General features: G+C 70.7%; 221 protein-coding genes, 8 pseudogenes and 5 riboswitches (2 of these 234 cut by a window edge). Of the genes and pseudogenes, 104 read left to right on the forward strand and 125 right to left on the reverse strand.

The features are described 5' to 3' along the window. From M1L60_RS00770 to M1L60_RS47525, 3 genes and pseudogenes are all read right to left on the reverse strand, one after another. On the reverse strand, window positions 1-255 hold the 5' portion of the coding sequence (locus M1L60_RS00770; protein ID WP_253235258.1) for a hypothetical protein. It extends 243 nt beyond the left edge of the window; 255 of the gene's 498 nt are visible here — the first part of the coding sequence; it begins with the start codon at window positions 253-255; its stop codon lies beyond the left edge, outside the window. After that, window positions 242-568 carry a response regulator transcription factor gene (locus M1L60_RS47520; RefSeq protein ID WP_308208410.1) on the reverse strand — a complete coding sequence of 109 codons (327 nt, stop codon included), beginning with the start codon at window positions 566-568 and terminating at the stop codon, window positions 242-244. The genes M1L60_RS00770 and M1L60_RS47520 overlap by 14 nt, the downstream gene beginning before the upstream one ends. Before the next feature lie 9 nt (window positions 569-577). Beyond that, a pseudogene (locus M1L60_RS47525) lies at window positions 578-727 on the reverse strand (response regulator); the annotation flags it as partial. On the opposite strand from M1L60_RS47525, the pseudogene M1L60_RS00780 reads away from it, so the two are divergent. The 3 genes and pseudogenes from M1L60_RS00780 to M1L60_RS00790 form a co-directional block, all read left to right on the forward strand. Continuing rightward, a pseudogene (locus M1L60_RS00780) lies at window positions 721-981 on the forward strand (DUF418 domain-containing protein); the annotation flags it as partial. The pseudogenes M1L60_RS47525 and M1L60_RS00780 sit on opposite strands and share 7 nt — an antisense overlap. Window positions 982-1,013: 32 nt before the next feature. Next, window positions 1,014-2,600: a diguanylate cyclase domain-containing protein gene (locus tag M1L60_RS00785; protein ID WP_253235260.1), complete on the forward strand. Its 1,587-nt coding sequence runs from the start codon at window positions 1,014-1,016 to the stop codon at window positions 2,598-2,600. Between the two features lie 34 nt (window positions 2,601-2,634). Then, window positions 2,635-2,805 carry a hypothetical protein gene (locus tag M1L60_RS00790; RefSeq protein ID WP_253235261.1) on the forward strand — a complete coding sequence of 57 codons (171 nt, stop codon included), beginning with the start codon at window positions 2,635-2,637 and terminating at the stop codon, window positions 2,803-2,805. Between the two features lie 296 nt (window positions 2,806-3,101). Here the strand turns inward: M1L60_RS00790 and M1L60_RS00795 are convergent, their stop codons facing one another. Beyond that, window positions 3,102-3,392, reverse strand: a complete 291-nt coding sequence (locus M1L60_RS00795; protein ID WP_253235262.1) for a hypothetical protein — start codon at window positions 3,390-3,392, stop codon at window positions 3,102-3,104. Window positions 3,393-3,698: 306 nt separating this feature from the next. Here M1L60_RS00795 and M1L60_RS00800 point away from each other — a divergent pair, with 306 nt between their 5' ends. Both M1L60_RS00800 and M1L60_RS00805 read left to right on the forward strand, forming a co-directional pair. After that, a complete protein-coding gene (locus M1L60_RS00800) occupies window positions 3,699-3,881 on the forward strand; it encodes a hypothetical protein (protein WP_253235263.1) in 183 nt (60 codons plus the stop codon). A 97-nt stretch (window positions 3,882-3,978) separates the two neighbouring features. Further along, window positions 3,979-4,476: an NUDIX domain-containing protein gene (locus M1L60_RS00805; RefSeq protein WP_253235264.1), complete on the forward strand. Its 498-nt coding sequence runs from the start codon at window positions 3,979-3,981 to the stop codon at window positions 4,474-4,476. Window positions 4,477-4,784: 308 nt separating this feature from the next. Here M1L60_RS00805 and M1L60_RS00810 read toward each other — a convergent pair whose 3' ends face one another. The 6 genes from M1L60_RS00810 to M1L60_RS00835 all read right to left on the reverse strand — a co-directional run bounded on the left by M1L60_RS00810 (window position 4,785) and on the right by M1L60_RS00835 (window position 11,171). Continuing rightward, complete coding sequence (locus tag M1L60_RS00810; protein ID WP_253235265.1) at window positions 4,785-6,164, reverse strand: hypothetical protein; 1,380 nt, start codon at window positions 6,162-6,164, stop codon at window positions 4,785-4,787. 205 nt (window positions 6,165-6,369) lie between these two features. Continuing rightward, on the reverse strand, window positions 6,370-6,759 hold the full coding sequence (locus M1L60_RS00815) for a hypothetical protein (protein ID WP_253235266.1): 390 nt from the start codon (window positions 6,757-6,759) through the stop codon (window positions 6,370-6,372). Window positions 6,760-6,780: 21 nt separating this feature from the next. Next, the gene (locus tag M1L60_RS00820; RefSeq protein ID WP_253235267.1) at window positions 6,781-8,283 is read right to left on the reverse strand and encodes a ricin-type beta-trefoil lectin domain protein; all 1,503 of its coding nucleotides are present in this window, start codon (window positions 8,281-8,283) and stop codon (window positions 6,781-6,783) included. Next, the gene (locus M1L60_RS00825) at window positions 8,280-8,903 is read right to left on the reverse strand and encodes a PulJ/GspJ family protein (protein WP_253235268.1); all 624 of its coding nucleotides are present in this window, start codon (window positions 8,901-8,903) and stop codon (window positions 8,280-8,282) included. The genes M1L60_RS00820 and M1L60_RS00825 overlap by 4 nt, the downstream gene beginning before the upstream one ends. Further along, complete coding sequence (locus M1L60_RS00830; RefSeq protein WP_253235269.1) at window positions 8,900-10,591, reverse strand: putative Ig domain-containing protein; 1,692 nt, start codon at window positions 10,589-10,591, stop codon at window positions 8,900-8,902. Before M1L60_RS00830 ends, M1L60_RS00825 begins: the two co-directional genes overlap by 4 nt. An 88-nt stretch (window positions 10,592-10,679) precedes the next feature. Next, complete coding sequence (locus tag M1L60_RS00835; protein ID WP_253235270.1) at window positions 10,680-11,171, reverse strand: cupin domain-containing protein; 492 nt, start codon at window positions 11,169-11,171, stop codon at window positions 10,680-10,682. Window positions 11,172-11,250: 79 nt separating this feature from the next. Here M1L60_RS00835 and M1L60_RS00840 point away from each other — a divergent pair, with 79 nt between their 5' ends. From M1L60_RS00840 to M1L60_RS00865, 6 genes are read left to right on the forward strand one after another with little or no spacing between them, the layout of a single operon-like run. Continuing rightward, the gene (locus M1L60_RS00840; protein WP_253235271.1) at window positions 11,251-12,267 is read left to right on the forward strand and encodes an AAA family ATPase; all 1,017 of its coding nucleotides are present in this window, start codon (window positions 11,251-11,253) and stop codon (window positions 12,265-12,267) included. After that, complete coding sequence (locus tag M1L60_RS00845) at window positions 12,264-13,226, forward strand: DUF58 domain-containing protein (RefSeq protein WP_253235272.1); 963 nt, start codon at window positions 12,264-12,266, stop codon at window positions 13,224-13,226. Before M1L60_RS00840 ends, M1L60_RS00845 begins: the two co-directional genes overlap by 4 nt. After that, window positions 13,223-14,173, forward strand: a complete 951-nt coding sequence (locus M1L60_RS00850) for a VWA domain-containing protein (protein WP_253235273.1) — start codon at window positions 13,223-13,225, stop codon at window positions 14,171-14,173. Before M1L60_RS00845 ends, M1L60_RS00850 begins: the two co-directional genes overlap by 4 nt. Window positions 14,174-14,192: 19 nt before the next feature. Next, the gene (locus M1L60_RS00855) at window positions 14,193-15,050 is read left to right on the forward strand and encodes a S1C family serine protease (protein ID WP_253235274.1); all 858 of its coding nucleotides are present in this window, start codon (window positions 14,193-14,195) and stop codon (window positions 15,048-15,050) included. A gap of 7 nt (window positions 15,051-15,057) precedes the next feature. Next, window positions 15,058-15,741, forward strand: coding sequence for a response regulator transcription factor (locus tag M1L60_RS00860; protein WP_253235275.1), 684 nt, complete (start codon window positions 15,058-15,060; stop codon window positions 15,739-15,741). Further along, a complete protein-coding gene (locus M1L60_RS00865; RefSeq protein WP_253235276.1) occupies window positions 15,738-16,940 on the forward strand; it encodes a HAMP domain-containing sensor histidine kinase in 1,203 nt (400 codons plus the stop codon). Before M1L60_RS00860 ends, M1L60_RS00865 begins: the two co-directional genes overlap by 4 nt. Here the strand turns inward: M1L60_RS00865 and M1L60_RS00870 are convergent. After that, window positions 16,937-17,719, reverse strand: coding sequence for a PaaX family transcriptional regulator (locus M1L60_RS00870; protein WP_253235277.1), 783 nt, complete (start codon window positions 17,717-17,719; stop codon window positions 16,937-16,939). The two genes, M1L60_RS00865 and M1L60_RS00870, sit on opposite strands and share 4 nt — an antisense overlap. 88 nt (window positions 17,720-17,807) lie before the next feature. Here M1L60_RS00870 and M1L60_RS00875 point away from each other — a divergent pair, with 88 nt between their 5' ends. The 9 genes from M1L60_RS00875 to M1L60_RS00915 are packed head-to-tail and all read left to right on the forward strand — an operon-like array spanning window position 17,808 to window position 26,434. Beyond that, a complete protein-coding gene (locus M1L60_RS00875) occupies window positions 17,808-18,980 on the forward strand; it encodes an ABC transporter substrate-binding protein (protein ID WP_253235278.1) in 1,173 nt (390 codons plus the stop codon). After that, complete coding sequence (locus tag M1L60_RS00880) at window positions 18,980-19,747, forward strand: ABC transporter ATP-binding protein (protein ID WP_253235279.1); 768 nt, start codon at window positions 18,980-18,982, stop codon at window positions 19,745-19,747. The genes M1L60_RS00875 and M1L60_RS00880 overlap by 1 nt, the downstream gene beginning before the upstream one ends. Beyond that, window positions 19,744-20,424, forward strand: coding sequence for an ABC transporter ATP-binding protein (locus M1L60_RS00885; protein WP_253235280.1), 681 nt, complete (start codon window positions 19,744-19,746; stop codon window positions 20,422-20,424). The genes M1L60_RS00880 and M1L60_RS00885 overlap by 4 nt, the downstream gene beginning before the upstream one ends. Continuing rightward, window positions 20,421-21,269, forward strand: coding sequence for a branched-chain amino acid ABC transporter permease (locus tag M1L60_RS00890; RefSeq protein ID WP_253235281.1), 849 nt, complete (start codon window positions 20,421-20,423; stop codon window positions 21,267-21,269). The genes M1L60_RS00885 and M1L60_RS00890 overlap by 4 nt, the downstream gene beginning before the upstream one ends. 55 nt (window positions 21,270-21,324) lie before the next feature. Next, window positions 21,325-22,626, forward strand: a complete 1,302-nt coding sequence (locus M1L60_RS00895) for a branched-chain amino acid ABC transporter permease (RefSeq protein WP_253235282.1) — start codon at window positions 21,325-21,327, stop codon at window positions 22,624-22,626. Further along, window positions 22,623-23,537 carry an SDR family oxidoreductase gene (locus tag M1L60_RS00900; protein WP_253235283.1) on the forward strand — a complete coding sequence of 305 codons (915 nt, stop codon included), beginning with the start codon at window positions 22,623-22,625 and terminating at the stop codon, window positions 23,535-23,537. Before M1L60_RS00895 ends, M1L60_RS00900 begins: the two co-directional genes overlap by 4 nt. Beyond that, on the forward strand, window positions 23,538-24,416 hold the full coding sequence (locus M1L60_RS00905) for an amidohydrolase family protein (RefSeq protein WP_253235284.1): 879 nt from the start codon (window positions 23,538-23,540) through the stop codon (window positions 24,414-24,416). After that, entirely contained in the window at window positions 24,413-24,868 is a 456-nt protein-coding gene (locus M1L60_RS00910) for a MaoC family dehydratase (protein ID WP_253235285.1), read from the forward strand. The genes M1L60_RS00905 and M1L60_RS00910 overlap by 4 nt, the downstream gene beginning before the upstream one ends. Before the next feature lie 42 nt (window positions 24,869-24,910). Continuing rightward, window positions 24,911-26,434, forward strand: a complete 1,524-nt coding sequence (locus tag M1L60_RS00915; RefSeq protein ID WP_253235286.1) for an acyl-CoA synthetase — start codon at window positions 24,911-24,913, stop codon at window positions 26,432-26,434. A 143-nt stretch (window positions 26,435-26,577) separates the two neighbouring features. Here M1L60_RS00915 and M1L60_RS00920 read toward each other — a convergent pair whose 3' ends face one another. From M1L60_RS00920 to M1L60_RS00950, 7 genes are all read right to left on the reverse strand, one after another. After that, on the reverse strand, window positions 26,578-27,255 hold the full coding sequence (locus M1L60_RS00920) for an SCO2207 family protein (protein WP_253235287.1): 678 nt from the start codon (window positions 27,253-27,255) through the stop codon (window positions 26,578-26,580). Window positions 27,256-27,340: 85 nt separating this feature from the next. Next, window positions 27,341-28,207 (reverse strand): ion transporter, encoded by an 867-nt coding sequence (locus M1L60_RS00925; protein WP_253235288.1) that lies wholly within the window; start codon window positions 28,205-28,207, stop codon window positions 27,341-27,343. Window positions 28,208-28,233: 26 nt separating this feature from the next. Further along, window positions 28,234-29,085 (reverse strand): DedA family protein, encoded by an 852-nt coding sequence (locus M1L60_RS00930; RefSeq protein WP_253235289.1) that lies wholly within the window; start codon window positions 29,083-29,085, stop codon window positions 28,234-28,236. Window positions 29,086-29,326: 241 nt separating this feature from the next. Next, on the reverse strand, window positions 29,327-29,788 hold the full coding sequence (locus tag M1L60_RS00935) for a 2'-5' RNA ligase family protein (protein WP_253235290.1): 462 nt from the start codon (window positions 29,786-29,788) through the stop codon (window positions 29,327-29,329). 2 nt (window positions 29,789-29,790) lie between these two features. Continuing rightward, window positions 29,791-30,852, reverse strand: a complete 1,062-nt coding sequence (locus tag M1L60_RS00940; RefSeq protein WP_253235291.1) for a spore photoproduct lyase family protein — start codon at window positions 30,850-30,852, stop codon at window positions 29,791-29,793. Between the two features lie 17 nt (window positions 30,853-30,869). Then, window positions 30,870-31,577: a hypothetical protein gene (locus M1L60_RS00945; protein ID WP_253235292.1), complete on the reverse strand. Its 708-nt coding sequence runs from the start codon at window positions 31,575-31,577 to the stop codon at window positions 30,870-30,872. A gap of 9 nt (window positions 31,578-31,586) precedes the next feature. Continuing rightward, window positions 31,587-32,459, reverse strand: a complete 873-nt coding sequence (locus M1L60_RS00950) for an ABC transporter ATP-binding protein (RefSeq protein ID WP_253235293.1) — start codon at window positions 32,457-32,459, stop codon at window positions 31,587-31,589. Window positions 32,460-32,566: 107 nt separating this feature from the next. On the opposite strand from M1L60_RS00950, the gene M1L60_RS47640 reads away from it, so the two are divergent. The 3 genes from M1L60_RS47640 to M1L60_RS00965 are packed head-to-tail and all read left to right on the forward strand — an operon-like array spanning window position 32,567 to window position 34,928. Then, entirely contained in the window at window positions 32,567-33,667 is a 1,101-nt protein-coding gene (locus M1L60_RS47640; protein ID WP_253235294.1) for a sensor histidine kinase, read from the forward strand. Then, window positions 33,664-34,266, forward strand: coding sequence for a response regulator transcription factor (locus tag M1L60_RS00960; protein WP_253235295.1), 603 nt, complete (start codon window positions 33,664-33,666; stop codon window positions 34,264-34,266). The genes M1L60_RS47640 and M1L60_RS00960 overlap by 4 nt, the downstream gene beginning before the upstream one ends. An 8-nt stretch (window positions 34,267-34,274) precedes the next feature. Then, window positions 34,275-34,928, forward strand: a complete 654-nt coding sequence (locus tag M1L60_RS00965; RefSeq protein WP_253235296.1) for a GOLPH3/VPS74 family protein — start codon at window positions 34,275-34,277, stop codon at window positions 34,926-34,928. On the opposite strand, the gene M1L60_RS00970 is transcribed toward M1L60_RS00965, so the two are convergent. Next, complete coding sequence (locus M1L60_RS00970; RefSeq protein WP_253235297.1) at window positions 34,836-35,267, reverse strand: hypothetical protein; 432 nt, start codon at window positions 35,265-35,267, stop codon at window positions 34,836-34,838. The genes M1L60_RS00965 and M1L60_RS00970 overlap by 93 nt on opposite strands. A gap of 105 nt (window positions 35,268-35,372) precedes the next feature. On the opposite strand from M1L60_RS00970, the gene M1L60_RS00975 reads away from it, so the two are divergent. Further along, window positions 35,373-35,984, forward strand: coding sequence for a hypothetical protein (locus tag M1L60_RS00975; RefSeq protein ID WP_253235298.1), 612 nt, complete (start codon window positions 35,373-35,375; stop codon window positions 35,982-35,984). On the opposite strand, the gene M1L60_RS00980 is transcribed toward M1L60_RS00975, so the two are convergent. Beyond that, window positions 35,967-36,869, reverse strand: a complete 903-nt coding sequence (locus M1L60_RS00980; RefSeq protein ID WP_253235299.1) for a DUF4231 domain-containing protein — start codon at window positions 36,867-36,869, stop codon at window positions 35,967-35,969. The genes M1L60_RS00975 and M1L60_RS00980 overlap by 18 nt on opposite strands. A 294-nt stretch (window positions 36,870-37,163) precedes the next feature. On the opposite strand from M1L60_RS00980, the gene M1L60_RS00985 reads away from it, so the two are divergent. Beyond that, window positions 37,164-38,576 carry an amino acid permease gene (locus M1L60_RS00985; protein ID WP_253235300.1) on the forward strand — a complete coding sequence of 471 codons (1,413 nt, stop codon included), beginning with the start codon at window positions 37,164-37,166 and terminating at the stop codon, window positions 38,574-38,576. Here M1L60_RS00985 and M1L60_RS00990 read toward each other — a convergent pair. After that, window positions 38,573-39,397: an aminoglycoside phosphotransferase family protein gene (locus tag M1L60_RS00990; RefSeq protein ID WP_253235301.1), complete on the reverse strand. Its 825-nt coding sequence runs from the start codon at window positions 39,395-39,397 to the stop codon at window positions 38,573-38,575. The two genes, M1L60_RS00985 and M1L60_RS00990, sit on opposite strands and share 4 nt — an antisense overlap. 17 nt (window positions 39,398-39,414) lie before the next feature. Here M1L60_RS00990 and M1L60_RS00995 point away from each other — a divergent pair, with 17 nt between their 5' ends. Together M1L60_RS00995 and M1L60_RS01000 are read left to right on the forward strand one after the other, a co-directional pair. After that, window positions 39,415-39,855, forward strand: a complete 441-nt coding sequence (locus M1L60_RS00995; protein ID WP_253235302.1) for a histidine kinase dimerization/phospho-acceptor domain-containing protein — start codon at window positions 39,415-39,417, stop codon at window positions 39,853-39,855. 91 nt (window positions 39,856-39,946) lie between these two features. Further along, complete coding sequence (locus tag M1L60_RS01000) at window positions 39,947-41,464, forward strand: GGDEF domain-containing protein (RefSeq protein WP_253235303.1); 1,518 nt, start codon at window positions 39,947-39,949, stop codon at window positions 41,462-41,464. A gap of 9 nt (window positions 41,465-41,473) precedes the next feature. Here the strand turns inward: M1L60_RS01000 and M1L60_RS48210 are convergent. After that, window positions 41,474-41,617, reverse strand: a pseudogene (locus tag M1L60_RS48210) (DUF1932 domain-containing protein); the annotation flags it as partial. Window positions 41,618-41,644: 27 nt separating this feature from the next. Between M1L60_RS48210 and M1L60_RS01005 the strand changes: the two are divergent. After that, window positions 41,645-42,565: a S66 peptidase family protein gene (locus tag M1L60_RS01005; RefSeq protein WP_253235304.1), complete on the forward strand. Its 921-nt coding sequence runs from the start codon at window positions 41,645-41,647 to the stop codon at window positions 42,563-42,565. A 54-nt stretch (window positions 42,566-42,619) separates the two neighbouring features. Here M1L60_RS01005 and M1L60_RS01010 read toward each other — a convergent pair whose 3' ends face one another. After that, window positions 42,620-42,988, reverse strand: a complete 369-nt coding sequence (locus M1L60_RS01010) for a VOC family protein (RefSeq protein ID WP_253235305.1) — start codon at window positions 42,986-42,988, stop codon at window positions 42,620-42,622. A 167-nt stretch (window positions 42,989-43,155) separates the two neighbouring features. On the opposite strand from M1L60_RS01010, the gene M1L60_RS01015 reads away from it, so the two are divergent. From M1L60_RS01015 to lhgD, 4 genes are read left to right on the forward strand one after another with little or no spacing between them, the layout of a single operon-like run. Beyond that, window positions 43,156-43,752 (forward strand): GNAT family N-acetyltransferase, encoded by a 597-nt coding sequence (locus M1L60_RS01015; protein ID WP_253235306.1) that lies wholly within the window; start codon window positions 43,156-43,158, stop codon window positions 43,750-43,752. Continuing rightward, window positions 43,742-44,395, forward strand: a complete 654-nt coding sequence (locus M1L60_RS01020; RefSeq protein WP_253235307.1) for a 4'-phosphopantetheinyl transferase family protein — start codon at window positions 43,742-43,744, stop codon at window positions 44,393-44,395. The genes M1L60_RS01015 and M1L60_RS01020 overlap by 11 nt, the downstream gene beginning before the upstream one ends. Continuing rightward, window positions 44,373-46,331 (forward strand): ATP-binding protein, encoded by a 1,959-nt coding sequence (locus M1L60_RS01025; protein WP_253235308.1) that lies wholly within the window; start codon window positions 44,373-44,375, stop codon window positions 46,329-46,331. Before M1L60_RS01020 ends, M1L60_RS01025 begins: the two co-directional genes overlap by 23 nt. A 26-nt stretch (window positions 46,332-46,357) precedes the next feature. Then, window positions 46,358-47,554 (forward strand): L-2-hydroxyglutarate dehydrogenase, encoded by a 1,197-nt coding sequence (gene lhgD, locus M1L60_RS01030; protein WP_253235309.1) that lies wholly within the window; start codon window positions 46,358-46,360, stop codon window positions 47,552-47,554. Here the strand turns inward: lhgD and M1L60_RS01035 are convergent. Beyond that, window positions 47,537-48,193: a hypothetical protein gene (locus M1L60_RS01035; protein ID WP_253235310.1), complete on the reverse strand. Its 657-nt coding sequence runs from the start codon at window positions 48,191-48,193 to the stop codon at window positions 47,537-47,539. The genes lhgD and M1L60_RS01035 overlap by 18 nt on opposite strands. 87 nt (window positions 48,194-48,280) lie before the next feature. On the opposite strand from M1L60_RS01035, the gene M1L60_RS01040 reads away from it, so the two are divergent. From M1L60_RS01040 to M1L60_RS01050, 3 genes are all read left to right on the forward strand, one after another. Beyond that, complete coding sequence (locus M1L60_RS01040; protein ID WP_253235311.1) at window positions 48,281-49,099, forward strand: SAM-dependent methyltransferase; 819 nt, start codon at window positions 48,281-48,283, stop codon at window positions 49,097-49,099. Then, on the forward strand, window positions 49,096-50,712 hold the full coding sequence (locus M1L60_RS01045) for a putative bifunctional diguanylate cyclase/phosphodiesterase (protein WP_253235312.1): 1,617 nt from the start codon (window positions 49,096-49,098) through the stop codon (window positions 50,710-50,712). Before M1L60_RS01040 ends, M1L60_RS01045 begins: the two co-directional genes overlap by 4 nt. Before the next feature lie 238 nt (window positions 50,713-50,950). Continuing rightward, window positions 50,951-51,334, forward strand: a complete 384-nt coding sequence (locus tag M1L60_RS01050) for a CU044_2847 family protein (protein ID WP_253235313.1) — start codon at window positions 50,951-50,953, stop codon at window positions 51,332-51,334. Between the two features lies 1 nt (window position 51,335). Here M1L60_RS01050 and M1L60_RS01055 read toward each other — a convergent pair whose 3' ends face one another. The 7 genes from M1L60_RS01055 to M1L60_RS01085 form a co-directional block, all read right to left on the reverse strand. After that, complete coding sequence (locus M1L60_RS01055) at window positions 51,336-52,460, reverse strand: alanine racemase (protein WP_253235314.1); 1,125 nt, start codon at window positions 52,458-52,460, stop codon at window positions 51,336-51,338. Next, window positions 52,457-53,113, reverse strand: a complete 657-nt coding sequence (locus M1L60_RS01060) for a helix-turn-helix transcriptional regulator (protein ID WP_253235315.1) — start codon at window positions 53,111-53,113, stop codon at window positions 52,457-52,459. The genes M1L60_RS01055 and M1L60_RS01060 overlap by 4 nt, the downstream gene beginning before the upstream one ends. Before the next feature lie 38 nt (window positions 53,114-53,151). After that, the gene (locus M1L60_RS01065; protein WP_253235316.1) at window positions 53,152-53,973 is read right to left on the reverse strand and encodes a carbohydrate ABC transporter permease; all 822 of its coding nucleotides are present in this window, start codon (window positions 53,971-53,973) and stop codon (window positions 53,152-53,154) included. Next, entirely contained in the window at window positions 53,973-54,905 is a 933-nt protein-coding gene (locus tag M1L60_RS01070; protein WP_253235317.1) for a carbohydrate ABC transporter permease, read from the reverse strand. Before M1L60_RS01070 ends, M1L60_RS01065 begins: the two co-directional genes overlap by 1 nt. After that, entirely contained in the window at window positions 54,905-56,209 is a 1,305-nt protein-coding gene (locus tag M1L60_RS01075) for an ABC transporter substrate-binding protein (RefSeq protein ID WP_253235318.1), read from the reverse strand. The genes M1L60_RS01070 and M1L60_RS01075 overlap by 1 nt, the downstream gene beginning before the upstream one ends. Before the next feature lie 32 nt (window positions 56,210-56,241). Next, window positions 56,242-57,120: an SIS domain-containing protein gene (locus M1L60_RS01080; protein WP_253235319.1), complete on the reverse strand. Its 879-nt coding sequence runs from the start codon at window positions 57,118-57,120 to the stop codon at window positions 56,242-56,244. Window positions 57,121-57,196: 76 nt separating this feature from the next. Continuing rightward, entirely contained in the window at window positions 57,197-58,489 is a 1,293-nt protein-coding gene (locus M1L60_RS01085) for an alpha-glucosidase/alpha-galactosidase (protein WP_253235320.1), read from the reverse strand. A 102-nt stretch (window positions 58,490-58,591) separates the two neighbouring features. On the opposite strand from M1L60_RS01085, the gene M1L60_RS01090 reads away from it, so the two are divergent. Both M1L60_RS01090 and M1L60_RS01095 read left to right on the forward strand, forming a co-directional pair. After that, window positions 58,592-59,413 carry a DeoR/GlpR family DNA-binding transcription regulator gene (locus M1L60_RS01090; RefSeq protein ID WP_253235321.1) on the forward strand — a complete coding sequence of 274 codons (822 nt, stop codon included), beginning with the start codon at window positions 58,592-58,594 and terminating at the stop codon, window positions 59,411-59,413. Between the two features lie 9 nt (window positions 59,414-59,422). Continuing rightward, window positions 59,423-60,844, forward strand: coding sequence for a GAF domain-containing sensor histidine kinase (locus M1L60_RS01095; protein ID WP_253235322.1), 1,422 nt, complete (start codon window positions 59,423-59,425; stop codon window positions 60,842-60,844). On the opposite strand, the gene M1L60_RS01100 is transcribed toward M1L60_RS01095, so the two are convergent. Continuing rightward, window positions 60,794-61,159 (reverse strand): DoxX family protein, encoded by a 366-nt coding sequence (locus M1L60_RS01100; RefSeq protein ID WP_253235323.1) that lies wholly within the window; start codon window positions 61,157-61,159, stop codon window positions 60,794-60,796. The genes M1L60_RS01095 and M1L60_RS01100 overlap by 51 nt on opposite strands. A gap of 102 nt (window positions 61,160-61,261) precedes the next feature. Here M1L60_RS01100 and M1L60_RS01105 point away from each other — a divergent pair, with 102 nt between their 5' ends. Beyond that, window positions 61,262-61,651 (forward strand): winged helix-turn-helix transcriptional regulator, encoded by a 390-nt coding sequence (locus M1L60_RS01105; RefSeq protein ID WP_253235324.1) that lies wholly within the window; start codon window positions 61,262-61,264, stop codon window positions 61,649-61,651. Here M1L60_RS01105 and M1L60_RS01110 read toward each other — a convergent pair. Then, complete coding sequence (locus M1L60_RS01110; protein ID WP_253235325.1) at window positions 61,633-61,869, reverse strand: DUF5999 family protein; 237 nt, start codon at window positions 61,867-61,869, stop codon at window positions 61,633-61,635. The genes M1L60_RS01105 and M1L60_RS01110 overlap by 19 nt on opposite strands. Before the next feature lie 99 nt (window positions 61,870-61,968). On the opposite strand from M1L60_RS01110, the gene M1L60_RS01115 reads away from it, so the two are divergent. Continuing rightward, the gene (locus tag M1L60_RS01115) at window positions 61,969-62,613 is read left to right on the forward strand and encodes a response regulator transcription factor (RefSeq protein WP_253235487.1); all 645 of its coding nucleotides are present in this window, start codon (window positions 61,969-61,971) and stop codon (window positions 62,611-62,613) included. Here the strand turns inward: M1L60_RS01115 and M1L60_RS01120 are convergent. Continuing rightward, on the reverse strand, window positions 62,591-62,947 hold the full coding sequence (locus M1L60_RS01120) for a response regulator (RefSeq protein ID WP_253235326.1): 357 nt from the start codon (window positions 62,945-62,947) through the stop codon (window positions 62,591-62,593). The genes M1L60_RS01115 and M1L60_RS01120 overlap by 23 nt on opposite strands. Before the next feature lie 138 nt (window positions 62,948-63,085). Between M1L60_RS01120 and M1L60_RS01125 the strand changes: the two genes are divergently transcribed. Further along, window positions 63,086-68,524, forward strand: a complete 5,439-nt coding sequence (locus M1L60_RS01125) for an ATP-binding protein (protein ID WP_308208404.1) — start codon at window positions 63,086-63,088, stop codon at window positions 68,522-68,524. Window positions 68,525-68,790: 266 nt separating this feature from the next. Further along, entirely contained in the window at window positions 68,791-69,270 is a 480-nt protein-coding gene (locus tag M1L60_RS01130; RefSeq protein ID WP_253235328.1) for a hypothetical protein, read from the forward strand. Window positions 69,271-69,482: 212 nt separating this feature from the next. Here the strand turns inward: M1L60_RS01130 and M1L60_RS01135 are convergent, their stop codons facing one another. The 5 genes and pseudogenes from M1L60_RS01135 to M1L60_RS47645 form a co-directional block, all read right to left on the reverse strand. Beyond that, window positions 69,483-70,907, reverse strand: a complete 1,425-nt coding sequence (locus M1L60_RS01135) for a serine hydrolase domain-containing protein (RefSeq protein ID WP_253235329.1) — start codon at window positions 70,905-70,907, stop codon at window positions 69,483-69,485. A 9-nt stretch (window positions 70,908-70,916) separates the two neighbouring features. Then, window positions 70,917-72,434 (reverse strand): D-alanyl-D-alanine carboxypeptidase/D-alanyl-D-alanine endopeptidase, encoded by a 1,518-nt coding sequence (gene dacB, locus M1L60_RS01140; RefSeq protein ID WP_253235330.1) that lies wholly within the window; start codon window positions 72,432-72,434, stop codon window positions 70,917-70,919. A gap of 259 nt (window positions 72,435-72,693) precedes the next feature. Continuing rightward, window positions 72,694-73,134, reverse strand: coding sequence for a PH domain-containing protein (locus M1L60_RS01145; RefSeq protein WP_253235331.1), 441 nt, complete (start codon window positions 73,132-73,134; stop codon window positions 72,694-72,696). A gap of 23 nt (window positions 73,135-73,157) precedes the next feature. Further along, the gene (locus M1L60_RS01150; protein WP_253235332.1) at window positions 73,158-73,301 is read right to left on the reverse strand and encodes a hypothetical protein; all 144 of its coding nucleotides are present in this window, start codon (window positions 73,299-73,301) and stop codon (window positions 73,158-73,160) included. Window positions 73,302-73,313: 12 nt separating this feature from the next. Then, window positions 73,314-73,421 (reverse strand): annotated as a pseudogene (locus M1L60_RS47645) (hypothetical protein); the annotation flags it as partial. A gap of 305 nt (window positions 73,422-73,726) precedes the next feature. Between M1L60_RS47645 and M1L60_RS01155 the strand changes: the two are divergent. After that, window positions 73,727-74,893 (forward strand): RtcB family protein, encoded by a 1,167-nt coding sequence (locus M1L60_RS01155; RefSeq protein ID WP_253235333.1) that lies wholly within the window; start codon window positions 73,727-73,729, stop codon window positions 74,891-74,893. 53 nt (window positions 74,894-74,946) lie between these two features. Here the strand turns inward: M1L60_RS01155 and M1L60_RS01160 are convergent, their stop codons facing one another. Beyond that, a complete protein-coding gene (locus M1L60_RS01160) occupies window positions 74,947-75,507 on the reverse strand; it encodes a phosphatase PAP2 family protein (protein WP_253235334.1) in 561 nt (186 codons plus the stop codon). Then, window positions 75,504-76,280, reverse strand: coding sequence for an AraC family transcriptional regulator (locus M1L60_RS47650; RefSeq protein WP_253235335.1), 777 nt, complete (start codon window positions 76,278-76,280; stop codon window positions 75,504-75,506). The genes M1L60_RS01160 and M1L60_RS47650 overlap by 4 nt, the downstream gene beginning before the upstream one ends. Window positions 76,281-76,345: 65 nt before the next feature. Between M1L60_RS47650 and M1L60_RS01170 the strand changes: the two genes are divergently transcribed. Continuing rightward, a complete protein-coding gene (locus M1L60_RS01170) occupies window positions 76,346-76,897 on the forward strand; it encodes a TIGR03086 family metal-binding protein (protein ID WP_253235336.1) in 552 nt (183 codons plus the stop codon). A 102-nt stretch (window positions 76,898-76,999) separates the two neighbouring features. Continuing rightward, entirely contained in the window at window positions 77,000-77,593 is a 594-nt protein-coding gene (locus M1L60_RS01175) for a phospholipase D-like domain-containing protein (RefSeq protein WP_253235337.1), read from the forward strand. Here M1L60_RS01175 and M1L60_RS01180 read toward each other — a convergent pair. Continuing rightward, on the reverse strand, window positions 77,586-79,601 hold the full coding sequence (locus M1L60_RS01180) for a serine/threonine-protein kinase (protein ID WP_253235338.1): 2,016 nt from the start codon (window positions 79,599-79,601) through the stop codon (window positions 77,586-77,588). The genes M1L60_RS01175 and M1L60_RS01180 overlap by 8 nt on opposite strands. A gap of 74 nt (window positions 79,602-79,675) precedes the next feature. Between M1L60_RS01180 and M1L60_RS01185 the strand changes: the two genes are divergently transcribed. Further along, the gene (locus tag M1L60_RS01185; protein WP_253235339.1) at window positions 79,676-80,215 is read left to right on the forward strand and encodes a GNAT family N-acetyltransferase; all 540 of its coding nucleotides are present in this window, start codon (window positions 79,676-79,678) and stop codon (window positions 80,213-80,215) included. 97 nt (window positions 80,216-80,312) lie between these two features. Further along, window positions 80,313-81,407: an endo-1,4-beta-xylanase gene (locus M1L60_RS01190; protein WP_253235340.1), complete on the forward strand. Its 1,095-nt coding sequence runs from the start codon at window positions 80,313-80,315 to the stop codon at window positions 81,405-81,407. Between the two features lie 172 nt (window positions 81,408-81,579). Here the strand turns inward: M1L60_RS01190 and M1L60_RS01195 are convergent, their stop codons facing one another. Then, the gene (locus M1L60_RS01195) at window positions 81,580-82,437 is read right to left on the reverse strand and encodes an alpha/beta fold hydrolase (RefSeq protein WP_253235341.1); all 858 of its coding nucleotides are present in this window, start codon (window positions 82,435-82,437) and stop codon (window positions 81,580-81,582) included. A gap of 222 nt (window positions 82,438-82,659) precedes the next feature. Between M1L60_RS01195 and M1L60_RS01200 the strand changes: the two genes are divergently transcribed. Further along, complete coding sequence (locus M1L60_RS01200) at window positions 82,660-83,712, forward strand: M48 family metallopeptidase (RefSeq protein ID WP_253235342.1); 1,053 nt, start codon at window positions 82,660-82,662, stop codon at window positions 83,710-83,712. 45 nt (window positions 83,713-83,757) lie between these two features. Here M1L60_RS01200 and M1L60_RS01205 read toward each other — a convergent pair whose 3' ends face one another. From M1L60_RS01205 to M1L60_RS01225, 5 genes are all read right to left on the reverse strand, one after another. Next, a complete protein-coding gene (locus tag M1L60_RS01205; RefSeq protein ID WP_253235343.1) occupies window positions 83,758-85,701 on the reverse strand; it encodes an acyl-CoA dehydrogenase family protein in 1,944 nt (647 codons plus the stop codon). Between the two features lie 344 nt (window positions 85,702-86,045). Continuing rightward, complete coding sequence (locus M1L60_RS01210) at window positions 86,046-87,899, reverse strand: multicopper oxidase family protein (RefSeq protein ID WP_253235344.1); 1,854 nt, start codon at window positions 87,897-87,899, stop codon at window positions 86,046-86,048. Beyond that, window positions 87,896-88,324, reverse strand: a complete 429-nt coding sequence (locus tag M1L60_RS01215; RefSeq protein ID WP_253235345.1) for a hypothetical protein — start codon at window positions 88,322-88,324, stop codon at window positions 87,896-87,898. The genes M1L60_RS01210 and M1L60_RS01215 overlap by 4 nt, the downstream gene beginning before the upstream one ends. Continuing rightward, window positions 88,321-88,776, reverse strand: coding sequence for a DUF6220 domain-containing protein (locus M1L60_RS01220; RefSeq protein ID WP_253235346.1), 456 nt, complete (start codon window positions 88,774-88,776; stop codon window positions 88,321-88,323). Before M1L60_RS01220 ends, M1L60_RS01215 begins: the two co-directional genes overlap by 4 nt. Then, on the reverse strand, window positions 88,776-89,768 hold the full coding sequence (locus M1L60_RS01225; RefSeq protein ID WP_253235347.1) for a carboxymuconolactone decarboxylase family protein: 993 nt from the start codon (window positions 89,766-89,768) through the stop codon (window positions 88,776-88,778). The genes M1L60_RS01220 and M1L60_RS01225 overlap by 1 nt, the downstream gene beginning before the upstream one ends. Window positions 89,769-89,912: 144 nt before the next feature. On the opposite strand from M1L60_RS01225, the gene M1L60_RS01230 reads away from it, so the two are divergent. Beyond that, complete coding sequence (locus tag M1L60_RS01230) at window positions 89,913-91,043, forward strand: sensor histidine kinase (RefSeq protein ID WP_253235348.1); 1,131 nt, start codon at window positions 89,913-89,915, stop codon at window positions 91,041-91,043. Next, window positions 91,040-91,702 (forward strand): response regulator, encoded by a 663-nt coding sequence (locus tag M1L60_RS01235; RefSeq protein ID WP_253235349.1) that lies wholly within the window; start codon window positions 91,040-91,042, stop codon window positions 91,700-91,702. The genes M1L60_RS01230 and M1L60_RS01235 overlap by 4 nt, the downstream gene beginning before the upstream one ends. On the opposite strand, the gene M1L60_RS01240 is transcribed toward M1L60_RS01235, so the two are convergent. Further along, window positions 91,683-91,940, reverse strand: coding sequence for a hypothetical protein (locus tag M1L60_RS01240; RefSeq protein WP_253235350.1), 258 nt, complete (start codon window positions 91,938-91,940; stop codon window positions 91,683-91,685). The two genes, M1L60_RS01235 and M1L60_RS01240, sit on opposite strands and share 20 nt — an antisense overlap. A gap of 288 nt (window positions 91,941-92,228) precedes the next feature. On the opposite strand from M1L60_RS01240, the gene M1L60_RS01245 reads away from it, so the two are divergent. Then, complete coding sequence (locus M1L60_RS01245) at window positions 92,229-93,551, forward strand: acyltransferase family protein (RefSeq protein WP_253235351.1); 1,323 nt, start codon at window positions 92,229-92,231, stop codon at window positions 93,549-93,551. 53 nt (window positions 93,552-93,604) lie between these two features. On the opposite strand, the gene M1L60_RS01250 is transcribed toward M1L60_RS01245, so the two are convergent. From M1L60_RS01250 to M1L60_RS01260, 3 genes are all read right to left on the reverse strand, one after another. Beyond that, the gene (locus tag M1L60_RS01250) at window positions 93,605-95,029 is read right to left on the reverse strand and encodes a lysyl oxidase family protein (RefSeq protein WP_253235352.1); all 1,425 of its coding nucleotides are present in this window, start codon (window positions 95,027-95,029) and stop codon (window positions 93,605-93,607) included. Window positions 95,030-95,190: 161 nt separating this feature from the next. Further along, window positions 95,191-95,646, reverse strand: a complete 456-nt coding sequence (locus M1L60_RS01255; RefSeq protein WP_253235353.1) for a hypothetical protein — start codon at window positions 95,644-95,646, stop codon at window positions 95,191-95,193. Between the two features lie 10 nt (window positions 95,647-95,656). Beyond that, a complete protein-coding gene (locus tag M1L60_RS01260) occupies window positions 95,657-96,688 on the reverse strand; it encodes a hypothetical protein (protein ID WP_253235354.1) in 1,032 nt (343 codons plus the stop codon). Window positions 96,689-96,712: 24 nt separating this feature from the next. Between M1L60_RS01260 and M1L60_RS01265 the strand changes: the two genes are divergently transcribed. Then, window positions 96,713-97,708, forward strand: a complete 996-nt coding sequence (locus M1L60_RS01265; RefSeq protein WP_253235355.1) for a LacI family DNA-binding transcriptional regulator — start codon at window positions 96,713-96,715, stop codon at window positions 97,706-97,708. Here the strand turns inward: M1L60_RS01265 and M1L60_RS01270 are convergent. Genes M1L60_RS01270 through M1L60_RS01305 form a run of 8 tightly spaced genes read right to left on the reverse strand, consistent with a single transcriptional unit; the run spans window position 97,695 to window position 105,812 of the window. Continuing rightward, complete coding sequence (locus tag M1L60_RS01270) at window positions 97,695-98,975, reverse strand: lactate racemase domain-containing protein (protein WP_253235356.1); 1,281 nt, start codon at window positions 98,973-98,975, stop codon at window positions 97,695-97,697. The genes M1L60_RS01265 and M1L60_RS01270 overlap by 14 nt on opposite strands. Then, complete coding sequence (locus tag M1L60_RS01275; protein WP_253235357.1) at window positions 98,972-99,865, reverse strand: sugar phosphate isomerase/epimerase family protein; 894 nt, start codon at window positions 99,863-99,865, stop codon at window positions 98,972-98,974. The genes M1L60_RS01270 and M1L60_RS01275 overlap by 4 nt, the downstream gene beginning before the upstream one ends. Continuing rightward, complete coding sequence (locus M1L60_RS01280; protein ID WP_253235358.1) at window positions 99,862-100,920, reverse strand: Gfo/Idh/MocA family protein; 1,059 nt, start codon at window positions 100,918-100,920, stop codon at window positions 99,862-99,864. Before M1L60_RS01280 ends, M1L60_RS01275 begins: the two co-directional genes overlap by 4 nt. Further along, on the reverse strand, window positions 100,917-101,735 hold the full coding sequence (locus tag M1L60_RS01285; protein ID WP_253235359.1) for a sugar phosphate isomerase/epimerase family protein: 819 nt from the start codon (window positions 101,733-101,735) through the stop codon (window positions 100,917-100,919). Before M1L60_RS01285 ends, M1L60_RS01280 begins: the two co-directional genes overlap by 4 nt. A gap of 12 nt (window positions 101,736-101,747) precedes the next feature. Then, complete coding sequence (locus tag M1L60_RS01290) at window positions 101,748-102,677, reverse strand: Gfo/Idh/MocA family protein (protein ID WP_253235360.1); 930 nt, start codon at window positions 102,675-102,677, stop codon at window positions 101,748-101,750. Continuing rightward, complete coding sequence (locus M1L60_RS01295; protein ID WP_253235361.1) at window positions 102,674-103,543, reverse strand: carbohydrate ABC transporter permease; 870 nt, start codon at window positions 103,541-103,543, stop codon at window positions 102,674-102,676. The genes M1L60_RS01290 and M1L60_RS01295 overlap by 4 nt, the downstream gene beginning before the upstream one ends. Next, window positions 103,540-104,484 (reverse strand): carbohydrate ABC transporter permease, encoded by a 945-nt coding sequence (locus M1L60_RS01300; RefSeq protein WP_253235362.1) that lies wholly within the window; start codon window positions 104,482-104,484, stop codon window positions 103,540-103,542. The genes M1L60_RS01295 and M1L60_RS01300 overlap by 4 nt, the downstream gene beginning before the upstream one ends. Continuing rightward, window positions 104,484-105,812: an extracellular solute-binding protein gene (locus M1L60_RS01305; RefSeq protein WP_253235363.1), complete on the reverse strand. Its 1,329-nt coding sequence runs from the start codon at window positions 105,810-105,812 to the stop codon at window positions 104,484-104,486. Before M1L60_RS01305 ends, M1L60_RS01300 begins: the two co-directional genes overlap by 1 nt. Window positions 105,813-105,971: 159 nt before the next feature. Between M1L60_RS01305 and uxaC the strand changes: the two genes are divergently transcribed. Both uxaC and M1L60_RS01315 read left to right on the forward strand, forming a co-directional pair. After that, window positions 105,972-107,369, forward strand: coding sequence for a glucuronate isomerase (gene uxaC, locus M1L60_RS01310; protein ID WP_253235364.1), 1,398 nt, complete (start codon window positions 105,972-105,974; stop codon window positions 107,367-107,369). Further along, on the forward strand, window positions 107,366-108,580 hold the full coding sequence (locus M1L60_RS01315) for a mannitol dehydrogenase family protein (RefSeq protein ID WP_253235365.1): 1,215 nt from the start codon (window positions 107,366-107,368) through the stop codon (window positions 108,578-108,580). The genes uxaC and M1L60_RS01315 overlap by 4 nt, the downstream gene beginning before the upstream one ends. Before the next feature lie 6 nt (window positions 108,581-108,586). Here the strand turns inward: M1L60_RS01315 and larC are convergent, their stop codons facing one another. The 5 genes from larC to M1L60_RS01340 all read right to left on the reverse strand — a co-directional run bounded on the left by larC (window position 108,587) and on the right by M1L60_RS01340 (window position 114,114). Further along, on the reverse strand, window positions 108,587-109,801 hold the full coding sequence (gene larC, locus M1L60_RS01320; RefSeq protein WP_253235366.1) for a nickel pincer cofactor biosynthesis protein LarC: 1,215 nt from the start codon (window positions 109,799-109,801) through the stop codon (window positions 108,587-108,589). Then, window positions 109,798-110,478 (reverse strand): nickel pincer cofactor biosynthesis protein LarB, encoded by a 681-nt coding sequence (gene larB, locus M1L60_RS01325; protein ID WP_253235367.1) that lies wholly within the window; start codon window positions 110,476-110,478, stop codon window positions 109,798-109,800. The genes larC and larB overlap by 4 nt, the downstream gene beginning before the upstream one ends. 9 nt (window positions 110,479-110,487) lie before the next feature. Beyond that, a complete protein-coding gene (gene larE / locus M1L60_RS01330) occupies window positions 110,488-111,432 on the reverse strand; it encodes an ATP-dependent sacrificial sulfur transferase LarE (RefSeq protein WP_308208406.1) in 945 nt (314 codons plus the stop codon). A 131-nt stretch (window positions 111,433-111,563) separates the two neighbouring features. Further along, window positions 111,564-113,204: a fatty acyl-AMP ligase gene (locus tag M1L60_RS01335; RefSeq protein WP_253235368.1), complete on the reverse strand. Its 1,641-nt coding sequence runs from the start codon at window positions 113,202-113,204 to the stop codon at window positions 111,564-111,566. Between the two features lie 46 nt (window positions 113,205-113,250). Then, the gene (locus M1L60_RS01340) at window positions 113,251-114,114 is read right to left on the reverse strand and encodes an SDR family NAD(P)-dependent oxidoreductase (RefSeq protein WP_253235369.1); all 864 of its coding nucleotides are present in this window, start codon (window positions 114,112-114,114) and stop codon (window positions 113,251-113,253) included. A 57-nt stretch (window positions 114,115-114,171) separates the two neighbouring features. On the opposite strand from M1L60_RS01340, the gene M1L60_RS47655 reads away from it, so the two are divergent. Further along, window positions 114,172-114,813: a TetR/AcrR family transcriptional regulator gene (locus M1L60_RS47655; RefSeq protein WP_253235370.1), complete on the forward strand. Its 642-nt coding sequence runs from the start codon at window positions 114,172-114,174 to the stop codon at window positions 114,811-114,813. Here the strand turns inward: M1L60_RS47655 and M1L60_RS01350 are convergent. Then, window positions 114,788-115,159, reverse strand: a complete 372-nt coding sequence (locus M1L60_RS01350; RefSeq protein ID WP_253235371.1) for a hypothetical protein — start codon at window positions 115,157-115,159, stop codon at window positions 114,788-114,790. The two genes, M1L60_RS47655 and M1L60_RS01350, sit on opposite strands and share 26 nt — an antisense overlap. 190 nt (window positions 115,160-115,349) lie before the next feature. Here M1L60_RS01350 and M1L60_RS01355 point away from each other — a divergent pair, with 190 nt between their 5' ends. Next, window positions 115,350-115,688 (forward strand): ArsR/SmtB family transcription factor, encoded by a 339-nt coding sequence (locus M1L60_RS01355; protein ID WP_253235372.1) that lies wholly within the window; start codon window positions 115,350-115,352, stop codon window positions 115,686-115,688. A gap of 262 nt (window positions 115,689-115,950) precedes the next feature. On the opposite strand, the gene M1L60_RS01360 is transcribed toward M1L60_RS01355, so the two are convergent. Beyond that, a complete protein-coding gene (locus tag M1L60_RS01360; RefSeq protein WP_253235373.1) occupies window positions 115,951-116,499 on the reverse strand; it encodes a TetR/AcrR family transcriptional regulator in 549 nt (182 codons plus the stop codon). A gap of 107 nt (window positions 116,500-116,606) precedes the next feature. Between M1L60_RS01360 and M1L60_RS01365 the strand changes: the two genes are divergently transcribed. The 3 genes from M1L60_RS01365 (at window position 116,607) to M1L60_RS01375 (ending at window position 119,661) form a co-directional block, all read left to right on the forward strand. Continuing rightward, on the forward strand, window positions 116,607-117,437 hold the full coding sequence (locus M1L60_RS01365; protein ID WP_253235374.1) for an SDR family oxidoreductase: 831 nt from the start codon (window positions 116,607-116,609) through the stop codon (window positions 117,435-117,437). A gap of 376 nt (window positions 117,438-117,813) precedes the next feature. Next, entirely contained in the window at window positions 117,814-118,860 is a 1,047-nt protein-coding gene (locus M1L60_RS01370) for an aldo/keto reductase (protein WP_256515816.1), read from the forward strand. A 9-nt stretch (window positions 118,861-118,869) separates the two neighbouring features. Continuing rightward, a complete protein-coding gene (locus M1L60_RS01375) occupies window positions 118,870-119,661 on the forward strand; it encodes an SDR family oxidoreductase (protein WP_253235376.1) in 792 nt (263 codons plus the stop codon). A gap of 283 nt (window positions 119,662-119,944) precedes the next feature. On the opposite strand, the gene M1L60_RS01380 is transcribed toward M1L60_RS01375, so the two are convergent. Both M1L60_RS01380 and M1L60_RS01385 read right to left on the reverse strand, forming a co-directional pair. Continuing rightward, entirely contained in the window at window positions 119,945-121,759 is a 1,815-nt protein-coding gene (locus M1L60_RS01380) for a putative bifunctional diguanylate cyclase/phosphodiesterase (protein WP_253235377.1), read from the reverse strand. A 100-nt stretch (window positions 121,760-121,859) separates the two neighbouring features. Then, on the reverse strand, window positions 121,860-122,582 hold the full coding sequence (locus M1L60_RS01385; protein WP_253235378.1) for a copper homeostasis protein CutC: 723 nt from the start codon (window positions 122,580-122,582) through the stop codon (window positions 121,860-121,862). 363 nt (window positions 122,583-122,945) lie between these two features. Between M1L60_RS01385 and M1L60_RS01390 the strand changes: the two genes are divergently transcribed. Then, window positions 122,946-123,473: an AAA family ATPase gene (locus M1L60_RS01390; protein ID WP_253235379.1), complete on the forward strand. Its 528-nt coding sequence runs from the start codon at window positions 122,946-122,948 to the stop codon at window positions 123,471-123,473. Then, the gene (locus tag M1L60_RS01395) at window positions 123,474-124,211 is read left to right on the forward strand and encodes an Mrp/NBP35 family ATP-binding protein (RefSeq protein WP_253235380.1); all 738 of its coding nucleotides are present in this window, start codon (window positions 123,474-123,476) and stop codon (window positions 124,209-124,211) included. Here M1L60_RS01395 and M1L60_RS01400 read toward each other — a convergent pair. Genes M1L60_RS01400 through M1L60_RS01415 form a run of 4 tightly spaced genes read right to left on the reverse strand, consistent with a single transcriptional unit; the run spans window position 124,208 to window position 129,662 of the window. Continuing rightward, entirely contained in the window at window positions 124,208-126,406 is a 2,199-nt protein-coding gene (locus M1L60_RS01400) for an FtsX-like permease family protein (RefSeq protein WP_253235381.1), read from the reverse strand. The genes M1L60_RS01395 and M1L60_RS01400 overlap by 4 nt on opposite strands. Further along, window positions 126,403-127,086: an ABC transporter ATP-binding protein gene (locus tag M1L60_RS01405; RefSeq protein WP_253235382.1), complete on the reverse strand. Its 684-nt coding sequence runs from the start codon at window positions 127,084-127,086 to the stop codon at window positions 126,403-126,405. Before M1L60_RS01405 ends, M1L60_RS01400 begins: the two co-directional genes overlap by 4 nt. After that, a complete protein-coding gene (locus M1L60_RS01410; protein ID WP_253235383.1) occupies window positions 127,083-127,607 on the reverse strand; it encodes a PadR family transcriptional regulator in 525 nt (174 codons plus the stop codon). The genes M1L60_RS01405 and M1L60_RS01410 overlap by 4 nt, the downstream gene beginning before the upstream one ends. Before the next feature lie 45 nt (window positions 127,608-127,652). After that, window positions 127,653-129,662 carry an MMPL family transporter gene (locus tag M1L60_RS01415; protein ID WP_253235384.1) on the reverse strand — a complete coding sequence of 670 codons (2,010 nt, stop codon included), beginning with the start codon at window positions 129,660-129,662 and terminating at the stop codon, window positions 127,653-127,655. 134 nt (window positions 129,663-129,796) lie between these two features. On the opposite strand from M1L60_RS01415, the gene M1L60_RS47660 reads away from it, so the two are divergent. Beyond that, a complete protein-coding gene (locus tag M1L60_RS47660; protein ID WP_253235385.1) occupies window positions 129,797-130,972 on the forward strand; it encodes a sensor histidine kinase in 1,176 nt (391 codons plus the stop codon). After that, a complete protein-coding gene (locus M1L60_RS01425) occupies window positions 130,969-131,682 on the forward strand; it encodes a response regulator (protein ID WP_308208407.1) in 714 nt (237 codons plus the stop codon). The genes M1L60_RS47660 and M1L60_RS01425 overlap by 4 nt, the downstream gene beginning before the upstream one ends. On the opposite strand, the gene M1L60_RS01430 is transcribed toward M1L60_RS01425, so the two are convergent. The 4 genes from M1L60_RS01430 to M1L60_RS01445 are packed head-to-tail and all read right to left on the reverse strand — an operon-like array spanning window position 131,609 to window position 136,400. Further along, window positions 131,609-133,441, reverse strand: a complete 1,833-nt coding sequence (locus tag M1L60_RS01430) for a glycoside hydrolase family 127 protein (protein WP_253235386.1) — start codon at window positions 133,439-133,441, stop codon at window positions 131,609-131,611. The two genes, M1L60_RS01425 and M1L60_RS01430, sit on opposite strands and share 74 nt — an antisense overlap. Window positions 133,442-133,446: 5 nt before the next feature. Next, window positions 133,447-134,262, reverse strand: coding sequence for a carbohydrate ABC transporter permease (locus M1L60_RS01435; protein WP_253235387.1), 816 nt, complete (start codon window positions 134,260-134,262; stop codon window positions 133,447-133,449). Window positions 134,263-134,265: 3 nt separating this feature from the next. Continuing rightward, on the reverse strand, window positions 134,266-135,111 hold the full coding sequence (locus tag M1L60_RS01440) for a carbohydrate ABC transporter permease (protein WP_253235388.1): 846 nt from the start codon (window positions 135,109-135,111) through the stop codon (window positions 134,266-134,268). After that, a complete protein-coding gene (locus M1L60_RS01445) occupies window positions 135,111-136,400 on the reverse strand; it encodes an ABC transporter substrate-binding protein (protein ID WP_253235389.1) in 1,290 nt (429 codons plus the stop codon). The genes M1L60_RS01440 and M1L60_RS01445 overlap by 1 nt, the downstream gene beginning before the upstream one ends. Before the next feature lie 170 nt (window positions 136,401-136,570). Here M1L60_RS01445 and M1L60_RS01450 point away from each other — a divergent pair, with 170 nt between their 5' ends. After that, window positions 136,571-137,575: a LacI family DNA-binding transcriptional regulator gene (locus tag M1L60_RS01450; protein ID WP_253235390.1), complete on the forward strand. Its 1,005-nt coding sequence runs from the start codon at window positions 136,571-136,573 to the stop codon at window positions 137,573-137,575. Between the two features lie 370 nt (window positions 137,576-137,945). On the opposite strand, the gene M1L60_RS01455 is transcribed toward M1L60_RS01450, so the two are convergent. Further along, window positions 137,946-138,389: a MarR family winged helix-turn-helix transcriptional regulator gene (locus M1L60_RS01455; RefSeq protein ID WP_253235391.1), complete on the reverse strand. Its 444-nt coding sequence runs from the start codon at window positions 138,387-138,389 to the stop codon at window positions 137,946-137,948. A 113-nt stretch (window positions 138,390-138,502) separates the two neighbouring features. Between M1L60_RS01455 and M1L60_RS01460 the strand changes: the two genes are divergently transcribed. Then, window positions 138,503-139,297 (forward strand): SDR family NAD(P)-dependent oxidoreductase, encoded by a 795-nt coding sequence (locus M1L60_RS01460; protein ID WP_253235392.1) that lies wholly within the window; start codon window positions 138,503-138,505, stop codon window positions 139,295-139,297. A gap of 227 nt (window positions 139,298-139,524) precedes the next feature. Here M1L60_RS01460 and M1L60_RS01465 read toward each other — a convergent pair whose 3' ends face one another. From M1L60_RS01465 to M1L60_RS01505, 9 genes and pseudogenes are all read right to left on the reverse strand, one after another. Beyond that, window positions 139,525-140,658, reverse strand: coding sequence for an FG-GAP repeat domain-containing protein (locus M1L60_RS01465; RefSeq protein ID WP_253235393.1), 1,134 nt, complete (start codon window positions 140,656-140,658; stop codon window positions 139,525-139,527). A gap of 487 nt (window positions 140,659-141,145) precedes the next feature. Next, on the reverse strand, window positions 141,146-141,760 hold the full coding sequence (locus tag M1L60_RS01470; RefSeq protein WP_253235489.1) for an ATP-binding cassette domain-containing protein: 615 nt from the start codon (window positions 141,758-141,760) through the stop codon (window positions 141,146-141,148). Between the two features lie 151 nt (window positions 141,761-141,911). Beyond that, a complete protein-coding gene (locus M1L60_RS01475; protein WP_253235394.1) occupies window positions 141,912-142,550 on the reverse strand; it encodes an ATP-binding cassette domain-containing protein in 639 nt (212 codons plus the stop codon). Window positions 142,551-142,756: 206 nt separating this feature from the next. Further along, window positions 142,757-144,949, reverse strand: a complete 2,193-nt coding sequence (locus tag M1L60_RS01480; RefSeq protein ID WP_253235395.1) for a rhamnogalacturonan lyase — start codon at window positions 144,947-144,949, stop codon at window positions 142,757-142,759. A gap of 90 nt (window positions 144,950-145,039) precedes the next feature. Beyond that, complete coding sequence (locus M1L60_RS01485) at window positions 145,040-146,476, reverse strand: PepSY-associated TM helix domain-containing protein (protein ID WP_253235396.1); 1,437 nt, start codon at window positions 146,474-146,476, stop codon at window positions 145,040-145,042. Between the two features lie 90 nt (window positions 146,477-146,566). Beyond that, on the reverse strand, window positions 146,567-147,235 hold the full coding sequence (locus M1L60_RS01490) for a (2Fe-2S) ferredoxin domain-containing protein (RefSeq protein WP_253235397.1): 669 nt from the start codon (window positions 147,233-147,235) through the stop codon (window positions 146,567-146,569). Between the two features lie 304 nt (window positions 147,236-147,539). Next, window positions 147,540-148,035: pseudogene (locus tag M1L60_RS01495) on the reverse strand (ABC transporter ATP-binding protein); the annotation flags it as partial. A gap of 61 nt (window positions 148,036-148,096) precedes the next feature. Beyond that, window positions 148,097-149,080: a FecCD family ABC transporter permease gene (locus tag M1L60_RS01500; protein WP_308208411.1), complete on the reverse strand. Its 984-nt coding sequence runs from the start codon at window positions 149,078-149,080 to the stop codon at window positions 148,097-148,099. Beyond that, window positions 149,077-150,000, reverse strand: a complete 924-nt coding sequence (locus tag M1L60_RS01505) for an ABC transporter substrate-binding protein (protein ID WP_253235400.1) — start codon at window positions 149,998-150,000, stop codon at window positions 149,077-149,079. The genes M1L60_RS01500 and M1L60_RS01505 overlap by 4 nt, the downstream gene beginning before the upstream one ends. A gap of 41 nt (window positions 150,001-150,041) precedes the next feature. Beyond that, window positions 150,042-150,220, reverse strand: a riboswitch (cobalamin riboswitch). A 106-nt stretch (window positions 150,221-150,326) separates the two neighbouring features. Between M1L60_RS01505 and M1L60_RS01510 the strand changes: the two genes are divergently transcribed. Beyond that, on the forward strand, window positions 150,327-150,983 hold the full coding sequence (locus M1L60_RS01510; protein WP_253235401.1) for a DNA-3-methyladenine glycosylase family protein: 657 nt from the start codon (window positions 150,327-150,329) through the stop codon (window positions 150,981-150,983). A gap of 99 nt (window positions 150,984-151,082) precedes the next feature. Here M1L60_RS01510 and M1L60_RS01515 read toward each other — a convergent pair whose 3' ends face one another. Further along, a complete protein-coding gene (locus tag M1L60_RS01515) occupies window positions 151,083-151,916 on the reverse strand; it encodes a sulfite exporter TauE/SafE family protein (protein WP_253235402.1) in 834 nt (277 codons plus the stop codon). 6 nt (window positions 151,917-151,922) lie between these two features. Continuing rightward, a riboswitch (cobalamin riboswitch) is annotated at window positions 151,923-152,134 on the forward strand. Between the two features lie 111 nt (window positions 152,135-152,245). On the opposite strand from M1L60_RS01515, the gene M1L60_RS01520 reads away from it, so the two are divergent. The 3 genes from M1L60_RS01520 to metE all read left to right on the forward strand — a co-directional run bounded on the left by M1L60_RS01520 (window position 152,246) and on the right by metE (window position 158,190). Beyond that, the gene (locus tag M1L60_RS01520; protein ID WP_253235403.1) at window positions 152,246-154,633 is read left to right on the forward strand and encodes a ribonucleoside-diphosphate reductase subunit alpha; all 2,388 of its coding nucleotides are present in this window, start codon (window positions 152,246-152,248) and stop codon (window positions 154,631-154,633) included. Window positions 154,634-154,653: 20 nt separating this feature from the next. Continuing rightward, window positions 154,654-155,649, forward strand: coding sequence for a ribonucleotide-diphosphate reductase subunit beta (locus tag M1L60_RS01525; RefSeq protein WP_253235490.1), 996 nt, complete (start codon window positions 154,654-154,656; stop codon window positions 155,647-155,649). Window positions 155,650-155,657: 8 nt separating this feature from the next. Then, a riboswitch (cobalamin riboswitch) is annotated at window positions 155,658-155,865 on the forward strand. 93 nt (window positions 155,866-155,958) lie between these two features. Continuing rightward, a complete protein-coding gene (gene metE, locus M1L60_RS01530; RefSeq protein ID WP_253235404.1) occupies window positions 155,959-158,190 on the forward strand; it encodes a 5-methyltetrahydropteroyltriglutamate--homocysteine S-methyltransferase in 2,232 nt (743 codons plus the stop codon). A gap of 52 nt (window positions 158,191-158,242) precedes the next feature. On the opposite strand, the gene M1L60_RS01535 is transcribed toward metE, so the two are convergent. The 3 genes from M1L60_RS01535 to M1L60_RS01545 all read right to left on the reverse strand — a co-directional run bounded on the left by M1L60_RS01535 (window position 158,243) and on the right by M1L60_RS01545 (window position 160,444). Continuing rightward, entirely contained in the window at window positions 158,243-158,995 is a 753-nt protein-coding gene (locus M1L60_RS01535) for a (2Fe-2S)-binding protein (RefSeq protein WP_253235405.1), read from the reverse strand. Between the two features lie 5 nt (window positions 158,996-159,000). Next, window positions 159,001-159,846: a MerR family transcriptional regulator gene (locus tag M1L60_RS01540; RefSeq protein ID WP_253235406.1), complete on the reverse strand. Its 846-nt coding sequence runs from the start codon at window positions 159,844-159,846 to the stop codon at window positions 159,001-159,003. A gap of 55 nt (window positions 159,847-159,901) precedes the next feature. After that, window positions 159,902-159,997: riboswitch (cobalamin riboswitch) on the reverse strand. A gap of 114 nt (window positions 159,998-160,111) precedes the next feature. Further along, complete coding sequence (locus M1L60_RS01545; RefSeq protein WP_253235491.1) at window positions 160,112-160,444, reverse strand: hypothetical protein; 333 nt, start codon at window positions 160,442-160,444, stop codon at window positions 160,112-160,114. Window positions 160,445-160,501: 57 nt separating this feature from the next. Then, window positions 160,502-160,637, forward strand: a riboswitch (cobalamin riboswitch). Window positions 160,638-160,739: 102 nt separating this feature from the next. Here M1L60_RS01545 and M1L60_RS01550 point away from each other — a divergent pair. Further along, window positions 160,740-161,228, forward strand: coding sequence for an acyl-CoA thioesterase (locus M1L60_RS01550; protein WP_253235407.1), 489 nt, complete (start codon window positions 160,740-160,742; stop codon window positions 161,226-161,228). Between the two features lie 17 nt (window positions 161,229-161,245). Continuing rightward, window positions 161,246-161,575, forward strand: a complete 330-nt coding sequence (locus tag M1L60_RS01555; protein WP_438862061.1) for a hypothetical protein — start codon at window positions 161,246-161,248, stop codon at window positions 161,573-161,575. Window positions 161,576-161,606: 31 nt separating this feature from the next. Here the strand turns inward: M1L60_RS01555 and M1L60_RS01560 are convergent, their stop codons facing one another. From M1L60_RS01560 to M1L60_RS01570, 3 genes are read right to left on the reverse strand one after another with little or no spacing between them, the layout of a single operon-like run. After that, window positions 161,607-162,194: a copper resistance CopC family protein gene (locus tag M1L60_RS01560; protein ID WP_253235408.1), complete on the reverse strand. Its 588-nt coding sequence runs from the start codon at window positions 162,192-162,194 to the stop codon at window positions 161,607-161,609. Further along, window positions 162,191-163,360 (reverse strand): Dyp-type peroxidase, encoded by a 1,170-nt coding sequence (locus M1L60_RS01565; protein ID WP_253235409.1) that lies wholly within the window; start codon window positions 163,358-163,360, stop codon window positions 162,191-162,193. Before M1L60_RS01565 ends, M1L60_RS01560 begins: the two co-directional genes overlap by 4 nt. After that, window positions 163,357-163,917, reverse strand: a complete 561-nt coding sequence (locus M1L60_RS01570; protein WP_253235410.1) for a copper chaperone PCu(A)C — start codon at window positions 163,915-163,917, stop codon at window positions 163,357-163,359. The genes M1L60_RS01565 and M1L60_RS01570 overlap by 4 nt, the downstream gene beginning before the upstream one ends. A 138-nt stretch (window positions 163,918-164,055) precedes the next feature. Between M1L60_RS01570 and M1L60_RS01575 the strand changes: the two genes are divergently transcribed. After that, window positions 164,056-164,652, forward strand: coding sequence for a hypothetical protein (locus tag M1L60_RS01575; RefSeq protein WP_253235411.1), 597 nt, complete (start codon window positions 164,056-164,058; stop codon window positions 164,650-164,652). A 161-nt stretch (window positions 164,653-164,813) separates the two neighbouring features. Here the strand turns inward: M1L60_RS01575 and M1L60_RS01580 are convergent, their stop codons facing one another. Both M1L60_RS01580 and M1L60_RS01585 read right to left on the reverse strand, forming a co-directional pair. Then, on the reverse strand, window positions 164,814-165,548 hold the full coding sequence (locus tag M1L60_RS01580; protein WP_253235412.1) for a YcnI family copper-binding membrane protein: 735 nt from the start codon (window positions 165,546-165,548) through the stop codon (window positions 164,814-164,816). Further along, entirely contained in the window at window positions 165,545-165,691 is a 147-nt protein-coding gene (locus tag M1L60_RS01585; RefSeq protein WP_253235413.1) for a cation transporter, read from the reverse strand. Before M1L60_RS01585 ends, M1L60_RS01580 begins: the two co-directional genes overlap by 4 nt. Window positions 165,692-166,069: 378 nt before the next feature. Between M1L60_RS01585 and M1L60_RS01590 the strand changes: the two genes are divergently transcribed. From M1L60_RS01590 to M1L60_RS01600, 4 genes and pseudogenes are all read left to right on the forward strand, one after another. Beyond that, window positions 166,070-167,740, forward strand: a complete 1,671-nt coding sequence (locus tag M1L60_RS01590; protein ID WP_253235414.1) for an ABC transporter ATP-binding protein/permease — start codon at window positions 166,070-166,072, stop codon at window positions 167,738-167,740. A 43-nt stretch (window positions 167,741-167,783) separates the two neighbouring features. Next, window positions 167,784-168,440: pseudogene (locus M1L60_RS48215) on the forward strand (ABC transporter transmembrane domain-containing protein); the annotation flags it as partial. Window positions 168,441-168,577: 137 nt separating this feature from the next. Next, a pseudogene (locus M1L60_RS48220) lies at window positions 168,578-168,742 on the forward strand (hypothetical protein); the annotation flags it as partial. Window positions 168,743-168,778: 36 nt separating this feature from the next. After that, window positions 168,779-169,033, forward strand: a complete 255-nt coding sequence (locus tag M1L60_RS01600) for a hypothetical protein (protein ID WP_253235416.1) — start codon at window positions 168,779-168,781, stop codon at window positions 169,031-169,033. On the opposite strand, the gene M1L60_RS01605 is transcribed toward M1L60_RS01600, so the two are convergent. The 9 genes from M1L60_RS01605 to M1L60_RS01645 form a co-directional block, all read right to left on the reverse strand. Beyond that, entirely contained in the window at window positions 169,017-169,616 is a 600-nt protein-coding gene (locus M1L60_RS01605; RefSeq protein WP_253235417.1) for a nitroreductase family protein, read from the reverse strand. The genes M1L60_RS01600 and M1L60_RS01605 overlap by 17 nt on opposite strands. Beyond that, complete coding sequence (locus tag M1L60_RS01610) at window positions 169,616-170,272, reverse strand: class I SAM-dependent methyltransferase (RefSeq protein WP_253235418.1); 657 nt, start codon at window positions 170,270-170,272, stop codon at window positions 169,616-169,618. Before M1L60_RS01610 ends, M1L60_RS01605 begins: the two co-directional genes overlap by 1 nt. Then, window positions 170,269-171,039, reverse strand: a complete 771-nt coding sequence (locus M1L60_RS01615; RefSeq protein ID WP_253235419.1) for an ABC transporter ATP-binding protein — start codon at window positions 171,037-171,039, stop codon at window positions 170,269-170,271. Before M1L60_RS01615 ends, M1L60_RS01610 begins: the two co-directional genes overlap by 4 nt. Next, entirely contained in the window at window positions 171,036-171,995 is a 960-nt protein-coding gene (locus tag M1L60_RS01620) for an ABC transporter substrate-binding protein (protein WP_253235420.1), read from the reverse strand. Before M1L60_RS01620 ends, M1L60_RS01615 begins: the two co-directional genes overlap by 4 nt. After that, window positions 171,992-173,065 carry a FecCD family ABC transporter permease gene (locus tag M1L60_RS01625; RefSeq protein WP_253235421.1) on the reverse strand — a complete coding sequence of 358 codons (1,074 nt, stop codon included), beginning with the start codon at window positions 173,063-173,065 and terminating at the stop codon, window positions 171,992-171,994. The genes M1L60_RS01620 and M1L60_RS01625 overlap by 4 nt, the downstream gene beginning before the upstream one ends. Before the next feature lie 82 nt (window positions 173,066-173,147). Continuing rightward, window positions 173,148-173,393 carry a superoxide dismutase gene (locus M1L60_RS01630; protein WP_253235422.1) on the reverse strand — a complete coding sequence of 82 codons (246 nt, stop codon included), beginning with the start codon at window positions 173,391-173,393 and terminating at the stop codon, window positions 173,148-173,150. A gap of 3 nt (window positions 173,394-173,396) precedes the next feature. Next, window positions 173,397-174,026 carry a superoxide dismutase gene (locus tag M1L60_RS01635; protein ID WP_253235423.1) on the reverse strand — a complete coding sequence of 210 codons (630 nt, stop codon included), beginning with the start codon at window positions 174,024-174,026 and terminating at the stop codon, window positions 173,397-173,399. Window positions 174,027-174,105: 79 nt separating this feature from the next. Next, window positions 174,106-174,753 (reverse strand): response regulator, encoded by a 648-nt coding sequence (locus M1L60_RS01640; RefSeq protein WP_253235424.1) that lies wholly within the window; start codon window positions 174,751-174,753, stop codon window positions 174,106-174,108. Next, complete coding sequence (locus M1L60_RS01645; protein WP_253235425.1) at window positions 174,750-175,847, reverse strand: sensor histidine kinase; 1,098 nt, start codon at window positions 175,845-175,847, stop codon at window positions 174,750-174,752. The genes M1L60_RS01640 and M1L60_RS01645 overlap by 4 nt, the downstream gene beginning before the upstream one ends. A gap of 148 nt (window positions 175,848-175,995) precedes the next feature. On the opposite strand from M1L60_RS01645, the gene M1L60_RS01650 reads away from it, so the two are divergent. The 5 genes from M1L60_RS01650 (at window position 175,996) to M1L60_RS01670 (ending at window position 180,740) form a co-directional block, all read left to right on the forward strand. Then, entirely contained in the window at window positions 175,996-178,191 is a 2,196-nt protein-coding gene (locus M1L60_RS01650; protein ID WP_253235426.1) for an MMPL family transporter, read from the forward strand. Window positions 178,192-178,362: 171 nt separating this feature from the next. Further along, window positions 178,363-178,983 carry an MBL fold metallo-hydrolase gene (locus M1L60_RS01655; RefSeq protein WP_253235427.1) on the forward strand — a complete coding sequence of 207 codons (621 nt, stop codon included), beginning with the start codon at window positions 178,363-178,365 and terminating at the stop codon, window positions 178,981-178,983. A gap of 84 nt (window positions 178,984-179,067) precedes the next feature. Further along, window positions 179,068-179,364 carry an immunity protein CdiI family protein gene (locus tag M1L60_RS01660; RefSeq protein WP_253235428.1) on the forward strand — a complete coding sequence of 99 codons (297 nt, stop codon included), beginning with the start codon at window positions 179,068-179,070 and terminating at the stop codon, window positions 179,362-179,364. 577 nt (window positions 179,365-179,941) lie between these two features. Further along, entirely contained in the window at window positions 179,942-180,376 is a 435-nt protein-coding gene (locus M1L60_RS01665; protein WP_253235429.1) for a hypothetical protein, read from the forward strand. Between the two features lie 226 nt (window positions 180,377-180,602). Then, the gene (locus tag M1L60_RS01670) at window positions 180,603-180,740 is read left to right on the forward strand and encodes a hypothetical protein (RefSeq protein WP_253235430.1); all 138 of its coding nucleotides are present in this window, start codon (window positions 180,603-180,605) and stop codon (window positions 180,738-180,740) included. 61 nt (window positions 180,741-180,801) lie between these two features. Here the strand turns inward: M1L60_RS01670 and M1L60_RS01675 are convergent, their stop codons facing one another. Next, window positions 180,802-181,239: a DUF7674 family protein gene (locus M1L60_RS01675; RefSeq protein WP_253235431.1), complete on the reverse strand. Its 438-nt coding sequence runs from the start codon at window positions 181,237-181,239 to the stop codon at window positions 180,802-180,804. 198 nt (window positions 181,240-181,437) lie between these two features. On the opposite strand from M1L60_RS01675, the gene M1L60_RS01680 reads away from it, so the two are divergent. Continuing rightward, entirely contained in the window at window positions 181,438-182,178 is a 741-nt protein-coding gene (locus tag M1L60_RS01680) for an SDR family oxidoreductase (RefSeq protein ID WP_253235432.1), read from the forward strand. 17 nt (window positions 182,179-182,195) lie between these two features. On the opposite strand, the gene M1L60_RS01685 is transcribed toward M1L60_RS01680, so the two are convergent. From M1L60_RS01685 to M1L60_RS01705, 5 genes are all read right to left on the reverse strand, one after another. Further along, a complete protein-coding gene (locus M1L60_RS01685) occupies window positions 182,196-183,032 on the reverse strand; it encodes a helix-turn-helix transcriptional regulator (protein ID WP_253235433.1) in 837 nt (278 codons plus the stop codon). A 2-nt stretch (window positions 183,033-183,034) separates the two neighbouring features. Next, complete coding sequence (locus tag M1L60_RS01690; protein WP_253235434.1) at window positions 183,035-183,934, reverse strand: SDR family oxidoreductase; 900 nt, start codon at window positions 183,932-183,934, stop codon at window positions 183,035-183,037. Between the two features lie 67 nt (window positions 183,935-184,001). Continuing rightward, on the reverse strand, window positions 184,002-184,349 hold the full coding sequence (locus M1L60_RS01695) for a sigma-70 family RNA polymerase sigma factor family protein (protein ID WP_253235435.1): 348 nt from the start codon (window positions 184,347-184,349) through the stop codon (window positions 184,002-184,004). Window positions 184,350-184,366: 17 nt separating this feature from the next. Continuing rightward, the gene (locus M1L60_RS01700) at window positions 184,367-185,779 is read right to left on the reverse strand and encodes an NAD(P)/FAD-dependent oxidoreductase (protein ID WP_253235436.1); all 1,413 of its coding nucleotides are present in this window, start codon (window positions 185,777-185,779) and stop codon (window positions 184,367-184,369) included. Window positions 185,780-185,858: 79 nt separating this feature from the next. Next, window positions 185,859-186,695 (reverse strand): RNA polymerase sigma-70 factor, encoded by an 837-nt coding sequence (locus M1L60_RS01705; RefSeq protein WP_253235437.1) that lies wholly within the window; start codon window positions 186,693-186,695, stop codon window positions 185,859-185,861. Between the two features lie 179 nt (window positions 186,696-186,874). Between M1L60_RS01705 and M1L60_RS01710 the strand changes: the two genes are divergently transcribed. After that, window positions 186,875-187,594, forward strand: coding sequence for an alpha/beta fold hydrolase (locus M1L60_RS01710; protein WP_253235438.1), 720 nt, complete (start codon window positions 186,875-186,877; stop codon window positions 187,592-187,594). A 165-nt stretch (window positions 187,595-187,759) separates the two neighbouring features. Here M1L60_RS01710 and M1L60_RS01715 read toward each other — a convergent pair whose 3' ends face one another. Together M1L60_RS01715 and M1L60_RS01720 are read right to left on the reverse strand one after the other, a co-directional pair. After that, window positions 187,760-190,282 carry a hypothetical protein gene (locus tag M1L60_RS01715; protein ID WP_253235439.1) on the reverse strand — a complete coding sequence of 841 codons (2,523 nt, stop codon included), beginning with the start codon at window positions 190,280-190,282 and terminating at the stop codon, window positions 187,760-187,762. 85 nt (window positions 190,283-190,367) lie between these two features. After that, complete coding sequence (locus tag M1L60_RS01720; RefSeq protein WP_253235440.1) at window positions 190,368-190,718, reverse strand: DUF1304 domain-containing protein; 351 nt, start codon at window positions 190,716-190,718, stop codon at window positions 190,368-190,370. 83 nt (window positions 190,719-190,801) lie between these two features. Here M1L60_RS01720 and M1L60_RS01725 point away from each other — a divergent pair, with 83 nt between their 5' ends. Both M1L60_RS01725 and M1L60_RS01730 read left to right on the forward strand, forming a co-directional pair. Beyond that, window positions 190,802-191,662 carry a shikimate dehydrogenase gene (locus tag M1L60_RS01725; protein WP_253235441.1) on the forward strand — a complete coding sequence of 287 codons (861 nt, stop codon included), beginning with the start codon at window positions 190,802-190,804 and terminating at the stop codon, window positions 191,660-191,662. Further along, complete coding sequence (locus M1L60_RS01730) at window positions 191,622-193,022, forward strand: Nramp family divalent metal transporter (protein WP_253235442.1); 1,401 nt, start codon at window positions 191,622-191,624, stop codon at window positions 193,020-193,022. Before M1L60_RS01725 ends, M1L60_RS01730 begins: the two co-directional genes overlap by 41 nt. Here M1L60_RS01730 and M1L60_RS01735 read toward each other — a convergent pair. Further along, window positions 193,019-193,678, reverse strand: a complete 660-nt coding sequence (locus M1L60_RS01735) for a response regulator transcription factor (RefSeq protein ID WP_253235443.1) — start codon at window positions 193,676-193,678, stop codon at window positions 193,019-193,021. The two genes, M1L60_RS01730 and M1L60_RS01735, sit on opposite strands and share 4 nt — an antisense overlap. Before the next feature lie 19 nt (window positions 193,679-193,697). On the opposite strand from M1L60_RS01735, the gene M1L60_RS01740 reads away from it, so the two are divergent. Further along, window positions 193,698-194,396, forward strand: a complete 699-nt coding sequence (locus M1L60_RS01740; protein WP_253235444.1) for a TetR/AcrR family transcriptional regulator — start codon at window positions 193,698-193,700, stop codon at window positions 194,394-194,396. A gap of 96 nt (window positions 194,397-194,492) precedes the next feature. After that, window positions 194,493-195,032: a snapalysin family zinc-dependent metalloprotease gene (locus tag M1L60_RS01745; protein WP_253235445.1), complete on the forward strand. Its 540-nt coding sequence runs from the start codon at window positions 194,493-194,495 to the stop codon at window positions 195,030-195,032. Window positions 195,033-195,050: 18 nt separating this feature from the next. Here the strand turns inward: M1L60_RS01745 and M1L60_RS46770 are convergent, their stop codons facing one another. Further along, window positions 195,051-195,182: a hypothetical protein gene (locus tag M1L60_RS46770; RefSeq protein WP_256515819.1), complete on the reverse strand. Its 132-nt coding sequence runs from the start codon at window positions 195,180-195,182 to the stop codon at window positions 195,051-195,053. Window positions 195,183-195,253: 71 nt separating this feature from the next. Between M1L60_RS46770 and M1L60_RS01750 the strand changes: the two genes are divergently transcribed. Then, a complete protein-coding gene (locus tag M1L60_RS01750) occupies window positions 195,254-197,320 on the forward strand; it encodes an ATP-binding protein (RefSeq protein WP_253235446.1) in 2,067 nt (688 codons plus the stop codon). Between the two features lies 1 nt (window position 197,321). On the opposite strand, the gene M1L60_RS01755 is transcribed toward M1L60_RS01750, so the two are convergent. Beyond that, a complete protein-coding gene (locus M1L60_RS01755; protein ID WP_253235447.1) occupies window positions 197,322-198,296 on the reverse strand; it encodes an aldo/keto reductase in 975 nt (324 codons plus the stop codon). A 30-nt stretch (window positions 198,297-198,326) separates the two neighbouring features. Between M1L60_RS01755 and M1L60_RS01760 the strand changes: the two genes are divergently transcribed. Further along, entirely contained in the window at window positions 198,327-198,533 is a 207-nt protein-coding gene (locus tag M1L60_RS01760) for a hypothetical protein (RefSeq protein WP_253235448.1), read from the forward strand. Here the strand turns inward: M1L60_RS01760 and M1L60_RS01765 are convergent. Together M1L60_RS01765 and pdxR are read right to left on the reverse strand one after the other, a co-directional pair. Then, window positions 198,508-198,918 (reverse strand): GNAT family N-acetyltransferase, encoded by a 411-nt coding sequence (locus M1L60_RS01765; RefSeq protein WP_253235449.1) that lies wholly within the window; start codon window positions 198,916-198,918, stop codon window positions 198,508-198,510. The genes M1L60_RS01760 and M1L60_RS01765 overlap by 26 nt on opposite strands. 14 nt (window positions 198,919-198,932) lie before the next feature. Beyond that, the gene (gene pdxR, locus M1L60_RS01770; protein ID WP_253235450.1) at window positions 198,933-200,291 is read right to left on the reverse strand and encodes a MocR-like pyridoxine biosynthesis transcription factor PdxR; all 1,359 of its coding nucleotides are present in this window, start codon (window positions 200,289-200,291) and stop codon (window positions 198,933-198,935) included. 47 nt (window positions 200,292-200,338) lie between these two features. Here pdxR and M1L60_RS01775 point away from each other — a divergent pair, with 47 nt between their 5' ends. Further along, window positions 200,339-201,430, forward strand: coding sequence for an MFS transporter (locus M1L60_RS01775; protein ID WP_253235451.1), 1,092 nt, complete (start codon window positions 200,339-200,341; stop codon window positions 201,428-201,430). Next, window positions 201,430-202,482, forward strand: coding sequence for an alpha/beta hydrolase (locus M1L60_RS01780; RefSeq protein WP_253235452.1), 1,053 nt, complete (start codon window positions 201,430-201,432; stop codon window positions 202,480-202,482). Before M1L60_RS01775 ends, M1L60_RS01780 begins: the two co-directional genes overlap by 1 nt. Here the strand turns inward: M1L60_RS01780 and M1L60_RS01785 are convergent. Next, window positions 202,457-203,389: a helix-turn-helix transcriptional regulator gene (locus M1L60_RS01785; protein WP_253235453.1), complete on the reverse strand. Its 933-nt coding sequence runs from the start codon at window positions 203,387-203,389 to the stop codon at window positions 202,457-202,459. The two genes, M1L60_RS01780 and M1L60_RS01785, sit on opposite strands and share 26 nt — an antisense overlap. A 62-nt stretch (window positions 203,390-203,451) precedes the next feature. Here M1L60_RS01785 and M1L60_RS01790 point away from each other — a divergent pair, with 62 nt between their 5' ends. Continuing rightward, window positions 203,452-203,862 carry a VOC family protein gene (locus M1L60_RS01790; protein WP_253235454.1) on the forward strand — a complete coding sequence of 137 codons (411 nt, stop codon included), beginning with the start codon at window positions 203,452-203,454 and terminating at the stop codon, window positions 203,860-203,862. A 103-nt stretch (window positions 203,863-203,965) separates the two neighbouring features. Here the strand turns inward: M1L60_RS01790 and fxsT are convergent, their stop codons facing one another. Together fxsT and M1L60_RS01800 are read right to left on the reverse strand one after the other, a co-directional pair. Continuing rightward, the gene (gene fxsT / locus M1L60_RS01795; RefSeq protein ID WP_253235455.1) at window positions 203,966-206,551 is read right to left on the reverse strand and encodes an FxSxx-COOH system tetratricopeptide repeat protein; all 2,586 of its coding nucleotides are present in this window, start codon (window positions 206,549-206,551) and stop codon (window positions 203,966-203,968) included. A 129-nt stretch (window positions 206,552-206,680) separates the two neighbouring features. Then, a complete protein-coding gene (locus M1L60_RS01800; protein ID WP_253235456.1) occupies window positions 206,681-207,376 on the reverse strand; it encodes a GntR family transcriptional regulator in 696 nt (231 codons plus the stop codon). A 126-nt stretch (window positions 207,377-207,502) separates the two neighbouring features. Here M1L60_RS01800 and M1L60_RS01805 point away from each other — a divergent pair, with 126 nt between their 5' ends. The 5 genes and pseudogenes from M1L60_RS01805 to M1L60_RS01825 form a co-directional block, all read left to right on the forward strand. Next, the gene (locus M1L60_RS01805) at window positions 207,503-208,987 is read left to right on the forward strand and encodes an amino acid permease (protein WP_253235457.1); all 1,485 of its coding nucleotides are present in this window, start codon (window positions 207,503-207,505) and stop codon (window positions 208,985-208,987) included. Window positions 208,988-208,989: 2 nt separating this feature from the next. Next, window positions 208,990-210,411 (forward strand): FGGY family carbohydrate kinase, encoded by a 1,422-nt coding sequence (locus tag M1L60_RS01810; protein ID WP_253235458.1) that lies wholly within the window; start codon window positions 208,990-208,992, stop codon window positions 210,409-210,411. Continuing rightward, window positions 210,408-211,778, forward strand: coding sequence for an NAD(P)/FAD-dependent oxidoreductase (locus tag M1L60_RS01815; RefSeq protein ID WP_253235459.1), 1,371 nt, complete (start codon window positions 210,408-210,410; stop codon window positions 211,776-211,778). The genes M1L60_RS01810 and M1L60_RS01815 overlap by 4 nt, the downstream gene beginning before the upstream one ends. Further along, window positions 211,775-213,013 (forward strand): NAD(P)/FAD-dependent oxidoreductase, encoded by a 1,239-nt coding sequence (locus tag M1L60_RS01820; protein ID WP_253235460.1) that lies wholly within the window; start codon window positions 211,775-211,777, stop codon window positions 213,011-213,013. Before M1L60_RS01815 ends, M1L60_RS01820 begins: the two co-directional genes overlap by 4 nt. Before the next feature lie 13 nt (window positions 213,014-213,026). Beyond that, window positions 213,027-213,368, forward strand: a pseudogene (locus M1L60_RS01825) (toll/interleukin-1 receptor domain-containing protein); the annotation flags it as partial. A 221-nt stretch (window positions 213,369-213,589) separates the two neighbouring features. Here the strand turns inward: M1L60_RS01825 and M1L60_RS01830 are convergent. Genes M1L60_RS01830 through M1L60_RS01840 form a run of 3 tightly spaced genes read right to left on the reverse strand, consistent with a single transcriptional unit; the run spans window position 213,590 to window position 216,405 of the window. Then, window positions 213,590-214,732, reverse strand: coding sequence for a M20 metallopeptidase family protein (locus M1L60_RS01830; protein WP_253235461.1), 1,143 nt, complete (start codon window positions 214,730-214,732; stop codon window positions 213,590-213,592). Continuing rightward, entirely contained in the window at window positions 214,729-215,805 is a 1,077-nt protein-coding gene (locus M1L60_RS01835) for a hypothetical protein (RefSeq protein ID WP_253235462.1), read from the reverse strand. Before M1L60_RS01835 ends, M1L60_RS01830 begins: the two co-directional genes overlap by 4 nt. Before the next feature lie 21 nt (window positions 215,806-215,826). Beyond that, a complete protein-coding gene (locus tag M1L60_RS01840) occupies window positions 215,827-216,405 on the reverse strand; it encodes a TetR/AcrR family transcriptional regulator (protein ID WP_253235463.1) in 579 nt (192 codons plus the stop codon). A gap of 87 nt (window positions 216,406-216,492) precedes the next feature. Here M1L60_RS01840 and M1L60_RS01845 point away from each other — a divergent pair, with 87 nt between their 5' ends. Next, complete coding sequence (locus tag M1L60_RS01845; protein ID WP_253235464.1) at window positions 216,493-217,035, forward strand: cysteine hydrolase family protein; 543 nt, start codon at window positions 216,493-216,495, stop codon at window positions 217,033-217,035. On the opposite strand, the gene M1L60_RS01850 is transcribed toward M1L60_RS01845, so the two are convergent. Further along, window positions 216,998-217,342 carry a hypothetical protein gene (locus tag M1L60_RS01850; protein ID WP_253235465.1) on the reverse strand — a complete coding sequence of 115 codons (345 nt, stop codon included), beginning with the start codon at window positions 217,340-217,342 and terminating at the stop codon, window positions 216,998-217,000. The two genes, M1L60_RS01845 and M1L60_RS01850, sit on opposite strands and share 38 nt — an antisense overlap. A gap of 354 nt (window positions 217,343-217,696) precedes the next feature. Here M1L60_RS01850 and M1L60_RS01855 point away from each other — a divergent pair, with 354 nt between their 5' ends. The 7 genes from M1L60_RS01855 to M1L60_RS01885 all read left to right on the forward strand — a co-directional run. Next, the gene (locus tag M1L60_RS01855) at window positions 217,697-218,791 is read left to right on the forward strand and encodes a methyl-accepting chemotaxis protein (protein WP_253235492.1); all 1,095 of its coding nucleotides are present in this window, start codon (window positions 217,697-217,699) and stop codon (window positions 218,789-218,791) included. Window positions 218,792-218,850: 59 nt separating this feature from the next. Continuing rightward, on the forward strand, window positions 218,851-219,591 hold the full coding sequence (locus tag M1L60_RS01860; RefSeq protein WP_253235466.1) for a mechanosensitive ion channel family protein: 741 nt from the start codon (window positions 218,851-218,853) through the stop codon (window positions 219,589-219,591). A gap of 30 nt (window positions 219,592-219,621) precedes the next feature. Continuing rightward, entirely contained in the window at window positions 219,622-220,002 is a 381-nt protein-coding gene (locus M1L60_RS01865) for a YccF domain-containing protein (RefSeq protein WP_253235467.1), read from the forward strand. Window positions 220,003-220,030: 28 nt separating this feature from the next. Continuing rightward, complete coding sequence (locus M1L60_RS01870; RefSeq protein ID WP_253235468.1) at window positions 220,031-220,573, forward strand: dihydrofolate reductase family protein; 543 nt, start codon at window positions 220,031-220,033, stop codon at window positions 220,571-220,573. A 128-nt stretch (window positions 220,574-220,701) separates the two neighbouring features. Then, complete coding sequence (locus M1L60_RS01875) at window positions 220,702-221,367, forward strand: Bax inhibitor-1/YccA family protein (protein WP_253235469.1); 666 nt, start codon at window positions 220,702-220,704, stop codon at window positions 221,365-221,367. A gap of 9 nt (window positions 221,368-221,376) precedes the next feature. Beyond that, the gene (locus M1L60_RS01880; protein ID WP_253235470.1) at window positions 221,377-221,841 is read left to right on the forward strand and encodes a protein kinase family protein; all 465 of its coding nucleotides are present in this window, start codon (window positions 221,377-221,379) and stop codon (window positions 221,839-221,841) included. Between the two features lie 46 nt (window positions 221,842-221,887). Next, window positions 221,888-222,288 carry the 5' portion of a Fur family transcriptional regulator gene (locus tag M1L60_RS01885; protein ID WP_253235471.1) on the forward strand. 13 nt of this gene lie beyond the right edge of the window, so 401 of the gene's 414 nt are visible here — the first part of the coding sequence; its start codon is at window positions 221,888-221,890; the stop codon falls past the right edge of the window.

Consider the following 222,288-nt stretch of genomic DNA (forward strand, 5'->3'; position numbering starts at 1 on the left):
GACGAGGACCGCGGTGGTGGCGAACAGCGCCAGCAGCAGCAGGTCGAAGCCGAGCCAGGCCGGCCGCCAGTGGTGCACGGTGTGCGAGTCGGGCAGGGTCGCGGCCAGGTAGCCGATCCACGGCACGAGCAGCACCGCGCAGGCCAGCAGCAAGGCCACGAACCACCGGCGGCGGCGCGGCGCGACCGACAGCCGGCGGATCAGATCCCGGCGCTGGTCCTCGGACATCGCGGCGATGTCGTCATCGCTGATCACCCCCCGATCCTGACACCGACTCCGGCCCGAGTCCGCCCTGCTGGGCCAGCAGCCCGGCCTGGGTACGGTTGTCGCAGTCGAGCTTGACCAGCAACCGCGACACGTACCCCTTGACCGTGGCCTCGCTCAGCCGCAGCCGCCGGGCGATGCGCAGGTTGGAGTCGCCCGCGCCCAGCCCGGCCAGCACCTCGGTCTCGCGCTCGCTGAGCCGGCTCAGCCGCTCGCGCACCCGGCGGCGGTCACCGGCCGCGCCCAGCAGGCGCTGCGCGGCCACCGGGGACAGCACCGTGCCGCCGCCGGCCGCGGCCCGCACCAGCGTGACCAGGTCGTCCGGGTCGGTCGACTTGACCAGGAAGCCGGCCGCCCCGGCCTCCAGCGCCCGCAGCACGTACTCGTCGTGGTCGAACGTGGTCAGCACGACCAGCCGGGGCGGGTCGGGGAAGCGGGCGATGCGTTCGATCGCGGTCAGGCCGTCGACCCCGGGCCGTGCTCGGCCCGATGGGGCGCATGGCGCTCACCGACTACGTACTGGCCTCGGTCCTGATCCTGGTGGCCGACCGCGTGCTCGACCTGGACGGGTATACCGAGATCGTCTGGACCGGCCTGGTCATCGGCGTCGTGCAGGCCGCCCTCAGCATTGTGTGGCTGCGGCACTTCCGCTACGGGCCGCTCGAATGGGTGTGGCGCTGCCTGAGCTGGTGGCGGCTCATGCCGATCCGGTCTTAAGCACCGCCCGGGGTCGTGCCGATGGGCCTTGTGTGCGCAGGGGACGCGGCTGGACCGGTCTGCTGCTGGTGGCCACGGTCCTGGCCACCGGCGGCGCGGTGACGATCGCCGCGTACGACATCGTCGACAGCGGCGAGGAGCGCTACGCGGCCCAGGTCATGGACCGCTACGCCGACGACCTGTCGGCGGCCGTCAGCGACCGGGCCGGGCGCTACTCCGAAACCGTGAGCGACCTCGCGGCCGCCGTGGGCGCCCAGACCGACCTGCGGAAGGACGACTTCGTCCGGATCACCGCCACGCTCGACGGGGCCCGGCTGCCCGGCGCGGCCGGCATCACCTTCGTGGTGCCCGCCGCCACCCCCGAGGTGCCCGCGGTCCAGCGCTACTGGCGCGAACGCGGCGCCGAGAAGCTGCGGCTGCTGCCCGCGCGGGGCGTCCCGACCCACGACTTCGTGGTCTTCGAGCGGACGTTCGACAGCGTCACCGACACTGCCGGCATCGACCTGGCCCAGCGACCGCAGGCGGGCGAGGTGCTACGGACCGCGCAGGCCAGCGGCCGGCCCGCGATCAGCCCGGCCTACCGGCTGATCCGGGACGACAGACTCGCGGCGACCGCCCGCCAGACGTCCGTCTCGTTCGCCGCGCCGGTCTACTCCGGGCTCGGCTCGTCGGCGCCGGACGTGTTCAAGGGATGGATCGTCATGCCGGTCCGGGGGCAGGACTTCATGGCCCACACCCTGCTCGACCGCGGCCAGGGCGCGGTGCAAGCCGAACTGACGGAGTCCGGCGGCAGCCACGCTGTGCTCGCGTCGGCGCTGCCGGGTCGGCGGGTGAGCGACGAGACACTGGTCCGGCAGCGGGCGCTCACCGTGGGGCAGAGGCATTGGGAGGTCACGCTGTGGCCCACTACGCGGCTTCTCAGCGCGACCAATCGGGGGATGAGCCGGTTCACGTTGGCGGCGGGGGCGGCGCTGACGCTGCTGTTGTGTTTGATGACTGCCGTGTTGACGGGGAGCCGTAACCGCGCGTTGCAGCAAGTCGACGAGGCCACGGCGGAGCTGCGGCACGACATCGCACGGCGGGAGAGCGTCGAGGCTCAGCTGCGGGAACGTGAGCAGGAGCTGCACCACCTGGCGTTCCACGATCCGTTGACGGGGCTGGCCAACCGCATGTTGTTCTATGACCGGTTGACTCACGCTGTGGCTACACACAGCCGGATCGGTGGGCAACTGGCGGTGTTGTTCATCGATCTGGACGGATTCAAACGGGTCAACGACGAACACGGCCATCATGCGGGTGACCTGGTCTTGCGTACGGTGGCGGAACGCCTGCGGGCGTCGCTGCGCGCCTCGGACACGGTGGCCCGGTTCGGTGGGGACGAGTTCGCCATCATCCTGCAGGACATCGCGTCGGATGGTGATGCCCGGGCGGTGGCTGAGCGGATCATCGCCGATGTGCGTAAGGACATCGATGTGCACGGGGAGGTGGCGCAGGTGTCGACCAGTATCGGGATCGCGGTGGGGCACAGCGGGCGTACGGCTGAGGACTTGATCCGGGAGGCTGATGTGGCGATGTATGCGGCTAAGAGTGGTGGCAAGGACCAGTACGTCACGGCGTGATTGTCAGTGTTGGGGCTGGGTAAAACTGATGTGCATGAAGCTGTGGAACATACCGGCCTGGGCCTGGATCACGGGGATCGTGATCGGGACGACGATCAGCCTGATGATGTTCGATGACCTCATTATTGCGGCGATGTTCGGAGTGTCTATCGGCACTGCCTTTGCGATCGCCTTTGGGGCTACTAGCTCTGCTCGTAGGGAATAGGCGGCCTTCTTACGGTGGACGGGTGGGGCCGAGGGTGGCCATGCTGGGCTGTGGAGCAGTTATGCCCTGCATGGCCACCCTCGGCCCCACCCTTGCGGGGTTTCAGCTCGCTCTTGCGTTGGGGGCGGCGCTTCTCTGAGTGCTGGGGTTCGCTGGGGGAACCCGTGCGGGTTGGGGGTCCGGCTGCCGCGTTTGGGGGGAGCCAGGACTTCGGCTTACTCAGGCCGGCCTTTGTGGTGGGGCGCGCGTTCGTACCGTGCCGGTTGCGCTGGTGTTTCTCGGGCCGGTCGGCCTGCTCAGGCTGCGAGGGCTATCAGGGCGGAGAGGGCTAAGCCGACTGCTGAGCCGGAGGCCAGGGGAGCGGCCAGGGGTCTTGTTCGTGTTGCCAGGGCTACGGCTGCGCAGGCGATCAAGGACCAGAACAGGAGGGCTGCTGAGGCGAACAGGCCCAGTTGGGTCTGGATGGCGGCGTCGCTGTCTTGCAGGTTGCGGCCTTGGACCAGCAGCAGCGCGGTCAGGAAAAGTTGGGGTAGTGATCCCAGCAGGGCGAGGGTCCAGCTCCGGCGGCGGGAGCGTGCCGAGGGCATGGCGTCTCCCTCGTTGGGCGTGGGTGTTCCCGATGAATTATGTCGAGGTTCGGCGTACGTCGTGGTCACGTCGGGCGTGATGACGGTGGTCCGCTGTGCTGACGGCGGCTCAGGTCGGGCCGGCTGCTGCCGATCAGATGCGGTCGTGAAACCACCTTCTCGCGCATCGCGGACAGTGCTGCGAGCGATGCTGGTGTCGTGGGCGTGGTGGCTCGCTGCTTGGCTGGGCGCCCTGGTCTACGCCGCTGTTCGTGCTGATCCGGAGCCGGGTTGCGGGGGTCCGGGTGTGCCAGTGACCGCGACTGGATGGTGGCGGAACTGGTGCTGCTCGGCATTCCGGCGGTCGTCAGCGGAGCGGTGGTGAGCGCGGTTCTGGTCGGGCTCCTGGCGCGGCGCGGCCGGCGTTCGGCAGTGGCTCTCGGAACCGCTGCGACGTGGCTTTGCTGGCTTGCCGTCGCCGCGTTCGCCGTGATCCGCGCGGCGACGTGACTCGACATGCCAACCGCCGACGACTGCTCGACTTCTGGGCTGATGCTCGATCGCGAACGGATGGCTGATCCCTCGCGCCGGATCTAGCATGCTCTTCATGAGCGACGTCGACGCCGGTGAGTTGCCCGAGCTGACGTACGTACTGCCGACCATCCCGGCCTCGGCCGGCGCTCTGATCCGTGCCCGCAAGGGCCGGTTGCTCATCCTGAAGCCGACGTACAAGGGCGGCTGGACGATCCCCGGCGGGGTGGTGGAGGTCGGCGAGTCACCCTGGGAAGCATGTCGCCGAGAAACCAGGGAGGAGGCCGGCCTCGACGTCACCACGGGCCGGCTCAAGTGCGTCGACTTCCTCCGACCACGACCTGACCGTCCGGGCGGCATGCGCTTCCTCTTCGACTGCGGCGTCTTCGACGACGACGTCCTGGCCACGGTGGTCCTCCAGCCGCTCGAAATCTCCGAAAGCCAAATCCTGCCGATCGACGAGGCGCTGCCTTTGCTCAGCGGGCCCGTCCGTCGTCGGGTACGCGCCGCCTGGAAAACAAAGCACGTCCGCTACCTGGAAGACGGCCGCCCGGCACAAGGCGTCACTCCTTAGCGGCCCGCAACCACCGACCGCACATCGACAACCCCATGCAACACCGCGGCAACGAACCCCCGGCCGCCACATACAGCGAGCCCACTCGACGCTGCAACCTGGTCGCCCGCGTCTCGCGGCAAAAGACGCCTTCCGGCTATAACCGGAGACTGCAGTGATCATATGGCGCCTTCAACCGCGATGTTCGCATTCAGCAGGCCAGAACACCGGGCCCCAACCCGCCGCCACAGGAACCGGCAAGCGCGCATCGCGGCATGAGAGTGCACCCGGCTCCGGACACAGCCACGAATTTTCCGGGAGGACCGGCCTCACCACGGTGCGCGACGCGCTCCAGCAATAATTGCTTTTTGCGCCAAGAATTGGACCAGATCGATATCGTGCTGCAGCAGCTTAGATTCCCGACTGCCAGGCACAATCATCTTTACGCCGGTTTTACCTCCATCCTCTTTTGTGTGTACGATTCTGCATCGAATATCATAAACGCGGTCCGCAGCCTGGCGAGTTAGCTTGTTACCCGCATCCACCGGGTTTATTACAGCGACGTCTTTGATCTTTTTGCCTTCGGTAAGAAACTTCTTCCTCTCGTCGTCGGCGTCAATAAAGGCGCGAAGCTCTGAATCTTCAACAATCGCGTCTAGGGTGTCCTTCAGCTGATCTCTTTCACCCCCGAATCCACGCGGCGATTGAGATGCGATGGCCAAAATTCCATTGAGTTGAGAGTCGTCATGCAAGTCAAAGCGAGGATCGAGCAATTGGCGACGCAGTCGCTTCAAGGTTTCAGCGCGAGAGAACAGTGGATAGAAATACTCGATTACCTGATAGAAGGCTTGAAACTCGAGAAGTGGGGTACCCACGGCGGTGCGCCCATATTCATAGAGCGCAGTAGCCTCTTGCGCATACTGCACTTTAGGGAGACGCAGCTTGGTGGCAGCATCTTTAGGTCGCCTTGCTCGAATTAGCGAATCGCGGTTGAACCGAACAAGCTGAAGTAACCCTCCATAGAGCAGGTCAATCTCAAAAAATAGAGCTCCTGAAAGACCCTCAAGCAGGGCAACTGCATCATCATGACGTCCTGTTGCGACGTTCCTGATCTTCAGAGTAAAGGAGCGATTAGAGGTCATATTCCTTCGATAGTGCAGGTGCTCCAGCGTCTGCATCCCCGGCGATGGAGGAGAAAATTCCACTTCATGAACCGAAGATCCCTCAATTGGCAAAACCCATGGTCGATCAGGATTGATGTGCGTAGTCGACCTGCTTGCTATATCAATTACTTCTTCATCGGTTGAATCCGGCTCTTCAGCCGGAGAATCGACGGAGGCCTGTATTGCTCCGGGGAGCTGTTGAGGAAGCCAGCCCATCCCGAAGGCAGGGCGCACATAAGCCTCAATTGTGCGGTCTTTGCGATCCAAGAAAGCCAGATAGTCGGAGAGCATGGTCCAGTATTCAAAGTTGCTCTGGAGGAATCCTGGTGCGCGCCGAGCGCCGAGCGGAAACGACGTCTTCTCTCTCCCATTGGGAAGAGAGATGGTCAAATACTTCAGGACGGTATCGTCTTCCCTGACCCGTTCAAGCCATCTAGCCTCGATTCCTGCCGCCTGGGCTCTAGACCAAACAAGATCACGATCGTCGCCAAAATTTGGTTCTTTGACGGGTTCAAGATCTGTTTCGAGGTATCCTTGCTCTTCCACGGAGGCATTCTATCGTTTCCCAGCCGTTGTCAGCGAAAATCTTTTCCGGAAGAACCTGCAACCAGCTGGAGTCACACTCACATCGGCATGACAGTGCGTCTTCATGGCTAGCCCGCTTGCGGGATCCTGGCGTAGGCGCTCATGAATTCCTCTGCCGGCCACTCGCCGCCTCCGTGCACAGGTGACCAGGTGAGCCAGGCGGGGTTCAGAAGTCGCGCCACTGGTCGGTCAGTTCGGTGGGGTCCAGGTGGCGGCGGGCGGTCAGCTGTTGCACGTCGATGCCGGCGGTGGTTAGGACGTTGTCGATGTACTCGCACAGTTCTTCGCGGGTCAAGGTGTCGATCTGGGTCTGGACGTCGTTCAGGGCGCGGACGACGCGCTCGACCGCGGCCCACACCGCCTGGTCCGGGACGTCGGGGGCCAGGGCGGCCACGTCGCGCTCGAAGGTGGACAGGCGGGTGTCGACGGCGGCGAGGAAGTCCGGTGGCCAGGCGCGGGCGGCGTAGGCCTCGTCGGGGGCCAGCGTTCCGGCGGCGACGGCCCTTTCCTGTTCTGTGACCTCGTTCTGCCAGCGTTCGGTCAACCGCTCGATCATGGCGGCAGCGTAGAGCAGCGGTTACTTCTCCACCAGATCGGTCAGGGGGGTGGGCTGGCTGATGTTGGCGGGGGCATTCCACTTCTGCAGTTCTGAGGTGTTGCAGACGGAGACCTTGACCTTGCTGGTGCCGTCGGAGTGGAAGTCGTTCGCGACGCCGCTGGACTGGTCGGTGGGTTGCAGGCAGTAGCCCTTGTAGTCCTTGATGCGGTAGCTCGTGCCGTAGTCGCCGGTGTCGTGGTACACGGTCCAGGTCAGGTTCTGCTGGGCCTGGACGGCGGCCGTTGCGCACTGCACGACCGTCACCCACGAGGTGGCCGTCACGATGCCGGGGGAGCGCAGGCAGTAGTTGTTGGTGGCGTTGCCGTTCTTGCTGTTGCTGGTGGCGTTCGTGTTGTTGACGATGATCGGGCCGGTGGCGGTGATGTTCGGGATGACCGGGGTGGGGTGGACCCACTGCTGGTTGAAGTCGACCACGCCGCCGGGGTCCTGCTTGCAGAACCAGGCGATCATGTACGTCGCGCTCATCGACTTGCTCGTGACGTCGAGGCAGCGGCTGAACTGGGCGTAGTTGACCAGCTGGTTGGTGTTGTCGCCGGCCATGCCCGCGCCCACGCCGGTGGCCGAGCGCCAGATCACCGTGCTGCTGTTGCCGGAGCACGAGCCCAGCACCACGGCGCGGTCGGTCGTCGAGCCGGGGGCCTTGACGTTCACGCAGGACGCGCCGTCGGATTTGCTGGCGGGCGTCGTGCTGTGGAACTGCGAGCTGCCGTCGAGCGCCCACTGGAAGGTGGTCGTGCGGACCGTGGGGCAGGCCTGGAAGACCAGCGCGGTGCCGGCCTTGCGGTCGCCCGAGAACAGGCACATGCCGCTCTGCGCGTCCGAGGACTCGGAGTTGATCATCTTGAGGTAGAGGTCGGCCGTGTAGCCGAACTGCTGGCGGCTGCTGCCGTCGCACGGGGCCATGAGGACCGGGTTGCCGGCCTTGGGGGCCTTGCTCGAGCCGGAGTCCATGCACTGCTGACCGAGGGTGGAGCTGTTGATCCGGATCTGGCCGCCGGGGATGTTCGTGTTGCTGGTCGAGAACACGTAGGTGGCGACCAGGGTCCGCTTGATCTGGCCGCTCGTCCCGACCGAGGTGACGATCGCCGTGGTCGGGACGTCGGTGGCGGGGCACGGGATGTTGAGGGCGTCCTGGTCGCGGTACTGCAGGGTCACGGCGTACGCCAGTTTCTCGCCGTTCGATTTGAGGCCGGCGTCCCCGGTGAGCGTGCACGGGGGCAGGTTCTCCAGGTATCCGCTCTGGGTGTCCTGGTCGGCCGCGGCGCGTACGCGGGCCATCATCACGTCCATGCCGGCCTGGGCGGCGTTGACGGCCGAGTTGCGTTCGGCCAGGTTCTGGGTGGACCGGATCTGGCGCAGGACCATCGGGACCAGCAGGGCCGACAGTGACAGCACGACGGTGACGACGAGCATCGCCATCGGCATCGAGCCGCGGTCCTCGCGGAGCCAGGAGTGCCTCATACCGTGGGCCTCGCCTTGCCGCAGTCGTTGGCCGTCAGTTTGCCGTTGTCCGAGAAGACGTTGCTGGCGCTGGTGTTCAGGGCCGTGAACAGCACGTCGAAGGGCAGGCTGGTCACGCCGATCTGGCCGGTGAACCGCAGCCGGACCTGGGTGTGGGCGAGCTGGTAGTCGTTGCCCACGCCCGTGGTGCCGGGGCTGGCCGTGGCGAACGGCTGCGAGTTGGGCAGGTAGACCGTGAACGGCGCGATGCCGCTGGTCTGGACCAGGTCGGTGCCGATCGTGGCCGGTGCGCCCGGCGTCGTCGACGGCAGGTTCCAGGTCGCCATGGTCAGCACCCCGTTCCTGAGGACGAGTTGCCGGCAGCCGAGCGGGGTGGCGTACTCGAGGTACCAGGTGCCGTTGACCTGTCCCGGTGTCGAGACCCAGCTGGCGTAGCGCAGCTCCTTGTCGAGCCGGCGGAAGCTGCTGGTGAGCTGGTCGCGGGCGGCGCCCGTGGTGTCGGCCCGGTTCAGGTTCGAGTAGACCCCGCTCAGGCCGGTGGTCACGATGATCATCACGACCGACATGAGGCCCATGGCGACCAGCAGCTCGACCAGGGAGAACCCGTCGTCGTCGTTCATGTGACCGTCCAGACGAGGGTGAGGACGCTGGTGGCGGTGACCGCCGTCGCCGTCGCCGTGACCGTGTACGCGCCCGCGGTGGTCGGCGTGCCCGTGATGGTGCCCGAGAGCGCGTTGTAGGTGAGCCCCGGCGGCAGACCGGTGACCGTCACGACGGGGCTCAGGCCCAGCAGCGCTCCGTTGGTCTTCAAGGGCAGGGATACCGCTGTTCCCCGGACGGTTGTCTGGTCGGCCGCGGTGAGCGGGGGCGCGTTGAAGATCAGCGAGGTGGTGCTGTTGATGATGAGGACGATCCGCTGGCTCGCGCTGCCACCCGTGCCGCCGAGGCTGTCGGTGACCGTGATCGTGGGCAGGAAGCGGCCGGTGACGTTCGCCTTGTCGTTGATCATGCCGTTCTTGCTGTTGATGGTCACGCCGACGGGCAGGCCGGTCGCGCTGTACGTGAAGTTGCCGTTGCCGCCGGCGCCGACCGCGGTCAGACTGACCTTGTCCTTGAGGTCGATCGTCTGGTCGGTCAGCGGGTTCAGGGTGACGATCGGGAACACCGTATGGGTGTAGGTGTTCGAGCCGGCGATGCCGTTCTGGTCGGTGGCGGTGATCGTCGAGGTATACGTGCCGGGGGTGGTGACCGTGCCGGTGATCGCGCCCGTGCCGGCGTCGATGGTGAGCCCGGGCGCGAGCGTGGTCGACGTGTAGACGTACGGGCCGACGCCGTTGGCCGCGGTGGCCTGCAGGCTGACCGCTTCCGAGATGTGGTTCGAGGCGTTGGCCGGTGGCACGACCGTGGTCGGCAGCACGACGGTGAAGGTGATGGGCTCGGTGTCGGTCCGGTTCAGCTTGTCGGTGACCGTGGTCGAGGTCGGGGTGATGCCGGCCGTGGTCGGGGTGCCGTTGATCAGCCCGCCCGGGGTCATCGACAGGCCGGCCGGCAGCTTGGCCACGGTCCAGGTGTTGGGGAGCTGACCGCCGCGCGCCTCGAGCTGGGCGGCCGCCGGGACCCCGCGATAGAACGTGACCGACTGGGTGAGCACGACCGGCGACGGCCGGTGCAGGTCGAAGTTGGGCTCCGGCGCCCGGCTGACCAGCGTCGAGGTGACGTACAGACAGGTGTTCGGGGGGTTTCCCGGCGCCACGTCGCACGAGTTGTCGGGCCAGGTGATCAGCACGACGGCCCGGAAGAACTTGAGGATCTTGGTCTTGTCGGCCGGGGCCGCACTGCCCAGCGGATAGACGCACTCGCCGGTGCCGGTCAGGTAGACCTCGCACATCCCGACGTAGACCATGCGGGTGTACTGGGTGCCCTCGACGGTCGTGACCTGGGCCGCGGTCGAGATCGGGGCGTCGGCGCCGTCGGTCGTCAGAACGGCGCTGTCCTCGTCCCGCCCGACCTGCATCGTGGCCAGGTAGGGCTTGACCGCGGCGGGCGCGGCCGCGAACTGGTTCTCACCGGCCTGCTGGCCGTGCCCGCTCAGCAGTGAACTGCCCTTGAGCCCGCGCACCTGCTCCATCGCGGTGTCGGCGAGCTGGATGGCCACCTGCTGGGTGCGCTGCTTGTTGACGTTGCGCACGCTGCCGATGAAGAACGGCGTGCTGGCCAGCAACGTGATGGAGAGGATGGCCAGCGCGACGAGGACCTCGACGAGGCTGAAGCCCTCGTCGCCGGCGCCGCCGGGGGCCCTGTCGCGCATGCTTTCCTCCCGGCACGGTGGTCCGCATCTCCCTCATCTGCATGATCGGCATCATGCGGGAGGGCCTTAGCGGAACGTCGCCGGAAGGTCAGTGCTTGTCGTCGAGCCAGATGTTGTCGTGCTTGGCGTAGAACTCGGCCCGCTCCTCGTCCTCCATCTGCGCGATCCCGACCAGCCCCTCGAAGTAGGCCTCACGCGGCGCCCCGGGCGAGAAGTGCAGCAGCATCGAGGCCGGCTCGCCCGACACGTTCTTGAACCCGTGCAGGCCGCCGATCGGCACGTGCACGTAGTCGCCGGGCTCGGTGGTGACCCACTCCCGGCCGTTGTAGATGCTCATGCTGCCGGTGAGGATGTAGAACGACTCGGCGATCGAGCGGTGGAAGTGGGGATCGGGCCCGGTCACACCCGGCCCGCATTCCCAGCGGTAGAGCCCGAACAGCCCGCCGGTCGAGTCCCCGGAGGAGAGATAGGACACCCGGGTCCCGTTCGGATACTCGAACTCGGGTGGTGTGTCCCGGGGCCGGTAGGTGGCGCTGACTTCACCGGTGATGCCGTGGTATCGCGACGGTGGATAGGTCATACCGATCATCTTGCCCTCAGGCCGCTGTCAGCTACCACCCAGCCAACGCTTCGGCTGGTTTTCGGTCCCGCTTGCTGTCATGAGTCCCATGACAGAAGACTCGACCGACCGCCTGGAACGAACCCTCTTCGAGGTCAAGAAGGTCATCGTCGGCCAGGACCGTTTGATCGAACGCCTCATGACATCCCTGCTCGCCGGCGGCCACTGCCTGCTGGAGGGCGTCCCCGGCGTCGCCAAGACGCTGGCCGCCGAGACCCTGGCCACCGCCGTCGGCGGTTCGTTCCACCGGATCCAGTTCACCCCCGACCTGGTCCCGTCCGACATCCTCGGCACGCGCATCTACCGCGCCGGCAAGGAGTCGTTCGACGTCGAGCTGGGCCCGATCATGGCCAACATCGTGCTGGCCGACGAGATCAACCGCGCCCCGGCCAAGGTGCAGTCGGCGCTGCTCGAGGTCATGGCCGAGGGGCACGTCTCGCTCGGCGGCCGCACCTACCCCGTGCCGCGTCCGTTCCTGGTGCTGGCCACCCAGAACCCGATCGAGAGCGAGGGCGTCTACCAGCTGCCCGAGGCGCAGCGCGACCGCTTCCTCATGCGCGTGGTCGTCGGCTATCCCACCGAGCAGGAGGAGCTGGGCATCCTCTACCGCATGGGGGGCGCCCGCCCGGCCGCCCAGCGCGTGCTCGACCCGATGATCCTGCACGGGCTGCAGAACCGGGCCCGCGAGGTGTTCGTCCACCACGCCCTGGCCGAATACGTCGTCCGCCTGGTCCTGGCCACCCGCGAACCCGAGCGGTTCGGCCTGCCCGAGGTGGCTTCGCAATTGGCGTACGGGGCGAGCCCGCGGGCCACGCTGGGCCTCGTGGCCGCCGGCCGGGCCCTCGCCCTGCTGCGCGGCCGTGACTACGTGCTGCCGGCCGACCTGCTCGAGATCGCCCCCGACGTGCTCGCGCACCGCCTGGTGCTCTCGTTCGACGCGGTCGCCGACGGTGTGCAGGCCGAGGACGTCGTCCGCCGCATCCTCGAGGCCGTGCCGCTGCCGCTGATCGCCCCGGCCCAGGAGCACGCGGGGCCGGGCCTGGGGATGGCCGCATGAACGAGGGCGGCTTCCGGGCCGAGCTGGTGCCGGAACGGCGGTTGCGCCGGCTCGAACTGATGATCACGCGGCGTCTCGACGGGCTCCTGCATGGTACGTACCTGGGCCTGCTGCCCGGTATCGGCAGTGAACCCGCCGGCAGCCGTGAGTACCGGCCCGGCGAGGACGAGGTGCGCCGGATGGACTGGTCGGTGACGGCCCGCACCACCGTGCCCCACGTGCGCACCGTGGACGCCGACCGCGAGCTCGGCACCCACGTCCTGGTCGACGCCAGCGCCAGCATGGACTTCGGCACCGCCGACCTGGAGAAGCGGGAGCTGGCCATCGCCGCGGTGGCGGCCGTCGGCTTCCTCACGCTCGGCAACGGCAACCGGCTCGGCGCCCACCTGCTCGCGGGCGAGGGCGTACGGCGTTTCCCCGCTCGCGGCGGCCGCCAGGCGCTGCTCTCGTTGCTGCGGGCCATGATGCTCACGCCCCGCAACCAGCAGGCGGTCGGCCTGGCCGCCGGCATACAGACGCTGCACCGCCAGACACCCCGCTCCGGGCTGGTCGTGGTGGTCTCCGACTTCCTCGACGGGCTCGACGAGGACGGCCTGGGCCCGGCCGCGCCCGCCTGGGAGGAGCCGATGCGCCGGCTCGCCTCCCGCCATCAGGTGCTGGCCGTGCAGGTCGGTGACCCGCGCGAGCAGGAACTGCCCGACGTCGGCCTGCTGACGCTGGTCGACCCCGAGACCGGCCGCCGCCGCGAGGTGCCCACGGCCAGCCGCAAACTGCGCGAGCGGTACGCCGCGGCCGCGGCCCAGCAGCAGGCCACGATCGCGCAGGCGGTCAAGCGGGCCGGCGCCGCCCACCTTCCCCTTCGGACCGACCGCGACTGGGTCGCCGACATCGTGCGTCATGTGCATGCCCGGCGGCGGCTGAGCCGGGGTGCCACGAAACCCCAGAGGAATTCGAGATGACCTGGCTTTCCCCCGAACGGTTGTGGCTGCTGCTCGGCGTGGCCGCGCTGGCCGTGGCCTACGTGCTGACCCAGCGCCGCCGCAGCAAGTACGCCGTCCGTTTCACCAACCTGAAGCTGCTCGACCGGGTGGCCCCGCGCCGCCCGGGCTGGCGGCGGCACCTGCCCGCCTCGCTGTTCCTGGCCATGCTGGGCCTGCTCGTGGTGGGCTTCGCCCAGCCCCAGGACCAGGTGCGGGTGCCCCGCGAGCGGGCGACGGTGCTGGTCGCGGTGGACGTCTCGCGGTCGATGCTGGCCGACGACGTCGCCCCGGACCGGCTCAGCGCGGCCAAGGACGCGGCCCGCATCTTCATCGAGGACCTGCCTGAGCAGTTCAACGTGGGGCTGGTCGGGTTCGCCGGTCAGGCCTCGGTGTTCGTGCCCCCGGGCACCGACCGGGCCCAGCTCGGCGCCGGCATCGACCGGCTGGCCGACGGTTCGGCCGGGCAGGCCGGCACGGCGATCGGCGACGCCATCGCGTCGGCGCTCGAGCAGATCCGCTCGGTCGACGCGGCCGCCGACGAGGACGTGCCGCCGGCCCGTGTGATCGTCCTGTCGGACGGCGCCAACACCTCGGGGCAGGACCCGGCCGAGGCGGCCCGCATGGCGACCGAGCTCGGCGTTCCGGTCGACACCATTTCCTTCGGTACGGCCGCCGGCACCATCGGCGACGGCCAGGCCGTGCCGGTCGACGGCGAGACGTTGCAGTCGGTCGCCGAGGCCACCGGCGGCCGCTACTTCGAGGCGGCCAACACCGAGGAGCTCCAGAACGCGTACGCGGACATCGGCTCTTCCGTGGGTTATCAGACCGAGGTGCGGGACGTGTCCGCGCGCTTCATCGGCATCGGGCTCGGCCTGGCCGTGCTCGCGGCGCTGGCCTCGATGTTCTGGTTCGCCCGCCTCCCCTGACCTCTGGAAAGGAACGCTCATGTCTGGACTCGGCTCACCTCGCGGCCCGGAATTCCACTCGCCCGACTGGGCCACGGCACCCTCACCCGGCTCTTCTACCGAGCCCGCGCACAGAGCGCCGCGCCGCCTGCCGGCCGCTGCCCTGGCCGCACTGGCCGTCATCGGGCTGTCGGCCGGGGCCGGGGGAGTCGCCGGTTACGCCGCGGGCCGCGACGACGACGGTGCCGAACCGGCCACGGCCGCCCCGCCGCCGGTCGGCGGGGTGCCCTCGGACCTGGTCGGGGCGGCGGCCCGGGTGCTCCCGGGCGTCGTGTCGGTGCAGGTGCGCACCGCCTCGGGCGGCGGCTCCGGCTCCGGGTTCGTGTTCGACGACCGCGGCCACATCGTCACCAACAACCACGTCGTCGCGGCCGGCGGGCGCGGCGGGAACATCACCGTCGTCGGCTCCGACGGCAAGCGCCTCAACGCCGAGGTGGTCGGCACCGACCCGAGCAACGACATCGCCGTGCTGCGGGTCGACGACGCGGGCGCGCTCGACCGGCTCGACCTGGCCGACCCGCGCGCGACCCGGGTCGGCGAGCCGGTGCTGGCGGTGGGCTCCCCGCTGGGACTGAGCGGTACCGTGACGGCCGGCATCGTCAGTGCGCTGGACCGGCCCGTACGCCTGGGGGGAACTTCACGCCAGACGGCGGTGCAGACCGACGCCTCCATCAACCCCGGCAATTCCGGCGGACCCCTCGTGAACGCCCGCGGCGAGGTAATCGGGGTGAATACGGCCATCGCCACCCTGGAGGGCGGTGGTTCGATCGGGATCGGGTTCGCGGTTCCCATCGAACGGGCCCGTCAGGTCGCCGATTCCCTCATCTCCCGTGGATAGTCGAAGCATGCGGTTGCTGGTGGTTGAGGACGAGGAAGATCTGGCGGAGGGCCTCCGGGTGGGGCTCGCCCGCACCGGTTACGCGGTGGACGTCGCGCTCGACGCCGCCCAGGCCTATGACCGGCTGACCGTCAACGAGTACGACCTGATGCTGCTCGACGTGAACCTGCCCGACGGCAGCGGGTTCGACCTGTGTCGTTCGCTGCGCACCGGCGAACTGCCGACTCCCGGCGACACCGATCCGCGGGTGCTGATGCTGACCGCCCGCGGCGGGCTGGACGACCGGGTGCGCGGACTCGACGACGGGGCCGACGACTACCTGGTCAAGCCGTTCCACCTGGCCGAGCTGCTGGCCCGCGTGCGGGCCCTGCTTCGGCGTGACGGCGGCGGGGGTTCGGCCCAGCTCACCGTGGGCGACATCGTGCTCGACGCGGCCCGCCACACGGTGACCGTGGCCGAGCGCCCGTTGTCGCTGACGCCCAAGGAGTTCGGCGTACTGGAATATCTGATGACCCGGCCCGGGCACGTGGTCTCGAGCGAGGAACTGCTCGAGCATGTCTGGGACGCCAACGCCGACCCGTTCACCCAGACCGTGCGGGTCACCGTGGGCACGCTGCGGCGCAAGCTGGGCGAGGGCTCGATCGAGACGGTGGTCGGGCGCGGCTACCGGCTGCGGGAGGCGGCGGCGTGAATCTCCCCGAGGTGTTCCGGTCGATCCGGTTCCGGCTCACCGCCGTTTATTCGATGGTGCTGTTCGCCGTGGCCGCCGTGACCCTCGGGGGGATCTACCTGGCCGTCCGCGAGACGACCGAACCGCAGCCGGTGACGGCCCAGCTGGGCAAGGTCTACAACCAGAACCGGGAGTTCCAGGGGACGACCAGCGTGGCCGAGATCGGTCAGATCGAGGCAGCGGTCAACTACAACACGCTCACGACGCTGCGGTCGTACACGTTGATCGCTTTGGCCGTGCTGTTCGTGGCCAGCCTGGCCATCGGCTGGGTGCTCTCGGGGCGGGCGCTGCGGCCGGTCGGCGCGATCACCCGGACCACCCGCGAGATCCAGGCCACCGACCTGTCCCGGCGGATCCGGCTCGGCGGGCCCCGCGACGAGCTGCGCGACCTGGCCGACACCATCGACTCGATGCTCGACCGGCTCGACCACGCGTTCCAGGCGCAGCGGCAGCTCATCGACGACGCCTCGCACGAGCTGCGCAGTCCGCTGGCCATCATCCGGACCAACCTCGACGCGTCGCTCACCGTGGACGAGGCGACGCCCGAGGAGAAGCAACGCGCCGTGGTGGTGGTCGACCGGGCCACCACGCGCATGTCCCGGCTGGTCGAGGACCTGCTGGCCACGGCCCGCCGCGACGCCGAGGCGACCCCCGACGCCGACGTCGACCTGTCGGTGGTGGCCCGCGAGGCGGGCGAGGAGTCGTTCGTGACCGACCGGCCGCTGCGGCTGCGCGTCGCGACGGCGCCCGAGCTGCACCTGATCGGCGACGCCGACGCTCTGCGCCGGGCCGCGGGCAACCTGCTGTCCAATGCGGTGCGGCTGGCCCCGGCCCCGTCGACCATCACCGTGGCCACCGGCCGCACGGGCTCGTGGCTGTGGCTGGCCGTGGCCGACGAGGGCCCCGGCATCGCCCCGGCCGACCTGCCCCGCGTCTTCGACCGCTTCTGGCGCGGCGCCGACGCCCCGCCCACCGACGGCGTCCGCCGGGAACGCCGCACCGGCCTCGGCCTGGCCATCGTCCGCCAGATCGTCGAGTCGCACGGCGGCCGGGTCGCGGCCTACTCCACCCCGGGCAACGGCAGCACGTTCGTCCTGTGGCTACCCGCCGCCGACCGCACCGACGAGGACCCACCCCCGCACGGCAGCCCCTGGCCTTAGATCACGTCGAGCAGGCCGGCGGCGATGGCGCGGGCCGGCGCCAAGGAGGCGGTCTCGAGTTCGCGGAAGACCTTCTGGGCGCGGACGGCGGGCCATTCCGCGGGCAGGTGCTCGACCGGCAGGCGGGGGTCGCGGCGGATGGCGTGCAGCCACTCGGCGATCAGGCTGAGCCGGGCCGCGAGGGGGTCGGTCAGTGGTGGCGGGCCGTCCCAGCGGGCCAGGAACTCGGCGTAGTTGCGGGCCAGGCCGTCCAGGTCGTACGCGTCGCGCACCAGGGCCCCGATGTCGGTGAGCGCGCCGGCCCGGGCGTGGAAGACGCGGGCGTGCGCCTCGAGGCCGAGCTCGCCCACGATCTGCTGGGCGTCGACCTCGCCCGGCGCTATCCACAGGCCGCCCTGGATCGGCCCGAACCCGGCCCAGGCCAGCTGGGAGCGCAGGTCGTGCCGCTGGCGCTGCCACGACTCGGGCAGCGAGAAGCTGAGCAGCGTCCACGTGCCGTCACAGCGGTCGTTGACGGCGCCGGTCTCCCAGATGCGGGTGCGGCCGTCGCGCAGGATCGCGGTCGAGCGTTCGGTGAGCCCGAAGTACATGCGGCGACCGGCCCGGCGGCGCTGCAGCAGGTCGCGGTTGACCATGCGGGTCAGCGTGGAGCGGGCGGCGTGCTCCGAGACGCCGAGCCGGGCGCACACGTCGATCACGCTGCCCGAGAAGACGCTGACCCCGCGGTCGAGCACGAAGTCGCCGAACAACATCAGCAGCAGGGTCTGCGGTTGCGCCATACGGAAGATGTTAGGCAGATTCTTGACGGCAGTTCCAGACGCGCCTAACTTCGGCATTCACGCTCCCACATGTTCAGGGAGGTACACCGTGCGCCTCGTCCTCGTCTGTCTCCTCGTGCTGGTGACCGCCGGCTGCGCTTCCGATTCCTCCGGCGGCTCCTCCGCGGACGTCATCAAGGTCGGCCAGATCGTGTCGCTGACCGGCAACTACTCGCCGCTGGGCACCGAGAACCAGAAGTCGGTGGCGCTGGCCGTCGACCAGATCAACACGGCCGGGGGCCTCGGCGGCCGCAAGATCGAGCTTTCCGTACGGGACGACAAGAGCCTGCCCGATCAGGCCGTGCTCGCGTTCAACGAGCTCAAGGACGACTCCGACGCCGTCATCGGCTCGCCCTTCTCGAACTCGGCGCTGGCCACGATCCCGCTGGTCGACCGCGAGGAGATCCCGTACCTGTCGCTGACCCCGGCCGACGAGCAGGTCACGCCGATCCACCCGTACGTCTTCGTCGTGCCCGCGCTCGCCGGCACCTACGCCGAAGCCGCGCTCCAATACTTCCAGGACCAGAAACTGGCCCGCGTCGCCGTCGCCTACGACACCAAGAGCAGTTACGCCTCGGCCGGTTTCAAGGGCCTGCAGGCCAAGGCTTCCCAGTACGGGGTGACGCTGAACCCGGTCGAGCCGTTCCAGACGACGGCCACCGAGTTCAGCGCGGTGTTCACGCACGTACGGGCGTCGGACGCGCAGGCCCTGATGGTGTGGGGCACGGGCGCGCCCGCGGTCGCGCTGACCAAGCAGTACGCGGCCAGCGGCCTGAAGATTCCGCTGGTGCTGACCGGTTCGCAGGCCAGCAAGCTGTTCCTCGACCCGGCCGGGCCGGCCGCCGAGGGCGTGACGATCGCCAGCTCGATCGGCGTCGTCGGCCACGCGCTGCCCGCCGGTCCACAGAAGACGGCGATCGAGGAACTGTCGAAGGCCTTCGAGGCCAAGCACGGTTATCCGCCGCCGCAGTTCGCGCAGGACGGCTACAGCGGGGTGAAGCTGCTGGCCGCGGCCATCGAGAAGGCGGGCGGGGCCGACCGCAAGAAGGTGCGGGACGCGTTGGAGGGCCTCACGCTGACCACGCCCAACGGCACCTACAAGTACACGGCTGACAACCACAGTGGACTGACGACCGACTTCATCGCCATCACCAGCGTGCGCGGCGGCCAGTTCGAGCCCACCGACTACTCGAAGGCCGAGCTGGCCACGGTCGGCGGCTGATGGGCGCCGCGCTCAGGGTGACCGGGGCGTCGCGGTCATTCGGTGGGGTCTACGCCGTACGGGAGGTGGATCTGACGGTCGAGCCGGGTGAGCTGCGAGCCGTCATCGGGCCCAACGGCGCGGGCAAGTCGACGCTGTTCGCCCTGATCGGCGGGCAACTCGCGGTCGACAGCGGGACTGTCGTTCTCGACGGCCGGCGCATCGACAGGCTGGCTGTCCATCGGCGCGGAAAGCTGGGTATCGGGGTGGTGTTCCAGGCGGCTCGCATCTTCCCCGGCATGACGGCGCTCGAGAACGTGATGGTGGGCGCGCACGGCACGACGCGGGCCGGGTTCGTGACCGCGGCCCTGCGGCTGCCGCGGTTCCGGGCCGAGGAACGGGCGATCGAGGCGCGGGCGTGGGAATGCCTGGCCCGTACGGGGATCGAGGAGTGGGCGGACCGGCCGGCCGAGACGTTGCCGTTGGGGCAGCAACGGGCCCTGCAGTTGGCGCGTGCGCTGTGCGGACGGCCGCGGTTGTTGCTGCTCGACGAGCCCGCGTCCGGGCTGCGATCGGGGGAGCGGAAACGACTGGCTGCGCTGCTGGGTGAATTGCGGCGCGAAGGGCTGACCATGCTGTTGATCGAGCACGACGTCGGCTTCGTCATGCGGCTGGCCGACCGGGTCACCGTGCTCGACCTGGGCCGGGTCATCGCCGACGGGACGCCGGAGCAGGTGCGCGCGGATTCCACGGTGATCGACGCGTACCTCGGCGAGGCGGTGACATGACCGCGGTCGTACGGGTGGAGGGGCTGGTGGTCCGGTACGGCGGGGCGACCGCGCTGGACGGGGTCGACCTCACCGTCGAGGCGGGCGAGATGGTCGCGCTGATCGGAGCCAACGGGGCCGGTAAGTCCACATTGGTGAAAGCGCTGTCCGGCCTCGTGGGGGCGGAGGCCGGGCAGGTCGACGTGCGGGGGCGGCTGGCGCAGGTGCCCGAGGGGCGCGAGGTGTTCGCCGACCTGAGCGTCGACGACAACCTGCGGCTGGGCGGTTGGCGGAACGGGCGGCGGGGCCGGGACACGGCGGGCATCTACGAGCTGATGCCCGAGCTGACCCCGCTGCGGCGGCGGCCGGCGGGCACCTTGTCGGGCGGGCAGCAGCAGATGGTCGCGATCGGGCGGGCGTTGATGGCCCGGCCCGACGTCCTCGTCGTGGATGAGCTCAGCCTGGGCTTGGCCCCGTTGGTCGTACGCACGCTGGTCGGTCATTTGACGGCGCTGCACCGCGAGCGGGGGCTGGCCGTGCTGCTGATCGAACAGAACGCCCGGCTGGCGTTGTCGTTGTGCGAGCGGGCGTACGTGCTGGAGACCGGGCGGATCGTGCTGAGCGGCGACGCGGCCGCACTCGCGCGCGACCCCAGGGTGGCGGCGGCCTATCTCGGCGGACACGTGGCGGCGGGATGAGCGACCTCATCGCGTACGTGGTGACGGGTCTCGGCCTCGGGGCCGGGTACGCGCTGGTGGGCAGCGGGCTGGTCGCCATCTACCGGGTGACCGGCGTGGTGAACTTCGCCCAGGGCGCGTTCGCGGTGGTGGCCGCGATGCTCACATCGACCCTGCTGGCGGCCGGCCTGCCCCACGTGCTGTCAGAAACGCTGGCGGTCGTGGTGGCGGCCGGCGCCGGGGTGCTGGTCGGCCTGATCGCCACGGGCGAGCCGGGCGCCGCGCTGATCGTGACGCTCGGGGTGGGAGTGTTCGCGTACGCGGTCGAGATCGTGCTGTGGGGCGACCAGCCGCGGTCCTTCGGAGGACTGCCCGGGGTGCTGACCGTGGGCGACGCCCGGATCCAGGCCCACTACCTGCTGATCCTGGCCGTGACGGTGCCGGTGTTCGCGGGCTTGGCGCTGTTCTTCGGCCGCACCGACCTCGGCAAGGCCCTGACTGCCTGCGCCAGCAACCGCTACGCGGCCCGGGTGGTGGGAATCAACGTCCGCCGGATGGGGTTGCTGGCGTTCGCGCTCGGGGGCGCCCTGGGCGGTCTGGCCGGGGTGCTCACCACCCCGGTCCAGCAGGTCACCTTCGACAGCGACGTGACCCTGATCGTGAACGGCTTCGCCGCCGCCGTCCTGGGCGGCCTGACCCGGCCCGGGGTGGCGCTGGCCGGCGGCCTGCTGCTGGGCGTGGCCCAGACCCTGATCGCCGGTTTCGGCGGCGGCGCCTACCAACTGGAGGTAGCCCTGCTCCTGATGCTCACGGTGATGGTCATCCAGGCCACACGCGCCGGCTCGCTGGTCGGAGCGACACGATGAGCCCGAACACCTCAGATGCTCACGGTGACCGTCGTCCCGGCAAGGAGGCGACACCATGAGCCGTCGGTCGGTGTTGATAGCCGCCGGGGTCGTGACGTTGGCGATTCCGCCGCTGCTGCCGGAGCGGCACCTCGCAACGTACGTGCTGCTGGGTTTGACGGCGGCCGTCACCGCCGGAGTTTCCCTGCTGATGGGTTACGCGGGGCAGGTGTCACTGGGGCAGGCGGCGTTCTACGCGATCGGCGCTTACGGCGCGGGACTGCTGACGGTCCACGGCCTGCCCCCGGTGATCGGCCTGGTGGCCGCACCGGTCATCGCGGCGGTGGCGGCGGTTGTGATCGGCGCACCCCTGCTGCGTCTGCGCGGTCACCACTTGGCGTTCGCCACGCTGGCCGTGCAGCTGATCCTGCTCTCGTTGCTGAGCCAGGGAACGTGGGCCGGCGGCGCGATCGGCTTGCAGGGCATCCCACGGCTGTCGGTGGGCGGCTTCGAACTACGCGACGACCTCGCCTACGCCTACCTGTCCTGGCTGGTCCTGGCGACAGTGCTGCTGATCTCGCGCAATGTGGTGAAGTCTCGCCCCGGCCGCGCCTTGCGGGCCGCCGCCACCAGCGAGATCGCCGCCGCCTCGGCCGGCGTCCCGGTAGGCGCTTACCGCCTGGCAGTGTTCGCCCTGTCAGCCGCGTTCGCAGGCCTAGCCGGCGGCGTATACGCGTTCTACCTCGGCTACTTGTCGCCCGGCTCATTCCCGGTGCTGCTCTCCATCGAGTTCGTGGTGATGGCCGTAGTGGGCGGCCTGGGCACCCTGACCGGCCCAGTGGTCGGCGCCGTAGTGATCGTCCTACTGGTCCAACTGCTGAACACCGTAGGCACCCAGCCCGGCATGCCCAGCTACGCCCCCACAGTGTTCTCGTACGCCGTCTACGCCCTGGTCCTGATCGCCGTAGTCCGCTACCTACCCCGAGGCATAGTCCCCGCCACAACCCGCCTGCTCGCCAAGCTCGACAGCGCGGGCCCCAGCAGCGCCGATGCTGTCGGTTTGGCCTCTGGTGGTTCGGGGCCCGCTACAGCCGACAGTGATGCTGTCGAATCGGCGCCTGGCGATGGGGACGGCGGGACGGCCTCCGAGCAGGTGACGGTCGGTGAGTCTGAACCAAGTGGCGCAGCATGCGGTGGCGCAGCGTCTGGTGGCGTCGCGGCTGATGGTTCTGCCGCCGGGGAGTCCGCTCCTGGCCGTCGGGGTTCCGGCGGCTGTGGTGGTGGCTCTGCGGATAGTGGATCCGCTTCTGATGGTGATAGTGCGGGGGCTGGGTCTTTGTCTTCGGGGCGATCGGATGTGGGACGGGAGGAACGGTGAGACTTTCCGGGAAGGTTGCTGTTGTTACGGGGAGTGGGCGGGGGTTGGGGCTGGGGTATGCGCGGGCGCTGGCCGGTGCGGGGGCGGCGGTGGTGGTCAACGATGTTGACTCGGGGGCTGTGGATGAAGCGGTTGCGGGGATCCGGGCGGGTGGGGGACGGGCGACGGGGGTCGCCGCTGCTGTGGGGGAGACGGCTACTGCCGAACTGCTTGTGGATACCGCGGTGCGGGAGTTCGGGCGGCTCGATGTGATGGTGACCAACGCCGGGATTCTGCGGGACCGGGTCCTGTGGAAGATGAGCGATGACGACTTCGATGCTGTCGTCAATGTGCATTTGCGTGGCACGTTCACCTGTGGACGGGCGGCGGCTGTCCACATGCGGGAGCGCGGGGAAGGTGGGCGGTTGATCCTTGTGTCTTCGCCGGCGGGGCAGCGGGGGAACTTCGGGCAGACGAACTACGCGGCGGCCAAGGCCGGGATCGCGGCGATGGCCCGCACCTGGGCGCTCGAGCTGGCGCGGGCCGGGATCACCGCCAATGCGATCGTTCCGGTTGCCGTCACCGAGATGACGAAGACGATCCCGGCCTTCGCTCCGGTGATCGAGGAGGCCGAACGGACCGGCGCGCCGCTGCCCACCTGGCTGCGGCGGGATGAGGGCATGGGCACTGTTGACGACGTCTCGGGCCTGGTGGTGTTTCTGGCCTCGGACGCGGCCAAGGATGTCACGGGCCAGGCGATCGGCGTTGGGGGCGACCGCCTGGCCCTGTGGGCACATCCGCACGAGAAGACGGTCGCGTTCGCCGAGGGCGGGTGGACCACCGAGGCGATCGCGGAGGCGTGGGCCGCAAGCGTCGGTGCGGAGCCGGAGACGTACGGGATTCCGGCTCCGACGCTGCCTCCGGTGACCTGAGTGGACGTCGACGCGCTGGTCGCCATCGATGTGCACACCCACTGCGAGGTGGGGCCGGACGGGCACGGGTCGCTGAGCCCGGAGCTGCTGGGGGCCTCCGCCGCGTACTTCAAATCGGGTGGTCCTCGGCAGCCGACGGTGGACGAGACCGCGGCGTATTACCGGGAGCGCCGGATGGCGGCGGTCGTGTTCACGGTTGATGCCGAGCACGCCACGGGGCACCCGCGCATCCGTAACGAGGACGTGGCCGAGTCGTGCGCGGCGCACGGCGATGTGTTGATTCCGTTCGCCTCGATCGACCCGCACCGCGGCCGGGCCGGTGTGCGCGAGGCCCGCCGTCTCGTTCAAGACCACGGCGTACGGGGATTCAAGTTTCACCCGAGCCTGCAGGGGTTCGCGCCGGACGATCGGATAGCGTATCCGCTTTACGAGGCGATCGAGGAACTCGGCGTGCCGGCGCTGTTCCACACGGGGCAGACGGGGATCGGCGCGGGCGTGCCCGGCGGTGGTGGGGTGCGGCTGCGCTACTCGAACCCGATGCTGGTCGACGACGTGGCGGTCGACTTCCCGGGGTTGACGATCGTGCTGGCCCATCCGTCGTTCCCGTGGCAGGACGAGGCGCTCGCGGTCGCCACGCACAAGCCGCTTGTGCATATCGACCTGTCGGGGTGGTCGCCGAAGTACTTTCCGCCGCAGCTGGTGCGCTATGCCAACACGCTGTTGAAGGACAAGGTGCTGTTCGGTTCGGACTATCCGGTTCTGACCCCGGACCGATGGCTGGCTGACTTCGCCGCTCTGGACATCAAGCCCGACGTGCGGCCCAGAATCTTGAAGGACAACGCAGTGCGGCTCCTAGGACTGAGGGAGAACACCACATGATCACTGTCAACGGACTGGACGAGCTCAAGGCGCTGGTCGGGCGGGAACTCGGGCCCAGCTCGTGGCTGGAGGTCACGCAGGACCGGGTGAACGCGTTCGCCGAGGCCACGAACGACCACCAGTGGATCCACGTCGACGTCGACCGGGCCGCCCAGGGTCCCTTCGGCGGGACGATCGCCCACGGCTATCTGACGTTGTCGCTGGTCATCCCGTTCTTCTCGGAGATCCTGCGGGTCGAGGGCATCAAGATGGGCGTCAACTACGGCCTCGACAAGGTGCGGTTCCCGAGTCCGGTCCGGGTCGGCTCGAAGATCCGCCTGACGGCCACCGTCGATGCGGTCGAAGAAGTGGCCCGGCGCTGCGTGCAGATGTCGCTCACGTTCACCGTCCACATCGACGGCATCGACAAGCCGGCCTGCGTGGCCTACCCGATCTACCGCTATTACGCCTGATCACGGATGCCCATCAGGCGCCGGGGCGGTCGGAGGAATCTCATGACGGTGAGCAATGGGGCGCTGGGGGGATGGCCTGCGCGGCGGGCGGCTATCTCGCCGGGGCGGACTGCGTTGGTCTGGCAAGGGGAGCGGGTCACGTATGGGGAGTTGCATGCGCGGGTGGGGAGGGTGGCGGGGCGGCTCCGGGAAGCGGGGGTCGGGGTGGGGGATCGGGTTGCCTACCTCGGGGGTAACCATCCGGCGTTCGTGGAGACGATGTTCGCCGCGCATCGGCTGGGGGCCGTCTTTGTGCCGCTCAACTTCAGGCTCACGGCGCCCGAGATTGATTACATGCTTGGGCACAGCGGTGCTTCTGTGCTGGTTTTCGGGCCGTCTTGCGCGGGGGTTGTCCGGGAGTTGTCCACAGCTGTTGCTTTGTTTGAATTGAGCGACCTGGCTGTGGATAACGGGCCGCCTGTGGATGAGTGTGTGGCAGTAGCGCTCGATGATGCGGCGTTCATCCTCTACACGTCGGGGACCACCGGGCGGCCCAAGGGAGCGGTGCTGACGCACGGGAACGTTGTCTGGAACTGCTTCAACCTGCTGGTGGGAGTGGACGTCGGCTCGGACGAGGTGGGCCTGATCGGGGCGCCGTTGTTCCACGTGGCGGCGCTCAATCAGTGTCTGCTGCCGACGTTTCTCAAGGGTGGGGCCAGCGTCATCATGCCGCGCTGGGATGTGGAGGAAGCGCTCGAGCTGATCGCGTCGCAGCGGGTCACCTGGATGTTCGGAGTATCCGCGATGTTCGCGGCTCTGGCTCGGTCACCGCGGTGGGCGTCGACGGATCTGTCGTCCGTGCGGAGCGTGATGAGCGGGGGTGCGGCTGTTCCGCCGGCGCTCATCACGGCGTACCAGGGAAGGGGGTTGACCTTCTGTCAGGGGTACGGGTTGACCGAGACGGCGCCGGGGGCGACGTTTCTCGAGGCTCGGGAGAGTCCGGCTCACGTCGGTTCGGCGGGGGTTCCGGTGTTCTTTGCCGACGTTCGGTGTGTACGGGCGGAGCTGAGCGACACGGAGGCCGGCGAACCGGGAGAAGTGTTGGTGCGGGGAGCCAACGTGACGCCGGGTTACTGGAACGATCCCGAGGCCACGGCGGCGGCATTCACCGATGACGGCTGGTTCCGGTCGGGAGATGTCGCGGTGGTGGACGACGGCGGGCATTTCCACATCGTCGACCGGCTCAAGGACATGTACGTCTCGGGTGGCGAGAACGTGTACCCGGCCGAGGTCGAGGCGGCGCTGTTCGAGCATCCGGCGGTGGCCGAGGCGGCGGTGGTCGGCGTGCCGGATGAGAAGTGGGGTGAGGTCGGGCGGGCCTTCCTCGTCGCCGCTTCCGGCCATGAGGTCGATCCGGTTGAGCTGCGCGAGTTTCTGGGCGAGCGGCTCGCCCGCTACAAACTGCCGGTCTACTTCGACGTGGTCGACGACCTGCCGCGAACCGGCTCGAACAAAGTGCGCAAGGCGCCCCTGCGATCCCGCCCCCTGAACCCGGAAACGCGCAATGAAACCCCAGCCGGCCCCTGACACGGGCGCGCCCGGCGAACGATGATCGTTCGCCGGGCGCCCCGGCCGACGCCTTGCCGAGCGGCGGCGCGTCTCGGGACCCTCGCCGGGCGGCGGCGTGGCTCAGAACCGCCGGCCCGAACCGGCAGGTGAACAGCGGTGGGTCAGCCGACGCGCTCGATGACGGCGCGGCGGATGAGGAACTTGCCGGGCTCGCGGACCTGCTCGAACGCGGCGTTGTTGAGCAGGACGCAGCTGCCCGAGGTCGTCTCCACCTTGACCGTCGTGCTCTTGTTGTTGTCGAGGTTGGTGACCTTCAGGGTGGTGCCGATCGGGAACGTGCCGCTGGACGCGAACGGCGCGCCCGCCTCACCCGACAGCGTCACCGTGGACCCCTTGCACACGACCTCGCCCGCACCCGTCCCGGCGTTGCCCGCGGGCGGGTTGGCGGCCGGCGGGTTGGCCGCGGGCGGGTTGGCCGCCGGGGGCTTCGCGACCGGCGGCTTGGTCGCCTGACCGCCACCGACCGGAGCCGCGGCCCCGGGCACCTCACCGGCCACGTCGGCGTTGCACCCCGCCACCACGCGGCGCTGGTTGATCAGGTCCACCACGGCCTGGCGGTTGGCGATCCGCGCCTCGGACTGGGCGTCGGGGGCCGACCGCTGACCGGCGATGAACTGCAGGTTCTGGCGCAGGGCCTGGTCGAGGCCGGCGCAGTTCTCGCCCGCGCTGCTCATGCCGGTGCTGACGGCGAACGCGCCACCCGCCAGCGCCAGCGCGGAAGCTCCCAGGACGACCTTGCGCGTCGTCGAGGACATCTTGCGCTGCCGGGTCCGATACATCGTGTGGCTCCTTCGCCGTCGGGTGCTGCTCGCTGCAGCCACCGACAACTACGACCCGGTCGTCCCGGCAGATGAGGGGTCAACCTTAAAGATCCTTAAATCGGGAACGGCGGTCGATCCGCAGGTCCCGTTCGAGCTCGCCGATCATCGTGCGCAGGTCGTCCAGGCGCTGGCTGATCAGGATGCGGTCGATGTCGTCGGGGACGCCGTCGTTGTCGTCGTCGGTGCCGAGGCTCTCGGTCATCTCGAGACGGCGGGCCTCCTCCATCGAGTTGACGATGACCGCGATGAGGATGTTGAGCAGCAGATTCACGGTGATCAGCACGTAGCTGACGTAGAAGAGCAGCGTCCACGGCGACACTGCCAAGCCCTGCTGGATCAGGTCGGGCAACGTCTCGAGCGACAACAGCACGAACAGGGTCAGTACGGCGCGGCCGATCGTGCCGTACTCCTCGGGGTAGGTGTCGGCGAACAGCAGCCAGCCCGCCATTCCGTACACATAGAACGTGACCAGGGCCAAGGCCAGGAACCCGCCGACGCCGGGCAAGCTGCGCAGCAGCGCGGTGACGATCGTCCGCAGGCCGGGGGAGAAGCGGACGAGCCGCACCACCCGGGCCATCCGGATGACCCGCAGCGCGGCCGAGTCGCCGTGCAGACCGGGGATGAACACGGCCGCGATGACGACGAAGTCGAAGACGTTCCAGCCGTGCTTGAAGAAGTCCTGCGGGCGGCGTCCGTAGGCCAGGATCCGGATGCCGATCTCGGTCACGAAGACGACGCGGAAGAACCATTCGAGCAGGTGCAGGTAGGGCGCCGACTCGACCAGGTGCGGATACGTCTCGATGCAGAGCAGGACCGCATTGGCCCCGATCATGACGACGATGGTCACCTCGAACGCTCGCGAGTCGACGATCCGGGAACAACGACGGGCCACACGCGAGAGGTCGAACATCAAGACAGCCTACGAAAAACGGCCTCTCATCGAAGATGGTGGTTCGGTCGGTCGTCGCGCACCGGGCGCAGGATCTGGGTGGCGTCGTTCTCGGGGCCGCGGACGGGGCGCATGATCTGGGTCGCGTCGTTGTCGCGGTGGCCGAGCAGCCCGTTGAGGCCGACGTCGGACGCGTCGTTGCGCTTGTCGCGGACCACCGGGAGCACGACGGTGGAGTCGAGGTCGCCGCCGCCCGGGGTGCCGAGGCGGTTGGACCGCAGGCGCTGCCAGACGAAGTAGCCGATGCCGATCACCACGCCGGCGATGACGATCTTCTGGAAGACGCCGGCGTAGCCCTCGACCCGGTGCCAGTTCTCACCCAGGACGAAGCCCGCCGTCACGAACAGCGTGTTCCAGATGAGGCTGCCGATCGTGGTCAGCACGGTGAACTTCCAGAAGCTCATCCGCTCGACGCCGGCCGGGAGCGAGATGAAGCTGCGGAACAGGGGCACCATGCGCCCGAAGAAGACGGCCTTGGTGCCGTGCTTGGCGAACCATTCCTCGCAGCGGTCGAAGTCTTGCACCTTGACCAGCGGGATGAGGGCGACCAGGTTGCGGGTGCGCTCACGGCCGAGCAGGGCGCCGGCCCAGTAGACGATGATCGCGCCCAGCACCGAGCCCAGCGTGGTCCAGAACAGGGCCTCGGGCAGGCTGAACACCCCCCGGCTGGCCGAGAAGCCGGCCAGCGGCAGCACCAGCTCGCTCGGGATCGGCGGGAACAGGTTGTCGAGCCCGACGATCAGCGCCGCGCCCGGACCCCCCAGCGATTCCATGAGGCCGACGGCCCACCCGGTCAGCCCGCCGGACGTCTCAGGGGCGGCTTCGGCGAGCACGGACACAAAGAACTCCTATAGCTGGTTCGACGGCAGGCCCCAGTATCGACGGCCTCCCTGTGAATTCCCTGCACGCCCCCACCAGCCCAAAGCCAAATCTCGATCTTGCCGAGCAGCCATCCCCAGCCCCCACCCGCCTCGGGGCACGGGTTTGGATCTTATGGCTTGTCAAGGGCGGCGGGCTTGTTCTCCACAGGGTGGGCGAGGGGCGCTCGACGCAGTGGGGGGCTGTCCACAGGGTTTGCGGCTAGAGGTTGCGCGTGGTGCGGGTTTCGGTGTCATAGGTGCGGGCGGCGTCGAAGGAACCGGACATCGGGGGCGTCGCGGACAGCAGGTCGAGGGCGGCCGGCTGGTCCGCGAGCGGCACGCGCAGGGCAAGGCTGATGTGGGGGACGAACTCGTCGGGTGGGGGCCAGCCGCCCACCGATGACCAGGCCGTTTCGTGCAGTGCGCTCAATGAGGGTGAAGGGTCGACGGCCCACACCAGGGCGCGGCCGAGCATGCGTACAGAAGTGAGCGACGCCACGATCGGTAGCGGCAAGTGAGGCAGGTCGGCCAGGGACGCAGCGGTCACCAGTGTCAGATGCGGGCGATTGGTCGCGTGGGCGTGGGTGGCCAGGCTCGGGAGGCCGGCCTGCAAGAGCAGGGCCCAGAGTTCCCGTACGCGGGAATCCAGCGCAGCCGAGGGCAGCAATTCGACGGTGTGCACGGTCAGAACGCGTAGCGGACGCGGCAGTAGGGGGTCCGCTCGCCGATCAGGTCGACCAGGGCGCGCACGTATTCACCCTTGGCCCCGGTGCGGTAGCGGACGTTCAGGGAGCCGTTCTGTGAGCGCTTCACCTGTTGCATCGACGGGCGCCACAGCAGTTCTTCCGCCTTGGGGTGCCAGCCCAGGTTGACCTGGTGCAGTTCGCGGTTGTGGGTCAGGAAGATGACCTCGGCCGCCAGCTGGGCCCGCGCCTGCGCACTCAAGGCGGCGTCGAGGGAATCCAGCAGGTCGGCCCAGTCGGCGAGCCAGCCGTCGCGGACCACCACGGGGCTGAAGTTGACGTGGACCTCGTAGCCGGCCTCGACGAAGTCGTTGATCGCGGCGATGCGGTCGGCGATCGATGACGTACGGATGTCGAGCAGTTTCGCGTCGGCCGTGGGCATCAGCGAGAAGCGGATCCGGGTGCGGCCCTGCGGGTCCCAAGTGAGCAGGTCGCGGTTGACGTACTTGGTGGCGAACGAGGCCTTCGCGTTCGGCATCCAGCGGAACTGTTCGACCAGGTCGCGCACGTTGTCGCTGATCAGGGCGTCGGCGCTGCAGTCGGAGTTCTCGCCGATGTCGTACACCCAGGCCCGGGGGTCGCACTCGTTGGGCTCGGGCTTGGTGCCCTGGCGGGCGGCGTGCCGGCCCACGTAGCCGAGGATCTTGTCGATGTTGGCGAAGACGGTGATCGGGTTGCTGTAGCCCTTGTGCCGCGGCACGTAGCAGTACGCGCAGGCCATGGCGCAGCCGTTGGCCGTGGACGGGGCGATGAAGTCGGCCGACCGCCCGTTGGGGCGGGCGGTCAGCGTCTTCTTCACCCCGAGCACCAGCGCCTCGCGCTTGATCCGGACCCACCGGTTGACGTTGGTCTCGTCGCCGTAGAGCTCGTCGATGCGGTTGTGGCTCTCGACCTCGACCACCTGGGCGTCGGGGAAGCGGGCCAGCACCTCCTTACCGCGGGGGAGCGCGGCGGCCGCGGGCTCGGCGTAGATGCGGCGGATTTCCAGCAGGTCAGCAGTCATGTCCGGTCCAGGTTAGGTCAGCGGCGGGGCTCCCACCGGAACAGACGCGCGGCCAGGGCCACGGCGACCACGACCCAGGCCAGGGTGGGGGCGAGCAGGATCACCGACGCGCTGCCGTTCCAGGCGTCGACCACCATCTCGGTGGCCGCGCCGCCCGGCAGCAGCCGCTTGACCAGGGTGAGCTCCTCGGTGCCGCTGATGCCGACCCAGCTCGCCACGGCGATCACGCCGATGCTGACCGGCAGCGTCGTGACCTGGGCGTGTTCGGGCGAGTTGGTCAGTCCGGCCGTGGCCAGGGCCAGCCCGACCATCATGGCCACGGTGGCCAGGGCGGCCACGGCCAGCAGGGCGACGTTGCCGGGCTCGCCGGTGACCACGGCGAACACGGTCAGGATGGCGGCGATCTGGAGGAGCGAGAGCACGACGACCGGCAGCAGGAGGCCGGCCAGGATGCCCTTGTCGCCGGCCGCGGTGGAGCGCAGCCGCTTGAGGAACAGGTTCTGCCGGCGCGAGGCCAGCGTGGTCACGGCGGTCGTGTAGAGGCCGAACGCCCCGACGGTGAACATCACGATGGCCGCGATGTAGCCGAGGCTGCCGATACTGGCGAACGCCTCGTGGCGGTAGATGAAGAACGCGCTGACCGCCACCGGCATGACGAGGCTGGTGACCAGCACGAGACGGTTGCGGAAGATCTGGATGAGCTCACTACGAGCGATGGCGAACACAACTACCCCTCAGGCTTCGATGGCGCGGAAGACGTCGTCCAGCCGGGTCGGTCCGGCCGACAGGTCGCTGAGCTCGACCCCCTGGTCCTGGGCCCAACCGAGCAGCACGTACAGGTCCTTCTGCAGGTTGAAGGTCTCGATCCGGACGATCCCGTCGTGGATCGAGGCCGGCAGGGGCAGCGAGGCCCCGGTGGACGCCGAGAAGTTGATCACCGACGGCAAGGCGCTCAGCAACGACGAGACCGAGCCCTCGCGGCGCAGGACGCCCTGGTGCATGAGGCCGATCCGGTCGGCCCGCTGCTGCGCCTCCTCCAGGTAGTGCGTGGTCAGCACGATGGTCGAGCCGTTCTCGCGGAGCCGGTCGACCGACTCCCACAGGGCGTCGCGCGACTGGATGTCGAGGCCGGTGGTCGGCTCGTCCAGGAAGATCAGCTCGGGCGTGCCGTAGACGGCGGTGGCGAAGTCCAGGCGGCGCTTCTCGCCGCCCGAGAGCTGCGAGACCAGCGTGCCGGCCTTGCCGGTGAGGCGGACGACGTCGAGCACCCGGCCGACGTCGTCGGTGCGGCCGGACAGCTGGCCGATGAGGCGCACCGACTCCCGTACGGAAAGGTCGGGGGAGAAGCCGCTCTCCTGCAGCATGATGCCCATGCGGGGGCGGACGGCCGCGCGGTCGCGCGGGCTGCGGCCGAATACCCGGACGGCGCCCGACGTCGGCTCGCGGTGGCCCTCGACCGTTTCCAGGGCCGAGGTCTTGCCGGCGCCGTTCGTGCCGAGCAGCGCGTACAGCTCGCCCGGGCGCACCTCGAACGACAGATCCTTCACGGCGTGGAAATCGCCGTACTTGAGGTTCAGGTTCTCGACTTCGATCACTGGCGTGGACATGACTCGATGACACCAGTTTCCGCCGCGATCGATCAGTGTCGCCGTGTCATGACCTCATATGACGTGGTGTCACTGTCCGATCGGGCGATCTCCCGAATACTGGAAGAGTGAACGGTCATGCGCTCCAGCTCACCGAGGCCACCCAGGGCCGGCTGCGGCGGCTGAACCTGGCCACCGCGCTACCGCCCATCATCCTGGCCGCGGTGGTCGTGGTGGCGGTCGACCTGGACGTCTGGTGGCACGCGTTCGTCCTGGTGCCCGGGGCGGTGGCGGCGGTCGTGGCGTTCGAGCGGTGGACGGCCAACGACGTCGGCCGGGTCGCGCTGCCGTGCTTCCTGGTCGGGGCCGTGGTGTGGCCGCTCGGGGTGCTCGTGGTCGGCAGCCCGAACGCGTGGTGGGGCGTGGCCAGCGTGGGCTCGCTGGCCATCCCGCGGCTGTCCCGCTACCGGTACGCGGCCGGTGTGGCGCTGGTCGGCTATGTCGGCGCCGTCGGGGCGCTGCGGCTGCTGGTCGACCCGGACGACGTCGTGCAGCGGTTCGTCCTGATCCCGGTCGGCGTGACCGCGCTGATCATGGTGCTGTCGTACGTCGGTGAGCGCTTCTACGACATCGTGCAGGAGCTCGAGCAGTCCAAGCAGCGTGAGGCCGAGGTGGCCGTCATCCGCGAGCGGGTCCGGTTCGCCGGCGACCTGCACGACATCCAGGGTCACACGTTGCACGTGGTCAAGCTGAAGGCCGCGCTCGCGCAGAAGCTCGTGCGGGCCGACCCGGAGCGGGCCGAGGAGGAGCTGCGCGAGATCACCGTCCTGGTCGGCGACACGATCAAACAGACCAAGGAATTGGCGTACGGCCAACGGCGGCTGAACCTCACGGCCGAGCTCGAGAACGCGAAGAACCTGTTCGAAGCGGCCGGGATCGCGGTCCGGATCACGCGTGAGGCCGACCCTGACGCCCGCACCAGCGAGCTGCTGGGGCAGGTGTTGCGCGAGACGACGACCAACATCCTGCGTCACGCCCAGGCCGGTCAGGTGCGTATCACGTTGTCCGGCACGGGTATCACGATCGCCAACGACGGGGCCCGGGGCGAGACGGTGCCCGAACTGCGGGGGCTGTCCACGCTGCGGCGCCGGGTGGTCGAGGACGGTGGCGAGCTGACTGTCTCGCTGCGGGAAGGAGAGTTCGTGACGGCGGCGGTGTTCGCCCGATGACGACCGTGGTGCTGGCCGACGACGAGGCTCTGCTGCGCAAGGCGCTGGCCGCCCTGCTGCCGCTGGAGGGCGACATCACCGTGCTCGCGGAGGCCGACGACGGCGCGAGTGCCGTACGGGAAACGCTTTTGCACCGACCGGATGTGCTGGTCATCGACCTCGAGATGCCCGGGGTGGACGGGCTGGGCGCAGTGGCCGAGATCCGTCGCAGCCGCCCCGAGCAGGTGATCCTCATGCTGACCCGGCACGCGCGCCCCGGCGTGCTGCGGAAGGCCTTGAAGCTGGGGGTGCAGGGTTTCGTCAGCAAGTCGGCCGAGCCCGCCCACATCACGTCGGTGATCGCCACTTTGCGGGAGGGCCGGCGCTGGATCGACCCTGACGTGTCCGCGCTGGCCGTCATCGACGACTCCCCGCTGACCGAGCGCGAGGTCGACGTGCTGCGGGTGACCAGCGAGGGCTACTCGGTGGCCGACATCGCGACCCGGCTGCATCTGGCCCCCGGCACCGTACGCAACTACCTGTCCAACGCCATGCGCAAGACCCAGACGCAGACCCGCCACGACGCCGCTCGCTATGCCCGCGAGCACGACTGGCTGTAGGAGACTCGATGCTGATCGTTGAAGACCTGACGTTGCTGCTGCTCGATGACGAGACCGGGACGCCGGCCGCCGCGGGCACGCTGTATTACACGCTCGGCGGCGCTGTGCTCGTCGAGCTGGCCCTGCTGGGGCGCGTCGAGACCGACGGCAAGAAGGTCTTCGCCGTGGGCGACGGGCCGCTGCCCGACCCGATCCTGCAGGACGCGTACGACAAGGTGGCCGAGAAGCCGCGGGGCGCCCAGACGCTGCTGATCACCATCGGCACCAAGCTGTGGGACCCGGTGATCGAGCGGCTGCTCGAACGGGGCCTGATCCGCCGCGAGAAGAAGAAGGTGTTCGGGCTGTTCCCGATGACCCAGCTGCCCGCGGCCGAGCACGAGCACGAGGCCGCCGTCCGGGCGAACATCCGCGCCGTCCTGGTCGACGGCGCGGAACCCGACCCGCGGACCGCGGCGCTGATCGCCCTGCTGTCGGCGAGCGACGCCCTGCCCCTGCTGCGACCCCAGCTGGCCTGGTCGAGCCCCGTCATCAAGCGCGCCAAGGCGCTCGAACAGGGCAACTGGGGTGCCTCAGCGGTGAACATGGCCGTGGTCGCCACCGCGGCGGCGATCGCGGCCTCGACCGCCGCCGTCGTCGTCACGGTCGTGACCGCGAACCCGTGACGGCCGACCGCCGTCGGCGATCATGACGTGGTGAGGCGGAGCAGGACGGCGCTGCCGCCCGGGCCGCCAGATGTCGACCTGGTCGTGGGCCCGGTCGATGAGCCGGATCACCTCGCGGTAGTCGAGCCGGTTGCGCCACTTCACCGCGTTGCGATTGAGCGACAAGACCAGCGGCTGCAGCACGAGCACGGCCAGCACGAGGTCGAACAGGTTGGCGCCGATGTTGATCCGCAGCTCGTCGCCGAAGCCCTCGTTGTGCCTCAGTGGATAGAGCAGCGCGAAGCTCCCGAGCAGCAGCAGGATCCCGATCCCGGCGTACATGTACGAGAGCCGACGCACGACCCCATCGTGGCAGCCAGCCACAACCGTCGATCTCCGTGTTTCCGAGCACTATCGGGTGTTCGAGTGAGTACTCTCAGCGAAGCATGGTAATAATGTCCGTCGATGGACGGGGATGTGCAGTACGAGCGATGGCGGCGCGAGATCTTCGGTGATCCCTACGTGGTGTGGCACGAGGGTCCCGGGTTCGAGGCACTGGTCGAGGCCGCGCGGCGGGAGCCCAGGGTGGTCGAGCAGATGCTGCGGGCCGGCCTGGCCGAGGGTGACACGGTGGCCGCGCAGTCGTTCCGCGCGCTGGCCGAGGCCGGGCTGGCGCCGGCCGACGCGGTCAGCATCCTGCGGACGGCGCTGATCCGGGCCCGCGACCAGTTCCGCATCCGGGTGGCCGAGGGCCTGTACGCGCTGACGCGCGATCCCGGCTGGGCCACGCCGGTGGCCGGGGTGCTGGCCGAGGCCGGGTCCGAGTTCGTACGCCTGGACGCGGCGATCGCCCTGGCCGGCTTCCCACCGACGACGGCCCTGGTGCGGGCCATGGCCGCCGCCGTCCAGGATCCGGAGTACCTGGTCCGCTACCACGCCGCCAACGCCCTGCTGCGCTGGTCGGGAGACCGCCGCCTGGTCGACAGCGTCCCCGCCGTCCTCGAGAAGATCACCGCCCCCGCCGAGTCCTCCTGGCGGGCCGCCGCCGACGAGCTGACCTCACGGCTCCGAGGGTGACGTGGTTCCGCGCTGGCGGGGCGCGCCGAGGCCCCGGGTGGCCCGCCACTGGGTGTGCTCGGTCGAGATGGCGTTCTCGGTCTCGTCGACGAACCGGGGCCAGTCGTCCTCGGTGACGCTGTCCAACTCGTCGACCTTGAGCCCCAGCTGATGGGCCGTCCGCGCATAGGCGCGCTGGTTGTCGGCGTAGCTGCGCGCCTGCATCCACGCCGCGAGGCCGGCGGCGGCCGCGCTGAAGACGCCCAGCAGGTCGATGTCGAGCACGCCGAACGCCTTGACCGCGGCCCCCACCACGCCGGCGAACTCGAGCGCGATGGCCACCGCCGTGAAGGTGTTCTTCAAGCGCTCGTTGGCCTCGGCCTTGCGGGCGTGCCAGCCTCGCTGGTCCTCGATCCGGCCGTCCCGGTAGGCCTGCCGCCGCTCGGCGAACGACCCGTCCCTGATCTCCCGCATCCGGTCGGTGATCTGCCTGGTCGGTGCGTCCTCGCGCGGGGCCGGCAGCTTCTCGAGATCGACCCCGTCGGTCAGCTGGGTGCGGAAGCTGCGGTCGGCCGCCGTGCCGGGCGGGAAAGGTTCCCCGCCCGCGACGTACCGCCAGGTCAAGGTCTTGACGAACTCGGTTGCGGTGCGGCCGTCGTACCAGCGGCGCTCGGGGTCGGTCGTCTGCAGGTAGGTGCTGGTGCCCAGCGCGACCACGAACGACACGAGGCCGAGCAGCCCGAACAGGTCGAGTGACCCGGCCGAGAGCGACCCCGCGCCGCCGACCGCGGCCGCGAAGAGGGCGAACAGCCGGAGCCGGGTGGCCCGAACGAACCGTTGCTGACCGGCCAGGCTGTCGGCGTCGGCGGTGTAGTACAGGGCGGGATAGTCGATCTTGAAGCTCAACGGGCGGCCCTCCTGATCTGCATCGTGTCGGCACTGTCCACAACGGGCAAGCCCCGATCGGGGGAACGGGCGTCGATCCCGCGGGCCGTCATCGTTGACTGCTTTGTGGATGACGAGGAGTACGAGCACAGTGTCGGGCCGGGCACGACCATCGCGCTGATCGGCGGGCTGATCGTGTTCTACGGGCTGTTCATCGCGGTGGCGCTCGCCCGAGGGTAGCCGCATCCAAGTTTGTAGATGCGAAATACGGCTCCACGTGGTACTCCGAGAGGAGCGATCAGCGAGGAGGCGGCCATGTCGGTGTCACCGCAGAGGTTCGGCCGGGGCTCGGGGGTCTTCCGGCGCAAGCCCGTCGACGACGTCACCGACGAGCAGGGCACCGATCTGCAGCGGTCGCTGGGGCTCTGGCAGCTGACCGCGATCGGCGTCGGCGGCATCATCGGTGCCGGCATCTTCGCGCTGGCCGGGGCGGTGGCCAACGAGACGGCGGGGCCCGCCGTGCTGTTCTCGTTCCTGATCGCCGGCATCGCCAGTGCCGCGGCCGCCCTGTCGTACGCCGAATTCGCCGGCATGATCCCTCGGGCCGGATCGGCGTACACCTACGGGTATGTCGTGCTGGGTGAGGTGGTGGCCTGGTTCATCGGCTGGGACCTGCTGCTCGAATACACGGCGATCGTGTCGGTGGTGGCGATCGGCATCAGCGGCTACTTCTCGTTCCTGATGGCCGACCTCGGTGTCGACCTGCCGGCCTGGATGCTCGGGGCGCCCGGCACCGGCGACGGCCACGTGGTCGACCTCTTCGCCGTGATCCTCTGCCTGCTCATCGCGTACCTGCTGAACCGGGGCATCCGGGCCGCGGCCCGGGCCGAGACGGCAGTGGTGATCCTCAAGGTGGCCATCGTGCTGCTGGTCGTGGTGGTCGGCGCGTTCCACATCACCCGGTCCAACTACGACCCGTTCTTCCCGTTCGGCTGGAGCGGCGCGATCACCGGCGCGGCCACGGTCTTCTTCGCCGTGTTCGGCTACGACGCGATGAGCACGGCGGCCGAGGAGTCCAAGGACGCGCGGCGCCACCTGCCCAAGGCCATCATCTATTCGCTGGTCATCTCGATGGTGCTGTACGTGCTGGCCACGCTGGTGCTGACCGGCATGCAGAACTACCGCGACATCGACCCCGAGAGCGGCTTCTCGACCGCGTTCGCCTCGGTCGGGCTGTCCGGGCTGGCCGACGTCATCGCGGTCGGCGCGATCGTCGGCATCCTGACCGTGATGTTCACCTTCATGCTGGGCGTGACCCGGGTCTGGTACTCGATGAGCCGCGACGGGCTGCTGCCGGCCTGGTTCGGAAAACTGCACCCGGAGCGGAAGGTGCCGACCCGGGTGACCTGGATCGCGGGCATCGCGTCGGCGGTCATCGCGGGCTTCCTGCCGATCCGCGAGGCGGCCGAGCTGACCAACATCGGCATCCTGCTGGCTTTCGTGGTCGTCTGCATCGCGATCATCGTGCTGCGTTACCGCCGCCCCGACATCCCGCGCACGTTCCGGCTGCCGCTGATGCCGGTCATCCCGATCGTCGGTGTCGTCTTCTCGATCTGGCTGATCACGTTCCTCGACCCGGTGACCTGGCTGCGCTTCGCGGTCTGGTTCCTGCTCGGCCTGGCCCTGTACTGGTTCTACGGCCGCAAGCACTCCAAACTCAACAACTAAGGCGCCAGGCGGGTGGCGACGTCCCACATGCCGGGCTCCATCACGCAGCGGGCGAAGAGCCACTGCCGCACCCGTACGGCGTCCAGGCCGAGCAGTCCGGCCATGCGATCGGCGAACGCGCCCGGGTCGGCCGCGAGGCGGTCCGGGAAGTTGAGCATGTGCTGGATCGGGTCGTAGGCCGGGTCACCCACGTACGGCTTGGGATCGACGATCAGCCACGGCTCGCGCTCGGCCCGCAGCACGTTGCCGGGGTGCAGGTCGGTGCAGAGCAGCACCTCGCGATCGGCGGTGGCGGCGAGTCCCCACCACAGTTCGAGGCCGGCCCGGGCCAGGCCGGGGTCGGGGTCGGGCAGTTGATCGGGGTCGACACTTCGGCCCCAAGCGTCGGTCATCGACTGCAGGGGCCGGAAGTCGCTGCCCGGCGGTGGGGTGATCCACAGACGGGGCAGCAGCTGGGCGATCACCTCGTCGCGCTCGGCCGGCGGCGCCGACTCGGTCAGCGTCGTACCCGGGCGGCACGCCTCGAGCAGCAGGGCGTCGGTGCGGCCGAAGCGTTCCGCGCGATACACCCGTACGGTGCCCTGCCCGTCCCAGGCCAGCAGCCCGGCCGCCTCGTCCCGCGCCTCGTAGTGCTGCCACCCGACCTTGAGCACCCGCCCGTCGGTGGTCGGCGCCACCCACGACGCCGACCCGCCCGGCTGATAGGGGCGGCCGGCCTCGACCTCCCACCGCTCACAGAGCCCGGCCACCAGTTCGGGCAGCTCGTGGAGCCAGTCAGCGGGTGGGCCGGTCAGATTGGCCGGCATCTCAAGATCGGTCATGCCGAGCATGATGCTCGATGCTCGATTTCTCAGCGAGCTCTTGGACTGGTGTACTTGAGCGGGCCCAGCGGACCCTGGTCGAGGACGCCGGGCACGAGCTGCGGACCCCGTTGACCAGCACCCGGACCAACGTCGAGCTGCTGCTGGAGGTCGAGCGGCGCCCGGCCGAGGCGCACCGGCTGCCACCGGTGGAGCGGGCCGCCCTGCTGGCCGAGGTGGTGACGGCCGCGGTGTCCCGCGTGCGCACCCGCGCCCCGGCCGTCACGTTCGTCACGGAGCTGACGCCGGCCGTGGTCACCGGACGGCCCGGCGAGCTCGAACGCATGGTGGTCAACGTGCTCGACAACGCGGCCAAGTGGAGCCCGCCGGGCGGCACTGTGCAAGCCCGGCTGACCGGTGACCGCGACCGGTGGACGCTGCGCATCACCGACGACGGGAGCCGCACGGGACCGAAGTGACCATTACCCTCAGGGCCGCCGCCACCGCGCCGATAGCCTCGAAGTGAGCCAGCACAGTTCGGTCCTGCGAACGGCGCGGCGCGATCCCCTCATGATCGCGGCCGTGCTGTGGACGCTGGCCGGGTGCGTCGCGCTGTTCGCGCTCTCCGGACGGGCCAACGAGCAGGTGCAGATCTTCTGGTTCTTCCAGCCGCCGCTCGACGCCTTGCTGGCCTGGTCGTCGTGGCAGGTCGCGCGGCGCGCGACCGGCGCTCTGCGGCGGTTCTGGCTGGTGATGGCCTTCGTCGGCGCGCTGGTCACGATCGGCGACACGGTGCAGACCGGCCTGGCCCTGGCCGGGCGGGAGCAGTGGTCGACCTCGGGCGGCACCGTGCAGGCGGTCTGCTTCACGATCGGCCTGGCCGCCCTCATCCTCGCCATGCTGGCCCACCCGATGCCCGGGCGCACCCGCCGGGAGCAGGTCGCCTTCTGGCTCGACGCGGCCACGGTGCTGGTCGCCGGGGCGGTCGTGGCCTGGTGCTACCTGGTCGGGCCGGACGACGTGCTCAACACGATGATCACCGGCGCGGCCATCCTCACCTCGGGTTTCGCGGCGGTCAAGCTCGTGCTCAGCGGGAACGCGCCCATGCACAAGGCCGTGGCCTGGACGCTGCTCGTCTCGGCCGTGGTGAACGCGACCGGTGTCTTCATGGCGCCGGGGGCCGACGGCCCGATGCCCGCCTACGTCTACGCCGTCCGGCTGCTGCCGTCGCTGCTCATCGCGGCCGGACCACGCCTGCAGGAGCTGCTCGCGCGCTTCGACGAGAACGTGGCTTTCGGCGCGCGCCGCCGCAAGCCCTACAGTCTCCTGCCGTACGGGTCGATCGCCGTCGCCTTCACGGCCATGCTCACGATGATCCCCGAGGGTCCGCACGCCCGCCTGTGGGGCGCCGCGGCCGGGCTCGGGTTGATCTTCGCGCTGGTCGTGTGCCGCCAGCTGTCGGCCTTCCACGAGAACAAGCGCCTCATCGACCAGCTCGACGCCACCCTGGCCGACCTGCGTGAGCACGAGGTGCGGCTGCGCCACCAGGCCCAGTCCGACGGGCTCACCGGCCTGGCCAACCGCACCTGTTTCCACGAGGAGGTGGCGGCCGAGCTGTCCGCGCCGACCGGCGCCGGCCTGACCTCAGTCATGATCATCGACCTCGACGGCTTCAAGGCGGTCAACGACACGCTCGGCCACGCGGCCGGCGACACCTTGCTGGCCGGGGTGGCCGACCGGTTGCGCGACTCGGTGCGCACCGGCGACCTGGTGGCCCGCCTCGGCGGCGACGAGTTCGCGGTGCTGCTGCGCGACTGCGGCACGGTCGGCGCGGCCCAGACGGCGGACCGGATCCTGCACGAGCTGACCTCGCCCATCCCGTACGAGGACACGGTCGTGCGGGCCAACGCCAGCATCGGCATCGCCTGCGCCGAGCCGGGCGACGACGCGACCAGCCTGCTGCGCAGCGCCGACGTGGCAATGTACGCGGCCAAGCACGCGGGCAAGGGCAGCTGGAAGTGCTACGACCCGTCGGGGCCGCAGCCAGTCGCGGCCGGCCCGGGCCACCCGCGACGGGACGCCGAGTGAGTCGAGCAGGTCGGCCGCGGCCGCCATCTCCTCGTGGCGGCGGACGGCGTGCCGCCGTGTCCCGTCGACGATGCGGTCGAGCGTAGCCTCGTCGGAGCGGGCGAACTCGGCCCGGATGTCGCCGGTCAGCCAGTCCTCGAGGCCGACCGTCAACTCGCGGGTCTGGGTAGGCTGCCGCTCATGATCAGAGGGAGTCGGCTGGGCGAGGGGGACCTGGTCGCCCTGGTGTCGCCGTCGGGGGCGAGTGAGGCCGGGCGCGTCGCGGCCACCGTGGCTGCCCTCGAAGGGTGGGGGCTGCGGGTGCGGCTGGGTGTGCACGCGGGCGGGCGGCACGCGTTCTTCGCCGGTACCGATGATGAGCGGTTGGCTGACCTCAACGACGCGTTGCGGGACCCGGCCGTGCGCGGCGTCTTCTGCATGCGAGGCGGTTACGGCATGCAGCGGATCGTCGACCGGGTCGACTTCGCGGCCGTGCGGGCCGACCCCAAGGTCGTGATGGGCTTCTCGGACATCACGGCCCTGCACGCGGCGTTGTGGCGGGAGGCCGGGCTGGCCACCGTGCACGGGCCGACTGCGGGGCAGTTCGACCGCGGGCCGGCGTCATTGACCGTCCGGGCCGCCCGGCGTGCGGTCACGCTGAGCGAGCCGGTCACGGTCACCGCGACCGCGGCCGAGCCCACCCACGCCGTGCGGGTCGAGGGCGCCGCCACCGGAACCCTGCTCGGCGGCAATCTGACCATGCTGGCCAGCACGGTCGGCACCCCGCACGCCCTCGACCTGAGCGGCGCGATCCTGCTGCTCGAGGATGTCGAGGAGGAGCCCTACCGCGTCGACCGCATGCTCGTGCAGCTGAAGCGCGCCGGCTGGCCGGCCGGCCTGCGCGGCGTGGCCGTCGGCCAATTCACCGACTGCGTCGACACCAACCCCCACTACCCGCCTGTCCTCGACGTGCTGCGGGAGCAACTGACCACCCTGGGCGTGCCCGTGCTGGGCGGCCTTCCGCTGGGTCACGGCCCCGAGCAGATCGCCGTCGGTCTGGGCGTCCCCGCCCACCTCGACACCGCCGCCGGAACCCTTGTCGTCGAGCCCGCCGTCAAGTGACCGGCCGCGGTCGCGCTGCCGTGAACGGGATGAGACCCGACGATTCCGGCTGGCCTATTTCTCGGCCCAGACGCCCAGCTCGTTGCCGCTCGGGTCGGTGAACTGGAAGCGGCGGCCACCGGGGAACTCGTAGGGACCCTCGACGACCCGGCCGCCCGCGGCCCCCACGGCCTCGGCCGAAGCGTCCAGATCGGACGAGAACAGCAGCACGAGCGGCCCGCCGACCCCGACCGGCTCGCCCGCCCGCAGGCCGCCCACCTCGCCGTCGCCGCCGGCCCGGCGGATGCCGGAATAGGCCGGGCCGTAGTCGTTGAACTGCCAGCCGAACGCCTCGGTGTAGAAGCGCTTGGCCGCCGCGAGATCGCCCACCGTGATCTCGACGTAGTCGATGGCGTGATGCTGGTGCGTCGTCTGTTCAGTCATGTTCGGGATTCTGCCCGCGGGGTACGACAACTTTCCGAGCCGCGGGACAGACCCCGCCTTGCCCCGCCCCGCGCACGTCCCTTAGCTTAGCCTCACCTAAATGGAACGTGAGGTCCGACATGTCCCAGGCGAGAGTCGTCCGCCGCGCCGTCGCCGGAAGCTGATCAGTGTCCGCACGTGAGGTGACGGCGGGTCCGGTCGCGTCCGGGCCGCCCCCGATTCCCGTTCTGGCCGCGCCCTGGAGCGTCCGGGTGCTGACCGCCGGCGACGACGACGCCCGCCTGGTCAGCCGGTGGATGGCCGAGCCCCACGTCGACCGGTTCTGGGAGCAGGCGTGGCCGCCGGAGCAGTGGGCCGAGGCCCTGGCCGGGCAGTTGGCCGGCCAGACCTCGAGGCCACTTCTCATTTCGTACGAGGGACAGCCCTTCGCCTACGTCGAGATCTACCGGACCCCGCGCGACGTGGTCGGCCTGCACTACGACACCGACCCGCACGACCTGGGGGTGCACCTGGCCATCGGCGACCGCGAGCGCACCGGCCGGGGCCTGGGGCGGGCCATGGTGCGGGCGATCGCCGACGGTCTGGCCCGGGCCGACCCGCGCAGCCGCCACCTGCTGGCCGACCCCGACGAGCGCCACGAGATGGCCCGCCGCATGTTCGTGGGCTCCGGGTTCCGGCTGATGGGCGTCAGCGACCTCGGCCACAAGCGGGCCGCTTTGCACGTACGCGACCTGGCGACGGACACTGCACCTCATGATCGCTGAGGTGGTGCCGGCCGGGCTCACTGGTTGGGCTGAGCGCTACGGGGACGACGCACCTGACGACCTGTACCCGCAGGAGGCGGCCGTGGTCGCGCGGGCCGTGGCCAAGCGCCGCCGTGAGTTCGCCACCGGCCGGTGGCTCGCCCGGCAGGCCCTGGGCCGGATCGGGGTTCCGCCGGGGCCGATCCTGCCGGGCGAGCGCGGCGCCCCCGGCTGGCCGCCCGGCATCGTCGGGTCGATCACGCACTGCCCGGGCTACGCGGCGGCCGTCGTGGGGCGCCGCGACCGGGTGGCGACCATCGGGGTGGACGCGGAACCGGACGAGGCGCTGCCGGACGGCGTACTGGGAGAGATCTCGCTGCCCGCCGAGCGGGACCGGCTCGCCCGGCTCGAGCCCGGCGGGGTGCACTGGGAGAGGCTGCTGTTCTGCGTGAAGGAGGCCGTCTACAAGGCGTGGTTCCCGCTCACGCAGCGCTGGCTGGATTTCACCGAGGCCGACGCCGAGCTGCGCCCGGACGGCACGTTCGAGGTGAAGCTGCTGGTCGACGGCCCGGTGAGCGGATTTGCGGGCCGATGGCGGGCCGAGCGCAAATTTCTGGTCGCGGCGATCGTGACGGCCTCAGATGACGCCGGGAGCGGCCGATAGGACGATCGTGCCGGAACAGGTCTATCTTCTCGGCAACCTGGTGATCATGGTCGCCTACGCCGCGATCATGATGGCGATCATCGTGCCGGTAACCCGGGCGCGCCAGCTGTGGACGAACAAGCTGGGCGTGGCGACGGCGATGATCTTCTTCACCTGCTCGGTCGGGCACGGGTTGCACGCGTACATGGCGATCCGCGATCTCGACCATCCCGGCGGGCATCTCGGCGGCGGCTGGATCTGGCCGTCGGCGGTCTGGGATGCCTTCACCGCGGTCGTCGGCGTCTACTACTGGACGCTGCGCCGCAGCTACAAGGTGCTGCTCGAGGGCGGCACGATCTACAGCTCCCCGGGCGAGCAGCACCGCCTGGCCGAGGCCGACGCCCGCGAGCTCGAGGCCCGCAACGCGGCCGAGAAGCACCGGGGCATCCTGGCCGCGGTGGTCGAGCACACCGACGACGCGATCATCGGGGTCAACCTGGAGGGCCGGGTCATCGCCTGGAACCGCGGGGCCGAGCGGTTGTTCGGCTTCAACGCGGGCGCGGTCATCGGCCAGCCGATGTCGATCTTCTCGGGGGACGCCGGGACCGCGGCCGACCAGATGGCCGTGATCGCCCGCATCCGGCACGGCGAGCGCCGCATCAACTACGAGGCCCGGCGGGTGCACCGCAACGGCTCGCCGCTCGAACTGTCGATCAACGTCACGCCGATCACGGACGCGACCGGGGCGGTCACCGGCGCGTCGATCACGGCCCGCGAGATCAGCGCGCTCAAGGAGGCGGCCGACCAGCGCCGGGTGGCCGACGAGCAGGTCCACCAGGCCCAGCGGATGGCCAGCCTGGGCCAGCTGGCGGGCGGGATGGCCCACGACTTCAACAACATCCTGGCCATCGTCATGAACTACACCGAGTTCGCCCTCGAGGACACCGAGGACAAGCCGAGCGTGCAGGAGGACCTGCGGCACGTGCGGGCGGCGGCGGGCCGGGCCCAGGGGCTGACCCGGCAACTGCTCACCTTCACCCGGGGCGACCGGGCCCAGCCGCAGGATCTCGACCTCAACGTCGCGCTGGCCGAGGCCCGGGAGGCGTTCGGGCCGGTCGTCGGCGAGGGCGTGACCATCGTCGGGCGGCCCGCGCCGGGCCCGCTGACCGTGCACGCCGACCCGGCCCAGCTGCAGCAGGTGCTGCGGATCCTGGCCGCGAACGCGCGGGACGCCATGCCCGACGGGGGCACGCTCGTGCTCGAGGCCAACACGGCCGAGATCTCGGCCGAGGCGCGCGGCCCGCAGCCCGCGCTGCCGCCCGGCCCGTACGCCCGGCTCTTGGTCAGCGACACCGGCGTCGGCATGCCGCCCGAGGTCGCCGAGCGGGTGTTCGAGCCGTTCTTCAGCACCCGGCCCGGTCAGGGCGCCGGGCTGGGGCTGTCCACCGCGTACGGGATCGTGACCGAGGCCGGTGGGTCGATCGCCGTCTATTCCGAGCCCGGTGTCGGCACGACGTTCCGCATCTACCTGCCGCTGGTCGCCGCCGCGCCGTCGCCGGCCCGGCCGGAGGAGCTACCTGACGGCGACGGCCGCACGATCCTGGTCGTCGAGCACGAACCACCGCTGCTGCGGGCGGCCACCCGCATCCTGACCGGGGCCGGCTACCAGGTCATCGCGGCCGCGACCGGGCCCGAGGCGCTGGTCGTGGTGGGCGACCGGGACGTCGACGCCGTGCTGACCGATGTGGTGATGCCCGACATGACCGGGCCGCGGCTGATCGAGCTGATGCGCGAGCACCGGCCCGAGTTGCCGGTGGTGTACATGTCCGGGTACAGCAGCGGCATGCTCGACGTCACCGGAGTGCTCGACCCGCGAGCGCCGTTCGTCGAGAAGCCGTTCACCGCGAGAGACCTGCTGCACAAGGTGCACGATGCGCGTACCCGGTCGGCGGTCTGAGAAGACGTTGGTGTAGACCGTCAGGCATGGCGGATGAGGTCGTCGGGGTCGTCGGTGCGGGCATTGTCGGGCTGGCCATCGCGCGCGAGGTGACGCGTCGCCGGCCGGGCACGCGGGTGGTCGTGTTCGAGAAGGAGGATCGCGTCGCGGCCCACCAGACCGGGCACAACTCCGGGGTGGTGCACGCGGGCATCTACTACACGCCGGGCAGCCTCAAGGCGCAGCTGTGCACGCGGGGCGGGGCCCTGCTGCGCGAATACTGCGCCGAGCGGGGGATCGCGTACGACGAATGCGGCAAGCTGGTCGTCGCGGTGTCCACCGAGGACGTGGCCCGCCTCGAGGCGCTGGCCGTCCGGGCCGAGGCCAACCGGGTGCCGGGGCTGCGCCGGGTCGGCCCGCAGCAGATCCGCGAGATCGAACCGCACGCCACCGGGCTGGCCGCGTTGCACTCGCCGCACACCGCGATCACCGACTTCCCGGGCATCACCCGCGCCTTCGCCGACGACGTGGTGGCCGGCGGGGGCGAGGTGCGGTTCGGCTTCCGCGTCACCGGGATCGCCGAGGAGCGCCGGCTGGTCGTCTCGTCGGGCTCGGACCGGGTGCCGGTCGACCGCCTGATCATCTGCGCCGGCATCCACAGTGACCGGGTGGCCCGGCTGGCCGGGGACGCCGCCGCCCCGCGGATCGTGCCCTTCCGGGGCGAGTACATGAAGGTTCGGCCGGACAAGGCGGAGCTGGTCCGGGGCATGATCTATCCGGTGCCCGACCCGCGCTACCCGTTCCTCGGTGTGCACTTCACCCGGCGGGTCACCGGCGAGCTCGAGGTCGGGCCGAACGCCGTGCTGGCCGCCGCGCGCGAGGGTTACGGCTGGGCCGACGTGTCGGCCCGCGACCTGGCCGGGATCGCGGGCTGGCCCGGCATGTGGCGGATGGCCGCGAAGCACTGGAAGACCGGGGTGCGTGAGATGTACGGGTCAGTGTCCAAACGCGCCTACATGAGGGCCGCCCGCCGCTACGTCCCCGAGATTCTCGCGGCCGACGTCGTCCGGGCCGGTTCCGGCGTACGGGCCCAGGCGCTCGACCGCGACGGCAGCCTCGTCGACGACTTCCGCGTCCACCGCCTCGGCGCGGTCACCGCGGTCCGCAACGCACCCTCGCCCGCGGCCACCTCGAGCCTGGCCATCGCCGAATACGTGGCCGACGCTTCAGGCTTCGAGGTGTAGCCAGACCCGCAGCGGCCCGACGGGCTCGAACCCGGCCGCCATGGCGTGGTCGAGGTCGCCGCCGCTCTCGTAGCCGACCAGCGGCACCCCGCACGCCGTGGCCGCCCACACCCGGGGCAGATCACCGGGATCGGCCGCGAACAGGTTGGACACGCCGGCCACCGCGCCCGTGCGGTTGAGGGCGAAGCCGCCGAGCAGCCGCCCGCCGTCGCGGACCGCCATGACGGACACCGAGGGATCGGCCAGCAGGGTTGGCCGGAAGACGTCCGGCGGCTCGTCGTCGCGGCCGTGCCACGCCCGCTGCCACTCGGCCAGGGCGTCGGGCTTGGTGACCCGCTCGGCGTCGCCGGTGGCCGGGCCGGCCGCGCGGCGGATCCACTGGGCCGTGAACAGCTCGGTGTAGCCGTGCGGGGCGAGGTCGAGTGTGGCGAAACTGTCCTTGACACCCTTGGCCGGCAGCACGTCGGCCGCGGTGGCGGTGGGGCGCAGGGTGATCGCCTGCGGGTAGTACGGGGGAGTGGGACCGGCGCTGCGCCAGGCCCGCGGGCCGAACGTGTAGCCGAGCCCGTGCGAGCGCAGGACGGCGGAACACCAGTCCGCGTTGTTGCGCACCGCCGTGTTCGTTTCGGTGTCGAGCATGCGTGGAGTGTGGCAGATTGTGCTCGTCGAGCGCTCCCTCCACTTTGGGCAGTAGGCTGTTTGCTGCCCGCGTGGGAGGGGACCGAAATGACCGAATCGTATGGTTGGGTGCCGGAAGGCGTCGACATCACCGTGCCGGACGCGTCGCGCGTCTACGACTACGCGCTGGGCGGGGTGCACAACTTCGCCGTCGACCGCGAGTTCTGGCACCGGGCCGAGAAGATGTTCCCCGACGCGCGGCTCGTGGCCCGGGCCAACCGCGCCTTCCTGGGCCGGGCCGTCCGGCGGCTGACCGCGCTCGGCGTCCGCCAGTTCCTCGACATCGGCTCGGGCATCCCCACGCTCGGCAACGTGCACGAGGTCGCGCAAGAGGCCGACCCCGAGGCCCGGGTGATGTACGTCGACATCGACCCGATCGCCGTGCAACAGAGCCGCAGCCTGCTCGTCGGCAACCCGTACGCCCGGGTCGTTCAGGGTGACCTGCGCAAGCCCGACGACATCCTCTACCACCCCGAAGTGCTCGATCTGTTCGACTTCTCCGAGCCGATGGCCGTGCTCACCGTGGCCGTGCTGCACTTCGTGCCCGACTCGGCCGGCCCGGCCGCCATCCTGCGCCGGCTCGGCGAGCCGCTGGTCTCGGGCAGCCACCTGGTCCTCTCCCACTTCGGCCCCGCATCAACCCCCGAGGGGCGCGAGGCGCAGGAACAGACCCGCCGGCTGTACGAGAAGACGCCGACCCCGCTCGTGATCCGCAGCCGCGAGCAGATCGCCGCGCTCCTCGGCGACGAGTTCGAGCTGCTGCCGCCGGGCGTGGCCGGCTCGGCCGAGTGGCATCCCGACCCCGACGAGGCGGCCGACCCGCCGCAGCCCACCGTGCTGGTGGCGATGGCGAGGAAGAGGGCATGACCTCGTACGCCGCGCTGACCGACGAGTGGTTGCGCGGGGTGGTGGCGGCCGGCTTCGTCCCCGGTGTCCGGGCCCGGGCCCGCTCGGCGCTCGAAGACCTGCTCGAAGAGTTCGTGGCCGCCGTCCGGGCCGAGCCGTTCGACCCCGCACCGGGCCGCCGCATCGGGGTCGAACTGGTCGACCTGCGCATGTCGGCCCCGCCGGTGCTCGGCACGACCGTCCACCTGCTGGCCGGTCAGTTGCCGGCGCTGCTCGGCGAGCAGTCCCGCGAGCGGGTCCTGGCCCTGCTGGAAAATCTAAGCGTCGGCTTCGTGGCCGCCCAGCGCGACCTGGCCGTCCGGGCCGCGGAAGAGATGAACCGCTCCGAAAAGATCCACTGGCGCGCGGTCCAGCTCGACCTGCAAAGGCGCCTGCAACAAGCCCTGCTGCACAGCCCCGACACCGGCCTGCCCAACGAGCAACACCTGCGCAAAACCCTGGCCGATCTCGGTGGTGGCCGCAGCGGCCTGCTGCTGCTCGGCCTCGACCAGCTCGACGAGCTGGCCGACACCCTGGGCGACGAGCGGCGGCACCGGCTGCTGGCCACGATCGCCCGCCGGCTGCGGCCGCTGGGCATCCTGGCCCACCTCGCGGTCGACCTGTTCGCCGTCCTGGTGCCCGGCACGACCGGGCCCGACGACCTGATCAAGGTGGCCGACCAGGCGCTGCAGCTGCTGGCCGCCCCGTTCCCGATCGACGGCCACGACCTGCACGTCACCGCCCACGCCGGTCTGGTCGAACGCCCGGCCGCGGGCACCGACCCCGACGGCTGGCTGCACGACGCCCGGCTGGCCCTGCGCTGGGCCCGGCACGACCAGCTCGGCCCGGCCCTGTTCGACCCGGCCCGGGCCGACGACGAGCGCCGCCGCCACCACCTGGCGGCCGAGATGCCGGCCGCCCTCGACCGCGGCGAGTTCACCCTGCACTACCAGCCCCTGATGCGCCTGTCCGACCGCACGGTGATCGGCGCCGAGGCCCTGGCCCGCTGGCCCCGCCCCGGCGCCGGGCTGGTCATGCCCCTCCGGTTCATCCCGGTCGCCGAGCGCACCGGCCTGATCCGCCCGCTCGGCCGCCACCTGCTCGAGGTGGCCTGCCGCCGGGCCGCAGCCGGCCCCGGCGGGTTGATCAGCGTCAACCTCTCGCCGGTGCAACTGCGCGACCCGGGTCTGGTCGCCTCGGTGGCCGACATCCTGCACCGCACCGAGCTGCCCGCGGCCCGCCTCCAGCTCGAGATCACCGAGACGGCCGAGGCGCTGCAGTACCGCTCGGTGCTGACCGGCCTGGCCGCGCTCGGCGTGCGGCTGGCCCTCGACGACTTCGGCACCGGCTACTCCAGCCTGGCCGTGCTCACCACGCTGCCGTTCGCCGAGGCCAAGCTGGCGGCCGAGTTCCTGCTCGACACCCAGCGCCGCGACGTGCTCGGCCACATCATCGACGCGTGCCACGCCCTCGGCATGACAGTCACCGCCGAGGGCATCGAAACCGCCGAACAGGAACGACTGCTGCGTGAGCTGGGCTGCGACCACGGCCAGGGCTATCACCTGGGCCGCCCCCAGCCCACGCTCTCCATCTAGGGTCTGTTTCGCGGCGAAACAGACCCTGGGCGGACGACGCCGATCCTGGTCATCGGGCCGAGCAGGGGGAGCGTCGCCGCTGAGCAGAGCATGGCCGCGGCCATTCCGGGCGGGGCGATGATCGGAATGCGTATGTCGTCCCGCTTCGGGGAAGTCAACGGGCGGACAGCCGATGGTGCCGGGACCGTCGACAGAGGATGCTCGACTGACCCGACACAACCCCCGGGAGGGACCGAACGTGCCGAGCGAGCTCATGCAGGTGCAGGCCGACGACGGCAGCGCCGTCCTGATCGAGATCGACACCCCGGACGCCGGGTTCGGCGAGGTCGCGTTCGACGGCCGGATCTTCAAGGCCCGCGAGACGCTCGAGCAGGCGCTGGGCGGCGTGCGCGACATCGCGCTCAAGGCGCTCGACACGTTCCGCGCGGGTGAGACCGCGCCCGAGTCGATCGAGCTCGAGTTCGGCGTGAAGTTCAAGGCCGAGGCCGGCTCGGCCGTGTTCGCCCGCACCGCCGCCGAGGGCCACATCGTGGTCCGCATGTCCTGGTCCGGCAGCGCCCACCCGGTGGGCCGTCCGGGTCTCGACGACGGCGAGGACGACGAGGACTACCCGCGCGGGTGATTCACCAGCCCCGGACCCGCGGCCAGACGGCCCGGATCGCGTGGTCCGGGGACTCGGGGTCGGTCACCTGGTAGTGGTCGTGCTGGGCCGCCGTCGCGCAGGCGTGGTTGGGCAGGATCCGCACGCGGGTGCCGACGGGCAGGTCCGGCAGGGTCGCCGAGCTGCCGGGGCGGACCGACAACACACCGTGTTCCTGGCTGGCGTCGGTCATGAGCAGGTCGGCGTACGGGTGGCCGTCGAGGTTCGTGACCAGGCCGTAGCCCTGGTCGACGCGCTGGCGGGACGTGCCGCGGTCGCGCGAGGTGGCCATCCAGCCGCCGTCGGTCAGGATCCAGCCCTTGTCGGGGCGGTGGCCGATGACCGTGGTGATCACCGTGAGGGCCAGGTCGTCGAGGGAGCACACCCCGATGCCGGCCATCACCAGGTCGAAGAAGACGAAGTTGCCCGCGCGGACCTCGGTCACCCCGGTCAGGTCGGCCGCGAAGTGGGCCGTCGGGGTCGAGCCCACGCTGACCACCGGGACGTCGTGCCCGGCCGCGCGCAGCGCTTCGGCCGCCCGTACGGCCGTGAGTCGTTCGTTCTCGGCTGCGGCCCGGAGCGCGTCGTCGCCGATGGCGTAGTACGACTCGCCCGCGTGCAGCAGCACGCCCCGCAGCTCGGCCCCGCCGTCGACCAGCGTCCGTGCGATCTGCAGGAGCGCCGGATCGTCGTGCTGCACGCCGCCGCGGTGCCCGTCGCAGTCGACCTCGATCAGGGCGGGCAGACCGGCCGGCAGGGCTGCCGCCTGCTCGACGCTGTCGAGAAGCGCCACGAGATCCACGCCCCGGGCGCGCAGGGCGGCCACGCGGGGCAGCTTGTGCGGATCGATCCCGACCGCATAGACGATGTCGCGGTAGCCGGCGTCGGCGAACGCCTCGGCCTCGGCCAGGGTCGACACCGTGATCGGGTGGGGCCGGCCCTCGTCGTGCAGCGCGGCCACCGCCACCGACTTCGCCGTCTTGACGTGGGTCCGCAGGGTCACGCCGAGGCCGTCGAGGTGCTGCCGCAGCCGCCGGATGTTGGCCTGGACGGTCGCCGGGTCCACGGCCAGGAAGGGCGTGTCCGGATCCATCAGCGTGCCTGTCATTGCTCGTCCTTGTCGCTGGTAGGGGTCTTGCGGCAGGCGGCCAGGTCGGCGAAGAGGCCGGACCGGGAGACCCCGAGCCGCTGGGCGACCCGGGGCGCGGCGTTGCGGACCGAGAAGACGCCGCGCCGGTCGAGGGCGGCCAGCAGGGCCAGGCGTTCGGCACGGGTCAGGCCGGCCACGGGTTTGCCGCGGGCCAATTCCTCGGCCCGGATCAGCGATTCGACCACGTCGTCGAAGTCGTCGCTGAACGTCGTCAGCTCGGCTGCGGCCGGCGCGGCCCCGGCCAGCGCGGTCAGCAGGTCGCCGGCCTGGCGCAGCACGGTGACGTCGATGTTGACGCACAGCGCCCCGAACACGTGCCCGGCGCTGTCCCGCAGCGGCATGGTCGACGATTTGATCAGCCGGCCGTCGGGGGCGCGGGTGACGTAGTTCAGGTCGTTCGTCGCGGCGTCGCCCTGGGCCAGGACGGCCAGGCCGATCTCGCTCAGAGCGCCGCCGACCCGGCGACCGGTCACCGAGCCCGCGACCGCGACGACCGACTGCTCGCCCTGCCGGTAGTCGTGCAGCACCACCTCACAGGCCGGCCCGAAGGTCGCCGCCAGGCCGTCGAGCACGGGGTGCAGCGCGCCCAGGATCGCGTCGGCGTCACTCATGGCGGCCAGACTATCAGTCCATAAGCTAGACGGAAAATCTAGCCTTTGAGGCCGGAGAACGTCATGGTGGCGATGAACTTCCGCTGGGCGAAGAGGAAGGCCAGGATGAGCGGCGCGGTGGCGAGCACGTTGCCGGCCATGAGCTGCGACCATTCCGTACGCCGCATGCCCTGGAAGTTGGCCAGGCCGACCTGCAGCGTGAACCGGTTGTCGTCCGAGATGGCGATGAGCGGCCACAGCAGGTCGTTCCAGCTGGAGAGCAGCGTGAACACGGCCAGCGTGGCCAGCGCGGGCCGGGCCAGCGGCAGCACGATGCTCCAGAACGTCCGCCAGGTGCCGCAGCCGTCGATGCGCGCCGCCTCCTCGAGCTCGACCGGCAGGGCCAGGAAGAACTGGCGCATCAGGAAGATGCCGAACGCCGAGGCCAGCCACGGGACGAAGGCCGAGGCCAGGGTGTCGACGATGCCGAGGCGGGCGAACATCAGGTAGGTCGGGATCATCAGCAGCTGGATCGGGATCATGACCGTGGCCACGATGACCAGGAAGGCCAGGCCGCGGCCGGCGAACTTGAGGCGGGCGAAGCCGTAGCCGGCCATCGAGCACAGCACCAGGTGGGCCAGCACGGCCACCGTCGAGACCAGCACCGTGTTGCCGAACCAGCGCAGGGCCGGGGTCTCGGTGAGCAGGGCGCGGTAGCCCTCGAGGTGCAGCGAGGTCGGGAACAGCTTGGGCGGGAACTGGTTGATCTCGGCACTGCTCATGAACGAGGTCAGCACCATCTGGACCAGGGGCAGGACGAACAGCAGGGCCAGCGGCATGAGCAACAGGTGCCAGGGGCTGAAGGGCAGCCAGCGGCGCATCAGAAGACCTCCGACCCTCGGCGGCGGCTGTACCAGATGATGCCGACGGTCAGCATCAGGGTGACCGCGAACAGCAGGTAGGCGGCCGCGGCCCCGTACCCGAGTCGTTGGGTCTGGAAGGCCAGCTCGTAGATGTAGTAGACGACCGTCTGGGTGCTGTTCAGCGGCCCGCCGCGGGTCGTCGTGTAGATCAGATCGAACAGCTGTACGGCGGTGATCGTCTGCCACACGGCCGTGAACACGGTGACCGGGCGCAGTTCCGGCAGCGTGATGTGGCGGAACACGCGCCAGCGGGAAGCGCCGTCCATGGTGGCCGCCTCGACCAGCTCGCGCGGGATGTCCTGCAGCGCGGCCAGGTAGATGACGGTGCAGAAGCCGACCTCGCCCCAGAGCGCGATCAGGCAGATCACGAACAGGGCCTGGGTCGGGCTCTCGAGGAACTGCTGCTGCGGGATCCCGAGGTGGCGCAGCACGTCGTTGGCCGCGCCGAACTGGGGGTTGAACACGAACCCGGCCAGGATGCCGGTAGCCGCGGCCGAGGCCACGTACGGAACAAAGATGCACGTCCGGTAGAAACCGATCAGCCGGATGCGCTGGTTGAGCGCGATCGCGACCACGATGCCGAGAATGATCGACGACGGTACGAACAGCACGGTCAGCAGCAGGGTGTGCCGCGCCGCCGCCAGCATGTCGGGGTCGGTGGCCAGGCGCTGGTAGTTGCTCCAGCCGACCGGGACGCCGGGGGAGATGCCGTTCCACCGGGCCCGCGAGATGAAGAAGGCCCAGATCGCCGGGAACAGCGACAACCCGACGACCAGCACGGTGGCCGGGCCGGCGAAGGCCCAGCCGGTCAGGCTCCGCCGCACGGCGCGGCCGCGCGGCGAAACCTTCCGGACCACGGCGTGCGACGAGGCCGCGAACGTCAACGCCATCAGTTCACCACGGCGTCGGCCGACTTCTGGGCCGCCGCGTCCAGCGCGTCCTTGGGCGACGCCTTCCCCTGCAGGACGGAGGCGATCGCGTCACCGACGTTGCGCGACAGCACCTCGTAGCCGGGCACGGTCGGCCGGGCCTGCTTGGCGTTGGCCAGGTTGTCGAAGAACTTCTGACCGCCCGGGTACTCCTTGACGTACGCGGCGAACTCGGGCGTGCTCTGCTCGGACGAGCGCAGCGGCAGATTGCCCACGGCCAGGTTCCACTTGGCGTCGGTCTGCGCGCTGGTCAGCCACTTGATGAAGTCGCGGGCGGCGCCGGCCCGGTTGGCGTCGTCGTGGTCGAACAACACCCACAGGTCGGGGCCCGAGACCGTCTGGTGGTCACCGTTCACGCCGGGCAGGTTCGAGACGCCGTACGAGAGCTTGGCCTCCTTGATCTCGAGCAGCGCCCACGGCCCAGTGATGATCATGGCGACGCGCCCGCTGTTGAACAGGGGGTGGTACTTCTCGTCGGTCTGGTCGAGGTACATGGACTTGTCATCGACGGCCATCCCGCGCAGCGTCTCGAGGGCCTTCACCCCGGCGTCGGAGTTGAAGGCGGGCTTGGTGCCGTCGAGGATCTTGCCGCCGTTCTGCCATAGCAACGGCCACAGGTGCCACGTCGTGTCCTCGCTGCCCGACACGGAGTAGGCGGTGCCGTACGTCTTGGTCGCCGGATCGGTCAGCTTCTTGGCCGCCGCCCGGAAGTCGTCCCAGGTCCAGTCGTCGGTGGGGTAGCCGACGCCGGCCTTGTCGAAGATCGCCTTGTTGTAGATGACCGCGAGATTGTCGACCAGCGCCGGAACGCCGATCACCTTGCCGTCGGCCGTGGCCACCGTGCGCGCCGCCTCGGGCATCTCCGTCCATTTGAAGGACGGATCCTGCACGTACGAGGTCAGGTCCTGCGTCTTGCCGCTGGCGCCGAGGTCGCCGGCCCAGTTGCCGTAGGCGTACGAGATGTCGGGGTAACTGCCCCCGGCGAACCCGGCCGACAGCTTGGTCAGCAGGTCGTCGGTGGTCGGGGCGCCGGGCGAGGTCTTGATCGTGACATTGGGGTGGGCCGCGTGGTATTCGGCGGCCAGGCCCTCGGCGACCTTCTCGGCCTCCTCGGTCTGCCCGGTCCACCAGGTCAGCTCGACGGTGGCGGCCGGGTCGTAACCGGCGGCGGAATCCTTGCCGTCGTCGGACGTGCCGCCCATGCAGGCGGACAACAGCAGTGCCGCGCCGACACCGCCGGCGAGCAGTCGAAGGGGTTTGGTCATCTCAGGGCACCTCCGCTGGTGAAGGGGGCGGTTCAGGTGAGGACGACTGAGCGGGTGAGCAATCGGGGGGTGTCGGGGTCGAGGCCGCGGTGGGCGGCCAGGGCCAGGGCGAAACGCTGGACGAGCACGAGCTGGGCCAGCGGGTCGAGGGCGTCGCGGTATGCGGTGGCGCCGGCGCTGCGGGCCACGTCGTCGAGGGCGGTGGGCACGTCGCCCAGCGACCAGACGAGACTGCGGGGGCCGGCCACGGCGACCGGGCCGTGCCGGAAGTCCATGGCCGGGTAGGACTCGGAGTAGGCCTGGGCGGCCTCGCGCACCTTGAGCGCCGCCTCGTGGGCCAGGCCCACGGTCCAGCCGGTGCCGAGGAAGACCAGGTGGTCGATGTCGGCCGGGTCGGCCGGGAGGTCGGCCCGCAGAGCCTGGAAGCCGTCCTCGACGGCCCGGGTGAGGTCGGCGCCGAACGCGGCCCGGGCCAGCGTCAGCACCGAGGTCGGGAAGCGCGTCTGCACGACGCTGCCCTCGTCGGCGAAGTCGAGCAGCAGCCGGGCGTCGGACAGGTCGTCGACCGGCCGGCCGTCGACCGCGGTGACGACGACGCGCCGGGTGCCCGCCGGCACCTGCCGCAGCGCGTCGAGCACCTCGGTCGACGTGCCGGAGCGGGTCACCGCCACCACCCGGTCGTAGCGGCGGCGCGGCACGTACTCGGAGGCGCAGACGGCGTCGGTCTCACCGAGACCGGCCCCCTCGCGCAGCTGGGCGATGCTCTCGGCGACGAACCACGAGGTGCCGCAGCCGAGCACGAGCATCCGCTCGCCCGGGGCGGCGAGTTCCCGTCGCCCCGGGTCCGCGAGGTCGAGGGCCTGGGCCCAGACGTCGGGCTGACTGGCAACCTCGGTGGCAGTCACATTCATGTCTGCGGATTATGCTCGTTTCTGCTCGCTTAACAAGATCCGAGCATCAAACGAGCATTGTGAACTGAGCGTTTGCTCATCGGAGGACGGCCGGGATCAGGTCGCCGTGGGCGGCGGTCAGCTCGTCGCACAGCGCCCAGATCTGGTCCACAGTCAGGGATGCGGCGGTGTTGGGGTCGACCATCGCGGCCTGGCGGACCAGGCGCGGGTCGCCGTCGAGCGCGGCCTGCACGGTCAACTGGCCGACGTTGACGAACGAGCGATTGAGCGCGGCGCACTGCGGCGGCAGCGCTCCCACCCGTTCGGGCCGCACGCCGAGGCGGTCGACCACGCAGGGCACCTCCACCGCGTACCCCTCGGGAAGGTTCGAGATGAGCCCGTGATTGGGCACATTGGCGTGGATGCGGCGCTGCTGCCCGGTCACCATGCTGTGGATGACTTGCGGCGCGTATTCGGTCGCTTCCCGGGTCAGATCGAGCGGCTCGCCGGCCAGCAGCGAGCGCCGGGTGGCGTGGTACTCGGCCACGTTGTCGGCGCTGATGCCGAGGTAGTCGCCGACCGGGATGCGCAGACGGGCGATCTCGGCCTCGCTGTGCAGGTACCACGGCACGTACTCGGAGGAGTGCTCGCTGGTCTCGGTCGGGAAGTAGCCGAGCCGCCGGTACATGTCCATGCGCACGCGTCGCTGCAGCTGTGGATCGTCGGCCAGCAGAGCGTCGAGCCGCGGATACAGTGACTCGCCCCGGTGCTCGAAGCGCAGCAGCCACGCCTGATGGTTCACGCCCGCGCCGGTGTAGTCCACTTCCTCCAGCGGCACCCCGAGCAGGTCGGCCAGATCGTGAACCGTCCAGAAAACCGAGTGGCAGAGCCCCACCACCCGAAGACGCGGCGCGACCGCGCTCAGGTACGCGACGTTCATCGCCATCGGATTGGTGTAGTTCAGCAGCCAAGCGTCGGGGCAGAGCTCGAGCATGTCGGAAGCGATCGCGTCGAGCACCGGGAAGGTGCGCAGCGCGCGAAAGATGCCGCCCACCCCGAGCGTGTCGCCGATGGTCTGGCGCAGCCCGTACTTGGCCGGGATCTCGAAGTCGCGGACCGTCGCCTCGTACATGCCGACCTGGATCGAGTTGATCACGAAGTCGGCGCCGTCCAGCACCGCGCGGCGGTCCAGGCTCGCCGTGATCGCCGGGCTGGCGCCCAGCTGATCGGCGGTGCGGCGGGCGATCAGCTCGGCCGTCTCGAGCCGCTCGGGGTCGATGTCGTGCAGGGCCAGGGTGACGTCGCGCAGCTCGTCGAAGGACAGGATGTCGGCCAGCAGCTCGCGGGTGAAGACCACGCTGCCGGCGCCCAGAAAAGCGATCACCGTCATGGGCGGATTGTTGGACCTCGCTCACACTCGCACAAGAGAAGTTGGCTCTTCGACAAGAAACGAACTATTTTGACTGCGCGTTTGCTCAATGAGGGAGGAACCATGTCGCTCCGGCGCGCCGAGCGGGTGTCGGCCATTCTGGAACGGGTCTCCGAGCACGGCTCGGTCGACGCGGGTGACCTCGCCGAGCTGTTCCGGGTCTCGCCCGCGACCATCCGGCGCGACCTGCAGGTGCTCGAGGACCAGCGGCTGCTCTCGCGCACCCACGGCGGCGCGGTGGCCATGGACGTGGCCTACGAGCTGCCCGTCCGCTATCGGACCGGCCAGCACCGCGAGGAGAAGTCGACCATCGCGCGGGTCGTCGCCTCGATGCTGCCCAAGGGCCCGCTCACCCTCGGCCTGACCGGCGGCACGACCACCCACATGCTGGCCCGGCTGCTGGCCGACCGGGTCGACCTGACCGTGGTCACCAACGCGCTCAACATCGCGGGCGAGCTGGCCCTGCGCCCCCGCCTCAAGCTGATCATGACCGGGGGTGTCTCCCGCACCCAGTCCTACGAGCTGGTCGGCCCGATCGCCGACAACGCCCTGCAGGGGCTCAACATCGAGGTCGCAGTGGTCGGCGTCGACGGCATCACCGCCCGCGGCGGCCTCACCACGCACGACGAGATCGAGGCCAACACCAACGCCACGATGATCCGCCGGGCCGACCAGGTGATCGTGGTCGCCGACGGGTCCAAGGTGGGCAAGGTCTGCCTGGCCGGGATCAGCCCCGTGACCGACGTGGCCGCCCTGGTCACCGATGTCAGCGCCGACATCCGCGAGGTCGAGGCGATCCGCGACACCGGCACCGAGGTGCTGGTGGCGACCGGCGAGGGCATCGAGGTGATCGGCGCCGCAGGCAATCGGGTGCTCCGCCGGTAGCCTCGGCCCGTGCTCTCCCGTACGCGGATCCCGCTTCCGCTGCAGGTCGTGCTGGCCGCTGTGGCCGGCGTGGTGTCGTTCGCGATCGCCCGCGTCGTATGCACGCTGGCCCGCGACGACATCCACCCGATCCCGTTCGCCGCAGTGCTGCTGGCCGTGGTGCTGCTGTTCGCGCGCGCCCTCGGCATCCTGTACGCGCTGCCCATCGGCACGGCCGCGATCCTGGCCTACGACTGGTTCTACCTGCCGCCGCTGCGTGAGCTGTCCGAGGCCGCGTACACGCTGCTGGCGACGTTCCTGGGCATGGCCGTGATCGTCGGCACGGTCGCGACGGTCACCAGTCGCCGGGCCGTGGCGGCCGAGCGGGCGCGCGGCGACATGGCCGAGGTGCAGGCCTCGCTGCGCCGGCTCGCCCTGCTCATCGCGAAGGGGGAGGCCCCGGCCCGCATCTTCGAGGCGGTGACCCGTGAGGTCCGCGACCATCTGGGCAGCGACACGGCCACCCTCGTCCGGTACGAACTGGACGGCTCGACGACCGAGCTGGCCCGCGCCGGTCTCTCCGCCCCGGTCGTGCCGCCCGAGCTGATCCGACATGTCCGCGAGAACGCCCGGGCCTACCGCCTCGACGCCACCGCGGCCGGCGTGCCCGTGGTCGTGAACGGCCGCCTCTGGGGCATGTTCGCCGTCGGGTCGGCCGAGTCGCAGCTGCCCGACGACACCGAGGCCCGGATGAGCGACTACACCGAACTGGTGGCGACCGCGGTCGCCGACGCGCAGAGCCGGGCCGAACTGATCAGCTCCCGGGCCCGCATCGTGGCCGCGGCCGACGAGGCCCGCCGCCGCATCGAGCGCGACCTGCACGACGGCGCCCAGCAGCGGCTCGTCGCGCTCGCCCTGCGGCTGCGGACGGCCACCCACGACGACGACAAGCCCGGCGAGGTGGCCGAGATCGGCACCGACCTGATGACGGTGATCGACGAGCTGCGCGAGCTGTCCCGGGGCATCCACCCGGCCGTGCTGTCCGACTCGGGGCTGCGGCCGGCCCTGCGCGCGCTGGCCCGCCGCTCGCCGCTGCCGGTCGAGGTCGACGTGCGGCTGGCCGTCCGCCCGCCCCAGCCGGTCGAGGTTGGCGCGTACTACGTGGCCTCCGAGGTGCTGACCAACGCGGTCAAGCACGCCGACGCCACGGTCGTGCGGATCGAGGTGAGCGAGGCCGACGACTGCCTGCACTTGTGCGTCCACGACGACGGCGCGGGCGGCGCCGACTTCGCGGGCGGCACCGGGCTGCTCGGCCTCAAGGACCGCACCGAGGCCCTGGGCGGCACGCTCGACGTGACCAGCCCACCCGGCGCCGGCACCACGGTCACGGCCCGGATCCCCCTACAACCACACCGTGGCGAGCCAGGCGGCCACGGCGGCGAGCAGCAGTAGCGCGATGTTGAGACCGATCACCTTGGTCTCGCCCCGCCGCAGGTGCACGACGATGCCACCGATCTGCACGAGCACGAGCCCAACGGCCGAGAGCAGGGCCAGCACCGGCGCGATCCCGGTCAGCGGCGGCAGGATCAGCCCGATCGCGCCCAGTACCTCCAGGATGCCGATGGTCTTGACCAGCGACATGGGCATGCTGTCGACCCAGCCCATCATCGGCCGCAGCTGCTCCCGGCTGCGCAGCGCCTTGATCGCGCCCGAGTAGAGGTAGAAGAAGGCCAGCAGCCCGGCGACGATCCAGTACGCGATTTCCATGCTCAGCCCCTATGGTTACTGATCGTAAGTAGCAACATCATGCGGTACTCATGCCAGGCTTACAAAAGGCACATTCATGTGCCTGAGGAACAGGGAGGTGCCGTGTCCGACTACGAGCACACGTGCATGATCCGGGGTGACGGCGGCAAGACCCTGCGCGCGATCCTCGATCAGATCTGCAACAAATGGACGCTGCTGGTGGTCGCGACGCTCGACCGCAGCCGGGTGCGCTTCACCGACCTGCAGCACCAGATCCCCGGCATCTCGCAGCGGATGCTGACGCTGACGCTGCGCAACCTCGAGCGGGACGGGCTGGTCGAACGCACGGTCCATGCCGAGGTGCCGCCTCGGGTCGAGTACGAGCTGACCCCGACCGGGCAGAGCCTGCTGCCGCCCGCGCTCGCGCTGGCCGGCTGGGCCCTGCAGCATGTGCCGCACATCGAAAAGAGCCGGGCCGCGTACGCGAAGAAGGGTCAGGCGGCGATCGGCTGAGCGCTCTGCTTCCGATAGGCCGCGGTCCGGCGCGTACGGGTTCGAGTGCGCGCGGCTCGGGCCGGCAGGGGCGTGACGACGGGCTGGACGGCGGCGTCCATGACGATCGCGCCGTTGCACAACATGCGCCAGCCGAGGTCCTCGTGGTGGACGAGCATCGCTGCGGTCTCCCATCCCGGCTGGTCGATGGCCGGGCATTCCGGGGTGTGGTTGCACATGACAACAGACTCGTGAAATCGCGCGCGTCACACATCGAGGCCAGCCCCACTCCTCGATACCGGCTAGCCGGTACCCGCATAATCTCTGCCATGACGGGGCTGCGGGTCGTACTGGCCGAGGATGACGTGCTTTTGCGCGAGGGGATCGCGAGTCTGCTCACCCGCGAGGGGCTCGACGTGCTGGGCCAGGCCGGCGACGCCACCGAGCTGCTCAAGCTGGTGCGGGCGACCCAGCCCGACCTGGTCGTGGTCGACGTGCGGATGCCGCCGACGCACACCACCGAGGGTCTGCAGGCGGCCCAGCAGATCCGGGCCGAGCTGCCCGGCACCGGCGTGCTCGTGCTCTCGGCCTACGCCGACGTCGACCAGGCCATGGAGTTGCTGGCCGGCGGCCGCAAGATCGGCTACCTGCTCAAGAGCCGGATCACCGATGTCACCGAGTTTCTGGCCGCGGTCGAGCGGATCGCCGGCGGCGGCTCGGTCATCGACCCCGGCCTGGTCAGCGAGCTGGTGACAGCCCGGCGGCGGGACGACCCGCTGGCCGCGCTGAGCACCCGCGAGCGCGAGGTGCTGGCCCAGATGGCCGAGGGGCAGTCCAACTCCGGCATCGCCCGCCGGCTGTGGATCACCGAGGGCACTGTCGAGAAGCACGTCCGCAGCGTGCTGAGCAAGCTGAAACTGCCCGAGACCGACGATCACCACCGGCGGGTGCTGGCCGTGCTCACCTTCCTGGAAGCGCGCTGACCAGCTGGATGACCGCGGAACCGGACAGCTCGACCTTGTTCAGGAAGCCGATCGCGGGCGAGTCCTCGATCAGGTCCTCGTAGTCGTCGCCGCTGTGCGTCGAGATCATGATCACAGGCGTGGGGGAGAGGCGCCGGGCCAGGTCGAAGCCGCTCTCGCCACCCAGGTTGATGTCGACCAGGGCGACGTCGGGGCCCAGCTCGCCGGCGCGCCCGAGCGCCCCGGCAATGTCGGACGCGATGCCGGCGACGACCAGTCCCTCCCGCTCCAGCAGGTCACGGGCGGCGGCGAGGAAGTGGTCGTTATCGTCCACGAGCAGGCAACGCAGTGTCACGAGATGAAGGTTTCCAGGTCGTAGTGGTGTGCGCATTCCTGCTAGCGGTAGTACCCGGAGCCGAACGCCGTACCCCCCGGCGCGGCACTTCTGTAGTCTCCTGTCGAAGCTTTTTGGCAGAGGTAGGGGCCCGTTCGAGTGTTCAGTCGTATCGCCATCGTCAACCGTGGTGAAGCCGCCATGCGTCTCATCCACGCCGTCCGTGAGCTGGCCGCGGAGACCGGCGCCCCGATCGAGACGGTGGCGCTGTTCACCGACGTCGATCGAGGCTCCACCTTCGTCCGCGAGGCCGACATCGCGTACGACCTGGGTCCGGCCGCGTCCCGGCCGTACCTCGACCTCAAGACGCTCGAACGGGCGCTGATCGACTCGGGGGCCGACGCCGCCTGGGTCGGCTGGGGTTTCGTCGCCGAGGACCCGGCGTTCGCCGAGCTGTGCGAGCGGATCGGGATCACCTTCATCGGGCCCAGCCCCGAGGCCATGCGCAAGCTGGGCGACAAGATCGGCGCCAAGCTGATCGCCGAAGAGGTCGGCGTGCCCGTCGCGCCGTGGAGCCGCGGGTCGGTCGAGACCCTGGAGGCCGCGCTGGCCGCCGCCGAGACCATCGGCTACCCGCTGATGCTCAAGGCCACCGCCGGTGGTGGCGGCCGCGGCATCCGCGTCGTGCGCGACCCCGACCAGCTGGCCGACGCCTACGAGCGCACCAGCCAGGAGGCCGCGCGCGCCTTCGGCAGCGGCATCGTCTTCCTGGAGCGCCTGGTCACCGGGGCCCGCCACGTCGAGGTGCAGGTCATCGCCGACGGCGAGGGCACGGCGTGGGCGCTGGGCGTGCGCGACTGCTCGGTGCAGCGCCGCAACCAGAAGGTCATCGAGGAGTCGGCGTCGCCGGTGCTCCCGCCTGACCGCGTCGTCGAGCTCAAGACGTCGGCCGAGCGGCTCGCCGTCCGGGTCGGCTACCGGGGCGCGGCGACGGTCGAGTTCCTGTACCACCCCGGCGACGACCTGCTGGCCTTCCTCGAGGTCAACACGCGCCTGCAGGTGGAACACCCGATCACCGAGTCGACCACCGGGTTCGACCTGGTCAAGGCCCAGCTGCACGTCGCCTCGGGCGGGCGCCTGACCGGCGAGCCGCCGGCCGAGCGCGGGCACGCCGTCGAGGCCCGGCTCAACGCCGAGGACCCCGACCGCGACTTCGCGCCGTCGCCAGGTCGGATCGCCCGGCTCGACCTGCCGGCCGGTCCGGGCATCCGGGTCGACACCGGCGTCAGCGCGGGCGACACCATTCCGGGCGACTTCGACTCGATGATCGCCAAGGTCATCGCGTACGGGAAAAACCGCGACGAAGCCCTGGGCCGCCTGCGCCGGGCGATGGCCGAGACGACCGTCGTCATCGAGGGCGGAGCGACCAACAAGAGTTTCGTGCTCGACCTGCTCGACCAGCCCGAGGTCGTCGACGGCTCGGCCGACACGGGGTGGATCGACCGCGTCCGCGGCGAGGGCCGCCTGGTCTCGCACAAGCACTCGGCCGTCGCGCTGGCCGTGGCCGCCATCGAGGCGTACGAGGAGGAAGAGCTCACCGAGAAGCAGCGTCTGCTGTCGACCGCGTTCGGCGGCCGCCCCCAGGTGCGCCACGAGAGCGGCCGCCCCCTCGACCTGAAGCTGCGCGGCGCCACCTACCGCGTCCGCGTGGCCCGGGTCGGCGCCCGCCGGTTCCGCGTCGCCATCGAGGCCGGCAGCGACCTGCGCCTGGCCGACGTCGAGCTGGAGCGCTTCGACGAGCACACCGGCCGGATCACCGTCAACGGCCGCCGCCACAAGATCTTGACCGGCGCGCACGGCGCGATTCACCTGGTCGAGGTCGACGGCGTCAACCACCGGGTCAGCCGCGACGAGGGTGGCGTGCTGCGCTCACCCATGCCGGCGCTGGTCATCGCCACGCCGCTCGCGGTCGGGGCCGAGGTCGAGTCGGGCGCGCCGGTGCTCGTTCTCGAGGCCATGAAGATGGAGGCCGTGATCCGGGCCCCGTTCAAGGCCCGCGTCAAGGAATGCCTGGTCGCCGTGGGGGCCAAGGTCGACTCGGGGGCACCCCTGTTGCGCCTGGAGCCGATCGGCGACGCCGAGGCCGAACAGGACGCGGCGTCCGAGCACGTCGAGATCGACCTGCCGCCCGCGCCCGAGGCGTCGGCCGTCCGACGGGCCGCCCTCGGTCAGGAAGACCTGCGCAGCCAGCTGCTCGGCTTCGACGCCGACCCGCTGGACGAGAGCCGCGTGCTGGCTGGATACCTGGCCGCCGCCTCCGAGACCAGCCACCGCCCGCTGGCCGGCGAGGTCGAGCTGATCGAGGTCTTCGCCGACCTGGCCGAGCTGAGCCGCAACCGCCCGGCCGGCGAGGAGACGTCGGACACCCACGTCCGCAGCGCCCGCGAGTACTTCCACACCTACCTGCAGAGCCTCGACGTCGAGCGGGCCGGCCTGCCCGAGTCCTTCCAGTCCCGGCTGTCCAAGGCGCTCGGCCACTACGGCATCAAGGAGCTCGAGCGCACGCCCGAGCTCGAGGCCGCCGTCTTCCGGATCTTCCTGGCCCAGCAGCGTGCGTCGGCTGACGCCAACCTGGTCGCGACGCTGCTGCGCACCTGGCTGCGCTCGTCGCCGCCCGAGGAGACGCTGCGCGAGCCGTCCGGCCTGGCCCTGGAGCGGCTGATCGCGGCCACCCAGGTCCGCTACCCGGCCCTGGCCGACCTGGCCCGCGGCGTCGTGTTCTCGTGGTTCGGCCAGCCGCTGCTGCTGCGCAACCGGGCCCGGGTCTACGCCGGCGTCCGCAAGAGCCTGCGGCACCTCGACTCGGTGCCGGCCGCGCCCGACCGCGCCGACCGGATCGCCGAGATGGTCCGTAGCACCGAACCGCTGGTGCGCCTGCTCGGCCAGCGCCTCGTGCGGCACGACCTCGACAACTCGGTCATGCTCGAGGTGCTGACCCGGCGCTACTACGGCAACAAGGGGATCACCGGGGTCCGCACCTCCGGCCAGTTCGTGGTGGCCGAGCGCGAAGGCTCGTGGGTCGTGTCCGCGGCCGTGCCGTTCGACCAGCTGGGCCCGGCCCTCGACGGGCTGGCCGCGCTGGCCGGGGACGTCGCGATCGACGCCGACATCTACCTGTCGTGGGAGGGCCAGCCGGCCGACCCCGACGCCATGGCGGCCGCCCTGCACGAGGTGGTCGGCGCCCACCCGCTGCCCGCGCCGGTGCGGCGGCTCACCACCACAGTCGCCGGGCGCGGTGGCGCGGTCATGCACCACCACTTCACGTGGCGGCCGTCGAGCACCGGGCTGAGCGAGGAAAGGCTGATCCGCGGCCTGCACCCGTACATCGCCCAGCGCATGCAGCTCGAACGGCTCCGCAAGTTCGACCTGACCCGCCTGCCGTCCTCGGACGAAGAGATCTACCTGTTCCGCTGCGTGGCCCGCGAGAACCCGGGCGACGACCGGCTCGTGGCCTTCGCCCAGGTCCGCGACCTGACCGAGCTCCGCGAGCACGACGGCCGCCTGGTCGCCCTGCCCACGGCCGAGGAGACGATCGCCACCTGCCTCGACTCGATCCGCCGGGCCCAGTCCCAGCGGCCGTCGGACAAGCGGTTCAGCACCAACCGGATCGTCATCTACGTGTGGCCGCCGATCTCGATCACGCCCGACGAGATGGAGATGATCGCCCGCCGCATCCTGCCCACCAGCGCGGGTGCGGGCCTGGAAGAGATCCTGTTCATCGGCCGCTACCGCGACCCGGCGACGGGCACGCTGGCCAAGGTGGCCGTCCGCATCTCGAACGACGCGACCGGCGCCCCGGTGCTGACCGTCGGCGAGCCGTCGGAAGAGCCGATCGAGCCGCTCGACAACTACCGCCTCAAGGTCCTGCGGGCCGCGGCCCGCAACACCGTCTACCCGTACGAGCTGACGGGGTTGCTCGGCTCGTTCGTCGAGCACGACCTGGACGCCGCGAACGCGCTGGTGCCGGTCGACCGGCCCAAGGGACGCAACACGGCGGCGCTCGTCGCGGGCGTGGTAACTACTTCTTCGGGGCGCCACGCTGAGGGAATCACCCGTGTGGTGTTGCTCGGCGACCCGACCAAGGCGCTAGGAGCGCTCTCCGAGCCTGAATGCCGCCGAGTGATCGCCGCGATCGATCTGGCTCAGTCGATGCGGGTACCGCTCGAGTGGTGGGCGCTGTCGGCCGGGGCCCGGATCTCGATGGAGTCGGGCACCGAGAACATGGACTGGGTGGCGGCCGCGCTCAAGCGGATCGTCGAGTTCACCCAGGACGGCGGCGAGATCAACATCGTGGTGGCCGGCATCAACGTGGGCGCCCAGCCGTACTGGAACGCCGAAGCGACGATGCTCATGCACACCAAGGGCGTGCTGATCATGACGCCGGACTCGGCCATGGTGCTGACCGGCAAGCAGTCGCTCGACTTCTCCGGCGGCGTGTCGGCCGAGGACAACTTCGGCATCGGCGGCTACGACCGGGTCATGGGCCCCAACGGGCAGGCGCAGTACTGGGCGCCCAACCTGGCCGGCGCGCGCGACGTGCTGATGGCCCACTACGACCACACGTACGTCGTACCGGGCGAGACGGCCCCGCGGCGGGCCGCCACGACCGACCCGGTGACGCGCGACATCTCCGACTTCCCGCACGACGTGCCGGGCAGCGACTTCACCACGGTCGGCCAGATCTTCTCGGCGACGGCCAACCCCGACCGCAAGAAGCCGTTCGACATCCGCGTGGTGATGCGGGCGCTGGCGGACCAGGATCACGCGGTGCTGGAACGCTGGGCCGGCATGGCCGACGCCGAGACCGCGGTGGTGCAGGACGTGCACCTCGGCGGCATTCCGGTCTGCCTGCTGGGCATCGAGTCGCAGTCGGTGCCGCGCCGGGGCTTCCCGCCCACCGACGGCCCCGACACCTACACGGCGGGCACGTTGTTCCCGCGCTCGTCGAAGAAGGCAGCCCGGGCGATCAACGCGGCCTCGGGCAACCGTCCGCTGGTCGTGCTGGCCAACCTGTCCGGCTTCGACGGCTCTCCCGAGTCGATGCGCAAGCTGCAACTCGAGTACGGCGCCGAGATCGGCCGGGCCATCGTCAACTTCGAGGGCCCGATCGTCTTCACGGTGATCAGCCGCTACCACGGCGGCGCGTTCGTGGTCTTCTCGAAGCAGCTGAACCCGAACATGACGGTACTGGCGCTGGAGGGCTCGTTCGCCTCGGTGCTGGGCGGCGCCCCCGCCGCGGCGGTCGTCTTCACCGGCGATGTCAACCGCCGCACGGCCGCAGACCTGAGGGTCAAAGAGGCGGAGGCCCGCCTGGCCGCCGCCGCGGGCGCGGAACGCAGCGCCCTGGCCGCCGAACTGGAAGAGCTGCGCAACACCGTCCGCACCGAGAAGCTGGGCGAGGTGGCCACGGAATTCGACCGCGTCCACAGCATCCAGCGCGCGGTCGAGGTCGGCTCGGTCGACGCGGTCATCAAGGCCACCGAGATGCGCCCGCGCATCATCGAGGCCATCACCACCGCCCTGCGCCACCAGAACTGACACGACGCCGGGTCGCTCCGATCAGCCGGAGCGACCCAGCCGTGCCAGCCTGTCCACCCGGCCACCGACCCCGCAGCGGCCGGGCCGTCCCTACGCGGCTGTGCTCTTCGCGCGGCTGTGCTCTTCGCGCGGCCGTGCCCTTCACGCGGGCGGGTCCTCATGCAGCGGCCGGGCCTCTAAAGGCGCGGGCCTTCATACAGCAGCCGGACCGTTGATCCCTCTGGCGGTGGCCGGGCGCCGATCCCTGAATGGCCTAGCATGCTGGGGTGACAACCCAGAAGGACCTTGGCCGGCCCCGACTCACGGCCGGACTGGACGGCGCGATGCTGTTCGCGGCGCTGCTGGCCCTGGCCGGCTACCTGCTCCCATGGTTCCGGGTCTCATCGGGTTACAGCTGGTCGTATTCCGGCTGGAGCTACGCCTCCCTCAGCACCGGCGGCGGCTGGACCCTGATCACCTTCGCTTTCCTGCTGGTGGCCCTGGTGGCCGCCTTCTGGTCCCGGACCGTCGTGGCGGCGGCGATGACCGCCCTGACCGCCGCGATCGGCACCCTCGTCATGGCCCTGGCCGTGGTCGCCGCCAGCTTCGCCAACATCGGCCCGCGCGACAACTCGAACGCGGTCGCCGAGCGGCCGTTCGGCATCGGGCTGCCCCTGCTCGCCATCGGCGTGGGCTTGCTGATCGCCACCGCCTGCCGAGACATCGCCCGCGCCGGCTCATCACCTGCCACGAACGTTTCAGACTGACTTCGCACCGATCGGCAAGGCTCGCCGGGCGCGTGGGTTGTCGCACGAACGGCGCCAACGTTCGGGTTGGAAGCGTTCCCACCGCCACCGCCACCGCCAGCCGCCAACGCCAGCCGCCCGGCAGCCAGCCGCCCGGCAGCCAGCCGCCCGGCAGCCAGCCGCCCGGCGGCCGCCGTTAGTCGTCGCTCACCGTCGATCCGCGTTGCTGGATTTCATGGTGCGGCTGGCGGCGTAGAGCTCGCAGCTCTGTCGTCGGCTCCTTCCCGGGTGAGCCAGCCGGGGTCGGTGATGCCGCCGGGGATGACGGCGGCCGGGTCGTAGGGGCGGCGGGTGAAGACGAACGTGCCGAGGTCGAGGTGGGTCACGGCGCCGGTGTCGTCGTGGTGCAGGGTGAGGGGCTCGCCGGCGAAGTAGCCGTTCTGGCCGATCCAGGCGCCGTCGCCGGTGGGGCGCAGGCGGGAGCCGCGGTCGCCGCCGGAGACCGGGCCCAGCTCGAGCCAGCCGTCGGCCAGCGGGCGCAGGACGAACGGGGCCGGACCCCAGTACCAGGGGCCGGCCAGCTCGAGGACCGCGCGGTCGATGTGGGGGAGCGGCTGCCACGGGGCGGGGATGCGCGGCTCGCGCTCGGCGACCAGGTCGAGCAGGTCGGCCGTGAAGCCGCCGACGGCCAGGCCCGCCGTGGTGTTGGCCAGGACGACGGCGCCCAGGTCGTCGTCGCGGCTCACCCAGACCGTGGCCAGGAAGCCGGGGACCGAGCCCGTGTGGCCGGACAGCAGCCGGTCGCCGCGGTGCAGCAACTGGGTGCCGAGGCCGTAGTTGGACTGCCAGCTGCCCACCTCGGGCGCGGCGGCGGGCCCGCGCATCTCGTCGAGGCTTTCCGCCCGCAGCACGCGCTCGTCGCCGGCCAGCAGGAACGCGGCGAAGCGGGCCAGGTCGGTCGCGGTGGACCACAGCTCACCGGCCGCGCCCATCGGGCCGTAATCCTGGATGGGCTCGGGCAGCAGCACATCGGCCCACGGGTGCACGGCCCAGCCGGAAGCGTGCGGGGCGCTCGGCTGCGGGCCCGTGCGGCTCATGCCCAGCGGGTCGAGCACCTCGCTCTGGAGCGCCTCCGTCCACGGCCGGCCGCGCAGCTTCGCGACGAGCGCCCCGAGCAGCGCGAAGCCCGGATTCGAGTAGTGGAAACGCCGGCCCGGCGGGTGCACCAGCGGGTCGTCCCGCAGCACGTCGGCCACCTCGGGGCGCAGCGAGCCGGGGCTGCGCTCCCACCACGGCCCGGGCGGCTCGGCGGCCAGACCCGCGGTGTGCGACAGCAGGGAGGCGATGGTGGCGTCGCCGACGCTCGTGCCCGGCAGGTGAGCGTCGAGCGGGTCGGTGAGAGCCAGCCGGCCCTCGTCACGCAGGCGCAGCACCAGCAGCGTCACGAACGTCTTGGTGATCGAGCCGATGCGGTATTGCACCTCGCCGCCCGGGGTCGAGCTGTCGACGCTGCCCCAGCCCTCGAGCCACACCGGGCGGCCGCCGCGCACGATGGCGGCCACCAACGAGGGAGCCCGCGCGGACACCTGGGTAGTAGCCAAGCGGTGGCGCAAGGCGCGAATGGTCTCGGGCAGCAGATCCGGCGGCGTCGATGGCATGCCGCGAAACTACATGGCCGGTCCGACAGTTTCCGGGTCCTGTGGACAACCCGCGAGGGCGACCGCGATCCGGTCCAGCACCGGCGTGACCGAGGGTGACAGCTGGTTGTTGACGATCGCCGAGAACACGAGCAGACGGTGATCGAGGGTGGTTACATATCCGGACAGCGCCGAGGCACCGGTGAGCGTTCCGGTCTTGGCCCGCACGTTGCCGGCCGCGACCGTGCCCCGCATCCGGTTGCGCAGCGTGCCGCCGATCATGCGGTCCGGGTTGCCCGCCACCGGCAGGGCCGCGTGCCAGGTCGCGAACCACGGCTCGGCCCGCACCGCGACCAGGAACCGGGCGAACGCGGCGGGTGGCACGAGGTTGCGCCGCGACAGCCCGGACCCGTCGGCCTGCCGCATCGTGGTGGTGTCGACCCCGAGCCGGGCCAGGTAGGCGGCGATCGTGTTGATGCCGGCCGCCCACGAACCGACCCCGGCCGACTTCCGGCCGATCGCCTTGACGAGCAGCTCCGCCAGGCCGTTGTTGGACAGCTTGAGCAGCGGCGCCATCAGCTCGCGCAGCGGCGGGCCGGCGTGCCGCGCCAGCGGAACGGCCTCGGCCGGGGTGGCCCGGCCGGTGACGATGTGGCCCTTCACCCGTACGCCATGCCGCCGCAACGCCTGCCGGAAGACATCAGCCGTCAGGGCGGTGGCATCCCAGACGGTGACCGGCTCGATCACCGCGGGCACGCCCTTCGGGATGGCCCCGGTGACCGTGAGGATGTTGGTGCCGTGGCCGCGAGTCACCGAGACCGGGGCAATGCCGTGGGCGGTGATGGCCTGGTTGACCACGGTGAGTTGCTTGCTGTTCGGGAACACCGACACGCGGGCCGGCCGTCTGTCCACAGGCGACGGAGACACCTTGACGTTCGCGGTTCCGGCCAGATAGTTGTTGTCCGGCGCTACCGTCAGCGCCGAGACAGGAGCCGCCCCTGAGAACGCCTCGTCGTCCCACGCCCACTCCAGCCCGAGCCGCTGCGAGTCGAAAGCGGTGTCGTCAGCCACCAGATCGCCGGTGACTTCGCGCAACCCGGATGCGGCCACATCCCGGGCCAGCGCGTCGAGCCCGGCCGGGGTGAGGGCCGGGTCCCCCTCGCCGCGCAGGTAGAGGTCGCCCGTGAGTGCGGCCCCACGCCGTACGCCGAAAGCCTTGGCCTCGGTGCCGAACCGATGCCCAGGTCCCAGGACGGCCAGAGCAGCGGCCGACGTGAAGAGCTTGGTGTTCGAGGCGGGCAGCAGCCGCCGCGACCCACCGCGGTCCACAAGCGTGGCTCCGGTCCGGCCGTCGGCCACCACGACCCCGACCTGCGACCCCGCCAGCACCGGATCAGCCAGGACGTCATCGATCGCCTGCCCGATCCCCGCCGGCTCCCGGAAGACCGCTGTGCGGGACCAGGCTTCGGCCGGCGTCGACGGCGCCAGCGGGCAGACGAAACCGAGGGCCATCGTGGCGACCAGGGCGAAGCCTCGTAAGCGGTACATGTGTTGATCAACGACTGGAAGCCGGATCGGTGGCTCGGGGTATCTGGTTGGCGTGACTGTCTTTCGGTGGAGTTTCGGAGGGCGGCGGCACGATGGAAGAACCCCGACGACGAAGGCATCATCTGGCTCGCTCGGGCTGACCACTTCGAACAGCGACGTCCGCGCCGACCGGATCCTGCGGTTCGCCAACCCGTGAACGACTTTGCTCCCCATAAAGCGGGAGGGGCCGGGTCCCCCGCCCGGCCCCTCCCGTGAAACGTCAGGCGGTGGGGGCCGGGCGGAGCGCGTCGGCCAGGGCCTGGGCGTTCTTCTTGTCGATGCGCGGGAACGTGAGGGAGATGCCGTCGCCGTCGTTGCCGAACGCGATGCGGACCAGGCTCACCACGCCGATCTTGGCTTCGGCCAGTGTCACCTGGTCGCGCGGGATCTCGCCCAGCACCCCGGCGCCCGGACCGCCCATGAACGTCTGCGGCAGGAAAATGAGGCGCTCGGAGGTGACTACGACGAACTGTTTGCTGGTGGACGACGTGAGCAGCGCGCCCGCCAGGCCCTGGGCCTTCAGTCCCGCGGTGACCGCCGTGCCGACCCGGCTGGCCGTGAACGACCCCGCCAGCGCTCGTGTCGCTGTTATCGGCCGCTCGCCCGGCTGGAGCAGTGGGGCCACCAATTCGAAGGCTTTCGCCTGAAACTTCTCTCGCACAGGCGCGCACAGTACACCGGTGATCATGAGACCTTGTCGAGGACCGTCCGCAGTGGAACCGAGGCCGCGCTGACGAGCACGAGCTCGGCCGCCGCGAAGCGCGGGACCGGCACGTACGCGTTGGGGATGGCCACGCACCGCAGCCCGGCCGCCTGTGCCGCCGCCACGCCGTGGGGTGTGTCCTCGAAGGCGACGGCCTGCCGCGGTTCGATCCTCAGGCGTTCGAGCGCGAGCCGGTTCCCGAATTCCCGGCGCCGGCGCCGGCTCGGCGTGAAGGCCGACCCGATATGCCGTACGCCGGGAGTGGCTCACGGCCCGGTCGTAGCCCGCACCGACGGCGTCCGCGAGGCGCGCGTACCGCTGCTCGTTGACGTCCCCGCCGTGGTCGGCGAAGAAACCGTCGACCGCCAGCTCGAGTCCGTGCTGCCGCCACTCGAAACGCCAGCTCTCCAGCAGCGTCGACTCGGTGTCCATCAGCAGTCCGTCAAAATCGAAGATCAGCGCATCCGTCACCCCGGCAGCGTAATTCGGAGGCGCTGAGCGATCTTGGGGCGCTAGCGTGGCGGGGCTGAATACGATGGGAGAAGGTGTGATGGAGAAGATCAACGCGCGTCTGGTGAACTGGGCCAGCCTGCTGGAGGCCGAGACGCGAGGGCAGGCCGAGAAAGCCTCCCGCCTCCCCTTCATCTTCCCGCACATCGCCCTCATGCCCGACGCGCACCTCGGCAAGGGGGCCACGGTCGGGTCGGTGATCCCGACGCTGGGGGCGATCATCCCGGCCGCCGTGGGTGTGGATATCGGTTGTGGCATGGCTGCGGTGCGTACGCAGTATCACCGGGACGAGCTCAAGCCGGGGCTTTCCCAGCTGCGTACGGCCATCGAGAACGCCGTGCCGCTGAGCGCCGGCTCGTACAACGTGAGCGTGACCGACACGGCCCGCCGGCGGCTCGACATGCTCGCGGCCAAGGCCGACAAGGCGGGCTTCGAGCCGGGGCACTACGCCGGCAACTGGGAGCTGCAGCTGGGCACGCTCGGGTCGGGCAACCACTTCATCGAGGTCACCGCGGACGAGAAGGGGCAGGTCTGGCTGTTCCTGCACTCGGGTTCGCGCGGGGTCGGCAACAAGATCGCCACGCACCACATCAAGGTGGCTCAGGCCGCCATGAAGCGGTGGTGGATCGATCTGCCCGACCCGGACCTGGCCTACCTGGCCGAGGGCACCGACGAGTTCTGGACGTACATCCGGCAGCTGCGCTGGGCCCAGGACTTCGCGCTGGCCAACCGCGACGAGATGATGGACCGGGTCGTGGACTGCTTCGCCGAGTTCGTGGGCGGGCCGGTGCAGGAGCTCGAGCGGGTGCAGTGCCACCACAACTACACGGAGCAGGAGACGCACTTCGGTAAGACGGTGTGGCTCTCGCGCAAGGGAGCGATCAACGCCGAGAAGGGCCGGCCGGGGCTCATCCCGGGGTCGATGGGCGACGCCTCGTACGTGGTGGTCGGCAAGGGCAACCCGGTGGCCCTCAACTCGTCGCCGCACGGGGCGGGCCGGCAGCTGTCGCGCTCGAAGGCCCGCAAGACGTTCACGCGTGAGCAGCTGCGGGAGGCCATGAAGGGGATCGAGTACCGCGACACCGACGCCTTCCTCGACGAGATCCCGGGCGCCTACAAGCCGATCGACGTGGTCATGCAGGACGCCGGCGACCTGGTCGAGGTGCGGCACACGCTACGCCAGATCGTGAACGTCAAGGGCGACTGACCACGCGTCCGCGCCCGTTGCTCCTGGCCTCGTGGAGGCGCCGGTCGGGGCCCTCATCGCAGCAGCGGGAAAACCGTCCCCGCGATGAGGGCACCGACCAGCGTCCCGGCCACGACCTGGGCCGGCGTGTGCGCCTTGAGCACCACCCGCGACCAGCCGATCAGCGGCACGAGCGGAACGGCGAGCAGCGCCACCGGCCCGAACACCGCGACCAGCACGGCCACGGTGCCGGCGGCCACGCCGGCGTGGATCGACATCTTCCAGTACGCGGTGACGGCGGCGAAGACGACGAGGCCGGTGATCCCGGCCGCGAGCAGGGCGAGCAGTTCCCGCGGCGCGCCGAGCAGCACCAGCGCGGTCGTGCCCACGATCGCGCAGGCCAGGCCGAACAGCAGGGGGCCGCGGCGGTGCTCGCGCTCGGGAATGTGATGGCTCGTGAGTCGGCCGCGGCGGACACCCCTCACGACGTACGCCATGGGAATGCCCGCAGTGAAGACGGCCGCCCCCACGCCCCACCAGCTGCCGGCGTGGAAGCCGACCGCCATGAGCAGCAGGGCGACGAGCACGCCGGGGGCGAACATCTCGGTCAGAACTTGGGCGACCTTGAATTTCACGTAGTGTCCTGTGCCTTGCGATAGAGCGCGGGCGGTTCGCCCACCATGCCGGTGAAGTCCCGGGTCAGGTGGGACTGGTCGCTGTAGCCGAGTTCCGTGGCGAGTTCGCCCAGATCGACCGGTGTGCCGGCGGAGATGCGGGCGGCCGCCTCGTGCAGCCGGTGGCGGCGGATGACCCATTTCGGGCTGACCCCGATGTAGTCGGCGAACAGGCGCTGCAGCTGCCGCACGCCGATCGCGAACTCGCGGGCCAGATCGTCGACGCGGGTGACCCCGGCGTCGTCGGCGATGCGCGTGACCGCCGCGGCGGCCAGTTCGGCGGCCGGCGTGGGACCGCCGGGCGCTCGGGCGGTCAGGAATTCGTCCATCACCGTGGCTGCGGTGTCGTCGTCGGCGGCGAGGATCCGGGCCGAGAGTCCGTCGCCGAACACCGACTCGACGGGTACGAAACGATCGGTGATCGAGGAGACCGGTGCGCCCAGGAAAGGCCGGAACCCGCCGGGCCGGAAACGCACGCCGAAAACGCGACCGGCGCCCTCCAACGTCTCGTGGAACCGCCCGAGCGGGACGCCCGCCACCCGACATCGGCCCGGCTTGAACGTCACGTTGACCGCGGGATAGGGCAGGACCCGCTGCTGGTACGGCTCCTGGTCGCGCAGATCCCAGCGGACGATCCAGTAGTGCTGGACGAACGCGGCCAACGCGGGTGCGGCCGGCGGCGTACGAAATTGGAACTTCTGCCGGCCCTGACCCGGGTTCAAGATCGCCGGCACGTACGCAGCCTAACAAGTCGCTTTTCTTCAAGAACGCCGGTGAGCAGCCTGCCTAGGCTCGCCGCATGAACCTTCCCGACATCATGGACCGGGCCTTCGCCGCCACCACAAAGGTGGTGCGCGACGTCGATCCCGGTCAGCTCGGCGCGCCGACTCCCTGCACCGAATGGGACGTCCGGACGTTGCTGAACCACCTCCTGCTGGTGGCCGAGGCACTGGAGTCGGCCGGCCGGGGTGAGCCCGTCCCCGACGAGCACTGGGCCGGGACCGCCACGAGCGATTTCGGCGTACGGGCCCAGGCGGCGACGACAGCGTGGGCCGTGCCCGCGGCGTGGGACCGGCCGGTGCGCATGGGTGCGATGCCGATGCCCGCCCCGCTGGCGGTGTCGATGCTGGTCAGCGACGTCGTGATCCACGGCTGGGACCTGGCCCGGGCCACCGGTCAGCATTTCGGCTGCGACGACGACGTGGCCGAGATGGCGCTCGGCTTCCTGACCGGCATGGGGGATCAGGGCCGGGCCATGGGCATCTTCGCGGCCGAGGTCGAGGTGGGCGAGGACGCGTCCGTGCTCGATCGGGTGGTCGCGCTCAGCGGCCGTCGCCCAGCCGACACCTGATCGGCCGGGTCGGCCGCACAGGTCGACCTGGTCACCGATCTCAACCCCAAGATCTTCCACCAGAAATTCATCGTACGGGACCCCGGCGCCCCCACCGCGGCCGTGCTCACCGGCTCGACCAACTTCACGCTGACCGACACCGGGAAGAACGCCGACGGCAACAACCTCAACCACGTACTCGTGCTGCACGGCCGGACCGCGGCCGGGCTCTACCTGCGCGAGTTCGAGCGGCTGCGCAGTGGCACGTTCGGTGAGCTGCGCGAACGCCGCGAACCCAAGCCGCGCGAGTTCCGCCTCGGCCGCATCCGGGTCAAGCCGATCTTCGCGCCGCACCAGGGCCCGGAGATGGAGATCATGAAGCAGATGCTCAAGGCCGAGCGGCGGGTCGACTTCGCGATGTTCACCTTCGCCCAGTCCTCGGGCATCGACGACACGATGTTCTGGCTGCTCAAGGCCGGCATTCCGGTGCGCGGCGTTCTCGACCGGGGCCAGGGCAGCCAGGCCTGGGCCGCCACGAAACCCCTCAAGGTCAAAGGCGCGCTTCTGTACGAGAACACGCCCGGCACCGGGGTCCGCAAGGTGCACCACACCGACCCCGCGGCCGAGCAGGCCCAGCGCGCCCTGGCCGCGTACGTGCTGGCCGAGATCGACCGCATCGTCACCGACCTGTCCCGGCCCGTGGCCGGCCCTATCTGACGCTGAGCGTCGCGATCGCCACCACTTTGCCGTCGCGCACTGTCACCATCGCCGGGCGGGGGTCGGGCCCGCTGTCCGTGGCGAACTGCTCGAAGCTGACCTTGCAGGTGCCGGCCCGTGTGCGGGTGTCGAGACACTTGTCCGGGTCCTGGCGGTAGTCGAGGTAGACCCGGCTCTCGGCGATGGGCAGGGACACCCGCGTCGAGCTGGGCGCCGGCACGTATTTCGGCCCGCACTGGGGCGACGTGCTGTCCAGGGCGAAACGGCGGCAGTACTCGGCCCCGGTCAGGAACTCGGTCGGCTCGACGACCGCCATCCGCCCGATGTCGTACGTGAGATAGGTGCCGGCGCTGAACCGCGCGTTGCCCGAGACGAAGGCGGGGACGGCCGGAACGGCCGGGTCGGAACCGGAGCGCAGCTGGGCGTCGGTGAAGGTCACATCGGCCCGCCGGCCCTCGGTGGTCGTGCTGGCGCCGAGCATCACCCGGCCGCTGATCAGGGAGGACTCGGTCAACGGGCCGCCCAGCACCCGCTCGCCGTCGACGGCAACGGTTGCCTGCCGGCTGTCGGTGAGCAGTTCGATCCGGTGGGCCGCGCCGGTCGTGGTGCGGCGCTTCTCGGTGGCGATCACCGTCTCGCCACCGTCGATCGACCTGCTCAGCCGCACTTCGCCGGGGCAGACCGCGACCCGGTAGGCGTCGGCCAGGTAGTCCAGGCCCTCGTCCTCCTTGGTGGCCCGGAACGAGACGGTCGCGCACGACTGCGGTCCGGCCAGGGTTGCGCGCACGGAGACACTCTGGTCGGGCGGGAAGATCAAGGTGCTGTCGGGGGCGCAGACCATCGACGTGGTCGTGCGGATGCGCAGGCCGCCGCGGTAGCCGCAGGTTCCGTCGTCGTTGCTGGTCTCGCTGAACATGGCGTAACGCTGCAACGAGTCGAAGACGCTGGGGCCGGCCGCAGCAGGGGCGGGGGCCGACGCGCCCGGGCCGGAGACAGGGGCGGGGGCCGGGTCGCTGCTGTCCAGCAGGCGCAGTCCGGTGCCGGTCAGCGCCGCGACAGCCGTGACCGCGGCCGCGACCACGGCGACGCGCCGGACCCGGCCCACCCGGCGCCGGGCCGGGCGGGGCTTGGCCGCGGCCGCCGCTTCCGCCTCGCGGCGCAGTTCGGCGGGCAGTGGGGGCGTGGCCGCCGAGCCGGACACGAGCAGGCGTTCGAGCAGTTCGGGGGCGGTCGGTCGGTTGGCCGGATCCTTCTCGAGCGAGGCGGTGACCAGTTCGGTCAGGTACGGCGGGAGGCCGGCGACCCGCGGCGGCTGGGTGAGGATGCGGGCCGCGGTCACCGCGGGGGAGTCACCGCCGAACGGGGTGCGACCGGCCCCGGCGTACGCGACCACGCCGCCCCAGGCGAAGACGTCGACCGCCGGGGTCAGCAGCCGGTCGCTCTCGGCGTCGAGACGCTCGGGCGCCATGTAGGCCAGCGTGCCGACCACCATGTCGGGCCGGGTGTGATAGCTGGTGGCCTCCAGCGGCCGGGCGATGCCGAAATCGATCACCTTGGGCGTGCCCAGCGCGAACAGCACGTTGCGCGGCTTGAGGTCGCGGTGGATCACGCCGGCCCCGTGGATCGCGGCCAGCGCGGCCGCCACCCCGACGGCGACGCCGTGCAGGCTGCCCCCGCCCAACGGGCCGTTCTCGGCGACGACCTCGCTCAGGCTCGGGCCGTCGACGTACTCGACGACCAGGTACGGCGTGATGCTGTCGGGGTCGGCGTCGAGCACCTCGGCCGTGCAGAAGGGCGGAACCTCGCGGGCCCGGCTCACCTCGCTGCGGAACCGCGCGCGGAACTCCTCCTCATGGGCGTACTCGGGTCGGATGACCTTGACGGCCACCAGCCGGCCGCCCGGCGCCTGGGCCAGGAAGACCGAGCCCATGCCGCCCTCGCCGAGCCGCGACAGCGTGCGGTAACGGCCGATGTACGAGGGGTCGCCGGGTCGGAGTTGAGCAGCCACGGCAGGCAAACCTACCGGGACGGCGGCGGGGAAACGATTTGCCGCGCGCCCCGGGCAGCGGAAGGCTCACCGGCATGGAACCACCTGAGATGATCAATGCCGGTGAACTGGTGCTCAAGCGCTGGGAGATCGAGTGGGCCCCGGCGGCCGTCGCCGCCATCCAGGATTCGCTGCCTGAGCTGCGGCAATTCCTGCCCTGGGCGACCGACGGGTACGGGCTCGAGGAGTCGCGTGAGTACATCGCGCGGTCGCGGGCCGACTGGGACGCCGGGACGCAGTTCAACTACGCGATCTTCACCACGATCGGCGAGCTGGCCGGGTCGATCGGGCTGATGACCCGGATGGGCCCGGGGGTGCTCGAGATCGGCTACTGGACCGGGACCCCGTACGCGGGCCGGGGTTACATGACGGCGGCGGTACGGGCGCTGAGCCGGGTTGCGCTCACGCTGCCGGGCATCGAGCGGGTGGCGATCAAGCACGACGAGGCGAACAAAGCCTCGGCCGCGGTCGCCGTCAAGGCCGGTTTCCAGGAGGTCGCGCGCGAGCCCCGCGAGGTGGAAGCCCCGGGCGAGAGCGGCCTGACGATCATCCGCGAACTGTCTCTTCCGGCCTGACAGAGATTGACGGACTCCGCTACGACGCATAAGTTTCGAGGAACCTCCGGAAGTTACGGGTTCGACATCCACCGATCGTTCCTCGAAGGAGTCCTTGATGAGAGCAGCAACCCGGGCCGTGGTGGCCGTCCTCGCCACCACGGCAACTCTGAGTTTTGTGGTCCAGCCCGTGCAGGCCCATCCGCAGGCGAAGTCGCTTCGCTCGGTAGCGCCCCGAGACTTGCGGATCGGCACCGCGGTCGCCGGCGGCGGTCACCACGTCGACCAGCCGTACCCCGACCCGTTCACCTACGACAAGCCGTACCGCAAGGTGCTGGCCAAAGAGTTCAACTCGGCCTCGCCCGAGAACCAGATGAAGTGGGAGTTCATCCACCCCGAGCGCAACAAGTACAACTTCGGGCCGGCCGACGCGATCGTCCGCTTCGCGCGCGACAACGGGCAGGTCGTCCGGGGTCACACGCTGCTGTGGCACAGCCAGAACCCGGCCTGGCTCAACGAGGGCACGTTCACCGACGCGGAGTTGCGCTCGATCCTCAAGAAGCACATCTTCACGGTCGTCGGCCGCTACAAGGGCAAGATCCAGCAGTGGGACGTGGCCAACGAGATCTTCAACGAGAACGGCGAGTACCGCCCGGAGAACATCTGGATCAGCCGTCTCGGCCCCGGCATCGTCGCCGACGCGTTCCGCTGGGCCCACCAGGCCGACCCTCGGGCGCAGCTGTTCCTGAACGACTACGGCGTCGAGTGGCCGGGAGTCAAGGTCGACGCGTACGAGGCGCTGGCCGAGCAGTTGCTGGCGCAGCGGGTGCCGCTGCACGGCTTCGCGTCGCAGGCTCACCTCAGCATGCGCTACGGCGCGCCCGACCAGTTGGCCGGCGTGTTGCAGCGCTTCGACGACCTGGGCCTCAAGACCGCGATCACCGAGCTCGACGTCCGCATGGACCTGCCCGAGGGCGGCGTGCCCACGGCGGAGCAGTTGCAGACGCAGGCTTCGTATTACAAGACCGTGCTCGACGCCTGCCTCGCGGTCGACAACTGCAACTCGTTCACGATCTGGGGCTTCACCGACAAGTACTCGTGGGTGCCGGTCTTCTTCCCTGCCGAAGGTGCCGCCACGGTGATGCGGGACGACTTCGGCAAGAAGCCCGCCTACTACGCCCTGCGTGACACCCTGGCCCGCGCCCGCCGCTGACCGTCCCCGCCCGTTCCGGTCGCGGTGAGGCGGCCGGCGCGGGCGATAGGGCGGCACGCCTGCCCTGGCCCCCCGTGCGGTCAGGGCAGGCGTTCCGGTTTCCGCCCCGTTCCCGGGCGGCCGCGACCCACGTCGGGACTGCTCGTCGAGGACCTTGCGCAGCGATACCGCTTCAGGACTGCTCGTCGAGCACCTTGCGCAGCGTCACCGCGAAGTTGTCGGGGTCGCCCTGCTGGCCGTACTCGCCGCCCAGGAACCCGCCGTGGTGGCTCGGGAACGACGTCGGCTCGAGCCCGAGGCCGGCGGCCACGCCCTCGCCCGCGCGGTGGGCCAGCTCGCCCGTCGACTCCTCGCCGACGCCCACCACGATGCGCGTCGACGCGGCGCGCAGGGCGGCGAAGTCAGGCTCGTAGTGGGTGCAGGACACAAGGTTGTGCGAGAGCAGCACGTCGTCGCGGGAGCCGTCGTCCTCGGCCGGCATACCGAAGTCGGCCGGGCCGGGACCGGGCTGGTCGATCCAGCCGGCCGGGACCTCGCCCTGGTGGCTGGTCATCAGGATGAACTTCACCATCGCCGGGCCCATGCCCTCGCGCTGGTAGAGCTCGGCGATGCCCTTGGTGGCGGCCGACGCGTTGTCGCGGTCGGGCAGCACCGGGATGATCGGCGGCTCGTGCGCGACCAGGGTGCGGACCTGGTCGGGGCGGGCGGTGACCAGGGCGAGCGCGTTGACGGCGCCGCCGCTGGAGGCGAAGACGTCGACCGGGCCGCCGACGGCGTCGATGACCCGGCTCAGGTCACCCGCGTGCTGCTCGGGCGTCGTGGTGGTCTGGCCGGCGGTGAACTTGCTGCGGCCGATGCCCCGGGGGTCGTAGGTGACCACCGTGCGGTCGGGGAAGTGCCCGGCCAGGGTGGTGAAGCCGACCGCATCCATCGGGGAGCCGACCAGCAGCAGGGTGGGGCCGTCGCCCGGGCGGACGTCGTAGGTGATCTCGGCGCCGTCGGTGGTGATCGTGTGCGTCTCTGCAGTCATGCCCCTAGGACTCCCGTCCGCTCGTGGACTCATCGGCCTCGCGGAAGAAATTCTGCCGGGATCGTCGTGGGCCCGGGAGCTACTTCGGTATTGATCGCGCCCCGTACTTTCGTATCGGCCGAAAGTCGCAGTCGGCGCCAGAAAGAACCGGGTCTTTGGCCGGATGTGCTCACGAGGCGGATCCACCAATATCGTCACCGGAACTTCAGACGGGAGAAACAGATGACCATCGAGGATGACAACCGGCCGGCGCGGCAGCGGGTCGCCCTGACCGGCATCAGCTCGCGGGCCTGGGAGCATCCGGCCGACCGGGGCGCGCTCACCGCGCTGCGTGAGTTGCGCGGCTTCGACGACGTGGTGCGCGGTCTGTTCGGCATGTGGAACGAGCGGGGGTTCCGCCTGTCCTACCTGGCCGGCGCGATCAGGGTCGACCACCGGCAGTACCCCCGGGTCCACGGCTTGTTCGCCGAGGCCGCCGACTCGCTCGACGTCGCCGAGCGCCCCGAGCTGTATGTGAGCCAGTCGCCGTTCATCACGAGCAAGGCGATCGGCATGGACAAGCCGTTCGTCGTGATCAGCACGGGCGCGGTCGAGAAGCTGGACGACGACGAGCTGCGCACCCTGCTCGGCCGCGAGATCGGCCACGTGCGTAGCGGTCACGCCGTCTACCAGACGATCATGACCCTGCTGACCCGGTGGGTGACCAGCGTCAGCTGGCTGCCGATCGGTGCGATCGCGCTGCGGGCGATCATCGCGGCGATGTACGAGTGGTGGCGCAAGGCGGAGCTGTCGGCCGACCGGGCCGGGCTGCTGGCCGCGCAAGACCCGGCGGCCTCGCTGCGGCTGTTCATGAAGCAGGCCGGCGGCGGCGACCTGTCGCAGATCGACACGGCGGCCTTCCTCGAGCAGGCCGCTGAGTACGACGGCGGCGGCGACCTGCGCGACAGCATCCACAAGATCGGCATGACCGCGTTCAGCAGCGAGCCGGTGCCGGTGGCGCGGGCGGCCGAGCTGCAGAAGTGGGTCGACTCCGGCGACTACGCCCGGATCCTCGGCGGCGACTACCCGCGCCGCGACGACGACCGGGACGCGTCGGTGACCGCGGACGTGAAGGCGGCCGCGGCCAGCTACCGCGACTCGTTCCGCGACTCGCCCGACCCGCTGGTCACGTTCGCCCGCAAGGCCGCGGGCGGGGCGGCCGACCTGGTCGGTTCGGCCGCGCGGGGCGCCCGCAACTGGGCCAACGGCCGCGGCGGCAACAGCGACGCCAACTGATCCTCCGGTGGCGGCGCGGGTCCCGAGCCCGCGCCGCCACCGGAATCACGCGGCGTCGTGGCCGGCCATCACGTCCTGACGGGTGGGCTCCTCGCGCAGGATCGCGGCGTTGAGCCACTCGTCGGGGATGGCGAAGGCGTCGACCAGGGTCGTCAGATGCGGGCGCAGTTGGCGCAGCAGATCGTTGACCATCGCGGTCACCGCCTTCGACCGGGCCGGCATCAGGCGCTGGTGTTCCAGATACCAGCCCTTGTTGGCCTCGATGGTGCTCAGCGCGTAGAGGTCGGCGACCTTGGACAGCAGCGCGCGGGCCTCGTCGTCGGCAGTCCGGTCGATGCCGGCCACGAACGCCTCGAGCACGACGCGGTCGATGTGGGCCCGGGCCGTCTCGAGCACGTGGTCCTGCACGTCGTTGAAGATGTCGAACTGGCGGGCCTTCTTCTGGTCCGCCCCGTTGCGCAGGCGGCGGACCGCCCCCTCCAGCAGATGCTTCTCGCGATCCTCGAAGAGCGCGAGGTGCCAGCCGCGGTCGGTCAGCGCCACCTCCTCGTCGCGGCCGGGAACGGCGTCGATGAGGCGCTGGATCAGTCCGCGGGCCGCGGTGCGCTCGAAGACCATGGAGCGCACCTGCTCGGCCACGAAGGTGGCCCGGCCCCAGCCGTCGAGCGAGCCGAACGCGTCCCGGTAGCCGGTGAGCAGGCCCTTGGCCACCAGCTGCAGCAGCACGGTGTTGTCGCCCTCGAACGTGGTGAAGACGTCGGTGTCCGCCTTCAGCCCGGGCAGCCTGTTCTCGGCCAGGTAGCCGGCGCCGCCGCAGGCCTCGCGAGCGGCCTGGATCGCCCTCGTCGCGTGCCAGGTCTGCGCGGCCTTCAATCCGGCCGCGCGGGACTCCAGCTCGCGTTGCTGGTGCTCGTCGATCGGGCCGTCCGACGTCTGGACGGTGTGCAGCGTGGAGACGAGCTCGTCCTGGGCGAAGTGCAGGGCGTACGCGTGGGCCAGGTTGATGCCGAGCACGCGCTGGTGGGCCAGGTAGTCGTTGAGCGCGATCTCCCGCGTCTCGCCGGGGGCGGTGAACTGACGGCGGGACTCGCCGTAGCGGACGGCGATGGTCAGCGCGCTCTTGGCCGCGTTGGCGGCCGACCCGCCGACCACCACTCGCCCGCGGACCAGGGTGCCGAGCATGGTGAAGAAGCGGCGGACGTCGTTGTCGATCGAGCTCGAGTACGTGCCGTCGGGCGCGACCTGGCCGTAGCGGTCGAGCAGCATGTCGCGCGGCACGGTGACGTGGTCGAACGAGAGCCGGCCGTTGTCGACACCGAGCAGGCCGGCCTTGTGCCCGTCGTCGCCGATCGTCACGCCCGGCAGCGGGTTGCCCTCGTCGTCGCGGATCGGCACCAGCCAGGCGTGCACGCCGTAGCGCTTGCCGCCGGTGACTAGCTGGGCGAAGACGACGGCGATGCGCCCGTCGCGGGCCGCGTTGCCGATGTAGTCCTTGCGGGCCGCCTCGTGCGGGGTGTGCAGGTCGAACGTCTGCGTCGACGGGTCGTACGTGCAGGTCGTGCGCAGCTGCTGGACGTCCGAGCCGTGGCCGGTCTCGGTCATCGCGAAACAGCCGAGCAGGTCGGCGTCGATGATGCGGCGCAGGTAGCGGTCGTGGTGGCCGGCCGTGCCGAGCGCGACCACGGCCCCGCCGAACAGGCCCCACTGCACGCCCGCCTTCACCATCAGCGACAGGTCGATCTGGGCCAGCATCTCGGCCGCGACCACCGAGCCGCCGGGGTCGGACTGGCCGCCGTACTCGATCGGGAAGCCCGCGGCCACGCCCGGGTCGGACGGCAGCGCCCGCAGCAGGCGGGTGACGCGCTCGCGCGCCTGGTCGATCGTCTCGCCGGGCACGGTCACGAACTCCGCGCCGAGTTCGGCCCGGGCCGCCTTGCGGACGTGGGCCCACCGGCCGTCGAGCACTTCTTGCAAACGTGAGCTGAGCATGTGCCTCCACCCTTGTTACTGGCGAGTAGCAACCATACCCGGCCCGGCTGGGAGCCAACCGTCAGTCCTCGGCCCGCACCTCCGCCGTGGAGCGCGGCGCCGGGACATCCACGAACCGCAGGTTGCCCGCCGGCACCATCCAGGTCATCACCTGTACGGCGAGCTCGCCCGCCCGCACGGCCGGGTCGGCGTTGTTCAGGGTGCAGCTCCGCCCGGTCGGGCACGCGTGCCTGACGGTTATGAAGACATGAGGTGCATTTACCGTGATTCGGCACGCTTTGCCTGACGGGTTACGAATACATGAGCTGCAGCTCCGCCCGGTCGGGCACGCGTTGCCTGACGGGTCATGAATACATGAGGTGCAGCATCATGCCGGCCTCGGCGTGCGGCAGGTTGTGGCAGTGGTTGGCCCACATGCCGGGGTTGTCGGCCCGGAAGGCGACCTCCCAGACCTCGCCGGGCCGCAGGTCGAACGAATCCAGCCACACCGGGCTCCCGGTCGGGGCTTTCCCGTTGCGAGCAAGCACGAGCACGTGATGACCGTGCAGATGCCACGGATGCACGACCAGCGAGCGGTTGACGATCGTGAGCTTGACGATCTCCCCCCGGCGTACGACCTGCGGGGGGATGTCCGGGTCGGCCGCGCCGTTGACCGTATGCGCGTAACGGGGGAGCAGACCGCGCAGATCGAGCCCACGATCGAGCACCAGAGTGAGCGAACGGTCGATCCGCGACCAGGAAATGCGCGATTCGGCGCCGTAAGTGAGCGGGTCGAACACCGGCCACGCCCCGGGAGCCACCGGCACCGTCCCGGTCGAGCGCACGAGTCGACCGTCGACGAACAGCCCGGCCGGCGCCGTGGTCAGCACGTCAAAACGCCCGCCGGCGGGGATCAAGAGCGCGGTGTTCTCGAGCGGTGTGGGCCCGGCCAGATCGACCCCGTCGATGGCGATCACACGGAACGGCGCACCGGCCACCGCATACCGATGGGTCGTGCTGTCAGTGTTGATCAGCCGCAGCCGAACAGGCGTGCCGGGCGCTGCCGCCGTCGTCGCGGGTTCGGGCAGCAACCGGCCATCGAGCGTGTGCACGGGCACCGTGACGTCGATGCACGATTCGCTCCCGCTCTGGAGACTCTTGTTCAGGGTCGCACTGCTCGGTTGCGCGCTGCCTGCTCGCGTGTTGCTCGCTTTCGAGCTGGTCGGTTGCGCGCTGTCGGGCCTTGGGTTGCTCGGTTGCGGGACGAAGGGTTCGGTGAGGTTGGGCCCGGAGGTGGTCGGTGGGGTGAGGTCGCACGCCGTGTCGGGAGTGGTGGGGTGGACGATCAGAGTGCCGTACAAGCCCTTGCGGACGCCTATGTCGGACGCGGAATGTGTGTGGTACCAGTAGGTCCCGGGTTGGCCGGCCACGAAGCGATAGACGAACTGTTGCCCGGGGCGTACGGCGTCCTGGGTGATGCCGGGTACTCCGTCCTGGTCGTTGGGGACGTCGTAGCCGTGCCAGTGCAGGGTGACACCGCGCTCGATGTTCTGGTTGCGCAGCGTCACCTCGATGATGTCGCCGACGGTGGCGGTCAGTTCGGGGCCGGGGACCTGGCCGTTGAACGCCCACGCGCCGTCGATGGTCCCGGCGGTCAGGGCGAAGCGCTTGGTCGGTTCGCCCACCTCGGTGCGGGCGACGGGCGTGTGCTGATGCGCCGGCTCGGGAGTGGTGGCCGGGGTGACCGCGAAACCGGTGCCGGCGACGAGGGCCGCGACCGCCACCACCGTGCCCGGCCGTGACGGGCGCCGGTGAACGAAGCGCCACGTCACCGTCGTCGCGGCGGCCACCCCGGCCACCGCGAGCAGGGCGGCCGCCGGGGAGACGGGATAGCCGTGCAACACCGTCACCAGCACGGCTGCGGTGGCCGCGTAACCGGCGAAGAAGAACGCCATCGGGGTACGCCGAACACCGATCACCGCCGCGGCCAGCGTCAGCGGCCCGGCGATCACGACCTTCTCCGCCGCGAACCACCACCCGGCCCGGGCCAGAGCGACCGTCGTGGCCGCCCGGGCGAGCGTGGCCACCAGCGCGAGGATCGCCAGCCCGGTCGCGATCCGCCGCCGCCCGGCCACCGCGGCCACCCCACCGCCGATCCACCCGGCCGCCGCCAGCACCGCGATCACCAGATCAGCAGCAATGATCGCTCCCGTCGTCATGACGCCCCAGCCATCCAGCCGTCGACCGCGAGGCCAAGCGGCAGCCCAACCGTCCAGGCATGAGAGGTGGCGCTGGCCGACACCCCGGTCGTGTGGGTGTGGGCGGTGGTTCCGGCCGATACCCCGATCTTCCGGGCGCGGGAAGTGCCGGATGGCATCCCCTCAGTCCGGGCGTGAAAGGTCGTGCCGGGTGTCTGGGCGTGGGAGGTGGTTTCGCCGGATGCCTTGGCGGGCGGGACATCGGCGAGCAGGTCTTCCGGGGCGGCGTCCGAATAGGTCTGAGATTGGGAGTCGGTGTCGACTGGAGGCGGGCCGGTGATGTCGGCTCGGGTTGTCCAGGGGGTTGGGGCGACGAAGCTCAGGCCGATGACCAGGCGGCGGCATCTGGTTACGGCGGTTACGGCGTTGATGAGGTCGATGGTCACGTTGCTTCGGCGTTCTGGGTGGCGTTGAGCGGTACGGGCGGGGCCGGGTCGGGTGCGGCCAGGCGGCCGGCGGCGCGGACCACGCCGACGACCACGTGGATGGCGATGATGCCGTTGACGGCGTGCAGGGCGCCGAAGATCAGGCCGACCACCGTGCTGCTGCCGGTCTCATCGGCGAATGCTTCCGGCAGAGCGGCCAGCAGCGCCTGCAGCAGGGTCAGGCCGAGCGGCAGGACTGACAACGCGATGAGTCGGCCGGGAGCCTTGGCCAATGCGGCGAACAGGGTGGTCAGCAGCACCAGGGCCGGGATCACGGCCATGCCGGTGATGCTGTGCAACGCGTACGCGCTGTCGCTCGAAGGCTTGGTGAAAGCGCCGACCGCGGCGAACACGAACTGAAAAGCGAACACGACCAGGGTGATCGTGCTGACCACGACGAAGGCCCGGCGCATCACGACCTCCTCGACGGCGTAAGGGGCCGGGCCACGTGGTCTGTAGCGGCCATCGCGCCGTACGCCACCAGGCGTACGAGGTCGGCGTCGGCCGGATGACTCAGCCGCCACAGGGCTACGTCGCCGGGGGTGATCGCGGCCGGGGCGAACGCGGCCAGCAGGCCGATGCGGGCGCCCACGCGGTCCTGGGCGGGCAGGTCGCGCACCAGGTCGGTGGCCCACTCGGTGGGACGGTCCGGGTGCCGGCCGTCCTCCCAGCTCACCGTGGCCGTGATGGTCTCGCGGGCCGCTTCGCTCAGCAGGTCGCCGGTGTCGGTGGTGGCGGCCTGCAGCGCCGCGTACGCCACGCCGACCGGGCTGTCGGTCGCCCACGCCGGTGGGGCGCCACCGTCACCCTCCAGGAGGGTCAGGCTGCGGCCGGGTTCCCTTGATTCGCGTACGGTCCGGGCGTAGAACCGGCCCCCGGCCGAGCGCACCGCCGGGAACCGTTGCAGGCCGCCGGGCAGCAGGTCCGGGGCGAGCAGGGCCGATACGACGCGGTTGATGAAGTGGAAGGCGAGCAGCGTGCCGGTGATCTCGGCGCAGTACGGGCTCGTCCACCTCGCGGCCCGGGGGTGGCGGCTGTCGGCGGCCCAGCGGGTCAGGGCGACGTGCCGGGGCCGGTGCGGCGGATCGCCCCGGGCGATGACCTCGCCCAGTTCGTGCTCGCCCAGCGCGTGCAGCAGCGTCACGTGGGCGTCCACACAGAACCGGCAGCGGTTGGCCCGGGAGACGACCGTGGCCACGAGTTCGCGTTCGATCCGGGAGGCGCCGCCGGCCAGCAGCGCCTCGCGCATCAGGGACCAGGTCGCGGCCAGGATCCGCGGTTCGGCCGACAGAGCCTGGAAGGTGGGCAGCGGGCCGAGGAAGTCCTCGCGCAGTTGCGTGTAGACCTCGGCGGTACGTCCGATGGCGGCCCGGGACATCGACGGGGTGAAGAAGCGGTAGGTCATGGGAGTAGATGCTCGGCCCGGCGCGGCGGGAAAGCGTCCTGCCTCAGTAGACACTTGGCGACGGCCGATACCGCGCCCGTGGTACGCCCCGGCTACCGCGCTCGGGGGACGACCTCTGCGGCTCGGCCGTCCTAGAGTGCGAACGTGCGACCCGATCTGCCCTACCTCGCCGGCGGCGTGGTGCTCGGCGGTTTTCTGCTGGGCAACGCCGCGCTCGCCCCGGACGCCGATCCGGTGCGGGCGCTCGACGTCGTCCTCGTCCTGATCATGGCGGCCGCGCTGGCCCTGAGCCGCCGCTACCCCGTGCCCGCGCTGATCGTCGTGACCGCGGCCATGCTCGGCCTGCACGTGCGCGTGCATGCCGGGGTGTCGGCCGCGTTCGCCGTCCTGGCCATGGTCTACCTCGCCGCGTGGCGGGGGCACCGGGTCGCTGCCGCGCTGACCAGCCTTGTGTTTCTCACCGGCTTTCTGACGTACGACATCACGGTCGCCCCCGACGGCCGGCCGGGCCAGCAGACTGTCGAGCGCACGACGCTGCTCCTGGGCTGGTTCGTCGCCGCCAACGTGGCCGGGCTGGTCGCCCGCGCGCGGCGCGCCTACCTGGAACAGGTCGAGCAGCGCGCCCTCGACGCCGAACGCACCCGCGAGGAGGTGGCCCGGCGCCGCGCGGGGGAGGAACGGCTGCGTATCGCCCGCGACCTGCACGACTCGCTCACCCACAGCATCTCCGTGATCAAGGTGCAGGCCGGAATCGCCGTGCACCTGGCCCGCAAGCGAGGCGAGGAGCCACCGCCCGCCCTGCTCGCGATCCAAGAGGCCGGCGGCGCCGCGATGCGTGAGCTCCGCGAGACCCTCGAGGTGCTGCGCTCGCCCTCCGAACTGAGCCGAGCAGGCCTGGAACGAGTCGAGGAACTGGCCGAGCGAACCCGAGCGGCCGGGGTGCCGGTGGAGCTGACCGTCACCGGAGGCCCGGCCGACCTGCCGGTCGAGGTCGACCAGGCCGGCTACCGCGTCGTGCAGGAGGCGCTGACCAACATCGCCCGTCACGCGGGCCCGGCCCGCGCCGAGGTCCACCTCGACTACGCCCCCGCGCTGCTCACGGTGTCGGTGGTCGACGACGGCGAGGCCAGGCCCGAGCAGCCGGTGACGCCGGGCGTCGGGTTGCGCGGCATGCGCGAGCGGGTCACCGGCCTCGGCGGCACCCTCCGGACAGCCCACCGCGACGGCGGCGGCTTCAGCGTGCGCGCAACGTTCCCGCTGGATGGCGCCGCATGATCCGGGTGCTGCTGGCTGACGATCAGGCGTTGATGCGGGCCGGGTTCCGGGCTCTGCTCGATGCCGAGGATGGCCTGGACGTGGTTGGTGAGGCTGCGGACGGCGCTGCCGCGGTCGAGCTCGCGCGGCGGTTCAAGCCTGACGTCGTGCTCATGGATGTGCAGATGCCGGGGCTGGACGGGATCGAGGCCACCGGACGTATCGCCGCCGATCCGGGGCTGGCCGGGGTGCGGGTGTTGATGCTGACCAACTACGGGCTCGACGAGTACGTCTTCGCCGCGCTGCGGGCGGGGGCCAGCGGCTTTCTGCTCAAGGACGCCGACCCGGCCGACCTGCTGCAGGCCGTGGCCGTCGTGGCTCGCGGGGACGCGCTGCTCGCTCCGGCCGTGACCCGCACGCTGATCAGCGAGTTCGCGGCCGGCCGGCCGGCGGCCGACCCGGGCGCGGGCCGGGAGGTGCTGACCGCCCGGGAGCAGGAGGTCGTCGAGCTGGTCGCGCGCGGCCTGACCAACGACGAGATCGCGAGCCGGGCCGTGATCAGCCCGCTGACCGCCAAGACGCACGTCAACCGGGCCATGACCAAGCTGCACTGCCGCGACCGGGCCCAGCTGGTGGTCTGGGCCTACGAGTCGGGCCTGGTCACGCCGCGCGGACGCTGAGCGGGACGGTGTAGAGCTCCTCGACCAGGCGGCGGGCCCAGAGCATGCGAGGCGCGGCGAGGTCGGGATGGTCGCCGTACTCGCCGGCCACGTCGACGGCGCACCCGCGCACGCCGTGGTGATTACGCACGGCTATGCGGATGGCGGCGTCGACCACCTCGAGCGAGGGGCGGCTGCCGGTGGCTATCGGGCTCGTGAACAGGGCTTCGGCGCGGGCAGCGGTCAGGGACGGGTTCATCGGTATCTCCTCCTCGACAGTAGGACCGGTCGACCGTCGGTAACTCATCGCTCAAGTTAGCCCCGGGGTACGACACTTTTGAGTCCGCAGATGCGAAGTCGTACCTCCGTTACTCAGTGTCACGGGGCTGGGCGTGGATCGAGACCTCCCGAAACACGCCACCGGTCGGGTATCACGGCCTGACCGGACGGACGGCTGTCGTACGGCGTTCGATGGTTTACGCGCAGGTCGCCGCCATGATCCTGTACGAGGGCTGTGTGTGATCACGACTGTGGCGGAGGCCCACCCATGACTGCAACACCTGTCGCGGCGGAGCCCACGACCGGGCCGCCGGCGGTGCCGAAGCCCCCACGCAACCGCTACATCGACACGCTGCGTGCGCTCGCCATCGTGCGCGTCGTGGTCTACCACGCGTTCGGCTGGGCCTGGCTGACCTACGTGCTGCCGGCCATGGGCGTCATGTTCGCGATCGCCGGTTCGCTGATGGCGGCGTCGCTGGCCAAGTCGGGCGCGCGCAAGGCGGTGTGGTCGCGCATCCGCCGTCTGCTGCCCGCGCTGTGGACCTTCGCCGCGGTCGCGCTGCCGATCATGTTCTGGCACGGCTGGTCGGCCAGCGACCCGGACCACCCGCTGCACAAGCTCAACCTGCTCTTCTGGCTGTTCCCGCTCGAGGACCCGCCCGGCAGCACCTGGGGTGAGCCGTTCTGGGAGGTGCTCTGGTACCTCCGGGCGTACCTGATCTTCGTCCTGGTCTCGCCGATCCTGTACTTCGCGTACAAGAAGCTGGGTTGGGTCGTCGTCGCCCTGCCCGTGGCCGCCCTGGTCGCGCTGCACCTGACCGGTTTCCGCCTGCCCGACCCGATCGACGGCATCATGTGGGACTTCGTCACCTACGCCGCGTGCTGGATCGCCGGTTTCGCCCATCGCGACGGCCGTCTGCACCGGCTGCCGGCCGCGGTCTGGGCCGGGCTGACCGCGGTGATCGGCGGCATCGGCCTGTACTGGCTGTTCACGCACCCGACGGCCTGGGGCTTCGACCTCAACGAGGAGCCCATCGCCCGTACGCTGTGGTCGCTGGCCTTCGTCCTGATCGTGCTGCGCTTCCGCCCGACGCTGGCCGTGCTCGACAAGGCCAACTTCAAGTGGCTGGCCGAGTCGGTCCGCGTGATCAACGCCCGGGCCATCACGATCTATCTGTGGCACTTCCCGCTGATCACGGTGGGTGCGCTCGTGCTCGAGCACTACGAGGTGCCGTGGGCGACGTTCCAGTACATCGTGTGGATGCTGGTCCTCGAGACCGCGCTCGTGCTGGTCGCCGTCCTGCTGTTCGGCTGGGTCGAGGACGTGTCGGCCAAGCGCAAGGCGTCCCTGTGGCCGGCCGCTTCGCCGGCCCTGGCCGGGACTTCGGTAACCCCGGCCGCGCCGGTTGCGGCTTCCCCGCGTACGCCGGAAAGCCCGGCGGCCGGCAACGCCGTGAGCCCTGGTCATGGCAGCGGAGTGAGCGTCGACTTCACGGGAACGCCGGCCCCGCCGACCGGGACCGTCTACGGAAGCCGCGCGAGTGGTTCGGCCCGCGTGCCCGGCCTCGACCCGGAGAACCGCCAGAACTGACACCGTCAGTCGCCGCCCGCCGGGATGGGCGGGCGGCGACTTGGGGTGGAAGGTCAGCCCTTGATGCCGTTGACCGGTGGCACCGTGAGCGTCCGCTTCTTCGCGGTGCCACCGAGCACGATCTTGCGCAGCGCGGTGTTGTTGGTCGTGCTCAGCTCGCTCAGCTTGCCGGCCGGGTTGGCCTTGACCTGGATGTAGTACGTGCCGTTGGGCAACCCGGTGATGTCGAACGACTGCCCCGGCCGGTCCTGTGTGTAGGTGTCACCGTTGCCGATGTCGAGCACCTCGCGCACCCCGACCGACGACGCGAGCCCGCACGACGTCTCGAGGTCGGTGTTCAGCGGCCGCCACTTGGCCAGCGGGATCGTGTAGTCGACCTGGTCGGTGTTGGCCAGGCAGAACGCCTCCTTGCCGCTGCGCACGGCGACCTTCTTGTCCGCCTTGAGCAGGGTGTACTGAGCGAAGTCGGTGAAGTGCCAGTGCTCGTGCCCGGCCCGCGCGTCCCACTCCATCGTCCCGGCCGGCACGGCGCCGACCTGGTTGCCCTGGGCGTCGAAGAAGTACTGGTACGCGTCCATCAGGCCCTGCCCGCTGCGGCGGAACCCGTCGACCAGCAGCGGCGACGTGCCCGCGTTCCAGACCGTCGCGCCGAAGTTGACGTACCACTTGTTCTTGGTGCCGGGCGCGATCGAGATGCCCCACGCGGGCAGCGAGCGCAGGTCGGGCTTGGGGCCGGTGGCCGGCGCCGCCTTGACCGTGGCCGGGCGCTTGGCGGGGACCCGGTACTCGGGCCGGTAGTCGGAGACCTGCGGGCCGTGGTGGTCGTGGTCGTTCTTCAGCGCCTTCTCGCTGAACTCGCCCTTCTTGACGGTCAGGTTGAGCGATACCGACGCGTCCTTGGTCGCGATGGCGAAGGCCTTCCGGTACGCCTCGTTGACCGTGACCCCGACCGTGTACTTGCCGACGGGCAGGTCGAACATCTTGCCGGTCGTGGGCATGTCCTCGGTCGAGGCGGCCCATCCGGCCTGGATGCCCCACACCGAGCCCAGCGTGAACGGGTTCTCGCCTTCACAACCCATCGGGTACGGCGTCTGGGCCGGCGCCTCGGGCCGGGTTCGCACCGAGTCGTACGTGTTGGGGCAGAAGTTGGTCGTGTAGAGCCGGACCACCTTGCCCTTGGCGTCCTTGATCGAGACGGTCGCGAACCGCTTGAGCCCGGACATGTCGGTGACGTTGGCGGCGGGCAGGCGCTTGTTGCCGCTCTTGCTGATCACGTCGGCCACGATCGGGTCGGCGTACGACTTGCGCTTGGCCCGTACCTCGATCGGCTCCTGGCCGGCGACGAAGTTGAGCCCGAGGTCGAGGCTGACCGCGAACTGGTCGCCGGCGTCGTACCGCTCGACCGTGACGTTCTTGCCGGCCGCGAGCAACCGCGCCCCGGGCGGTGTGGCGGCCGCATCCGCCACCTGGATCCCCACTACGGCCAGCGTCGCGGGCATGACCCCCGCCAGCGCTGCCAGTCCCCACCTTCGTGCTCGGCTCACAACCGATCCCCCATGTCCCGTACGCCAATGATGTGGGCCCATCAGATCGGGCGGCCTGTGAGCCTGCTGTGAGCCCGGAGCCGAAGTCCGTCGAATCAGCGACCCGCTGTCGCGGATCCGACCGCGCCGGCTGCCGTCTCGGCGCGCTGGATCAGGCGTACGACATAGAGCAGCAGCAGGGCGAGCACGACCTCGATGCCCAGGCCGGTGCCGACGCCCAGCGCCTCGAGCAGCGAGAAGTTGTCGAAGTGGGTCACGTGGAAGAGGAAGTGCGTGGACACGTAGACCAGATACCCGACGAGCGCCGTCAGCGCGACCTTGTTGTCGAGCATGACGGCGGCGATGTAGAGCGTGGCGCACAGAGCCAGCCCGAGGCCGCCGACGTCGGAGACCAGGTGCTGGTTGTACGGCGGGTCGAGCTTGACCGTGGGGAAGTTGTCGTAGAACGAGCGGGAGAACACGTACTGCCACAGGCTGACGAACGTCTGCAGGCCGGCCAGGGTGAACAGACCGATCCGCAGCCACTTCTTCAGGGATTGCACCGTTGTCATGCCAGAAGGACTACCGGCGCCGCCGTTTCGTGACAGCCACCGCCAGAACGATGCCGATCAGCGCGACGACACCCGCCACGACGGCGATGTAGTTGAACGGCGCCGGAGCCGGCTCGGCGGAGGCCGCGGGCGTCGCCGGCGCGGCCGAGGACGGCGGTGGCGGTGGTGGCGAAGTCGTGGCCGCGGGGCGGTCGGGCAGGGGATAGCGCAGGATCACCGGGCTGGTGCTCTCGGAGACAGTCAGCAGCGAGCGGCCATCGGTGCTGTAGGCCACCGATTCACCCTGCGGCTCGTCGGGCAGGGCGATCGGGCGGGGTTCGCTCTCGGTCAGGGCCTTGATGACATCGCCGTCGGGCACCTCGAACTCGAACGCGTCGGCGTAGGTGCGCAGCACGACGTGACGGCCGTCGGGCGAGGTGGCGCCGCCGGTGACGACCGCCCGGCCCAGGAACGAGAACGGGTTGCTGGTGCTGGTGAGCGGGATCGACACGTCGCCGGCCTTACGCAGTGCGGTGGTGGCACTGCTTTTCAGGGGACCAGTGGGCACGTACAGTCCGGCTGTTCCACCGCTCTTGGTGACAATGATCGGCAGGCCGGTCGGCGGGACCAGGATCGCTTCGGCGTCGTGGGCGCCGTCGGGATAGCTCAATCGGTGCAGCACCGGCCGGGCCGCTCCGGGGGACAGCTTCCACAGGGCGACCGTCGTACGGCTGCTGCTGTTGTCGCCGATGTCGGCCACCCACAGCGTGCCGTCGGCCGCCCGGCCCAGGTCCTCGGTGTCGCGCGGCCGGGACGGGTAGCGCACGGTCTTGGTCACTTTGCACCTGGCATCGAGGAAGAAGATCCGCCGGCGGTCGGCGAAGTCGGAGCCGTCGTTGACCACCACGAAGCCGTCACCCACGGCGACCAGGCCCGACAGCTCATCCAGCCGCTCGTCACGGATCGTGCAGACCTCGGCCGGGGCGGCAGCCGCGTGGGCGGCGGCGGGTGGTGCGGTCAGCGCTCCGACGGTCGCGGCGAGGGCCAGGGCTGTTGTGCGCACGATGACCGATTTAACATCCTGGTCATGAGTCGCCCGACCATTTACGACGTGGCGCGCGAGGCGGGGGTCGCCGCCTCGACGGTTTCGCGCGCGTACGCCCGGCCGGGGCGGGTCAACGCCGACACCGCGCGGCGGATCTTCGAGGCGGCCGAAAAACTCGGATACCGTACGGCGAACGCTCTTCAACCCCGGGCCGGCGCGGTGCAGCACGCGATCGCGCTGGTCGTCGCCGATGTCACCAACCCGTTCTACGGCGACATCATCAAGGGCGCGTACGAGGCCGCGCGCGAGGCGGGGTACCAGTTGATCCTGTCGCACACCAACGAGTCTCCCAAGGTCGAGCGACAGACCATCGAGCAGGAGCTGGCCCAGGTCGACGGCGTGGTCATCGCCAGCTCCCGGATGACCGACTCGGCGCTGCGGATGGTGGCCAAGCAGAAGGCGGTCGTGCTGCTCAACCGCATCATCCCCGAGGCCAACTGCGTGCTCAACGACGCCGAGCGGGGCATCCGGCGGGCGGTCGAGCACCTGGCCGCGCTCGGGCACGAGAAGATCACGTACGTGGCCGGGCCCGAGACGAGCTGGTCCGACGGCGTACGCTGGCGGGCCCTGCGACAGGGCGCGGCCGAGCTCGGCCTCGAGGCGCGGCGGCTGGGCCCGTACGAACCGACCGTGCTGGCCGGGCTGAGCGCCGCCCTGCGCGTGGTCGAGACCGACGCGACGGCCGTGCAGGCCTACAACGACCAGCTCGCCATCGGCATCGTCAAGGGCCTGTCACGCCTCGGCGTGACCGTTCCCGACCAGGTCAGCGTGGTCGGGTTCGACAACATCATCTTCGACGAGCTGGTCGAGCCGCAGCTGACCACGATCGCGTCGCCGCTCTACCGGATGGGCTTCACCGGCATGCAGAACTGCATCGCCGTCGCCCAAGGGGCCAAACCCAGCGGCCGGCCACTCGTTCTTCCCGTACGCCTCGTGGTGCGCGGTTCGACGGCCGCCCGCCGCGTCAGGGCCTACTGACCCCTCTCCCGAGGCGGAACAGCACCTCGCCCGCCCGCGGAACGACCATGGTGTCGGGGTCGGCGCCGAACGCGGCCGGGTCGATCGTCGCGGGGTCGCGGTAACCGAGGTTCACCGCGTGGCACACGTCCTCGGGGATGCCGGTGGCCAGTGTGACCCGCACCCGCAGTTGCTCCACGCCAGTTACGGCGTCGTACGTGCCGGCGCCGCGCAGGTGCGTCGAGTGGGCGAGCACGCCCCAGTGGATGTGCTCGAACCGCTCCCACTGCTTCACGAAATAGTCGCGGCAGTGGTAACCGATCTCGTGGATCTGCGGGTGGCTGGTGGCGATCTCGGTGATGTGCGGCGCGTACAGGATGACCTCGCCGCCGTCGGCCACCACCGGCTCGACCTTGTAGAAGCCCTTGGCCCCGGTCCAGATCTCGTCGTACATGGCCGGGATGATCGACAGCACTCGGTGTACGGGCTTCTCCAGGTACGTCACGTGGGTCGCGGCGCTGATCTCGGCCGCGCTGGCCCACGAGGCGATGCAGTCGCCGAACGACACCGAGTGCAGCCGGCTGTCCTCACCGACGTCCGTCTCGGCCGTGACCACGCTGAAGGCGTACGTCTGGGCCGGGATCAGCGCCGCGCCGTCGTTGATCAGAGCGCGCACCGGGGTGAGCCCGGTCGTCCCGATGATCTCGGCCGACGTGATCAGCGCCCCCAGCCAGTGCGACACGTCGATGATCTGCTGCCCGGCCACGCCCGGGAAGAAGTACTTGTTCCCACCCGACATGCCGACCACTTCATGCGGCAGAACCGGCCCGACCACGATGGCCACGTCGTGCTCGACGACGGCCCGGTTGAGCAGCACCGGCACATCGCCACTCATCCGCCCGTCCGACAGCTCCTCGAGCCGGGCGCTCGGAATCGTCCCCAGGTCGGCGAAGGTCGCCGGATCCCACCACTCATGGTTGATCACTGTGGTGTCCGGATAGACGCCGACGTGCTCCCGTAGCGCCTCGGCCGACATCGCGCCGTGCGTGCCGAGCGCGATGAGCACGGTCAGACGTGACACCCGCCCGTGCAGCGCTTTGTGCACGGCCCCAACGAGCAGCGGCAGCGGGCAGGTGCGGGTCGCATCCGGCACGAGCAGGCACACGCTGCGCCCGTCCAGGTCGAGCTCGCCGAGTCGCGCGCCGACGAACTCGCGGACCTCCGCATCGCCCAACACCCGGTCGGCCCCGCCCACCCGAGCGGCCTGCCCGCTCACCACAGCAGTCACTCCTCGATCCTGCCAGCCAGCGCCTTCCGGGCCCAGGCGAACGACATCCGGTGCGACTCCAGCTTCGAGTCCACCGACGGCTCGTCCACCTCGATCATGAAGTCGCCGTCGTAATCCGCCGGGATCGCCGCCAGCACCGCGTCGAAGTCGACCACACCCAGCCCGGGTTCCGCCCAGAGCCGCTTCGAAGCCGTCTTCTCGCGGTACGAACCGGCCGCACCGCCACCGTCGGCCGCGTCGCTGTCCGCGGTCGTCAGAAAGTCGGGGAACACGTCCTTGATGTGGATGCCGCCGAGCCGGTCCGCATAGCGCTCGATGAACGGCGCCGGATCGATCCCGGCCCACCGCAGGTGCCCGGTGTCCGGCCCGAACCCGATCACGTCCGCCCCCAGCTCGTCCAGCAGCCGGGTGATCTCGTGCTCGGTCTCGAAGACCCCGCCGACATGCGAGTGGTGCAACGGCCGCAACCCCTCGGCGGCCAGCGCCCGGCACACCTCCCCGCACATGTCGATCGCCCGCGACAGCCGCCCCTCGTCGAATCCGGCCCCCACCGCCGGCTGCTCGATGCGGGCGGGGACGGCCATGGACGAGACCATCGTGCGGTCCAGGCCCAGTGCGACCTGCGTACCCGCGAACGCTTTGGCCTTTTCGACCTCGCCGGTGACCGTGACAGTGTCGTCGAACGGCGAGTTGAACAGGCTCAGCGACGGCGCCAGCCCGTACCGCCCGATCCACGATCGATAATCGACGGCCGTCATGTCGTCCGGCACGTCGGCCTTGACCGCCGTGAAGCCGATCGCGTGGAAGTCGTTGAACGCCTCGTCGAACACCTCGCGCGTCTTGCCCGCCGACGCCCAGTACGGGATCGGGTTGGCCGCGATCCGGCTCATGCCAGCCTCACCGGCTTCCCTGTCCGCGCCGACTCGTAGGCCCCGGTGATGACCGCGATCGATTGTCGATTGGTCTCCAGGTCGACCCGCAGTTCCCCGTTCCCGGCCAGCGCGTCGAGGAAGTTCAGGTACTGAAGCCGGTGCGCGTCCGACAGCTGGCCCGGGTTGGCGGCGGCCGCCGTCTCGGTGTCGCCGCCGGTGGTGACCTGGGTCGAACCCATCAGCCGCTCCTCGATCGGAGCGCCGACCGGCGTCGAGTGGAAGTACGCGAGCTGGTCGTTGTCGATGACCGCCGACCCGCGGTCGCCGTGCACGTGCAGGCGGGCGCTGAGCCCCGGGTAGGCCGAGGTGCTCGCGTGCAGCACCCCGAGCGCCCCCGACTCGAACTTGACCACGCCGGTCGCCACATCCTCCACCTCGATGCGTTCGTGGGCCAGCGTGCCTGTGTAGGCGAACACCTCGACCGGCTTCCCGAGCGCCGCGACGAGCAGGTCCACCGTGTGCACGCCCTGGTTCATGAGCGCGCCGCCGCCGTCGAGCTCCCACGTGCCCCGCCAGTCGCCGGAGTCGTAGTAGCTCTGCCCACGCCACCAGTCGATGGCCGCGATCCCCGACGACACCCGCCCGAACTCGCCGGCCCGGATCGCGGCCAGGGTCTTCTCGGTCGACGGGTCGAACCGGTGCTGCGAGATGACCGTGACCAGCGTGCCCGCCTTGTCGCGAGCCCGGATGATCTCGTCGGTCCTCGCGACCGTCACCTCGGCCGGCTTTTCGATGATCACGTGCTTGCCCGCTTCGAGCGCCTCGATGGCGACTGTGCCGTGCAGCCCGGTCGGCGTGCACACGACCACGACGTCGATCTGCTCGGCGGCCAAAGCGTCGGCCAGCGCGGCGTACGGGCGGCCACCCCGCTCGTCCGCCAAAGAAGCGGCCCGGGACGGGACTACGTCGACCACCGCGGCCAGTTCCAGGCGGTCGGTGAGCTGGCTGGTGACCAGGCCGTGCTGGCGTCCGATCACGCCCGCGCCGACGATGGCGAACTTCGGGACACTCATACGAATTCGATCTCCTCGGTCTTCAGCAGCCCGGTGAAGGCGCTGTGGGCGGTGCGGAACAGGTCGGGCCCGGAGAAGCCGCCGGTGGCGTGGCCGGCCGCGAGGTGCGGTTCGAGCGAGAAGAAGCCGTCGAAGCCGTCGTGCCGCAGCGCCCGGATCGTCTCGGCCACCTCGCCGTCGCCCTCGCCTGCCGGCACCACCGTGCCGTCCGCCAGGTGGGCGTCCTTGATCTGCACGTATTCGATGTGGGGGCGCAGCTGGGCGTACCCGTCGGTGTAGGGGCGCACGCCCACCTGCACGAAGTTGGCCGGGTCCCAGGCCAGCCGCAGGTAGGGCGAGCCCACCGAGCGGATCAGATCCAGGCAGCGGCTGGGCACGTCACCGTAGATCTCCTTCTCGTTCTCGTGCAGCAGGATCAGGTCGGCTTCCTCGGCGACGCGCGTCAGCGCCCGCATGCGATCGATCACTTCGGCGCGGTGGGAAGCCGGGTCCTGGACGAAGAACGAGAAGATCCGGATGTACGGGGCGTCGAGCAGCTTCGCCACCTCGGCCGCGTGCCGCATGCGTTCCAGGTGCGGCGCGAAGTCGTCGGTGATCGGTATCTTCCCGATCGGCGACCCGATCGAGGACACCTTCAACCCGTACGCGGAAAGGGTCTTCTTGACCTTCTCGAGCTGCTCAGGTGTCAGGTCCAGGATGTTGACGTCCCAGGCGCTGCGCACCTCGACGTGCGTCATGCCCAGGCCGGTGACGACCTCGCACTGCTCGGTGAAGTCGGGGGAGATCTCGTCGGAGAAACCGGAGAGAGTCCACATCGGCGGTGCCCTTCAGCTGGTGGTTCGATAGATCTCGTCGATCAGGCGCTGGGTCGCCAGCGCCTCCTGGGGCCCGATCCAGAACGGTTCGGGGTCGTTCAGCGAGCGGTAGAAGTCGGCGATGAGCAATTCGTGCGAGGCGCCCCAGTACGACCGTCCGGCCCCACCGGGGGCCAGCTCGGCCACAGTCTCGGTCCGGCCGTCGGCGTACGCCACGGTGAGGTCACCCCGCAGCAGCAGGGTGCCCCGCTCGCCGACGATCTCGAGGCTGACCGGCGAGTCGGTGGCGTTGGTGACCGTGGCGAAGAAGACGCTGCGCGCGCCGCCGGCATGGTCGAGCACCAGGTGCGCGGTGTCCTCGACGTCGCCCGGCAGCCCGCCGTAGCGCCCGGCGTGCCCCTTGGCCGTGACCACGTCACCGACCAGCCACTGCAGCAGGTCGAGGGCGTGGATCGCCTGATTGATGAGCACGCCGCCACCCGCCCGGGACCGTACCGAGCGCCAGGGCCGGGCGTCGTAGTAGGCGGCGTCGCGGTGCCACAGCACGCTCGCTGAGGCGCCGGCGATCCGGCCGAGCGAACCGGAGGCCAGGATGTCGCGGGCGGCCCGGCTGGTCGCGTTGTAGCGGTTCTGCAGGCAGACGCCGATCTTGACCGCCGGATGGTCCTTGGCTGCGGCCACGAGCAGTTCGGCTTGCGCGATCGTGTTCGCGACCGGCTTCTCGAGCAACACATGCACGCCGCGCTCAAGCGCGTCCTGCGCGATCTGCACGTGACGGTCATGCGGCGTGCAGATATGGACAACGTCCGGCCGCAGTTCGTCCAGGAACGCGCGGTGGTCGCGCGTCGAGTCGCACACTCCGGCCAGGTCGGCCCCGAGCTTCTCGATCGCCGCCAGGTGCACGACCGAGACCGTCCCGGGGCCGATCAGGGCGACCCTCACTTGACGCTGCCCGCGGTCAGGCCGCCCACGAGGTAGCGCTGGAAGGCCAGGTACAGCAACACGACCGGGGCCGCGCAGATCAGGGCCGCGGCCATCATCTGCGAATAGACCGGCAGCGCGCCGCCCTCCTGCTGCGAGCCGAAGATCTGCAGCGCGACCGCCGCGGTGTGCGTTTCCGGCCGGGTGAGCACCGACGCGAACAGTACGTCGTTCCAGCCGAGCAGGAACGCGAAGATGCCGGAGACGACGATCGCGGGCAGGCTCAGCGGGAAGATGATCTTCCACAGGATGACGATCGTGGACGCGCCCTCGGTGCGGGCCGCCTCCTCCAGCTCGCGCGGCAGGCCGCGCAGGTAGGTGACCATCACCCAGGTCGAGAACGGCAGCGCGAACGTCAGGTAGGCCACGAACAGCCCCCACCGGGTGCCGATCACGGTCAGGCCGAGGTAGTTGCCGGCCGACGAGAACAGCACGAACACCGGCAGCAGCATCAGGGTGCCCGGGATGCTCTGCAGTCCGACCAGCCCGCGCAGGATGGTCAGCCGCCCGAGGAACGTGTAGCGGACCAGCACGTACGCCGTGGTCGTGCCGAGCAGGGCCGAGGCCACCGCCGTGAAGGCGCAGACGATCAGGCTGTTCAGGATGCCGCTGGACAGGTCGGCCGTGGTCCAGATCCGGGTGTAGCTGTCCAGGCTGAACGAGCTCGGCCAGTACTCGCCGCTGGCCACGCCCACGTCGCTGTTGAGCGAGGCGAGCACGATGTAGAGCACCGGGATCAGCACCATCACGACCAGCAGCGTGGTCAGCGTGACCAGCAGCCAGCGCGGTAGCAGCCGGGTGGCCTCGTGCGAAGCGGTCGTGGTCATCGACGGCCCCCTTCCTCGTGCACGTCGAGTCGTACGGCCCGCAGGTAGACGAACAGCGGGATCGCGATCAGGACCAGCGACAGCACGGCCATGGCCGCGCTCAGCCCGAACCGCAGGCTCTGGAAGCTGGTCACGTAGACGATCATCGGCATCACGTTGACGTCCTCCGGGGCCGGCGCCCCGAACAGCACGAACGGCAACGTGAAGTTGTTGATGTGGTTGAGCGTGGCCAGCAGGCAGGCCAGCAGCACCGGCCCTCGCAGGTAGGGCAGGATCACCCGGTACAACTTGGGCCACCACGGCGCCCCGTCGACGGCCGACGCCTCGTGCACCTCGTGGTCGACCGACTGCAGCGCGGCCAGCGCCATCAGATAGATGAACGGCCAGGCGGCCCAGATCTCGACCAGGATCAGAGCCCAGTACGACCGGGGGCCGGTCAGCCACAGGCCGCCCTCGATGCCGACCTTGGACAACCAGGCGTTGACCACCCCGTCCGGCTGCAGCATCGTGCGCCACACGGTGGCTACGACGAACGACGGCAACACGTACGGGATGAGGAAGACCGCCCGCACCAGGCCGCGCCCCCGGAACTTGTTCTGGGTGACCAGCGCGGCCGCGATGCCGATGGGCACCGTCGCGATCGTCGACAGCACCGAGAACGAGACGCTGATCCAGATCGAGTTGAGCAGCCCCGAGCCGAACGCCTCGACGAAGTTGTCGAGCCCGATGAAGGGCGCCTCGACCCAGCGCCGCAGCGTGTACTGGTCCAGGTCGATCAGCGAGATCCACAGGGCCACGGCCAGCGGGATCAGGATGACCAGGACCATCAGGACCCCGCCCGGCGTGAGCAGCCACAGCGGACGCTGTCGCTCGGTCACGCCGCGGCGGCGCTGTTCCTTCTTGGCCGTAATCTTCTCGGGCGGCCGGGCGAGGATGGTCATTACTTGGCTCGATCCAGCGCGGTCTGGGCGGCCTTCTGCGCGTCGGCGATCCGGGAGTCGATCTGCTGCGTGCTGATCGAGCCCTTGCCCAGGTCGGGCAGCGACTGCACGGCCACGTTGGTCAGCGCGAGCTGGATGTCACCCCAGGCGCCGGTGAACGGCGTGGCCACCGACTTCTGCGCGGCCTCGGTCACCGGGCCCAGCTGCGGGTCCGACGCCAGCGTCTGCAGCGCGGCCGCGTTGGCCGGCAGGTTGCCGAACTTCTTGTAGTAGTCGAGCTGGGTCTCCTGATCGGTGACCAGCTTGACGTACTCGAAAGCCAGGTCCTTGTTCTTGGAGTAGTCCGCGACCAGCAGGTTGTCGCCCGACAGGATCGAAGCGGCCTCGACGCCGTCGGCCGGGCGTGTGGTGGCGCCGGGCGGCACGGTCGGCAGCAGCGCGAACTTCCACTTGCCCTTGACCGCGCCCTGCTCCAGCGAGTTGATCGCGGTCGGCGTGGTCAGCATGAAGTAGCCGGTCTTGCCCTTGGCGAACGCGGCCACGGCCTGCGGGTTGGTCCAGCCCACGGCGGCCGGGTCGACCACCTTGTCGCGGGTCAGCCAGCCGAAGTACGTGTCGTAGGCCTTCTGCACGGTCGGGTCCTGCAGCTTGGCCGTCTTGCCGTCGACCAGCGGGTTGCCGGCCTGCACGGACATGCCCCAGACGAACTTCCACGGGTCGAAGTTGTCCTTGTAGGCGATGGCCAGCCCGAACTCGTCGCCCTTGGTCATCTGCTTGGCCTGCTGACCCAGCTCGTCCCAGGTGGTCGCCGGCTTGTCGATGCCGGCTGCCTTGAGCATGTCGGTGTTGTAGGCCATGACGAACGGGCGGCTGACCCACGGGATGCCGACCTGGTTCTGCTCGTCCGGACCGGAGATGCCCAGCGTGGCCGGGTTGAACTTGTCCTTGCCGCCGATCTTGTTCCATTCCTCGTCGCCCAGCTTCACGAAGGCGCCGGTCGAATAGGCGGTAGGGGTGAAGGTGGTGCCGACCGCGTACACATCCGGGCCGGAGCCTGACACCACCGAGGTCTGGATCTTCGTCAGCTCGTCGTTGGCGCTGGCGAAGGTCTCGAATTTGACCTCGGCCCCGGTCCGGGCCTTGAACTTGGCGCTGACGTCCTTCTGCCAGGCCGCGAATTCGTCGGGGTACTGGGTATTGGCGGCGATCAAAACGTTGAGCGTCTTGCCGGCGCCACCTTCGCCACCCTCGTCGCCGCCACCACAGGCGGCCAATGCCAGCGCCAAGGCCGCAACACCGGCCAGCGCCGTAAGCTTCTTGGGGTTCATATTTCCGCTCCTCTGAGCTGCTAGCCGGAGGCAGTGATCGGGGTCACTGTGTGCCGCCCGTCAACCTGCGCGCAACGAGTTGCCAGTTGTTGCCCCGGCGCTCAGGCAACATCTGGCAACTGATTGCCACAGCTCGGCCGGGGCGATGAGGCTCGGGCCATGGCTGCCCTGACGTTGCACCCCGACCGGCTGCTGCCCGCTGATCCGGGCGTCCGGTCCATTGCCCGCCGTCTCTACGCGGAAGTTCAGGGGCTGCCGATCATCAGTCCGCACGGGCACGTCGATCCGCGGCTGATTCTGGACGACCAGCCTTTCGTCGACCCGGCTTCGCTGTTCATCCAGCCCGACCATTACGTGACGCGGCTGCTGCATTCCGGTGGGGTGTCGCTGACCGATCTCGGGGTGGGGGAGGGGCCGCTTTCCGAGCAGCGGGCGCGCGAGACCTGGCGCCTTTTCTGCGCGAACTGGCACCTTCTGCGGGGTACGCCCGTGCGGTATTGGTTCGAGTCGTCGTTGGTGGACGTCTTCGGAGTGAGTGAACGGCCATCCGCGCACAACGCCGATGCACTTTACGATCAGATTGCCGCGCAACTCGCTCAGGACAGCCACCGGCCGCGCGCACTTCTTGAGCGTTTCGACATCGCTTTTCTGGCCACCACCGACGACCCGGCCGACGATCTGGCCGCGCACCGCGCACTGCGCGACGACGAAACGATCGGAACGCGCATCGCGCCGACGTTCCGGCCCGACCGTTACCTCGAGGCCGGCCGGCCGGGCTGGCCCGAGCTGGTCAAGGAGCTGGGCGGCGACGTGGGCGACTATGCGGGTTACATCGCGGCGCTGGAGGAACGGCGGCGCTATTTCATCTCGCTGGGCGCGGTCTCGGCCGATCACGGGCACTTCGACGCCGGAACCGAGCCGCTCGAACTGAGCGAAGCTGAGCGAATCTATCGTTCGGCGCTCAACGGAACGGCCACACCGCGCGAGGCGCTGGCCTTCCGGCGGCACATGACGTTCGAGATGGCCCGCATGTCGTGCGACGACGGCCTGGTCATGACGCTGCACCCGGGCATCTGGCGCAACCACCACCCGGCCACGCTGGCCGCCTACGGCCCCGACACCGGCCACGACATCCCGGTCGCGGTCGAGCTGACGGCCGCCCTGCAGCCGCTGCTCGAACGCTTCGGCACCCACCCCAACCTGCATCTCGTGCTGTTCACGGTCGACCCCGACGTCTACAGCCGCGAGATCGCGCCGCTGGCCGGCTTCTACCCCTCGGTGTACGCCGGGGCGCCGTGGTGGTTCCTCGACAACCCGAGCGAGATCCGCCGCTACCAGCAGGGCGTCACCGAGATCGCCGGGTTCAGCCGGCTGTCCGGCTTCATCGACGACACCCGGGCGTTCTGCTCGATCCCGGCCCGGCACGACATGTCCCGCCGCCTCGACGCCGGGTTCCTGGCCGGGCTGGTCGCCGAGCACCGCCTCGACGAGGACGAGGCCCTGGACACGCTGACCGGCCTCGTCGTCACTCAGCCGCGCGAGGTGTTCAAGCTGTGAGCGCCCCCGTCCGCATCGTGCACCTGGGGCTCGGTGGCTTCTTCCGCGCCCACCAGGCCTGGTACACCGGCTTCGACGACGGGTGGGGGATCGCCGCGTTCACCGGGCGGTCGGCCGCACTGGCCGAGGCGCTGACTCGGCAGGACGGTCGATACACCCTGATCGTACGGGGACCTTCGCAGGACGACTTGCAGGTGCAGACATCGATCGTGGCGGCCTTCCCGGGCAGCGACGCGGCCGCCTGGCGTGATGCGGTCGCCGACCCGGCCGTCGCCGTCCTGACCATCACCATGACCGAGGCCGCCTACGCGCCCGGCGGAGTGGTCGCCGACCGCCTGGTCGCCGGGCTGGCTGCGCGCCGGTTGGCCGGTTCCGGTCCGATCGCGATCGTTTCGTGCGACAACCTGCCCGGAAACGCCGACGCCACCGCTCATGTCGTGCACGAATTGGCGCAGCGCCTCGACCCCGCGCTCGACGAGTGGGTCACCGCCAACGTCTCGTTCGTGGCCACGATGGTCGACCGCATCACCCCGCGGACGACTTCCGAGGACGTCCTCGACGACGACCTCGTTCCGGTGGTCACCGAGCCGTTCACCGAGTGGATCCTGAGCGGGGACTTCCCGGCGGGCCGCCCGGCCTGGGAACGCGGCGGGGCTCGCTTCGTCGACGACGTCGTGCCCCACGAGACCCGCAAGCTGCTGCTGCTCAACGGCGGGCACTCCCTATTGGCGTACGCGGGCAGCGCGCTCGGCCACGAGACGGTGTCCGCGGCCGTAACCGACCCGCAGTGCCGGGCCTGGCTCGATCAGTGGTGGGACGAGGCCTGCCGGCACGTGCCGCTGCCCGCCGACGAGCTGACCGCCTACCGCGCGGCCCTGCTCGAACGTTTCGCCAACCCGCGCATCCGGCACACCCTGGCCCAGATCGCCGCCGACGGCTCGCAGAAGATCCCGATCCGGGTCGTGCCGGTGCTGCGGGCCGAGCGGTCGGCCGGCCGCCTGCCGACCGGAGCCGCGCGCGTCCTGGCCGCCTGGATCGATCATCTGCGCGGCGCCGGGGCCCCGGTGGCCGACGCGGGCGCTCAACCGTACGAAGAACGCGCAGGATCGGTGCGCGAGGTGCTCACGCTGCTGGCCCCCGACCTCGACGGCGACACCGAACTGATCGCCGAGACCGAGCGTCTGTTGCGCGAAGCGCCGGTCCGCCGCTGAGGCGTGTCACGCCGGGCGCAAGGTCATGCCGAGCTCGGCCCCGACGGTCAGGCCGGCGTCCAGGGCGGCGGCCAGGGCGTCCTGCAGCACGAGCCGCTCCGGCCGGTCCTGGCGGCGGGCCAGCGCGGCGACGTCCTCGAACTCGGGCATGACCTGCAGGATCACCCCGTCCCGGTGGCCGATCTTGACCACCACCCGGGTGTCGTCCACTGTCACGTCGGCAAAACCACGGTCCAGGGCCACCTTCCCGTACGGGCTGTGGCGGATCCCGAGCGTGCTCGTGTCCCGGAAGATCTGCTCGCGCAGCGGCCCGGCCAGCGCCGGCGAGCAGAGCACGCTCAGCGTGTGGGCCGGGCGGCCCTTCTTCATCACGATCGGCACCAGCCACGCGTCCGAGGCGCCCCGGCGCAGCAGCGCGGCCAGGATGCCCGGCCACAGCCGCGGGTCGAGGTCGTCGACGTTGGCCTCGAGGAGCACCGCGCTCTGCTCCCGGCCCGCCGGCGGCGGCTCTTCCACCGGCGCCTCGCCCGCGCCGACCAGCACCCGGACCACGTTGGACCGCCCGGCCGGATCCCGCGTGCCCGCGCCCACCCCGACCCGGTCGAGCACCATCGGCGGCAGCGGCTCGCAGGCCCGGGCCAGCGTGCGCAGCAGCGCCATCCCGGTCGGCGTGGCCAGCTCGCCGTCGCCGCCGGCCGACACCTGCCAACCCCGGGCCAACTCGGCCACCGCGGGCGCGGGCACCGGCAGGCGGCCGTGCTGAGCGCGTACAGTGCCCGAGCCCAGCGCCACCGGGCCGGCCGACACACTGGTGACGCCGAGGTCGGCCAGGGCCGCGCAGCAGCCCACCACGTCGGCGATCGCGTCCAGCGCCCCCACCTCGTGGAAATGCACGTCCTCGGCCGGGATGCCGTGCACCCGGCCCTCGGCCTCGGCCAGACAGCGGAACACGGCGGTGGCCGCGTCCGCCTCCTTCAGACGGTCCCGTAGGTCACGCCAGGTGCGGTGGGATGGGTCGTCGGCGAGCACCTCGACCTCGGCCTTGAGCGCGCGGAGCCCGGCGCGGGTCACTTCCCGCGTACGGATCCGGACCGCGCCACCGGCGACAGCGTCCACCGCCGACTGCACGGCCGGGAGCGAGGCCCCGGCGTCGAGCAACGCTCCGAGCAGCATGTCGCCCGCGACCCCGGCCGACGCGTCGATCCACACGTGCCGGGTCATGCCGGCGCCGCGATCTGCGCCGCGAGGTGCCCGGCCCCGTACCCGTTGTCGATATTGACCACGGCCACCCCCGGCGCGCAGGCGTTGAGCATGGTGAGCAGGGCGGCCAGCCCTTCGAAGGCAGCGCCGTAGCCGACCGAGGTGGGCACGGCGACCACCGGCGCCGCGATCAGGCCGGCCACCACACCGGGCAGGGCGCCGTCCATGCCGGCCACGACGACGACGGCGCGGGCCTGGCGCAGCAGGTCGACGTGCTTGAGGATGCGGTGCAGACCGGCCACGCCGACGTCGACGACCAGGTCGGTGCGCCGGCCCAGATACTGCGCGGAGAGGGCGGCCTCGCGGGCCACGGCCAGGTCGGACGTGCCGGCGGCAACCACGACGACGCGGCCACCGCTGGGTTCCGGGGGAGCGGGAGGCCAGGCGAGCAGGCCGGCCGCCGGGTCGTGGAAGGCATCGGGCAGAACGCTCCGGATCGCCGTGGCGTGTTCCCCGGTGGCGCGGGTGAAGAGGGTGACGAGCTCGGGCCTTTCTCGCACTGCGGCGGCGATGCCGGCGACTTGCTCGGGGGTCTTGCCGGCGCAGAAAACGGCCTCGGGATAGCCGCGCCGGTGCGCCCGATCCAGATCGAGGTCGGCGTAGGAGGCCAGGTCAGGGGTCGGTCGGGTGTCAGTCATCGAGCGGGTTCAGCCTCTGCTTTCCGTTCGGTCCCGGCTGGTCGGGCGGTCGGGCTCAACTGCGCGGTCGGGCTCAGCTGCGCGGTCGGCCGTGGGTTCGGGACGGCCGCGCTCTCCCGCGTTCACGTAGGCGCCGGTGAATGCTCCGGACTGGATGCCGGCCAGGTCGAGCGTGACGAAGCGGAAGCCGGCTCCGGTCACGGCCGCGTGTACCCGCTCCCGCAGCGGCTCACTCACGGCCCGCACGAGCTCGTCGGCCGGGAGCTCGAGGCGGGCGACGTCCCCGTGATGGCGTACGCGAAGATCGCCGAACCCGAGCCGCCGCAGCGCCGCCTCGGCCTGCTCCACCTGGCCGAGCTTACGAGGGCTGACGATCTGGAAATGCGGAATGCGCGAGGCCAGACAGGGCGCGGCCGGCTTGTCGGCACACGGCAGGTCAAGGTCGCGGGCGATCCGCCGTACGGCTGCCTTGTCGATCCCGGCTGTGGCGAGCGGAGTCAGCACCCGGTGCTCGGCCGCCGCCCGCGCCCCCGGCCGGTCGAGCCGGCGGACGTCGTCGGCGTTCTCCCCGTACGCAATCGCATCGAGCCGATGGCGCTGGGCGACCTCGGCCCCGATGCGGGTGAAAAGCTCGTCCTTGCAGTGGAAACACCGGTCGGGTCCATTGGCGCGGTAGGCCTCGCGGTCACCCTCGCGGGTCTCGACCTCGACCACCACCGCGCCGATCCGCCCGGCCACCCGGTGCGCGGCCGCCCGTTCGTCGCCGGCCAGGCTGGGCGACACCCCGAGCACAGCCACCACCCGGTCTGCCCCCAGCGCTCGCACCGCCAGCGCCAGCAGAACCGACGAGTCGACCCCACCCGAGAACGCCACCCCGAGCCGCCCGACCCCGGACAATTGCTCCGCCACCAGGCCCGTGGCCCGAGCCACCTCGTCCGTATCCGCAGATGTCACCCCGCAATTGCACGCTGCCACCCCCACCCCCGCGCAAGCGGTTGCCATTTGTTGCGGCAACCGTGCAGTCGGGCAATCGCCACCCTGACCCCGCACAGCGTCAGCAAGCCGGATGCGCTGGTGCCCGACTGTCAGCGGTCGAGCAACAATTCACGGGCCGCGGCCCGGCGCAGCTTGCCGGATGGTGTCTTGGGGAGGGAGCCGGGCGGCAGCACCCGGACCTGCGCGGGGCGGGCGTCGATCTCCGATACCACGCGGGAGGTGACCTCGCGGGCGATCTGGGCCGCGGCGGTCTCGTCGCCGGCCGAGCGGGACTCGGCCAGGACGGCGAACGACTCGCGGGCCACGCCGTCGCCGGCCAGCAGGCGCACCGCGACCACGTTGCCCTCGCGGACGCCGGGGACCGTTCCCGCGGCCCGCTCGATGTCGGTGGGGTAGATGTTGCGGCCGCCCATGATGATGACGTCCTTGCGGCGGCCGCAGACCACGATCTGGCCGTCGGCCACGTAACCCTCGTCGCCGATGTCGAGCCAGCCGTCGGCGTCCCGGGCCGACTCCCAGCCGTCGGGCGTCAGGTAGCCGTCGGTCACCGACTCGCCGCGCAGTTGCAGTTGGCCCACCTGGCGGTCGCCGAGCGGCTTGCCCTCGTCGTCGACCACCCGCACCTCGACGCTCGGGAAGGGCCGCCCCAGCATCGGGATCTCCCTCGCGGTGGCGGCGGGTTCGGCCGGCGTGGCCAGACTCTCGTTCTCCAGCGCCGCGGCGTCGACCCGGTCGAGCTGCATCGGGTCGGGCACGCCGGACATGGAGATGACCAGCGTGCTCTCGGCGGCGCCGTAACAGCAGTTGACCGCGCCCGGGTCGAAGCCGAAGCGCGACGCCACCTGGACGAAGGCCCGCATCGTGGACGGGTCGATCGGCTCGGCGCCGTTGCAGGCCACCCGCAGCTTCGACAGGTCGAGCTCGCCCGGCTCGACCCGGGCCAGCTGGCGGGCCAGCACGGCCCAGGCGAAGTTGGGGGCGGTGGTGATCGTGCCGCCGTACCGGCTGAGCAGCTCGGCCCAGAGCAGCGGCCGGCCCAGGAAGTCGGCCGGCGTGACGCTGACCAGTTCGAGCCCGCTCAGCATGGGCAGGGCCAGGCAGCCGATCATGCCCATGTCGTGGAACATCGGCAGCCACGACACCATCACGCCGTCCTCGCCGCAGCTCAGGTGCTCGCTCGAGTCGCTCAGGTTGGCGTACAGATTGCGGTGGGTGATGCGGACGGCCTTGGGCTCGGCCGTGGACCCGCTGGTGAGCTGCAACAGCGCGGGACTGTCGTCGTCGACCGCCACCGGGTCGGCCCCCGGCCCGATGCTCAGCTCGGCCGGGGCGAAGTGCCGGATCCCGTACGCGTCGAGGGCGGGCGCCATCGCCTCGAAGGGCGCACCGACGACGACCGACTGGGCGTCGATCATCCGCAGCACCCGCAGCGTGTCGTCGCGCCAGACCGCGAGATCGGTGCGCGGGGTGGGCTGATGCAGCATCGTGATGCTGCCGCCGGCCAGCCACACACCCTGCGCCACCGGGGCGATCTCGGCCGGTTGACCGGCCAGCACGGCCACCGCCTGACCGGGCCGCAGCCCGCCGGCCATGAGTCCACCGGCTATGCGCCGGGCCTGCTCGTGCAGGTCGTTCCACGATCGACGGACGGGCTGACCGGGCTCGCCGGTGACCATGCCCGTGCGGGCCCGGCCGGCGTTGGCGACGACACCTTCGACGAAGTGGCTCACGCCCAGCACGCTACGCGGACCGTCCCATGATCGCGGGATTGCTTGGTCAGTCCTGTGGATAAGTGGCCGGGTAGGGCTGGCTGAAGTCGGCCGAGCGGCCCACCGCGGCCCACTCGTCGACCTCGGCGATCTGCTTCTGCGAGTACGCCCGCGACATCTCGACCGCGTTGACCCCGATCGGCAGGTGGGTGGGCAGGTGCTCACGCTTGACCAGCTGGACCAGGATCTCGCCGGCCCGGGCGGGATCGCCCGCGACCAGGTTGGCCGCCCGGCCGGCGCCGCCCGCTGCGACCTGGCCCACAGTATCGGCGTACTCGGAGGGGATATTGTGGACGCTCATCGACGAGCCGGCCCAGTCGGTGGCGAAGCCGCTCGGCTCGACCACGAGTGTGCGCAGGCCGAACGGCGCTGTCTCGGTGGCCAGCACCCGGGTGAAGCCGTCGACCGCGAACTTGGCCGCCTGGTACGAGCCGAGCCCCGGTGTGCCCCCGACCCGCCCGCCGACCGACGAGAACTGCACGATCGTGCCCGCGCCCTGCTTCTTGAGCACCGGCAGCACCGCCTGGGTCACGTTGTATACGCCCCAGAAGTTGGTGTCGAACTGCCGGCGGAAGTCGTCCTCGTCGGTCGTCTCGATCGGCCCCACGTTGGCGTAGCCTGCGTTGTTGACCACGACGTCGATGCGCCCGAACCGCTCGACAGCCTGGGCCACCGCGATCTCGGCCGCCGCCCGGTCCGTCACGTCGAGGGCAACCGCCAAAACCTTGTTTCCGTACGCGGTGACGAGCGCGTCGAGGTCGGCCGGCTTCCGGGCCGTGGCGACGACCTGGTCGCCCGCCTCGAGGGCGGCGCGAGCGAGAGCGGCGCCGAAGCCCCGCGACGATCCGGTGATGAACCATGTCTGTGTCATGGGTTTAGTGAAACGCGGTTTCGTTAATACCGCAACGGCGTTGTGTAAGCTGAGGGTGTGACGTCCAATACCCGGGCCCGCAGCGCCGAGGCCAAGCAGCAGCGCGAACGGGCGATCCTCGACGCCGCCCGCGCGCTGGCCACCGCGCGCAGCGTTCGCGAGGTGACCCTGACCGACGTCGCGGCCGAGGTCGGCCTGCACAAGTCGGCGATGCTGCGCTACTTCGAGACCCGCGAGCAGATCTTCCTGGCGCTGGCCGTCGAGTGCTGGGCCGACTGGACCGAGGGCGTCCGCTCGTCGTGGGAGTCGGGCCCGCCGGAAGAGGTGCTGGCCCGCTCGTTCGTGTCGCGCCCGCTGTTCTGCGACCTGCTGGCCCACATCCCGCTCAACCTCGAGCGCAACGTGTCCTTCGAGTCGGTCCGCGTCTACAAGCGCGCGTCACTGGCCGCTGTGCGGGCCGTCGCCGGTGATCTGAGCCGGCGCGAAGAGCTGAGCGAACAGCAGGCGTACGACGTCGTGGCCACCGCGGCCGGTCTGGCCGGGGCGCTCTGGCAAATGGCCGCGCCCGGCACTCAGTTGCGCGAGTTCTACAAGTCCGAGCCCGAACTGGCCCACGCCGTCGTCGACGTCGAGCCCCGCCTGGTCCGCACTTTAGGTGCGCTGATCGCCGGATTCAGATCTCCAACTGCTTCTCGATGATCCGCAACTTGTGCCGCGCCATCGCCAGGTTGGCGCGATCCCGGTTGAGGGCGAGATAGAGGAAAAGGCCACCGCCGTCCGGTGCTGTGATCGGCCGGAGCAGGTGATATTGCGAGTCGAGCGTGACCAAAATGTCCTCGACCCCTTCCCGCAGGCCGAGCATTTCCAGCGTCCGCAGTTTGGCCCGCAACACCTCGGTGTTGGCCGCCGCCGCCACGGAGACGTCGAAGCCGAAGCCGCCGCCCGCCGTGGCCAGCGCCATTCCGCTGGTCCAGTCCACAATCGCCACCGCGAGCGCGCCCTCCAGCTGCAGTGCGTCCTTGAGTGCCACGTCCATGTCGGCCATTCCCCGTGTGCTCCTTCCGTGTCCGTGCAACGAGCATGGCCGATCGTTGCGGACGTCGATCGGACACGCTGTCCGTCCTGGACACGGGCCCGGCTCGGAACATATAGGTGATTACGCCGGGACTTGAAGAATTCTGCAATTCGCCACCTGGACAATTGCTGATTTCGCATTTCAGGTGGGAGAGAAGTCGATGTCCGTGCCGCTTTACCAGGCCAAGGCCGAAATGTTCCGCACTCTGGGCCATCCCGTACGCATCCGCGTGCTCGAACTGCTGCAGGCCGGCCCACGCCCGGTCCGCGACCTGCTGTCCGAGATCGACGTCGAGCCCTCCAACCTGTCCCAGCAACTGGCCGTCCTGCGCCGAACCGGCGTGGTGGTCTCGTTCCGCGACGGCAGCCTGGTCATGTACGCCCTGAGCACCCCCGACGTGGCCGACCTGCTGGCCGCCGGCCGCCGAATCCTGAGCGCCGTCCTCACCGACCGCGACGGCCTGCTGGCCGAGCTGCGGGCCCACTCGCCCTCCGAATAGGGCGCCGGTCTCACCGACCGTGACGGACTACCCGCCGAGCTGCGGGCCGACTCACCCCCGAGTAGTCCGCCTCGCAGCTCCGCCGCCCGCCGCACCGCCTCGCCCTGCGCCGACCGCCAAAGTCCGCCCGACGCGTCAACGCCGTAGCCAACCTGCTCGCCGCAGGCCGCCGCAATCTCGGCGGCGCCTTGACCGGTCATGAGGGCCCGCCGCACGGGCCATGGGAGCGGCTACTGGGGGTGAGGCGTCGTGCGGATGGTCGTCAGAGTGCCTTGATGATGGCCTCGGTGGCCGCGACTACCGTCGCCCGGTGGATCCGCTGCCGGGCCGAGGTGGTGGTTTTCAAGCCCGCCGGCATGTTGACCCAGGTGGTGGCGATCGCGATCACGATCTCCAGGATGTCGGTGGCGGCCAGGTCGTCGGGAAGGTCGAGAGCCTTCCGTACGGCCTGGGCCTTGGCCCGATGGGACTCGATCTCACCCGGGGTGGCGTCGCTGCGTTCCAGGCGGCTCCACTGGGTCAACCGCATCAGGCCCGGGGTGGCCGCGAGCGCGTCGAACAGCGCGCCGGCATAACCAGGCAGGTCGTCCGGGTCGAACGGCGCCTCGTCGGCCAGCACGCCCAGGCGGGCCGCCAGAACGGCGTCGAACAAATTTTCCTTCGACCCGAAGTACGCGTAGATGGCCTGCTTGTTGGCCTGCGCGGCGGCCGCGATGCGGTCGACCCGGGCGCCGGCCAGGCCACGCTCCACGAACTCGTCGTAAGCGGCGTCCAGCAGCCGGGAACGAGTGGCAGCGGAGTCGTAACCCATGGCCAGAGCGTAGCAGCGTGACGAAACCAACTGGATGGTTGACTTCGCGGCCAAGCCTCGGTTAGCTTTCCAACCATCCAGTTGGTTTAGAGGTTGGGAGCACCCAGATGGCGACCTGGTTCATCACCGGAGCGTCGGCCGGCATCGGCCGCGCGGTCGCGGAGCAGTTGCTGAAAGCGGGACATCGCGTCGCAGCAACGGCCCGCGACGAGAACCGCCTGGAAGTCCTGCGGCGGCAGGGCGGCGAACTCTGGACGACCACCCTCGACGTAACTGACACCAGGGCCGTACGCGACGTTGTGGGACGAGCCTTCGCCGACCTGGGCCGTATCGATGTCATCTTCTCGAATGCCGGCCGAGGCGCGGTCGGCGCGGCCGAGGAATTGTCCGACGAGGCCATCGCCGAGCAGATCGCGGTCAACCTCACCGGGCCGATCCAACTGATCCGGGCCGCGTTGCCGCACCTGCGAGCCCAGGGCGGCGGCCGCATCATCCAGACCACCACGATGGGGGCCCAGATCAGCAGTCCGGGGGCGAGTCTCTATCACGCGTCCAAGTGGGGGATCGAAGGCTTCCTCGAATCGCTCGTCCCCGAGGTGGCGCCGTTCGGCATCGGCGTCACGATGATCGAGCCGGGCAGCGTCCGCACGGACTTCGGCGCCGCGCTGTCGATCGCCGATCCGCTGCCCGCCTACGCCGCCACGCCGGCCGGCCGGCTACACCGCTACATCAAGGCCGGCGGCGGCAACCTCACCGCCGACGCCCCCGGCGACCCGGCCCGGGTAGCCGCCGCCATCATCACCGCCGCGACGACAACACCCGCACCCCGCCGCCTGACACTCGGCTCCGACGCCCACGCCGCCGTCCAGGCCGCCCTCACCGGCCGCCAAGCGGAGCTCGACAAAGCTTTGGCCGCTTCCACCGACTTCCCGTCTTGAAAGGCCGGCCCGCCGCGAGTGTCGGGTTGGACAGTCGGCCTGTCGGCTTTGCCGCCGTCCACGTCGTGCTGAGTGGGGTGCGGCGCTGAGCTGAGCAACTTCAGCTCCTCGGGTCGTCTCGGTCGCGGTCACCAGGTCGCGGTGCTTGGCTCTGCTGCCTTTCGTTACTTCGCGGTGCTTGGCCTTGCTGCCTCCAGTTACTTCGCGGTGCTTGGCCTGCCGCCCCAACCTCTTGGCGGTGCTTGGCGTGGCCGCCACCGACTTTCCGTTCTGAAACACCCGTTCGTTGCGAGCCGTCGAGATGGACACCCTGGCTGTCGAAAGTGAGTGTCCGCAGCTTGTGCGGTGAGCGTTTACTCCGTTGAAAGGTAGAACTTTGAATCTCACCGATTACCGCACGCTTGGCCGTTCTGGGCTTCGGGTCAGTCCGGTTGCGTTGGGCACCATGACGTTCGGGGATCCGTCGTGGGGGGCCGATGACGAAACGTCTACCGCGATCCTCGAGCGCTATCTGGATGCCGGCGGGAACTTCATCGACACGGCCAATGCCTACATGGGTGGCCGGTCCGAGGAGGTGCTGGGGGCGTACCTGGGGAAGAACCCGCGCCTTCGGGACCGGCTCGTCCTCGGGAGCAAGTTCGCGCTGAGCATGGATCCGTCCGACCCCAACAGTGGGGGTGCGGGGCGTAAGGCGATCCGGCAGCACATCGACGCGTCGCTGCGGCGGCTCGGTACCGACTATCTCGACCTCTACTGGCAGCACAACTGGGATCGGCACACTCCGTTGGAGGAGACGCTGTCCACGCTTGATGACCTCGTGCGGGCGGGCAAAGTTCGTTATGTAGGACTGTCGGACACTCCGGCTTGGGCCGTCGCACGCATGGCCACCCTGGCCGAGTGGCGGGGCTGGGCCTCCATCGCGGCCATTCAGGTCGAGTACAACCTGCTCGAGCGGACCAGTGAGGGGGAGCTGTTCGGCGTGGCCGAGGAGTTCGGGCTGGGGGTGATGCCGTGGAGTCCGCTGGCCAATGGCGTGCTGACCGGCAAGTACAACCGGGAGAACCTGGCGCCCGAAGGCGCCGGGCGTGGTCCGTTCGTCGGACGGCACCTCACCGAGCGCACTTTCGCGCTGCTGGACGTGCTGGCCGAGGTCGCCGCCACGCACGCCACCACGGTGGCCGCCGTCGCGCTGGCCTGGGTGCGGCAGCAATCGCTGGTCACGTCCACGATCGTCGGGGCGCGGACGGTCGCTCAGCTCGATGCCAACCTCGCCTCGCTGCGGGTCGAGTTGTCGGACCTGGAACGTTCCAGGCTCGACGGGCTGACCACGCCCGACCTGAACTTCCCGGCGGAGTTCCTGCGGGCGTTCGGGGTGCCGGCGCAGCAGGGGACGACCTCGATCAACGGGATCGCCGCCCGATAGGGTGCGCGCATGAGAACTGCGTTGGTCACCGGCGCCTCGTCCGGCATCGGCCTGGCCACGGCGATCGCCCTCGCCGGGCGCGGCTACCGGGTGCTCGGCACCAGCCGGCGCCCGGAGGCCGTGACGCCCCGATCGGGAATCGATTATCTGCCGCTCGACCTCAACGAGCCGGAGTCGATCGAAGCCCTGGCCGAGCGGGTCAAGGACGTCGACATCCTGGTCAACAATGCGGGGGAGAGCCAGTCCGGGCCGTTCGAGGAGTTGCCGGCCGATGCGTTGCAGCGGCTGTTCCAGGTCAACGTGCTCGGCCCCGTACGGCTGACGCAGTTGACCCTGCCCGGCATGCGCGAACGCGGCTACGGGCGGGTGGTGATGGTCGGCTCGATGCTGGCGTCGTTCCCGCTCGCTTATCGATCGTCGTACGTCGCGACCAAGGCCGCCATCAAGGGCTTCAGCAACGGGGCCAGGCACGAATTCTCCCCGTACGGCGTGTGGTTCACGACGGTCGAGCCGGGTTCCATCAGCACGGGTATCAGCGAGCGCCGCACCAGCTACATCGAGCCGGGCTCCCCGCACGCGCCAGACTACGAACGCATGCTGGCCGCCCTCAACCGCAACGAGGCGAGCGGCACCTCGGCCGAGCGGGTCGCCGCCACCATCGTCACCGCGATCGAGGCGGCCAAACCCCGCCAGCGCTACGCCGTCGGCAGCAACGCCGCGCTGGTCTTCCCGGCCCGCCGCTTGCTCCCGATCTGGCTGGCCGAAAAACTGACCCACCGCCGCCACGACCTCTCCCGCTGACGCGGCGGCACGATCCGCGACCTGGAACTGGAACGGCCCAGCGGACGACCGCGCGGCTGGCTGGCCCGGTGGGCGACTGGGTGGCCGGGCGGCTCCGAGGACGCCGCGTGGGAGGGGCGGTCCAGTGAACGACGGCGTGGCCGGGCGGCTCAATGGGCGACCAGGTGGCCGGAAGGCTCAGAGGACGCCGCGTGGCTGGGCGGCCATGCGGGCGAACGCGTGGCCGTGGTGGCTCAGTGGGCGACCGCGTGGCCGGGCCAACTGGTGATGTGGCGAAATTGGGTCAGCCGGCGGCGGTGTGGTGTGAGGTGGTGAGCGGGCTGAGGTCGGCGGCGGGTTTGCCGAAGTAGTAGCCCTGGCCGTATTCGTAGCCGAGGGCTCGCAGGTAGGCGGCCTGTTCGGCGGTTTCGATGCCTTCGGCTACTGCGCGCAGGCCCAGGCCCGTGCTGACGTGGATCAGGGCGTCGACGATGACGGCGCGGCCGCCCTCGGTGATTTCGTCGACGAAGGACTTGTCGACCTTCAGGACGTCGACCGGGACCGTGCGTAGCAGGCCCAAGGATGAGTGGCCGGTGCCGAAGTCGTCCAGGGCGATCCGCACCCCGGCGCGGTGCAGGGCCTCCACCGCCTCGATGGCCACGCCGCCGCCGAAGATGGCCGTTTCGGTGACCTCGACCAGCAACGCGGACGGCTCCAGGCCGTGCTCGGACAGCACGGCCGTCACCACGCCGGCGAAGCCGGGCTCGCTGAGCTGCCGGGCCGACACGTTCACGCTGATGTAGCCGGGGGCCTCCGCGCCCCGGTCGCGGCGCCACCTGGCGAGCTGGGCGCAGGCGGTGCGCAGGATCCACTCGCCGAGTTCGACGATCAGGCCGTTGTCCTCGGCGACCGGGATGAAGCAGGCCGGGCTGACCTGGTCCCGCACCGGGTGCTGCCAGCGGACCAGCGCCTCCACGGCGACTGTATGACCGTCCGACAGTTCGACGATCGGTTGATAGACCACGTGGAAGTCGCCGTCGGACAGGCTGTGCCGCAGGTCGGCGCCGAGCCGTTCGGCGGCTTCGGCCCGCTCGTCCAACTCGGGGCTGTAGACCGTCAGGTGCCCGCCGGAGGCCTTGGCCGCGTACCGGGCCGTGTCGGCTCGCCGGACAAGTTCGACCGCGTTCTGCTCGGACCCGGCCGACACCCCGAGCCGGGCGCTGAGCAGCAGTTCGTGCTCGCCGGCGTGCACGGGCCGGCGGACCAGTTCGGCGATCCGCCCGGCCACTGCGGCGGCCTCGCCGGGCCGGGTGTCGCGCACCAGCACCGCGAACTCGTCCGCGCCCATCCGGGCCACCAGATCGTCCCCGCGCACGCTGTCGCGCAGCAGGCCCGCCACCGCGACCAGCGCCTGGTCGCTCACCGCGCGGCCCAGCCGGTCGTTGATGTGCTTGAAGCCGGCCAGGTCGAGCATGACCACCTGGCACGGGCCGTCCGCGGCGGCCCGAGCGGCCAGGCGCTCGAACTGGCGGCGGTTGGGCAGGCCGGTCAGGTCGTCCCGTTCGGCCTGGTCGCGCAGCTGCCGGGCCTGCCCGTCGACCCGCGTGATGTAGCCGGACAGGCGGGTCGCCACCAGCACGAACAGGGCCATCGAGCCGAACGCCGCGGTCAGCCAGAAGTCCCGCCCGGCGCCGCTCTCGCCGTGGGCCAGCATCAGCCCGGGGACGAGCAGCATCGAGCCGGTGAGCACCAGCAGCCGGCCCCGCCCGAGCCGGTCGCTCTGCGCCGCCGGGGGATGGGCGGCCGACGGGTGCAGGGCGGCGGCGGCCCAGAGGACGTACGCCAGCAGGTAGCTCGTGAACACGACCGAGCTGAACCGGGCCGAGAACTCGGGCAGCAGCGTGTAGATGGCGTTGGCGGCCAGGGTGAGGGCGCTGGCCGCGGTGAGCAGCCACAGGCTCGCCGTGCGGGGTCCGCGTTGCAACAGCATCGGCACGATCACCGCGCACAGCAGCACGCCCGCCGTCGGGTAGCCGGCCGTGACCGCCCGGGACAGCAGTGGCAGCGACGAGTCGGTCAGGATCGGGTCGATCACGACCGTCCAGTAGACGATGCCCACGCCGACCGTGATGATCGCCGAGTCGATGACGGTGCCGATCCGGACCCGTCCGCGCTGCCGGGTCAGCAGGAACAGGGCCGCGACCAGGAACGGGGTTGCGTTATCCGGCCAAGGTGCGCAGCACGTCGATGACGCGGCGGGCCTCGTCCTCGTCGGTCGTCTCGCGCCCGGCGCTGTCGGCCGTGCCCAGCGAGACGCCGACGGCGTCGCGGACGACCCGCTTGGCCGAGGCGTGCACGGCCGGGACGCCGGTGGCCACGATCTTCTCGACCACGCCCGGGTGGATCCCGCCGCCGGCCATGATCTCGAGGCGGCCGGCCGCGGCGGTCACGAGCCCGGCCAGCGCCGGCAGCGCGTCGGCGACCCGAGCTCCCCCGGCCGACGTCAGGATCCGCCGCACCCCGAGCCGAACGAGCTCGTCGAGGCCCGCGTACGGGTCTTCCACCATGTCGAACGCGCGGTGGAACGTCACGTCGGCCTCGCCGGCCGCCTCCACCACGCGCGCGGTGAAATCACCGTCGATCTTTCCCCCGCGTACGGCCCCCACGACCACCCCGGCCGCGCCGGCGCGCACGACATGGCGTACGTCGGAAAGGGTCGTCGCCACCTCGGCCGGCTCATAGTCGAAACCGCCGGGCCGCGGCCGGACCAGCACGTGTACCGGGGGCATGCCGGGCGTGCCCACGGCCGCCTCGACGAACCCCAGCGACGGCGTCACCCCGCCCAGCGGCAGCGCCGAACAGAGCTCGATCCGGTCCACCGGGAGCCGCGCCGCCACGGCCAGCCCGTACGCATCCTGAACAGCCAGCTCAAAGGCAACCATCAGGCCGCGATCTCCCGTTGTCTCAAAGCGGTCACGAACCCCGGAAGTATCCCATCGACGCCCGCCCACCCGCGCAGCGGCTCGCTCGGGAACGTTCCGGGGTGAGGCGAGCGCCGCACACGGACGACCGGTCGAGCGGCGCTGTTGAGGGGCCGAGACGCCGAGGCGAAGTGGCGTGAGGCCGATGGACGGAGGCGTCGCAGCGTTCTAGTGTTCGGGACGTCGCGGGGGAGAGGCTGACTTCGATGAGCACGGGCGCTGTTCGGGTGGCTGGCGCTGCGCGCGGCTCGGGTTCACGCCGCACCGCAAGATCACCGCGGCGAGCGGGCACGAGATGACCATGATGTGGCGCCCACCCCAGCCATGACCAGGCACATTCTGACCGGCACGCCGGGGTCGGGCAAGACGGCGTTGCTGCGCGGGCTCGAGGTGGCCGGGTACGCGGTCGTCGAGGAGGCCGCGACCGACGTGATCGCGTTGGCGCAGGCCCGGGGTGTCGAGGAGCCGTGGCGCGAGCCGGCCTTCATCGACCAGGTGCTCGAGCTGCAGCAAGAGCGGCAGCGCCGGGCCGGCGACGGCGTCACGTTCTTCGACCGGTCGCCCGTGTGCACGCTGGCGTTGAGCCGCTATGCGGGGGTCGAGCCGTCGGCGGGGCTGCTGGCCGAACTGGACCGGATCCGGGAGGACGGCTTCTACGAGCCGCACGTGTTCTTCGTACGCAATCTGGGTTTTGTCCGGCCCACGGCGGCCCGCCGGATCTCGTTCGTGGAGTCGCTGGCCTTCGAACGGATCCACCAGGAGGCGTACGCCGAAATGGGTTTCACGATTGTCGATGTGCCCGCCGGGCCGCTGGAGGATCGGCTGGCGGTCGTCACGCAGTACGGTGTGTGAATGGGCGAGACGCCGATCATCGCGGTGGCCAGTGGCAAGGGTGGCGTCGGCAAGACCAGCGTGGCCGTGGCCCTCGGGCGGCAGCTGGCCCGGGCCGGTCGCCGGGCCGGGCTGGTGGATGCCGACATCGCCGGGCCCGACGTGCCGCGCATGCTGGGGATCCGGCGGGACGCGCCGGCCCGCACGGTGACCCTGGCCAGCTGGAACCGCGGCGGCCGCGACCCGGGGCTGGAGGCGGTGGAGGTCGACGGGCTGAAGGTCGCCTCGGCCGGGTTCCTGGTCGCCGGTAACCAGGGGCTGGCCCTCGGCACCGATCTGGCCGACCTCATGCTGGGCCGCCTGCTCAAGGAGACCGACTGGGGTGACGTCGAGGTCCTCGTCGTCGACCTGCCGCCCGGCATCAGCTTCACGCAGCAGGGCGTGCTGGCCGGCGCCGGGCGGGTCGGGACGATCCTGGTCGTGACGCCGGCCGAGGTCTCGCACCTCGACACCGGGCGCGCGCTCAGCGTGCTGCGCTCAGTACGCACGCCCGTGCTGGGCGGGGTCGAGAACATGGCGTACTTCGCTTGCCCGCACTGCGGCGAGCAGACCGACCTGCACACACCGGCGCCGGCCGACCGCACCATCTGGGCCGACGGCGTGAAACGGCTGGCCCGGCTGCCCTTCCGGCCCGACGGCGTGATCGAGCAGGCCGACTTGGCCCCCGTGCTGGCGACGGTCGACGCCCACATCGGTTAGTCACCGCGGGCGGCCTCGGGGCCGGTGATCTGGCGCAGCAGGGGCAGGGTCAGGCTGATCACGGCCAGCGAGGCCGCGAGACCGCCCAGCACGGTCGCGTAGAACGACAGGCCCGGCGGGTGCAGCGAGATCTGCATCTGCGCCCGCAGGAACAGGTGGGCCGCGAGCAGGCCCGCGCCCAGGGCAACCGCCGCCGCGGCCAGCAGCGGGGTCACGCTCTCGAGGGCGACCACCCGGCGCAGCGTGCGCAGCGGCACGCCGGTCAGGCGGAGCAGGCTGAACGGGCGCTTGCGTTCGCTCAGGCCGGCCGCGATGCCCACGGCCAGGCTGCACCCGGCGACGGCCAGGCTGGTCAGCACGACCACGTCGGCCAGGCGTTGCCAGCCCTCGAACGTCCGCGCCGACTCGGCGTTCCATTCGGCGTCCGTGTACGGCGAGTACAGCATCGGGTGGGCCGTACTCAGGGTGGTACGGGCGCGTTCGAGCGCGGCCCGGGAACCGTCGGTGTACGTGACGATCGAGTCGACGGCCAGGGCCGGCAGCCGGTCGGGCGCGACGTCGGCCGTGGGCCAGACGCCGTCCCAGCCTTCGGGGCCTTCCAGCCCGTTGTAGACCCACGCCGTGCCGGCGCCGGGGGCACAGCGACCGTTGGACGGCATGGCGGCCAGGTCGGCGCAGGACACCAGGGCCGTGGGCCAGCCCCAGTCGCCCAGCGGCACCTCGGGCGGTGGGCGGTCGGCCGGCGGGTGCCGGGTCACGGCGATCTCCCGTACGCCGGGCTGGGTCTTCAAAGCGGCCGGAACCGGATCGCCGGTCGGAGCGGGCAACCCCTCGCGGAAGATGGTGTGCAGCACCGAGCTGTGGGCGCTGCCCGCGGCCGGTCGGTCGGCGGCCAGCGAGCCCATGATGCCGACGGCCACTGTCATGACGAACAGGGCGATCACCAGCCCGCTGACCGAGCGGAACCCGGCCTTGGGGTTGCCCGCCAGCCGACGGGCGGCGATCAGCGCGGCCGTGCCGTTCGCGCGGCGGGCGGCGATGCGGGCGACGGCCATGGTCAGCCACGGCCCGGCCACGACCAGCCCGATCATCACCACGAGGATCCCGGACAGATAGGCCACGATCTGACCGTCCGTGGTGGACGGGCGGCGGCCGACGAAGTACGACAGCTCGGCCAGCCCGGCCAGCAGCGGGACGATCCGCCAGGCCCGCGGCGGACGGGCGGCAGCCCGGCGGGTGATGCCGAGCGGCGACACCCGTACGCGTCGCAGCGCGACCAGGGCGGCCAACGCGGCCAGCACCGGGACACCGAGGGCGACCGCCGGCACCAGCGGCAGGCCGAGGGCGAGATCGGCCGGGAACATGGGCGCGCCGGTGAACGGGATCGCGGCCAGCGCGTCGCGGAAGGCCAGGAACAGGCCGAACCCCAGCGCGGTGCCGGCGACGGCCGAGACTGTCGCCTCGACCGCGGAGACGACCCCGACCTGCCGGGGCGTGGCGCCGACCAGGCGCATGGCCGCGAACCGCTGCTCGCGGCGGGTGGCGGCGAGACGGGTGGTCGTGCCGACCAGGATGAACAGCGGGAAGATGAGCGCAGCCGCGACCACACCCAGGATCAGCTGGAGCCCGGCGGTGGGGATGCCGGCCCAGCAGCCGCCCGGGCAACTCGTGGGGGCGACGCTCGCGATGGTGCCGACCCGCCGGACGCCGGGGCGCTGGGACAGCTCGGCCGGGGACCAGCCGGCCACGGCGACCAGCGAATCGGGCGAGGGAAGGGCCTCGTCGCCGATGGTCCCCGCGAGGCGGCCGGGATAGCGGTCGGCCAGTTCGGCTCGGGGAGTGGTGGCGATCAGCTCGGCCAGGGCCGGGGACGCGAAGTATTCGCCGGGGCCGGGCAGGCGGGGCAGGCCGGGTGGCACCGGCGACTGCGGCCCGGTGGCGGCCAGGTCGACCCGGCCGATCGTGCGCGAGTCGAAGCCGTCGATCCGCGTCTGCCACCACAGCGGGTCGGGGCCGGCCTCGACGGTCGAGTTGGCCCAGCCGTAGCGGTCGTTCTGGCTCGACACGCCGCCCAGCCCGGCCAGCGCGGCCAGCAGCAGGCCGACCCCGAGGGCCATGGCCAGCGCGATGACCACCAGCCGGACCAGCGCCTCACGTCCCCCCGCCAGCGTGAGGCGCAACCCGAGGCGGATCATGCGGCGGGCTCCGCGGTCAGCGCCAGCACCTTGCCGTCACGCACGACAACTTCCCGGTCCGCGTACGCGGCCACGCGCGGTTCATGCGTCACGAGCACCACCGAGGTGCCCTCGGCGCGGGCCGAACCGACCAGCAGGTCCATCACCTGTTCGCCGGTGAGCGAGTCGAGCGCGCCGGTGGGCTCGTCGGCGAACAGCACCCGCGGGCGGGCGACCAGGCCCCGGGCCAGCGCCACCCGTTGCGCCTGGCCGCCGGAGAGCTCGCCCGAGGTGCGCGCGGCCAGCCCGTCGAGGCCGAGCCGCTCGAGTAAGACCCGGGCCTCGGCGGTCGCGGCCGAACGGCGTACGCCGGAAAGCAGCAGCGGAAGGGCAACATTTTCCTCGGCGCTCAGCTCGGGCACCAACTGTCCGAACTGGAACACGAACCCGAACTTGTCGCGGCGCAGGGCACTGCGTCCGGTCTCGCCGAGCCGGTCGATGCGCTGCCCGTCGAAGTGGATCTCACCCGAATCGGGGACCAGGATGCCGGCCAGGCAGTGCAGCAGCGTGGACTTGCCGGAGCCGCTGGGCCCCATCACGGCCAGAATCTCGCCCTCGCCCAGTCGCAGGTCGGCGCCGCGCAGGGCGGGCGTGCGGCCGAACGCGAAGTGGACGTCGCGGGCCTCGAGCACGGTCGTCATCGCCGGACCTCCCGGGCCAGCGCGTCGAGCCGGGCCGCGGTGAGCTCGATCCACCGCAGGTCGGCCTCGATGTGGAACAGGGCGTGGTCGGCCAGCAGCGAGTCGACCAGGCGGCCCGAGCGCTTGACCGTGGTCAGCTCGCGCATGCGCTGCATGTGGGCGGCGCGCTGGGTGTCGAGATACTGCTCGGCCGGGCGGTCGAGCAGCAGCGCGAGGGTCACCTTGGCGAACAGCACCGTCTGCAGGTGGGGTTCGGGGGCGACCGGCTCGGTCAGCCACGAGTCGACCTCGGTCGCCCCCGCATCGGTGATGACATAGCGCTTGCGGTCGGGCCCGGCCCCCGCCTCGGGGTCGCTGATCACGACCTTGCCGTCGCGGGCGAGCCGGCTGAGCGTCGAATAGACCTGGCCGAAGGAGAGCGGTTTGTCGCGCCCGAAGAACGCGTCGTAGTCGCGCTTGAGGTCGTAACCGTGGCTGGGCTCGCGTTCGAGCAGCCCGAGAAGCGTCAGCGGCACCGTCATGCGAGTGACTATACGCCGAGAGTATACGCCGAGAGAAGAGTGACCTCATCGGTGCTCCAGGGCGAGCCGGGGGAGGCGCCGGGCCACACCGGCCGGAAGCCACCACGCGCGGGCGCCGAACAGATGCATGGCGGCCGGCAGCAGCAGGCACCGGATGACTACGGCGTCAATCAGGACAGCGGTGGCCAGGCCCAGGCCGAACTGCTGCAGCATGCGGTCGGGCGAGAGCAGGAAGGCGCCGAAGACCACGACCATGATGGCGGCCGCGGCGGTCACCACCCGGGCCGTGGTGGCCAGTCCCTCGCGGATCGCGCCGGCGGCGTCCCGGCTGCGCTCCCACTCCTCGTGCATGCGGGCCAGCAGGAAGACCTCGTAGTCCATGGACAGGCCGAACACGATCGCGAAGATCATCACTGGCACGTACGCCTCGATCGGGCCGGGCGGAACGCCGAAGGCCCCGTTCTGGAAGACCAGCACGACCACGCCCATGGCTGCGCCGACGCTGAGCAGGTTGAGCACGGCCGCCTTGAGCGGGATCAGCACCGAGCGGAACAGCATCAGCAGCAGGAGAGCCGACAGTCCGACGACCACCGTCACGAAGACGGGCAGCCGATCCGAGAGCGCGGCCGAGACGTCGAGGACCGCCGCCGTGGGGCCACCGACGAGTGCGGCGCCGCCCAGGGCGCCCCGCAGGCTGGTGACCAGGTCCGCCGTCGCCTCGTCCTGCGGCGCTGAGGCGGGGATCGCGATCAGGGTCGTGAGGTCATCTCCCGGCCTCCGCATCGGATCCGTCACCGAGGCGACGCCGGGGGTCCCGGCCACGGTCCGACGCACGGACTCCACCGCCGCCGCGTCGGGCACCACGACCACGAGCGGACCGTTGACACCGGGCCCGAAGCCCCGGGCCAGCAGCTCGTACGCCCGGGTGCTGGTCTTGCCCGGGTCGTCGGTGCCCGCGTCGGCGAAACCGAGCCGCATGTCCAGCACCGGAACCGTCAGCGCGGCCAGGGCCAGGAACGGCAGCAGCACGGCCGGCCACGGTCGGCGGGCCACCGCGTCGCTCCAGCGGCGCCACAACCGGCCCTCCGCGCGTCGCCGCTTGGCCGCCGACCGTTCCAGCCGGGCCCCGAACAACCCGAGCAGCGCCGGCAGCAGCACCAGCGCGGCCAGCATCGTCACCAGCACGGTGACGGCCAACGCGACGGCGACACCCTGCAGGGCGCCCAGGCCCAGCAGGACGAGGCCGAGCAGCGCCACGATGACGGTCGTGCCCGCGAAGAAGACCGTGCGCCCGGCCGTGTCGAGCGCCGTGCGCGTGGCCGCGGCGCGGTCGGCGCCGGCCGCCAGCTCGCCCCGGAACCGCGAGAAGACGAGCAGCGCGTAGTCGATGCCCACCCCGAGCCCGACCAGGATCAGCAGCGGCGTGGTGAAGTCGGCCACCGTGGCCACGTGCGAGGCCAGCGTGACCAGGCCGATGGCGGTGCCCACGGCGAACAGCGCGATGATGATGGGCAGGCTGGCCGCGAGCAGCGACCCGAACAGCAGGACCAGGATCACCAGCGCGGCCAGCAGGCCCGCGCCCTCGGCCGCCCCGCCCTCGGCCTCCTCGGCGGCCCGCGCGGCGTCGCCGCCGACCTCCACTGTGCGGCCCGGGCCGCCGGTCGCGCGGGCGGTGTCGATGATGCGGCGGGTGGCCTCGGCCGGCATGGACTCGGCCGGGACGTCCAGCGTCACCGTGGCGTACGCGATCGTGCCGTCGGCCGAGACGGTCGGCTCCGTCACGCCGGTCACGTGCGGCAGCGCCCGGATTCCGGCCGGCGCCTCGAGGCCCGACAGGCCGGCCGGGTCGCGGTAGACCACCTGCAGCGTGCCCCCGCCCCGCGAGCCGAGCAGCTCCTGCGCTTGCTGGGATTCCGCGCCGGGCAGCGTGAAGTCGTTGCGGAAGTCGCTGCCGGCCAGGCGGGCGCCGACGGTGACCCCGGCCAGGATCAGCACCCACAGCAGCAACGCCTTCCAGCGGTGCCGGTCGGACCAGACAGCCAGCCGTACGAACATGGTTCCTCCCCGTGAGCGGCAACGGGAAGCGACGCTAAGCGGACCGGCCGCCCCGGCGAATCGCTCCGGGGTGGGTTCCCGGCATACCCCCTGAGGGGGAGGCTGGGTGCGCCCGGCCTCCGTACGCTGGCCGGGTGAGGATCAGCGTGGGAGCGCGCGGCCGGGACGTGGTCGACATCGGTGTGGTGCTGGTGGCCGGCGTCTTCACGCTGGGAATGCTGCACGAGGGCGGCCTGGGCGCGGCCGAGCCCGGCTATCGCGAGCTCGACGTCGCCGGTGTCCTGCTGGCCCTGGTCTCGATCGCGCCGCTGCTGGTGGCCCGCCGGTCTCCCGCCTTCGCCTGGGGCGCGACAGCGGTGGCCACCCTCACCCTGCTCGCCCTCGACTACGGCCTCGACGTGCCGCCGGGGCCGTTGATCGCGACCTATGTGCTGGCGGAAGCGGTCGGCGGCGACCCGTTCCGGCGCCTGTGGTCGGCGGTTGCCGTGGCCAACTACCTACCGGTGGCGATGACCCTGATGGCCGCCGAGGGGCACTCGCTGCTGGCCATGACGCCCGGGCTGTTCGCCTGGGTGGCCATGTTCGCGCTGGTCTGGATCGCCGGCGACCACGCCCATCTGCGCCGCCAGCGGATCGCCGAGCTCGAGGAGCACGCCCGGCTGCGCGAGCAGGACCTGGCCGCCCAGCGCCGGCTGGCCGCGGCCGAGGAACGCACCCGGATCGCCCGCGAGCTGCACGACTCGGCCGGGCACGCGATCAACGTGATCCTGGTCCAAGCCGGCGCGGCCCGGCTGCTGCACCGGCAGGACGCCGACCGGTCGCTGCGGGCCATCGAGACGATCGAGGAGGTCGCGTACAGCACGGTGGCCGACATCGACCGGCTGGTGCGGGCGCTGCGCGAGGGCGACGAGCCGGCCGACCCGGCGCCGGCCGACACGGCCGCGCTCGAGGAGCTGGTCGACCGGCACCGGGCGAGCGGCCTCGACGTGTCGGCCACGTTCCACGGGGCCCGGCGCGGGCTGCCCAGCGGCGTGGCCTGGGCGGCCTACCGGATCCTGCAGGAGGCGCTGACCAACGCCGCCCGGCACGGGTCGGGCTCGGCCGACGTGCGGATGTCGTACGGGCCGGCCGCCGTCGACATCGAGGTCAGCAACCCGGTCGGCGGGCCCGGGCGGTCCGGGGGCGGGCTCGGGATCGTCGGCATGCGCGAGCGGGCCTCGCTGCTGGACGGCACGCTGGAGGCCGCGGCCGGGGAGGCCGGCACGTTCCGGTTGAGCGCCCGGCTGCCGTACGCCGCGGCGGCGACGTGACGACCGTGCTGATCGTCGACGACGACGATCTCATGCGGGCCGGGCTGCGGGCCGTGCTCTCCAGCGACGACACCATCACGGTGGTCGGCGAGGCGGCGGACGGCCACGAGGCGGTGGCCCGGGCCCGCGAGCTCGGGCCCGACGTGGTGCTCATGGACGTCCGGATGCCGCACCGCGACGGCATCGCCGCCACCGCCGAGCTGAGCGAGGCCGCGCCCGCGACCCGGGTGCTGATCCTGACCACGTTCGAGGACGACGACTACGTCTTCGGGGCGCTGGCCGCGGGCGCGTCGGGCTTCCTGCTCAAGCGCACCCGCCCCGAACGCCTGATCGAGGCCGTCCACACGATCGCGGCCGGTGACTCGCTGCTGTCCCCGTCGGTCACCCGTACGGTCATCGACCGCATGGCCGCGGCCGAGCCCCCGGACCCGGCCGCGACCCGGCGGCTGCGCACCCTGACCGCCCGCGAACGCGACGTCCTCGACCTGGTCGCGCGCGGTCTTTCCAACGCCGAGATCGCCGCCGCCCTGTTCGTCGAGGAGTCCACGGTCAAGACCCACATGAAGCGCCTGCTCGGCAAGCTGGGCCTGCGCGACCGGGTGCAGGCCGTGATCGTCGCCTACGAGACCGGCCTGGCTAAGCCAGGGGCAGCCAGACGCGCATCGTCGACGGGCCCCGCGAGGCCCAGTCGTGATACGGGCGCAGCGTGACCGGCGCCTTCTCGAACGGCGGGTCGGGGCGGTCGGCCAGGTACGGCCAGTCGTCGTCGGGCGGATCGACGATGTGGCACTGGGCCGTGATGCCCCCGGCGCCGTCGTCGGTCAGCGGCTGCCCGGCGTCGAGGCGGAACGTGTCGACCGACGGCCCGGACGACTCGGCGCAGTAGACGACCGGGCCGCGCTCGACCGCCGCACACCCGCGGATGGCGTCGACCCGCGGGTCAGGGTAGGTCAGCCGGGGCTGGACGGGCAGGGAGAGCACGATCGTCTCGCCCTCGGCGAAGCGGCGGCGCAGCCGGGCCCAGCCCGGCTCGACCGGCTCGCCGTCGAGCGTCGCGCCGGTGGCCCAGGCCGGGACGCGCAGGGTCAGCGTCCACGGGCGCCCGGGGGAGCGGCGGACATGCACCGCGATGCGCCCGCTGACCGGATAGTCGGTGTCGATGTCCAGGGCCACGTCGCCCACCTGGAGCGACGCGGCGGCGTACTGGTGCAGCTGGATCCCGTCGTCGTCGGCGGTGGCCAGATAGGCGGCGAGGCCGGCGAACGTCCGCGAGATGTTGGTCGGGCAGCACGACACCGTGAACCAGGGCGCGCGCAGGTTCGACGACGCCCGCGGCACGATCTCGTCGGGCGGCGGCACTGTGCCGAGCGTCCGCTGGTGCAGGGTGTTCGTGTAGAAGAAGCGCGTGCCGTCGTCGGAGGGCGATGTGGCGATCACGTTGAACAGCGTGCGCTCGATGAGGTCGGCGTAACGCGCGTCCCCGTACGCCAGCAGCAGCCGCCAGGCCAGCATGACCGACCCGACACTGGCGCACGTCTCCGAGTACGCGCGATCGGGCGGCAGCACGAAGTCATCACCGAACGCCTCGTCCTGGTGGCGCGCGCCCACGCCGCCGGTCAGATAGACGCGCCGGGCCATCGTCGCGCGCCACTGCCGGGCCACCGCCGCCAGCAGCTCGTCGTCGTCGGTCTCGATGGCCACATCGACCGTGCCCGCGGCCAGATACATGGCCCGCACGGCATGGCCGCGAAGAACAGTCGCTTCCCGTACGGGCATGTCGTCCTGGAAATAGGCCCGGCCGAACTCGATGTCGGACAGGACGTGGTGCCCGCGCCGCTCCACGAACAGCCGCGCCTGTTCCAGGTAGCGCGGGTTGCCGGTCACCCGGTACAGCTCGACCAGGGCCGGCTCGACCTCGGCGTGGCCGCACACCGACTCGATGCCGCCCGGCCCGAACACGTCGCACAGGTGGTCGGCCGCGCGGACGGCGACGGCGACGAACTCGTCGTGGCCGTAGGTGCGGGCTCGGGCCACGGCGGCCTGGATCAGATGCCCGTACGAATAAAGCTCGTGCCCCCACTCCAGATCGCTGTAACGCGGCTGCTGACCCGGTCGCCCGAAGTTGGTATTGAGGTAGCCGTCCGGTTCCTGCGCGGCCGCGACCCGGGCCGCGACGGCCCGGAAGCGGGCGTCGATGGCCGGGTCCCGGGTGCGGCCGTACTCCCAGGCCAGCGCCTCCAGGAACTTGTAGACCTCGGTGTCGGAGAATTCGCGGCCCTGGCGGGGGCCGCCGTCGAAATTGCCGAGCCAGCCCGCCCTTTCCAGCCATCGTTCGATGTGGTCGAGCGTGGCCGACCCGTTGACCTGCTGTCGGTGGGCCCAGAAGCCGGGTGCGCGCAGGCTGACCTCGCTGAGGCCGAGCGGGCGCAGGCGGCCCCGGCTGGGCACGACGGGAGTGGAGACGGTCATGAGCATCACCCTTTGAGAGCGCCGGACATGAAGCCGCGGACGTAGTGCCGTTGCAAGGCGAGGAAGAGCACGATGCAGGGCAGCGCCAGCACGACCACGCCGGCCTCGGTGGCGCCGTAGTCGACGATGCCCATCACCTGGCCGCGCAGGTTGGCCACGGCCAGCGGCAGCGGCATCTTGTCGGAGTCGCTGATCAGCACGAGTGGCGTGATGAAGTCGTTCCAGGCGGCCAGGAAGGCGAACAGGCCCACGGTGATGAGCCCGGGCCGGGTCGCGGGCAGCAGGACACGCAGCAGCGCGCGCAACGACCCGCAGCCGTCGATGAGCGCCGCCTCGCGCAGCTCGTTCGGCACCGCCTCGAACGAGATGCGCATCATGAACGTCGCGAACGGCAACTGGAACATGGACAGCACGAGCGCCAGCCCGACCAGCGAGTTCTGCAGGCCGAGGCTGTTCAGCAGGACGTAGAGGGGAATCAGCAGGGTCGCGTACGGGACCATGAGGATGGCCAGCGTTACCAGGAACAGGGCGTTGCGGCCGGGGAAGCGGAAGTTGGCGAACGCGTACCCGCCGGTGACCGAGGCGAACAACGTGAACGCCACCGTCAGGAGCGAGATGGCCGTGGAGTTCAGGATGTACTGCCAGACACCGGCCTGATAGTTGGCCAGTGTCGCGTAGTTGCCGAACCCCCAGCCGTCGGTCTGCTGGGTGCCGGCCTGCGGGGAGACCGAGGCCAGGGCCGCCCACACCAGCGGGAACAGGAAAACGATGGCCAGGCCGCCGGTGAGCACGTGCTGCGGCGTACGCACTAGGTTCTTCAAGGGTCAGCGCTCCTTACCGCGCAGACCGCGGAACTGCAGCATGTTGACGATGAGCAGAGCCGCCAGGACCACGATGGACAGTGCGGCCGCCCGGCCGAGGTTGTTCTGCCCCTGGAAGGCCACGTTGTAGACGAGCTGCACGATGGTGACCGTGCTGTTGTCGGGGCCGCCCTTGGTGAGGATGTAGAACTGGTCGAAGGCGAGCAGCGAGCCCGTGACGCACAGGATCGTGCACAGGGCCAGCGACGGGCGCAGCAGCGGCAGCGTGACGTGCCGGAAGGTCTGCCACCGACCGGCGCCGTCGAGCCGCGCGGCCTCGTACACATCGCCCGGGATGCTGTTGAGGCCGACGAGCAACAACAGCATGTAGAAGCCGGCGAACCGCCACACGATGAGTGCCACGGTCGACCACAGGGCCGACCACGGCGTGCCCAGGAACGAGATCTGCCCCGGGAACGGGCTCGCCTGCGGCGAGTAGAGCGCGTAGAACAACAGCGACGCCGAGGCCAGCCCGAGGGCGGAGGGCACGAGGAACGACGTACGCAGAAAGCCGGTCCACCGCGACGACTCCTGCACCAGCAGGGCCAGGCCCAGAGCGAGCCCGAGAAGGATCACCGTGGTCACCACTGTGTATTTCAGGGTGAACCAGACGGCCGGCCAGAACAGCCGGTTGTCGACGGCGGCGGTGAAGTTCTCGGGCGCGTTCCAGCCCCGGTTGCCGGCGAACAGACCCCAGTCCGAGACCGACATCCGGCCGACCAGCAGGATCGGCAGGACGAAGAACACGAGCACGAACAGGGCGGTAGGGGTGGCGTACGCCCAACCGGCGTACGCCTTCGCCTTCGTCACTATTGAGCCAGGGTGTCGGTGAGCGCGGTATTGTCCTTGGCCAGGCCGCCGGCGTCGCCGTAGACCTGATTGCGGACCAGGGTCATCCAGGGACTGCCCGGGGCGTTGAAAGCCTGCTGGAAGTTGACCGACACCGGTGTCTTGCTCTGCGGCGCCGCCGCCACCTTGTTGACGGTCGCGACCCGCGGATCCTTCTGGCTGTACTGGTTGTCGACCAGATCGGTGCGCGAGACCGTGCTGCCGGTCGCGGCGATCACGTCGACCTGGGCCGCCTCGGAGCTCAGCCAGGCCAGGAAGTTCCAGGCCTGCTGGTTCTTCTTCGAGTCCTTGGAGATGCCGATGCCGTCGCCGCCCACGAACGTCGAGGCGCCCCCGTCGACACCCGGGATTCCGACGACGCCGACATCGACGGTCTTGGCCGCGGTCGACAGCAGGGTGGCCGGGTACGGCATCACGCCGACCTTGCCCTCCTGGAAACCGGCGACCCAGGTCGCGCCCGTCTCGTCCTTGGCCCCGGGAGCGATCGCGCCCGCCTCCTGCAGCTCACGCCAGGTGCTGTAGACCTTCTGGGCCGCGGTGCCGTCCATCAGCGACTGCGTGCCCTCGGGGTTCATCACCTCCTGCCCGCTGGCCCACACCATCGGGAACCATGTGAAAACGTTGCAGCCACCGCAGTTGCCGCCGAAGTAGGTGCCGTACACGTCCTTCTTGCCGAGTTTCTGGATGGCCAGCGCCTGGTCCTTGAACTCGTCGATCGTGGTCGGGCCCTTCTCGGGGTCGAGGCCGGCCTCCTTGTACAGCTTCTTGTTGTAGAAGATCACCGACAGATCGAGGATGAACGGGAGCACGTACTTCTTGTCCTCGAACGTGCCCGCGGTCAGGTGACCCTGGTTGATCTTGTCGGCGTACGGCAGCAGCTTGATCGGTTCGGTCAGGTCGGCGAACAGGCCGGCCTTCGTCCAGTTCGGCACATAGACGATGTCGGCCGCGAACAGGTCGGGCAGGCCGCCGCTGCCGGCCGCCGCACCCACCTTGGCCACGTAGTCGTCGTTGGGGGTGACGGTGAGTTTGACCTGGTTCTTGTGGCTCTTGTTGTAGGCATCGACCAGCGCCTTGGCCTGGAGTTCCAGCGGGGCGCGGGTCCAGAGGGTCAGTTCCGAGCCGTCGTCGACGCCCTCGGCGGTGATGTCGCCGCCACCGGTGGCGCTGTCGTCGTCCCCGCCGCAAGCCGCGGCCGAGGCAAGCAGGCCCGCGATCGTTATCACGGCCACCGCTCTGCGAATGCTCAAGGTGCTCCTCCGTTTTCGGTCCGGCGATTCACGGGGAGTAAGGTGGCAGCTTGTCGGTGCAGCTCAAGCCGGTTCCTAGGCCGGGAGCTCAACTGCCGAAAAGGTTTTCAGGAACGTAAACCTACGGCTATTTTGCTGTCAAGAGTGTTCTCGTCCCGGGAGGAATCGAGTTGGAGCGAGCGACCCTGCGCGACGTGGCCCGGCTGGCCGGGGTGTCCGTCGCGACCGCGTCCAAGGCCCTCAACGGCCAGCCCCAGGTGCGGGCGTCCACCCGGGAGAAGGTGATGCAGGCGGCGTCCCAGTTGGACTTCTCGCCCAACACCCACGCCCAAGCGCTGATCACCCAGCGCACCGGCACGGTCGGGCTGCTGACGTCCGACCTGGAGGGTCGCTTCTCGATCCCCATCCTGATGGGCGCCGAGGACGCGTTCGGCACCGACCAGACGTCGGTCTTCCTGTGCGACGCGCGCGGCGACAGCATCCGCGAGAAGCATCATCTGCGGGCGCTGCTGTCGCGCCGGGTCGACGGGCTGATCGTGGTGGGGGCGCGGCCGGACAGCCGGCCGTCGCTCGGGCGCGACCTGCCGGTGCCGGTCATTTACGCGTACGCGCCGTCGGACGACCCGGCCGACCTGTCCCTGGTGAGCGACAACGAAGGCGGTGGCCGGCTGGCGGTCGACCACCTGATCCGCTGCGGGCGGCGGAAGATCGCGCACATCACGGGGGATGCGACCTATGGGGCGGCTCAGGACAGGGCGCGCGGGGCGCTCGACCGGCTCGCGCAGGAGGGCCTTTCGGTGGCGGGTGGCGAGGTGTGGTTCGGCATGTGGTCCGAGGCGTGGGGGAGGGGCGCGACGCGGATGCTGCTCGAGCGGTGCCCGGACGTGGACGCCATCTTCGCGGGCTCGGACGAGATCGCCCGGGGGGTGGTCGACGTGCTGCACGAGGAACGGCTCGACGTGCCGGGGCAGGTGGCCGTGGTCGGCTACGACAACTGGACCATCCTGGCCGCCAACGCCCGGCCGCCGCTGACCACCGTCGACTTGAACCTGGAACAACTGGGCCGAGTGGCGGCCCAGCGCCTGTTCGCGGCGATCGGCGGCACACTGGGCTCCGGCATCGAAAAGTTCCCCGGCAGACTCGTCACTCGCGAGTCGACGGCCTCGCTGCGTTGACCTGCACGGCCGACCGGCTCGTCCCCGCGAGTCGACGGCCTCGCTGCGCTGACCGTCGCGGACGGTTACCCGTCACCCGCGAGTCAGCTGCGCCGGTGTGCCGAGCCTTGCGGGCGGCAGGCGGGGCAGTCGCGCGATCGCGCCGAGGCTCACGGGGAGCAGCCTGCTTGGCCTTGCTGGGGGCAGCTCCGGAACCTCACCGGGGTGCCATCCTCCCGGTCAGCTGAGCGCTCGAGAATCGGCGATGCGCTGAGGCCGTGGGGGTCAGCACTCCGGCCGGCTGGTCGCCTGTGCGTCGGCGGCACGTCGCCTTCTCGGCGCCGGCCCGGTCGACGCGGCGGGTGCTGGTGGTGCGTTGGACTGACCCCGTCTACGGCGTGCAGGTGGCGTCGGAGTCACCCTGCAGGCGTTCGAGCAGGGGGGCGAGGGTGCGCCGTTCGGCGTCGGTGAGGCGGCGCAGGATCATGTTGCGTTCGGCGACCGCGGTGGAGATCTGGTCGCGCATGACCTCGCCGGCGTCGGTGAGGGCCAGCAGCTTGATGCGGCGGTCGGTGCCGGGCTCGCGGCTGATCAGGCCGCGCTCCTCGAGCTGGTCGGCCAGTCCCGTGATGTAGGACCGGTCGCAGTGCAGCTGGTCGGCCAGGTCGCGCATCGGCGAAGGTGTCGACAGCAGCACCAGCACGCGGGCCAGCGGCACGGGCAGACCGAACTCGCCCACCGTGGCCACGAAGTCGGCCTTGGCCTCCTCGGCGATGGTGATGAGCAACTGCGACAACCGGCTCGCCTCGGCGAACCGCGCCTCCGTGTTCGGCATGACGGCCAGAATACTCGACCAAATCAATAGTTGACTCAGTCACGCATCTCGGCCTACGTTCTTAATGCGTGACTCGCTCAACCATCTAGTGAGTCAACTATTGGAGGTCCGTCATGGGCAGCGTCGCAGTCATCGGAGGCACCGCGGGCATCGGGCAGGCGATGAGCCGGGCTCTGGCCGCTCAGGGCCGGCACGTGCTGGTCGTGGGCCGCACCTTCCGGGACGCCGACGTCCCGGGGCTCGAATTCGTGCGGGCCGACCTGAGCTCGATGCGAGAGGCGGCCCGGCTGGCCGGGGAACTGCCGACTGCGCTGGACGCGGTGGTGTTCACGACCGGCATCATCGCGGCGCCGCAGCGACAAGAGACGGCCGAGGGCATCGAGGCCGACATGGCCGTCAGCTATCTGAGCCGGTTCGTGATCCTGCGCGGCCTGGCCGACCGGCTCGAGCGGGGCAAGGTCTTCGTCATGGGCTTCCCCGGCAAGGGTCAGGCCGGCTATCCGACTGACCTGAATGCCGAACGGTCATACAAAGCGATGGCCGTGCACATGAACACCGTCGCCGCCAACGAGGCGCTCGTGCTCGACGCCGCCCGCCGCTACCCGCATCTCGATGTCTTCGGGCTCAACCCGGGATTCGTGAAGTCCGGCATCCGGAGCAACCTGTTCGGCGAGGGATCGTGGCGCTACCGGCTCATGGAGGCGGCGCTGGCTCCGATCTACACCAAGCCGAGCGTGTACGCGGACCGGGTGCTGCCGCTGCTCTCGACCGACGCGCCCAGCGGCACGATGTTCAACCGCAAGGGCGCCGCGATCCCCGCTTCGCCGGTCCTGACGCCCGACCGGGTGACCGCCTTCATGGCGGCCTCGGAACGTCTGGTGGCGAAGACGGGGATCACAGTGCCCTGAACGTCGTCCGCTCCAGCGCGTGGCCTGCTGACAGGTGTGGTCGCGTGCGGCGGCGACGGCAGGCCCGGGAGATCGGTCGCCACCCGCGACAACGACCGCAAGCTGCGCTCGAGCGATCGAGCAGCCGCGGGAAGACCGAGTCGCGGTGAGGTCAGTGCTGCCGGATGGTCAAGGCCGGGCAACAGTGGGTCAGCACTGCCGCCCGGCCGGAACCGAGTCGGGGTGGGTCAGCGCTGCTGCAGGATCGCGAGCTTGGTGTAGGCGACGCTGAGGACGTCGGGCTTGCCGTCGCCGGTGACGTCGGCGATGGCCAGGGCGTCGGCCTGGTTGCCGACGCCGTCGACCTGGTTGGCTGTGTAGATGCCGAGGCGTCCCGTCGACTGCTGCAGGTAGACGCTGGCCGCCAGCCAGTTGAAGTGGGCCGCGACCAGGTCGTTGCGGCCGTCACCGGTGAGGTCGCCGATGGCCAGGCCGACCGGGCAGTCGTACGCCGGATACACCGTGGGGGCCGGGTTCAGCCCGCCGGCCCGCTGGGCGAACACGTTGACCGCGGCCCCGGGCTGGTTCTCCATCACGCTCAGCACCAGATCGGCCTTCCTGTCGCCGGTGACGTCGCCGACCGCCGCGGCCATGGTGAGGCTGCCCGAGCCGCGGTAGGTGGTGGCCGCCGCGTACGAGCCGTTGGCCTGCCGCAGGCGCACCCACGCGCCGGATCCGTACGACTGGGCCACGTCGAGCCGTCCGTCGGCGTTGAAGTCGGCCACGAAGACCTGGTCGAACGGGGTGACGTCGGGCACCGGGGCGGTGAGCGTGACCGAGGCCGGGAACGTCTTGGTCGTCGTCTGGTGGTGCACGCGCACCTGACCGATGCCCGCGCTCACGATCAGATCGCGGCGGCCGTCGGCGTTGATGTCGGCGATTGCCACGTCCTCGGCGGTGCCGGGAACCAGGACAGGGGCGGCCAGCTTGCCGCTGCGCTGGTAGAAGACGTCGACGCCCTTCGAGGTGGCCATGGCCACGTCGGTGCGTCCGTCGCCGTCGAGGTCGCCGGTGGCCAGGCGTACGTCGTGATAAGTGCCGTGCCCAGCCAGGCGGGTCGGCGCGCCGTAGGTGCGGTCGGCCCGCTGGGCGAACACGAGCAGCGCGCTGGTCTGCGTGTTGTCGGCGGGCCCGAGCCCGGCCAGGATGTCGGGCCGCCCGTCCCCGGTCACGTCGGCCACCGCCACCGCGTTGGTCTCGGTCGAGCCGGTGTTCAGGTAGCGCACCGGCAGAAAAGTCCCGCTGCTGGCGGCCGAGGCGACCCCCGGCGTCAGCGCGACGACGAGCCCCACCGTGGCGAGGCAGGCCACACCTGTCTTCACTTGTATCCCCGTTCGTCAGTCCACCATGGACGGCGCTCCATTTCCCCGCGCGACAGCCCGTCAAACGTGAAAGATCATCGGTTACGGAAGACTGCTGTCACCGGTGGCCTTTGTCGGCAAATGGCCATTGCGCCATCCGTCTTTCCCGGGTCCGTAGTCAGTTCGGCCGGGCCGCGTCCGGAGCCTGCCCCGGCCAGCACTGCCTTGCCCCGAGTTCCATGGCCGCGGTCTGCCCCGGTCAACCGACGCCGCGATCGAAGTGCCGGCGTCCCGGTTCGGACGTGCGAAGACTCTGCGGCCGCGCGGCCCAGGCTCACACGGCGGTCGTCGGCAGGCTGGGGTGCGTGGTGGTCGCTCGTGGCTGGTCGGCGGGTGGCAGAGCGGGCAGGTCGTGAGGTGGCCGAACGCGGTCCTGGTCGTTCGTGGGCCGGGCCGCCGGGGGTGCGTGCTGCGAACTGGGCGGGGCGGTCGTTGCCGGATGGGGCGGTCAGTGGGCGACGGCCCCGACCGGCTCGGCGGTGGAGCCGGTGAGGCGCCGGTACTCCGGGTCGTCGCGGTTCAGGACGGTCAGCTTTCCGGCGGTGAGGACGGCGATCTGGTCGGCGTAGGGGCCGGGGCGGGTGGTGGCGGCCAGGACCGTCAGGCCGGTGCCGGCGAGATTGGCCGGCACCTGCGGGTCGAGTTCGGGGGCGTCCAGCACCAGCAGGCGCGGGCGGCGGAGCACGGCGCGGGCGAGGCCGACCTGGAGGCGGTGGGCGGCCGGGTCGTCGGTCAGGGTCAGGCCGGCGATGCGCAGGGCCTCGGCCAGTTCCGCGTCGTCGCAGGTCGCGCCCAGCGTGACGTTGTCGCGAACCGAACCCGGGGTCAGGAACGGGCGGGCGGTCACCACGGCCACGCTCGAAGCCAGGACATCCTCACCCAGTCGGCGCACGTCGACGCCGTCGAAGCGCACCGAGCCCTCGGCCGGTGCGAGTCCGGCGGCCAGATCGAGCAACGTCGTCGCCTCCGGGCCGACCACGGCGGTCAGCGAGCCCGGCGGCAGCACCAGGTTCGCGCCGACCAGAACCCGGCGGCCGCCCCGGACAACCCCGGCTTCATTCATCTCCACCCGCACCAAGTGGATCACCCCCTGAACAAATCCCTCAATCGCCTATCAAGCTAGTAGGTCTTAGGGGTGTGTGTCCATCCACCGATGGAAGGGCCAGATTAGGGCCGTTCCTCGGCCGATGGGGAGAGGTTTCACCCGGCCGGGGTCAGTCGGTCGGCTCAGGTGTCAGCAGGCGGCCCGAGCGGAGCGGCATTAGGGCGTCGGCCAGGTCGATGATGCGCTGATCATGGGTGGCCACCAGCACCAGGGTGCCGGCGGCCACGGCGGCGGTGAGGGTGGCCAGCACGAGGGCCACGTGGTCGTCGTCCTGGTGGGCGGTGGGCTCGTCGAGCAGGGCCACGGCCGGGGTCAGGGACAGGGTGCGGGCCAGGGCGGTGCGCTGCTGCTCGCCCAGCGACGTGTCGTGGGCCGGGCGGCCGGCCAGCGCGTCCAGGCCCAGGCGGGTCAGCAGGTCGGGGTCGGGGTCGCGGCCGCGCAGGCGGGCCGGGAGCTGGGCGTTCTCGGCCACCGTCAGCTCGGGGGCCAGGGCCGGGCGCTGGGGGAGCAGAGCCACGCGGGCCCAGTCGTGCACCGAGGTGGCCCGTTTGCCGTCGACCGTGACCTCGCCCCGGGTCGGCGCCATGATGCCGGCCACCAGGTGCAGCAGCGTCGATTTGCCGGAACCGGACCGGCCGGCCAGCACGGCCAGCCGGGCCGGGGGCAGGGCCAGGCTGACCTCGCTGAGCACGGCGGTCGTGCCGCGCAGGTGGGTCACCGCGTCCACTCGTACGAGATCAGCCGTCACCCGGCCCATCCTGCCTGACTCGCCGGCCGAGCAGGGACCCGTGGCGCCCGGCTCGCGGCGGGGCGAGGGAAGAAGCGCTGGGCTTGCGGCGGGCGAGGGCAGGAGTGCCTGGCGGGGCGAAGGTAGGGAGCGTCCGGCGGGTGCCGGGGTGAACAGAGGCGGCGCGCGGCGTGGGTTGGGGTTAGGGAGGAGGGCGGTGGGGCGGTTCAGCGGAGGGGAACGCGGCTCCAGCCGGTGTCGGCGGCCAGGTAGAAGCTCGGGTACGAGGGCTGGTTGTAAGTGGTCTGCTGGCGGGCCACCTCGACGCGGTACTGGCGGTCGTCCATCAGCGTGTACAGCTTGTGGCTGGTCGGCGCAGTGCTCAGATAGATGCGTACGGCCGTGCTGTCCGTGGTGCGGACCAGCAGTTCCTCGCGCCAGTCGCCCAGGATGTCGGCGACCAGGCTCGGGTTGCCCTTGGTGCCGTTGTTGGTGCGGGTGCCCTCGGCGGTCAGCACGGTGCCCCGCTGCCAGTCGTCGATGGTCGGGGTCACGTCGCCGGCACCGTTGACGATCTGGGTGGTCAGGTCGGGCGACCAGCGGATGCTCTGGTTGGTGCCGGGGATGGCGCCCGGAAGCACCTGGCCCTGGGCGGTGTGCAGGCCGAGCGCCTCCGAGCCGCCGGGCATACTGGCCCACGACTCGATGCCGGGGACGTCGGGCAGCACGTCGCCGATCATGCCCCGGCCGGTGTCGCGGCCGGAGTAACTGCCGAACAGCACCTCACCGGTCTGGGCGTCGCGCATGGCCATGCCGTACGGAGCCGAAGTGCCGTTCTCATGCACGGTGAAGATCTCGAGGCCGGGGCGGTCGGGGTCGATGTCGGTGACGTGCATGGCGTCGCCGTGGCCGAGCCGCACCCGTTGGCCGGGGGCGGCGCTGCCCTCGGGGAGCACCCCGGTCGACGAATAGAGCAGGCGGCCGTCGTCGTCGATGGTCGCCGCGCCGTACACAATTTCCTGCCGGCCATCGCCGTCGACGTCGGCCGCGCTGAGTGAGTGGAAACCCTGGGTGGTCAGTTTCCCGAAGACGGGATCGGTGCCGTCGCGGCCGTGCGGGCTGTCGTTGAACGGGTTGGCCATCGGCACCCAGCCGCTGTCGACGTACCAGTTCTCGACCAGGTGGCGGCCGTTCCACCGGTACGCGACCAGGGTCGAGCGGGTGTAGTAGCCGCGCGCGAAGACGGCTGAGGGGTGGCGCCCGTCGAGGTAGGCGACGCCGGCCAGGAAGCGGTCGACCCGGTTGGCCGGCTCGATCCGCGGCATGGCGTAGTCGCCCCACATAAGTCCGTCGTCGTGGCGGCCGGGCTTGTAGGGCACTGTCTCCAGTTCGCGTCCGGTGGCGCCCTCGAACACGGTCAGGTATTCGGGTCCGTCGACGATGAAGCCCTGGAACGTACGCAGTACGTTGCGAGCGCTGCGGGCCGGCGCATACACGTCGATGAAGTAGTCGGCGAGCTCCTCGGCGCTGCGACCCGCGGGCGTGAGGCCGAGCGCCGCGTCGACCGTGGCCGGCCAGCGCCCCGCCACCACCTCGGGATGGGTGGCCCAGCCCCGGAACATGGCGACGAGATGCTCGTGGTAGCCGGCCGCGCTGAGCCGGTAGTCGTCGGTGTTCCGATAGCCGCGGGCCGTGTCGGCCCGGGGGAGGGTGATGAAGCGGCTCTGCCCGTTGCGGACGGTGCGCGTACCGGGGGCGGTCTTCATCATGATCTCGGCCCGGCCGTCGCCGTCGAAGTCGTACACCAGGAACTGTGTGTAGTGGGCGCCGGCCCGGATGTTCACGCCGAGGTCGATCCGGTGCCGCAGTGTGCCGTCGAGCTCGTACGTGTCGACGTAGACCGGCCCGGTGTAGCCGATCTGCGACACGTCCTTCGAGTTCGACGGATCCCACTTCACGACGTACTCGTTCTGCCCGTCGCCGTCCACGTCGGCCACGCTCATGTCGTTGGCCGCATACGTGTACGCCTCCCCGGCCGGTGTCACGCCGTCGGCCGGCTTCCGCAGCGGTAGGTCGAAGTGGTTCGTGGCGCTGGTGGCGGTGGGCTCGCTGCGCTTACCGCCGATGGCCGCGACCTGGTAACGGGAAGTGGCGCTGCCGCCCGGGTCCAGATAGTTGGTGCTGTCGGTGACGGTGGCGATCCGCCGGCCGTCCCGGAAGACGTGGAAGTTCGTGCCGGTCAGCCCGGTCGCGCTGTGCCCGGTGGCCTCGCGTTTGAACAGCCGCCAGCTGAGGAACGCGCCCTCGCTCGTCCCGGCGACCACGAGCCCGCGGTCCGGGCCGGGCGGCGCTTTGGCGGCCGCCGCGGCCGGGACAGCGAGCACGGTCAACGTCGTGGCGACAGCAAGAATCGATCGCACGGCAAGCCCTCCAGGCCGGTGGATGTCCTGAGGTAAGCGCTTGCCTGAGTGTGCATCGAAGCGTATCGATGGTCAATGGCCTCGCGAAGTTCAGCTACCGGCGGGTGGCGGTGACACGGGGATCGACGAGCTGCGGCCCGACCGGGAGCGCCACGCGCCGACGGCCAGATCGACCAGCAGGAACGCCGCCAGCGGAATGCCGAACAGCGGAATCACCCAGGCCAGCCCGAACACGATCGGGACGCCGACCGCGATGCCCCACGGCGGCAGCGTCTGCCAGACCCCCCGCTCGACCGGCGGCGCGCCGACCAGCGCCCGCCGCCCGGCCCGGGTCGGCCGCCGCTGCCACCACATGCGGTAACCCCAGACGATGACGCAGAGCAACCCGATAGCCAGCGCCGCCAGCAGGATCTGGTTGGGCAGGCCGAACAGCATCCCCATGTGGGCGCTCACCCCGAGGCTCGTCAGCTGGGCCAGCAGGGGGTAGTCGGCGAAGTCGCTGCGGTCGACCACGGTGCTGCTCGCGGCATCAACGGCGATCTTGTCCTTGCGTACGGGAAATTCGCTGTCGTTCTGGGCCACCGTCCAGGCCGTGGCCGCGTCGGCGGGCACGCTCAGCTCGATCGGCCCGTCGAGCCCGTTGTCGCGCGCGACCTTCACCACCGCGTCGGCGGTGGCCGGGTCGAACGCCGCCACGCCCGACGCCCCGCCGTGGTGGCCGCCGCCGGCCGCCTCGACCCCGGTCGACAACGAGGGCGTCCGGGAGTCGAGCGCGTCCAGGGCCGCCCCGAAGTTCTCACCCGCGTAGCGCGACCAGGTGAGTCCCGTGGCCGAGAGGAACAACAGGCCGACGGTCAGCCAGACACCGGTGGCGGCGTGGAAACTGCGCGTCCGGCGCACACCCTTGCGGGCCGACAGGTCAGGGGCCAAGAGCTTTTTCGCCGTACGGTTGCCGCGCGTCCGCCGCCACCAGAGCGCGAGCCCACCGAGCGCGATGATCGCCAGCCAGCTCGCCGCGAACTCGGAGTAGTGCCGTCCGAGGTCGCCCAGCTGCAGGTTGCGATGGAAGTCGTCGAACCAGGTCTTCAGCGGCGTGTACGAGAACCAGGTGGTGAGCTGCCCCTTGACCTCGGCCGTGTACGGGTCGACGTAGACCGTGTGCTGCCGGTCGTTCGTCAGCGAGTCCACATTGAAGTCGACCTGCGTCGTGCCGTCACCCTCGCCGGGCCGGATCGTCGCGATCTCGCCGTCCGGATGGGCCTGCCGGGCCGCCGCCACCTGCTCGGCCAGCGGCCGCGGCGTGCCGTCAGTGCTGGCCACCGTCAGTTCGTTGCTGTAGACGAGGCTGTCGAGCTGCGGGGTGAGTGTGTAGGCGAGACCGGTGAGCGCGGCGACGAACAGGAACGGCGCGACGAAGATGCCCGCATAGAAGTGCAGACGTAACAGCAGCGCGCCGAAGCCGCTCGATTTCCGTTCCGGCCTCGGGGACGGCGCGGGCTTGACCTGTGTTTCGGGGGCGGCGGACATGGGCTCCTCGTTCCGGGGGTCCACGACGACATGGGGGATGGTGCCGTGGGGTTTGTCGCTCCCCGGTCCGGGTTAGTTCCCAGCGATTTCTCAGTACTTTCGGGGCGGTGCGAACGGCCGTCCGTCCCGCAGGTGATCGTCGGCGATACGCACGGCCTTCCCGGGGTCGACCGACTCGTACCAGACGTCGCCCGGATGGACCACGACCATCGGGCCGAGGTTGCACGGGAAGAGGCAACCGGTCGAGGTGACCAGCACGTCGTCGTCGCCCAGCCCGTGCTCGCCGAGGCGCTCGCTCAGCGCGGTCGCAACCTCATTGGCGCCGTACGCCGTGCAGCGCGGGCCGCGGCACACGAGCACCTGGTGGCGGTGGCGGGTGATCTGCGACCAGGCCGGACTGCGGAACGGCCCCGGATTGCCGGTCAGCTCGGTGCGCGGGCCGTCGAGCGCCTCGCGGACGGCGTCGGTCAGGGCGGGCTGGGCGGCCAGCGCCGTGGTGACCGAGACGCGCAGGTCGCGGCCGCGGGATTCGCGCCAGTGGGCGACGGCCCGGCGGATCCACGTGTCGAGGTAGCGGTCGGGCGGCAGATGGGCGGGCACGAGCACGACCTCGCCGTCGGCCTCGTCCAGCGCGGCGTGCAGCGACGGGTCCGCGCCGTCGAGGAAGCAGGCGCGGGCGCCGACCGTCGCGGCCAGGCGGTGGATCGCGTCGTGGCCGCCGTGGTGGGTCACCGAGCGGGCGACCAGCAGCACGGTCATGTCGGGGGCCACCCTGCCGCCGGGCGCTTCACTCGGGCGGGGCGACTCGGTCATGTCGGGGGCCTCTCGAAGATGATGACCGGGCGGCCGTCGTGGTCGTGGACGGTGGCCTCGACGCCGTAGACCTCGGCCAGGAGTTTCGGCGTGAGCACGTCGGCCGGTGGGCCGGTGGCCACGACGCGGCCCCGGTCGAGCACGACCACGGAGTCGCAGAACATGGTGGCCAGGTTCAGGTCGTGCAGCGCGGCCAACGTCGTCACACCTGATTTGCGTACGAGGGAAAGCAGTTGAAGTTGGTGGCCGACGTCCAGATGGTTGGTCGGCTCGTCGAGCAGCAACAGCTCGGGTTCCTGGGCCAGCGCGCGGGCGAGTTGGGCCCGTTGGCGCTCCCCACCCGACAGCGTCTGCCATTTGCGGTGGGCGAATTCGGTCAGGTCGGCCCGCTCGAGGGCCCGCTCGGCGATTGTGTTGTCGTCCCGGCCGTCCGACCAGCGGGACCGCCGGTGCGGGGTGCGGCCGAGCAGCACCACGTCGAGCACGGTCAGGTCGAGGTCGGTCTCGGCGTGCTGGGCCAGCAGCGCGACCCGGCGGGCGAGCGCGGCCCGCTTCACCCGCGCGACGTCGTCCCCGTCCAGCGTGACCTGACCGGCGTCGGCCGGGACGAGAGCGGCCACCGCGCGCAGCAGGCTGGTCTTGCCGGAACCGTTCGGACCGAGCAGGCCGACGAGGCTGCCACGGGGCACTGAGGTGGTCACCTCGCGCAGGATGTGCAGCCAAGAGACGCTGTTGATGTTCAGCACCGGCGGGATCCCTGCCCTCGCAGCACGAAGCGGAACGCGGGCACGGCTTGGACTTTCTCCATCAGCGGGATCCCTGCCGTCGCAGCAAGAAGATGAACGCCGGCACGCCGACGAGCGCGGTGAGCACGCCGACCGGCAACTCGCGCGGTTCGAACACCGTCCGGGCTGCGGTGTCGACCCAGACCAGGAAGAGCGCGCCGCCGAGCGCGACCAGGGGCAGCAGGCGGCGGTGATCGGGACCGGTCAGGAACCGTACGGCATGGGGAATGATCAGACCCACGAAGCCGATCGCGCCGCTGATCGCGACCAGCACGGCCGTCAGCAGTGCGGTGGTGACCAGGAGCAGCCAGCGCACCTTGGTGGTCGACACACCGAGGGTCGCGGCCGCTTCCTCGCCGAACGCGAACGCGTTGAGCGCGCGGGCCTGCGCGAAGACCAGCGCCAGCGCGGCCAGCAGCACGGGTGTGGCCCAGGCCAGGGCCGTCCAGTCGGCCCGGGCCAGCGAGCCTGACAGCCAGAACGTGATGCTCTGGGTGGCGTGCGGATCGGCCACCCAGATGATGACGAACGACGTCACCGCCGCGCACAACTGGGCGATGGCGACCCCCGCGAGCACCACCCGGGTCGGCGCCGACCGGCCCGAGACGGCGACGACCAGGCCGAACGCCAGCAGGGCGCCCCCGAACGCGCCCAGCGCCAGCGCGCCGACGCCGTGGGCCAGGCCGACCACGATGACGCCGACCGCGCCCAGGGCCGCGCCCGAGGACACTCCCAGCAGGTACGGGTCGGCCAGCGAGTTGCGGGTGACGGTCTGCATCACGGCGCCGGCCACGGCCAGCCCCGCGCCGACCACGGCCGCGCCCAGCACGCGGGGCAGCCGCAGTTGCCACACGATGTGGTCGCGCAGCACCGGAACGACCGCGTCCGTGAGACCGAGGTGGCCGGCGACGACCGTCCACACCGTACGGAGGGAGAGGTCGGCCGGGCCGACGGTGACGGCGACGCCGATCGAGAGGATCAGAGCCGCCGCCAGCAGTGCCCTCAGCTGATGGCCTTGACGAGGGACTCGACCGCCTGCACGTTGCGCACCCCGGCCGACGTCTCGGAGAAGGGGATGACCACGTACTTCTTGGCCTTGACGGCGGGCAGGCCCTTGAGGGTGGCGTTCTTCTCGAGGAACTCCCGTTTCTTGGCCGCGGGGTCCCAGCTCGCGTCGATGAGCACGATGACATCGGGGTTGCGCTCGGCCACGGCTTCCCAGCTCGTGTCGCCCCAGCTGCCCTTGACGTCGGCGAAGGCGTTGGTGACCCCGGCCGCTTCCATGATCATGCCGGGGGCGCCGCAGCAGGCGCCGACGCTCGGGGCGTCGCTGCCGCCGTCCCACCACAGCACCTTGGCGTTGGTGGGGGCCTTCGTGAGGCGGGCCTTCTGGGCGGTGATGAGCGCCTCGGCGCGGTCGCTGACCCCGAAGATCATGCCGATGTCGCGGATCTCACCGAACACGTCGTCGATGCTCAGCTTGGCCGGCTGCGTGCCCTTGGGGCAGCCGGCGGGGGAGATGTACGTGCCGACGTCCAGCTTCTGCCACTCCGCCCGGTCGCCGACGCCCTCGTCGCCGAACGCGCTGTTGAACGAGGCGTAGACGAAGTCGGGCGCGGTCTCGAGCAGCTTCTCCTTCGACGGGTACTCCTTGGCCAGCACGGGGACCTTGGCGTAGGCGTCGGCGTACTCCGGGCTGACCGCGTCGTCGAGATAGGCCGTGCCCGCCATCCGGTCCTGCAGGCCCAGGGCCAGCATGATCTCGGTGGCCGACTGGTTCATGGTGACGGCCTTGGCCGGCGGCGCCTTGACGGCGACCGGGGTGCCGCAGTTGGTGATGGTTTTTGTGACGGGCGGCTCGCTCGACTTCTCGGGCGAGGCTGCGCAGCCGCCGATTACCAGCAGGGCAGGGAGTAGCCAGGACACAGGAGACCGCACAGCGGACCGCCTTCCAACACCTCGTGGACGGGTCGTTACGTGCCGTGGCCGGTCTCCTGGCTGACGGGTGGTGCTCCGAGGGCCGGCCTTCCCAGGCTCGTGCGAGCCCAGTGACCTGGTGTGTTGGCCTCCGAAATCCCGTTCACAGTGGCGAGGGCCGCGCCGGCTTCATACCGGCTTCCCGAACACCACGGCCCGGTCACCGTAAAGTCGTGCGGCCCCGTGCGTCCACCAAAGGCGCGCGGATCACAAGCAACCCCCGCCCCCGCGGCCGGGCCGGGTGCGTGCGCTACGTGCCGGGTACGGTGCGGGACATGGAGCTTCTGGCGGTCTACCCGGACGGCACACCGCTGGACGCCACCGACCGGCAGCTGGCGGCGGCCGACCCCGTGCTGCGCGGGCTGATCGGCCGGTTCGGGCCGGTGTCGTTGTTCGAGACCGGGACGGACCTGTTCGGCTCGCTCATCCTGGCGATCGTCAGCCAGCAGTTCTCGACGCGGGCGGCCCGCGCGATGTTCGACCGTGTCCTCGGCCAGTTCGGCGGCGAGGTCCCGTCCGCTCAGGCTCTGCTCGCGGCCGACCCCGACGAACTACGCGTGACGGCCGGCCTGTCGCACGCGAAGACCCGGGCTTTGCGGTCGCTGGCCGAACGCATGGAGTCGGGCGGGCTCGACCTCGACGACCTGCGGACGCTGCCCGACGACGAGGTCCGCGCGCGGCTGACCGCGATCTCCGGCATCGGCGACTGGACGGCCGGCGTGTTCCTCATGTTCACGCTGCGCCGCCCCGACATCCTGCCGGCCGACGACCTGGTCATCCGCAAGGCCGTGCGCGACGCGTACCGGCTCGACAGCCTTCCGGCCCCGGCCGATGTGATCCGCCTCGGCGAGTCCTGGCGTCCCTATCGATCCCGCGCCTGCTCCTACCTGTGGCGGAGTCTGCAGGCCGCGCCCATCCCCGCCACCAGCTGACCCGAGACGGCCCGCCCGGCCGCTGCCTGCCTGGCCGCTGCCTCGTGGCGCTCGGAGGTTGGCCGGCGTCGCGTGGAGCGAAGCAGGGTGCCGTGGAGGTCACGCCGTGAGGTAGAAGACGGCGAGTGCCGCGGCCAGGATGCCGAGCAGGAGGCGTAGGGCGGTTTCGGGGATGTGGGGTTGCAGGCGCGCGCCCAGGAAGCCGCCGATCAGGCCGCCTGCTCCGCAGGCCAGGCCGAGGGTCCAGTGCGGGGCGATGTCGCCGTCGGTGGTCAGGGCGAGCAGGCCATAGGTGAGGGCGCCGGCCACCGAAGTGACGAAAGTCGCGGCCAGCGCGGCGGGGGCGATGCGGCTCATCGGCGTACCCCGGCCGGCCAGCACCGGGCCGAGCAGCGAGCCGCCGCCGATGCCGTAGATGCCGCCGACCGTGCCCGCGGCCAGGCCCAGCCCGACGATCGTGCGTGGTGCGAACGGCGGCCGGTCGGCCACGGCCGGTCGCAGCGTGCGCAGGACCAGCCACAGGCCGAGGGGCAGCAGCACCAGGCCGGCAATGAACCGGAACGCGTCCGGGCCGGGGACGACGAAGACGCGGACGACGGCGCCCAGCACCACTCCCGGCAACGTTCCGGCCAGCAGCAACCGGGTGAGCGGGCCGGTGAACTGTCCGTTGTGCCGGTACCGCAGCAGTGCGCCCGGCCCGGACACCACGTTGAACAGCAGGTTCGTCGGCGTCACGGCCGGGTTCGGCACGTGCAGCAGGCTGAGCTGCACGGGGAGCAGGAACACGGCTCCTGACACGCCGACCGGCGAGGTGACAAGAGAGATCAACAGACCGGCGGCGAACCCGCCCAGCAAATTCACACCCGTACGGTAGGGGATCGAACGGGTGACACGCCCGACACACCATGTGGTGTTGTGCGTGGCGGCGGTCATCCATATATGGTGTTGCTCGCAGCTGGTTCGATCATGACTCGGTCGTGATCGAGGCAAGAGGGAACCCGGTGGAAATCCGGGACTGCCCCGCAGCGGTGAGTGGGAACGACCGCCGTCACACAGCACTGGGTGTTTACCGACGCCTGGGAAGCGACGGCCAGTAGGCCTGGTGCAACGCGCCCACGAGTCCGAAGACCTGCCAGCGCACCGTACGCCACTGTGGCGTGCGGTGGACGAAGGCCGCGCGGGACGGCCGACGCCATTCGCACGGCCGGACCAGGCCGTCGGCGTCCCCTGCGTGCCTTCACATCGGTGAGGGGGACGCGGAGATGACGGTCACGCAAGACAGAACCACTGTGCCGGAGCAACGACGGCACGTGATGCAGGTGCGCAAGCGCAACGGCGATCTCGAGACGGTCGACGTCAACAAGATCGTCAAGGCCGTCGAGCGGTGGGTGGCCGATCTCGACGAGGTCGACCCGCTGCGGGTGGCGACCAAGACGATCAGCGGATTGTATGACGGTGCGACGACGGCCGAGCTCGACAAGCTGTCGATCCAGACGTCGGCCGAGCTGATCGGCGAGGAGCCGCAGTACTCGAAGCTGGCCGCCCGGCTGCTGGCGGCGTACGTCGACAAGGAAGTTCGCCTCCAGGGCGTGCACAGCTTCAGTCAATCGATCAGGAACGCGCACTCGCTCGGCCTGATCGGTGACGAGACGGCCGCCTTCGTCGAGCGCAACGCGCGCAAGCTGGACGACGCGGTCGACGTCGACGGCGATCTGCGGTTCGAGTACTTCGGGCTGCGCACGGTGGCCGACCGTTACCTGCTGCGCCACCCGCAGGAGCGCACGGTCGTCGAGACCCCGCAGTACTTCCTGCTGCGCGTGGCCTGTGGCCTGTCAGAGACGCCGGCCGAGGCCATCGGCTTCTACCGGCTGATGTCGTCGCTGGCCTATCTGCCCAGCTCACCGACGCTTTTCAACTCGGGCACCCGGCACACCCAGATGTCGAGCTGCTTCCTGGTCGACTCGCCCAAGGACGAGCTCGACTCGATCTACGAGCGCTACCACCAGGTCGCGAAGCTGTCCAAGTTCTCCGGCGGCATCGGCATCGGCTGGTCGCGGGTGCGGGGCCGGGGCGCCCTGATCCGGGGTACGAACGGCAGGTCGAACGGCATCGTCCCGTTCCTCAAGACGCTCGACGCGGGCGTGGCCGCGGTCAACCAGGGCGGCCGGCGCAAGGGCGCGGCCTGCGTCTATCTCGAGCCGTGGCACCCCGACGTCGAGGAGTTCCTCGAGCTGCGCGACAACACCGGTGAGGAGTCGCGCCGCACGCACAACCTCAACCTGGCCAACTGGATCCCGGACGAGTTCATGCGCCGGGTCGAGGCCGACGGCGAGTGGTCGCTGATCGACCCGTCCGACGCGCCCGAACTGCCCGACCTTTTCGGTGCCGAGTTCGACGAGGCCTACCGCGCCGCGGAGAAGAAGGCCGTCAAGACCGTCAAGGCCCGCGACCTGTACGGGCGGATGATGCGCACGCTCGCCCAGACCGGCAACGGCTGGATGACGTTCAAGGACCGCTCGAACGCGCTGTCCAACCAGACCGGCGCGCCCGGCAACACGATCCACCTGTCCAACCTGTGCACCGAGATCCTCGAGGTCAACGGCGACGACGAGACGGCCGTGTGCAACCTCGGCTCGATCAACCTGGGCGCGCACATCACCGCGGACGGCGTCGACTGGACGAAGCTGCGCGAGACCGTGCGGACGGCGGTTGTCTTCCTCGACCGGGTCATCGACATCAACTACTACCCGTCGGAGCAGGCGGCCACGTCGAACCCGCGCTGGCGGCCTGTCGGCCTGGGCCTGATGGGGCTGCAGGACGCGTTCTTCCAGCTGCGGCTGCCGTTCGACTCGGACGCGGCCCAGGAGCTGTCGACCCGCGTACAGGAAGAGATTTTCCTGACCGCGCTGGAGTCCTCGGCCGCGCTGGCCGAGCAGTTCGGACCGCACCCGGCGTACGCGGAGACGCGCGCCGCGGCCGGCCAGTTGCACCCGGAGCTGTGGGGCGCCACGCCTGCGCAGACCGAGCGCTGGGCCGCGCTGAAAACGCGCATCGAAGTGAGCGGTCTGCGCAATTCGTTGCTCGTGGCGATCGCGCCGACGGCCACGATCGCGTCGATCGCCGGGTGCTACGAGTGCATCGAGCCGCAGGTGTCCAACCTGTTCAAGCGCGAGACCATGTCGGGCGAGTTCCTGCAGATCAACACCTATCTCGTACGGGAACTGAAGGCTCGCGGTCTGTGGACGGCCCCGATCCGGGAGCAGATCAAGCGGGCCGAGGGTTCCGTGCAGGGCATCGCCGAACTGCCCGCGGACGTTCGCGAACTGTTCCGGACGGCCTGGGAGCTGCCGCAGAAGGCCCTGATCGAGCTGGCGGCGGCGCGCGCGCCGTACATCGACCAGTCGCAGTCGCTCAACCTGTTCCTGAGCGCGCCGACCATCGGCAAGCTCTCCTCGATGTACCTGTACGCCTGGAAGGCCGGGCTGAAGACGTCGTACTACCTGCGCTCGCGCCCCGCGACGCGCATCCAGCAGGCCACGGTCTCGGTCGCGCCGGCCGCGGCACCGATCGCCGCGCTCCCCGTCATCTCGGACGAGGAAGCCCTGGCCTGCTCCCTGGAAAACCCCGAAAGTTGTGAGGCCTGCCAGTGACCACCACCCCCGTACGCCAGATGTTGCTCGACCCCGGCATGGACCTGACGCTGCGGCCGATGCGCTACCCGCACTTCTTCGACCGGTTCAAGGACGCCATCAAGAACACCTGGACCGTCGAAGAGGTCGACCTGCACTCCGACCTGGCCGACTTGGCCAAGCTGTCGCCGGCCGAGCAGCACCTCGTGTCGCGGCTGGTCGCCTTCTTCGCCACCGGTGACACGATCGTGGCCAACAACCTGGTGCTCAACCTTTACCAGCACGTCAACTCGCCCGAGGGCCGGCTCTACCTGTCGCGCCAGCTGTTCGAGGAGGCCGTGCACGTCCAGTTCTATCTGAACCTGCTCGACACGTACGTGCCGAACGAGCAGGAGCGGTTCGAGGCGTTCGCCGCCGTCGAGAACATCCCTTCGATCGCGCGCAAGGCCGAGTTCTGCTTCAAGTGGATCGACTCGATCTACGAGATGCGCGAGCTCAAGACGAAGGAGGACCGCCGGGCCTTCCTGCTCAACGTGATCTGCTTCGCCGCGTGCATCGAGGGCCTGTTCTTCTACGGCGCCTTCGCGTACGTGTACTTCCTGCGTTCGCGCGGCCTGCTGAACGGGCTCGCGTCGGGCACCAACTGGGTGTTCCGCGACGAGAGCATGCACATGGCGTTCGCCTTCGACGTGGTCGACCAGGTGCGCCAGGAAGAACCCGACCTGTTCGACGCCGAGATGGAGCAGCAGGTCAAGGACATGCTGTCCGAGGCCGTCGAGTGCGAGGTGCAGTTCGCCGCCGACATCCTCGAACAAGGCGTCTCCGGCATGTCGCTCGGTGACATGCGCGAGTACCTGCAACACGTGGCCGACCGCCGCCTGCAGGCCCTGGGCATCGAGCCCGTCTACGACAGCAAGAACCCGTTCGCCTTCATGGAACTGCAGGACGTCCAGGAGCTCTCGAACTTCTTCGAACGCCGCGTCTCGGCCTACCAGGTCGGCGTGACGGGCACGGTCTCGTTCGACGACGACTTCTGATTCGCCGTACGATGGCAGGCGGTGCTGGTTCGCGCCGCCTGTCCGGCGGGCGTCGTAAGAGGGAATCCGGTGCGAGACCGGAACTGCCCCGCAGCGGTGAGTGGGAACGAAAGCCGTCATGAAGCACTGGACCCATCGGGGTCTGGGAAGCGACGGCCGGTAGGAACGAGTGCTACGCCCACGAGTCCGAAGACCTGCCAGCGCTGCGCAGGCCGTCCGGCGTGCGCTGCCGGCGGCTCCTCGGGAGGGCCAGGGCTTTCGTCCTGGTCCCTCCGTGCCCGCCGGGCACTTCGAGGGAAGGACCCCCTGTTGTCTTTCGGTCAGAGCACCGTCCTGGGTTACCCCCGCATCGGCGGTAATCGTGAACTCAAGAAGGCCGTCGAGGCGTACTGGACCGGCCGGATCGACGCCCCTGAACTGCAGAGCACCGCGGCCGGGCTGCGGGCCGAGGTGTGGCAGACGCTGCGCAACGCCCGGCTCGACGCCATCCCGTCCAACACGTTCTCGTTCTACGACCACGTCCTCGACACCGCGGTCGCCGTGGGCGCGGTTCCTGAGCGTTTCGCGCGTCTGGGACTGTCCGAGCTGGACACCTACTTCGCGATGGCGCGCGGCGTCGACGCCGAGCCCGCGCTCGAACTGACCAAGTGGTTCGACACCAACTACCACTACCTGGTGCCCGAGATCGACGCCGGCACCCTCTTCGCGGCCTTCCCGGTCAAGGCCCTGCAGGAGTACGCCGAGGCCAAGGCCCTGGGCATCGAGACCCGCCCGGTGCTGGTCGGCCCGGCCACGTTCCTGCTGCTGGCCAAGGGCGACGACCCGTTCGCCCGGCTCGACGAACTGGTGCTGGTCTACGCGGACATCCTGCGTCAACTGGCCAAGGCCGGCGTCGAATGGGTGCAGCTGGACGAGCCCGCTTACGCCGCCGACCGTACGCCCGAACAGATCGCCGCGTTGCGCGAGGCGTACACAAAACTCGGCCGGCTAGATCAGCGTCCGCGCATCTTCGTGGCGACCTATTTCGGGTCGCTGGGCGACGCGCTGCCGGCCCTGCTCGACACGCCGGTCGAGGCGCTCGGGGTCGACCTGGTGACCGGGGCCGACAACCTCGCCGGGCTGGCCGCGGCCGGTCCGCTGCGCGGCAAGACGATCGTGGCCGGGCTGGTCGACGGCCACAACATCTGGCGTACGGACCTGCGCGCCGCGGTGACGGCCGGGGCTACGGTGGCCGGGCTGGCCGACCACGTGGCCGTCTCGACGTCGTGCTCGCTCCTGCACGTTCCGGTCGACCTGTCCGTCGAGACCCGCCTCGACCCCGGGCTGTACGCCCGGCTCGCCTTCGCCCGGCAGAAGGTCGACGAGGTCGTGCTGCTCGGCAAGGCGCTGCGCGACGGCACCGCCCACCTGCCGGCCCCACTGCCCGCCGCCCCCGCTTCCTGGCACAACGCTTCCGTACGGGAGCGGCTGGCCGCGCTGACCCCGGCCGACCGGCAGCGCGGAAACTACGACGACCGGGCCGCCGCCCAGCAACAGCGCCTCGATCTGCCGGAGCTGCCGACCACCACGATCGGCTCGTTCCCGCAGACCACTTCGTTGCGGCAGGCCCGAGCAGCTCTGCGCGCCGGTTCGCTCGACGCCGAGGGCTACGCCGACCTCATGCGGGCCGAGGTCGAACGCGTCATCCGGTTGCAGGAAGAGCTCGGTCTGGACGTGCTCGTACACGGCGAACCTGAGCGAAACGACATGGTGCAGTACTTCGGCGAGCAGTTGGACGGGTTCGCGGCCACCGACCGGGGCTGGGTCCAGTCGTACGGTTCCCGCTGTGTGCGCCCGCCGATCATCTACGGTGACGTGGCCCGCCAGGCCCCGATGACCGTCGAGTGGTCGACGTTCGCACAGTCGCTCACCGAACGAGCAGTGAAGGGCATGCTGACCGGCCCGGTCACGATCCTGGCCTGGTCGTTCGTCCGCACCGACCAGCCCTTGAGCCACACCGCGGACCAGGTCGCGCTGGCGTTGCGCGACGAGACGGTCGACCTCGAGGCGGCCGGCCTCAAGGTGATCCAGGTCGACGAGCCCGCCCTGCGGGAAACGCTGCCGCTGCGGAAGGCGGACCAGCCGGCGTACCTGGACTGGGCGGTCGGCTCGTTCCGGCTCGCCACCAGCGGTGTCGCCGACGACACCCAGATCCACACGCACCTCTGCTACTCCGAGTTCGGCGAGGTCATCACGGCCATCGACGCGCTCGACGCGGACGTCACCAGCATCGAGGCGTCCCGCTCGAAGATGGAGGTGCTCGATGACCTGGCCGCGATCGGCTACGGCCGCGGGGTCGGCCCCGGCGTCTGGGACATCCACTCGCCCCGGGTCCCGTCGCACGACGAGGTGGTCGAATCGCTGCGCCGGGCGGTTGCCGCGGTGCCGGCCCGGCGTCTGTGGGTGAACCCGGACTGCGGGCTGAAGACGCGTGGCTACCCCGAGGTTGAGGCCTCGCTGAAGCGCCTGGTGGCCGCAGCCGCGGAGATCCGCAACAGCTGAGTCCGACGTCTCCCCGCATGGCCTGCGTCATGCGGGGAGACGCCGGATGCTGTCAGCGGTTGAGGACGCGTTGCCAATGCTGGCGCCGGGTTTCGCCCGGTGTCAGCACGCAGTCGCTGCAGAAGCCGCCGCCGGGTATCCGGTAGTAGAGGCAGCAGTTGTTCCGCACCAGGAACCAGCGTTGTTTGTGCGGACTGGGCCGATGCAGGGTGGCCATGCCGGCCAGGGGCGGCTCGGCGAGCAGACCCGTGACGATCGCGGCCGCCCGCTCGGCGGCGTCCGGGGCCTGGTCGGCGATCATGCCGGCCGCGCCGCCGAGCGCCGACGCCACATTGCCCCACAACACCTGCGGCGACAGCGTGAACCGGTCGCGGAAGACGTCGAGCACCGGCTCGACGACCAGACCGAGATCCAGACGGCCGCCCTCGATCACGGCGAGGTCCCCGTACGCAATAGGTATCGGACCGCCCTCGACCGGGCGCCACCACAGCCGATCCGGGTCGGCCACCGGCGTGACCCCGGTCAGCGCGGCTGCCGCCAGCAGCGGCGAGACGAGCCGCGAGGCCAGCCCGAGGAAGATCGTGGACGCGACCACCCGCTCACCGATCTCGTCGCGGTCCAGGCCCGACATCCGGAGCAGCACCCGGCGCCCGGCCTCGACCCGCTCGGCCACCACCGTCGGGTCGAGCAGATCGGCGAACGGCCGCCACCCGGGTTCGTCGTCCCGCGGTTGCCAGGTGAAATACGGCCCGAGCCGGGCCGCCGCGGCCAGCGCCCGACCAGCGTCGACGTCGGGACCAGGCACGACGTTCACTCTACGACCAGCCCCGCGACGGCGGCGACGGCGTCAGCCAGCGTCGGCGCGGCCGACCCGGCCCGGCCCGCGGTGACGATCGTCGGGCGCCAGCCGGGAACCGCGGTGACGGCCTCCAGCAGCGCCGGTGGGTGCTCGCTGTGGCTCCACACCACTATGACGGCCGGGTGGGTACGGGCGATCGCGTCCACGAGCACGTCGAGTGGCAGCCCGCCACCGAGGTGGACCACGGGGACGGCCAGTTCGGCCAGGGCGGCCGCCAGCGCATCGAGGGCCGTGAGGTCGCGGCGGTTGTCGACAGCCACGAGCAGCGTCCGGACCGGAACACCGGCGGCGGGCCGGGCCACGGCGGCGAACACTTCCCTGAGGCACTGCGCCAGCACCCGCCGAGCGAGCGCCTTACGGGGCTCGGCGTACCCGGCCTCGTTGATCAGGACAAACGCCGGCCCGGCCAGCGTGTGGTAGGTGTGTACGACACCCCGGGCGGCCACGGCGGCGGCCAGGGTCTCGCGCAGCGTCAGCACGTCGAGCCGACGGGCGGCCCGGGCCAGGCCCCGCGCCTCGGACCGGGTGCCCGGGTCGTCGATGGGGCGGTCGGCCGCCCACGGTGTGGTCTCGCGCCGGGCCATCCGGGCCGCCTCGCCGGCCGGCATGCCGCGGGCGGTCAGCCGGGCCATGGTGGTCAGCGCGGCCACGTCGGTCGGCGCGTACCGCCGGTGCCGCCCGGTCTCGTGCCCGGTCGGGCCCAGGTCGTACCGCTGGTGCCAGGTGCGCAGCGTCGTGGTCGCGACGCCCAGACGACGCGCGAGTGTGCCGGGGCTCAGCCCCTTACGGTTGTCCACCGCCGACCCGCCCTCGAGGTCACCGACATGACCACGCCCGGTCGGGCGTGAACAGCGACAGGTATCGGACTCGCGGCGACGCCGCTCACCGTTGCGGGGCAGTCCCGGATTCCCACCGGGTTCCCTGACGGTCTGCCCGCCCAGTCTATCGAGCCGCCGAGCGTCGGGCTCGCGACGGCCCGGCCCGGAACGACGGAGAGCCGCCGGGCCTCAGGCTCGCGACGGCCCGGCCCGGAACGACGGAGAGCCGCCGGGCGGCGGGACTTCAGCGGCCGGGGGCCGGAATGACCGAGAGGTCGAGCATCGGCGGCAGGTCGGCCACGCCGGGGCCACCGGAACGGACCCACGACACCAGGTCGGCCTCGATGTCGGGGCTGAGCACCAGGCCGAACCAGACCGGGGTCGCGCCGCCGCGGCGGGCGGTAGGGGTGGGGTGCACGACCATGACGTTGGCCTCGGCGCAGACGTCGAGGCACAGGCTCTTGCGTACGCGATGGGCCGGCGCCAAGGCGGCCGTGAGCCGGTCGAGTTGGGCGTCGTGGTCGAGCGACGGATGCTTGAGCGCGTTCCCGCAGCAGCAGTCCCGGCACACGGTCACCGTGCAACCCTCAGCGGTCTCGCTCACACTCGTCCCATCGTCGCGGAATCAGGCCCCCACGGTAGCTACCATCGCGGTGGCGCTGGTTTGCAACCCGCGACGCAAGAGGGAACCCGGTGCGAATCCGGGACTGCCCCGCAACGGTGAGCGGCTGGTCCGCGAGTCCGATACCTGCCGCGCCGCGCGCACGGACGGCGTGGGCGCTGCTGCCGGCCTCGCGGGTGGGCTCACGGCACGGTTCCGCCGTGCCTCGCCGTGCCCGCGGACGTCGGCTGAACCGGAACGGAAGCGCAGCATGACGCAGCCCGGGCGGCCGCCCTCGGCCTCCGAGATGACCCTGTCGCAGATCATGGATCAGCACCACACGAACCTGATGGGGACGGTCCACGGCGGGCAGGTGCTCAACCTCATCGACTCGGTCGCGGGTGTGGTCGCCGCCCGGCACTCCGACGGTCCCGCGGTCACCGCGGCCATCGACGAGGCCGCGTTCCTGCAGGCCGTACGGGTGGGCGACGTCGTCCACGTGCACGCGCGCATCACTTGGGCCGGCCGCAGCTCGATGGAGGTCGCCGTCAAGGTGACGGCCGACCGCTGGGACCGCGCCGTCCCGGCCACCACCGTCGTCACCTCGCACCTGGTGATGGTCGCGGTCGACGACGACGGCAAGCCCCGGCCGGTGCCGCTGCTGATCCCGGAGACCGAGGAGGACCACCGCGCGTTCCGGCAGGCCGAGATCCGCCGCCGGCACCGCCTGGCCCTGCGCGACGCCCTCGCCGTCGACTGACCGCTACCGGCCGGGCCGTGCCGGGCGTGCTGCTCGGCCTCGGCCTGACCGGGCCGTTCCTCAAGCTCGGCTCGTCCGGGCAGTTCCTGCGCAACGCGGTGAAGGCGCGGGAGTCGCCGGCCGGGTTCTTAGCGCTGCCGCCGGTGGGCCGGACCGGCGAGCCGCGGACCCCGGCCGGCCACGAGGTCGGCTTCGAGCAGGTCTCGTTCAGTTACGACGGCGAGCACCGGGTGCTGCGGGACATCGCCGCGCCGGGCACGGCCGCCGTCGTCCTGTCCGTCCTCGCCCACCCCCGGTTCCGCGCCGTCGGCGAGGGCATGGAGACACCACTCATCAGTCGCCAGTAGACGGCGCTACCCGGTCCGGCCGCCGCCAGGCTCATCGGGGATCCGCGGACGGGCTTCCCGTCGGCGTGGCCGGAGCCGGGGACGGTCCGGGGCTGCCTCGTCGTCTCCGGCCGGAGGCGAAGAAGTACGCGGCCACGGCAGCGAGAAAGATGCCGAGAGCTCCGAGCCCGATCAGGACGCCGGTCGGGATTCGGCCCGATCCGGCCGGCGGCGCGGCGGCGGCCGAGGGGGCCGCGACCACCGCCGCGGGCGGCAGGGCCGGGTCGGCGACCGTGAAGGTGTACGAGCCCTGCACGGTGTGACCGTCCTGCGAGACGACACGGTAGGCCAGCAGGTAGGTGCCGTTGCCGATCGGCTGGTCGATCGCCACCCTGGCCTTGGTCGCCTCGACCGCGGGCACGGCCAGCGGCAAGCGCTGCTGGGCCGCGTCGCTGAGCACCACCGTGGTGAAGTCGGGGTTGAGCTCCTCGTTGAACGTCAGGGTGACCGAGGTCGGTGCCTTGGCCAGCGTGGCGCTCTGGGCCGGATCGGCCGACAACAGCTTGGCATGGGCCCAGGCCGGCGCGGGCGGGGCCAGGACGGCCAGGATCGCGGCCAGGGTGATCAGGACTCGTCTCACGCCAGCACCTGGTCGCCGACCCAGCCGTCCTCGGCGCAGCCGGGCGGTACGGCGAAGACCGCGGAGCCGATCGGTGTGATCCATTCGTTGAGCAGGTCTTTCTCGGCGAGGCGCTGCTGGATGGGGACGTACTGCCGGACGATGTCCTTCTGGAAACTGGCGAAGATCAGGCCCGAGTCGGGATGGCCGGCCGCGTTGGGCACGCCGTCGTAGTTGTACGGCCGGCGCAGCAGCTTCAGCGACGGGTCGGTGACCCGGGCCCGCGTCACGTGCGAGAAGTCCGGCATGGCGGGCAGCCCGGACGCGTCGAGCTTGGTGAAGTCGGGCTCATCGTGCTCGCGGGTACCGCTCAGCGGTGCCCCGGATTCGAGCCGGCGGCCCACCGCGTTCTCCTTGTCGGCGACCGCCAATTTGTCCCACGTCTCGATCTCGGCCCGCATGCGGCGGACGACCAGGGTCGTCGAGCCGTCGGAGTTCCAGACGGCGGGGTCGATCTCGGCGCCGCGCGGGTTGGCGGTGCCGTCGAGCTGGCCCATCACGTTGCGCTGGGTGTGCTCGGGGGCCTGCACGCCCGGGCTGCGCCGGAATCCCTGCTGCACCCAGCGGACAGCGCCGAACGGGCGGGTGTCCTTGACGAGCATGCGCTGGGTGTGGGCCACGGTCAGCGGGTCGTCGGCGCAGATCTGCAGCAGCAGGTCGCCGCCGGACCAGCGTCGCTCGAGCCGGTCGATCTTGAACTTCGGCAGGTCCGCGATCGGGGACGGCAGACCGGCGGCCCGGTACAGGCCGGGCCCGAAACCGAACGTGACGGTCAACCGGGCCGGCAGCGGGGCCAGTGTGGCGTCGGTGTCGCCCAGCGCGGGAACGCCCTGGGTCAGGCGGCGGGCGTCGTCGGTGAGCAGCCGCATCATCCGGGCCAGGGACCGCCGGTCGGTGCCGGCGGGCAGGGTGAACGCCACGAACGAGGCGTGGGCGGGCGGGTCCTCCGCGATGCCGGCCTGGCGCGACCCGTGGAACGGGACGGTGGCGGTGCCGGTGGTGAGCGCCTCGGTCGCCGCGACCGGCACGGGGTCGTCCGCACCGGCCGCCGTCATCAACCCGGCGCCGGCCGCCGCACCGAGGCCGGCCGCCGCCGCCCCGGTGAGCAGGTGTCGGCGCGAGGTCACGGCGCGGCGCTGCCCATCGGCGCCATGTGACCGGGGTCGTAGCTTTCCTCGGCACCCGCGAACGGCTTGGCGATCGCCTTGAAGTCGACGGTCTGGCCGTCGGCCAGCTTCAGAGTGAACGCGACCTCGTCGCCCGGCTCGATGGCCTTCGCGGGCTTCATCAGCATGAGGTGGTCGCCACCGGGGGCCAGTTCGTGATCACCCTTGGCCTTGACGACGAAGCCGCCCGCCTTCGGCTGCATGATCATCTTGCCGTCCTTCATCGTCATCTCGTGCAGTTCGAGCGGCGAGGCCGGCGACTCCGCGGACGCGATGGTGATGTCGGCGTCGGTGCCGTTTACCAGGGTGCCGAAGGCCGCGGTCATCTCACCGGCCGGGCCCGCCTTCACCCACGGGTCCTTGACCGTCAGGGAGGCCGCCGCCGCGGTCGCCGAAGGCGCGGGAGCGGGTGTGCCACTGCCGGCTGCGGCGTCGTCACCGCCGCCGCAGGCGGCAAGGCCCAGGGTGGTCAGAGCGCCGGCCAGTGTCAGGGCAGCCAGGGTGCGGAGATTACGCATGGTTTCCGTTCCTCGAAGGAGTCGACAGAGCATTGGTCCGCACGGGTCCGCGAAAAGTTCCCGGCTTCGTGATTTCTCGTGCCGCGGCCGACGCGCAGCGGCGGGAACCGACAGGCTCCGAACGCCGACTATCCGGGCATGGAATACGGGGAGTACGGGCCGCCGGCGCCCGTGACCGGCACGCGTTACTGCCGTGCCCGGCGCCGGCGCGGTGTGGTTCCCGCGTCGGCGCTCACTGTGCGGCACACTGCCGACGGCCTGCTCCTCACGCGCCGCGCGTCACCGGGCGCACCGGCCGCGCGGCGACCTTCGTGGCGGGGCCGGCTGGCCCTTCTCGCCGTCCTGGCGGGCCTGACGGCGACGGTGACGCTGCTGCTGACCGGGGCGTACATCGCGCCGGCCAAGGCGACGGGCCCGTGCCCGATGCGCACCTCGACCGCCTTCTACGCGGGTGGCCGGCAGTTGCTGGTGCGCACCGAGCCCGTACGCAGCGGTATCGCACTGCTGCATCTGTGCGCGCAACGAGCGGTCGGTCCGGTCCGCTCGTGGTCGGTCGTCGTGGCCGGCGGCAAGGGGGAGTCGCCGGCGGCGCAGCGGGTCTCCGCGAGCACAGCTTTGGCGGCCGTGCCGTTGGTGCCGGGCCGGCGCACCGGCGTCACTGTCGTGGCGCAACCCGAGACCGGTCCGCCACTGACCTTCGCCGCGCAGGTCAGCGCGGGCGCCGCATTGCGGTGATGAGGTGGGGGCGCTCGCTGTCCGGATGCGCGATCACGTGAGCGGTCATGTGGAAGACTTCCTGGAGCAGGGCCGGGGAACGCTGAAGCCGACATCGCCGAGGATGCGATTGCCGCCGTCGGCGAGGCTGGTCTGGTTCCGCCGCAGGCCGGGAACTGTCGTCACCGGCCGGGCCGCCGCCGGACGAGGCCCAGCAGCAATCCGGCGATCGCGATCACCAACGCGGCGATCGCGACGACCGGCGCCACGTTCGACGGCGCCGCCTCTCGGGCGATCTGGGCGCTGCTGCCGGTCGGAGCGCCCGTGGCGGCGCCGCCATCGACCGGCATCCCGTGCTCGTCCAACTGCTCCCCGCCGCCGGCCGTCAGACGCAGGACCACGGCCGGGAACTCCGGCTCCGGTTGACCGTCGAGCGGTTCCTCGATCCAGCGCACCAGCTCCCCGTTGTCGTAGGTCTGGATCGTTTTGAAGATGACCCGGTCGACCTTGGGCAGCGGGCCCAGTGAGACACCGAACTCCTGGTAGTTGCTTCCGGTCACGGCATCGGCCGGGTTCTTGACCGTCCACGTGATCGAGGTGACGGCCTGGGTGACGGATGTGCCGTCGACCGTCACCGGCTTGTCCAGCGGACCCCGGGTGACCTGGCTGTTCCAACCGGTCAACTGACGCACGGTGGCGCCGATGATCGGCGTGTCGGTGGGGAAGAACAGCTGGATCTTGGTGGTGGCAGCGTCCTTCCGCTCGTTGGGCACCCGGAAATTGAGCACCGCGAACCCGCCCTGGGTGGCCTGAGCCGGGCTGACCGAGACGTGGGCCGCGGCCGGACCGGCCGGGAACACCACAACGGCCAGGACGAGTCCGACGAGGATCGCGGCCAGGGGCCGCCGCGCGCTCATCGGCCCCACCGGCACCGGCACAGGCGCAAGCTGTTGATGATCACCGGCAGCCGGTCGAGCTTGCGCTCGATGCGGCCCGAGCATGCGGCGCACGTCATCCCGCCGACCGCGAGCGTGGTGACCGGCGGTGCGGTCGTGGACATGCGGTTCCTCCAGGCAGACAGCTGATCATGGTCGTGCTTCCCGTCAATGGTCGTCGCGACCGGTCTGGGAGTTCCCGCCAATTTCGTCCATCGGGTCCAGGGGCCTGACCGCCGATGGCCGAGCGAACCTTGTTGCATATATTTGGCAATTACTGGAAGATGGCTTCAGGAACGGGTGTTGCGTGGCCGTGACCCGTCGTTCCGACTTTGAGGGCGCTCCGGGGCGATGATCCACAAGCCGGGGCGCCCTCGACTTTTTCTGGGCGGCCGGGTGGAGAATGAGCCGATGGTCGTGATCAGCCGGGTGACCGGGGCCGAGCTCCGGGCTCAGGTGGACCGGCTCCAACCCGTCTACCGGCAGTGTTTTGCGGCGCCGCCGTGGAGCGAGTCGCCCGACGAGATCGCCGCCTGGCCACGGGCCGGCGCGTGGGCCTGGCCGGGCTGGTCGCCCTGGGGCTGGCCGTCACCGCCACGTACGCCGGGCAGGGCTGGCTCATCGCCCGGGTCATCGCCGAGGTGCTGGCCGGGCGGACCGATGTCGTGCTGGCCGGCGCCGGCATCGTGGCGCTGCAGGGGGCGCGGGCCGGGCTGATCCGGGGGCGGGAGCGGCTGGCGGCCACGCTCGGCGGGCGGATCAAGGACGACGTCCGCGGCCGCCTGCTCGACCGGCTGTTCAGCCTCGGGCCCGGCTACACCACAGGTGTGCGGACGGGCCGTTTGCAGTCCACGATGGTCGACGGGGTGGAGGCGCTCGAGCCGTACTTCGTGGCGTTCCTGCCTCAGCTCGTGTCGTCGCTGCTGGGCGTGGTCGTCCTCACCGCGTACGTGTGGTGGCTCGACCCGGTCGTCGGGGTGACCGTGGCCGCGTGCGCGTTGCTGGTCGCGGTCGCCCCGCGCATCTCGAAGCGGCTGATGAGCGGGCCGATGGAGCGGTGGTGGGCCGCCTACCGCGGTGTCTACGCCGACACCCTCGACGTGCTGCAGGGCATGGTCACGCTCAAGGGGATCAACGCCCACCGGCGGCGCGGGGCCCAGTTGGGGGAGCAGTCGGCCGCCTTCGCCCGGGACTCGTCACGCCTGGTCGCCGCTTCGGCCGGCTACGAGGTGGTGGTCGGGCTGGCCGCGGGGGCCGGCACCGCGCTGGCCGTCGGGGTGGGCGCGCTACGCACGGCGTCCGGCGCCCTCGACGTGGTCACGCTGCTGATCATCCTGTTGTTGTCGCGCGAGTGCTTCCGTCCGCTGACCGACCTGGGCAAGGCGTTTCACGCGGCCTCGCCCGGGCTGGCCGCGGCCGAGGGAATTTTCGCACTTCTCGAGGAGAGGCGTCCGACGCCGGACAACGGGTCCCCGGCCGAACGTCTGAACAACCCGCCCCGCGTACGTCTGGAGGGCGTGACCTTCGCCTACCAGGCGGGTCACGCACCCGCGCTGAACGACGTCACCTTCACGGCCGAGGCGGGCGCGACCACGGCGCTGGTCGGGCGGTCCGGCGCCGGCAAGAGCACCGTCGTCGCGCTGCTGCTGCGCTTCGCCGACCCGCAGCACGGAACGCTGACCGTCGACGGGCGCGACGTGCGCACGCTGCCCCTGGCCGACCTGCGCGCGCTCGTCTCCGTGGTCTCGCAGGACACGTATCTGTTCCACGGCACGGTCCGCGACAACCTGTTGCTCGCCGCGCCCGGCGCGAGCCAGGACGATCTCGAGGCCGCAGCCCGGGCCGCCGCCGCGCACACCTTCATCTCCGCACTGCCCGAGGGGTACGACACGATGATCGGTGAACGCGGGGCCCGGCTCTCCGGCGGCGAACGGCAGCGGATCGCCATCGCGCGGGCGCTGCTCAAGGACGCGCCGATCCTGGTGCTGGACGAGGCGACGTCGGCCATCGACTCGGCCAACGAGGCGGCCATCCAGACCGCGCTCTCGACCGGCTCACCGCCGACCGCACCACCCTGGTCATCGCGCACCGGCTCTCCACCGTGCGCAACGCCGACCATGTCGTCGTGCTCGACGACGGGCGGGTCGCCGAACAGGGGCCACCGGGCGAGCTGATCGCCGCGGGCGGCGCCTACCACCGGCTCGTGGCGGCGCAGGCATGAGGGGCTTCGTCGGGCTGCTGCGCTCGCACCGCCTCCTGCTGGCCGGGGCCATCGCGGCCGGCGCCCTCAACCAGCTGCTGACGATCGCCGGGGCGGCCGTGGGGGCGTACCTGGTCGGCCTGGTCGCCACCGGCGCCGGCCGGGACCGGCTGATGCCCTGGTTCTGGCTGCTGCTCGTGCTGATCCCGCTGCGGGCGGCCGCGCCCTACCTCGAGTCGGTGCTGGCCCACATCATGGCGTTCCGGGCTCTGGCCGACGTGCGGGGGCGGGTCCACGCGGCCTTCGAGCGTCTGGCCCCGGCCGGGCTGACCGCCAAGCGCAGCGGCGACCTCGGCACCACGGTGGTGGCCGACGTCGAGGCTCTCGAGGTGTTCTTCGCCCACACGCTGAGCCCGCTCGTGGTGGCAGTCACCGTGCCGTTCACGACTCTGGTGGCGCTGGGCCTCATCCACCCGGTGCTTCCGCTGGTGGTGCTGCCGGTGCTGATCGCCGTGGCGACCGTGCCGATGTGGCTGGCCCGCCGGGCCCGCGCCCAGGGCGAGGCGGTCAAGGCGGCCGCGGCCGAGGTGTCGGCCGAGACCGTGGACGCCGTCCAGGGCCTGCGCGAGCTCAGCATCTTCGCCGCCACCACCTCGCACCGGGCGCGGATCTCGGCCGCCGCGGGCCGGTTGCGGCAGGCGCAGCACCGGCACGCGGGCCTGGGCGGCACCGACCTGCGCGACCTGACCACGGACCGGCTGCGTGAACTCGTCACCTCGTGCCCCAGGACCCGTACCTGTTCCACCGCACCGTGGCCGAGAACCTGCTGCTCGCCCGGCCCGGCGCGACTGCGGACGACCTGCACGAGGCGGCCCGGGCCGCCGGCGCCCACGAGTTCGTCACCGCCCTGCCCGAGGGCTACGACACGGTCGTGGGGGAGCGTGGAACCCGGCTGTCAGGCGGGCAGCGCCAGCGGGTCGCCCTGGCCCGGGCCCTGCTCACCGACGCGCCGGTGCTGGTGCTGGACGAGCCGGTCTCCAACCTCGACACCGAGACCGAACGGGTGCTGGCCGACGCGATGTCGGGCATCATCGCCGGCCGGACCACCCTGATCATCGCCCACCGCCTGTCGACGATCCTGGTCGCCGATCGGATCGCCGTGCTCGACGGCGGCCGCCTGGCCGAGACCGGCCCGCACGCGGAGCTGCTGGCCCGGGACGGCGCCTACCGCCGGCTGGTCGCGACCCAGCTCAGCGCCGCCAGCTGACCAGGTCCTCGATCGGGCGGCGCCGCCGGGCCGGCTTGGCGGTGGGAACGGCCGGGTCGTCGGCGGGGTGCCCGAGCGTGAGCACCCCGGCCACGGCGACGTCGTCCGGCAGACCGGCGATCTGCGCCAGGGCGGCGAGCTCCTCGGGTGGCGCGGGACTGTAGAAGCCGCTCGCGAGACCTTCGTCGGCCGCGGCCAGCTGCAGCAGGCTGAACAGCGCGCCCGAGTCGAACCACCAGAACGGCACCGGCCAGGGGATCTCCTCGCCGTCGGCCTCCAGCTTGTCGGTCTCGGTGTATCGCTCGTGGTACGACGCCTCGCGGACGCCGAGCACGATCTGCACCGGCGCCTGCGAGATCCACGGGTGGAAGCCCTGCTCGAGATACCAGGGCTCGGCCACGGCGGCCAGCGCGGCCCGGGTGGCCGGATCGGTCACGACGACCAGGCGGTGTCCCTGGCTGAAGCCGGCGCTCGGCGCCCGGTGCACGACCTTGACGATGCGGGCGATCACCTCGTCGGCGACCGGATCGGTGCGGTAGTTGCGGACCATCCGCCGGCCGCGCAGCGCCTCGCGGAACTCCATCAGGCTCGTCCGGTGATCAGGTATTGCGTTTGCAACTCGTGGCCGGGCGCGACGCCGTACTTCTGGTCGAGTTCGTAGATCGAGGTCAGGGGAGTGACCCTCACGTCGGTCAGGCCGGACTGTTCGAGCACGGCCGCCGTGGGCGCGATCGAGGTCGCCTGGGCCAGCGGCAGCGCCTGCCAGATCTCGGGCTCGTAGAAGTCCTGCGGGCCGTGCGGGAACCATGTGCTGTCGACGACGGCGATCGTGCCGCCGGGTCGAAGCAAACGGATCCAATGGCGTACGGCCGACTCCGGATCCCGCAGTGTCCACATGACATAGCGGGCGGTGACGGCGTCGAAACTCGCCTCGGGGAAGTTGGGCGCCACGGCGTCGCCGATCCGGAAGTCGACGTCCTTCACCGTAGCCCGGGCCTGCTCCAGCATGCCCTCGGACAGGTCGATCCCGGTGACCCGATGACCCAGCCCGGCCAGGATCGACGCTACCTGGCCGCTGCCGGTGCCGACGTCGAGCACGTCCAGGGGTGCGGCCGGTAGAGCCTCCGCCCAGATGGAAGACCAGGCGGCGGTGTCATGGGGGAGGCGCTGCAGTTGATACTCGGCGTAGCTGGGAGCGCGGCCGGTCCAGTAGTCGTTGATGCTGTCCTGGGCGGTCATGCGGCCTCCTGGGTGAATGGGTGGAACAACAGGTGCAGGTGACCGTCGAGGTCGAGGCGCTTGATGCCGATGCCGTAGACCGGTTCGAGGATCGCCGGGTCGAGCACCTCGTCGACCGTCCCGGCCGCCACGACGCCGCCGTCGCCGAGCAGCACCAGGTCGTCGCAGTAGCGGGCGGCCAGGTTCAGGTCGTGCAGCACGACGATCGAGCAGGTGCCGAGTCCGCGGACCAGGCCCAGCACCTCGTGCTGGTACCGGATGTCGAGGTGGTTGGTCGGTTCGTCGAGCAGCAGGTGGGTCGCCTGCTGGGCGAGGGCGCGGGCGATGAGCACCCGCTGCCGTTCGCCGCCGGACAGCCCGCTGAACGGGCGCGGGCCCAGGTGAGTGGCGCCGACCCGGGCCAGGCTGCGGGCGGCTATCTCGTGGTCGGCCGGGCCGGTGCGCTGGAAGGTCGACAGGTGCGGGCCGCGGCCGAGCAGCACCATCTCGGCCACGGTCAGTGCGGTCTCGCCGCCCGTCTCCTGCACCACGACGGCCATCCGCAGGGCGCTCTCGCGCGGGGAGAGCGACTGCAGGCCGTCACTGTCCACAGTGACCCGGCCGGTGGGGCTGCGCAGGGCACCGTACAGAAGTCGCAGTAATGTGGTTTTGCCTGAGCCGTTGGGCCCGATGAGGCCCAGCACTCGGCCCGGCAGCGCGGCCACGCTGACGCTGTCGATGACCGGCGTGGCGCCGTAGCGCCACGACACGTCGGCCGCCTGGATCACTGCTTGAACCGCTCGACGATCCGCTCGAGGCCGTCGATCGAAAGCGGGGACGGCGGCTCGGTGAAGTTGAACAGCTGGGTCATGACCTGCTTGTTCTGCACGGCCTTGAGCTTCTCGGCGCCGGGCAAGCTGGTGACGGCCTGCTCGACCTTTGCCGGGTCGCCGTCGCCGTACAGCAGGATCAGCACGTCGGGATTGCGGCCGAGCAGCTCCTCCAGCGTCACCTCGAAGACCCGCTCCTTGCTCTCACCGAACACGTTCTCGAACCCGGCCGCCTTGAGCTGGGGGTCGGCCATGCTGGCTGACCCGTAGGCGTACGTCACGCCGCCCCCGACGGTCGGGTAGAGCACGGCCGCCGTACGCCCGCTCTTGGGCGCATTGATCTTGGCCATGCGCTCCTGCAGTGCCTTGACCGCAGTGGCGGCCTCGTTCGGGCGATCGAAGACCTTCCCGTACGAGGTGAGCTGCGCGTAGATGTCGTCGAAGGTCGGTGCCGTGGTGTTGTCCGGGCACATGGCCGGTTCTTCCAGCAGCGGGATGTCCACCGCCGCGAGGGTGTCGCGCGACAGGTTGTCGACCTCGCCGAACACGAGGTCGGGCTGCTGGCTGATCACGACCTCTTTCGAGATCTGCAGGTGCCCGCTGGTGTCGGTCTTGTCGGTCAGCAGCGGGATCTTGTCGAGCGCGGCCAGCGTCGCCTCGTCGTAGTACTCCTTGGGGTACTGCCCGGCCCGGGCCGTGACCCGGTCGAGCACGCCCAGATCCTGCAGGTACGGCACGGCGGCGCTCTTCAGCAGCACGGTGCGCTCGGGGGCCTTGTCGAAAGTGACGTCGACGCCGCAGTTCTTCACGGTCAACGGGTAGCCCGACCCGGCGTCGGCCGCGGCGCCGTCATCGGCGGCACCGCATCCGGCGGCGACCAGCAGTACGGCGGACAGGACGGCGATCTTCTTCATGCGGAGCCTCCGGCATGCAGTCGGCGGATGAGGATGAGCAGGAACGGGGCGCCGAGCAGCGCGGTGATGATGCCGATGGGGATCTCTTGCGGGGCCAGCAGCACACGAGCGATCACGTCGGCCCAGACCAGCAGGATCGCGCCGAGCAGGGCCGCCACCGGCACCACCCGGACGTGCGGCGCGCCGACCAGGCGGCGGGCCAGGTGAGGCACGACCAGGCCGACGAACCCGATGCTGCCGGATGCGGAGACCAGCACGCCGACACAGAGCGAGACGATGACCAGCAGCCGCATGCGGAACCGGTCGGGGTTGACGCCGAGGGTGTGCGCAGTCTCGTCTCCGACGGCCAACGCGTCGAGACGGCGGCCGACGATGGTCAGGTAAACGGCCGTACCCCCGATGACCACGGCCGCGATGGCCAGCAGCCCGTCCCAGCGGGCCAGGCCGAGCGAGCCGAGCAGCCAGAAGATCACCGACCGGGCGCCCTCGGCCGAGCCCGAGGCGAAGATGAGGAAGCTGGTCGTCGCGTACAGGGCGTAGCCGACCGCGACGCCGGCCAGCAGCAGCCGGATCGAGGTGACCCGGCCGCCGCTGCGGGCGATCAGGAAGACCAGCAGCGAGGCGGCCAGCGCGCCCAGGAACGCGCTGGTCGACAGCGCGTACTGGCCGAATCCGGCCCCCGCGCCGAACAGGATGGCCGCGGCGGCGCCGCTGGACGCGCCCGAGTTGATGCCGAGCAGGTAGGGGTCGGCCAGCACGTTGCGGACCATGGCCTGCAGCGCGACACCGCAGACGGCGAGCCCGGCCCCGACCAGAACGCCGAGCAGCACGCGGGGGAACCGCACCTGCCAGACGATGGCTTCCTGCGGCGGCGTCCAGGTCACGTCGCCCAGGCCGAACAACTGATGGACGAGAATGCGGGCCACGGTGGCCGGGCCGATCGCGATCGCCCCCGTGCCGACCGCGATAACCCCGGTGACCACCAGACCGACGATGAGACCGGCCAGCCATAGGGTGGTCCGGCGTCGCTGCGCACTGACCCCGAGCACGTCTTGCACTACGGCTGTCAACGCAGCCCCTTCGCTCTTGCCAACTATTGGCAAGAACCTATCAAGGTGATCACTGCGTTGACAGTGGTGAAGATAACGGCGGTCAGTCTGAACTTGCGGCGGCGATGTGCAGGCTCAGCTCCTTGACGAGCTCGTCCATCGTCTGGCCGGTCTGGGCGCGCAGGATGCTCAGGGCGAGTTGGGCCAGCAGCTCGAATGCGCGGGTACGGGCCTGCTCGTCCGGGAAGTCGGCCAGCAGTTCCTGGGCGCCGGCGAGGTCACCGCGGTGTTTGGCCGCGATGACCCCGGCGGCGCGCTGGGCGCCGGCGAAAGCGTCGGCTGCCGTCATCTTTCAGGGCGCGACGATGATCGGGTTGCCGGCGGCCCGGGCGGCGTCGAAGCGCTTGGTCACGTCGGCCCAGTTGACCAGGCTCCACAGGCGGTCGACGTAGTCGGGGCGCACGTTCTTGTACTGCAGGTAGTAGGCGTGCTCCCAGGCGTCGAAGACCAGGATCGGCGTGGAGCCCTGGCCGACGTTGCCGTGGTGGTCGTAGATCTGCTCGACGATCAGGCGCTGCGACAGCGGCTCCCAGGCGAGCACACCCCACCCCGAGCCCTGTACGCCCTTGGTCGCGGTCGACAGCTGGGCCGAGAACGCGTCGAACGAGCCGAGGTGCTCGTCGATGGCGGCGGCGAGGTCACCCTCGGGCCGGTCGGCGTTGCTGCCCGGCCGCAGGTTGTTCCAGAAGATCGAGTGCAGCACGTGCCCCGAGAGGTTGAACGCGAGCGTCTTCTCCAGGCCGACCAGGGCGTGGTAGTCACCCTTGTCCCGGGCCTCGGCCAGCTGGTCGAGGGTGTCGTTGCTGCCCTTGACGTACGCCGCGTGGTGCTTGCTGTGGTGCAGCTCGAGAATCTGCCCCGACATCGCCGGCTCGAGCGCGCCGTAGTCGTAGGGCATGTCGGGCAGGGTGTAGACGGCCATGGTCAACCTCCACTTGCCGGTCAATTGCTATTGCAATCAGTTTGCAATACGACCCGAGTGGAGTGCGAGTAAGGCTGCCCTACGTGCCCTGGGGGCGGACGATGCCGGCGTCGTAGGCGTAGACGATGGCGGCGGCCCGGTCGCGGGCGCCGAGCTTGGTGAACAGGGTGCCGACGTGGGTCTTGACCGTGGTCTCGGCCAGCACCAGGCGGTTCGCGATCTCGCGGTTGGAGGCGCCGCGGGCCATCAGGCGCAGCACGTCGAGCTCGCGCTCGGTCAGGGCGCCGACCTGGTTGGCCGAGGGCCGGGTCTGGCGGCGGACCGAGTCGAGGATCGGGCCCAGCAGGGTGCCGTCGATCCAGGTGCCGCCCGCGGCCACCGTACGGATGGCTTCGATCAGGTTTTCCGGGGTGGCCGACTTGAGCTCGAAGCCGGCCGCGCCCGCGTCGACGGCCGACCACAGCACGTCGGTGTCGCCGAACGTGGTCAGCACACAGACCGGCGGGCCGCCGGCCGCGCGGACCCGGCGGGTCGCCTCGACGCCGTCGACCCCGGGCATCTTGACGTCCATGCAGACGACGTCGGCCGACCGCTCGGCCAGGGCCGGCACCACAGCCGCGCCGTCGCCGCACTCGGCCACCACCTCGAGGTCGGGCTGGCTGCGCAGGATCAGGGCGAGCCCGGCCCGGACCATCGGCTGATCGTCGACCAGGACGACCCGGATCACGCGGGCAACCCGGCCAGGCGGCGTGGCAGCACCGCCTCGACCACCCACCGCCCGTCGTCGGGATGGGCCTGGAAGCTGCCGCCGATCGCCGCCACCCGGTGGTCGAGCCCGGCCAGCCCGACCCCGGTGCCCGGCGCGGGACCCGGCTGCCGCGCGCTCGACACGCGCAGCAGCAGGCCCTCGCGGTCGACCACGATCGTGATGGCCGCGTCGGGCGTGACGGCGTGCTTGGCCACGTTGGTCAGCGATTCGCGCAGGACGTCGTGCAGCACGATGCGCGGCGCCGCGCCGACCGCGGTCATGTCGCCCCGCACGTCGACGTCGAGGCTCATGCCGGCCTCGCGATAGGTGGCCAGCAACTGGTCGAGCTCGACCGGGGCCGGCGCGGGCGACCCCTGGTGCATCAGCGACAGCGCCTGGCGCAACTCGTCCATGCCGGCGCGGCCCACCGCCTCGGCCTGGCGCAGCGCCTGCTCGGCCTCGGCCGGTGACGACGGGATCAGCAGCCGGGCCCCGGACAGGTGCAGCAGCACCACGCTGAAGCTGTGCCCGACCAGGTCGTGCAGGTCGCGGGCGATGCGCTGCCGGTCCTCGGTGACGGCGATGTCGGCCAGCCGGTTGCGGGTGCGTTCGAGCTCGTCGATCAGCGCGAACTGGCGGGCCACCACGTGCCCGAAGCCCCAGCCGATCAGCAGGCCGCTGAACCACATCCAGGCCCCGATGCCCCGGTGCCAGTTGTTGGTCTCGAGCGCCCAGATCAGGAACGGCGAGAAGAGACAGGCCGGCATGACCACCAGATCGACCCGCGTACGCCGGCCGGCCGCGACCACGGCCATGCCGACCACCACCACCATGTACGCGCTGTGGGTGACCACGAACGCGTCGCCGATCAGCGTCGGGACCGTCAGCCAGGTCAGGAGCAGCCAGCCCGGCATGGACGCCCAGTACACCCGCACGACGAGGGCCGGCAGCATCACGACGGCGACGATCCAGCCCCAGTGCTCGGTGTAGACGAGGCTGAGCACGCCCAGCCCGGAGCCGAGCACGGCGGCCCCGCCCACGAACTCGCCACGATCGCTCAGCAGTGAAGGCATGCCCGAAAATATAGGTACCGCGGTGCCGCGACCGCCTCCTACCACGGTAGGAACCCGGCGCCGAGTTCCGACCGTGGTCCGACGACAGCGAGGGCCGAAATCCCGAGACTTCCTGTGACAGAAGCGACGTCAGAGGGAGAAGATCGTCATGTTCACTGCGCTCGGGAGGTTCGTCGTCCGGCGGGCCCGGTTGACACTGCTCGGCTCGTTGGTGGTGTTCGCCGTGACCGCGGTGCTCGGCTTCGGGGTCTTCGCCGGGCTGGCCAACGGCGGCTTCGACGATCCCGCCTCCGACTCGTCCCGCGCCGCCCAGATCCTCGAGGACGACTTCGGGGCCGGGCCGCCCAACATCGTGCTGGTCGTCACGGCCGACGGCGGGAACGTGGACGCTCCCGACGCCGCGGCCGCCGGCCAGGCCCTGTCGACCGGGGTGGCCGGCCTGGCCGGGATCGACGAGGTCACCTCGTACTGGAATGCCGGTCAGGCCCCGGCCCTGCGCTCCGACGACGGCCGGGAAGCGCTGGTGCTGATCCGGGCGGGCGGCGACGACACCGCTCAGGAAGAGGCGGTCGTCCTAATCCGTGACCAGTTCGGCGGCGACCGCGGGCCGATCACGACCGAGATCGGCGGTCAGGCCGCGTTCGGCGAGGCGCTCGGCCACGGCCTCGAGCAAGACCTGGTGCTGGCCGAGTCGATCGCCATCCCGCTGACGCTGCTGCTGCTCCTGTTCGTCTTCCGCGGGGTCGTGGCGGCGCTGCTGCCGCTGGTCGTGGGCGCCTCGGCCACCGTCGGCGCGTTCTTCGTGCTGTGGGCGATCTCGCAGGTCACCGACGTCTCGGTCTTCTCGATCAACCTGGTCACGGCGCTCGGCCTGGGCCTGGCCATCGACTACTCGCTGCTGATCGTCTCGCGGTTCCGCGAGGAGCTGACGGCCGGTCACGACGTCGGCCTGGCGGTGATCCGCACGGTCGAGTCGGCCGGCCGCACGGTGCTGTTCTCGGGCGTGACCGTGGCCGTGGCGCTGCTGGCCCTGATCGCGTTCCCGCTGTTCTTCCTCCGATCCTTCGCGTACGCCGGGGTCGGGGTCGTGCTGGTGGCCGTGCTCGCGGCCGTGATCACCCTGCCCGCGCTGCTGGCCGTGCTGGGCCACCGGGTCAACGCGTGGAAGCTGCCCGGCGTCGTCCGCACCGACTCGCCGCGCTGGGCCGGGATCGCCGAAAAGGTGCTGCGCCGTCCCGGCCTGGTCACCGGGGGCGTGGTCGCGCTGCTGGTGCTGCTCAGCCTCCCCGTGCTCGGCACCAGCTTCGGCAACCCCGACGCCCGCGTGCTGCCCTCGGACGACCCGGCCCGGGTGGCCACCGAGAAGGCGCAGCGCGAGTTCGGCTTCACGGCCGAGGCCTTCCCGGTCGTGCTCCGGGGCGCTCCCGACCCGGCCCGCATCGACACCTATGCCGGCTCCGCGTCCCGCCTGCCGAACGTGGCCGAGGTGGTCACCGCCCGCGGCACCTGGACCGACGGTCAGCAGACGGGTGAGCCCGGCCCCGACGCCCGCAAGTTCCAGGCCACGGCGGGGGAGTGGCTCGAGGTCGTTCCGTCGGTGGTCCCGATCTCGTCGGAGGCGACCGACCTCGTCCACGACCTGCGCGAGCTCGACCCCGACGTGCTCGTCGGGGGCAGCGCGGCCCAGCTCGAGGACACCAAGGCGTCGATCCTGGCCGTCGCGCCGTGGGCCGCGCTGTGGATCGCGGTCGCCACATTCGTCCTGTTGTTCCTGATGTTCGGCAGTTTCCTGGTGCCGCTCAAGGCGATCGTGCTCAACACCCTCAACCTGACCGCGATGCTCGGCCTGATGGTCTGGATCTTCCAGGACGGCAACCTGTCCGGCCTGCTCGGCTTCACCCCGACCGGCTTCACCGACATCGCGATGCCGCTGCTCATGTTCGCCGTGGCGTTCGGCTTGTCGATGGACTACGAGGTCTTCCTGCTGGCCCGCATGAAAGAGGAGTACGACCGTACGGGCGACAACCACGCCGCGATCGTCACCGGCATCGCCAAGACCGGCCGCATCGTCACGGCGGCCGCCCTGGTCCTCTCGATCACGTTCTTCGCCTTCGCCACCAGCGGCATCACGTTCATGAAGATGTTCGGCCTGGGCCTGGGCCTGGCCGTCCTGATCGACGCCTTCATCGTCCGCGCCACGCTGGTCCCGGCCCTGATGAAGCTGGCCGGCAAGGCCAACTGGTGGGCCCCCGCGTGGGCACGCCGCGTCCACGCCCGCGCCGGCCTCGACGAGTCCGGCGGCACCCTCTCCACGTCGACCGAGCGGGAGCGCACGCTCGTCTGAGAGCCCGCCCAGCGGCGCCCCTCACCAAGCGGGGGCGCCGCCTCGTGGCGTGCTTCGCATCGAGCCGGCCGCCATCTCGTGGCGTGCTTTCCACCGACACGGAGCGGCAGGGGGCGCGGTCGGTAGGCTGATCGCGACGGTATTGGGCTTGCGGAAGGATCAGGGCGAGCGATGCAGCAGGCGAAGGTCGACCACGGAGTTGTCAGCGGCACGTTCAGCCTCGACGGCCAGACGTTCGACGTCGACAACAACATCTGGGTCGTCGGCGACGACACCGAGTGCGTGGTCATCGACGCCCCCCACGACGTCGACGCGATCCTGGCCGTGGTGGCCGGCCGCACGGTCCGCGCCATCATCTGCACCCACGCCCACGACGACCACGTCCGGGTCGCCCCCGCCCTGCGCGACCGCACCGGAGCCCCCGTCCTGCTCCACCCCGAGGACCGCCCCCTGTGGGAGCTGACCCACGGCAAGTCGACCACCTGGGACACCGACCTCACCGACGGCCAGAAGATCGAGATCGGCGGCACCACCCTGACGGTGCTGCACACCCCCGGCCACGCCCCCGGCGCCGTCTGCCTGCACGCCCCCGACCTGAACTGCGTCTTCACCGGCGACACCCTGTTCCAGGGCGGCCCCGGCGCCACCGGCCGCTCCTACTCCGACGCCGACGTCATCGTCACCTCGATCCGAGCCAAACTCTTCACCCTCCCCACCGACACGGTGGTACACACCGGCCACGGCGACGACACCACCATCGCCCAGGAGCAAGCCACCCTCGGCAACGCCTGACCGCCGCCGCGCTCCTGAACAAGAGGACGGCTCTGTCATGATCGTCGTGTGGACGAGCGATACCGACCATCCTCTTTGCGAGTCATGGCCGAGTACGACGGCGACGGTGTATGGGACTACGACTCGGATCACTACGGCCCAGTGGCGCTGGACGCCCTGGGCGTGAGCGCAGAACTCGTCCAGCGGCTCAAAGAGTGGAGCCACCGGTACCAGGCGACAGCGCTGACCGACTTCGAGTTCCCCAGCCCGGACGACGAACGGCACTGGATCAACCAGGGCCTGGGGCTGGCCTACGACCTGCAGAACGCGCTGCCCGACATCGACATCAGCTACGCCCACGACGCCGACAACAGACCAGTCCGCGAACGACGAGGTCCGTAACAGCCACCCTCGCCTGCCGTTGGGCCTGGAGGACGCCGTACCGGTCCTCGATCCCTGACCGTACGACGAATACGTCTTCCCCGGTCTGCGCCCATGGCAGAGCCCGCCCCTGGCCCGGCCCGAACGGGCTCGACCAGACACCACCGAGCCGACTGCCGTGCCGCCGTTCGCTCATCGGCGGCTCGCCCAGGCCGATCGGGGCGCGACTCGCGGCCGTCAGGCGCACTTGACCACGGCCGCACTACGAGGGCGCCGGGAACGTGCGTTCGTCAGGTGCGTATCCAGCGGGCGACCAGCGCGCTGACGTGCTCCTGCTGCCTGGTGACGGTGGCCAGATCGGGGAAGTCCATGACCGCGCGATCGAGGGCCGGCCATGTCAGCAGCCCGGAAGGGGCCTCGAACGCGAACGTGGCGGCGTCCGATGGGATGACGACAGGTGGCGCTGGATCAGTCCCGGAGGACGCAGCGGGCCCGAGCCTGAGCACCTGCGGTAGCGCTACCGAGCCTTGACCGCCGAATTGCGCGCAGGCGGCTTCGCCGAGCCGAGCGACGGCCGGCCGAGCGGATCGCCGCCCCCGTGAAGCGCAATACCGAGGTGCTGGTAGCGGCTGCGGAAGCCATCGCTGCTACCGAGCCGGGCTGGGACGATGAAATGCGGGTGGCCTATGACCGGCAGGCCGAAGCGCGCTACTACGGCCGATCACTGGCCGCCACCGGTGTCGGGCGCGGCATCCGGTACGACAACACCGAAGGTTCGGATCCGATCGTCCTGAGCCGCTATGCCCGCCCCGGCTTGCCGGTGCTGGCGGACGACATCGACGTGCTCGGCGTTCGGCTGCTCGAGTCCTCGGCCGGTTTGCTCGGCCGGCGACCGATGGTGTACGCCCGTATCGTCGATGACGATGCTGTTCTCGTAGACGAAATTGTCAGCTGGTGGGGAGTCTTGCTGGGCCTGTCTCGGCGTCAGCTGCCGATCCGAATTCGGCAGCTCCAGGCGCTACGCCACATGTGAGCCCGCCGGTCGGTGTCCGGTCCTTCCGTCCCGGCTTGCCGGCATCCTCCTGGAACGGGACCGCACCGATCGACGCGTCGTCCGGTGACCAGAACCGGCACCGGCTGTCACGTCCGGATGCACAGGTGCAGCGAGCACTTCGGCGTTCTGCGCCTGGGCAGTTCGTCAGACGGGGTATGTCGAACGAGTCGGCGTTCGTGACGACCGGACGATCTAGTCTTGTGCCGTGGACGGAAGAGACATCGGGTGGGTGCTTGTCTTCCTGCTGGGCGTTGCCGTGCTGTATCGGGTGATCCGGACGGCCGTTGCGCACGGCATCGCCGATGCCGAGGAGAAGCGGCGTAAGGCCGACCGGGCCTCTTGACGGCCGGTTGAAAAGCAACTCCGGCCGGCGCTCGTCGCGGCCGGTCCGGACGTCGCGTTTGTCAGTCAGGATCGATGACGGGGATCGGGTTTCCGAGTTCCCAGAACCTGTCGATCGCTTCCCAGTACTTCGCGGACAGGGGGCGGAGCCAAGGCCGGAACGCCTCCGGGTCGACGCCGCGCGAGGTGACGGTCTGCATCTGCATGCCTTCGAGATAGCCAATCACGCCCAGCTCCGAGACGTACTGGTCGCCACGAAGGATCAGATGCTCGATGTAGTCGAAGGCGGCATCGAACTCGCTTATCTCTCTCGCGGCCAGGCGGTCGGCAAGGTGGCCGACCACCCAGGCTGCGTCCTGATAGCCAAGACGGCCACCGGGAGAGCCCGGGTCGGCGTTGTCGTCAGCAATCTCGGCCCACTCGTCTGCCAGTGACGGAAGCGCAGTCAGTAGGAGCGCAGGGACCTGCTCAGCGGTGACACGTGGTTCGGTGGACCCCATGCAGCCCAGCCTAGTCAGGAAGGTTGCTGAGCGAACGCGTCCAGACCTGCGGCAGCGGTGCCGAGGCAGCGGTCACGACGCGAACTCCGCTCGCCGCATGCGCGCTCACCGGGTGTGGTGCAGGTCGCATGTCACAGGGGGTGGGGCTGTTCGGTCGAAGTTGGCAACTGAGGCCATTGGATGAGGGATGTGACGGGCATGAAGATTGCCGTGCTGGGTGGGACCGGGCTGATCGGGTCGCAGGTTGTCAAGCTGATGCGGGAGCACGGTCACGAGGCGGAGCCGCTGTCGCCGGCCAACGGGGTCGACCTGCTGACGGGGGAGGGGCTCGACCAGGGGCTCAAGGGGGCCGACGTCGTGGTCAACCTGACCAACTCGCCTACGTTCGATGACAAGTCGATTCCGTTCTTCCGGACGACCATGGAGAACATGCTGGCCGCGGCCGAGCGGCAAGGGGTCGGGCACGCGGTGATCCTGTCGATCGTCGGTGTCGACCAGGTGCCGGGGCTCGACTACTACAAGGCCAAGGTGCTGCAGGAGGAGATCCTCAAGGGCGGGCCGGTGCCGTGGTCGATCGTGCGGGCGGGGCAGTTCTTCGAGTTCATGAAGTCGGTGCTGTCGTGGGTGGTCGACGGGGACAATGTGCACCTGCCGTCGACGCCGATCCAGCCGCTCGCTTCGGCCGAGATCGCCCGCAAGGTGGCGCAGGTGTCGGCGGGCAAGCCGCTGAACGACGTCGTGAACATCGTCGGGCCCGAGGTGTTCCCGCTCGACGAGTTGGGGCGCATCGCCCTGGCCGCCAAGAACGACCCGCGGAAGATCGTCACCGACAACACGGCCGGCATGTTCGCCGCGGTCGAGGGTGACGTGCTGACCGGCCCGGCCGGCTCGGTCATCGCCACCCAGACTTTCCGCGAGTTCCTCGCCGCCCAGAACTGAAGCGGATTGCGGGCCGGTCAGGGCTGATAGGAGGCGCCCAGCACCGAGAGCAGCTCGAGTTTCTCAGCGCTCTCGGTGCCGGGCGTCGCTGTGTAGACCACGACTTGCTGCGATTGGTCGGGGTCGATCAGGCGCTGGCAGAACAGTTCGATCGCGCCCACCTGGGGATGCACCAGCCGAACCTGGCCACAGTAGGGCCCGGCCACCGGATGCTCCTTCCACAACGCCGCGAACGCCGGACTCTCGCGCAGCAGGGCCGCCACCAGCGCCCCGGCGCGGGAGTCAGCGCCGTCCCGGGTGTACGACGAATGCAGGTCGGCCACGATCAGCCGGCTCTGCTCGTCGTGGTCCTCCGGGGGATAGGCCGCCCGGGCCGCCGGATCCGTGAACCACCGGTAGTGTTTGCTGCGCGCGAGCCCACTGTGGACACTCTCGTCCCCGATCAGAGCGACCGACAACGGCGTCTGCAGCAGCGTCTCGCCCAGCGAGCTCACCACCTGCGCCGCCACCCCCTGCAGGCCGTCGAAGATGCGCCGCATGCCCGGGTTGATGTGGTCGGTGTCCGTGGCCCGCCGGCCCACCGCGTAGCCCGCGAGCCGGAACAGATGCTCGCGCTCCTCGAGCGAGAGCCGCAGCGCGCGAGCCAACGCCTCCAGGATCTGCTCCGACGGGTGCGGCCCGCGCGGCTGCTCCAACCGCGTGTAGTAGTCGATCGACATGCCGGCCAGCACCGCGACCTCTTCCCGCCGCAGCCCCCGCGTACGCCGCCGGCGCCCGCGCGGCAGGCCCACGTCCTCGGGTTGCAGCGCTTCCCGGCGCGTGCGCAGGTAGTCGGCGAGAAGAGCGCGGTCCATCCTCAGGCCGCCGGAACGGAGCCGAAAGAGACGCCGGTCAGAGAGGCCGACACGTCCCACAGCCGGTCGGCCGCGGCGAGGTCCCGGGCGGGCTTGTAGACGGCCAGCTCGGTCGCCTTCCCGGTGAACTGCCCGATCCCGTCCGGCCCGTACAGCCGCCCACCCGCAGCCCTGGTCGCCAACAGCGCGGGCAACAGCCCCTGATCAACCCCCTGCACGAAGACCCCCCAACGGGCCAGCCGCGACATGATGGCCTCGAGCCGGGCCGGTTTGTCCCGCCCCAGGTTCGGCCCGGCCGCGTAGAGCCCGGTCAACGTCGTGCCCGGATGCGCCGCATTGCTGACGATGCCCCACTCCGCGTCTCGCGACCGCCGGTCGAGTTCGAGTGCGAACATCAGATTCGCCAACTTCGACTGCCCGTACGCCTTGATGGCCGCGTACTTGCCGGTGCTCTGCAGGTCTTCGAAGTTGATCTTCGCGCTGCGGGCGGCGCTGCTGGTCATCGTCGTAACGTGGGCCTTCCCCTCGCGCAGCTGCGGCAGCAACCGGGCCGTCAACGCGAAGTGCCCCAGATGGTTGGTGCCGAACTGCAGCTCGAACCCGTCGGCCGTGGTCTGCCGGACCGGCGGCGCCATCAGGCCGGCGTTGTTGACGAGCAGGTCGATCGGCCGGTCCACCGTCCCGGCGAACGCCGCCACCGAATCGAGCGACGCCAGATCCAGCGCCCCCATCGTGACGCGGGCGTCCGGCACCTCGGCCCGGATGCGCGCCACCGCGGCCTCGCCCTTGGCCGGGTCACGGACGGGCAGCAGCAGCTCGGCGCCACCGGCGGCCAGTCGGGTGGCCAGGCCCAGGCCCACGCCACTGCTCGCCCCGGTCACCACAGCCAGCTTCGTACTCACGAGAAACTCCCAGGTCAGATGCGGATTTGACTCCACCTTGACGCGGCCCGGCGGCCGTAACCATGGTCTATGAGTACAAGCTCCAGCGCCGCAGCTTGTCGGGGTTGAGCACTATCCAGAGGGTGGCGATCTCCCACGGACTGCCGGTGGCCACCAGCACCGCCAACGGGGTGCCGTCGGCGCGGCGGGCGATCAGGCCCGGCAACCCGTTGACGGTTTCCCGGGCCAGCGCGGCCCCGGCCAACAGGCTCAACAGCAGCAGCGCGACCTCGACCGCGCCCCGCACGGGCTCGTGCGGGGCGGGCACCAGGCCGCCGCCGTCGCAGACCGCCACGACGTCGGGGGACAGCAGGGACTCGATGGCGGCGAGATCGGCGGATTCGCAGGCGGCAGCGAGCAGATGGACCAGTTGCATCGGCCGGACGGCTCGGCTCAGGCCTGCGTGTCGGCGGTGGCCTGCGTGTCGGCGATGGCCTGCGTGTCCGCGATAGCCCGCGTGTCCGGGGTGGCCCGCGTGTCCGCGGTGGCCCGGGCCGGCTCGCCACCGGTCTCGAACGCCTGGCGCGGGTGCTGCACGGAGGCCAGCGACACGATGTCGCGCCCGTAGAACACGGCCGTGATCCACACCGCGAGGACCCGTACCTTGCGCTCCCAGGTCGGCACGGCCAGCACGTGGTAGCCCCGGTGCATCACCCAGGCCGGGAATCCCTTGATCACGATGCCGTGCCACTGGAAGATGCCCCGCCCGAGACCCAGCGTCGCCACCACACCCAGGCTGGCGTGCTTGTAGGGCCTGGCCTTCCGTCCGCGCAGGGTGGCGATCAGGTTCTTGGCCAAGAGCTTTCCCTGGCGTACGGCGTGCTGGGCGTTCGGCACGGTGGCCGCGCCCGGCCGTTCGATCGCCAGGTCGGGCACCGCCGCGTCGTCGCCGGCCGCCCACGCGTCCTCGATCGGCTCCTCCGGCGTGCCCACCCGCAGGTCGGCCCGCACCACGACCTGGCCGCGGGCGTCGATCGGCAGGTCGGTGTGGTTGTGCACCATCGGGTTGGCGCCGTTGCCGGCCGTCCACACGATCAGCTCGGAGTCGAACTCCTCGCCGGTCGAGAGCACGATGTGCCCGTCGGTGGCCGAGCGCAGTTGGGCGTTGAGGTGCACGTGCCCGCCGCGCTTCTCGAGGTGTTCGACGACCCAGCGCCCGGGCCCGTCGGTCACCTCGGGCAGGATGCGGTCGCGCGCCTCGACCAGGTGGAAGCTCAGCTCGGCCGGGTCGAGCTCGGGATACTTCTTGACCAGGGCCTGGCCCAGCGACATCAGCTCGCCGAAGCCCTCGACCCCCGAGAAGCCGCCGCCGACGAAGGTGACGGTCAGCAGCCGCCGCCGGTGCGGGCCGCGCGGCAACGTCGCCGCATGATCGAAGGCGGTCAGCATCCGGTCGCGGATGGCCACGGCCTCCTCGACGTGTTTCATGCCGATGGCGTGTTCGGCGACACCCGGAATGGCCAGTTTGCGGGTCACCGCCCCCGCGGTGACGACCAGAATGTCGTACGCCAATGGGAAGCTCTCTCCGACGGCCGGTTGCACCTGGACCGTGCGGTGGGCGTGGTCGATCGTCGTGACCGAGCCGTTGATCAGCTGTGTCTTCCTCAGGTGGCGGCGATGCGCGACCGCCGCGTGCCGCGCCTCGACCGAGCCGGCCACGACCTCGGGCAGAAAGGGCTGATACGTCATGTAGGGGCGCGGATCGACGATGATGACCTTCGCCTCGCCCCGGCGGAGCTTCTTCTCCAGCTTCCAGGCCGTGTAGAAGCCGGCATAGCCACCGCCGACCACCAGTATCGTCCGCATCGTGCCCTCTGTTCTCCCGCTGACGAGCTTTCTCGCTCACTAGGACCGGGAACGGCGCGGGAATGTGACAGGGTGTCCGTCAGCTCACAGCGGCGATCTTCTGCGGATTCATCAGCCACAGCACCTGCTCGATGCCGTCCGCGGACACGTCCAGGGCCAGCACGGCGAGCGTGTCCGGCCCGCGGTGCAGCACGGCGCTGGTCTGGCCGTTCATAGTGATGTAGCGGACCTCGACGCCGTCCCACCACCAGGCCGAGAACGCGGCGATGTACTTGGCCACGCGGGCCGCGCCGACCACCGCGCGCCGCGAGACCTGGCGGGCCCCGTTGCCGTCGCTGATGCTGGCCACCTCGGCCGCGAACAGCTTCTCGAGCCCCTGCATGTCGCCGTTGCGGGCGGCGGTGATGAACGTGGCCAGCAGCTCGCGCTGGGCCGTGGTCGACACCGGGGCCTTGCGTTCGCCGGTGACGTGCTTGCGGGCCCGGCTCACCAACTGGCGGACGGCGGGCTCGTTGCTGCCGAGGATGTCGGCGATGTTCCCGTACGGGTAATCGAACGCCTCGCGAAGCACATAGGCCGCCCGCTCGTTGGGTGTCAGCTTCTCGAGCAGCATCAGCACCGCGAACTCGAGCGCGTTGCCGGTCTCGGCCCCCAGATAGGGGTCGGCGCTCGTGTCGACCGGCTCGGGCAGCCACGGCCCGACGTACGTCTCGCGCCGCACCCGGGCCGACTGCAGGTTGTTGATCGCGAGCCGGGTCGCCGTGGTGGCCAGGAAGGCGCCCGGGTTCTCCACGGTGTCGCGGTCGTACGTCTGCCAGCGCACCCAGACGTCCTGCACGAGGTCCTCGGCCTCGGTCGCGCTGCCCAGCATGCGATAGGCGATCCCGAACAACCGAGGCCGCACCTCCGTGAACACCCGTGCTGCCTCGTTCAGATCACCCAGACCCATGCGTGCCCCCTCCCGGCCCGTTCATCCTGGCGCGCTGACCTGCTCTTTCACCAGTTTCTGGCCAGTGACCATCAATACCGTCACAGAACCGCGGGCTGTCCGGTCACCGCTCCAGAACCGCATTTCCGCTTCCGAGGGGGAAGATCATGCCCGATAGCACCAAGCCCACCGTCCTGCTCGTGCACGGCGCGTTCGCGGAAGCCGCCAGCTGGAACGGCGTCCTCGAGCGGCTGGCCGCCGAACCGCTCGACGTGATCGCCGTGGCCAACCCGCTGCGCAGCCTGGCCGGCGACGCCCAGTACCTCAGCGACGTCATCGACGGGATCGGCGGCCCGGTGCTGCTGGTCGCCCACTCGTACGGCGGGATGGTCATCACCGAGGCCGCCGCCGGCAACGAGGAGGTCAAGGGCCTCGTCTACGTCGACGCGTTCGCCCCGGCCCCGGGGGAGTCGGCGTTCGGGCTCTCCGTGAAGTTCCCCGGCAGCACGCTGGGCGACGCGCTGGCCGCCTACCCGGTCTCGACCGGCGGCAACGAGTTCACGATCCGCCGCGACGTCTTCCACCAGCAGTTCTGCGCCGACGTCCCCGACGACGTGGCCGCGCTGATGGCCGCGACCCAACGCCCGGTGACCGAGGCCGCGTTGTCGACGGCCCTGGCCGCCGACGAGCCGGCCTGGCAGTCCGTCCCGTCGTGGTTCGTCTACAGCGACGCCGACCTCAACATCCCGGTCGAGCTGCACCGCTGGATGGCGAACCGGGCCGGCGCCAAGACCGCCCGCGAGATCCCCGGCGCCTCCCACGCCCTCACCGTCTCCCAGCCCCGGGCCGTGGCCGACGTGATCCTCGAAGTGATCGCCGCGGCCTGACGCTCAGGCGGGCCCCCAGTCCGCGCCGTAGTCGAACAACGGTGAGGTGGATACGCGGCGCCGGTCGGAGCCGTCCGGCCGCAATCGGCAGGACCGGCTCGGCCGATCATCCGGCCGGCGGGCCCGGCGGGGCGCCCGCATCCGGTGGGATGCGGGCGCCCTTACCTACTTCTTGATCTTCGTGCCGGCCGAGACCGCCCGGCCGTCGGAATGGCCGGTTCGCTTGGCGACGACGGTCAAGGTGAGCGTCTTGGCGGCCCAGGCCTTGGCCAGCTTCAGCGATGCGGCGGTGGACACGAGTTTGCCGTTGACGCGCCACTCGTACCGGTAGGAAGCGGCCTTGGGGGTCCAGGCGCCGACCGATGCCTTCACCGTCTTGGCGACTTTGACCGTGCCGACGATCTTCGGTTTGGCCGTCGCCTTCGGGGCGGCCCCGTAGGCGACGGTGACCGCAGCCGTCGTCGCGGCCGTCGTCTTGTAGCCGGTGCGGTTGCCGGTCACCCGCACCGTGAGGCGCTTGCCGCGCATCGCGGCCGGGATCGGGTAGGACGAACCGGTCGTCCGCGCGATCGCCACCCCGTTGGCGAACCACTGGTACTGGTACGAGGTCACCGCCGGGCTCCACACGCCGGTCTTGACGCTCACCTTCAGCCCGACCGCCGCCTTGCCGGTGATCGACGGCTTCGTGCTCACCGCGATCGACGTCGGCTGTACCCGTACCAGCGAACGGTAGGTGAGAGGCCGGTTCGGTTCCGCGTACGAAGTCACTGCGATGTCGTACGTGCCGGGCTCGACGCCGGTCAGGTCGATGTCGGCCGTGTACGAGCCGCGATCCGGCGCGACCGTGCGCACCACGATCGGTTTTACGTTCTTGTCGTAGCGGGTCAGCGCCACCGTGTCCCGCTGGTGCAGGGCGACGCCGTGGATGGTCAGCGTCGCCGTGGTTCCGGCCGTCAGCGTGTAGAGGGGACTGCCGTCCCCGCTCGTGCCGAGCCCGAAGTGGACCTCGTCGCAGAGCAGGGTGACGCATTCGGCCTCGGCCCGCAGCGGACCCTCCCGGCCGGCGACGAACGCGACCAGAGCCCGGTTGCTCACGCGCTGCGGCTTCGGCGAGCAGAGCCAGGTGGCGTCGCTCGGCGCGCACCGGGTGATCGAGAAGTCGGGGTTGATGACATACGGCTCGGCGTTCTGCACCGTCAGGCGGAACGTGTCCTCGGAGCCGACCGGCACGGAGACGCAGTGGGCCCGGTCGGCTGCGTTCAGCGTCGCCGTGACCGGTCCGAATCCGTACGCGGTGGTGTCGGTGATGATGCCGCAGTCGGCGGGCGTGGCGAACAGGGGGCCGACCGCCCAGGTGTCCAGCCGGTACTCGGCCGGCTCGGCGCTGGTGGCGAGCACCTCGGCCGCCGGCACCCGGCAGGGCAGGGCCGAGCAGGTCCGCAGCGCGCCGTCGTCGTCGAAATACCGGACGGTGGGCTGATCGCCGGTGGCCCCGATCCAGGAGCTTTCCGGAGTCCGGTAGCACCGCACGTCGCCGGAAACGCTGATCGAGCCCGCCGTGGCCGGGCCGCCGAAGGCCGTGGAGGCCGGTGTCGCACAGGCGGCGCTGATGCCGGTGACCTGGCTGACCCGGTACTGCCCGGAACCCGTGGCCGACCGCACGACGACCATGTGCCGGTCGTCGCCCAACCGGCAACCGATCTGCTGGTACGCCGCGGCGTTGTCGTCCCGGCAGACCAGGGCGCCGTCGTAGTTGTAGACGGAGAGCGAAGCCGTTCCGTCGCCCACGACGCGGTCCAGGGTGAGAACTTCCTGGCTGCCGGAGCCGCCCGGGGCCAGGCTGAAGCACGTGACGAACTCGCCGCCGGACAGCGGCACCGTCGCGTGGCCGGGCGCGCCGGGCCGACCCGGCGGGAGTTCGGCGCACCCGGTCTCGCCGGTCGTCCGCTGCACCGCGACCTGGTAGTCACCGGTCGACCGCGGGTCCTGCACGACCACGATGAGCCTGGTCGGCTGGGGGATGCGAACCTCGCAGCCGGTCAGGTCGGTGATGGCGGTGGTGGCTGTGGTGCACATCCGCGCGTTCTGGTTCTGGATGAGCTGCACCATCGGCCGGTTCGGATCGCCCGGCGGAAGTGTCACCTGGTAGCGGCCCGAGGGCTCCGGCATGTCGAGGCATTGCACTTCGCCCTGGTGGCTGAAGGTGCCCCGGTACGCGGTGCTGAACCCCTGCGCGCTGGTCGCGTCGCAGCCCGGTCCGAGCAGGTTGACCACGGTCGCGCGGAACGGCTCGGTGCGCGGCTCGGGCTCACCGGGATCGGCCACCAGGTAGTAGATGCCCGCCCCGAGATCGCACCAGACGACGGCGCAGGCGAGACTGCCGCCGAAGCTGTACACGGCGCTGGGGAGAGTCCTGTTGTCCGCATCGGACGCCCGCGCCAGGTACGCGGTATAGGTCGTGACGGTGAAGCGCCGGCAGCTACCCTCCCGCAGGTCGTCCGCCGGGGCCTCGCCGAAGCCGGTCAGCGCCGTCTCCGTGCAGTCCGCCGCATCCACCGGCATCGTGTGCGGCGCGGCCGTGGCCGCGTCCGCCGTCCGGGTCAGCAGAAAGCTCGGTACGGCGACCGCGAGGGCCATCCCCGCCGCGATCAGAATTTTGGCCGTCCGGCCGGCCCGCCAACGTCTCATGGACGCGCTCTCCCCGCTTACATGATCAATGTCGGGGGCATCATGCCAGGCCGGTCGATCGACGGCCATAGGCGGTCCGCGTCGTTCAGGCGAGCAGCACGAACACGAGGGCCAGCGCGGACGGCACGGTCTGCACGAACAGAATGCGGCGGCTGGACGTCACAGCGCCGACGATCCCGGCGACGGCCACGCACACCAGGAAGAACACCTTGGCGCCGAAGTTGTCGGCGACCAGGCCCCAGATCAGGCCGGCGGCCAGGAAGCCGTTGTAGAGCCCCTGGTTGAGCCCCAGCACCTTCGTCTCTTGCGCGAACCGCGGGGTGAGCCCGAACGCCTTCTGCCCACGCGGCGTGGTCCACAGGAACATCTCGAGGACCAGGATGTACGCGTGGATGAGCGCGACCAGCGCCACCAGCACGTTCGCAATGATGATCACCGCGACAGGCTACCGCCTCTTGACAGTGGCCCCGGTCACAGCGGATAACTAACGTACCAGTTCGTACATAGAGGGGTGTGAGCATGCGCTGTGGCTTGATCGGGGCCGGCATCGGCACCTCGCTGTCCCCGGCGCTGCACGAGGCCGAGGGCCGCGGCCACGGGCTCGACCTCACGTACGACCTGTTCGACACCGGCGACCCGGCCGCGCTCGGCAATCTGCTCGCTCGCGCCGAAAGCGAGGGCTACTCCGGGGTCAACATCACCCATCCCTTCAAACAACAGGTCACCGGTCTCGTCGACGAACTGTCGCCGCAGGCCCTCGCGATCGGGGCGGTCAACACGGTCGTCTTCCGCGAGGGCCGGCGCGAAGGGCACAACACCGACGCGTACGGCTTCACCGAGGCCTACCGCGAACTGGTCAAAGGCCGCGTCGTGCAGACCGGGGCCGGCGGCGCCGGCGCCGCTTGCGCCTATGCCCAGCTCACCCTGGGCGTCGAGCACCTGACCGTGATCGATCCGGACGCGGGCCGGCGCGAGCAGCTCGCCGCCCGGTTCCCCGACCCCCGCCTGTCCGTGGCCGCGCCGGCCGACCTGCCGGCCGCCCTCACCGACGCCGACGGGCTGGTCAACGCCAGTCCCGTCGGCATGCGCGCCCACCCGGGACTGCCCCTGCCCGCCGAGCTGCTCCACCGCGGCCTGTGGGTGGCCGACATCGTCTACATGCCCGTCGTCACGCCGCTGCTGCAGGCGGCCCGCGACGCCGGGCTGCGGGCGGTCGGCGGGACGGCGATGTGCGCCCACCAGGCCGCCGCCGCCTTCGAGCTGTTCACCGGGCGCACCCCCGACACCGCGCGGATGCTGCGCCACCTCGATGCCGCGATCCACGACAACGGAGCCCGCCATGAATCCCTCCCGAACCAAGACCCCCGTCGAGACCCGTAACCTGCCCGAACCCCTGTCCCTGCGCCGCATGGTCGGCCCCGGCGTGGTCGCCGTGGGCATCGGCATGGCCGCGGGCGAGATCATCCTGTGGCCCTACCTGACCGCGATCGGTGGTCTCGGCCTGCTCTGGCTGGCCTTCTGCACGCTGGCCGTCCAGTTCGTCATCAACATGGAGATCGAGCGCTACACCCTGGCCACCGGCCAGACCGTGGTGGCCGGCTTCTCCCGCTGGTGGAAGGGCTGGGGGATCATCATCTGCCTGGCCGGGGCCTTCCAGTACGTCTGGCCGGGCTGGGCCACCAGCGGCAGCACCGTGCTGACCTATCTGGTCGGCGGGGGCGACCCGGTCTGGATCACCGTTGCCACCCTGGTCGTCATCGGGGTGCTGCTCTCGGTGTCCAAGGTGGTCTACAACACGGTCGAGCGGGTCGAGGTGGTCAAGGTCGGCCTCACGATCTTCTTCCTGATCGTCGTGGTCATCTTCGTCATCTCGCTCGGCACCTGGGGCGACGGGGCCAAGGCCACGGTCACCGAGTTCGGGCAGATCCCCGACGGCATCACGTTCACCCTGCTGCTGAGCGCGATCGGCGCGGCCGGCGCGGGCGGCGTACACAATCTGGTTCTGAGCAACTGGATCCGCGACAAGCGGTACGGGATGGGCGCGCACGTGCCCCGGCTCGTGTCCCCGATCACCGGCCGCGAGGAGGCAGCCGGCACCGATCTTTACGCCTTCCCGGTCGACGAGGCCAACATGGCCCGCTGGCAGGTCTGGTGGAAGCGGGCCAACATCGAGCACCTGACCACCTTCGTGGCGGTCTGCTTCGTGACCATCACCGTGATGTGCCTGCTGGCCTACCAGCTGCTGTTCGGCCGCGACGACGTCAAGAACGACACCTCGTTCCTGCGCATCGAGGCCGACCTGCTCTCGGACCAGGTCGGCGGCTGGCTCAAGCTGCTGTTCCTGGCCGTGGCCACGGTCTCGCTGTGGGCGGCCGCGATGGGCCTGCTCGACATCATCGGCCGCGTCGCCAGCGACTTCCTGCGCCGCAACTACCTGCAGACCTCGGCCCGCTGGACCGAGCCGCGGCTCTACCTGACCGTGGTCTGGGCCGAGATCGTGCTGGGCTCGGCGATCCTGCTGGCCGGGTTCAGCCAGCCGCTGGGCCTGCTGATCGTGTCGACCTGCGCGGCCTCGGTGGTCACGCTGCTCTACTCGATCCTGCTGGTGCGCCTCAACCGCAAAGACCTTCCCCTGCCCGTACGGCTGGGAGGCTGGCGCCTGGGCGGCATGCTAGTGGCCATCGGTTTCTACGGCTTCTTCGCCGTCGCGATGGTGATCACGCAGTTGCAGCGGCTCTAGGAGCCGAGCCGGTAGCCGACCTTCGGCACGGTGTGGATGACCGGCGGGTCGCCGAGCTTGCGGCGCAGCGTCATCACGGTGACCCGCACGGTCTGGGTGAACGGGTCGACGTGCTCGTCCCAGGCCTGTTCCAACAGGTCCTCGGCGCTGACCACGGCGCCGTCGGCCCGCAGCAGCACCCGCAGCACGGCGAACTCCTTGGGCGAGAGCCGCAGCGGCAGCCCGTCGCGCGACGCGCTGTGCCGGGGGATGTCGAGCGTGATGCCCTCGCGGTCGAGCACCGGCCCGTGCGCGGCGTTGGCCCGGCGACCGAGCGCCTGCACCCGGGCCACCAGCTCGGCGAAGGCGAACGGCTTGGTCAGGTAGTCGTCGGCGCCCAGGCCCAGCCCCTCGACCCGGTCGCGGATGCCGGCAGCCGCGGTCAGCAGCAGCACCCGGGTGTCGAGCCCGGCCGCGAGCATCTCGCGCAACACCTCGTCGCCGGTCGCGCCGGGCATGTCACGGTCGAGCACGGCCACGTCGTAGCGGTTGACGGTCACTCTCTCCTTGGCCGCCGCGCCGTCGTAGACGACGTCGACCGCCATGGCGAAGTCGCGCAGCCCGTCGGCCACCGTGTCGGCCAGGACCCGCTCGTCATCCGCGACCAGCACCCGCATGCCCTGCACGATAGCCCGGATGACCAAGGCTACAGTCGAGGAACCTGGTGGGGGAGGGGTGCGGATGGCAGCGGGAGCGGCGCCCGGCGAACGGGTGCGGGATGCCGAGCGCACCCGGGCCGAGATCATCGACATCGCCACGCACGAGTTCGCCGATCAGGGCTATGCGGGGGCGCGGGTCGACGAGATCGCGGCCAAGACGCGGACCACCAAGCGCATGATCTATTACTACTTCGGGGGCAAGGAAGGCCTCTACCTGGCCGTCCTCGAACAGGCCTACCAGCACATCCGCGCGCTGGAACAGAAGCTCGACGTCGACCACCTCGAGCCGGTCGAGGCGCTGCGCAAGCTGGCCGAGCTCACCTTCGACCACCACGAGGAGCATCAGGACTTCGTGCGCCTGGTCGCCATCGAGAACATCCACTATGCCCAGCACCTGCTGAAGTCCGAGGTCCGCGAGGGCCTGGCCGCCCCCGCGCTCGAGGTGCTGACCCGCATCATGCAGCGCGGCGTGACCGCCGGCCTGTTCCGCGACGACGTCGACGCCCTCGACGTCCACCAGATCATCAGCTCGTTCTGCATCTTCCGCGGGGCCAACCGCTACACCTTCCGCGCCATCTTCGACCGCGACCTGCTCGACCCGGCCTCGCGCGCCCACCAGCGCCAGATGATCGGCGACCTGGTCGTGGCCCATGTGACGGCGGCCGCGACGCGGTAGGACGCATTCGGTATGCCGGGAGAGCATCGATGAACGTCTCTGTGTGGCTAGGGTCGGGGCCAGAACCACCCCCCGATCCCCCGCAGGAGGGTACCGATGCTTCTCCGAAGGATGGCGGCCGCGCTGATCTCGGCCGTCGCGTTCGTTAGCGTGCTGGTCGCCGGGTCCGCCCCGGCTTCCGCCGCGCCCCGCATCCTCTACTACGACACCAGTCAGGCCCAAGAGTTCGCGGCCGTGTGGACCCAGGGCGCCCAGATCTGGAACAGCCGCGCCGCCAATGTGCGCCTCCAACCGGTCACCGCCGGGCGCACACCCAACATCCGCATCTACGCCGACAACGGCTGGCCCCGCGCGCAGACCACCTCGCTCGGCAACGGGCGCGTCTGGATGGGCCGTGAGGCCATCAACGACGGCTACTACCCACCGCGGATCGCCGCCCACGAGCTGGGTCACATCCTCGGCCTGCCCGACCGCCGCACCGGCCTGTGCGCCGACCTGATGTCGGGCAGCAACGCCCCGACCTCGTGCACGAATTCGAACCCCAACGCCCGCGAGCTGGCCCAGGTCGACGCGAACTTCCGCACCTCGGTCGTCACGGTCACCCCGCGGACGTACGTCTGGCAGCCCGCCGCCTGAGGGCCGCCCGCACGGCCGTCAGGACGCTCGGACCAGACGCGGTTCGAACAGGTGGGAACCTCCCGTCCGGTGTTCGAGCTGCTCGAAGAGCGTCTCGGCGGCCGTGCGGGCCATCGCGGTCACGGGAATCTCGACGTGATCCAGCGTCATGACAGTGAATGTAGTCGCCTGATGCCGCGGGGGCCGCTCAGTAAATCCGCCGGGATGCCGACTATTGGGTTATGCGTGTGCCGCGCGGCTTCAGGCACTGGGGGCGTCCGGCCGTGGTGCCCCTGGTGGTGTGGCTGTTGCTGGTGGTGCTGGGCGCCTCGGTGCTGCTGTGGCAGCAGGACAACAGCCGGGACGCGGTGGCCGAGCGCTTCGACAGCGGTGTCACCACCCTCGGCGACTTCATGACCGGGTTCGTCGCCGAAGCGATCGAGCGGCAACGCGTCCAGGCCCAGGCCACCCTGGCCGACCCGGTCGTCACCGCCCGCGACTTCGAGCGCGCCGTGACCGGCATCGGCTACCCGGCCGCCGTCCTGCTCGACGACGAGGGCCGGGTGCTGCAGGTCGTCCCGGCCGACCCGACCTCGATCGGGCAGGACGTGGCCCGCCGGTACGACCACTTGAAGTCCGCGCTGGCGGGGCAGCCGGCCGTCTCCAACGTCGTCGACTCGGCCGCGCGGGCCATCCCGGTGGTGGCCTTCGCCGTGCCGTTCGAGACGCCCGAGGGGCGCCGCGTCTTCTCGGGGGCCCTGCCCATCCGGGCCAGCCCGCTGGCCGCGTACTTCACCAGCGCCCTGTCGCTGGACGGCGCCCGCGTGCAACTCGACGACGCGCACGGGGCCGTAGTGGCCGGCACACAGCCCTTCACCACGACCGAGCCCACGCTGGCCAACCAGAACGCGCCCCTCGACGAGGCCCTGACCCGGGCCGCGCAGGGCCGCTACCGGGCGGACGGCGTGTGGTGGCGGTACGCCTCGTTGGCAGTGCCCGGCACGCCGTGGCGACTGTCGGCCACCGTACGGGAAGAAGTGCTTTTTGCTTCTCTGGCCAACACGGAGCTGGCCGGTCGGGCCGCCGTGGCCGGGGCCGCGCTCGTCGGCCTGGGCGTGGTGGCCGCTCTGGGCCGGGCCCGGGCCAACCGGCGCCGCCTGCTGCTGAGCGAGAACCGTTTCCGCAAGGTGTTCGACGGTTCCCGGATCGGCATGGTGCTCACCGACCCCGACGGGTTCTGCCTGCGGGTGAACCCGGCCGCGAGCAAGATCTTCGGCCAGGACGAGGAGCGGCTGCTGGGCCGGCACGTCGAGCAGTTCACGCACCCCGACGACGTCGGCCCCGCCGTGGACCTCGTGCGCGACGCCAAGGAGGGCCGGATCGACGGCTTCGACCTGGACAAACGTTTCGTACGGACCGACGGCGAGATCGTCGAGGCCTCGATCACGTGCGCCGTGCTGCGCGACGAGGACGACCGCCCGCAGTACTTCGCGACCCAGATCGTCGACGTGACCGAGCGCAACGCCCTGGAACGCGAACGCGAGCGCAGCCAGGCCGAGAGCGCCCGCCGGGCCGCCGAACTGCTGGACGCCAACACGCATCTGGCCGACGTGATGGCCATGCTCAGCCACGACGTCCGCCAGCCCCTGGCCAAGATCGTCGGACTCGGTGAGCTGCTGCTCGAGGAGTGGGGCAACATCCCCGAGCACGCCAAGACCAATGACGTACGCCGGATGACCGTGGCCGGCCACCGCGCGAACGAGCTGGTGACCGACATCCTGATGCTGGCCCAGTTCGACGCGGGCGCGATGATGGCCCATCCGGTGCGCGTCGACCTGGCCACCGTCGTGAAAGAGGCGGTGGTGGCCCACCACGTCAGCATGGGCACCCCGATCTCGATCATCGCCCCCAACAACGACACCACCGGTCTGGCCGACCCCGGGCAGCTCCAGCTCATCCTGGGCAACCTGCTCACGAACGCCTCGAAGTACGGGCGCCCGCCGATCGAAGTGACCGTGACCAACACTGAGGAACTGGTCGAGATCCGCGTCGCCGACAACGGCGAAGGGGTGCCGCCCGACTTCGTGCCGCACCTGTTCGACCGGTTCGCCCGGGCCGGTTCGGGGGTCGCGACCACCACCGCGGGCACCGGCCTCGGGCTCTACCTGGTGCGTCAGCTCGCGCAGGCCGGTGGGCTCGATGTTTCGTACGAACCCAATGAACCCCACGGGGCCGCCTTCACGGTCAGCGTGCCGAGGGCCCTGCCCAGCTCCCGCCTGCGCGAGCCCGAGCCGCAGCTCGTGCCGTGAATCAGAGGTTGGTCAGCCGTTCCGACTGCTCGCTGTAGCGGTCGCCCTGAACGTCGATCCCGGCCGCCGCCGTGTCGATCTCGGCCAGGTCGTCCGCGGTGAGCTCGACCGCGGCCCCACCCAGGTTCTCGTCGAGCCGCTCGAGCCGCCGGGTGCCCGGGATGGGAACGATCCACGGCCGCTGCGCGAGCAGCCAGGCCAGCGCGATCTGGGCCGGCGTGGCGCCCTTGCTGTCGGCCTTACGGCGCAACAGGTCGACGACCGCCTGGTTGGCCTCGATCGCGGCGGCGTCGAACCGGGGCAGCGACCCCCGCATGTCTCCCTCACCGAACGTGGTGCCCGGCGTGATCGTGCCGGTCAGGAAGCCCCGGCCGAGCGGGCTGAACGGCACGAAGCCGATGCCCAGCTCCTCGGCCAGGGGCAGGATCTCGGCCTCCGGACGCCGCCACCACAACGAGTACTCGTACTGCAGGGCCGTGACCGGCTGCACCGCATGAGCCCGCCGCACGGTGGCCGCGGCCGCCTCGGACATCCCGAAGTGCTGAACCTTGCCCGCCGCGATCAGCTCCCGGACCGCCCCCGCGACCTCCTCGATCGGCACGGCCGGGTCGACCCGGTGCTGATAGAACAGGTCGATCCGGTCGGTCCGCAGCCGCCGCAACGAGGCCTCGGCCACCGCCCGGATGTGCTCGGGCCGGCTGTCGACCCCGTCGCCGCCGATGTTGAACCCGAACTTGGTAGCGATCACGACGTCGTCCCGCACGGGCTCCAGCGCCTCGCCCAGCAGCTCCTCGTTCACGTACGGCCCGTACACCTCGGCCGTGTCGAAGAACGTGACCCCGCGCTCGACGGCCGCCCGCAACAGAGCGACGTGCTCGGCATGCTCGGCCCCTGGCCCGTACCCGGAACTCATGCCCATGGCCCCGAACCCGACCGCCGAAACCTCGAGCCCGTTGCCCAGCGTCCGCTTACGCATGCCTGCCCCCTGCCGAATAGTGTGGTCCGCGTGAACCCACCCTGCCCTACCTGCGACAAGCCGGGCATCCCGATCGTCTACGGCATGCCCGGCTCCGACCTGATGGCCGCCGGCGAACGCGGCGAGATCGCCTTCGGCGGCTGCGTCATCGGCGAGGTCAACCCCGACTGGCAATGCGCGGAGGGCCACCGCTGGGTGGACCCCGGCGAGGTCACGGAAGCACGAACCAGTAATTGACAGTCGGGCCCTGGGTGGCCAGGCCGGCGCCCATCGATTCGTAGAGGTGGCGGGCGGCCGTGTTCGTTTCCCCGGTCACCAGGAACATCCTGGTGGCACCAAGCCGGGCACCGGCGTGCAGGAAGGAACGCAGCAGTTCGCGGCCCACGCCCCGGCGGCGGTACGGGGCGGCCACTTCGAGGTTGTGCAGGTAGAGCATGTCGGCGCCGTCCGGCCGGGGCAGCCGGTAACCCCAGCACCAGCCCTGGACCTCGTCCTCGTCCATCGCGACGAACGCCAGGCTGCCCACGGACTGTGCGAATGCGGCGGCGCTGGACCCGGCGTCGGTGAAACGGCGGACCGCCTTCTGCAACAGGTCCGGGGCCGTCGAGGCATCGAGGATCACCGGCGCATTCTGCCCTACGGCGCGGACAGCAGGTCGGCGATCGCGGTGATGCCGGCGTCGATGGTGCGGCGGGGCGTGTTGCCGAAGCCGAGGATGATGCCCGCCGCGGGAAAGCCGTAGAGGCCGACCCCGCGCTCGGCGGCCCGGCTGATCAGGTGCTGCTCGTCGGCGCCGGCCGGCAGGTTGAGCACGGCGTGGAAGCCCGCGGCCAGGCCGGTCAGCGGCAGGTGTGGGGCGTGGCGGGCCAGGGCAGTGACCAGCGTGTCGCGGCGGGCGGCGTACTCGGTGCGCATGCGGCGCAGGTGGCGGTCGTAGCGGCCCGATTCGATCAGCGCGGCCAGGGCGTACTGGTCGACCACGGAGCTGCCCCGGTCGGCCTGCCACTTGCGCCGGGCGATGGGGGCGTGCAGGTGTTCGGGGGCGATGATCCAGCCCAGCCGCAGGGCGGGGGCCAGGGACTTGCTGACCGTGCCGAGCGAGACCACGCGGTCGGGGGCGAGGCCCTGCAGCGAGCCGACGGGGTCGCGGTCGTAGCGGAACTCGGCGTCGTAGTCGTCCTCGATGATGATGCCGTCACACGCTCGGGCCCAGGCGATCAGTTCCTGACGGCGGGGACCGGTGAGCACGACTCCCGTCGGCCACTGGTGGGCCGGCGTGACCAGCACCGCGCGGGCTCCGGAGCGCTCCAGCGCGGCGACGTCGAGCCCGGATGCGTCGACGGGCACGTGGATCAGGTTGGTCATCGAGCCGAGGGTGGCCGCGCTGCCTGGATGTTCGACGGCCACTTCGTCCAGGCCCAGCGCGCCGACGACCAGGCCCAGCGCCTGCTGCGTGCCGGTGCACACGATCACGTCGGCCGCCGTGGCCGAGGCCGCCCTGACCCGTACGGCGTAGGAAGCCAGCACCTCACGCAGCCGCAGCGCCCCGACGGCGTCGCCGTAGTCGAACGCGGCGTCCGGCATCACCCGGCAGGCCTCGCGGACCGCCCACGCCCAGTCCTGCCGGGGCACCAGGCCGAGGTCGGGAACGCCGTGCCGGAAGTCGGCCACCGGGAACTCAGGCTGGGCCACGGCAGCGGGGGCGGGACTCGGGCGCGCCGGCACGTGGGCCGCCACGCGGGTGGCCGAGCCGGGGCGGCTGGTCAGGTAACCCTCGGCCTGCAGCTGGGCGTAGCCGTCCTGGACGAGGCCGCGGGACAGGCCCAGCGCGCGGGCCAGTTCCCGGGAGGAGGGCAGCGGGTCGCCCGCGGTCAGGCGCCCGGCCCGGATCGCGGCCCGCAGCTGGTTCTCGAGCTGCGTCCGCAGGCCCTCGCCGCGGCCACGGTCGATCGTCACGAGTAGTTCGGGGCCCGAACCGGCCCACTCGACGGGCATGGAACTGGACCTTATCAGTGACCCGGTCGGCCCCTAGCGTCGTTGTCATGACCACCGCCACGGTCCACAGCCGACTGATCACGCGCCCGCTGCTGCTGCGTTCCGGGTCCATCCTCGGCGCGTCCGTCGGCTTCTTCCTGCCGCTGTCGGTCGTGCCGATGCTGGCCGGTTCGGGGCGCGGCGCCGGCCTCGCCACGGTGGCCCTGTTGCTGGCCACGGTGGTCGGCGAAGTGGCCACCCCGCGTCTGGTGAGCCGGATCGGCTACCGCGCGGCGCTCGCCCTGGGGCTGATCCTGCTCGGCGCCCCGACGATCGTCCTCGCCGTCAGCGCGAAGCCGGCGGTCGTCCTCGCGGTCTGTGTGCTGCGCGGGCTCGGGTTCGCGATCTGCACAGTGGCCGGGGGAGCGCTGACCGCGAAGCTGATCCCGCCCGACCGGCGCGGACAGGGGCTGGCCTTCGTGGGGCTGGTCAGCGGCGTTTCGAGCCTGCTCGCGCTGCCGGCCGGAGTGTGGGCCGCGCACCGCTGGGGCTTCGGACCGGTGTTCGTCACCACCGCCCTGATCACGCTGCTCGCCCTGCTCTCGGTGCCTGGCCTTCCCCGGCGGTCCACATCGGCCGAAAGCAGCCCCGCATGGCACAACGCGCTGGCCCGCCCGGCCGTCATCTTCGCCGCGTCGACCTCGGCCGTCGGGGTCTTCGTGACCTTCCTGCCGCTGGCCGGCCACCAGGGGGTCGTGGCGACGGCGCTGCTGGTGCAGCCCGCGGCCGCTACCGCCGCGCGCTGGGTCGCGGGTCGGCTGGGGGACCGCTACGGCCATCGCCGGCTGCTCGTGCCCGGGCTGGTCCTGGTCGCGGTGGGAACGGCCGGACTGGCCGTCGCCGCGGTGCCGTCCGCTGTGCTCTTCGGCGTGGGCTTCGGGCTGCTTCAGAACGCCACGCTGGCCCTGATGTACGACAGCCTGCCGCCCGGTGGCGAGGACACGGTCAGCGCGACCTGGAACATCGCCTACGACCTCGGAATGGCGGCCGGTGCCCTGGTCGGCGGTCTGCTGGTGGGCCCGTTCGGCGTCGAACTGGTCTTCGTCCTGGCCGCGGTGGCGACGCTGCCCGCCCTGGCTCTCATCCCAAGGAGAAACTGATGCCGTACGGCTACTTCTTTTCCGTCGCGCTGCTGGCCTTCGCGACCACGGTGGCGCTGATCAATCCGCGTCCGGCCTGGGGGCACTGGGCGTCGTTCCTGATCAACGAGCAGCCGTTCCTCGCGTTCTTCATGCTGGCGGCGAGCACGATCCTCGCGTACGGGCAGGGTGCCCTGACCTCGCCCGGGGCGCCGGCCGCCGTCGGCGTCGGCGTCGCGATCCTGACGACGGGCGGCCTGGCCGTGCTGGTCGCGCGGGCCCGGCGTACGCGCAAGGCCCTGAACCTGCCCCCGAGCCGCCGGCCGTGGCTGCGCATCCCGGTGGCGCCGTGGGCCGTGCGACGACGCGATGTCGCCCGCGTGGCCGATCTCGCCTACGGAGACGCCGGTAGGCGCAACCGGCTCGACGTCTATCACCGCCGCGACCGTCCGGAGGGCGCGCCCGTGCTCGTGTACTTCCACGGCGGCGGCTTCCGGATGGGCAGCAAGAAGTGGGAGGCCCAGGCCATGCTCAACGAGCTCGCCGGGCGTGGCTTCGTGTGCGTCAGCGCCAACTACCGCCTGGCCCCGGCCGCCGCCTACCCCGACTTCGTGATCGACGCCAAGCGCGTGATCGCCTGGGTGCGGGCCCACATCGGCGACTACGGCGGCGATTCCCGTACGGTCGTGGCCTCCGGCAGTTCGGCCGGCGCCAACCTCGCCTCGATGCTGGGCCTGACCCCGGGTGACCCCGAGTTCCAGCCTGGCTTCGAGCGCGCCGACACCTCGGTGGCCGGTGTCATCGGGTTCGGCGGCTACTACGGGCGCAGCGCCGGACCCGGTTCGTCCCCGACCGAGCGGATCGGCGACGCGCCCCCGTTCCTGCTGCTGCACGGCACCAACGACAGCCTGACCCTGGTCGAGGACACCCGCGACTTCGCCGCCAAGCCGGGCGACGTCCGGCTGGTCGAGCTGCCGGGCGGCCGGCACAGTTTCGACCTGCTCTGGTCGCTGCGGTACAGCTACGTCATCGACGCCGTGGCCCTGTTCATGACGCAGCGTAAAGCGTCGTGAGCTCGGCCCCGATGCGAGCCAATTCTTCCCGTACGGCGGAAGGTTCGAGCACCTCGACGGCCGAGCCCCACCCGGAGAGCGTGCGAGCGATGTCGCGCGGGGTTGGCGCGCCGACCCGCACCCGGACCCGGCCGTCGTCGAGCCGGTCGCCAGGTTCGCAGTGGCGGCCGAAGTGGTCGCGCAGCACCCACAGGAACCGTTCCGGGATCAGCAGCGTGGCCCACGTGCTCGAGCGCCGCTGCTCGATCAGGCCGACCACCGTGTCCCAGGCCGCGTCGAGGGTGAAGTCATCCGGGCGCTCGAACGTCTCGGTGGTCACCTCAAGATCGGCCACCCGGTCGAGGCGGAACGTGCGCTGCCCCTTCGCGGTGCCGGCGATCAAGTACCAGAGGCCGTCCTTGTCGATCAGGCCCCACGGGTCCACTTCGCGGCGTACGTCCTTGTAGCGGAACCGGACGCGGCGGCGCCGGACCACCGCCGACTGGAGCGTGGTCACCGCGGCCGGGCGGTCCCGGGTGTGTTCGCCCCAGCGCGCCGGGTCGGTGATCGTGGCGTCGGCCGCGGCCCGGGCCTCGGTGCGATACGTCTCGGGCAGGGCCCGGGTCAGCTTGCGCAGGGCCGCCTTGAGCTCGTCGGAGCCGGCCGCGGCCGGGCCGGCCAGCAGGAACAGCGCCTGCGCCTCGCCCGCGGTGAGCCCGCTCAGGTCGGTGCGGGCGCCGCCGACGAGCTGCCAGCCGCCGTGCCGCCCGGGCTGCGGATAGACGGGGATGCCGGCCGCCGACAGGGCCTCGAGGTCGCGGCGGGCCGTGGCCACCGAGACCTCCAGCTCGGTGGCCAGTTCGGCGGCGGTGACCCGGCCCCGGTTCTGCATGAGCAGCAGGGCGGCGACAAGACGATCGGCGCGCATGCCCGGAATTCTGCCCGGAAAAGTGCTCAGAAGGTGAGCACTTAACGGCGCACGATGAACTCATGACTTCTGCAGCAGCCCTTCGCGGACTGACCACCGTGACCCTCTTCGCCGACGACATGGCCGCGGCCCGGGCCTGGTACACCCAGGTGTTCGAGCTCGAGCCGTACTTCGACCGCGGCCCCTACCTGGAATGGCGGGTCGGCGACTACCAGCACGAGTTCGGCCTGCTCGACAGCAAGTTCAGCCCGCACCCGCACGGCGCCGGACCGGCCGGAGCGGTCGTCTACTGGGCCGTCGACGACGTCGAGGCCGCCTACCAGCGCCTGCTCGATCTGGGCGCCACCAACCACGACGAGCCGACCGAGCGCGGCCCCGGCTACGTGACCGCCTCCGTCCTCGACCCGTTCGGCAACATCCTCGGCGTCATGCGCAACCAGCACTACGACGACATGCTGGCCGCAACGGGCTGAGCCGTGTCGTGCCGATCCGCTGATCGGCGTGGACCCAGCGCCGTGCATGCCCGGCCGCACACACGTCGCTGGAACCATTTGTCGGGCCCCAGAAGCCGGTACCTCAACGGTCTTCGGCCGTTCCGGGATCATGGGCGACGTTGCGAGCCGAAACAAGCGTGTCGGGGTGGCTGTCGCCGAAGAGGCGTCGCCGACGTTCGAGGGTGTCTACATCCAGTGCTCTAGCCTGCTCGTGGAGGCCGGCTCGTCGCAAATCCTCGGCGAGATTGGTGGCGGAGCGCAACGTGTCCGGATGATCGTCGCCGAGGACTCGTCGCTGGCGAGTCAAGGTGTCCTCATCGAGTGATCGGGCCTGCTCGTGTTCGCCCAGTCGACGCAAATCCTCGGCGAGATTGGTGCCGCAACGCATGGTGTCCGGGTGATCGTCGCCAAGGACCCGCCGTTGCTGGGTCAGCGTGTCCTCATCCAGCTTTCGCGCTGCCTCGATCGCGCCCAGTTCCCGCAAATCGCTGGCAAGGTTGTTGGCCGAGCGCATGGTGCTGGGGTGGTCACGACCAAGAATTCGCTGCCTCCGGGCAAAGGTGTCCTCGTTCAGATCCCGTGCCCGGTCGTACTCGCCCGCTTGCCACAGATCATTGGCGAGGCTGTTGGCCGAGTTCAGTGTTTCCGGATCGTCGTGGCCGAGGATCCGCTGTCGTCGAGTAAGTGTGTCCTCGTTCAGCGCTCGTGCCGTCAGAAGATCCCCGGTCTCGCGCAAGAGGTTGGCGAGGCTGGCCGCTGAACTCAGAGTATCGAGGTGATCGTCGCCAAGGATCCGCTTGCGCCGGCCGAATGTGTCCTCGCCCAGAGCACGCGCCCGCTGGTAGTCACCCACTTCCCGTAGATTGTGGGCGAGATCGTGAGCTGAGCGCAGGCTCTCGAGGTGGTCGCTACCAAGCTGATCCGACTTCATCGTGTAAGCGCGCTCGAACAGCGGTAAGGCAGAGCGGGGTTCCCCTCGCGCATGAACGTAGGTGGCGGCAACGTTGAGTAGTCTGTGCAGTACGTCGAGATCTGGTGGCATGTCGCCGTCGCAGACGTGGAGCACATGGGCTATCAGGCTTTGCCATATCGGCCACGACGCCATGTTGTCGGCCGGGTTCTTCGGCACCGCCTCCCACAGCAGTCGAACCGCGACCGTTTTCCAACCGCCCAACTCCATCAGATCGGCGCTGGTTCGCTCGCGCAGCAGCGCGGCGGGAATGCGGTGAAGCGTCAAGCTGTCGCCGCCTGATCGGGCGACGCTCCGCCGTTGGATGAGGCGGGTCAGGTCGGAGACCCGAAGCGGATCACTCATCGTCGTCGAAAGCGGTTCCGGTAGCACGGACGGATTGGCGGTGACCAAAGTTCGTGGCACCGCCTCGGGAGCCAGCCAAGCCAACAGAGTAAGAAGCTGCAACGCCGCCGGGTCATCGGCATGGAGCCGGGCGAACGACACCGTCCATGACGCTGCTACCGAGATCGGGTATCCAGCGCCGTGCCCGCGGTCCAATACCTCGCTGCCGCGCTGGGCAAGAAGTTTCAGGTAGTCGTCGACGCTCAGGGACGGATCGGCGAGCAGGGTAGCCGCTTGATCGACGGCCAAAGGCAGATCACCCACTGCCTGCGCGACCCGACCGGCCTGGCCGGCGGACAGCCCCGTGACCCTGGCCCGGAGGAGGCCGATCGATTCGACGCGATTGAAAACCTCGACCTCGGTCCGGGTCGCGAGATTGGACCAGCCCGGATTGCGAGAGGTGATCAGAACATGTCCCTCGCCGCCTGGAATGAACCGCGCCAACCGGGCGGGGTCGTCGGCGTTGTCAAAGATCAGCAGCCATCGGCGACGTCGCCGCAACAATCCGAACAAACGGGCCAACGCAACCTCGACCAGGTCGGTCGGGCTGACCACGCCAATCGCACGGGCGAGACTGGCCAGCTGATCCGGTATCAGCGTCGGGTCCTCCGCGTTCACCCACCAGCCGATGTCGTAGGCATCGGCATTCCTGTGCGCGAACTCTATTGCGGTGGTGGTCTTGCCCACACCGCCCATGCCGTACAGCACGTACACCGCCGATCGGTTCGAGCCAAGAGCCTCGGTGGTTCGGTGCAACAGGTCGGTCCGCCCGCTGAACTGTGCGAATCGGGCAGGGACGGTCCAGATCTGGGCAACCGGCGGTTCCTCGCCCACCGTCAGCTGCGGCGCCGGTCGAGGAAGCGTGTTCAGCGCGTGCAAGAGCGCTGTTTCCAACTCGGCCGGCGTGGACACGGTCGCAGTGACGACTCCGCTGTGCGGCAGTCGAAGGCGGAAAGCCTCCTGCCTATCCCAGTACTTCGGATCAGCGAACAGCTCGCGCGGCCCCTGTGTCTGCTCACTCAGGAGGAACACGAGCTTCGGGCGCCCGGCCTTGTCTGCGGTGGCGTACTCCAATTCTGTGTAGGACACGTTCGGCTGGTCGCGGACCGGGCACCCGTATCGAAAACCGGCCACCAGCACGTAGACATCGGCGGCCGTGACCGCGTCGCGACAGACTTGAGCCGGTGGTAGGTCTTGGGCCGGAAAGTACGTCATGTCAACAACGGCGTCGCCGGCCTTCTTGATCGCCGATTCGGCTGCGTCGACGAAGGAGCGGCCTGTCGGCAGCCGTCGCAGCTCACTGGTATGCGACACGAAAACCCGTCGAGGCGTGCCGCGACCAGTCAACGGGGCCTCCAGCTGAGCGGCGATGCGTGACCCCATCTTACGATCTGCAGGCGCTCCGAGCGGGAAGCGCTCTGACCCAGCGGGTCGCCGGTGCGATCAGGTCAACGGCACCGGGATCCGGGCCTCCACCTCGAAGGAGGCCCGGTCGGCCCGGTAGACGTCGCGGGCGAACTCGATGCAGCGGCCCGCCTCGTCGTACGTGGACCGGGTGAGCAGGATGCCGGCCGACGCGCTGCGGACCCGCAGCCGGGCGCACGACGCGTCGTCGATGACGATCGACTGGATGGTGGCACTGGCGCTCACCGGCACGACCCCGTAGTGCTCGCGCAGCAGCTCCCACAGCGAGCCGGTCAGCGCCTGGCCGAGCAGACCCGGGGTCAGGGCGGCCGCGAAGTACGTGGTCTCGAGCGCGATCGGCTCGTCGTCGGCGAACCGCAGCCGGTGCAGGGCGTGCACCTTCTCGCCGCCGGCCAGGTCGAGTGCGGCCTTGGCCGAGACCGTGGGCTCGCGTTCCTCGGCCCACAGCAGCTGGGCGGCGGGACGGCGGCCGGCCCGCATGATCTCGTCGGAGAAGCTGCCGATGTGGAACGGCACCCGGGCCTCGGCCACGAACGTGCCGCGCGGGGGCTTGCGGTAGACGTAGCCCTCGCTCTCGAGCAGCGACAGCGCGTGCCGGGCCGTCATGCGGCTGACCGCGTAGGTCTCGCTGAGCTCGCGCTCGGACGGCATCAGCGTGTGCGGGGCGAGTTTCTCGCCGGTGATGCGGTCGCGCAGCTCGGCGGCGATCGCCACGTATCTCGGGGATGTTGCGCCTCGGGAAATTTCGCTCGCCACCGTTGACAGGCTACCTCGTCTGGACGATACCGTGTGGCCTCGACCACATGGTCTATACCATGTCCGGGAAGAGGGGAGGCGCGCATGACCGAGAGTGCAGACCGCGACGAGCTCGCGAGATTCGGATACCAGCCGTCGTTCGAGCGGCGGACCAGCAAGTTCGCGTCGTTCGCCGTCGCGTTCGCGTTCGTGTCGATCGCGACCGGCATCTTCACCACGTACGGATCGGTCCTGAACTCCTCGGGCCCGATCGGCATCTGGACCTGGCCGATCGCGGTCGTGGGTCAGCTCGCGGTCGCCTTCGTGATCGGGTCGCTGGCCTCGCGCATCCCGGTCACCGGGTACGCCTACCAGTGGACGTCGCGGCTGGCCAACCCGGTCCTGGGCTGGATCATCGGCTGGATCTCGTTCATGTTCCTGGCCGTCGTGGTCGTCGCCGTCGACTACACGGTCGCCTCCACCGTCCTGCCCGTGCTGCTCAGCTACGAGGCCACCAGCGGCATCACCTGGGCCATCACGGCCGTCATCCTGCTCGCCCAGGGCCTGCTGATCGCCGGCTCGACCCGCTGGACCGAGAAGGTCAACAACGCGGCGGTCAGCGCCGAGCTGGTCGGCATGGTCCTGCTGACCCTGCTGCTGCTGATCGTGGCCGCCGTCCGCAGCCAGATGGACTTCGGCAACCTGTTCAGCAAGGGCGCGGTGCCGGCCGAGGGCTACTGGAGCTTCGGTGACTGGACCACGGCCGGGCCCTGGATGCTGGGGTTCCTGCTCGGCGCGTTCACGATCGTCGGCTTCGAGTCGGCGGCCAACCTGGCCGAGGAGACCAACGACCCGGAACGGGTGGTGCCGCGGGCGATGTGGCAGGCCGTGCTGGCCTCGGGGGTGCTCGGCTTCCTCTTCCTGGTCGCGGTGACCCTGGCCGCCGGCGATCCGATTGCGCTGGCCGAGTCGGGCACGCCCATCGCCGACGTCATCGAACGCACGCTCGGCTCGGTCGTGAGCACGCTTTTGCTCGTACTCGTGGTGCTTGCGATCTTTGCCTGCGGTCTGGTCATCATGCTGACCGGCACCCGCCTGACCTGGGCCATGTCGCGCGACAAGCGCTTCCCGGGCTGGTCGCAGCTCAACCAGGTCTCACCCCGGTTCCGTACGCCGCTGAAGGCCACGGTCATGTACGTGGTGCTGGCCGAGGTCATCCTGGGCGTGTTCACCGCGTTCTCCGAGGACGCGCTGTTCACCCTGTTCGGCGCGGCCACCCTGCTGCCCGCGGTCATCTACGCCGCGACCATCGCGCTCTACCTGGCCAAGCGGAAGTCGCTGCCGGCCAACGGCAAGTTCGACCTGGGCCGCTGGGAGAAGCCGGTGCTGGCCGTGGCCGTGGTCTGGCTCGTCTTCGAGCTGGCCCTGTTCCGCGACACCAGCTTCCGCGACGCCTGGCTCTACGTGCTGGTGCTGCTGGTCATCGGCGGCGTCTACCTGGGCGCGCTGCTCGTCACCCGCGGCCGCCAGGCCCTCGACATGCCCGACATGCACTCCATCGACCACGAACTCGACCAGGCCCGGAGCTGAGCATGCACATCCTCGCCATCGACCAGGGCACGTCCGGCACCAAGGCCGTCGTCACCGACGAGAAGGGACAGGTCCTGGCGACCGTCGAGGAACCGCTGCACCCCGTTTACCTCGACGGCGGCGGGGTCGAGCAGGACCCCCGCGAGCTGCTCGGCTCGGTGCTCAGCGCCGGGCGGTGGGCCGCCGCCGAGGCCGGGGTGCCGCTGGACGCGGTCGCGCTGGCCAACCAGGGCGAGACGGTGCTGGCCTGGGACCGGAGTACGGGCGACCCGCTGGGCCCGGCGATCGTGTGGCAGGACCGCCGGGCCGAGGCCGTGTGCGCGGCCCGGTCCGGCTCGGCCCCGCGGGTGGCCGAGCTGACCGGGCTCGTGCTCGACCCGTACTTCTCGGCACCCAAGATGCGCTGGCTGCGCGACCACCGCACCACCGACGGCGTCGTCACCACCACTGACACCTGGCTCGTGCACCAGCTGTGCGGCGTGTTCGTCACCGACGCGTCCACGGCGAGCCGGTCGCTGGTGCTCGACCTCGACGCGGTCGACTGGTCGGGCGAGCTGCTCTCGCTGTTCGGACTCGACGGCGAGGAGCTGCCCGAGATCGTGGCCAGCGACGCGATCGTGGGCACGACCCGGGCGTTCGGGAGCGAGCTGCCGGTCACCGGGCTGATCGTCGACCAGCAGGCGGCGCTGCTGGCGGAGAACTGCCTCGAGGCCGGGACGGCCAAATGCACGTACGGGACCGGGGCTTTTCTGCTTGCCCAGCTGGGCCCGGCGGCGGCTCGGTCCGGGGCCGGGCTGGCCACCTCGGTCGCGTGGCAGCTGCGGGGCGGGACCGGGTACTGCGTGGACGGTCAGGTCTACACGGCGGCGTCGGCCGTGCGCTGGATGTGCGACCTGGGCCTGATCAGCGGGGCCGACCAGCTCGACACGGTGGCCGCCCCGGATTCGGGCGGTGTGTTGTGCGTGCCGGCGCTGGCCGGGCTGGCCGCGCCCTGGTGGGACTCGTCGGCCACGGCCGCCCTGACCGGCATGACATTGAGTACGGGCCGCGGGCACCTCGTGCGGGCCGTGCTCGACGGCATCGCGGCCCAGGTGGCCGCGCTGGTCACGCTGACCGGGGACGACCTGGGCACCCCGCTGACCCGGCTGCGCGCGGACGGCGGCCTGACCCGGTCCCGTGTCCTGATGCAGGCCCAGGCCGACCTGGCCCAGCTGCCGGTCGACATCTATCCGTCGCCGCACGCCACCGCCCTCGGCGCGGCCGCCTGCGCCCGGCTGGCGCTGGACCCCTCGGTGACGCCCGGTGAGGTGGTCGGCGGGTGGGAGCCCTCGGCGACGTACGAACCGTCGTGGTCCGCCGACCGCGCCGCGGAACACCTCGAACGGTGGAACAACGCCGTCGCCGGCACGAAGGGGCAGAAGTGAACCCGACCTACGACGTGGCCGTGATCGGCGGCGGCATCGTCGGCGCGGCCATCGCCCGGCTGCTCGGCGGCACCCCGCTGTCGACCGTGCTCGTCGAGGGCCGCGACGACGTGGGCGACGGCACCAGCAAGGCCAACACCGCGATCCTGCACACCGGCTTCGACGCCAAGCCGGGCACGCTCGAATCGGAGCTCGTGGCCCGCGGTTATCACCTGCTGGGGTCGTACGCCTCGGAAGTGGGCATCCCGGTCGAGCGCACCGGGGCTCTGCTGGTGGCCTGGACCGAGGAGCAACTCGCGTCGTTGCCCTCGCTGCTCGAGAAGGCGGAGAAGAACGGCTACCGCGCCTGCCGGCTGGTGGACGCGGACGAGGTCTACCGCCGCGTGTCGGCGCTGGCCGCCGGGGCGCTGGGCGCGCTGACCGTGCCCGGCGAGTCGATCATCTGCACCTGGACGACGAATCTGGCGCTGGCCACGGACGCGGTCAACCGCGGGGTCACGCTGCTGCGGGGGAAGCGGGTCACGGGTGTCACCGGCGGCGCTCTCCGGTTCGACGACGGATCGTCCGTGGCCGCGCGCTGGGTGATCAACGCGGCCGGGCTCGGGGCCGACAAGATCGACGAGCTTTTCGGGTACGACCGGTTCACCGTCACGCCTCGCCGCGGCGAGCTGTTCGTGTTCGACAAGCTGGCGCGGCCGCTGGTGCCGGTGATCGTGCTCCCGGTGCCGTCCAAGGTGGGCAAGGGCGTGCTGGTCAGCCCCACGATCTACGGCAACGTGATGCTGGGGCCGACGGCTGAGGACCTCGACGACCGCACCGCCACCGGCACGTCGGAGGAGGGGTTCGCCTTCCTGCGCACCAAGGGGGCCGAGCTGATGCCCACGTTGCTGGACGAGGAGGTCACCGCCTCGTACGCGGGTCTGCGGGCCGCCATCGACCGCGACGACTATTTGATATCGCTCGACGAGGACCAGCGCTACCTGCTGGTCGGCGGGATCCGGTCGACCGGGCTCACCGCGGGCATGGCGATCGCCGAGCACGTCGTCTCGCTGCTCTCCGACCACCTGGACGTGTCGGCCCGGCCCGGCCTGCCCCCGCCGCCGCGCATGCCGAACATCGGCGAGGCCGGCGTGAGGCCGTACCAGGACGCCGCTCTGATCGCGGCCGACCCGGCGTACGGGCAGATCGTCTGTTTCTGCGAGCGGGTGACCCGGGGCGAGATCCGGGACGCGTTCGCCTCGCCGATCCCGCCGGCCGGACTCGAAGGCCTGCGGCGGCGGACCCGGGCCATGAACGGCCGCTGCCAGGGCTTCTATTGCGGCGCCGAGGTGCAGGCGCTCATCGAGAACGAGGGGGAGACGCGATGAGCGAGCACGTGCGGGTGGCCGTGGTCGGGGGCGGACCGGCCGGGCTGACCGCCGCGGCCGCTCTCGCGCCCCAGGTCGACGGGACGGTGCTCGTGCTCGAACGCGAGCGGGAGACCGGCGGGATCCCGCGCCACAGCGACCACCCGGGCTACGGGATGCGCGACCTGCGGCGGTTCATCTCAGGTCCCGCGTACGGCCGGCACCTGACCGAAAGGGCCGAGCGGGCCGGGGCTCGGCTGGAGACGGAGGCGATGGTCACCGGATGGGCCGCGGACCGCGCCCTGGAGGTCACGTCGCCCCGCGGCCGCCGCACGATCACGGCCGACGCGGTGGTGCTGGCGACCGGCGCCCGCGAACGCCCCCGCCCCGCCCGTTTGATCCCCGGCGACCGTCCCGACGGTGTCTACACGACGGGCCAGCTGCAGCAGCTCGTCCACCTGCACCATCGCGATGTGGGCCGGCGCGCGGTGGTGATCGGGGCCGAGCAGGTGAGCTGGTCGGCCGTGCTGACTTTGCGCGAGGCCGGCTGCCGCACGGTCCTGATGACGAGCGAATACGACCGGCCCGAGGTGTACGCGGCCTTCGACCGGCCGGGCCGCCTGGCCTTCCGCGTGCCCGTGCGCACCCGCACCCGGGTCGTCGCCATCCACGGCCGGGGCCGGGTCGAAGCGGTCGAGATCGAGGATCTGCGCACCGGCCGCCGTCGCCGCGTCCCGTGCGACACCGTCATCACCACCGCCGACTGGATCCCCGATCACGAGCTGGCCCGGCTGGGCGGCCTGCGGCTCGACCCCGGCACCCGGGGCCCACGGGTCGACGCCACGCTCGCCACCAGCGGCGACGGCGTGTTCGCGGCGGGCAACCTGCTGCACCCGGTCGACACGGCCGACGTGGCCGCTCTCGACGGCCGCCACGTGGCCACGGCCGTTCTTGCGCACCTGCGCGGGGCCCCGGCCGCTCCCCGTGGCGTGGCGCTGGTGGCCGACGCCCCGCTGCGCTGGATCGCCCCACAGCTGATCACGCCCGGTGGCCCGGCTCCCGCCCGCGGCCACCTGCTGGCCTGGGTCGACTCCTACCACCGCTTCCCGACCGTGACCGCCGTGCAGGACGGTCACGCTGTCGGCCACACCCGGCTCGCCTGGCCGGCCGCCCCCGGCCGCGTCTTCCGCATCCCGCACGCGTTGGTGCGCCGGGCCGACCCGGCCGGGGGTCCGGTCCATCTCGGACTGAAGTAGCCTGCTTCTCGGGGTGCCGACAGCGGACGAGATCTTCCTGAGCTACTGCCGGGACGACAGCGCTGGGTGGGCCCACTGGCTGAAGCTGCAGCTCGACCACCGCCTCGGCGTGAACGCCGCGTTTCTGGACACGACCTCGATCCAGCCGGGGACCGCCTGGCCCGGCCGGCTCCGCGAGGCCCTGCGCGCCGCCCGGATGGTCCTGGTGATCATCGGCCCGCGCTGGCTGAGCGCTCAGGGCGAGCATGCGCAGCGCCGGATCGACCACCCTGAGGACTGGGTTCGGCAAGAAGTCCGGGTGGCGCTGGGACTGGACGTCCCCGTCGTTCCTGTGCTGGTGGACGGGGCGTCGATGCCGCATACGCTGGACGATGGCATTCGCGCGCGTTCAACCGTTCGCAAGCAGCGTCACGCTGTCCAAGGGCGGCTGTCCGAGCTGTTCGTGCAGCGCGACAAGGTCTACGACCTTGCCGATCAGTTCGCCCGTGGGCAGGACCTGGTGCATGTCCTCGCCGAACTCGACAAGATCGGTCAGTCGGTGTGCGGGCCGGCTTGGCCGCCACTGCCGCTTCCTCCTCAGTGGTGGGCCAGGCGGTGGGTCAGTAGGCCGGCCATGGCTCGTACGCCGTGGGCTATGGCTTTTTCGTCGGCGGCGAAGTCGGGGGAGTGGGGTGCGCCGTTGATGCCGGCCTCGGGGTCGGCCACGCCGAGGTAGAACATGGCGCCGGGCGCCTCGTCGAGGAACAGGGCGAAGTCCTCGCAGTTGAACGGCCAGGACGCGTGGGCCCAGGCGACGGAGTCCGGGCCCAGCGCACTCGTGAGGTAGTGGCCGGCCGCCGTGCTCAGTTCGGGTGAGTTGACCATGGCCGGGAAGGGCTCGCCGGGGTACTCGACATAGCCGCCGGCTGACGCCGCGAGTTGCTCGATGTGGGCGCGCAGGGCCGGACCGCGCTCCTGGGGCCAGACCCGAAGCAGAACCTCGACGGCTTTGTCGTCGCTCCAGTGGGCCACGCTCACGGATTCCTGGGTCGCCGATGTCAGCACGGCCTGGAAGTGGGCGTGGTACTCGTCGATGCTGCGGGGGAACTCGACGGTGCCGAGCGCCGCCACCTGCGCCGCGACCGCCTCCGTGTCGCCCGGCAGCACGATGCGCACGTGGTCGAGCCCGGGCAGGCCGTTCCCGGGCGAGACGGCGAGAGTGCCGGTGGGGAACGGGCTGCAGTGGAGGGCGTAGAACTCGTGGGGTGCGAGGCGTTGCACCAGTCCCGTGTCGAGCATCGCGCGGGCGCCCCGCAGGTTCTCCTCGGCCGGCTGGAAGACGAACACCACCCGGCCCGGCGGCGGTTCGCTGCTCCGGGCCATTGTGCGGGCGACGCCGACGCCAATCGCGGTGTGCAGGTCGTGCCCGCACAGGTGCGCGACGCCCGGGTTGCGCGAGGCGAAGCCCTCGTCGAAGACCAGGCCCGACGGCGGGATCGGCAGCACGTTGACCCGGGCGTCGACGGCGTCCATGTCGGCCCGGTAGGCGATCGTCGGACCGCCGGCCGATCCGTCGAGCACGGCCACGACCCCATGGCCGCCCACGCCGGTCGTCACCTCGAGCCCGGCCGCGCGCAACTGGTCGGCGACCAGCCCGGCCGTCCGGCGCTCCTCGCCGGCCAGCTCGGGGTGGCGATGGATCTCGCGGCGGACCTCGATGATTTCGTCGTGCAGGTTCATGTGGCCTCGGCGTTGATCGCGAACTGGCGGTTGAGCTCGGTGGCCCGCTCGAGGTCGATGACGTCCTCGTCCTGCTCCCAGCCGCGCGGCAGCTCGACCGAGACGGCCTTGTTGCGGGCGGCCCAGGAGGCGGTGGCGAAGACCGAGCCCTCGGCGGCCTGGATCTTGGCCAGGGTCGCGGTCTGGAACTGCACCGGATGCCCGGCGCCGGCCGCCGTCACCATGTGCTGATAGATCCCCTCGTAGTCGGGCCGGTTCTGCACCGGCACGCCGTCGACCCAGCGCGCACTGAGGGAATTGTTGGCCCACACGCCGTACGCACCCATGGTGTTCTTCTGGTGGTCCATCAGCTCGATAGTGGTGGCCGGGCAGACCTTCAGCGCGCGGTCCTCGATCGTCTGCCACGGGTTGTAGGCCACCGACGAGGTGATGCCCAGCGGGCTCAGGTTGCGGTGGTGGGCGGCCATCGCCTGCTTCAGGGCGGCCTGGTCGGCGTCGTCGGTGTAGCCGACCGCGAGCGCCTTCTCGCGGTTGGCGGCCACGCCGAGCTGCTTGATGCACGGCTCGGCATAGACCGTGCAGGTGGCCGAGACCGTCACCTCGGCCCAGCGCGGCCTGTGCTTCAGCACGTCGGCCAGCGCGACCAGCAGACCCTCGTAGGCTTCGAGGAAGTCGTCGTTCCACCACTGCGGCACGGTGTGCTCGCTGTTGTCCTCCGGGTCCTTCCACCCGGCCAGCGGACCGTCACCGAGCTCGAGCGCCCACGGCGGCGAGTCGGCCCCGGCCAGCAGGCGAAGCTTCAGGAACGGGTAGTCGGCCGGGGCGGCCGCTTCCGCCTGGTCGAGCAGGGCCTCGGCCGCGCCGTCGAACACAGTCTCCGCTGTGGGTTGCACGGTGTTCCAGGGCAGCCGCAGCACCAGCCCGCGCAGCCGTTTCTGGTTTCCCGGGCGTACGAGGTGATGTTCGCGCACAAGCAGGCCGGCAACCTGGCCGCGCGGCTCAGCGTCAGCGCCGAACCCCATGGCAGCGAGCGGAATTCCCGCGGCGAGCTTGAACATGTCTCGACGACGCATGCCGGGCACGGTACCAGTCCATTACGGACGGTGGGGGTCGGGCAGCAGCGCGTCGACGACGGCGCGCAGGGGGGTGGCGAGGGCGTCCGGGCCGGCGTCGGTCAGCGGCTGGGCGCCGACGGCCGAGCGCAGGACGGCCACGCCGACACCCAGCGCCACCAGCAGCTCGGCCCGCAGCAGAGCGTCCGGGACCGAGTCGGCCGGCCCGGCGGCGGCCAGGATCCGGGCGGCCGCCGCCTCGATGGCCTCGCGGCGGCCGGCGGTCACGGTGGGGTCGCCGGAGGCGCGCAGCAGCATGAGGACGGGGTGTTCGCCGAACTCGGGCCAGCTGTCGGCGGCCAGCTGGCGGGTGAGCTCGCCGACCAGGGCGGCGCGGTCGGGCGGCAGATCGGCCAGGAAGCGGGGCGAGGCGGCCAGCGCGGCCTTGAACAGGCCCTCCTTGGAGCCGAAGTAGCGCTTGATCAGGGCCAGGTTGACCCCGACGTCGGCCGCCACGTCGCGCAGCGTCGTGCTCTCGTAGCCGACCTGGGTGAACCGCGTCCGGGCGGCCTCGAGCAGCGCCTGCCGGGTGGCGGCGGCGTCGCGCCGTCGGGGTGTCATCAACGCAGCATAGCGGTCAAGTCATCAGCTGTTGACTCTCGTCGGCGGGCAAGTCATCATTTGTTGACTTGAGTTCAGGGGGCCCGAATGACCAGTGCGTTGCTCGTCATGGATGTGCAGGAGGCGGTCGTCGCCCGCTATCCCGATCCGGACTATCTGCCGCGGCTCGCGCAGGCGATCGCCCACGCCCGGGCGGCGGAGGTGCCGGTGGTCCACGTGACGGTGGGGTTCCGGCCGGGCGGGCCCGAGATCGATCCGCGCAACCGCATGTTCGGGCGGCTCGCCGGTTCGCCCTACGCCGGGCAGCCCAACCCGATCCACCCCGCCGTCGCCCCGGCCGAGGGCGAGATCGTCGTCGTCAAGCGCCGGGTCAGCGCGTTCGCCGGCAGCGACCTGGACGTGGTGCTGCGCGCGCTGGGCGTACAAAACCTGGTGTTGACCGGCATTGCCACCAGCGGCGTCGTGCTCTCGACGCTGCGCGAGGCCGCCGACCGCGACTTCGGCCTCACCGTCCTGGCCGACGCCTGCCTCGACAACGACCCCGAGGTACACCGCGTGCTCACCGAGAAAGTCTTCCCCGCACAGGCCGAAGTCACGACGGTGTCGGACGTCCGGCTGTCCCGTGCCTAGAGTCGGGCCGTGCTGTCGGCAGTTGCCTTGTCATGTTCGACAGCAAATCGCGCTCGATGGCGCCGTCGGAACCAACGTCCGTTGTCATTCCATCGGCTACCTCGGCCCAGTGCGCGACCGTGCGTACTGCGAATCGCCAATCTGAAGCCGGCAATGCGACGCTGGTGAGCTGGTCGTGCGGAAGTTGCTTCTCGTCGGTTTCGTAGGCGCTCTCGGCGGCCGCTTCCCGTATGCGGCCGGCGATCGACACGATCTCCTCCTCGCCTTCCTCGACTTTGATCGATATTTCGTTGTCCATGACGTCCATGAGTGCGAGCCAGTCGAAGACCCGCAACGTGACTGTCAGCGGACCCGGTTCCGCAGAAGGCACAGGTGAACCCGGCCGAGCCTGCGGACTGGGTCCGGGGTGGCTGGGCGGCGACTCCGGTGCTGAGCCGGGCGGCGCGCATGCTCCGGCGGCCAGCGCCCCCGCGAGGAGTGCGGCGGCCGGTCGGAATCGCCTCATCCGTCCAGTAGATCATCGCCATCGCCCGGGCAAGCCGCGTTCGTGGCGCACATTTGAGCCGGCCCGGGCCGACATCTCAACTGGGCGCGCTCGGAGCCGATGCTGGGGGCCGTGATATTGCTGTGGGTCCTCGTCACCTTGGCTGTGGCAGTGGGGATGTATGTGTTCGGCTCGGCTCGTCGTGGGCGGCGCGCCCGGCGTGAGGTCGACGAGGTCCGCCGCGCGCTGGGCCTGCTGGCCGAGGAGCGGCAGGCCGAGATCGACCAGCTGCGCACCGAACGCGAGCAATCGCTCGTCGGCGCTCAGCAGGAGCAGAGCCGGAACACCCACCGGCTGCGCCGGCGGGCCCGCGAGGCGATCGACGAGTCCGGCGCGGTGATCACCGAACGGTTGCAAGCCGTGGTCGAGCAGGTCGGCGCGGCCCGGGAGGCGGCCACCGCCACGCACGGCCGGGTCACCGAGACCAGTGAGGCGGCCGCGGTGCTGGTGCGCCGGGCCCGCTCGGCCGACGAGGCCGCGACGAAGCTGAACGCCAGCCTGCGGCAGGTGGCCGGGGTGGCCGGGACGATCGGCGAGATCGCGTCCCAGACCCGGATGCTGGCCCTGAACGCCACCATCGAGGCGGCCCGGGCCGGCGCGGCCGGCAAGGGCTTCGCGGTGGTCGCCGACGAGGTCAAGAGCCTGGCCGGCACCACGGCCGAGTCGACCGAGCAGATCGCGGCGACGATCGCGGCCCTCGAGGCCGACGTCGCGCAGATGGGCGGCACGCTGTCCGCGATCGTCGGCGGGATCGACGAGATCGGGGGCGCGATGGGTCAGCTCGGCGGCATCGCCGACGATCAGCACCAGATCGTCGAACGGCTCAACAGCACGGTCGACGCGACGATGGAGCGGATCCAGGACCTGTCCGAGGTCGCCGACCGGCTCGAGCGCCGCCGCAACGAGCGGATGGCCGCGGCCGGACCGCTCGTCGTCCGGGTGGCCGGCCGGTCCCCGGTGAACGGGCAGCTGACCGACCTGAGCTCGGACGGACTGGGCTGCCTGCTGCCGCGCGACGCGACCGTGTCGGTCGGCGATCGGGCCACCGTCGAGGTGTTGCTGTCGGGTTCGACGTTCGAGGTGACCGGCGACGTCGTCCGCCGGGCCGACCGCCCGGACGGGCGCGAGCTGGGTCTGCGGCTGACGTCGGTCGCCGCGCCGGCCCAGCAGCAGATCGAGGCGTACGTGACCGCGGCCCTCGCGGGCAGCTGAGGTGATCTTGGCTGCGTTAACCTGCTCGGCAGGAGCTGAGAGGCGCGTGGGGTGGGGTCATGAACGAACCGTGGAAGGCGCTCGAGCAGAAGGTCCGGCCGGACTTCCGTAAGTCGGTCGTGTTCGGGATCATCGCCCTGGCCGGGCTGGTCGTCGGGACCCGGCTGGGGAACATCGACGCGCCCGAGTTGCGGGAGCGCTTGATCGCCTGGGGCAGCGCGCTGGTCGTGGCGGTCAGCGGGATCATCGCCACCCGCACCGCCTCGCGTGAGGTGCACCGGGTCGCGCTGGCCCGGGGCGGGGACGCCGCGGCCACGCCGTTGCGGCTGCTCGTTCAGCTCGCGGGCTACCTGATCACCGTCTTCGTCGTGTGCGACCTGGTCGGCATCGGGCTGCGCAACCTGCTCGTCGGGGGCGCGGTCACCGGTGTCATCCTCGGTCTGGCCGCGCAGCCGGTGCTCAGCAACCTGTTCGCCGGGCTGGTGCTGCTCTTCGCCCGCCCGTACGTGCCGGGTCAGCAGGTCCGGGTGTTCTCGGGCGCGATCGGCGGCCCGCACTACGGCACGATCGTCTCGGCCGGCCTGCTCTACACCGTGCTCGACACCGCTGACGGGCCGCTCAACATCCCCAACTCGGCCCTGCTGGCCTCGGCCGTCGGCCCGTTCGACGGTGACCCGCCCGAGGATTCGGCGACCACGCCGCCCGGCCCGGACGAGGACGACGCGGCCGCCGCCGTGGCCACCGCGGCCGCGCTCGCCGAGGTCACCGACGAGACGGGCCGCAAGCCCAACGGCGACTGAGCGGTGGCGCCGCTCGGGCACACTTGATCCGTGCGACTGATCCTGAACGTCCTCTGGTTCATCTTCGGCAGCGGCTTCGTGCTCGCCCTCGGGTACGGTCTCGCCGCCCTCATCTGCTTCGCCCTCATCGTGACGATCCCGTTCGGCATCGCGTCGTTGCGGCTCGCCGTCTATTCGTTGTGGCCCTTCGGCCGTACGGTGGTCAGCCGCCCGACGGCCGGGCTGGGCTCGGGCGTCGGCAACATCATCTGGGTCGTCGTGGCCGGTTGGTGGCTGGCCCTGACCCACATCGTGGCCGGGGTCGCCCAGTGCGTGACCATCATCGGTATCCCGTTCGGCATCGCCAACTTCAAGCTGGTGCCGGTCGCGTTCTGGCCCCTCGGCCGCGACATCGTCGAGCTCGCCGATTAGTTCTGGGCAAGCGGGTGGTCTGACCGGCATGCGCAAAATCGTTCTGTACTCCCTGGTGTCGCTCGACGGTGTGGCCGAGAACCCCGACCAGTTCGTCTTCGAGTTCGACGAGACGATGGACGCGAACCTGGCCGACGTGATCGGGTCGCAGGACACGGTGCTGCTGGGCCGGCGCCAATACGAGGAATGGGCGTCGTACTGGCCGACCGCCGAGCACGAGCCGTTCGCCAGTTTCATCAACAGCGTTCCCAAGTACGTGTTCACGTCCGCCCCGCTGCCGGCCGGGTGGACGAACACGACGGTCGTGCCGAGCGACACTGTCGAGTTCGTCCGCGACCTCAAGAACGGGGCCGGTGGCGAGATCGGCGTGCACGGCAGCCTCAGCCTGGCCCGGTCCTTGCTGGCCGCCGGGCTGATCGATCAGATCCGGCTGGTGGTGTACCCCACACTGGCCGGCAGCGGGCGGAAGCTCTTGGACGACGCGAAGGCCGTACAGAAGCTGAAGTTGCAGCGTGCGGAGTCGACGCCGTCCGGTGGACTGTTGCTCGACTACGAGTTCGCGCGCCCGTGACCAGCGACACCGGAGCGCAACCGCTGCGCTCCGGTGTCCGCCGGGTATTCGGCCGGTGACCCGGGACCGACCACGACCAGGGAGACTCCCTGGCTCGGCCCGCGGGGGCAGAGGGCCAGTGTGCAGTCATGGACGACTCGATCGCGTACCCCTCGGGGGTCATCACCACCCGGGACCAGAGCCACACCCTGTTCGCCCAGACGATGGCATTCGTCGCGGGCACCGCCGGCCTGTTCGCGCTCGGCGCCTACCTGGGCCGCGACCTCACCGGCGGCGGCGCGATCATCGCGTACATCGCCTCGTTCGCTGCCCTGATCGGCATGCAGTTCTCGGCCCGCCGCAGCCGCGAGCTGACGATCGGGCTGCTGGCCGTGTTCGGACTGCTCATCGGTCTGGCCGTGGCCCCCACGCTGTCGTTCTACGCCGGTCAGGACCCGCAGGCCCTGTGGCAGTCGGGCGGCGCGACGGCCCTGTTCATCGCCGGCTTCGGGGCCGCCGGCTACGCCACCCGGCGCGACCTGTCGGTGCTGGCCCGCTACGCGTTCTGGGCGCTGGTGGCCCTGATCGGCTTCGGCATCGTGCTGATCTTCGTCAGCATCCCGAACGGCGCCCTCATCTATGCCGTCCTCGGCCTGGTCATCTTCGCCGTGCTGACGATGGTCGACTTCCAGCGCCTGCGCCGCAACACCGACCTCAACTCGGCCCCGCTCATCGCCGCGTCGATCTTCCTCGACATCCTGAACGTCTTCCTGTTCTTCCTGTCGATCCTCGGCGGCCGCTCCAACTCTCGCTAATCTCGGCCGATGGGCTGGGAAGCGTTGGGGCAATGGGGCAGTCACGTCGCCCGGGTCGAGCGGCTCGTCGGCGGTGTCGCCAACGACGTCTGGAGCGTGAATCTGGGCGGGCGCCTGGCCGTCGCCCGCCTCGGCCGCCGGAGCGACGCCGACCTGGCTTGGGAGACGGAACTGCTGCGGCATCTCGATCGGGAAGGCATGGCCGTACCGGTGCCGATCCCGACCACCGACGGCCGGTTCTTCCCGGCGAATCCCGGCAACGTCCGCGTGACCGACGACCAGGTCGTCCTGATCGACTGGGACGAGGCCCACGTGGACGTCCCCGACCTCGACCTGGCCCTGCCGTACAACGGCGCCGGCCTGGACGCGGCCACCCTCGACGTCGCCGAGCAGGCCGCGGCGGCTTGGGAGGCGGCGGTCAGCTGGGACGACGACTACTCGAAGCGGCGGCTGGCCGAGGTCCGGCCGGTGTGACGCAGGCTTCTTTGGATTGAGTCAAAAGAAGAGCTAGTGTTCAGCCGTGACCACGGCCGACGAGATCATCAAGAGCGCGGGACTGCGCAGCACGGCCCAGCGCCGGGCTGTCCTCGATGTGCTGCTGGCGCGGCCGCACCTGACCGCGCCCGAGCTGGCCGAGGCGGTGCCGTCCGGGCTGTCGCACCAGGGGCTCTACAACGTCCTGGACGACCTGCGGCGGGCCGGGCTCGTGCGCAGTTTCGAGCCGGCCGGATCGATCGCGCGCTACGAGGCCCGGGTCGGCGACAACCACCACCACCTGGTGTGTCGCGAGTGCGGCCAGGTCACCGACGTCGACTGCGCGGTGGGTTCGCCGCCCTGCCTGGCGCCGGTCGACCGTACGGGCTTCGCCTCCGTCGACGAGGCCGAGGTCACCTGGTGGGGCGTGTGCTCCGCCTGCGCCAC

This window comes from Paractinoplanes aksuensis, from assembly GCF_024137025.1.
Lineage (GTDB): Bacteria > Actinomycetota > Actinomycetes > Mycobacteriales > Micromonosporaceae > Actinoplanes > Actinoplanes aksuensis.

Excerpts from the sequence above, each read along its gene's own strand:
- M1L60_RS01275 (WP_253235357.1), bottom strand. The coding sequence starts at position 99,865 with ATGAGCCGGATCGCGGCCAACCCGATCCCGTACTGGGCGTCGGCGGGC.
- M1L60_RS01515 (WP_253235402.1), bottom strand. The coding sequence starts at position 151,916 with ATGACCGCCGCCACGCACAACACCACATGGTGTGTCGGGCGTGTCACC.
- M1L60_RS01395 (WP_253235380.1), top strand. The coding sequence starts at position 123,474 with ATGGGCGAGACGCCGATCATCGCGGTGGCCAGTGGCAAGGGTGGCGTC.
- M1L60_RS01350 (WP_253235371.1), bottom strand. The coding sequence starts at position 115,159 with ATGGCCGACATGGACGTGGCACTCAAGGACGCACTGCAGCTGGAGGGC.
- M1L60_RS00925 (WP_253235288.1), bottom strand. The coding sequence starts at position 28,207 with ATGTTCGACCTCTCGCGTGTGGCCCGTCGTTGTTCCCGGATCGTCGAC.
- M1L60_RS01850 (WP_253235465.1), bottom strand. The coding sequence starts at position 217,342 with ATGGACGTCATGGACAACGAAATATCGATCAAAGTCGAGGAAGGCGAG.
- M1L60_RS01075 (WP_253235318.1), bottom strand. The coding sequence starts at position 56,209 with ATGACCAAACCCCTTCGACTGCTCGCCGGCGGTGTCGGCGCGGCACTG.
- M1L60_RS01305 (WP_253235363.1), bottom strand. The coding sequence starts at position 105,812 with ATGAACCCCAAGAAGCTTACGGCGCTGGCCGGTGTTGCGGCCTTGGCG.
- M1L60_RS00880 (WP_253235279.1), top strand. The coding sequence starts at position 18,980 with ATGGGCGCCGCGCTCAGGGTGACCGGGGCGTCGCGGTCATTCGGTGGG.
- M1L60_RS01375 (WP_253235376.1), top strand. The coding sequence starts at position 118,870 with ATGAGAACTGCGTTGGTCACCGGCGCCTCGTCCGGCATCGGCCTGGCC.
- M1L60_RS00950 (WP_253235293.1), bottom strand. The coding sequence starts at position 32,459 with ATGTCCACGCCAGTGATCGAAGTCGAGAACCTGAACCTCAAGTACGGC.
- M1L60_RS01460 (WP_253235392.1), top strand. The coding sequence starts at position 138,503 with ATGGGCAGCGTCGCAGTCATCGGAGGCACCGCGGGCATCGGGCAGGCG.
- M1L60_RS01830 (WP_253235461.1), bottom strand. The coding sequence starts at position 214,732 with ATGAACCTGCACGACGAAATCATCGAGGTCCGCCGCGAGATCCATCGC.
- M1L60_RS01855 (WP_253235492.1), top strand. The coding sequence starts at position 217,697 with ATGTATGTGTTCGGCTCGGCTCGTCGTGGGCGGCGCGCCCGGCGTGAG.
- M1L60_RS01025 (WP_253235308.1), top strand. The coding sequence starts at position 44,373 with ATGACGCCGGGAGCGGCCGATAGGACGATCGTGCCGGAACAGGTCTAT.
- M1L60_RS01005 (WP_253235304.1), top strand. The coding sequence starts at position 41,645 with ATGATCAGAGGGAGTCGGCTGGGCGAGGGGGACCTGGTCGCCCTGGTG.
- M1L60_RS01020 (WP_253235307.1), top strand. The coding sequence starts at position 43,742 with ATGATCGCTGAGGTGGTGCCGGCCGGGCTCACTGGTTGGGCTGAGCGC.
- M1L60_RS01695 (WP_253235435.1), bottom strand. The coding sequence starts at position 184,349 with ATGCAACTGGTCCATCTGCTCGCTGCCGCCTGCGAATCCGCCGATCTC.
- M1L60_RS01340 (WP_253235369.1), bottom strand. The coding sequence starts at position 114,114 with ATGACACAGACATGGTTCATCACCGGATCGTCGCGGGGCTTCGGCGCC.
- M1L60_RS00870 (WP_253235277.1), bottom strand. The coding sequence starts at position 17,719 with ATGGCGCAACCGCAGACCCTGCTGCTGATGTTGTTCGGCGACTTCGTG.
- M1L60_RS01405 (WP_253235382.1), bottom strand. The coding sequence starts at position 127,086 with ATGACGACCGTGCTCGAGGCCCGCGACGTCCACTTCGCGTTCGGCCGC.
- M1L60_RS01195 (WP_253235341.1), bottom strand. The coding sequence starts at position 82,437 with ATGACTGCAGAGACGCACACGATCACCACCGACGGCGCCGAGATCACC.
- M1L60_RS01620 (WP_253235420.1), bottom strand. The coding sequence starts at position 171,995 with ATGAAGAAGATCGCCGTCCTGTCCGCCGTACTGCTGGTCGCCGCCGGA.
- M1L60_RS01070 (WP_253235317.1), bottom strand. The coding sequence starts at position 54,905 with ATGGCGTTGACGTTCGCGGCCTCGTCGCACGCCGTGGTCCGGAAGGTT.
- M1L60_RS01045 (WP_253235312.1), top strand. The coding sequence starts at position 49,096 with ATGACCTCGTACGCCGCGCTGACCGACGAGTGGTTGCGCGGGGTGGTG.
- M1L60_RS00855 (WP_253235274.1), top strand. The coding sequence starts at position 14,193 with ATGTCTGGACTCGGCTCACCTCGCGGCCCGGAATTCCACTCGCCCGAC.
- M1L60_RS01240 (WP_253235350.1), bottom strand. The coding sequence starts at position 91,940 with ATGAACCCGTCCCTGACCGCTGCCCGCGCCGAAGCCCTGTTCACGAGC.
- M1L60_RS01300 (WP_253235362.1), bottom strand. The coding sequence starts at position 104,484 with ATGACCATCCTCGCCCGGCCGCCCGAGAAGATTACGGCCAAGAAGGAA.
- M1L60_RS01360 (WP_253235373.1), bottom strand. The coding sequence starts at position 116,499 with ATGGGTTACGACTCCGCTGCCACTCGTTCCCGGCTGCTGGACGCCGCT.
- M1L60_RS01580 (WP_253235412.1), bottom strand. The coding sequence starts at position 165,548 with ATGAGCGCGCGGCGGCCCCTGGCCGCGATCCTCGTCGGACTCGTCCTG.
- M1L60_RS01430 (WP_253235386.1), bottom strand. The coding sequence starts at position 133,441 with ATGACCGTCTCCACTCCCGTCGTGCCCAGCCGGGGCCGCCTGCGCCCG.
- M1L60_RS01685 (WP_253235433.1), bottom strand. The coding sequence starts at position 183,032 with ATGGACCGCGCTCTTCTCGCCGACTACCTGCGCACGCGCCGGGAAGCG.
- M1L60_RS01870 (WP_253235468.1), top strand. The coding sequence starts at position 220,031 with ATGCGCAAAATCGTTCTGTACTCCCTGGTGTCGCTCGACGGTGTGGCC.
- M1L60_RS00820 (WP_253235267.1), bottom strand. The coding sequence starts at position 8,283 with ATGAGGCACTCCTGGCTCCGCGAGGACCGCGGCTCGATGCCGATGGCG.
- M1L60_RS46770 (WP_256515819.1), bottom strand. The coding sequence starts at position 195,182 with ATGACGCTGGATCACGTCGAGATTCCCGTGACCGCGATGGCCCGCACG.
- M1L60_RS00835 (WP_253235270.1), bottom strand. The coding sequence starts at position 11,171 with ATGACCTATCCACCGTCGCGATACCACGGCATCACCGGTGAAGTCAGC.
- M1L60_RS01790 (WP_253235454.1), top strand. The coding sequence starts at position 203,452 with ATGACTTCTGCAGCAGCCCTTCGCGGACTGACCACCGTGACCCTCTTC.
- lhgD (WP_253235309.1), top strand. The coding sequence starts at position 46,358 with ATGGCGGATGAGGTCGTCGGGGTCGTCGGTGCGGGCATTGTCGGGCTG.
- M1L60_RS01355 (WP_253235372.1), top strand. The coding sequence starts at position 115,350 with ATGTCCGTGCCGCTTTACCAGGCCAAGGCCGAAATGTTCCGCACTCTG.
- M1L60_RS01860 (WP_253235466.1), top strand. The coding sequence starts at position 218,851 with ATGAACGAACCGTGGAAGGCGCTCGAGCAGAAGGTCCGGCCGGACTTC.
- M1L60_RS01785 (WP_253235453.1), bottom strand. The coding sequence starts at position 203,389 with ATGCGCGCCGATCGTCTTGTCGCCGCCCTGCTGCTCATGCAGAACCGG.
- M1L60_RS01875 (WP_253235469.1), top strand. The coding sequence starts at position 220,702 with ATGGACGACTCGATCGCGTACCCCTCGGGGGTCATCACCACCCGGGAC.
- larB (WP_253235367.1), bottom strand. The coding sequence starts at position 110,478 with ATGACTGACACCCGACCGACCCCTGACCTGGCCTCCTACGCCGACCTC.
- M1L60_RS01245 (WP_253235351.1), top strand. The coding sequence starts at position 92,229 with ATGACTGCAACACCTGTCGCGGCGGAGCCCACGACCGGGCCGCCGGCG.
- M1L60_RS01235 (WP_253235349.1), top strand. The coding sequence starts at position 91,040 with ATGATCCGGGTGCTGCTGGCTGACGATCAGGCGTTGATGCGGGCCGGG.
- M1L60_RS01485 (WP_253235396.1), bottom strand. The coding sequence starts at position 146,476 with ATGTCCGCCGCCCCCGAAACACAGGTCAAGCCCGCGCCGTCCCCGAGG.
- M1L60_RS01845 (WP_253235464.1), top strand. The coding sequence starts at position 216,493 with ATGACCAGTGCGTTGCTCGTCATGGATGTGCAGGAGGCGGTCGTCGCC.
- M1L60_RS01255 (WP_253235353.1), bottom strand. The coding sequence starts at position 95,646 with ATGACAACGGTGCAATCCCTGAAGAAGTGGCTGCGGATCGGTCTGTTC.
- M1L60_RS01220 (WP_253235346.1), bottom strand. The coding sequence starts at position 88,776 with ATGCGCCGGGCCTTCGTCGTGGTCAGCACGATCACCCTGGTCGTGTTC.
- M1L60_RS01725 (WP_253235441.1), top strand. The coding sequence starts at position 190,802 with ATGCGCTGTGGCTTGATCGGGGCCGGCATCGGCACCTCGCTGTCCCCG.
- M1L60_RS01295 (WP_253235361.1), bottom strand. The coding sequence starts at position 103,543 with ATGACCACGACCGCTTCGCACGAGGCCACCCGGCTGCTACCGCGCTGG.
- M1L60_RS01080 (WP_253235319.1), bottom strand. The coding sequence starts at position 57,120 with ATGAATGTGACTGCCACCGAGGTTGCCAGTCAGCCCGACGTCTGGGCC.
- M1L60_RS01635 (WP_253235423.1), bottom strand. The coding sequence starts at position 174,026 with ATGGCCGTCTACACCCTGCCCGACATGCCCTACGACTACGGCGCGCTC.
- M1L60_RS01710 (WP_253235438.1), top strand. The coding sequence starts at position 186,875 with ATGCCCGATAGCACCAAGCCCACCGTCCTGCTCGTGCACGGCGCGTTC.
- M1L60_RS00830 (WP_253235269.1), bottom strand. The coding sequence starts at position 10,591 with ATGCGCGACAGGGCCCCCGGCGGCGCCGGCGACGAGGGCTTCAGCCTC.
- M1L60_RS01750 (WP_253235446.1), top strand. The coding sequence starts at position 195,254 with ATGCGTGTGCCGCGCGGCTTCAGGCACTGGGGGCGTCCGGCCGTGGTG.
- M1L60_RS01415 (WP_253235384.1), bottom strand. The coding sequence starts at position 129,662 with ATGTTCGTACGGCTGGCTGTCTGGTCCGACCGGCACCGCTGGAAGGCG.
- M1L60_RS00940 (WP_253235291.1), bottom strand. The coding sequence starts at position 30,852 with ATGACTGCTGACCTGCTGGAAATCCGCCGCATCTACGCCGAGCCCGCG.
- M1L60_RS01820 (WP_253235460.1), top strand. The coding sequence starts at position 211,775 with ATGAGCGAGCACGTGCGGGTGGCCGTGGTCGGGGGCGGACCGGCCGGG.
- M1L60_RS00885 (WP_253235280.1), top strand. The coding sequence starts at position 19,744 with ATGACCGCGGTCGTACGGGTGGAGGGGCTGGTGGTCCGGTACGGCGGG.
- dacB (WP_253235330.1), bottom strand. The coding sequence starts at position 72,434 with ATGTACCGCTTACGAGGCTTCGCCCTGGTCGCCACGATGGCCCTCGGT.
- M1L60_RS01155 (WP_253235333.1), top strand. The coding sequence starts at position 73,727 with ATGGAGAAGATCAACGCGCGTCTGGTGAACTGGGCCAGCCTGCTGGAG.
- M1L60_RS01210 (WP_253235344.1), bottom strand. The coding sequence starts at position 87,899 with ATGACGACGGGAGCGATCATTGCTGCTGATCTGGTGATCGCGGTGCTG.
- pdxR (WP_253235450.1), bottom strand. The coding sequence starts at position 200,291 with ATGCCCGTCGAGTGGGCCGGTTCGGGCCCCGAACTACTCGTGACGATC.
- M1L60_RS00845 (WP_253235272.1), top strand. The coding sequence starts at position 12,264 with ATGAACGAGGGCGGCTTCCGGGCCGAGCTGGTGCCGGAACGGCGGTTG.
- M1L60_RS01185 (WP_253235339.1), top strand. The coding sequence starts at position 79,676 with ATGGAACCACCTGAGATGATCAATGCCGGTGAACTGGTGCTCAAGCGC.
- M1L60_RS01680 (WP_253235432.1), top strand. The coding sequence starts at position 181,438 with ATGAAGATTGCCGTGCTGGGTGGGACCGGGCTGATCGGGTCGCAGGTT.
- M1L60_RS01090 (WP_253235321.1), top strand. The coding sequence starts at position 58,592 with ATGTCGCTCCGGCGCGCCGAGCGGGTGTCGGCCATTCTGGAACGGGTC.
- M1L60_RS00965 (WP_253235296.1), top strand. The coding sequence starts at position 34,275 with ATGCTGATCGTTGAAGACCTGACGTTGCTGCTGCTCGATGACGAGACC.
- M1L60_RS01645 (WP_253235425.1), bottom strand. The coding sequence starts at position 175,847 with ATGCCTTCACTGCTGAGCGATCGTGGCGAGTTCGTGGGCGGGGCCGCC.
- M1L60_RS01100 (WP_253235323.1), bottom strand. The coding sequence starts at position 61,159 with ATGGAAATCGCGTACTGGATCGTCGCCGGGCTGCTGGCCTTCTTCTAC.
- M1L60_RS00960 (WP_253235295.1), top strand. The coding sequence starts at position 33,664 with ATGACGACCGTGGTGCTGGCCGACGACGAGGCTCTGCTGCGCAAGGCG.
- M1L60_RS00915 (WP_253235286.1), top strand. The coding sequence starts at position 24,911 with ATGACGGTGAGCAATGGGGCGCTGGGGGGATGGCCTGCGCGGCGGGCG.
- uxaC (WP_253235364.1), top strand. The coding sequence starts at position 105,972 with ATGGCTGCCCTGACGTTGCACCCCGACCGGCTGCTGCCCGCTGATCCG.
- M1L60_RS00825 (WP_253235268.1), bottom strand. The coding sequence starts at position 8,903 with ATGAACGACGACGACGGGTTCTCCCTGGTCGAGCTGCTGGTCGCCATG.
- M1L60_RS01575 (WP_253235411.1), top strand. The coding sequence starts at position 164,056 with ATGGAATACGGGGAGTACGGGCCGCCGGCGCCCGTGACCGGCACGCGT.
- M1L60_RS01170 (WP_253235336.1), top strand. The coding sequence starts at position 76,346 with ATGAACCTTCCCGACATCATGGACCGGGCCTTCGCCGCCACCACAAAG.
- M1L60_RS01570 (WP_253235410.1), bottom strand. The coding sequence starts at position 163,917 with ATGCGTAATCTCCGCACCCTGGCTGCCCTGACACTGGCCGGCGCTCTG.
- M1L60_RS01630 (WP_253235422.1), bottom strand. The coding sequence starts at position 173,393 with ATGACGGCAGCCGACGCTTTCGCCGGCGCCCAGCGCGCCGCCGGGGTC.
- M1L60_RS01365 (WP_253235374.1), top strand. The coding sequence starts at position 116,607 with ATGGCGACCTGGTTCATCACCGGAGCGTCGGCCGGCATCGGCCGCGCG.
- M1L60_RS01735 (WP_253235443.1), bottom strand. The coding sequence starts at position 193,678 with ATGCGGGTGCTGGTCGCGGATGACGAGCGGGTCCTGGCCGACACGGTG.
- M1L60_RS00840 (WP_253235271.1), top strand. The coding sequence starts at position 11,251 with ATGAGTCCCATGACAGAAGACTCGACCGACCGCCTGGAACGAACCCTC.
- M1L60_RS01740 (WP_253235444.1), top strand. The coding sequence starts at position 193,698 with ATGACCAAGGCTACAGTCGAGGAACCTGGTGGGGGAGGGGTGCGGATG.
- M1L60_RS00860 (WP_253235275.1), top strand. The coding sequence starts at position 15,058 with ATGCGGTTGCTGGTGGTTGAGGACGAGGAAGATCTGGCGGAGGGCCTC.
- M1L60_RS01520 (WP_253235403.1), top strand. The coding sequence starts at position 152,246 with ATGACGGTCACGCAAGACAGAACCACTGTGCCGGAGCAACGACGGCAC.
- larC (WP_253235366.1), bottom strand. The coding sequence starts at position 109,801 with ATGACCCGGCACGTGTGGATCGACGCGTCGGCCGGGGTCGCGGGCGAC.
- M1L60_RS01675 (WP_253235431.1), bottom strand. The coding sequence starts at position 181,239 with ATGGGGTCCACCGAACCACGTGTCACCGCTGAGCAGGTCCCTGCGCTC.
- M1L60_RS01010 (WP_253235305.1), bottom strand. The coding sequence starts at position 42,988 with ATGACTGAACAGACGACGCACCAGCATCACGCCATCGACTACGTCGAG.
- M1L60_RS01660 (WP_253235428.1), top strand. The coding sequence starts at position 179,068 with ATGGCCGAGTACGACGGCGACGGTGTATGGGACTACGACTCGGATCAC.
- M1L60_RS01205 (WP_253235343.1), bottom strand. The coding sequence starts at position 85,701 with ATGCTCAGCTCACGTTTGCAAGAAGTGCTCGACGGCCGGTGGGCCCAC.
- M1L60_RS00995 (WP_253235302.1), top strand. The coding sequence starts at position 39,415 with ATGCTCGATTTCTCAGCGAGCTCTTGGACTGGTGTACTTGAGCGGGCC.
- M1L60_RS01200 (WP_253235342.1), top strand. The coding sequence starts at position 82,660 with ATGACCATCGAGGATGACAACCGGCCGGCGCGGCAGCGGGTCGCCCTG.
- M1L60_RS00850 (WP_253235273.1), top strand. The coding sequence starts at position 13,223 with ATGACCTGGCTTTCCCCCGAACGGTTGTGGCTGCTGCTCGGCGTGGCC.
- M1L60_RS01265 (WP_253235355.1), top strand. The coding sequence starts at position 96,713 with ATGAGTCGCCCGACCATTTACGACGTGGCGCGCGAGGCGGGGGTCGCC.
- M1L60_RS00910 (WP_253235285.1), top strand. The coding sequence starts at position 24,413 with ATGATCACTGTCAACGGACTGGACGAGCTCAAGGCGCTGGTCGGGCGG.
- M1L60_RS01285 (WP_253235359.1), bottom strand. The coding sequence starts at position 101,735 with ATGTGGACTCTCTCCGGTTTCTCCGACGAGATCTCCCCCGACTTCACC.
- M1L60_RS01780 (WP_253235452.1), top strand. The coding sequence starts at position 201,430 with ATGCCGTACGGCTACTTCTTTTCCGTCGCGCTGCTGGCCTTCGCGACC.
- M1L60_RS01715 (WP_253235439.1), bottom strand. The coding sequence starts at position 190,282 with ATGAGACGTTGGCGGGCCGGCCGGACGGCCAAAATTCTGATCGCGGCG.
- M1L60_RS01550 (WP_253235407.1), top strand. The coding sequence starts at position 160,740 with ATGACGCAGCCCGGGCGGCCGCCCTCGGCCTCCGAGATGACCCTGTCG.
- M1L60_RS00895 (WP_253235282.1), top strand. The coding sequence starts at position 21,325 with ATGAGCCGTCGGTCGGTGTTGATAGCCGCCGGGGTCGTGACGTTGGCG.
- M1L60_RS01400 (WP_253235381.1), bottom strand. The coding sequence starts at position 126,406 with ATGATCCGCCTCGGGTTGCGCCTCACGCTGGCGGGGGGACGTGAGGCG.
- M1L60_RS01280 (WP_253235358.1), bottom strand. The coding sequence starts at position 100,920 with ATGAGTGTCCCGAAGTTCGCCATCGTCGGCGCGGGCGTGATCGGACGC.
- M1L60_RS00975 (WP_253235298.1), top strand. The coding sequence starts at position 35,373 with ATGGACGGGGATGTGCAGTACGAGCGATGGCGGCGCGAGATCTTCGGT.
- M1L60_RS01390 (WP_253235379.1), top strand. The coding sequence starts at position 122,946 with ATGACCAGGCACATTCTGACCGGCACGCCGGGGTCGGGCAAGACGGCG.
- M1L60_RS01700 (WP_253235436.1), bottom strand. The coding sequence starts at position 185,779 with ATGCGGACGATACTGGTGGTCGGCGGTGGCTATGCCGGCTTCTACACG.
- M1L60_RS01525 (WP_253235490.1), top strand. The coding sequence starts at position 154,654 with ATGTTGCTCGACCCCGGCATGGACCTGACGCTGCGGCCGATGCGCTAC.
- M1L60_RS01655 (WP_253235427.1), top strand. The coding sequence starts at position 178,363 with ATGCAGCAGGCGAAGGTCGACCACGGAGTTGTCAGCGGCACGTTCAGC.
- M1L60_RS01510 (WP_253235401.1), top strand. The coding sequence starts at position 150,327 with ATGGAGCTTCTGGCGGTCTACCCGGACGGCACACCGCTGGACGCCACC.
- M1L60_RS01610 (WP_253235418.1), bottom strand. The coding sequence starts at position 170,272 with ATGACCGCCCAGGACAGCATCAACGACTACTGGACCGGCCGCGCTCCC.
- M1L60_RS01135 (WP_253235329.1), bottom strand. The coding sequence starts at position 70,907 with ATGCCATCGACGCCGCCGGATCTGCTGCCCGAGACCATTCGCGCCTTG.
- M1L60_RS01065 (WP_253235316.1), bottom strand. The coding sequence starts at position 53,973 with ATGCGCCGCTGGCTGCCCTTCAGCCCCTGGCACCTGTTGCTCATGCCG.
- M1L60_RS00790 (WP_253235261.1), top strand. The coding sequence starts at position 2,635 with ATGAAGCTGTGGAACATACCGGCCTGGGCCTGGATCACGGGGATCGTG.
- M1L60_RS01055 (WP_253235314.1), bottom strand. The coding sequence starts at position 52,460 with ATGACAGGCACGCTGATGGATCCGGACACGCCCTTCCTGGCCGTGGAC.
- M1L60_RS01840 (WP_253235463.1), bottom strand. The coding sequence starts at position 216,405 with ATGACACCCCGACGGCGCGACGCCGCCGCCACCCGGCAGGCGCTGCTC.
- M1L60_RS01490 (WP_253235397.1), bottom strand. The coding sequence starts at position 147,235 with ATGACCGTGCTGCTGGTCGCCCGCTCGGTGACCCACCACGGCGGCCAC.
- M1L60_RS01060 (WP_253235315.1), bottom strand. The coding sequence starts at position 53,113 with ATGAGTGACGCCGACGCGATCCTGGGCGCGCTGCACCCCGTGCTCGAC.
- M1L60_RS01650 (WP_253235426.1), top strand. The coding sequence starts at position 175,996 with ATGTTCACTGCGCTCGGGAGGTTCGTCGTCCGGCGGGCCCGGTTGACA.
- M1L60_RS00800 (WP_253235263.1), top strand. The coding sequence starts at position 3,699 with ATGGTGGCGGAACTGGTGCTGCTCGGCATTCCGGCGGTCGTCAGCGGA.
- M1L60_RS01585 (WP_253235413.1), bottom strand. The coding sequence starts at position 165,691 with ATGTCCACGACCGCACCGCCGGTCACCACGCTCGCGGTCGGCGGGATG.
- M1L60_RS01410 (WP_253235383.1), bottom strand. The coding sequence starts at position 127,607 with ATGACGGTGCCGCTGACGCTTCTCGGGCTGCTCGAACGCGAGCCCAGC.
- M1L60_RS01775 (WP_253235451.1), top strand. The coding sequence starts at position 200,339 with ATGACCACCGCCACGGTCCACAGCCGACTGATCACGCGCCCGCTGCTG.
- M1L60_RS01835 (WP_253235462.1), bottom strand. The coding sequence starts at position 215,805 with ATGCGTCGTCGAGACATGTTCAAGCTCGCCGCGGGAATTCCGCTCGCT.
- M1L60_RS00985 (WP_253235300.1), top strand. The coding sequence starts at position 37,164 with ATGTCGGTGTCACCGCAGAGGTTCGGCCGGGGCTCGGGGGTCTTCCGG.
- M1L60_RS01385 (WP_253235378.1), bottom strand. The coding sequence starts at position 122,582 with ATGGTTGCCTTTGAGCTGGCTGTTCAGGATGCGTACGGGCTGGCCGTG.
- M1L60_RS01755 (WP_253235447.1), bottom strand. The coding sequence starts at position 198,296 with ATGCGTAAGCGGACGCTGGGCAACGGGCTCGAGGTTTCGGCGGTCGGG.
- M1L60_RS01190 (WP_253235340.1), top strand. The coding sequence starts at position 80,313 with ATGAGAGCAGCAACCCGGGCCGTGGTGGCCGTCCTCGCCACCACGGCA.
- M1L60_RS01000 (WP_253235303.1), top strand. The coding sequence starts at position 39,947 with ATGATCGCGGCCGTGCTGTGGACGCTGGCCGGGTGCGTCGCGCTGTTC.
- M1L60_RS01085 (WP_253235320.1), bottom strand. The coding sequence starts at position 58,489 with ATGACGGTGATCGCTTTTCTGGGCGCCGGCAGCGTGGTCTTCACCCGC.
- M1L60_RS01805 (WP_253235457.1), top strand. The coding sequence starts at position 207,503 with ATGACCGAGAGTGCAGACCGCGACGAGCTCGCGAGATTCGGATACCAG.
- M1L60_RS00890 (WP_253235281.1), top strand. The coding sequence starts at position 20,421 with ATGAGCGACCTCATCGCGTACGTGGTGACGGGTCTCGGCCTCGGGGCC.
- M1L60_RS01225 (WP_253235347.1), bottom strand. The coding sequence starts at position 89,768 with ATGACCTACCGCTTCTTCACCCCGTCGATGTCCCGGGCCGCCATCGGA.
- M1L60_RS01110 (WP_253235325.1), bottom strand. The coding sequence starts at position 61,869 with ATGTGCAACCACACCCCGGAATGCCCGGCCATCGACCAGCCGGGATGG.
- M1L60_RS01605 (WP_253235417.1), bottom strand. The coding sequence starts at position 169,616 with ATGGAGTTCCGCGAGGCGCTGCGCGGCCGGCGGATGGTCCGCAACTAC.
- M1L60_RS00815 (WP_253235266.1), bottom strand. The coding sequence starts at position 6,759 with ATGATCGAGCGGTTGACCGAACGCTGGCAGAACGAGGTCACAGAACAG.
- M1L60_RS01455 (WP_253235391.1), bottom strand. The coding sequence starts at position 138,389 with ATGCCGAACACGGAGGCGCGGTTCGCCGAGGCGAGCCGGTTGTCGCAG.
- M1L60_RS01880 (WP_253235470.1), top strand. The coding sequence starts at position 221,377 with ATGGGCTGGGAAGCGTTGGGGCAATGGGGCAGTCACGTCGCCCGGGTC.
- M1L60_RS00920 (WP_253235287.1), bottom strand. The coding sequence starts at position 27,255 with ATGTATCGGACCCGGCAGCGCAAGATGTCCTCGACGACGCGCAAGGTC.
- M1L60_RS01035 (WP_253235310.1), bottom strand. The coding sequence starts at position 48,193 with ATGCTCGACACCGAAACGAACACGGCGGTGCGCAACAACGCGGACTGG.
- M1L60_RS01730 (WP_253235442.1), top strand. The coding sequence starts at position 191,622 with ATGAATCCCTCCCGAACCAAGACCCCCGTCGAGACCCGTAACCTGCCC.
- M1L60_RS01745 (WP_253235445.1), top strand. The coding sequence starts at position 194,493 with ATGCTTCTCCGAAGGATGGCGGCCGCGCTGATCTCGGCCGTCGCGTTC.
- M1L60_RS00795 (WP_253235262.1), bottom strand. The coding sequence starts at position 3,392 with ATGCCCTCGGCACGCTCCCGCCGCCGGAGCTGGACCCTCGCCCTGCTG.
- M1L60_RS01810 (WP_253235458.1), top strand. The coding sequence starts at position 208,990 with ATGCACATCCTCGCCATCGACCAGGGCACGTCCGGCACCAAGGCCGTC.
- M1L60_RS00805 (WP_253235264.1), top strand. The coding sequence starts at position 3,979 with ATGAGCGACGTCGACGCCGGTGAGTTGCCCGAGCTGACGTACGTACTG.
- M1L60_RS01470 (WP_253235489.1), bottom strand. The coding sequence starts at position 141,760 with ATGAATGAAGCCGGGGTTGTCCGGGGCGGCCGCCGGGTTCTGGTCGGC.
- M1L60_RS00990 (WP_253235301.1), bottom strand. The coding sequence starts at position 39,397 with ATGACCGATCTTGAGATGCCGGCCAATCTGACCGGCCCACCCGCTGAC.
- M1L60_RS01040 (WP_253235311.1), top strand. The coding sequence starts at position 48,281 with ATGACCGAATCGTATGGTTGGGTGCCGGAAGGCGTCGACATCACCGTG.